This is a genomic window from Armatimonadota bacterium (genome assembly GCA_017303935.1).
Taxonomy (GTDB): Bacteria; Armatimonadota; Fimbriimonadia; order Fimbriimonadales; family Fimbriimonadaceae; genus JAFLBD01.
The window spans coordinates 230,687-461,372 of sequence record JAFLBD010000002.1; the positions used below are offsets into that span (position 1 = coordinate 230,687).

At 54.0% G+C, this 230,686-nt stretch carries 209 protein-coding genes and 1 other RNA gene (2 of these 210 cut by a window edge); 120 read left to right on the top strand and 90 right to left on the bottom strand.

All coding sequences use genetic code 11. The features are described 5' to 3' along the window. Positions 1 to 465 carry the 3' portion of a C40 family peptidase gene (locus J0L72_05725; protein MBN8690274.1) on the top strand. 270 nt of this gene lie to the left of the window's left edge, so only the last 465 of its 735 coding nucleotides appear in the window; the start codon falls outside the window, past its left edge; its stop codon occupies positions 463 to 465. On the opposite strand, the gene J0L72_05730 is transcribed toward J0L72_05725, so the two are convergent. The 12 genes from J0L72_05730 to J0L72_05785 all read right to left on the bottom strand — a co-directional run bounded on the left by J0L72_05730 (position 466) and on the right by J0L72_05785 (position 9,380). After that, entirely contained in the window at positions 466 to 828 is a 363-nt protein-coding gene (locus J0L72_05730) for a hypothetical protein (GenBank protein MBN8690275.1), read from the bottom strand. It lies immediately after the preceding gene. A gap of 109 nt (positions 829 to 937) precedes the next feature. Beyond that, complete coding sequence (csrA, locus tag J0L72_05735; GenBank protein ID MBN8690276.1) at positions 938 to 1,144, bottom strand: carbon storage regulator CsrA; 207 nt, start codon at positions 1,142 to 1,144, stop codon at positions 938 to 940. Positions 1,145 to 1,183: 39 nt separating this feature from the next. After that, positions 1,184 to 1,639, bottom strand: a complete 456-nt coding sequence (locus J0L72_05740) for a flagellar assembly protein FliW (GenBank protein MBN8690277.1) — start codon at positions 1,637 to 1,639, stop codon at positions 1,184 to 1,186. Positions 1,640 to 1,644: 5 nt separating this feature from the next. Further along, positions 1,645 to 2,526: a flagellar hook-associated protein FlgL gene (flgL, locus tag J0L72_05745; protein MBN8690278.1), complete on the bottom strand. Its 882-nt coding sequence runs from the start codon at positions 2,524 to 2,526 to the stop codon at positions 1,645 to 1,647. A 14-nt stretch (positions 2,527 to 2,540) separates the two neighbouring features. Next, a complete protein-coding gene (gene flgK / locus J0L72_05750) occupies positions 2,541 to 3,929 on the bottom strand; it encodes a flagellar hook-associated protein FlgK (GenBank protein MBN8690279.1) in 1,389 nt (462 codons plus the stop codon). A 24-nt stretch (positions 3,930 to 3,953) separates the two neighbouring features. Next, positions 3,954 to 4,424, bottom strand: a complete 471-nt coding sequence (gene flgN / locus J0L72_05755) for a flagellar export chaperone FlgN (GenBank protein ID MBN8690280.1) — start codon at positions 4,422 to 4,424, stop codon at positions 3,954 to 3,956. Further along, positions 4,421 to 4,834, bottom strand: coding sequence for a hypothetical protein (locus J0L72_05760; protein ID MBN8690281.1), 414 nt, complete (start codon positions 4,832 to 4,834; stop codon positions 4,421 to 4,423). The genes flgN and J0L72_05760 overlap by 4 nt, the downstream gene beginning before the upstream one ends. Beyond that, the gene (locus tag J0L72_05765; GenBank protein MBN8690282.1) at positions 4,834 to 6,021 is read right to left on the bottom strand and encodes a flagellar basal body P-ring protein FlgI; all 1,188 of its coding nucleotides are present in this window, start codon (positions 6,019 to 6,021) and stop codon (positions 4,834 to 4,836) included. The genes J0L72_05760 and J0L72_05765 overlap by 1 nt, the downstream gene beginning before the upstream one ends. Next, a complete protein-coding gene (locus J0L72_05770) occupies positions 6,021 to 6,629 on the bottom strand; it encodes a flagellar basal body L-ring protein FlgH (protein MBN8690283.1) in 609 nt (202 codons plus the stop codon). Before J0L72_05770 ends, J0L72_05765 begins: the two co-directional genes overlap by 1 nt. A 20-nt stretch (positions 6,630 to 6,649) precedes the next feature. Continuing rightward, positions 6,650 to 7,828, bottom strand: a complete 1,179-nt coding sequence (locus tag J0L72_05775; protein ID MBN8690284.1) for a hypothetical protein — start codon at positions 7,826 to 7,828, stop codon at positions 6,650 to 6,652. A 3-nt stretch (positions 7,829 to 7,831) separates the two neighbouring features. Then, entirely contained in the window at positions 7,832 to 8,620 is a 789-nt protein-coding gene (flgG, locus tag J0L72_05780) for a flagellar basal-body rod protein FlgG (GenBank protein MBN8690285.1), read from the bottom strand. A gap of 28 nt (positions 8,621 to 8,648) precedes the next feature. Continuing rightward, the gene (locus J0L72_05785) at positions 8,649 to 9,380 is read right to left on the bottom strand and encodes a flagellar hook-basal body protein (GenBank protein MBN8690286.1); all 732 of its coding nucleotides are present in this window, start codon (positions 9,378 to 9,380) and stop codon (positions 8,649 to 8,651) included. Positions 9,381 to 9,517: 137 nt separating this feature from the next. Here J0L72_05785 and J0L72_05790 point away from each other — a divergent pair, with 137 nt between their 5' ends. The 4 genes from J0L72_05790 to J0L72_05805 all read left to right on the top strand — a co-directional run bounded on the left by J0L72_05790 (position 9,518) and on the right by J0L72_05805 (position 12,227). Further along, complete coding sequence (locus J0L72_05790; GenBank protein ID MBN8690287.1) at positions 9,518 to 9,937, top strand: cupin domain-containing protein; 420 nt, start codon at positions 9,518 to 9,520, stop codon at positions 9,935 to 9,937. After that, positions 9,934 to 11,337, top strand: a complete 1,404-nt coding sequence (locus J0L72_05795; GenBank protein MBN8690288.1) for a hypothetical protein — start codon at positions 9,934 to 9,936, stop codon at positions 11,335 to 11,337. Before J0L72_05790 ends, J0L72_05795 begins: the two co-directional genes overlap by 4 nt. Positions 11,338 to 11,406: 69 nt before the next feature. Further along, the gene (locus J0L72_05800; GenBank protein MBN8690289.1) at positions 11,407 to 11,691 is read left to right on the top strand and encodes a hypothetical protein; all 285 of its coding nucleotides are present in this window, start codon (positions 11,407 to 11,409) and stop codon (positions 11,689 to 11,691) included. Next, entirely contained in the window at positions 11,688 to 12,227 is a 540-nt protein-coding gene (locus J0L72_05805; GenBank protein ID MBN8690290.1) for a hypothetical protein, read from the top strand. Before J0L72_05800 ends, J0L72_05805 begins: the two co-directional genes overlap by 4 nt. Here the strand turns inward: J0L72_05805 and J0L72_05810 are convergent. Both J0L72_05810 and J0L72_05815 read right to left on the bottom strand, forming a co-directional pair. Continuing rightward, a complete protein-coding gene (locus J0L72_05810; GenBank protein ID MBN8690291.1) occupies positions 12,224 to 15,364 on the bottom strand; it encodes a PDZ domain-containing protein in 3,141 nt (1,046 codons plus the stop codon). The genes J0L72_05805 and J0L72_05810 overlap by 4 nt on opposite strands. A 39-nt stretch (positions 15,365 to 15,403) precedes the next feature. Further along, the gene (locus tag J0L72_05815) at positions 15,404 to 17,428 is read right to left on the bottom strand and encodes an ATP-dependent DNA helicase (GenBank protein MBN8690292.1); all 2,025 of its coding nucleotides are present in this window, start codon (positions 17,426 to 17,428) and stop codon (positions 15,404 to 15,406) included. 72 nt (positions 17,429 to 17,500) lie between these two features. Here J0L72_05815 and J0L72_05820 point away from each other — a divergent pair, with 72 nt between their 5' ends. The 7 genes from J0L72_05820 (at position 17,501) to J0L72_05850 (ending at position 23,870) form a co-directional block, all read left to right on the top strand. Further along, positions 17,501 to 18,391, top strand: a complete 891-nt coding sequence (locus J0L72_05820) for a universal stress protein (protein MBN8690293.1) — start codon at positions 17,501 to 17,503, stop codon at positions 18,389 to 18,391. A gap of 18 nt (positions 18,392 to 18,409) precedes the next feature. Then, positions 18,410 to 19,669 (top strand): dihydrofolate reductase family protein, encoded by a 1,260-nt coding sequence (locus J0L72_05825; protein MBN8690294.1) that lies wholly within the window; start codon positions 18,410 to 18,412, stop codon positions 19,667 to 19,669. A gap of 14 nt (positions 19,670 to 19,683) precedes the next feature. Next, the gene (locus J0L72_05830) at positions 19,684 to 20,823 is read left to right on the top strand and encodes an ABC transporter permease (protein ID MBN8690295.1); all 1,140 of its coding nucleotides are present in this window, start codon (positions 19,684 to 19,686) and stop codon (positions 20,821 to 20,823) included. Then, a complete protein-coding gene (locus J0L72_05835) occupies positions 20,820 to 21,467 on the top strand; it encodes an ATP-binding cassette domain-containing protein (protein MBN8690296.1) in 648 nt (215 codons plus the stop codon). Before J0L72_05830 ends, J0L72_05835 begins: the two co-directional genes overlap by 4 nt. 672 nt (positions 21,468 to 22,139) lie before the next feature. Next, a complete protein-coding gene (gene speD, locus J0L72_05840; GenBank protein MBN8690297.1) occupies positions 22,140 to 22,499 on the top strand; it encodes an adenosylmethionine decarboxylase in 360 nt (119 codons plus the stop codon). A gap of 87 nt (positions 22,500 to 22,586) precedes the next feature. After that, positions 22,587 to 23,510 (top strand): fused MFS/spermidine synthase, encoded by a 924-nt coding sequence (locus J0L72_05845; protein ID MBN8690298.1) that lies wholly within the window; start codon positions 22,587 to 22,589, stop codon positions 23,508 to 23,510. 51 nt (positions 23,511 to 23,561) lie between these two features. Next, positions 23,562 to 23,870 carry a hypothetical protein gene (locus J0L72_05850; GenBank protein MBN8690299.1) on the top strand — a complete coding sequence of 103 codons (309 nt, stop codon included), beginning with the start codon at positions 23,562 to 23,564 and terminating at the stop codon, positions 23,868 to 23,870. A gap of 75 nt (positions 23,871 to 23,945) precedes the next feature. On the opposite strand, the gene J0L72_05855 is transcribed toward J0L72_05850, so the two are convergent. The 3 genes from J0L72_05855 to J0L72_05865 form a co-directional block, all read right to left on the bottom strand. Continuing rightward, positions 23,946 to 25,010, bottom strand: coding sequence for a SurA N-terminal domain-containing protein (locus tag J0L72_05855; GenBank protein MBN8690300.1), 1,065 nt, complete (start codon positions 25,008 to 25,010; stop codon positions 23,946 to 23,948). A gap of 136 nt (positions 25,011 to 25,146) precedes the next feature. Continuing rightward, a complete protein-coding gene (locus J0L72_05860) occupies positions 25,147 to 25,929 on the bottom strand; it encodes a FliA/WhiG family RNA polymerase sigma factor (protein ID MBN8690301.1) in 783 nt (260 codons plus the stop codon). A 17-nt stretch (positions 25,930 to 25,946) separates the two neighbouring features. Then, entirely contained in the window at positions 25,947 to 26,195 is a 249-nt protein-coding gene (locus tag J0L72_05865; GenBank protein ID MBN8690302.1) for a hypothetical protein, read from the bottom strand. 177 nt (positions 26,196 to 26,372) lie between these two features. On the opposite strand from J0L72_05865, the gene J0L72_05870 reads away from it, so the two are divergent. Genes J0L72_05870 through J0L72_05880 form a run of 3 tightly spaced genes read left to right on the top strand, consistent with a single transcriptional unit; the run spans position 26,373 to position 30,407 of the window. After that, positions 26,373 to 28,715 carry an MFS transporter gene (locus tag J0L72_05870; GenBank protein MBN8690303.1) on the top strand — a complete coding sequence of 781 codons (2,343 nt, stop codon included), beginning with the start codon at positions 26,373 to 26,375 and terminating at the stop codon, positions 28,713 to 28,715. Further along, positions 28,712 to 29,191, top strand: coding sequence for a response regulator (locus J0L72_05875; GenBank protein MBN8690304.1), 480 nt, complete (start codon positions 28,712 to 28,714; stop codon positions 29,189 to 29,191). The genes J0L72_05870 and J0L72_05875 overlap by 4 nt, the downstream gene beginning before the upstream one ends. Then, on the top strand, positions 29,184 to 30,407 hold the full coding sequence (locus J0L72_05880; GenBank protein ID MBN8690305.1) for a pyridoxal phosphate-dependent aminotransferase: 1,224 nt from the start codon (positions 29,184 to 29,186) through the stop codon (positions 30,405 to 30,407). The genes J0L72_05875 and J0L72_05880 overlap by 8 nt, the downstream gene beginning before the upstream one ends. Before the next feature lie 55 nt (positions 30,408 to 30,462). Here J0L72_05880 and J0L72_05885 read toward each other — a convergent pair whose 3' ends face one another. The 8 genes from J0L72_05885 to rfbB all read right to left on the bottom strand — a co-directional run bounded on the left by J0L72_05885 (position 30,463) and on the right by rfbB (position 39,089). Further along, complete coding sequence (locus tag J0L72_05885) at positions 30,463 to 31,317, bottom strand: hypothetical protein (GenBank protein MBN8690306.1); 855 nt, start codon at positions 31,315 to 31,317, stop codon at positions 30,463 to 30,465. Between the two features lie 63 nt (positions 31,318 to 31,380). After that, positions 31,381 to 32,796 (bottom strand): HAMP domain-containing protein, encoded by a 1,416-nt coding sequence (locus tag J0L72_05890; GenBank protein ID MBN8690307.1) that lies wholly within the window; start codon positions 32,794 to 32,796, stop codon positions 31,381 to 31,383. After that, positions 32,793 to 33,473, bottom strand: a complete 681-nt coding sequence (locus J0L72_05895) for a response regulator transcription factor (GenBank protein MBN8690308.1) — start codon at positions 33,471 to 33,473, stop codon at positions 32,793 to 32,795. The genes J0L72_05890 and J0L72_05895 overlap by 4 nt, the downstream gene beginning before the upstream one ends. A gap of 18 nt (positions 33,474 to 33,491) precedes the next feature. Continuing rightward, positions 33,492 to 34,865: a deoxyribodipyrimidine photo-lyase gene (locus J0L72_05900; protein ID MBN8690309.1), complete on the bottom strand. Its 1,374-nt coding sequence runs from the start codon at positions 34,863 to 34,865 to the stop codon at positions 33,492 to 33,494. Further along, a complete protein-coding gene (locus tag J0L72_05905) occupies positions 34,865 to 35,209 on the bottom strand; it encodes a holo-ACP synthase (protein MBN8690310.1) in 345 nt (114 codons plus the stop codon). The genes J0L72_05900 and J0L72_05905 overlap by 1 nt, the downstream gene beginning before the upstream one ends. Further along, positions 35,206 to 37,146, bottom strand: coding sequence for a (Fe-S)-binding protein (locus J0L72_05910; protein MBN8690311.1), 1,941 nt, complete (start codon positions 37,144 to 37,146; stop codon positions 35,206 to 35,208). The genes J0L72_05905 and J0L72_05910 overlap by 4 nt, the downstream gene beginning before the upstream one ends. 22 nt (positions 37,147 to 37,168) lie before the next feature. Continuing rightward, positions 37,169 to 38,053, bottom strand: coding sequence for a glucose-1-phosphate thymidylyltransferase RfbA (gene rfbA, locus J0L72_05915; protein ID MBN8690312.1), 885 nt, complete (start codon positions 38,051 to 38,053; stop codon positions 37,169 to 37,171). Next, positions 38,037 to 39,089, bottom strand: a complete 1,053-nt coding sequence (gene rfbB / locus J0L72_05920) for a dTDP-glucose 4,6-dehydratase (GenBank protein MBN8690313.1) — start codon at positions 39,087 to 39,089, stop codon at positions 38,037 to 38,039. Before rfbB ends, rfbA begins: the two co-directional genes overlap by 17 nt. A 175-nt stretch (positions 39,090 to 39,264) precedes the next feature. Here rfbB and J0L72_05925 point away from each other — a divergent pair, with 175 nt between their 5' ends. From J0L72_05925 to J0L72_05935, 3 genes are all read left to right on the top strand, one after another. Continuing rightward, entirely contained in the window at positions 39,265 to 40,773 is a 1,509-nt protein-coding gene (locus J0L72_05925) for a hypothetical protein (GenBank protein MBN8690314.1), read from the top strand. Between the two features lie 174 nt (positions 40,774 to 40,947). Next, positions 40,948 to 42,531, top strand: coding sequence for a hypothetical protein (locus tag J0L72_05930; protein MBN8690315.1), 1,584 nt, complete (start codon positions 40,948 to 40,950; stop codon positions 42,529 to 42,531). A 150-nt stretch (positions 42,532 to 42,681) separates the two neighbouring features. After that, positions 42,682 to 44,154 (top strand): hypothetical protein, encoded by a 1,473-nt coding sequence (locus J0L72_05935; protein ID MBN8690316.1) that lies wholly within the window; start codon positions 42,682 to 42,684, stop codon positions 44,152 to 44,154. 171 nt (positions 44,155 to 44,325) lie between these two features. Here J0L72_05935 and J0L72_05940 read toward each other — a convergent pair whose 3' ends face one another. Then, entirely contained in the window at positions 44,326 to 44,967 is a 642-nt protein-coding gene (locus tag J0L72_05940) for a fibronectin type III domain-containing protein (GenBank protein ID MBN8690317.1), read from the bottom strand. Positions 44,968 to 45,552: 585 nt separating this feature from the next. Here J0L72_05940 and J0L72_05945 point away from each other — a divergent pair. From J0L72_05945 to atpC, 4 genes are all read left to right on the top strand, one after another. Further along, entirely contained in the window at positions 45,553 to 47,196 is a 1,644-nt protein-coding gene (locus J0L72_05945) for a cellulase family glycosylhydrolase (protein MBN8690318.1), read from the top strand. After that, positions 47,189 to 48,289, top strand: coding sequence for a PEP-CTERM sorting domain-containing protein (locus J0L72_05950; GenBank protein MBN8690319.1), 1,101 nt, complete (start codon positions 47,189 to 47,191; stop codon positions 48,287 to 48,289). The genes J0L72_05945 and J0L72_05950 overlap by 8 nt, the downstream gene beginning before the upstream one ends. 158 nt (positions 48,290 to 48,447) lie before the next feature. Continuing rightward, positions 48,448 to 49,947 carry a F0F1 ATP synthase subunit beta gene (gene atpD / locus J0L72_05955; GenBank protein MBN8690320.1) on the top strand — a complete coding sequence of 500 codons (1,500 nt, stop codon included), beginning with the start codon at positions 48,448 to 48,450 and terminating at the stop codon, positions 49,945 to 49,947. 117 nt (positions 49,948 to 50,064) lie between these two features. Further along, positions 50,065 to 50,472, top strand: a complete 408-nt coding sequence (gene atpC, locus J0L72_05960) for an ATP synthase F1 subunit epsilon (protein MBN8690321.1) — start codon at positions 50,065 to 50,067, stop codon at positions 50,470 to 50,472. Here the strand turns inward: atpC and J0L72_05965 are convergent. Beyond that, the gene (locus J0L72_05965; protein ID MBN8690322.1) at positions 50,459 to 51,121 is read right to left on the bottom strand and encodes a PilZ domain-containing protein; all 663 of its coding nucleotides are present in this window, start codon (positions 51,119 to 51,121) and stop codon (positions 50,459 to 50,461) included. The genes atpC and J0L72_05965 overlap by 14 nt on opposite strands. A 402-nt stretch (positions 51,122 to 51,523) precedes the next feature. Here J0L72_05965 and acnA point away from each other — a divergent pair, with 402 nt between their 5' ends. Then, positions 51,524 to 54,211 (top strand): aconitate hydratase AcnA, encoded by a 2,688-nt coding sequence (gene acnA, locus J0L72_05970; protein MBN8690323.1) that lies wholly within the window; start codon positions 51,524 to 51,526, stop codon positions 54,209 to 54,211. Between the two features lie 75 nt (positions 54,212 to 54,286). Here acnA and J0L72_05975 read toward each other — a convergent pair whose 3' ends face one another. Beyond that, entirely contained in the window at positions 54,287 to 56,065 is a 1,779-nt protein-coding gene (locus J0L72_05975) for a type II/IV secretion system protein (protein ID MBN8690324.1), read from the bottom strand. Positions 56,066 to 56,332: 267 nt separating this feature from the next. On the opposite strand from J0L72_05975, the gene J0L72_05980 reads away from it, so the two are divergent. Genes J0L72_05980 through J0L72_06000 form a run of 5 tightly spaced genes read left to right on the top strand, consistent with a single transcriptional unit; the run spans position 56,333 to position 61,971 of the window. Beyond that, entirely contained in the window at positions 56,333 to 58,219 is a 1,887-nt protein-coding gene (locus J0L72_05980; protein MBN8690325.1) for an arginine--tRNA ligase, read from the top strand. 4 nt (positions 58,220 to 58,223) lie between these two features. Beyond that, the gene (locus J0L72_05985; protein MBN8690326.1) at positions 58,224 to 58,394 is read left to right on the top strand and encodes a hypothetical protein; all 171 of its coding nucleotides are present in this window, start codon (positions 58,224 to 58,226) and stop codon (positions 58,392 to 58,394) included. Next, complete coding sequence (gene hemW, locus J0L72_05990; GenBank protein ID MBN8690327.1) at positions 58,391 to 59,503, top strand: radical SAM family heme chaperone HemW; 1,113 nt, start codon at positions 58,391 to 58,393, stop codon at positions 59,501 to 59,503. The genes J0L72_05985 and hemW overlap by 4 nt, the downstream gene beginning before the upstream one ends. A 24-nt stretch (positions 59,504 to 59,527) precedes the next feature. Continuing rightward, entirely contained in the window at positions 59,528 to 60,271 is a 744-nt protein-coding gene (locus J0L72_05995; protein ID MBN8690328.1) for an ABC transporter permease, read from the top strand. Positions 60,272 to 60,309: 38 nt separating this feature from the next. Next, positions 60,310 to 61,971, top strand: coding sequence for a hypothetical protein (locus tag J0L72_06000; protein ID MBN8690329.1), 1,662 nt, complete (start codon positions 60,310 to 60,312; stop codon positions 61,969 to 61,971). Here the strand turns inward: J0L72_06000 and J0L72_06005 are convergent. Continuing rightward, positions 61,968 to 62,486, bottom strand: coding sequence for a hypothetical protein (locus J0L72_06005; GenBank protein ID MBN8690330.1), 519 nt, complete (start codon positions 62,484 to 62,486; stop codon positions 61,968 to 61,970). The genes J0L72_06000 and J0L72_06005 overlap by 4 nt on opposite strands. A gap of 126 nt (positions 62,487 to 62,612) precedes the next feature. Here J0L72_06005 and J0L72_06010 point away from each other — a divergent pair, with 126 nt between their 5' ends. The 11 genes from J0L72_06010 to J0L72_06060 all read left to right on the top strand — a co-directional run bounded on the left by J0L72_06010 (position 62,613) and on the right by J0L72_06060 (position 75,040). Next, entirely contained in the window at positions 62,613 to 63,518 is a 906-nt protein-coding gene (locus J0L72_06010; GenBank protein MBN8690331.1) for a zinc ribbon domain-containing protein, read from the top strand. Then, positions 63,515 to 64,003 carry a SprT-like domain-containing protein gene (locus J0L72_06015; GenBank protein MBN8690332.1) on the top strand — a complete coding sequence of 163 codons (489 nt, stop codon included), beginning with the start codon at positions 63,515 to 63,517 and terminating at the stop codon, positions 64,001 to 64,003. Before J0L72_06010 ends, J0L72_06015 begins: the two co-directional genes overlap by 4 nt. A gap of 41 nt (positions 64,004 to 64,044) precedes the next feature. Continuing rightward, on the top strand, positions 64,045 to 65,589 hold the full coding sequence (locus J0L72_06020) for an NAD(P)H-hydrate dehydratase (GenBank protein ID MBN8690333.1): 1,545 nt from the start codon (positions 64,045 to 64,047) through the stop codon (positions 65,587 to 65,589). Continuing rightward, a complete protein-coding gene (locus tag J0L72_06025; GenBank protein MBN8690334.1) occupies positions 65,538 to 66,785 on the top strand; it encodes an FHA domain-containing protein in 1,248 nt (415 codons plus the stop codon). The genes J0L72_06020 and J0L72_06025 overlap by 52 nt, the downstream gene beginning before the upstream one ends. Positions 66,786 to 66,814: 29 nt before the next feature. Beyond that, positions 66,815 to 68,098: an FHA domain-containing protein gene (locus J0L72_06030; GenBank protein MBN8690335.1), complete on the top strand. Its 1,284-nt coding sequence runs from the start codon at positions 66,815 to 66,817 to the stop codon at positions 68,096 to 68,098. Positions 68,099 to 68,100: 2 nt separating this feature from the next. Further along, complete coding sequence (locus J0L72_06035) at positions 68,101 to 69,522, top strand: VWA domain-containing protein (protein ID MBN8690336.1); 1,422 nt, start codon at positions 68,101 to 68,103, stop codon at positions 69,520 to 69,522. Between the two features lie 26 nt (positions 69,523 to 69,548). Then, positions 69,549 to 69,965, top strand: a complete 417-nt coding sequence (gene ndk / locus J0L72_06040; GenBank protein MBN8690337.1) for a nucleoside-diphosphate kinase — start codon at positions 69,549 to 69,551, stop codon at positions 69,963 to 69,965. Between the two features lie 111 nt (positions 69,966 to 70,076). Next, positions 70,077 to 71,678 carry a DUF1573 domain-containing protein gene (locus tag J0L72_06045; GenBank protein ID MBN8690338.1) on the top strand — a complete coding sequence of 534 codons (1,602 nt, stop codon included), beginning with the start codon at positions 70,077 to 70,079 and terminating at the stop codon, positions 71,676 to 71,678. Continuing rightward, positions 71,675 to 72,835 (top strand): cytochrome c family protein, encoded by a 1,161-nt coding sequence (locus J0L72_06050; protein MBN8690339.1) that lies wholly within the window; start codon positions 71,675 to 71,677, stop codon positions 72,833 to 72,835. The genes J0L72_06045 and J0L72_06050 overlap by 4 nt, the downstream gene beginning before the upstream one ends. Positions 72,836 to 73,248: 413 nt before the next feature. After that, a complete protein-coding gene (locus J0L72_06055; protein MBN8690340.1) occupies positions 73,249 to 74,052 on the top strand; it encodes a hypothetical protein in 804 nt (267 codons plus the stop codon). Between the two features lie 148 nt (positions 74,053 to 74,200). Then, positions 74,201 to 75,040 carry a GGDEF domain-containing protein gene (locus J0L72_06060; GenBank protein MBN8690341.1) on the top strand — a complete coding sequence of 280 codons (840 nt, stop codon included), beginning with the start codon at positions 74,201 to 74,203 and terminating at the stop codon, positions 75,038 to 75,040. A 3-nt stretch (positions 75,041 to 75,043) separates the two neighbouring features. On the opposite strand, the gene J0L72_06065 is transcribed toward J0L72_06060, so the two are convergent. Together J0L72_06065 and J0L72_06070 are read right to left on the bottom strand one after the other, a co-directional pair. Continuing rightward, on the bottom strand, positions 75,044 to 76,030 hold the full coding sequence (locus J0L72_06065; protein MBN8690342.1) for an NAD(P)/FAD-dependent oxidoreductase: 987 nt from the start codon (positions 76,028 to 76,030) through the stop codon (positions 75,044 to 75,046). Positions 76,031 to 76,108: 78 nt separating this feature from the next. Beyond that, positions 76,109 to 76,582 (bottom strand): DinB family protein, encoded by a 474-nt coding sequence (locus tag J0L72_06070; GenBank protein MBN8690343.1) that lies wholly within the window; start codon positions 76,580 to 76,582, stop codon positions 76,109 to 76,111. Between the two features lie 114 nt (positions 76,583 to 76,696). Between J0L72_06070 and mnmG the strand changes: the two genes are divergently transcribed. From mnmG to J0L72_06100, 6 genes are read left to right on the top strand one after another with little or no spacing between them, the layout of a single operon-like run. Continuing rightward, positions 76,697 to 78,598: a tRNA uridine-5-carboxymethylaminomethyl(34) synthesis enzyme MnmG gene (gene mnmG, locus J0L72_06075; GenBank protein MBN8690344.1), complete on the top strand. Its 1,902-nt coding sequence runs from the start codon at positions 76,697 to 76,699 to the stop codon at positions 78,596 to 78,598. Between the two features lie 59 nt (positions 78,599 to 78,657). Continuing rightward, on the top strand, positions 78,658 to 78,825 hold the full coding sequence (rpsU, locus tag J0L72_06080) for a 30S ribosomal protein S21 (protein ID MBN8690345.1): 168 nt from the start codon (positions 78,658 to 78,660) through the stop codon (positions 78,823 to 78,825). A 58-nt stretch (positions 78,826 to 78,883) separates the two neighbouring features. Continuing rightward, positions 78,884 to 80,392, top strand: coding sequence for an HDIG domain-containing protein (locus tag J0L72_06085; protein ID MBN8690346.1), 1,509 nt, complete (start codon positions 78,884 to 78,886; stop codon positions 80,390 to 80,392). Between the two features lie 7 nt (positions 80,393 to 80,399). Then, entirely contained in the window at positions 80,400 to 80,798 is a 399-nt protein-coding gene (ybeY, locus tag J0L72_06090) for an rRNA maturation RNase YbeY (protein ID MBN8690347.1), read from the top strand. Further along, positions 80,799 to 81,512, top strand: a complete 714-nt coding sequence (locus J0L72_06095) for a diacylglycerol kinase (GenBank protein ID MBN8690348.1) — start codon at positions 80,799 to 80,801, stop codon at positions 81,510 to 81,512. Between the two features lie 3 nt (positions 81,513 to 81,515). Beyond that, the gene (locus J0L72_06100) at positions 81,516 to 82,964 is read left to right on the top strand and encodes an HlyC/CorC family transporter (GenBank protein MBN8690349.1); all 1,449 of its coding nucleotides are present in this window, start codon (positions 81,516 to 81,518) and stop codon (positions 82,962 to 82,964) included. Here the strand turns inward: J0L72_06100 and J0L72_06105 are convergent. The 5 genes from J0L72_06105 to J0L72_06125 all read right to left on the bottom strand — a co-directional run bounded on the left by J0L72_06105 (position 82,961) and on the right by J0L72_06125 (position 88,488). Beyond that, positions 82,961 to 83,860: a protease complex subunit PrcB family protein gene (locus J0L72_06105; GenBank protein MBN8690350.1), complete on the bottom strand. Its 900-nt coding sequence runs from the start codon at positions 83,858 to 83,860 to the stop codon at positions 82,961 to 82,963. The two genes, J0L72_06100 and J0L72_06105, sit on opposite strands and share 4 nt — an antisense overlap. A gap of 70 nt (positions 83,861 to 83,930) precedes the next feature. Further along, positions 83,931 to 85,157, bottom strand: a complete 1,227-nt coding sequence (locus tag J0L72_06110; protein MBN8690351.1) for an MFS transporter — start codon at positions 85,155 to 85,157, stop codon at positions 83,931 to 83,933. A 66-nt stretch (positions 85,158 to 85,223) separates the two neighbouring features. Beyond that, complete coding sequence (locus J0L72_06115) at positions 85,224 to 85,841, bottom strand: hypothetical protein (protein MBN8690352.1); 618 nt, start codon at positions 85,839 to 85,841, stop codon at positions 85,224 to 85,226. A 29-nt stretch (positions 85,842 to 85,870) separates the two neighbouring features. Beyond that, positions 85,871 to 87,127, bottom strand: coding sequence for a sigma-70 family RNA polymerase sigma factor (locus J0L72_06120; protein ID MBN8690353.1), 1,257 nt, complete (start codon positions 87,125 to 87,127; stop codon positions 85,871 to 85,873). Positions 87,128 to 87,285: 158 nt separating this feature from the next. After that, positions 87,286 to 88,488: a type II secretion system F family protein gene (locus tag J0L72_06125; GenBank protein ID MBN8690354.1), complete on the bottom strand. Its 1,203-nt coding sequence runs from the start codon at positions 88,486 to 88,488 to the stop codon at positions 87,286 to 87,288. 160 nt (positions 88,489 to 88,648) lie between these two features. Here J0L72_06125 and J0L72_06130 point away from each other — a divergent pair, with 160 nt between their 5' ends. Beyond that, positions 88,649 to 89,890 carry a competence/damage-inducible protein A gene (locus J0L72_06130; GenBank protein ID MBN8690355.1) on the top strand — a complete coding sequence of 414 codons (1,242 nt, stop codon included), beginning with the start codon at positions 88,649 to 88,651 and terminating at the stop codon, positions 89,888 to 89,890. Here the strand turns inward: J0L72_06130 and lipB are convergent. Both lipB and J0L72_06140 read right to left on the bottom strand, forming a co-directional pair. Continuing rightward, positions 89,870 to 90,523 (bottom strand): lipoyl(octanoyl) transferase LipB, encoded by a 654-nt coding sequence (gene lipB / locus J0L72_06135; GenBank protein ID MBN8690356.1) that lies wholly within the window; start codon positions 90,521 to 90,523, stop codon positions 89,870 to 89,872. The genes J0L72_06130 and lipB overlap by 21 nt on opposite strands. After that, complete coding sequence (locus J0L72_06140) at positions 90,520 to 92,253, bottom strand: adenylate/guanylate cyclase domain-containing protein (GenBank protein MBN8690357.1); 1,734 nt, start codon at positions 92,251 to 92,253, stop codon at positions 90,520 to 90,522. The genes lipB and J0L72_06140 overlap by 4 nt, the downstream gene beginning before the upstream one ends. Before the next feature lie 95 nt (positions 92,254 to 92,348). On the opposite strand from J0L72_06140, the gene rnpB reads away from it, so the two are divergent. Next, positions 92,349 to 92,672, top strand: an RNA gene (gene rnpB / locus J0L72_06145) — RNase P RNA component class A. Position 92,673: 1 nt separating this feature from the next. Here rnpB and J0L72_06150 read toward each other — a convergent pair. From J0L72_06150 to dnaA, 9 genes are read right to left on the bottom strand one after another with little or no spacing between them, the layout of a single operon-like run. Further along, positions 92,674 to 93,846, bottom strand: coding sequence for a TIGR03790 family protein (locus J0L72_06150; protein MBN8690358.1), 1,173 nt, complete (start codon positions 93,844 to 93,846; stop codon positions 92,674 to 92,676). Further along, positions 93,839 to 94,495, bottom strand: a complete 657-nt coding sequence (locus J0L72_06155; protein ID MBN8690359.1) for a glycosyltransferase family 2 protein — start codon at positions 94,493 to 94,495, stop codon at positions 93,839 to 93,841. Before J0L72_06155 ends, J0L72_06150 begins: the two co-directional genes overlap by 8 nt. After that, the gene (locus tag J0L72_06160; protein MBN8690360.1) at positions 94,492 to 95,472 is read right to left on the bottom strand and encodes a GNAT family N-acetyltransferase; all 981 of its coding nucleotides are present in this window, start codon (positions 95,470 to 95,472) and stop codon (positions 94,492 to 94,494) included. The genes J0L72_06155 and J0L72_06160 overlap by 4 nt, the downstream gene beginning before the upstream one ends. Further along, complete coding sequence (locus J0L72_06165) at positions 95,448 to 96,608, bottom strand: primosomal protein N' (replication factor Y) - superfamily II helicase (protein ID MBN8690361.1); 1,161 nt, start codon at positions 96,606 to 96,608, stop codon at positions 95,448 to 95,450. The genes J0L72_06160 and J0L72_06165 overlap by 25 nt, the downstream gene beginning before the upstream one ends. Positions 96,609 to 96,614: 6 nt before the next feature. Beyond that, complete coding sequence (locus tag J0L72_06170) at positions 96,615 to 97,703, bottom strand: SPFH domain-containing protein (protein ID MBN8690362.1); 1,089 nt, start codon at positions 97,701 to 97,703, stop codon at positions 96,615 to 96,617. 47 nt (positions 97,704 to 97,750) lie between these two features. Continuing rightward, complete coding sequence (locus J0L72_06175) at positions 97,751 to 99,250, bottom strand: glycosyltransferase family 39 protein (GenBank protein ID MBN8690363.1); 1,500 nt, start codon at positions 99,248 to 99,250, stop codon at positions 97,751 to 97,753. Between the two features lie 21 nt (positions 99,251 to 99,271). Continuing rightward, positions 99,272 to 99,913: a hypothetical protein gene (locus J0L72_06180; GenBank protein MBN8690364.1), complete on the bottom strand. Its 642-nt coding sequence runs from the start codon at positions 99,911 to 99,913 to the stop codon at positions 99,272 to 99,274. A gap of 51 nt (positions 99,914 to 99,964) precedes the next feature. Next, positions 99,965 to 100,705, bottom strand: coding sequence for a creatininase family protein (locus J0L72_06185; GenBank protein ID MBN8690365.1), 741 nt, complete (start codon positions 100,703 to 100,705; stop codon positions 99,965 to 99,967). Beyond that, positions 100,705 to 102,096, bottom strand: a complete 1,392-nt coding sequence (gene dnaA / locus J0L72_06190) for a chromosomal replication initiator protein DnaA (protein MBN8690366.1) — start codon at positions 102,094 to 102,096, stop codon at positions 100,705 to 100,707. The genes J0L72_06185 and dnaA overlap by 1 nt, the downstream gene beginning before the upstream one ends. A 203-nt stretch (positions 102,097 to 102,299) precedes the next feature. Here dnaA and J0L72_06195 point away from each other — a divergent pair, with 203 nt between their 5' ends. From J0L72_06195 to J0L72_06220, 6 genes are all read left to right on the top strand, one after another. After that, entirely contained in the window at positions 102,300 to 102,926 is a 627-nt protein-coding gene (locus tag J0L72_06195) for a thiamine diphosphokinase (GenBank protein ID MBN8690367.1), read from the top strand. Then, positions 102,920 to 104,338, top strand: a complete 1,419-nt coding sequence (locus tag J0L72_06200; protein ID MBN8690368.1) for a hypothetical protein — start codon at positions 102,920 to 102,922, stop codon at positions 104,336 to 104,338. Before J0L72_06195 ends, J0L72_06200 begins: the two co-directional genes overlap by 7 nt. Beyond that, complete coding sequence (locus J0L72_06205) at positions 104,331 to 104,783, top strand: FHA domain-containing protein (protein ID MBN8690369.1); 453 nt, start codon at positions 104,331 to 104,333, stop codon at positions 104,781 to 104,783. Before J0L72_06200 ends, J0L72_06205 begins: the two co-directional genes overlap by 8 nt. Positions 104,784 to 104,795: 12 nt before the next feature. Next, entirely contained in the window at positions 104,796 to 105,275 is a 480-nt protein-coding gene (locus J0L72_06210) for a hypothetical protein (protein ID MBN8690370.1), read from the top strand. Positions 105,276 to 105,387: 112 nt separating this feature from the next. Next, positions 105,388 to 105,711 carry a hypothetical protein gene (locus J0L72_06215; protein MBN8690371.1) on the top strand — a complete coding sequence of 108 codons (324 nt, stop codon included), beginning with the start codon at positions 105,388 to 105,390 and terminating at the stop codon, positions 105,709 to 105,711. Positions 105,712 to 105,811: 100 nt separating this feature from the next. Further along, positions 105,812 to 106,930: an aminopeptidase gene (locus J0L72_06220; protein ID MBN8690372.1), complete on the top strand. Its 1,119-nt coding sequence runs from the start codon at positions 105,812 to 105,814 to the stop codon at positions 106,928 to 106,930. Here J0L72_06220 and J0L72_06225 read toward each other — a convergent pair. From J0L72_06225 to dut, 4 genes are all read right to left on the bottom strand, one after another. Continuing rightward, complete coding sequence (locus J0L72_06225) at positions 106,927 to 107,100, bottom strand: hypothetical protein (GenBank protein ID MBN8690373.1); 174 nt, start codon at positions 107,098 to 107,100, stop codon at positions 106,927 to 106,929. The genes J0L72_06220 and J0L72_06225 overlap by 4 nt on opposite strands. Positions 107,101 to 107,188: 88 nt before the next feature. Further along, on the bottom strand, positions 107,189 to 107,617 hold the full coding sequence (locus J0L72_06230; GenBank protein ID MBN8690374.1) for a hypothetical protein: 429 nt from the start codon (positions 107,615 to 107,617) through the stop codon (positions 107,189 to 107,191). Positions 107,618 to 107,643: 26 nt separating this feature from the next. After that, positions 107,644 to 108,570, bottom strand: coding sequence for a tetratricopeptide repeat protein (locus J0L72_06235; GenBank protein MBN8690375.1), 927 nt, complete (start codon positions 108,568 to 108,570; stop codon positions 107,644 to 107,646). Then, positions 108,567 to 109,007: a dUTP diphosphatase gene (gene dut, locus J0L72_06240; protein MBN8690376.1), complete on the bottom strand. Its 441-nt coding sequence runs from the start codon at positions 109,005 to 109,007 to the stop codon at positions 108,567 to 108,569. Before dut ends, J0L72_06235 begins: the two co-directional genes overlap by 4 nt. An 81-nt stretch (positions 109,008 to 109,088) precedes the next feature. On the opposite strand from dut, the gene J0L72_06245 reads away from it, so the two are divergent. Further along, on the top strand, positions 109,089 to 109,916 hold the full coding sequence (locus tag J0L72_06245) for a hypothetical protein (GenBank protein MBN8690377.1): 828 nt from the start codon (positions 109,089 to 109,091) through the stop codon (positions 109,914 to 109,916). Here J0L72_06245 and J0L72_06250 read toward each other — a convergent pair. From J0L72_06250 to J0L72_06280, 7 genes are all read right to left on the bottom strand, one after another. Next, the gene (locus J0L72_06250) at positions 109,904 to 110,659 is read right to left on the bottom strand and encodes an HAD-IIA family hydrolase (GenBank protein MBN8690378.1); all 756 of its coding nucleotides are present in this window, start codon (positions 110,657 to 110,659) and stop codon (positions 109,904 to 109,906) included. The genes J0L72_06245 and J0L72_06250 overlap by 13 nt on opposite strands. Beyond that, positions 110,656 to 111,660 (bottom strand): polyprenyl synthetase family protein, encoded by a 1,005-nt coding sequence (locus tag J0L72_06255; GenBank protein ID MBN8690379.1) that lies wholly within the window; start codon positions 111,658 to 111,660, stop codon positions 110,656 to 110,658. The genes J0L72_06250 and J0L72_06255 overlap by 4 nt, the downstream gene beginning before the upstream one ends. Further along, positions 111,657 to 112,391: a bifunctional demethylmenaquinone methyltransferase/2-methoxy-6-polyprenyl-1,4-benzoquinol methylase UbiE gene (gene ubiE, locus J0L72_06260; GenBank protein ID MBN8690380.1), complete on the bottom strand. Its 735-nt coding sequence runs from the start codon at positions 112,389 to 112,391 to the stop codon at positions 111,657 to 111,659. The genes J0L72_06255 and ubiE overlap by 4 nt, the downstream gene beginning before the upstream one ends. A gap of 72 nt (positions 112,392 to 112,463) precedes the next feature. Beyond that, positions 112,464 to 113,342, bottom strand: a complete 879-nt coding sequence (locus tag J0L72_06265; GenBank protein MBN8690381.1) for a metal ABC transporter permease — start codon at positions 113,340 to 113,342, stop codon at positions 112,464 to 112,466. Beyond that, on the bottom strand, positions 113,335 to 114,231 hold the full coding sequence (locus J0L72_06270; GenBank protein ID MBN8690382.1) for a metal ABC transporter permease: 897 nt from the start codon (positions 114,229 to 114,231) through the stop codon (positions 113,335 to 113,337). The genes J0L72_06265 and J0L72_06270 overlap by 8 nt, the downstream gene beginning before the upstream one ends. Next, complete coding sequence (locus tag J0L72_06275) at positions 114,228 to 114,944, bottom strand: metal ABC transporter ATP-binding protein (GenBank protein ID MBN8690383.1); 717 nt, start codon at positions 114,942 to 114,944, stop codon at positions 114,228 to 114,230. Before J0L72_06275 ends, J0L72_06270 begins: the two co-directional genes overlap by 4 nt. Then, positions 114,941 to 115,810, bottom strand: coding sequence for a zinc ABC transporter substrate-binding protein (locus J0L72_06280; GenBank protein MBN8690384.1), 870 nt, complete (start codon positions 115,808 to 115,810; stop codon positions 114,941 to 114,943). Before J0L72_06280 ends, J0L72_06275 begins: the two co-directional genes overlap by 4 nt. Before the next feature lie 258 nt (positions 115,811 to 116,068). On the opposite strand from J0L72_06280, the gene rplK reads away from it, so the two are divergent. Next, positions 116,069 to 116,494: a 50S ribosomal protein L11 gene (gene rplK, locus J0L72_06285; GenBank protein MBN8690385.1), complete on the top strand. Its 426-nt coding sequence runs from the start codon at positions 116,069 to 116,071 to the stop codon at positions 116,492 to 116,494. A gap of 148 nt (positions 116,495 to 116,642) precedes the next feature. Further along, positions 116,643 to 117,209 carry a 5'-nucleotidase C-terminal domain-containing protein gene (locus J0L72_06290; protein MBN8690386.1) on the top strand — a complete coding sequence of 189 codons (567 nt, stop codon included), beginning with the start codon at positions 116,643 to 116,645 and terminating at the stop codon, positions 117,207 to 117,209. 13 nt (positions 117,210 to 117,222) lie between these two features. On the opposite strand, the gene J0L72_06295 is transcribed toward J0L72_06290, so the two are convergent. The 3 genes from J0L72_06295 to J0L72_06305 are packed head-to-tail and all read right to left on the bottom strand — an operon-like array spanning position 117,223 to position 120,441. Beyond that, complete coding sequence (locus J0L72_06295) at positions 117,223 to 117,732, bottom strand: carboxypeptidase regulatory-like domain-containing protein (protein ID MBN8690387.1); 510 nt, start codon at positions 117,730 to 117,732, stop codon at positions 117,223 to 117,225. Continuing rightward, positions 117,729 to 118,154 (bottom strand): cytidine deaminase, encoded by a 426-nt coding sequence (cdd, locus tag J0L72_06300; GenBank protein MBN8690388.1) that lies wholly within the window; start codon positions 118,152 to 118,154, stop codon positions 117,729 to 117,731. Before cdd ends, J0L72_06295 begins: the two co-directional genes overlap by 4 nt. Next, positions 118,102 to 120,441 (bottom strand): endonuclease MutS2, encoded by a 2,340-nt coding sequence (locus J0L72_06305; protein MBN8690389.1) that lies wholly within the window; start codon positions 120,439 to 120,441, stop codon positions 118,102 to 118,104. The genes cdd and J0L72_06305 overlap by 53 nt, the downstream gene beginning before the upstream one ends. A 78-nt stretch (positions 120,442 to 120,519) precedes the next feature. Between J0L72_06305 and J0L72_06310 the strand changes: the two genes are divergently transcribed. Continuing rightward, a complete protein-coding gene (locus tag J0L72_06310; GenBank protein ID MBN8690390.1) occupies positions 120,520 to 121,812 on the top strand; it encodes an amidohydrolase family protein in 1,293 nt (430 codons plus the stop codon). Continuing rightward, positions 121,809 to 124,523, top strand: coding sequence for an amidohydrolase family protein (locus J0L72_06315; GenBank protein ID MBN8690391.1), 2,715 nt, complete (start codon positions 121,809 to 121,811; stop codon positions 124,521 to 124,523). The genes J0L72_06310 and J0L72_06315 overlap by 4 nt, the downstream gene beginning before the upstream one ends. Position 124,524: 1 nt before the next feature. Here J0L72_06315 and J0L72_06320 read toward each other — a convergent pair whose 3' ends face one another. Next, positions 124,525 to 125,556 (bottom strand): quinone-dependent dihydroorotate dehydrogenase, encoded by a 1,032-nt coding sequence (locus tag J0L72_06320; GenBank protein MBN8690392.1) that lies wholly within the window; start codon positions 125,554 to 125,556, stop codon positions 124,525 to 124,527. A gap of 3 nt (positions 125,557 to 125,559) precedes the next feature. Continuing rightward, a complete protein-coding gene (locus J0L72_06325; protein MBN8690393.1) occupies positions 125,560 to 125,925 on the bottom strand; it encodes a CrcB family protein in 366 nt (121 codons plus the stop codon). Between the two features lie 52 nt (positions 125,926 to 125,977). Between J0L72_06325 and J0L72_06330 the strand changes: the two genes are divergently transcribed. The 6 genes from J0L72_06330 to J0L72_06355 are packed head-to-tail and all read left to right on the top strand — an operon-like array spanning position 125,978 to position 130,520. After that, positions 125,978 to 126,514: a tRNA methyltransferase gene (locus tag J0L72_06330; GenBank protein ID MBN8690394.1), complete on the top strand. Its 537-nt coding sequence runs from the start codon at positions 125,978 to 125,980 to the stop codon at positions 126,512 to 126,514. Positions 126,515 to 126,567: 53 nt separating this feature from the next. After that, positions 126,568 to 128,094 (top strand): 2-oxo acid dehydrogenase subunit E2, encoded by a 1,527-nt coding sequence (locus tag J0L72_06335; GenBank protein MBN8690395.1) that lies wholly within the window; start codon positions 126,568 to 126,570, stop codon positions 128,092 to 128,094. A gap of 56 nt (positions 128,095 to 128,150) precedes the next feature. Continuing rightward, entirely contained in the window at positions 128,151 to 128,798 is a 648-nt protein-coding gene (locus tag J0L72_06340; protein ID MBN8690396.1) for a gamma-glutamyl-gamma-aminobutyrate hydrolase family protein, read from the top strand. After that, positions 128,795 to 129,235: a hypothetical protein gene (locus J0L72_06345; protein MBN8690397.1), complete on the top strand. Its 441-nt coding sequence runs from the start codon at positions 128,795 to 128,797 to the stop codon at positions 129,233 to 129,235. Before J0L72_06340 ends, J0L72_06345 begins: the two co-directional genes overlap by 4 nt. 17 nt (positions 129,236 to 129,252) lie before the next feature. Further along, positions 129,253 to 129,639, top strand: a complete 387-nt coding sequence (locus J0L72_06350) for a hypothetical protein (protein ID MBN8690398.1) — start codon at positions 129,253 to 129,255, stop codon at positions 129,637 to 129,639. Further along, entirely contained in the window at positions 129,636 to 130,520 is an 885-nt protein-coding gene (locus J0L72_06355; GenBank protein ID MBN8690399.1) for a hydroxymethylglutaryl-CoA lyase, read from the top strand. Before J0L72_06350 ends, J0L72_06355 begins: the two co-directional genes overlap by 4 nt. Here the strand turns inward: J0L72_06355 and J0L72_06360 are convergent. The 5 genes from J0L72_06360 to J0L72_06380 all read right to left on the bottom strand — a co-directional run bounded on the left by J0L72_06360 (position 130,438) and on the right by J0L72_06380 (position 134,988). Next, positions 130,438 to 131,430 (bottom strand): hypothetical protein, encoded by a 993-nt coding sequence (locus tag J0L72_06360; protein ID MBN8690400.1) that lies wholly within the window; start codon positions 131,428 to 131,430, stop codon positions 130,438 to 130,440. The genes J0L72_06355 and J0L72_06360 overlap by 83 nt on opposite strands. Then, positions 131,372 to 132,550, bottom strand: a complete 1,179-nt coding sequence (locus tag J0L72_06365; protein MBN8690401.1) for a glycosyltransferase — start codon at positions 132,548 to 132,550, stop codon at positions 131,372 to 131,374. The genes J0L72_06360 and J0L72_06365 overlap by 59 nt, the downstream gene beginning before the upstream one ends. Positions 132,551 to 132,649: 99 nt before the next feature. Then, positions 132,650 to 133,255, bottom strand: coding sequence for a helix-turn-helix domain-containing protein (locus tag J0L72_06370; protein MBN8690402.1), 606 nt, complete (start codon positions 133,253 to 133,255; stop codon positions 132,650 to 132,652). Between the two features lie 48 nt (positions 133,256 to 133,303). Next, positions 133,304 to 134,317, bottom strand: a complete 1,014-nt coding sequence (gene queA / locus J0L72_06375; protein ID MBN8690403.1) for a tRNA preQ1(34) S-adenosylmethionine ribosyltransferase-isomerase QueA — start codon at positions 134,315 to 134,317, stop codon at positions 133,304 to 133,306. Further along, on the bottom strand, positions 134,314 to 134,988 hold the full coding sequence (locus tag J0L72_06380) for an HAD-IIIA family hydrolase (GenBank protein ID MBN8690404.1): 675 nt from the start codon (positions 134,986 to 134,988) through the stop codon (positions 134,314 to 134,316). Before J0L72_06380 ends, queA begins: the two co-directional genes overlap by 4 nt. A gap of 165 nt (positions 134,989 to 135,153) precedes the next feature. Between J0L72_06380 and J0L72_06385 the strand changes: the two genes are divergently transcribed. The 3 genes from J0L72_06385 (at position 135,154) to J0L72_06395 (ending at position 137,792) form a co-directional block, all read left to right on the top strand. Next, positions 135,154 to 135,867 carry a hypothetical protein gene (locus tag J0L72_06385; protein ID MBN8690405.1) on the top strand — a complete coding sequence of 238 codons (714 nt, stop codon included), beginning with the start codon at positions 135,154 to 135,156 and terminating at the stop codon, positions 135,865 to 135,867. A 33-nt stretch (positions 135,868 to 135,900) separates the two neighbouring features. Further along, on the top strand, positions 135,901 to 136,611 hold the full coding sequence (locus J0L72_06390) for a hypothetical protein (GenBank protein MBN8690406.1): 711 nt from the start codon (positions 135,901 to 135,903) through the stop codon (positions 136,609 to 136,611). Positions 136,612 to 136,724: 113 nt separating this feature from the next. Then, on the top strand, positions 136,725 to 137,792 hold the full coding sequence (locus J0L72_06395; protein MBN8690407.1) for an NAD(P)-dependent alcohol dehydrogenase: 1,068 nt from the start codon (positions 136,725 to 136,727) through the stop codon (positions 137,790 to 137,792). Positions 137,793 to 137,795: 3 nt separating this feature from the next. Here J0L72_06395 and J0L72_06400 read toward each other — a convergent pair whose 3' ends face one another. Further along, positions 137,796 to 138,416 carry a thymidine kinase gene (locus J0L72_06400; GenBank protein MBN8690408.1) on the bottom strand — a complete coding sequence of 207 codons (621 nt, stop codon included), beginning with the start codon at positions 138,414 to 138,416 and terminating at the stop codon, positions 137,796 to 137,798. Continuing rightward, positions 138,413 to 140,188: an Rne/Rng family ribonuclease gene (locus tag J0L72_06405; GenBank protein ID MBN8690409.1), complete on the bottom strand. Its 1,776-nt coding sequence runs from the start codon at positions 140,186 to 140,188 to the stop codon at positions 138,413 to 138,415. The genes J0L72_06400 and J0L72_06405 overlap by 4 nt, the downstream gene beginning before the upstream one ends. Positions 140,189 to 140,342: 154 nt before the next feature. On the opposite strand from J0L72_06405, the gene J0L72_06410 reads away from it, so the two are divergent. Continuing rightward, positions 140,343 to 140,636 carry a hypothetical protein gene (locus J0L72_06410; GenBank protein ID MBN8690410.1) on the top strand — a complete coding sequence of 98 codons (294 nt, stop codon included), beginning with the start codon at positions 140,343 to 140,345 and terminating at the stop codon, positions 140,634 to 140,636. Here the strand turns inward: J0L72_06410 and J0L72_06415 are convergent. Further along, the gene (locus J0L72_06415; GenBank protein ID MBN8690411.1) at positions 140,633 to 142,144 is read right to left on the bottom strand and encodes a 5'-nucleotidase C-terminal domain-containing protein; all 1,512 of its coding nucleotides are present in this window, start codon (positions 142,142 to 142,144) and stop codon (positions 140,633 to 140,635) included. The two genes, J0L72_06410 and J0L72_06415, sit on opposite strands and share 4 nt — an antisense overlap. Positions 142,145 to 142,347: 203 nt before the next feature. On the opposite strand from J0L72_06415, the gene J0L72_06420 reads away from it, so the two are divergent. The 22 genes from J0L72_06420 (at position 142,348) to ribD (ending at position 178,330) form a co-directional block, all read left to right on the top strand. Next, positions 142,348 to 143,511: a type IV pilus twitching motility protein PilT gene (locus J0L72_06420; protein ID MBN8690412.1), complete on the top strand. Its 1,164-nt coding sequence runs from the start codon at positions 142,348 to 142,350 to the stop codon at positions 143,509 to 143,511. A gap of 24 nt (positions 143,512 to 143,535) precedes the next feature. After that, entirely contained in the window at positions 143,536 to 144,762 is a 1,227-nt protein-coding gene (locus J0L72_06425) for a type II secretion system F family protein (protein MBN8690413.1), read from the top strand. A gap of 125 nt (positions 144,763 to 144,887) precedes the next feature. After that, positions 144,888 to 145,919: a prepilin peptidase gene (locus J0L72_06430; GenBank protein MBN8690414.1), complete on the top strand. Its 1,032-nt coding sequence runs from the start codon at positions 144,888 to 144,890 to the stop codon at positions 145,917 to 145,919. Between the two features lie 106 nt (positions 145,920 to 146,025). Continuing rightward, positions 146,026 to 146,907 carry a prepilin-type N-terminal cleavage/methylation domain-containing protein gene (locus J0L72_06435; protein ID MBN8690415.1) on the top strand — a complete coding sequence of 294 codons (882 nt, stop codon included), beginning with the start codon at positions 146,026 to 146,028 and terminating at the stop codon, positions 146,905 to 146,907. A gap of 56 nt (positions 146,908 to 146,963) precedes the next feature. After that, a complete protein-coding gene (locus J0L72_06440; protein MBN8690416.1) occupies positions 146,964 to 148,994 on the top strand; it encodes a prepilin-type N-terminal cleavage/methylation domain-containing protein in 2,031 nt (676 codons plus the stop codon). A 2-nt stretch (positions 148,995 to 148,996) separates the two neighbouring features. Continuing rightward, positions 148,997 to 151,303: a prepilin-type N-terminal cleavage/methylation domain-containing protein gene (locus J0L72_06445; GenBank protein MBN8690417.1), complete on the top strand. Its 2,307-nt coding sequence runs from the start codon at positions 148,997 to 148,999 to the stop codon at positions 151,301 to 151,303. Positions 151,304 to 151,322: 19 nt separating this feature from the next. Beyond that, positions 151,323 to 154,517 (top strand): hypothetical protein, encoded by a 3,195-nt coding sequence (locus tag J0L72_06450; GenBank protein MBN8690418.1) that lies wholly within the window; start codon positions 151,323 to 151,325, stop codon positions 154,515 to 154,517. Continuing rightward, positions 154,514 to 159,301, top strand: a complete 4,788-nt coding sequence (locus tag J0L72_06455; protein MBN8690419.1) for a hypothetical protein — start codon at positions 154,514 to 154,516, stop codon at positions 159,299 to 159,301. The genes J0L72_06450 and J0L72_06455 overlap by 4 nt, the downstream gene beginning before the upstream one ends. Before the next feature lie 27 nt (positions 159,302 to 159,328). Then, a complete protein-coding gene (locus J0L72_06460) occupies positions 159,329 to 166,204 on the top strand; it encodes a PQQ-binding-like beta-propeller repeat protein (protein ID MBN8690420.1) in 6,876 nt (2,291 codons plus the stop codon). Positions 166,205 to 166,403: 199 nt separating this feature from the next. Continuing rightward, positions 166,404 to 167,819 carry a pilus assembly protein PilM gene (gene pilM / locus J0L72_06465; GenBank protein ID MBN8690421.1) on the top strand — a complete coding sequence of 472 codons (1,416 nt, stop codon included), beginning with the start codon at positions 166,404 to 166,406 and terminating at the stop codon, positions 167,817 to 167,819. Positions 167,820 to 167,829: 10 nt separating this feature from the next. Continuing rightward, positions 167,830 to 168,795, top strand: a complete 966-nt coding sequence (locus J0L72_06470) for a hypothetical protein (GenBank protein MBN8690422.1) — start codon at positions 167,830 to 167,832, stop codon at positions 168,793 to 168,795. 6 nt (positions 168,796 to 168,801) lie between these two features. After that, positions 168,802 to 169,620 carry a hypothetical protein gene (locus J0L72_06475; protein ID MBN8690423.1) on the top strand — a complete coding sequence of 273 codons (819 nt, stop codon included), beginning with the start codon at positions 168,802 to 168,804 and terminating at the stop codon, positions 169,618 to 169,620. A gap of 13 nt (positions 169,621 to 169,633) precedes the next feature. Further along, positions 169,634 to 170,356 carry a hypothetical protein gene (locus tag J0L72_06480; GenBank protein MBN8690424.1) on the top strand — a complete coding sequence of 241 codons (723 nt, stop codon included), beginning with the start codon at positions 169,634 to 169,636 and terminating at the stop codon, positions 170,354 to 170,356. A 78-nt stretch (positions 170,357 to 170,434) separates the two neighbouring features. Continuing rightward, a complete protein-coding gene (locus J0L72_06485) occupies positions 170,435 to 171,103 on the top strand; it encodes a hypothetical protein (protein ID MBN8690425.1) in 669 nt (222 codons plus the stop codon). A 38-nt stretch (positions 171,104 to 171,141) separates the two neighbouring features. Next, on the top strand, positions 171,142 to 172,764 hold the full coding sequence (locus J0L72_06490; protein MBN8690426.1) for a hypothetical protein: 1,623 nt from the start codon (positions 171,142 to 171,144) through the stop codon (positions 172,762 to 172,764). Between the two features lie 60 nt (positions 172,765 to 172,824). Continuing rightward, positions 172,825 to 173,337, top strand: coding sequence for a shikimate kinase (locus tag J0L72_06495; protein MBN8690427.1), 513 nt, complete (start codon positions 172,825 to 172,827; stop codon positions 173,335 to 173,337). Further along, complete coding sequence (aroB, locus tag J0L72_06500; GenBank protein ID MBN8690428.1) at positions 173,334 to 174,362, top strand: 3-dehydroquinate synthase; 1,029 nt, start codon at positions 173,334 to 173,336, stop codon at positions 174,360 to 174,362. Before J0L72_06495 ends, aroB begins: the two co-directional genes overlap by 4 nt. After that, complete coding sequence (locus J0L72_06505) at positions 174,349 to 174,564, top strand: hypothetical protein (GenBank protein ID MBN8690429.1); 216 nt, start codon at positions 174,349 to 174,351, stop codon at positions 174,562 to 174,564. Before aroB ends, J0L72_06505 begins: the two co-directional genes overlap by 14 nt. Continuing rightward, complete coding sequence (locus J0L72_06510; protein MBN8690430.1) at positions 174,561 to 176,390, top strand: PASTA domain-containing protein; 1,830 nt, start codon at positions 174,561 to 174,563, stop codon at positions 176,388 to 176,390. Before J0L72_06505 ends, J0L72_06510 begins: the two co-directional genes overlap by 4 nt. Beyond that, positions 176,387 to 177,031, top strand: a complete 645-nt coding sequence (gene rpe / locus J0L72_06515) for a ribulose-phosphate 3-epimerase (protein MBN8690431.1) — start codon at positions 176,387 to 176,389, stop codon at positions 177,029 to 177,031. Before J0L72_06510 ends, rpe begins: the two co-directional genes overlap by 4 nt. Beyond that, positions 177,022 to 177,321: a hypothetical protein gene (locus J0L72_06520; GenBank protein MBN8690432.1), complete on the top strand. Its 300-nt coding sequence runs from the start codon at positions 177,022 to 177,024 to the stop codon at positions 177,319 to 177,321. The genes rpe and J0L72_06520 overlap by 10 nt, the downstream gene beginning before the upstream one ends. After that, on the top strand, positions 177,299 to 178,330 hold the full coding sequence (gene ribD, locus J0L72_06525) for a bifunctional diaminohydroxyphosphoribosylaminopyrimidine deaminase/5-amino-6-(5-phosphoribosylamino)uracil reductase RibD (GenBank protein ID MBN8690433.1): 1,032 nt from the start codon (positions 177,299 to 177,301) through the stop codon (positions 178,328 to 178,330). Before J0L72_06520 ends, ribD begins: the two co-directional genes overlap by 23 nt. A 134-nt stretch (positions 178,331 to 178,464) precedes the next feature. Here ribD and pdxT read toward each other — a convergent pair whose 3' ends face one another. Then, a complete protein-coding gene (gene pdxT / locus J0L72_06530) occupies positions 178,465 to 179,031 on the bottom strand; it encodes a pyridoxal 5'-phosphate synthase glutaminase subunit PdxT (GenBank protein ID MBN8690434.1) in 567 nt (188 codons plus the stop codon). 37 nt (positions 179,032 to 179,068) lie between these two features. On the opposite strand from pdxT, the gene J0L72_06535 reads away from it, so the two are divergent. The 3 genes from J0L72_06535 to J0L72_06545 all read left to right on the top strand — a co-directional run bounded on the left by J0L72_06535 (position 179,069) and on the right by J0L72_06545 (position 182,286). Continuing rightward, positions 179,069 to 180,067 carry an arginase gene (locus tag J0L72_06535; protein MBN8690435.1) on the top strand — a complete coding sequence of 333 codons (999 nt, stop codon included), beginning with the start codon at positions 179,069 to 179,071 and terminating at the stop codon, positions 180,065 to 180,067. Next, positions 180,057 to 181,028: a KpsF/GutQ family sugar-phosphate isomerase gene (locus J0L72_06540; protein ID MBN8690436.1), complete on the top strand. Its 972-nt coding sequence runs from the start codon at positions 180,057 to 180,059 to the stop codon at positions 181,026 to 181,028. Before J0L72_06535 ends, J0L72_06540 begins: the two co-directional genes overlap by 11 nt. Before the next feature lie 205 nt (positions 181,029 to 181,233). Further along, the gene (locus J0L72_06545) at positions 181,234 to 182,286 is read left to right on the top strand and encodes a hypothetical protein (GenBank protein MBN8690437.1); all 1,053 of its coding nucleotides are present in this window, start codon (positions 181,234 to 181,236) and stop codon (positions 182,284 to 182,286) included. Here J0L72_06545 and J0L72_06550 read toward each other — a convergent pair. After that, the gene (locus J0L72_06550; protein MBN8690438.1) at positions 182,228 to 183,163 is read right to left on the bottom strand and encodes a Gfo/Idh/MocA family oxidoreductase; all 936 of its coding nucleotides are present in this window, start codon (positions 183,161 to 183,163) and stop codon (positions 182,228 to 182,230) included. The genes J0L72_06545 and J0L72_06550 overlap by 59 nt on opposite strands. Positions 183,164 to 183,270: 107 nt before the next feature. Here J0L72_06550 and J0L72_06555 point away from each other — a divergent pair, with 107 nt between their 5' ends. The 8 genes from J0L72_06555 to J0L72_06590 all read left to right on the top strand — a co-directional run bounded on the left by J0L72_06555 (position 183,271) and on the right by J0L72_06590 (position 192,097). Beyond that, positions 183,271 to 183,531, top strand: coding sequence for a hypothetical protein (locus J0L72_06555; protein ID MBN8690439.1), 261 nt, complete (start codon positions 183,271 to 183,273; stop codon positions 183,529 to 183,531). Between the two features lie 83 nt (positions 183,532 to 183,614). Next, positions 183,615 to 183,932, top strand: a complete 318-nt coding sequence (gene rplU, locus J0L72_06560) for a 50S ribosomal protein L21 (protein MBN8690440.1) — start codon at positions 183,615 to 183,617, stop codon at positions 183,930 to 183,932. Between the two features lie 5 nt (positions 183,933 to 183,937). Further along, positions 183,938 to 184,198 (top strand): 50S ribosomal protein L27, encoded by a 261-nt coding sequence (rpmA, locus tag J0L72_06565; protein ID MBN8690441.1) that lies wholly within the window; start codon positions 183,938 to 183,940, stop codon positions 184,196 to 184,198. Positions 184,199 to 184,302: 104 nt separating this feature from the next. Then, on the top strand, positions 184,303 to 184,548 hold the full coding sequence (locus J0L72_06570) for an AbrB/MazE/SpoVT family DNA-binding domain-containing protein (GenBank protein ID MBN8690442.1): 246 nt from the start codon (positions 184,303 to 184,305) through the stop codon (positions 184,546 to 184,548). After that, positions 184,545 to 185,852 carry a TolC family protein gene (locus J0L72_06575; GenBank protein MBN8690443.1) on the top strand — a complete coding sequence of 436 codons (1,308 nt, stop codon included), beginning with the start codon at positions 184,545 to 184,547 and terminating at the stop codon, positions 185,850 to 185,852. The genes J0L72_06570 and J0L72_06575 overlap by 4 nt, the downstream gene beginning before the upstream one ends. A 3-nt stretch (positions 185,853 to 185,855) precedes the next feature. Further along, entirely contained in the window at positions 185,856 to 187,307 is a 1,452-nt protein-coding gene (locus J0L72_06580; protein MBN8690444.1) for an efflux RND transporter periplasmic adaptor subunit, read from the top strand. A gap of 3 nt (positions 187,308 to 187,310) precedes the next feature. Further along, a complete protein-coding gene (locus J0L72_06585; protein ID MBN8690445.1) occupies positions 187,311 to 190,742 on the top strand; it encodes an efflux RND transporter permease subunit in 3,432 nt (1,143 codons plus the stop codon). Positions 190,743 to 190,807: 65 nt separating this feature from the next. Next, positions 190,808 to 192,097, top strand: a complete 1,290-nt coding sequence (locus tag J0L72_06590; GenBank protein MBN8690446.1) for an adenylosuccinate synthase — start codon at positions 190,808 to 190,810, stop codon at positions 192,095 to 192,097. Here the strand turns inward: J0L72_06590 and J0L72_06595 are convergent. Further along, positions 192,094 to 193,671 carry a globin-coupled sensor protein gene (locus tag J0L72_06595; GenBank protein MBN8690447.1) on the bottom strand — a complete coding sequence of 526 codons (1,578 nt, stop codon included), beginning with the start codon at positions 193,669 to 193,671 and terminating at the stop codon, positions 192,094 to 192,096. The genes J0L72_06590 and J0L72_06595 overlap by 4 nt on opposite strands. Positions 193,672 to 193,914: 243 nt before the next feature. On the opposite strand from J0L72_06595, the gene J0L72_06600 reads away from it, so the two are divergent. Beyond that, positions 193,915 to 194,373, top strand: coding sequence for a chemotaxis protein CheW (locus J0L72_06600; protein MBN8690448.1), 459 nt, complete (start codon positions 193,915 to 193,917; stop codon positions 194,371 to 194,373). On the opposite strand, the gene tmk is transcribed toward J0L72_06600, so the two are convergent. Then, positions 194,353 to 194,949 carry a dTMP kinase gene (gene tmk / locus J0L72_06605; GenBank protein MBN8690449.1) on the bottom strand — a complete coding sequence of 199 codons (597 nt, stop codon included), beginning with the start codon at positions 194,947 to 194,949 and terminating at the stop codon, positions 194,353 to 194,355. The genes J0L72_06600 and tmk overlap by 21 nt on opposite strands. A 41-nt stretch (positions 194,950 to 194,990) precedes the next feature. On the opposite strand from tmk, the gene J0L72_06610 reads away from it, so the two are divergent. The 4 genes from J0L72_06610 to tsaE are packed head-to-tail and all read left to right on the top strand — an operon-like array spanning position 194,991 to position 198,809. After that, complete coding sequence (locus J0L72_06610) at positions 194,991 to 196,424, top strand: FAD-binding protein (GenBank protein ID MBN8690450.1); 1,434 nt, start codon at positions 194,991 to 194,993, stop codon at positions 196,422 to 196,424. Next, complete coding sequence (locus J0L72_06615; protein MBN8690451.1) at positions 196,424 to 197,188, top strand: FAD-binding oxidoreductase; 765 nt, start codon at positions 196,424 to 196,426, stop codon at positions 197,186 to 197,188. Before J0L72_06610 ends, J0L72_06615 begins: the two co-directional genes overlap by 1 nt. A gap of 17 nt (positions 197,189 to 197,205) precedes the next feature. After that, positions 197,206 to 198,405: a (Fe-S)-binding protein gene (locus tag J0L72_06620; protein MBN8690452.1), complete on the top strand. Its 1,200-nt coding sequence runs from the start codon at positions 197,206 to 197,208 to the stop codon at positions 198,403 to 198,405. After that, positions 198,402 to 198,809 carry a tRNA (adenosine(37)-N6)-threonylcarbamoyltransferase complex ATPase subunit type 1 TsaE gene (tsaE, locus tag J0L72_06625; protein ID MBN8690453.1) on the top strand — a complete coding sequence of 136 codons (408 nt, stop codon included), beginning with the start codon at positions 198,402 to 198,404 and terminating at the stop codon, positions 198,807 to 198,809. Before J0L72_06620 ends, tsaE begins: the two co-directional genes overlap by 4 nt. On the opposite strand, the gene J0L72_06630 is transcribed toward tsaE, so the two are convergent. After that, the gene (locus J0L72_06630; protein ID MBN8690454.1) at positions 198,806 to 200,758 is read right to left on the bottom strand and encodes a GGDEF domain-containing protein; all 1,953 of its coding nucleotides are present in this window, start codon (positions 200,756 to 200,758) and stop codon (positions 198,806 to 198,808) included. The genes tsaE and J0L72_06630 overlap by 4 nt on opposite strands. Before the next feature lie 79 nt (positions 200,759 to 200,837). On the opposite strand from J0L72_06630, the gene J0L72_06635 reads away from it, so the two are divergent. Further along, a complete protein-coding gene (locus tag J0L72_06635) occupies positions 200,838 to 202,571 on the top strand; it encodes a hypothetical protein (GenBank protein ID MBN8690455.1) in 1,734 nt (577 codons plus the stop codon). Positions 202,572 to 202,861: 290 nt separating this feature from the next. Continuing rightward, positions 202,862 to 203,287 carry a 30S ribosomal protein S18 gene (locus tag J0L72_06640; GenBank protein MBN8690456.1) on the top strand — a complete coding sequence of 142 codons (426 nt, stop codon included), beginning with the start codon at positions 202,862 to 202,864 and terminating at the stop codon, positions 203,285 to 203,287. Positions 203,288 to 203,589: 302 nt separating this feature from the next. Here the strand turns inward: J0L72_06640 and J0L72_06645 are convergent, their stop codons facing one another. From J0L72_06645 to fabZ, 3 genes are read right to left on the bottom strand one after another with little or no spacing between them, the layout of a single operon-like run. Further along, entirely contained in the window at positions 203,590 to 204,696 is a 1,107-nt protein-coding gene (locus J0L72_06645; GenBank protein ID MBN8690457.1) for a hypothetical protein, read from the bottom strand. Continuing rightward, positions 204,693 to 205,478 carry an acyl-ACP--UDP-N-acetylglucosamine O-acyltransferase gene (gene lpxA, locus J0L72_06650; GenBank protein ID MBN8690458.1) on the bottom strand — a complete coding sequence of 262 codons (786 nt, stop codon included), beginning with the start codon at positions 205,476 to 205,478 and terminating at the stop codon, positions 204,693 to 204,695. Before lpxA ends, J0L72_06645 begins: the two co-directional genes overlap by 4 nt. A 3-nt stretch (positions 205,479 to 205,481) precedes the next feature. Further along, positions 205,482 to 205,922: a 3-hydroxyacyl-ACP dehydratase FabZ gene (fabZ, locus tag J0L72_06655; protein MBN8690459.1), complete on the bottom strand. Its 441-nt coding sequence runs from the start codon at positions 205,920 to 205,922 to the stop codon at positions 205,482 to 205,484. A gap of 50 nt (positions 205,923 to 205,972) precedes the next feature. On the opposite strand from fabZ, the gene J0L72_06660 reads away from it, so the two are divergent. Further along, on the top strand, positions 205,973 to 206,182 hold the full coding sequence (locus tag J0L72_06660) for a hypothetical protein (protein MBN8690460.1): 210 nt from the start codon (positions 205,973 to 205,975) through the stop codon (positions 206,180 to 206,182). Here the strand turns inward: J0L72_06660 and J0L72_06665 are convergent. Next, the gene (locus J0L72_06665) at positions 206,179 to 207,483 is read right to left on the bottom strand and encodes a dicarboxylate/amino acid:cation symporter (GenBank protein ID MBN8690461.1); all 1,305 of its coding nucleotides are present in this window, start codon (positions 207,481 to 207,483) and stop codon (positions 206,179 to 206,181) included. The genes J0L72_06660 and J0L72_06665 overlap by 4 nt on opposite strands. A 118-nt stretch (positions 207,484 to 207,601) precedes the next feature. Between J0L72_06665 and J0L72_06670 the strand changes: the two genes are divergently transcribed. From J0L72_06670 to J0L72_06680, 3 genes are read left to right on the top strand one after another with little or no spacing between them, the layout of a single operon-like run. Continuing rightward, the gene (locus J0L72_06670; GenBank protein MBN8690462.1) at positions 207,602 to 209,923 is read left to right on the top strand and encodes a hypothetical protein; all 2,322 of its coding nucleotides are present in this window, start codon (positions 207,602 to 207,604) and stop codon (positions 209,921 to 209,923) included. Positions 209,924 to 209,935: 12 nt separating this feature from the next. Next, positions 209,936 to 210,790, top strand: coding sequence for an NAD(P)-dependent oxidoreductase (locus J0L72_06675; protein ID MBN8690463.1), 855 nt, complete (start codon positions 209,936 to 209,938; stop codon positions 210,788 to 210,790). Beyond that, complete coding sequence (locus J0L72_06680; GenBank protein ID MBN8690464.1) at positions 210,787 to 211,860, top strand: glycosyltransferase family 4 protein; 1,074 nt, start codon at positions 210,787 to 210,789, stop codon at positions 211,858 to 211,860. The genes J0L72_06675 and J0L72_06680 overlap by 4 nt, the downstream gene beginning before the upstream one ends. Here J0L72_06680 and J0L72_06685 read toward each other — a convergent pair. The 10 genes from J0L72_06685 to J0L72_06730 all read right to left on the bottom strand — a co-directional run bounded on the left by J0L72_06685 (position 211,857) and on the right by J0L72_06730 (position 223,790). After that, complete coding sequence (locus J0L72_06685; GenBank protein MBN8690465.1) at positions 211,857 to 213,167, bottom strand: polysaccharide biosynthesis C-terminal domain-containing protein; 1,311 nt, start codon at positions 213,165 to 213,167, stop codon at positions 211,857 to 211,859. The genes J0L72_06680 and J0L72_06685 overlap by 4 nt on opposite strands. After that, complete coding sequence (locus J0L72_06690) at positions 213,164 to 214,645, bottom strand: O-antigen ligase family protein (protein MBN8690466.1); 1,482 nt, start codon at positions 214,643 to 214,645, stop codon at positions 213,164 to 213,166. Before J0L72_06690 ends, J0L72_06685 begins: the two co-directional genes overlap by 4 nt. Continuing rightward, complete coding sequence (locus tag J0L72_06695) at positions 214,642 to 216,033, bottom strand: hypothetical protein (protein ID MBN8690467.1); 1,392 nt, start codon at positions 216,031 to 216,033, stop codon at positions 214,642 to 214,644. The genes J0L72_06690 and J0L72_06695 overlap by 4 nt, the downstream gene beginning before the upstream one ends. Continuing rightward, positions 216,030 to 216,716 (bottom strand): acylneuraminate cytidylyltransferase family protein, encoded by a 687-nt coding sequence (locus J0L72_06700; protein MBN8690468.1) that lies wholly within the window; start codon positions 216,714 to 216,716, stop codon positions 216,030 to 216,032. The genes J0L72_06695 and J0L72_06700 overlap by 4 nt, the downstream gene beginning before the upstream one ends. Next, positions 216,713 to 217,630 (bottom strand): class I SAM-dependent methyltransferase, encoded by a 918-nt coding sequence (locus J0L72_06705; protein MBN8690469.1) that lies wholly within the window; start codon positions 217,628 to 217,630, stop codon positions 216,713 to 216,715. Before J0L72_06705 ends, J0L72_06700 begins: the two co-directional genes overlap by 4 nt. Then, the gene (neuC, locus tag J0L72_06710) at positions 217,627 to 218,805 is read right to left on the bottom strand and encodes a UDP-N-acetylglucosamine 2-epimerase (hydrolyzing) (GenBank protein MBN8690470.1); all 1,179 of its coding nucleotides are present in this window, start codon (positions 218,803 to 218,805) and stop codon (positions 217,627 to 217,629) included. The genes J0L72_06705 and neuC overlap by 4 nt, the downstream gene beginning before the upstream one ends. Further along, entirely contained in the window at positions 218,798 to 219,805 is a 1,008-nt protein-coding gene (locus J0L72_06715) for an N-acetylneuraminate synthase family protein (protein MBN8690471.1), read from the bottom strand. Before J0L72_06715 ends, neuC begins: the two co-directional genes overlap by 8 nt. Further along, complete coding sequence (locus J0L72_06720) at positions 219,787 to 221,013, bottom strand: hypothetical protein (protein ID MBN8690472.1); 1,227 nt, start codon at positions 221,011 to 221,013, stop codon at positions 219,787 to 219,789. Before J0L72_06720 ends, J0L72_06715 begins: the two co-directional genes overlap by 19 nt. Positions 221,014 to 221,092: 79 nt before the next feature. Beyond that, positions 221,093 to 222,484 carry a hypothetical protein gene (locus J0L72_06725; protein ID MBN8690473.1) on the bottom strand — a complete coding sequence of 464 codons (1,392 nt, stop codon included), beginning with the start codon at positions 222,482 to 222,484 and terminating at the stop codon, positions 221,093 to 221,095. 76 nt (positions 222,485 to 222,560) lie between these two features. After that, a complete protein-coding gene (locus J0L72_06730) occupies positions 222,561 to 223,790 on the bottom strand; it encodes a DUF1501 domain-containing protein (protein MBN8690474.1) in 1,230 nt (409 codons plus the stop codon). 98 nt (positions 223,791 to 223,888) lie between these two features. Here J0L72_06730 and J0L72_06735 point away from each other — a divergent pair, with 98 nt between their 5' ends. The 8 genes from J0L72_06735 to J0L72_06770 form a co-directional block, all read left to right on the top strand. Further along, positions 223,889 to 224,296: a hypothetical protein gene (locus J0L72_06735; protein MBN8690475.1), complete on the top strand. Its 408-nt coding sequence runs from the start codon at positions 223,889 to 223,891 to the stop codon at positions 224,294 to 224,296. Positions 224,297 to 224,323: 27 nt separating this feature from the next. Beyond that, positions 224,324 to 224,776, top strand: a complete 453-nt coding sequence (locus J0L72_06740) for a hypothetical protein (protein ID MBN8690476.1) — start codon at positions 224,324 to 224,326, stop codon at positions 224,774 to 224,776. A 12-nt stretch (positions 224,777 to 224,788) separates the two neighbouring features. Then, positions 224,789 to 225,742: a hypothetical protein gene (locus J0L72_06745; protein MBN8690477.1), complete on the top strand. Its 954-nt coding sequence runs from the start codon at positions 224,789 to 224,791 to the stop codon at positions 225,740 to 225,742. 51 nt (positions 225,743 to 225,793) lie between these two features. Then, positions 225,794 to 227,182, top strand: a complete 1,389-nt coding sequence (locus tag J0L72_06750) for a polysaccharide biosynthesis/export family protein (GenBank protein MBN8690478.1) — start codon at positions 225,794 to 225,796, stop codon at positions 227,180 to 227,182. Positions 227,183 to 227,220: 38 nt separating this feature from the next. Next, entirely contained in the window at positions 227,221 to 227,751 is a 531-nt protein-coding gene (gene pyrR, locus J0L72_06755; protein ID MBN8690479.1) for a bifunctional pyr operon transcriptional regulator/uracil phosphoribosyltransferase PyrR, read from the top strand. Next, positions 227,748 to 228,668 (top strand): aspartate carbamoyltransferase catalytic subunit, encoded by a 921-nt coding sequence (locus J0L72_06760; GenBank protein MBN8690480.1) that lies wholly within the window; start codon positions 227,748 to 227,750, stop codon positions 228,666 to 228,668. Before pyrR ends, J0L72_06760 begins: the two co-directional genes overlap by 4 nt. Next, entirely contained in the window at positions 228,665 to 229,990 is a 1,326-nt protein-coding gene (locus J0L72_06765; protein MBN8690481.1) for a dihydroorotase, read from the top strand. Before J0L72_06760 ends, J0L72_06765 begins: the two co-directional genes overlap by 4 nt. Positions 229,991 to 230,259: 269 nt before the next feature. Then, a protein-coding gene (locus J0L72_06770) for a hypothetical protein (protein ID MBN8690482.1) crosses the window boundary here: on the top strand, positions 230,260 to 230,686 show its 5' portion. Its footprint extends 116 nt past the window's final position; the window shows 427 of its 543 coding nt (coding positions 1–427); it begins with the start codon at positions 230,260 to 230,262; the stop codon falls past the right edge of the window.

A 230,686-nucleotide genomic window follows, 5' to 3' on the forward strand; every position in this document is an offset into this window, starting at 1 on the left:
TCAACTTCAAAAGTCGCGACGTTGCCCTACAACGTGATTTCGGGCAAAACCCAACCTGCGCGTGGCACCGCCACTTCAAGGTCTGCCGGATCTACGAGCCGATCTTCGGTGCTGAACTACGCGGTGGAGTACATCGGCACGCCGTACAAGTGGGGCGGAAATGACCTCGAACGCGGCATCGACTGCTCCGGATTCGTGCAACAGCTTTTTGGCAAGATCGGAGTTGATCTGCCTCGAACAGCCGCAGAGCAAGCCCTGGTCGGCAAACCGATCACTCGCCTTGAGGATCTCCAAGCCGGAGATCGACTCTACTTCTGGGACAAGAAGCGCGGCAAAATCGGCCACACCGGAATCTACATGGGGAACTATTTCTTCATTCATTCCAGCACGAACAATAAGGGCGTGGCTACGGATGATCTTCGAAATCCGCACTGGCGAGCGATGCTGGTTGCGGCGCGACGCTAATCATCGGCGATTCTCAAGGTAATCCAGCCCCGCCAAAATCGGCCAGGCGATACCGAGGAACATGAGGTTCACCCATAACATGTCGTACCTTTCTAGCAGGTAGGCAAATGGCGCAGGTCGTCCAAGCCCGTCGTTGATGATCTTTGCGCCAAATGTGATCATCAAGAATAGAAAGCTCCTCCACGCCGAACCCGCCAGTGATCGCTGAGGCATCTTAAGACCAGGCACAAAGATGTGCGCGATCACATAGAGGAGCCCGCCCGCGACCGGTGGAAGCACCACGATGACAATGTCCGGGTATTTGGACGGCACGATCAACCACGCGAAGGCGAGGCCATAAATCGTTCCCCGAACGGTGAACATGATCCCGGAATTTAGGGCCATTTTTGCCCCAATAAAATGACGCATCCCGCTCGTACGAAAGCGGGATGGATAAACCAAAAGATATAGCCAGCACAGAAGCCGGTTGATCTTAGTCAGGAACGTCTTCAGTACTGATCTCACTTGCGGCGACGTTCTCGTCTTTAATTTGTTGATAAACCTCTTGTCGGTGTACAGCCACAGACTTAGGAGCCTTGATGCCGATACGCACCTGCTCTCCTCGCACTTCCAAGACGACTACTTCGACGTCATCTCCGATGATAATGCTCTGATTGACTTTTCTTGTTAAAACAAGCATCCCAGTCCGCCCTCCTTGGCTCCAAATTCGGCAGGTCTCCTATGCGGCTATACTGTCCTGTGCTGGCGCCCGTTGCACCGCATACTTCAGTGGCCACTTCGGATCGTCCAAAACGACTTGCATTGCCTTTCGGTTCACGGCGTTAATCACCAGCGGACCGGCCAAGTTCAATGTCATATCGGATGGCTTACCCTTCGGAATGGTCACTATAGTATAGACGAGATGTGGCGTTTCCTCCAACAATTCGAGTGAGGCGACCGAAGTTGCGTTCACCTGAGGAGAATAATCCGCACAATACGTCAGCGGATCGACGATCAAAAATGCCAAATTTGGCTCTTCAACCGATTGAAGCCAACGAAACGGACTTCCTTCTTTGTGTTGGAGAATCAAGAACTTCTTGGTCTCTGGAAAACCAATCAGTCCGTCGGCAAACGTGACAAGATCGTCAGCGTTGAATTCAATAGTGCCGAATCGCGGCGTAGTTAGTTCAGTCATTATCATCATCGAAGGTAATCAAGCAGACTTAGCTGCAGTGTGCCTGCGGCAACCTGTAACGAGGCTTGATAGGCGGTTTCGGCACGTTTAAGCTCCGAAACAGCTTCAGCAAGATCCACGTCTTCGATTCCCGAGATCCCTTCCATGAGATCGTCTGACCTGCGGTCATTATCAGCTTTCTGATTGGTGACCACATAGAGTCGGTTACCCGCCTCCGAGCGGGCCTGAGTGACTTCCTGCCTCAAAGATTCGAGAGCAGGAACATCGATTCCACTAAGATTTCCAATGTGACCTCCAGTCAAGTTGGACTTTAGGGACTCAAGTTGAGCGTACAAGTTGACCACGGTTTGGCTGGCTGCAGTGTTCACCTGCAGCGTTTTGCCTGGTGCGGTCTCCACCAAAACTTTATTCGTATCGCCGTTATAGACCAGCGCGTTGCTTGCAACGGTGAATGGCTGGGTTTCCGTCTTCTGACCGGCAAAGAGAAATTGGCCGCTGTTCCCCTTTTCGTTGGCGATCGCCAGCAGCCGATCTTGCATCTGGGCAACCTGTCCAGCAATCGCTTGCCTCGAATTCTGATCCATTGTCGAGGTCGCGCCTTGAATCGCCAGTTGGTACCCCTTCTGGGCCAATTCGCTCACTTCAGTTAATACACGTTCAGAATTCTTCAGGTAGTCATTCGCCACTGTCAGGTTCTTGCTGTACTGTTCGATGTGCGATTTCAGCGAGCGCAATCGCAATAGAGTCGTTGCTTGGCCCGGTTCGTCACTGAGCTTCTCAACCTTCTTTCCAGAAGCCACGCGACTCTGCCACCGCATGTACTCGGCATAGTTGCCTTGCACTGTGCGTTGCGAGTTTTCGTAGATTTGGCTAGTCGAAATGCGCATCGATTACTCCCGAATTACCGGCGGACCATATTAATTAAATCTTCGGTTACTTGGTCCATGATCGTTAGGACCTTTGCTGCCGCTTGATAACTCCTTTGGTAGCGCAAGAGGTCTGTCATTTCATCGTCAATGTTCACGCCGCTGATCGACTCTTGCTGGGCGTCGATCTGATTGACAATCGCCGAAGCCGTGTCGAGTTGTGCACTGAAAAAGGTGATGTCCTTGCTGATGCCGCTGACGTGTGACCCATAAAATCCTTGGATGGTCTGGTTGCCCAAGGCGGCGAACTTGGTCTCCTTCATCTGCGACAGCTGCAATGCCAAAGTGCCATCACCAGCTGCTCCGCTGGTTCCTGCTGCAATCGCGCGAGGGTTTGCCAAGATGGCCGCATCGACTTCAAAGTCGATGGCGCCAGTTTGTGGCGTTGGGCTCACCGTGTCCTTGAAGAAGTTCACGCCCGTATTCCCGAGAAGGTTTGTTCCGGTGGAGTGAAGCGCATTGAATTGCGTCTTCATCGTGTTGGCCAAAGTGTCTAGTTCGCTCTTTGCCGATGCGAGTCGTTGCAAAGTGGACAGATTGCCCATGATCTCCCCACCACGAACTACAAACGACACTCCGTTCGCCGTAAAAGTTTGAGAGCCGGCATCAAAGGTGTTCGGAATATTGTTGACGTCACTTCCCAAAACGAGAGGATAGTTGCCCGCATAAACAGCCATCGTTCCATCGCTACCGATCGTTGTCGAGACTCCGATCAGCTTGCTGAGGTCTCGCACCAAGCCGTCACGCTCGTCGAGAAGACTGTTTGGCGATCCACCAGCGACCGATGCGGCGCGGATTTCGCCGTTGAGTTGCGCGAGCCGTGCACCAATGTTGTTCACCGATTCGACATTCGCGGTCACCGTCTGATGCACTTGATCTTCGAGCGTGCTCAGATTCTTGTAGGTGTCGCGGACACGAGAAGTGAGCAATGATGCGGCATTCACGAGCTGTTGCCGAGAAGCCGAATCACTCGGGTTACTCGCCACCGCAGACCAAGCGTTGAACATCTGATCCAAAGCGTTCGCGATCCCGGAATCTCCCGGCTCGTTATACACCGCTTCAACTTGCCTCAAGCCATCTGCGTAGGCACTGTACCGACCGCTGTTGCCCAGGGACGATTGCATCCTGGCCTCCAAGAACATCTCTCGAGCGCGATTGATTGACTGGACAGAGACACCAGTCCCCAGCTCAGAATATCGCGTGCTAAAGAAGTCGAGAGGAGTCGAGGATTGCAACTCGATCCGCTGACGCGAATACCCTTTGGTGTTCGCGTTCGAGATGTTGTTACCAGTGACCTCAATCGCGCGCTGAAAAGCTCGCAATGCAGAGGTTGCAATTCCTAATCCGTGAAAGGCGCCGGGCATCTTGGTGTTTCCTCAGTTTCTGGCTTAAGCGACTTGGTCCATCAGTACCGCGCCAACCTGAGCCACGGCAAACGGTGTCTGCTGCTCTTGAGCCACTTTGGCGATCAGCGCCAGAGTGCCGCCAACGTAAGTCAGTTCGCTCTCAATCAGCTTTCGATTGCGGTCCAATCGTTCCTTCAGGTTTTCACCCACGATTTCAACGCGCTTTGCCAACGATTCGACTTGACGTGCTTCGGCTGGGGACAGCGCCTCAACGATGCTTCGAAGACCAGGCATCACACCTAGTTCTCCGGCCAGCTCTTGCGTTGCGGCCACGGCTTTCTTGTCGATTTCGTTCAGCACCAGCGATTGACTTGTGATGTCTTCCTGGATGCTCTCAATTCTTCCAACTTCGCGCAGGGTGAGGGCGGCGGTCTGCTCGGCCAATGTGCGGTTGATCCGCTCTGCCGTGCTCAGCCAATCCCACCAGATGCGCTGGAGGTCTCGTGATTTCATGATTTTGTTTTTTCCTGATTGTCTTGTCGCGACAAGATCAGCCTTCCAGCCTCTTGCCGATAAATGCTCTCGCTGAGCTTGTTGCTCAACATCTTTGCGATCCCCAGCGAACCGGATTTACCGATCTGCTCAGAGATTGCGTTCATAAACTGCTCGCTCGTGAAGTCGCCCATCGGACCTTCGCCACCAAACCCCTTTGGCAACATCTCCTTCAGCAAGTCCTTTGCAAAGTACGCTTCTGTCTCGCTGGCAGCCTTTTTCAGCTTCGCGACTTCCTCCTGTGCAGCTTTGCTCAAGTCACCTTCGAACAAAGTGAAAGGGTTGCTCCCTTTGATCTCCAGGAGCTTGCGCCCTCTGTTCTCAAGCTGGTTCACTGCCGATTGGATTCGGCTTAGGTCGAGGCTACTCATCACTGCACCTTGATCCTTGCCTTGAGCGAGCCTTGCTCCTTCAGTGCTTGTAGGATTGAAATGATGTCGCGTGGCGAAACCTTGAGCGCTTGGAACACACGTGCCAGGTCAGCGATGGTCGTCACAGGGCCGATCATCCCGACTTGGGCGGTGTCTTCGGTCGCACCTACCTCGGTGTTCTTCACCGGTTGTGTAGTGCCATTGCTCAACGGATTTGGCTGACTGATATCGTTGTAGTCTTGGATCACAATCTGCAGCGAGCCTTGGCTAACAACAGCCGGGCCGAGCTTCACATTTGCACCCATTACGATCGTTCCCGTGCGCTCGTTGACAACCACAAGTGCCGGAATATCCACCTTCACGGTCATGGTCTCCACCATGCTCATGGTCTGAACAGGATCCCAACCTTGCGGGAGATTCAATTGGATCGTCCCGCCATCAATGGCAGATGGGTTCAGTTCAGGGCGCAATTCTCGAATTCGGGATGCAACACGGTTTGCAGTGGTCAAATCACCTTCGTCGAGCTCGACATACATCCTGCCTGAATAAACCAATTGGAACGGAATCGTCCGTTCGATAATCGCTCCGGAGATAACTCGACCCACGTTCACATGGTTCTTTTGGACCGAAGCACCGCCCGAACTCACGTTGAACCCACCGATGCTCACGGCTCCTTGTGCCACCGCGATCGCGTTCTCCTTATCACTGGCGCCATAGAGCGGTGCCTGCAACAAATAGCCACCTTGCAGCGACTTCGCATCACCGATGCTCTGCACAGTGACATCGAGTGCATTACCAGGGGAAGAAAACGGCGGAAGATCTGCCGTAATCGCTACTGTCGCCACGTTCTTCGCGTCCAGCTGAGTTGGATCGATCATCGTGCCAAAGTTCTTCATCGCGTTCGCCAAGAGCGTCGCGGTGAATGGCGTCTTCTTCGTATCTCCAGTGCCTTCCAATCCCACGATCAGGCCATAACCCATGATCTGGTTTCGGCGGACACCGCGGAACCGGGCGACATCTTTGATGCGAACTTCAATACCGTTTTTCTCGATCTCGAGCGCCGCATTGAGGTCAGAGGCACTTGGTCCGTCGATTGGAGTCACCGTGCCGCCGCCCGCCTGAGCGTGGACGGTTTGGTGCGTAAGCCCCAAGAAAATCGCGAAGAGAAATAGCTTGTGAAACTTCATCAGAACAACCAATCCAGCATTTGGGTCAGAATCCCGCGGCGTTGGCGATCAGCGATCTGACCTTTGCCAGCAAATCGGATTTCAGCTTGTGCAATCGACTCGCTCAGAACTGTGTTATCTGGCGAGATATCGTCCCGGCGAATAACGCCAGTCAGCTTAAAGGTCTGAGTGTCTTTGTTGACTTGAATCAACCGCCGACCTTCGATGACCAAGTTGCCGTTGGGGGAAACGGAAATCACTTCTGCGGTTAGCCGCGCACGGAGGGTGCCATTTTGCGTGGTCGTTCCGGTGCCATTCGACTTTCCGCTCGAATTCGTTGTCTTGTTCGTACCAAGATCAAGAAAACTGAACAGGCCTTTAAGCACCGACTGACCGACGCTGTTGTCGTCGGTTTTGCTCGTGCTTGTTGTTGCTGCGAAACTCGCCACGCTAGATTCACTGATCAAGATCGTGATCAGGTCGCCGACCTTTCGCGCTGTTCGATCGAGCAAAGGATTGATGACTTGGTCCGACCACGCCGAGCCAGTGGTCTCGTCGGTTGTCGCGTTCTTGTCGATAACTTGAGAAAACGCGGACGATGCGAGGGCAATGCCAACGATCGCGCTCATAGATCTGAATGGTGTGTTCTTCATAAAATAACCTCGACGAGGGCAGGACCGATCACTCGGCCAGCCAAATGAACCCCTTCGGCTGTTTGGACTTCGACTCGATTCAGCCCGCTAGTGCGAACGATCTTGCCGGACATAGAAACCTTTAAGCCTGCAGATTTGGCTTGAATTTGAACTTGGCTCCCGACTGCTGGCAGTGGTGGAAGTCCGACCACGCGCAATGAGAGGGATCGCGTGTTAAACCGCTGACCATCCAACCGAACTTCGATTGGAATCTGCACTCGGTCGCCATTTGCGCTCAGGCGAGTCGCGACCAAATCCACCTTTCCAACCCCTATTCGCAAAGGCGGTTGTGGATTCAGGTCTTCGATTTCGACCGGAACTCCAGCCTGATTCGAAAGATAAGCCCGAGCTGCCTCGAGGAACACGTCCTGCTCAATCGTTTGATCTGCGCGGCGGACGATAACGCTTGCCGGACACTCAAACTTGAATTGCTTCGGATCGACGCCGCCTACTCGGAGTCGGAGTTCGATTCTGCTGATATCGATCTTTCGGAACGACCCGATGGTTGGTGTATCGCCAATTGGAATGGTGGCGATCTTCTCCTTGAGTTCCGCCGGCACATTGAGCTCCGCGATATCAAGAAGTGAAAATGTTTCAGTGCTAACATAGCTCTCTGGCCGAACAGAAACCGTCATTGCCGCGACCTTCGTCGCGACCGCGCTATTGACCACTTTGTCGGGTGCTGGCTTTGTGTTCGAGTTAGTGTTGGTGTTCGGCGTCGTGACCGGTTTAGAGTTCGATTCAGTACGGATGACTCCCGCCAAGCCTTCGCCTGCATTGGAAAGCGTTGGTCTCAGCGCCGAAGTCAAAAACCCTTCTTTTGGTTCTAAACTCGTGCTCGCTGGGAACACCGCGATCACCAACTTTCCGACGACCGCAGATTGACCTGAAATCGTCGCAGAGACGTCTCCTTCCAAACTGATTGAAAGCGACGTTGCTGCGCTGCTCACGGTGATTCGAGGCAATACTTCGACTCCATCCGCCGCAACAAGGCGATTGTTTTCGACGGTCAAGCGCGCTTCCTTGGCATAAACCACCCGGGCGTCTCGCATAAAGCGTAAATAGCCCTCGCCATCGACTCGAACCGAGACCGAAGGTGCGGTAGCGACAGATAATGCAATCAAAAAGGCGTTCATGGTTTATCGCTTGAGCTGGTTGAGAATGCTGAGCATGTCGTCGGCGGTCTGAATAGCCTTCGAGTTGATTTCGTAGGCTCGCTGAGCGGTGATCATGCGGATCATTTCTTCGACGATCGACACGTTCGACCCCTCGACGAATCCGCCCTGGATCGAACCGGCACCGTTCTCGCCTGGATTTCCAGTTTGAGGATCGCCGCTTGCGCCGCCAGCTTGATAAATGTTCTGTCCCAATCGGGTCAATCCCGCCGGGTTAGGGAAGGTTGTCAAAGTGATCGTCCCGAGTAGTTGCGGTTGATCTTGTCCAGGTAATTGAACGGAAACGTTTCCGTTCGCGCTCACAGAGAATGAGGTCGCGTTAGCTGGAACAGACATATTCGGGATCAGCTTGTAGCCGTCGCTGGTGACCAAAGTGCCGTCAGCATCGCGCTTGAAGCTTCCATCGCGGGTGTATCCGGTCGATCCGTCAGGTAGTTCGACGGCGAAAAACCCTTCGCCGGTGATCGCGAGTTCGTAAGGATTGCCGGTCGCTTGCAATCCACCTTGGCTAAAGTTGACGCTGTTGCCAGCGTATCGCGTACCCAATCCAACTTGGATGCCTCCGGGCAAACGTACAGTGCCGCTTGTTTCCGCGCCGCTCGGCTTGAGCGACTGGTACATCAGATCCTGGAATTCGGCTCGCATCCCCTTAAACGCCACCGTATTGATGTTCGAGAGGTTGTTTGAAATCACGTCAAGGTTGGTTTGCTGTGCCACCATTCCGGTTCCAGCAGTAATCAAAGCGCGCATCATAGTCTTTCAGTTCTCCTTAAGGGTCGTGTTATTGGGTTCGAGCAGCCTCAATCAGCTTGCTGGACATTTCGTCGTGGGCCTGGACACTCTTTTGGGCCATCTCATAAATTCGTTGCACTTGGACCATTTCGATCATCGTGGAGACCACATTCACGTTGCTCGACTCGATTGATTCGGGAGTCAGAACAGCATTGGGTTCGGCGGTGACGTTGCCAATGGCGGTGAACAAGCTATCGCCTGCTTTCTTCCAATCGCCATCAAAAACGGCGACCTTACCGAGCACTTGATCTCCCACTGTCACCGATCCATCGTTGGTGATTCGAACCGGGCCGGGAGCGCTCACCGTGATCGGGTTGCCAGATGCATCAAGCACTGGAAAACCATTTGGGTTGACAATTTGGCGTTGGTCGTCGAGGCCAAAGTTGCCTGCGCGGGTGTACATCACGCCACCAGGTGTTTGAACAGCAAACATCCCCTTTTCGGTGGAAATCGAAACATCCAGCCCGTTGCCGGTGGTTTGGGTTGCGCCGCGTTCAAATACGGTTGCTGTCGCAGAAATTTCGGGGCCAGTTTGTAAAGTGCCGAGCAATCGACCTTCTCCTCCGCCATCACGCATCTCGCGCAAAAGGCTCTCCTGAAAGGCCATTTCGTCCCGTTTGTATCCGGTTGTGCTGGCGTTGGCGAGGTTGTGCGCCACGCTATCGAGCCATGCCTGACCCGCTGCCATTCCGGTTGCCGCTGTATAAAGACCGCGATTCATCCCAATTTGTCTATTGGCTAGTGTTCTTGCTAGGGTTAGGGTAAGAACTTCGCAATCTACTTTAGGTTTATGTGAATTCAGGCTGGAAATGTGGAATGCATCCACCCTTTTCGCGATCCGAACATATAATAAAAACGATGGCTCTAATTGTCACCAAGAAGTCAGAAGCTCCTTTTTCTGAATTTGATCTGCAGTGCAATCGGCTCGAAGATTCTCCGAGTGAACTAGTTTCGGAGAGTCGGCGATATTACGATGGCAAGTACTTTAAGGCGGTACATTCAAAAATAGGGCCGGGCCATATCCAGCCTTGGCATAGGCATTCTCAAACAGCTGAACTCGTCGTCGTTCTACGCGGAAAGATCCGGTTTCATGAGGGGAAGGAGTGCTATGATCTGGTCGAAGGAGACTCTGCACTTTGGCTCCCAGATGAAATCAACCTGCATACAATGGAAAATGCAACCGGTGAATGGTCTGAATATCTCACGATAAAATCGCCTTGCCATCAAACGCCGATTTCGATCATGGAGTCCGATCGAATCACTGATGGTGTGAAATGAAAGGTGAGACTGCCTGCGCGCCACCGGAACTTGTTAAAAACGCTAAGTCAATTCTGAGCGCGTTCTTAAGCGAATACTCTATCTCGGTTGGTGGCCAGAACGTTGACGTCGAAACCGGTGCTGCAGTCGAAATTCTGGCCTACTTTTTCAAATACTGGTTTGTTTGGGCAGGTAGCCCGAGCACATTCGCAAGCCGGGAAGTGTGGGTAAGAGGCGCAGCCAATGAACTTGACAAAGTTCCATGGATGAGCGCACGGTTCTCATTTGAGCAACTCTTGGCGGCAGTCAGCTTGCTTGCTGAGTTGGAACTCCTAGAACCCACTGTACGTGAAGACTTTTTCACCAATACTTCGCAAACGAATGAAAAACTAAAAGTGCCTGTGATTCAACTGAATCTTAATGCAGTTGTTCCGTTGCAGGTCCAAGCGGTTTTTGCGGAAACGATTTCAAATACGATAAATCGCTTTGAAAGACGAAGAAAGCTGATCGAAGATCGTGGCCCAGGTGCTCCTGTTGTTGGCCCCCAAAACATGTCTGAGATGCTAGAAAACATCCCAGCTGGAGGCACGATCCGAATGGCAATGTATTCTGGCCGAACAGTGTTTCACACCGAGGACCAGCAGGGAAGAGTCTCGGAGCACTCAATCAAAGAACTTTTGGAGCATCGGAACGAATACAAAATAAAGATGCTCATCTTAACCGATAAGGCGATTGCACCACTCAACGAGTCTGCGACCGAAACTTGGCTTCGAGCTAACCTTGTAGAGGGAATCGGCAAAATCAGAGAAGTTGACTTATCTGATGATCAGCTGATGCGTCTAGACGTGCGCCTATATGGTGACGAGATCAAAGACGGGTTGTTTAGAGGAACAATCGTGACGGATCATAACGATGTTCCCATTCAGACTCTATTCACAATATTCGACTTTTGGAACGAACGCGGGACCTATGGAGAAATCGGAATGTCTATCGGAGATTCCAATCTCAGTGAATTGCTCAAAATCTATTTCGATCAGGCATTTGCAAATTCGGTCCCTATTTTCAAGCGGCGGTGGCTTGGGTTTGTCCTCCAAAATGTAGGATTGGAGGTCAGGGCCGCAATTTTGACAACGCTTCTATCCTGCATAGCAATCGTGATTGCCCTCAGAAATCCCTTGCTTCAAAGCTACTCCAAAGATATTGTTACCAATACCATTGGAACCTTAGTAGCGTCATTGATCGTGCTGATTTTTGGACTTGTCCCCATCTGGGGACGAATAAAGAGAATCCGACCATTCTCCCGCCTTGACCTTGATCGATTCTCCCCTACCAAGCTCAAGCAGTACGCCATTGAGCGAGATACGAAGGAGAAAGCCAAAAGGAATACTCCAGTTCCAGACGTTGCCATTGTCAAAAATTAAGCACATCAATAATGTGGTAATATCACCACAAATATGATACTATTCGGAACCCGGAGGAGGACGCAGGTCATGCTACTTCTTGGGCTGTTGGAAGAATCGCACAACAGCGAGCTCGCCTCGTTGATGGGTTGCGGATTGATGACGGTTCAGCGCATCACCGCGTCTTTGGAAGATGAAGAAGTGCTCGTGGGCCGCCTCATAGGACGTACCCGGCGGCTAAGCTTCAATCCGCGATATCCTGCAGTTAACGAACTGAAGGCACTATTGAAGATTCTCGCTATTCGGGATCAAGAAGTGGATGATATGGCGAGCGGCCTCAGGAGACGACCTAGGAAGCGAGGAAAAGAGATTTGATCCCCACCATTACTGCACAAGACACCTTACGTGAAGTGGTTTTCAAGGTGTGTACCGCACTCCACGAAACCGGAATCAAAGCCGTGTTGACAGGCGGCGCGGCCGCCGCTTTCTATGCTCCCGAAGCTGCACAATCGCGAGACGCTGACTTTATTGCAAGTTGGTATTCGCTCCAGCGCGAGTTCGATGAGACGATGCGCTTGCTCGGTTACATCAAGTCTGGTCGTATCTATCGCCACCCGATGAGTATGTTCACCATTGATTTTCCAGACGTGGAAATTCGGATCGGGCAGTCGTTCATCCAAGAATTCGACACGATCCGCGAAGGTGAACTATTACTGCACATCCTTTCTCCGTTGCATGTGGTTTGCGATCGGCTGGCGAGTTTCTATTGGTTCGATGATCGATCCGCGCTCAAGGCGGCGGTTGCAGTGGCCAAGCTACAGCACGTTGCGCTGTGGGAAGTCGAAGAATGGAGCAAGCAACATGGCGAACTCGAGAACTATCAGGAGTTCGCCATGCGAGTCGGGCTTTAGCCCTTCTTGGGTGGGGTGAGTCGCTTCACCTTCATCACAGGTGCTTTGCGGATTTCAGCCTGAAGCACTTCGATCGCCTTGTCTAGCTGGACATCGCGGCCCTGCATAAACGAGACTGGATCGTCATCAACTTCAATATCAGGCTTGAATCCGTACCCGTCTGGCAACCATTTTCCTTTCGGGTCGAAGCTGCCTTGAAGCGGACAGGAGATATAGCCGCCGTCGATGGTGGTCATTCCGCCAACAGCAACAAATCCACCCCAGGTTCGGGCGCCGATCGACTTGCCGAGTTGCATATAGCGAAATCCGGTGCTGAAATACTCGCCGTCGCTGGCGGTCTGCTCGTTGGTAACGATCACCACTCGCGAATTGAACGCCATTCGGTGGTAAGGCACCGGTGCGCCTTGACGCGATTGGTCCCATTCGAACGCCACTCTCTTCAATCGCTCCAAGATCATCCCGCTGGTGATGCCGCCACCGTTGTAGCGAACGTCGATGATCAGGCCATCTTTATCCAAGTTTGCATAGAAGTACTTGCTGAATTCAGTCATCCCAAATTCGCCCATATCCGGAACGTGGATGTACGCGATATTGCTCCCACCTTCTTTCTGGACGTACTGCCGGTTTCGGGTCACCCAGTCGTAATAGCGCGCCGATTGTTCTGACCTCATTGTTCGGACCCAGAAACTTCGGGCTCCATCGCCGGTTGGCTTGCTGTTCACTTTTAACTTGACCAATTGGCCAGCCTTGCCCATCAAGAGTTCGTTTGGATTGCTCACTCGGGTGATCGGCACATCGTTTATCGCAAGGAGGTAGTCACCTTCTTTGACGCCGATTTCGGGATTCATCAATGGTGAGCGTGAGCTCTCTTCGAACCCATCGCCAGCGAAAATCCGCTTGAACCGGAGTCCGCCACCTTCCCACGCCATGTCGGCGCCCAGGTAACCCAGTCCGCCAGGTTGCGGCGGTGCTGTCATGCGCTCATAACCGCCGCCATTGAACATGTGCGACACATTCACTTCGGCTTGCATTTGACCGACGAGGTCGTTGAGGTCGTTTCGATCACTCACCGCAGGGAGCAGTGCACTGAGTTTTTCCCAAACCTTGGGCCAATCGGCGCCATGCAAGTTCGGATCGTAGAAGTTATCGCGAATGAAGCGCCATCCCTCACGAAGGATTTGACGCCATTCCTTCTCCGGTTCAACGCGCACTTGCCAGCTCGAAAGATTGACCGACGGCCCACCGAATCCGCCCTCAGTGCTACCGACTTTCAGGTCACCTTCGATTTGAGCGACGATCTTGTTGCCGTCAGGGGTGAGTTTGTAGCCCGCGACGCCTTCTGCGACTGTTCCCGGTCGCTTTCCTTCAAGCGTGAAGGATTTCAGCGCACCGTCTTGTTGCCAGAAAATCGTGCCACTGACCGCGCTTAAGTTGTACAAATCGCCCACGACTCCAGGGATTGAGAGAAGTCGATTGCTCGCACCTTCCAGATCATAAGTCACGGTCGGAGATGGTGTCGGATCGGATTGGCCCTCTTCATCAACGCGCTCCGCGAACGGGTTCAACGCTTCCTTTGTCAGCGGGAAGAACATGATCCTCGTCGGCCCCGTGATATTCATTTGGAAGTCAAACGAATCCCATTGCGGGCGAATCACCCGGTCGGTCAGGAAGTACAAGTACCGATTCGAGCGGTCAAATACTGGGTTGTAGTCGCGAGTCGGCGGCTCGGTCAGGCGGTGTGTTTTTCCTGTCGCTGAATCAAGCAAGAAGATGCTGGATTGATTGAACGCCTCGCTCTTGCTGTAGGCGATGAACCGTCCGTCAACGCTAACACTTCCACTGACGTCCATGCCGTATTCGTCTTCAAAAATCTTGGTGGTTTCGCCAGTTTTCGCGTCGACTTTCCATAGCGTCCTTGTCGCATCGGATACCAACAAAAATGCGCTATTAGGCGACCATTGAATCCGCTGAATGCTCTTAGATTTGAACTGAGTGAGCTGTCTAGGCTCGCCACCATCAGGGTTGACCAACCAAACATTTTCTTCATCCGATTTGTCGCTGACAAAGGCAATCGAGCTATTGCTGGGTGCCCAGGCGGCAAGCTTGTTTCGGCTACCAGGCCAAGCGGCAACCTCGCGGATATCGCCTTTATCGGCAGGGGCAGAGAAGATCTGTCCGCGACATTCCACCAAGATTCGCTTGCCGGTCGGACCAGGAGAATACGCCTCAAGGTCGCCGCCGATTCGGTGAGCGCGGGCATGAATTCGATCCGTCGACACCGATAGCTTTACCGTCTGAGTCGTTCCCTTCAAGGGGTCGAAAATCTCTAAGTTCTGGCCAAATCGATAAACAATTCTCTTTCCATCTGAGCTTGGTGACTGAACGTCGTAGTCCTTTTGGAAAGTCACCTGCTTCTCGGCGCCAGTTTCGGTATTGAGGCTGAAAAGATTGGCGGAGCCGTTCTTTTCGCTCACGAAAAATAGATTATTTCCGCAGAAAGTTGGATATTGTTCGTTGATCTCATTCTTGGTCAACCGAGAGAATGCGCCGCGCTTTGGTTCATACAGCCAGATGTCGTTTGCCATCCCGCCGCGGTATCGCTTCCACCAATGATCTTCCAGTCCAGTCTTGACATAGGCGATCTTCGACCCATCAAGATTGACCGAGAATTGAGCCGCCTTTGGCATCGGATACGGGATCGGAATTCCGCCTTCGATGGGAGCCCGCAGGAGTCGCATCTCGCCCATTGAGCTGCTGCCACGTGTGCGGTAAACCACCGACTTTCCATCGGGGAGCCAGTCCAAAATCGTTGCTCCAGTCGAGTCGTAAGTGATTCGTGTAGGAGTGCCACCCGTGGTTGGCATGACATAAACTTCTAGGCGTCCATCGTAGTTGCCAGAAAAGGCAATTTGGGAGCCGTCTGGGCTGAACTTCGGGAAGCCTTCGGTGCCCGGCCAGGAAGTCAACCGGGTGGCTTTGTTGGTCTTCAGGTCGCCGAGCCAAAGGTCGCCTTCCGCCGAATAAACCACCATGTCCCCAAGAATGTCGGGTTGTTGAGGAATCTGTGCCGGTGAAATCTGGGCGGAAACGGCCGCGGTTTGTACCGCAAAAAGACCAGCAATAAGAAGCCAACGCATACCATCGAATATACACGTCTCGGGCCCATATTCGTTACCCTATTCGAGCCCGACCGCCGCCATCGCTTCATAAATGTCCGTGAAGCGGCTCATGTCCATCGGCAGATTCATCAGAATCTCCTCGCCATACGGTTTGGACTGCACCCGCGGGTCAAGAAGAGCGATGACGCCACGATCGGTTTCGGTTCGGATCAGCCGGCCGGCTCCTTGCCGGATGAGGAGTTTGGCTTGGGCTAAGGTGTGCTCTCGGAACGGATCCTTGCCGGCTTGGACGAGGCTCGCCATCCGCACGATCACGGGAGGTTCTGTTGGGACTTCAAACGGCACCCGCACGATCACGACGCACGACAATGTGTCACCTGGCGCGTCAAATCCCGTCCAAAAACTGCGCAGTCCGAAAAGTGATGAATTCGTTCTGCGCTTAAACATATCACCTATCGGGCCAGGTGCCATCCGCGGCTGGATAGTGATCGGAAGTTCCTCGTCTCGAGGCATCAAAGCATAAACCGCTTCCATCTCCCGGCGAGAATGGAACAGTGCCAAAGTTCTCCCGCTCATCGCCTGGATAATCTCAGTGAGTTCGTCCGCGATGGCTTGGAAGTACAGATGTTCGCTCCCCTGCTTTCTCGCGACCGTCGGGTCTGGAATCTTGCCCGGCTTCGGTAGGTACAAGCTCGCTTGGGTAGTAAAGTCGAATGGCGACGGCAGAATCTCTTCGGTGCCAGGCTTGCACCCAACGAGATCGTTGTAAAAGTCGAAAGAGCTATCCAAAGCCAGTGTCGCCGAAAGACAAGCGTACGGAATTCGGTCCCATAGGAGCTCTTTGAGCGGTTCAGCCACCCCAACCGTATCTTGGCGATACCCGTTCACGGGGCCGGTCTTCGAGTAGCTGACGCTCAAACCCGCCGGAGTCATAAACAGTCGGCACCGGTCTCCATAGTCGCCAATCGCCATGCTGTACATCCGAACAAGTTCGTTTGATGCCGGCCCAGCTTGCCATCCTCGTTTGATCTCGGTGACTTGGTCTAAGAACTTGTCGCAAGCCCGAGAAACGGCGTACATGAGCGGGTCAATCCCCTCGGAATTGCCCATGTACTTGTCCATTCCGGGGTGTTTCTCAACCTCGACAGGCGAGATTGCAAAAATGCCTTGCTTCCCCTTTTCGATAGAAAGTAGGTTCAAATCTTGCTTACAAATCTCGATATCGTGCTGGAAATCTTGGAGTATCGCGTTCCAATCATCTTCCGACTGGTGAGAACGCGCTTCTGGCAAGAGCTCTCGGCCAAGCCTAGCGGCGATGCTCTGCAATCCACTCAGGCTGTTGGTGTCCACTTGAAATTCCAGCGCACCCAAAGCCGCGGAATATAGATCGTGAGCTTCATCAAAGAGGATAAAGTCCAACTTCCCCAAGAATCCAACGTCGTCCTGGCTAACCCTTGCCGCGAGTGCGTCCTGCAACAAAATGCTGTGATTGGTGAGGATCAGGTGGGCCGATTCCGCCCGCTGTCTCGCCTTAAAGTAGTAGCAATCGTTGTAGGCCGGGCAGAACTTTCCTGCACAAATCTGCGGCGCGGCGACCTTTGGCCAGATCTGTGAAATCTCGCGCATCGGCTTCTTGACGATTCGACGAAACTCATTCTCCGTCCCCATTTCGGCTTCGCGGCGAAACGCATCCGAGATATCTCTAGGAAATTCTTCAAGAGACATTTGGCATGCATATCGCTGCCGCCCCATGAGTTGCTGCGTCTTTATCGTGCCTTCCGGAAGGTCAAAAAGGGATAGGGCAAACGGAAGATCCTTGCGCCAATATTGATCTGCGAGAACGTTGGTAAATGTTCCGATCGCAATCCGTTTCTGATGGCTCACCGCGACGGCAATTGCAGGAATCAGCGAGGCCAAGCTCTTACCGAGACCGGTCGGAGCTTCGATGGCACCACTTCCGCCTCCAACCATGAGATCGCCGAGCAAAAGCGCAAGTTGATATTGGTCCGGACGGTCCACGAATCCAGGCTGCTCGCGCAACCGATCGAAAGCGGATTCGATGAGTTCGCGATAGTCTGACATTCCACACGGATAATGACACGCCGCACACCACAAGAGGGAACACGACCCTCCCCGTCGAACTTAGTAATTGGTATGAAAGCTGTTTTAGGCGTGGATTTAGCGGGGAACTACCAGTTCGCATTAGACCTCCTAAAGAGGCTTCAAATCCCTGGGTTAGAAGTCGTCGCATTCCATGCGGTGCCTTCCGTTTTGCCCGACGGCGGATTTCCAAGCGTTGGCCCCGCGCATCCGGTTGGCAACATGATCGCCGAACTTCAACAGAACGGTCAGCAGAAACTCGTTGAAGTCAAAGAAGACCTTGATTCAGCAGGAATTCCTTGTGAGGCAGTGCTCGAGTTCGGGGATGCTTGCGCCCAAATTCATGCCTATTGCGATGCACATCCAGTGGAATTAGTGGCGGTTGGAAGCGAGCGCAAATCGGCCTGGGAATCATTCCTTTTTGGAAGCGTCGCCAAGGGTCTGACGATCTCGATGGAAACCAGCCTTTTGGTAGCCGAGCAACCGAAATCCCAGCATGAAGGGCTGAGATTACTCGTTGCCACCGACCATTCTGCGTACGGGGACGAATGCCTCAAGATGATCGCTGGACTCCAGGCAAAAGGAATTGCAAAAATCGATGTCGTTCACGTGATCAATCCGCTTGAAGCTGCGGTTTCTATGGATTTCGGCGGTTATGTTCCAGAGATCGCATCGGCTGCATTGCAGATGCGTGAACGATCTGTTGCGATGAACGAGGAACTCGCGGAATCACTTTCGGCTCTCGGAGCCGAAGTTGCCACCCACATCTGGCAGGCAGAAAATGGGGTCAAAAACGCCATCGTGGAATGCGCAAAGTCTCTCGAATCCGACTTGGTGGTGGTAGGAGCCCAGGGTCACGGCTTTGTTGAGCGCAAATTGATGGGCTCAACATCGTATGACCTTGTCGTTGACACGGATCTGTCCGTGCTGATCCTCCGAAAATAGGTTCACAATGTTGACTGCATGTCAACGATGATCAAAGTGGCACACGACTTTAGCTGCGGATGGTGCTGGATTGGGATCAACCAAGTTCGAAAGCTCGAGCAAGAGTTCGACGTGGAATTCGATTTTGTGGGGTACGAGCTCTTTCCAGAATCGATGGAATGGCCCGAATCTCATCCGAAATCGGTAAATCCAAACCGCCCGGAGACACCCAGTCGCTTTGATTTGGCAATGGCTGCAGCAGAACTGCCACCGGTTGCGCCGAACCGCCCATCGCAAATGCGTACTTTCTTAACACATCAAGCCGTAGAGTTCGCGCGGCAATCCAACGGATCGCATCGCAAGCTCATTGAACGGCTCTATGACGCGACTTGGCAGCACGCTATCGACATCAATTCGGTACAAGCTCTTCGCCTATTTGCGACCGGGCTTGGGCTCGATCTTGAAGAAATGGAGCGAGCCATTGTCGAGCGCCGATATCGCGATCAAGTCATCGAATATGACGATCCTGCCTATGCGTCTGGCGTGTACAACTTGCCTACGTTCTTCATCGGTGAGGCAAAGTTTGCCGAGCAACCGATTGGCGTATTGCGTGAAGCGCTTCAGAAAGTCGCTCGAAGAAGGGAGAATTTCGAACTCGCGGAACCTCTCACATCCACCCAGCAAGACCGTCCTGCGGTCATCAATTGCATGATCTCCACCCTGGACGGCAAGATCGTTTTGGGCGAACGGACTGATCCGGTGGCAAATCTCGGAAGTGGCTTTGATCACCGGCGAATGCGGTTCCTAGAATCGAAATGTGATGCGGTGATGATCGGGGCCGGGACGCTGCGAGCTACACCAGGGGTTTGGTTTGATGCCAGCCTTTACCGCATTGTCGTCACTGAATCGGGGGACATCAACACCAGCCAAAGATTCTTTACGGACAACCTCAAGAAGGTGATTGTGATTTCGCCGCTGGTGCCCGAAGACCTACCACACGGCGCCCATCACGTCAAGTTGACATCTTGGAATGAAGCTCTCAAGGAGCTCAAGGACCGGTTTGGAATTCAACGAGTCTTGCTAGAAGGCGGGAGCAAACTCAACGCCGCGCTCTACCATGAAGACCTGGTCGATGAGCTATTTCTTACCGTAGCACCTAAGATCAAACTCGGTGAAAATGTGCCGACCATTGCTGATGGAATTCCATTTGGAATCAATGAGGTGACGCAGTGGAGACTCAAATCCACTTTGGTCCAGGAAGATGAGGTTTTCCTCAACTATATTCGCCACCGCTCGTAGAAGCTAAAGGAATCATGCGTCCACTCGGCGTAGGCACTTTTTTAAAGCGAAATTCAGGCAAGACGGTGCCACTGGTGGCGGTGATCGTGCTGGCCGTGATGCTGATCTGCGCGATTGTTTCGCTCATCAACAGCATTCCGTTTAGCGTCAAAACGATCTACAAGTATTCCAGCTACATGATGGGAGTGACGCCACGCGGGGACGCTGGCATGACTCCTCAACTCCGATCCATCTTTGCCAAAGAAGCCCCGGTACCGATTGGACGGATCGCAACCTGTCGAGCAAGCGATACCGAAGTTCGCAGTATCGTCGGCAAGTGGCAATTTGCGGTGATTGCGCTATCGAACGACGATATGAAGTTCACCCTGGACCGGATGGGTGTAACTAAGATTGAGGGTCGACTTCCCAAAGAAGGTGCCGCCGAAGCTGTCATAAGTGAACCGGTTTCTCGAAACTTGAAGCTCAAGGTCGGGGACGTGCTACTCGAGCCAGATAATCCAGATGCCTTCTCACCGCAAAAGGTCAAAGTGGTGGGGATCGCCCAAACCAAAGAGTGGGTGATGTTGGCCGATCTAGACTACTACCGAGTCAACCATTTCCCGCCGATTGATTTGCTGCTTGTCTTTGCGAAGGATCTGAAGGATCAGCCCAAGCTCGACGCGTGGGCGGTAGAGCGATTCAAAGGCGAGCGAGCCAGAGTGCTCGCATTCCAAGAGGTCGAAAAGAGCGCCAATGAAATGTTTAAGACGCTGTATCTGATTCTGGATGTGGTGATCGGGACACTTGTCGTTGTGATCACCATCATGATGGGGATGCTGATCAACATCTATCTCAGCCAGCGGACGCAAGAATTCGCTCTATTGCAGGCTCTCGGCTATTCCCGGTCGGCGCTCATCCGTCGAGTGGCAATGGAGACACTGGCGGTCGTGGTTGGAGGCTGGATGCTTGGAGTACTAGCAGCCATTGGATTGCTCAAGTTGGTGGACATCACCTTGATGTATCCGAACGCCTACGCGCTCGAATCGCTAGATCAGTCTGCGCTGAAATACACTTTCCCGGTTCCGCTAGCCATCCTCGCGGTGGCACTCGCCACGCTCTATTTCAGATTCAAGAAATTCGATCCGGTCGGAGTGGTGGAAAGGAGGCTAGTATGATCCGAATCGAAGAAGCGAGCTTGCGCTACATGGACCACGGCAAAGAACTTTTTGCCGTCCATCAACTGAGCCTTGAGCTCAAAGAAGGCGAGTTCTTAGGAATTTTGGGGCCAAGCGGGAGCGGCAAGAGTTCGCTGCTCTACCTGTTGTCCGGGCTCAAAATTCCAACATCAGGCAAGGTCCATTACGGCGGGGTCGATTTTCAAGCGCTGCCCGAAGCCGAACGTGCTCGAATCCGAATTCAGGATTTCGGGTTTGTGTTCCAATATCCATACTTGCTCGGCTATTTATCCGCGCTGGAGAACGTGGTACTGGCCCGGCCAGACCGGGATCGAACGGACGAGGCGCGCCAGTTGCTCACCGATCTTGGACTGGGCAAGAAGATGCACCGAATGCCCCACGAACTCAGCGGCGGCGAGCGACAACGGCTTTGTGTGGCTCGCGCACTTCTGGGTCAGCCCAAGGTGATCTTTGCAGACGAGCCAACCGCAAACCTCGATCATAAAAATGGCATTCAGGTTGTGCAGCTCTTGAATGATCACCGAAAATCCGGCGCGCTAGTGATGGTCACCCACGACCCCTCGATGTTGGAGTCGGCTTCGCGCATCGTCCGGCTTGAAGACGGCGAAATCCATTCGAATTAACGATAGGACTCTCAGCAGTTTGGCGCAACAATTGCGGAGTCAAAAGGGTCTATCAACTCGTCTTTGTTGGATTTACTAGGAAATTGCTTTCCAAGTTGACAATAAGACAGGTGGAAGGTACACTTCCGCTCCGCGTCTGAGGGGGGTCTTCGAACTTTTCTTGAAGAGAGTAAGCAAACCCAGGGGCGCTAATCATCGGGAGTTTATGAGCTAGCAAAGAATGACAAAACACGGACTGGTTTCTGGCGCGGGTTATGCCGCGGGGCTGGTTAATCTTACAGCGATCGCCAAGGAGATTATTTCGTGGGATGTCAAGCAACGCTCATCAACGTTCACCCGGTTTGGTCGTCAGGTCCGGTTTCTATCTTTGCTTCCAGCATCGACCCGGCACAACTTTCCTGTTTCAGGAAACCCGCCTTGGCAACTATGATCCTCCTCACACTAGCTAGCGCGTCTTTGTGCGCCGTACTCGCCCCTGCTGCCTCTTCGGCACGCATTTCGTTGTTCCAGCGACTCTTCGGTCGCCGAGCTACCCGAGAATCGGTGGCTTTTGCTCCTCCACGAATCACATCGGACGAAGGTTGGACCTTCATCCAGTGCGAGGATGCCAAGTCATTCTTGGATTGGATCGGCCGAGATCAGGAAGGGCTGCCTTTCCGAGATGGAGAGCCGATGTCACTCGGATCTCACGTTTTGATCGAAATGTATGATTGCGATCAAGACAGCCTGAAACTCGAAGACACTGTCGGTGATGCCATGCGCGACGCCGCCGTGAATTCGAAGGCAACTGTTGTCGCAGAATCGTTCCACGAGTTCAAGCCGTGGGGTGTTTCGGGTGCGGTCATCATCCAAGAATCGCACTACACGATCCACACCTGGCCCGAGCATGGGTACGCCGCTGTAGACCTGTTCTACTGTGGTGGCACCGTCCACGTGCACAACGCGGTTGACACCTTGATGGACCGGTTCAAACCAGGCCGAATCAAGTTCCTTGTCGTCCGCCGAGGACGCGAGAACGAAGTCGCCGGCTAAATCGATTCTCACCACTTTGGGCTCCAAGGACGGACTGTTCTTGGGGCTCTCTTCATGACCCCAAGACTCTAAAATCAACTTAAATCAATGCATAGCGACGCCACTGGAATGTTCATTACCGAAACACACACCGATGCTGCCATCTGGATGTTTCGAGTTAGCAAGATGCTCCTTGAAGGAAGCACCCAATTTCAAACCTACCAAATCTGCGAAGTCCCGCGGTTCGGTAAGAGCCTATTCCTGGACTACAACATCCAAACCAGCTTGATGGATGAGCATGTGTTCCACGAATGCATGACTCAACCAGCTATGACCCTGCATCCAAACCCGAAGAAGGTTGTGGTTTGCGGTGGTGGCGAAGGCGCGACGCTCCGAGAAGCCCTCAAGCACAACACTGTCGAAGAAGCGGTCATGGTCGATATCGACGAAGAGCTGGTGGATATGGTCAAGGTACACATGCCGGAATGGCACCAAGGCGCCTTTGAAGATAAGCGAACCACCTTGCTGCACACTGATGCACGAGCATGGCTCGCCGATCACAAGGGCGCAAACTACGATGTCGTCCTCAGCGACTTGCCAAACCCTCACGAAGAAGGACCTGGCCAGATGCTCTTCACCAAGGAGTATTTCCAGATCGCGGCCGATGCAATGAGCGATGACGGCGTGTTCGCGATGCAAGCAGGTACTGCAAACCAGAACTATCCAGAATGCATGCTGAGCTGCATCAAGACGCTTGAAAGCATGGATTGCTTCGAGTACGTTGCGGGATACTACGGTATCGTCACTACTTTCTTCCAGCCTTGGGGATTTGTGCTCGCCAGCAAGAAGTACGATCCAAAGGCTCTGAGCCCAGAAGAAATCGCAAAGCGGTTTGCAGCGCGAGGCGTGAAGACCCGGTATTACACACCCGACTTCCACTCTGCAGTGTTCAACCTTCCCCCGTACTTAATGGAGCAATGGGACAAGGCCAGAATTCTTACTGATGCCGACCCGTTTGTTTGGACGGCATAACGCGTCTAGGGCTGGGGTCAGAGTTAGATCCCAGCCCAGGATAAATAAACAATGGTGTTTCGCAGAATCTACTGGGTGGTCGAAGACCTCAACTCAACTAACTCCAGCGTACGTGGAGTGTTTACCAGCGTCGCAGACTTGACCGATCGCTTGATCGCCGAACTGAAGACAAGCGATCATATTCGGCTATCGCTGATGCGCCTCGACAAAGACCACGGAACGCTTGGGAGTTGGAATTCTCCTGACTTCAAGAGCTTGATTGATGACCTCAATGAGTTTATTGCGACTGGCGAATTCACCTACGACGAGTGCCACGGATTGGCGCAATCTCTCAGCGAAAAATTTATGGTGCCTGCCTAACCGGCCACGTCGAAAGCAAAAGAATAGCCAGCCTCCTTTCGAAGGCTGGCTATTTTGTTCTGGGATCAGCTGAGCTTAGTTAGAGCCGGCCGGCTTCTCTTCGTTTGTCGGGCTACCCTCGCCAGTCATTGTGCCGGTACCTTTGTTCTTGTCTTCTTCGGCAGCCTTATCCAAGGACTCCATCGCAGCCTTCCAAGGCTTTTCGAGTTCCTTTTCGTAGATGCTGATCTTGGCGTTCTTCAACTTGTCGAGCAGTCGCTTGTCCAAGTCGTTTGCCGTTAGACCCTTTTGGACAGCAAGCTGTCGCTTGATCCATTGGCGATCCACATCTCGTGGCTCTTTCTTGATTTCTTGCTGTCGATCTTCGATGAAGAATCGTGCCCAACCATCGCTGAGCTTGACCCATTCGGTGGTCTTGCCTTCTGGAGTGTTGAGAAGCAAGTCTCGAATATCGGCGGAAGGAATCATGCCTGGCACGCGTTGTGGGAATCGGCCTTGGCTTTCCTTTGCTCCCGGAGCATCGCTGTATCGCGTTGCAACGGTGGAGAACGTGGTGCCTTGGTCAAGAGCGCGGTCGACGTCTCGCTTGGTTCGCTCTTCCTTCACAAACACCCAGAGGGCATCTACCGTGGTTGGAATCGTGAACATCTGCGGGTTGTTCTTGATCTGAGCGTCGACTTCAGCATCGGTGATTGTGATGCCCTTGGTCAACAGCATTTCGCGAGCAAGGTCAACCTTCAAGCTGCTTCGAATTTGGTCCAGGGTCAGTCCCTTTTCCATCAACTGGCTGATGAAGTTCTCATCGCGCTTGCGTTGGAATTCGACTTCCTTATTGATCTGATCCTTGGTTGGCTCAACCTTCATGTCCTTGGCGAGCTGCATAATCACGCGTTGGCGGATCATGTCCTGCAAGCCTTGGAAAGCTAGGGTCTCAGCCACAGGTGCGGCAACGACAGAACCATTGTCTGCAACGATCTGAACTTCAGGTTTGACCTTCAGATAGTCGTAGAACTCCTTCATGGTGATTGCTTCACCGTTGACATCGGCAAGCTTTTCTTCTTTTTGGCAGCCAGTTGCGCCAAAGAGTGCCACCGAAACCAGGCCTAACAAGCCAAGTTGATGCAAAATCGTTTTGTTCATAGATTCAAAAATCCCAGATTGACCCGTAAGAGTACCAGGTACAAGGCGTTCCCGGGCCTCTTCTCACAACGCAAAACATGCGCCAAAAGTGCCTGATCTGAAATAAGAATCGGTGAAAACCTAGGAAAAATGAAGGTTATGCGACGTTGACGCTGCTTTGTTCCTTCATGTGGCTGCGCAATCTTCCCATGGCCTGAGTGTGCAATTGATACACTCGGGACTCGGAAACACCGAGCAATTTACCAATTTCTCTAAAGGTCAAACCTTCGAAGTAATACAGCGCGACTACCATGCGCTCGCGTTCGGGCAGTTTATCAATACCGGCAGAAAGAATTCGCCGAATCTCGCGGCCTTCGACTTCGCCACTGGTGCTTGCTGTTTCGTCCACGATCATTTCGACAAACTGAACGTGGTCGTCGTGGTCACTGCTGTGTCCAACGATATCATCCAAAGAGTAAACATTGGTGCGGCCCATTCGAACCATCAGCTCGCTGACTTCCATCTCGGAAATTCCCAGAGCTTCGGCCATTTCACGCTCGCTTGGTGGGCGTCCCAATTTGCCTTCCAAAGCGAGGTGCGCTCGGTCCATCGCGCGCAGTTTTTCGCGGATTGATCGAGGAACCCAGTCTTCATCTCGAAGCATTTCGAGGATAGCTCCACGTATCAGGGCGATTGCATAGGTTTCAAATTTTACGTCTCGGGTCGGATCGAACTGATCCACGCTCTTGATGAGGCCAATGACGCCAGCACCGATCAAATCTTCGCGATCGACTCCACCCGGCAAGCTCGTCACCAAACGGCCCGAAGTGATCTTGACCAAATAGCTGAAATGGCTGATCAAGTCAATTCTGGCTTGTGGGTCTTTGTAAACCTTATAGTCCACCCACGCACGTTGCAAATTTTCTGGTGATAACGGCATCTAGCTTAATCCTCATGCTAAGACGTTGTAGCTTCGGTTGATGATTCCGGTACAGACTCGATTTGAGTTTGGACCTTCACCGGAACCGGATCAACGCTTGACCCTGTAAAGAATACATTCCATATCGTCACCGCAACCTTGCCCACCAGCCACGCGGCACCGCCGCGCAACAAGCATTGCACAGGATCAACTCCGGCAATCAAACTTGAACCCAGCGCGGCAATAGCCATGAGACCTGCCACCACTTTGCTCAATTCATTCGACATGAATCTGTTCCCTTCTCCAACATTTCGGTTTTCGGCCAAATCGTCTCCGAGCATTAGGGCAAATGCCACAAAATTTGCGAGGTTTTTGAACGTACGGCTTTAACACTTCAATTTAGGTTCAACGTTAACACCGCAGTCCCAGTGCCGCTGTTCCCAAGGTAGCTACAATAGGGGGAAGTGGTCCAGTCCGTCAGCCGGTTAGATAATCTCAAAACCCTGCGAGTCGCCAATATCGACTCAGCGCTGGCGGCTGCATTCATGTCGCTCCTTGGTGGAGCCTATCTGGTCAAGTTTGTTCAATATCTCGGCGGAGACATGAACAAAGGGCGGCTCGATATGATGATCGCGCTGTTCACAGCAATTCCCAGCTTGGTCGGCCTTTTGCAGATACCGGGCGCGATTTGGGGAAGGCGCTACCCTTACTACAAGGGATTCATCGGTCCTGGCGGTGCGATCTGGCGATTTCTGTACATTCCCATCGCCATCTTGCCGAGTCTCCACCTTCCGAACGTCGTCGCGATTACGTTAGTGATTCTCTGCGTGGGAGTCGCGAGCGCTAGTGTTCAGATCGTCTCGCCAATCTACAACGACTGGATGGCTGAGATGGTCCCCGCCAATTCGAGGGGATGGTTTTTCAGCCGGCGGAATGCGATGCAAGCTTGGGTTGGTGCCCTGGCCGCTTTCGGCGGCGGGTTCCTTTTCGACGAGTTGGGCAAAGCCACCAGCCCGCAAGTCACGTATACGGTCATCTTCACTCTTGGCATCGTTTTCGGACTCGTCAGCTTGGTCTACTTCTATCGCATGAAGAACATCCCGCGACCGGATGTGATGCAAGTCGGGTTCGTCGAAAGTATCCGAAACATGCAAGTTCCGTTCAAAAACCGAGATTTTCGAAAGACCTTGGTTTTCTTTTCGGTGTTCTTGATCGCCTCCAGTTTCGCGGGAAATCTTTGGAGTGCCTACGCCTTCGAGACCCTCAAAATGGGAATGACCGCATTCCAAGTGAGCGCGATTTGCCACGCGGCAGGAAACATCTCAGCCATTCGAATGTGGGGATTCTTGAGCGATAAATACGGCAACAAGCCGGTCATGGTGTTGCTCATCGCGGGCATTTCCCTCACACCATTTCCATGGATGATCTGCCAGCCCAACCAGGATGTATTTAATGCCGTCGTTCTGGGGATTACACATATCATTGCGGGGATGTGTTGGGGTGGAATCAGCGTTTGCCAGTTCAACCTCCTGCTCGCCACTTCTCCTGAAGAAGGACGTGCGAATTATCTTGGGGCGGGCATGGCAATGCAGTCCTTGATGGGCGCGGTAGGACCGCTTCTCGGAGCCGAAGTGATGTCGCAACTGCGCCACCAAGTACCAGCGGCAACCGCGTTCCATGCCATTTTTGCGATTACAGCAGTGCTGCGTGTATGTTCGATTCTCGTGCTGTTGCGAGTGCATGAATCCGGTTCGGTTTCGGTCAAAGGCACGTTCACCGAACTCGCCAAAATGTCGCCGCGTGGTTACATGGCGCTCCGCCAAATGAAAGGCTCGTCCGATGCCACTGTTCGTGGCGCTGCGATCGATTCCGCCGCAGACGTCCAGTTTGATATCGCCCGGGACGAAGTGATCCGCGCCTTGCACGACCCGTCGCCGAGGTTGCGCCGAAAAGCTGCCCGCGCTCTCAGCAGCTTACGGGGAGGGGAAGCGTCTGGAGCACTGATCGAGATGCTTCGCGAGCACCCTGACCTTGCGGAAGAAGAGATGCTCGAGACGTTGGGGCAACTCGAAAATCCGGACGCGGAACCTGTGCTGATCGAGTATTTGGGTTCACCGAGGCCACTTTTGCGCCGAGCCGCAGCCAGGGCCCTCGGCAACCTCGGAGGGCCGCAAGCCGGTGAAGCCCTCAAGGGAGCAGCCCAATCGAACCTCGATCCTGACCTGCGCCGCGCGGCGCTTCAAGGGTTGCGCGAGCTGGAGTTCATGGGAGCAGAATCCGAGATCGCTGAAGCCTGCTTGGACCCGCATCCGAGTGTCAGAATCGCTGCCGCCGAAGCCATCGAAGCCCTAACGATTCGCTCTGCAACTCCGAAGCTTCGGGCATCGCTCTCGCGATTTTCGGATGAAGCGTGCAGCGAGATCGCTTATGCGCTTGGGGCAGTCGGCGACGAGACTGATCTTGTTTTGATCCTGCAAGAGGCTCGGCGTTCGACTTCGGATATCACGCGGTGGCGGTGCTTGCTCGGCGTGGCCAAGTGTCTCGGATGCGAGACTATCGCCTACCGATTGATGCTTCAAGAGGGAATGGCCAGAGATAGTCTCGCGGCTCGGCTCCTGCGCGAATCTCATGCACCAAACGAGGTCTTTCGTTCCTTTGACCTGTTCACTCGAGATGAGGAATTCCAGGCATTGCGCGCGCTGGCCAAGTTCGACGCGGGACTTGAGCCACTGGTTCAAAACCCGGTTGAGGATTTGTACCTGGTCGCACTCGCAAAAGTAATTTCGAATCTCAATACCCGAGTGTGATTCGGTATTCTTCACGTTCGATGTACCGTGTTTTGGTAATTGATGACGAGGACGACGTCAGGTCGGCCGTCAAGAGGAGGCTAGCGCGTGAAGGGTTCGATATCGACCTCGCCGACAGTTCTGAATCCGGGATTGCCAAAATCCAAAAGTCCGATCCCCCGTTCGATGTGATCATTACGGACATGAGCATGGAAGATCCTAACTCAGGAATCCGTGTACTGAGCGCTGCTTTTGCTCGTGATCTCTTTGCTGAAGTGATTGTGATGACGGCGTACGGCAATGTGGCTAATGCCGTGGAATGTATGCGCCGAGGGGCGTTCGACTACATCGAAAAGAACAGTCCGAACACCGACGTTTTTGAGCTGCTGGTACAAAAAATCGACGCAGCCATGGACCGACGCAGACAAGATGTTCGCGCGATAGAGCGGTGGGAAAGCGTTGCGCGCGCGCAGGAGAAACGAACAGACCATGCCTAAGATTTCGAATCGAGCAATCAGCACTCCCGAATCACCTATTCGAAAGCTCACCCCATTCGCCGATGCCGCTAAAGCAAGAGGAACGAAGGTTTATCACCTCAACATCGGCCAGCCAGACGTACCGGCACCAGCAGAATTTTGGCAGGCGATCAAGTCTATCTCTGACCCTATCGTCGCCTACACCCACTCAGCCGGAATCCCCACTCTCCGAAAAGCTGCCGTCGAGCACTACCGCAGCAAAGGGATCATGGTGGATGAGGACAATCTGTTCGTCACCACCGCTGGCTCGGAAGCGATTATCTTCGGATTCCTAGCCTGCCTCAACCCGGGTGATGAGGTGATCATTCCCGAGCCTCTTTATGCGAACTATATTGGCTTTGCGGCGATTGCTGGCGTGACGGTTGTGCCCATCACTACCAAGATCGAAGAGGACTTCCGACTCCCAAGCATCGAAGAGTTTGAAAAGCGAATCACCACGAAAACAAAGGCGATTCTCATCTGCAATCCAAACAATCCAACTGGAACGGTTTACGATCAATCGCAGCTTGAAGCGCTCAGGGACTTGGTTCTGGAACACGATTTGTTCCTATTCGCGGATGAGGTGTACCACGAATTCAATTACACCGGACAAAGCGTGCCATCGGTACTTAATCTGACCGGAATCGAGAACAACGCTATCGTCATCGACTCGGTTTCCAAGAAGTTCAGCCTCTGCGGCGCACGAGTTGGATTCTTCATCTGCCGAAACAAGGAAGTTTTCCATTCGGCGATCAAGTTTTCGCAAGCTAGACTCTCGCCGCCAGCCATCGAACAGATCGGTGTCGAAGCCGCGTTGCGCACCACCCCGCGATCCTATTTCGACGATATGAACGCGGAGTATCGCCACCGCCGAGACATCTTGGTCAAGAGACTCAAGAGTTTCAATGGCGTCACGGTTCCGCAAATCGAAGGAGCGTTCTACGCCATGGTCAGGTTGCCAATCGACGATTGCGACCGATTCTGCCAGTGGATGTTAGAGGAGTTTTCTCACGAGGGCAAAACCGTGATGATGGCGCCTGGCACGGGATTTTATGAAACGGATGGAGTCGGCAAGGACGAGGTTCGAATCGCCTATGTCCTAAAGGGTGAAGACTTGGAAGTCGCGCTAGATGTCCTCCAGCAAGGTCTCGCTGTATATCCTGGGCGGACTTGCGAACAGCTAACAGCAAAGGTCTAATAACACGGATGCCCCCCAAATTGGGGAGCATCCTTTTCTTTCGCAGACGAAGAAATTAGACTCCGGGTCGGCCGCCACCAGGGCCACCGCCGTTGCCACCTGGCCCTCCCTGACCAGGGCCGCCTGGGCCGCCCTGTGGAGGAGCTTCGTTCTGGAAGGTGAACGGTGCGCCGAGCATATTTCTCCATGTTTGTCGCTGATCGGCAGTGAGCATCGCCATGACGTCTGCATTGAACGCATCTTCAAGTTGCTTTGCCCGAGCTCGCATCTGATCTGGAGCCAGTCGCTGCTCCATCAGTGCTCGCATGGCTTGTTGGAGAGCCTGCATTCGCGTTCTGAAGCTGCTCTTTTGCTCATTCGTCAGGTTCAGCGCCTGTGCGACTTCTGGTCGACCAATCGCCTTTGCACCATCGAATTGAAGTGCAAGCTGGTGATATCGGTGATACTGAGCATCATTCAAGATATCTTGCAGCTCTTCTTCGATGTGCTGACCGCGAGGATCTGGTCCGTTCGGAGGTCCGCCAGGACCGCCTTGTCCAGGACCACCCTGCCCGCCAGGACCCCCAGGTCCCATGCCGCCGCCAGGTCCACCTTGTCCACCGCCTTGTCCCGGGCCACCTTGACCAGGTCCGCCCTGACCGCCTTGTGGAGGTCGGAGAAGTTCTCGAATCGCTGACTTTTGATCTGCGCTGAGGTGAAGTTCTTGACCGACATCATTTCGGAGCAAAAGCATCGGACCGCCTTGTGGGCCCATTGGACGGCCCATTCCAGGACCACCGGGTCCACCAGGGCCGTTCTGGCCTCCTTGGCCGCCTCCGCTGCCTGGGGTTGGCTGACCGTAGCTTGCCGCCCCGATCAGGGTCATCAACGCAATCGCTGTGAGGGTCATTGTCTTGTGAATGGTTTTCATTTCGTTTTCCTATCCCAGTTTCTGTCTCTGGTATTGCAATAGTAGGTTTTGGTTATTTGGAAATTATTTGGAAATTGCAAATAGTCTCGATTTAGGGAAAATTAGCTTCGCGGTCGTGCCTTTTTGCACTGCAGATGCGATTTCGAGCCTGCCTTGATAGGTGTTTGCCAGTGTTTGGGTGATCGCAATACCAAGCCCCAACGAACCCGTATCGCGGGATCTGGATTCATCTCCGCGGTAGAACCGCTCGCCAAGCCTGGCCAACTGATCCGCAGGAATGCCGCTCCCGGAATCGGCGACAACGATCGCAAATTCATCACCAACAACTTCGAGGTGGATGTTGACCGCACCGGATTCTGGCGTATGCCGCTTCGCGTTACTGATCAGATTCACCAGCATGCGATGTAGATGGTTCGGGCCTATTTCTACTTCATATCCGCCAAGTTCAGGTGAAACTTGCGGGGCCGGGCCGCTTTGGCTTTCCGCGTATTTCAAGGCGGCTTGAACCGCAGATGCGATTCCGATGCGTCCTGGTTCAGCATGGAGCTCGCCCGCGTCCGATCTCGCCAGCGTCACCAGCTCGTTGACCAGGTGGGTCATCACATTCGCGGCGTCCGATGCGACTTGCAACGATTCTTTCATCTCGGCGGGGTCATCCGATGGTTGTGAGGTTGCCAGCTTCAACCGAGTTAAAGGTGTTCGCAATTCATGGCTGGCATCAGCGACAAATCTCCGCTGTTGCTCGTTCGATCGTTTCAGCGCGCCAAATGCAGATTCCAGTCGTTCCAGCATTCCGTTAAAAGCAAACGCTAACTGACCCAGTTCGTCCTTGGACTTCACCTCCAATCGCGTGCTCAGATCATCTTCATCGAGTTCGGTCGCGGTCTGCGCGACCCGCTTGATCGGCCGAACTGCACCTTCTGCCAGAAAGTATGCGGCCAGTCCGCTCAGGATCAGCGCAATGGGAATCAATGACCAAAACACCGTGGTTTGCGCTGCTTCTAGTCTCTGCCGGTCGCTCAGTCCTCGCCCGATTTGAACGATCACCCTTCCTTCCCTGGAGGGAAAAGCCGCGGTCAGCAGAAGGTACTTCTCTTCATTGAATGTGACGGTATCGAAAATGGGTGCACCAGACTTTGCTTTCTCAAACTGAGCTGGAAACGGAGGTTTGTCGAAGCTATTCGGTCCGCCGACACGAGCCCCGGTTTCATCAAACACGCTAGGCCTCTGGATGTCGTTGAACCGCTGAGGCGGCCCACCACGTTGGTTCGGGCCTTCTTCACCGGGCGGCTGATTTGGATCGTCCAGGTTGAACCTTGGTGGAACTCGGCTGGCTTGCTGGGCAATATTCATCAGCTCCGTGCGCAGATTGCGATCTGCAACGGTCCTTGTGGTCGCCAAAAACACGTTCAATGTAATCGCCAAAACCGCAAGCATTACCAGCGAGTTGATCAGAACGAGGCGTATTTTGAAGCTCATGCGCTCTCCTCCGGAGTGACCAACCGGTAACCAAATCCGTGGACAGTTTGAATCAGGCTCTTTTCCCGCCCCTCATCAATCTTCTTCCGGAGCGCGGTGACATGAAAGTTGACCGTATTGCTCATGCTGGCGTCATCATTCCAAATTTGGTCGATGATCATTTCTCTTTCGAGCACGCGGCCCGCGTTCCGAGCGAGTGCCTCCAGCAGTGAGAATTCTCGAGGAGTCAGTCGAATTTCTTGCCCATTTCTGGTCACGGACTTGCCCTTTGGATCAATGTGTAGGTCGGCCACCACCAAGATCTCGGAGCGAGTTGATTTGTCGCGCCGAAGCAACGCGCGGATGCGGGCCAGAAGTTCGCTAAGCTCAAACGGTTTGGGCAGATAATCGTCCGCACCAGCATCGAGCCCCTGAACCTTGTCCTCGACGTCGTCTCGTGCGGTGAGCATCAATATCGGGCAATTCACTTTGCTTCGCCGCAACCGCTCGCAGACCTCAATCCCACCCATTTTGGGCAGCATCAGATCAAGCAAAATCAGATGCGGTGGGTTCAATTTGGCTTCTTCAAGCCCGGAAATACCATCGAACGCAACTTCAACTGAGTACCCCTCTTTTTCTAGGGCACGCTTCAATTGCATCGCGATCACGCGATCATCTTCGACGACGAGCAACTTCAATTCGCCTACATTCTACGCTCAATTCTTGAACAAGGCTTGAGCGAGAGCGGATTGAACTTTGTGATCGACAATCGGATCGGGATAACCATCGGGCGCACCGGGATGTGGCCAATGGATTGCTTCCGAGTCCAACTCGGATAGTTCCGGGCACCACTTCCGGATGAACTCTCCGGCCGGGTCAAACTTTTTGCTTTGCAAAATGGGGTTAAAAATTCGGAAGTACGGCTGCGCGTCGACGCCAGTACTCGCCGACCATTGCCAACCGCCATTATTCGAAGCCAAATCAAAATCCAGCAGATAACGGGAGAAGAACTCCTCCCCCTTGCGCCAATCCACCAGCAGGTCTTTCGTCAGGAACATGGCGGTGATCATGCGCAGGCGATTGTGCATCCAACCGGTTTGAACTAAGCAGCGCATCGCCGCATCCACTACTGGAAATCCCGTCTGCCCCGTGCACCAAGCCTCGAAATGCTCCTTCGAGCCGGGCCAAGTGATCGCATCACATTCTGGTTTGAAAGATCCTCCGACAACATGCGGAAACTCGCTGAGGATCATCTGATAAAACTCGCGCCAGATCAGCTCGTTCAGCCATTTCTCTTTAGGGTCCTGAGCACGAATCGCCTCTCGGACGCATTCTCGGATCGAGATCGTCCCGTGCCTGAGGTGGACGCTGAGCCCACTTGTTCCCTCAATTCCGAATAGATCACGAGTGTCGCCGTACGCCTCAATTCCTGGCGCAAACCGGGCTAACCGCTCTCTTGCCGCCGATTCACCCGCTTCAAGCCAAAGCTCGCTTCGTTCGAATCCGAGTTCCTCGATCCTCGGAAGCTGCGTGCCAGCAGGTAGCGAGTCGGCAGCCCAAAACTTACTTTGATCCACTTTGTGCTCGCGGATATCATCGTCGTTGAGTTTTGCCTTCCATGCTTTGCTGTAAGGCGTGAAAACCTTAAACGGTTCGCCAGAACCATTCAAGATTTCTCGGCGAGCGAAGACCACGTGGTCCTTGACAAACTTGGATTGAATTCCTTCTTCCCGCAGTGCCTGTCGCACCTTCGCATCCCGCTCAAGAGCATACGGCTCGACATCGCCGTTTACATATACAGATTCAACTTCCAGTTGCTCAGCAAGCCACGGAATCAGCTCGGCTGGGTTTCCGTCCAACACAATCAACCGAGAACCGAGCATTCTCAGCTTCTCGTCAACCTCTCGCAGACTGTCGTGAATGAAGGTCAGGCGTTTGTCGTCTTTGTCCTGGAGTTGATCCAAGATCAGGCGATCAAACACAAAAACGACCGCTACTTGATCAGATTCTTGAGTAGCGAGCGAAAGCGCGGCGTGATCGGTCAGCCGCAGGTCGCGGCGAATCCAGCATAGCGAGCGGCGCACGGGCATTACTGCGGTTCTACGATGATCACCGCGACCGCGACTGCAACAAACCGCTCATGGCTCAGGCTGAGGTGAATCTGAACATTCTTCATCGAATCCGGCTGATTGACCCACACCACTTCTGCCGAGTTGTTCTTTCGTCCCAAAAGACTGAGGTCCTGCCATCCAAAACCGCCTCCAGCCGCTTTGTAGAGTGCCTCTTTGCCGGCCCATCGACTGGCCACCCGCTCTGGAGTTAGCTCCATTTCTCGCTCTTGAGGGGTCAAAATCCGTTCGAGAAACTTTGGGTTAGCCATCGCTTCTCGAATGCGGTCCACATGGACGATATCGATGCCGATTCCTCGGATCACGCGTTCGCCTTTTGCAACATCTCGGCGAGGTCCACCAAATTGATTTCTTCGTCGGTCACGCTCTTGATTCCGGTGTCCAGCATGATGCGGCAGAAAGGACATCCGAGCGCGACGGTCTTTGCGCCGGTATCTAGAAGCTGCTGAGCGCGACGATTCGTGGGTCGCTCATCTGGAGCTTCTTCCATCCACATGCGACCACCGCCCGCACCACAACAAAGCGTCTTGTTCCGGTTATGGATCGGCTCCGCGAGTTGTCCCTTCCGGAAAAGGTTTCGGGGCGCATCGGATTCATCGTTCACTCGGCCCAAATAGCATGGGTCGTGGAATGCGACCTCACCGTCAGCAACTTCAATCCCTTTCAGTTTGCCTTGGTCTACAAGGTCAGCGAGGAACTGAGTGTGATGCTGAACTTCGAGTTCGGCGCCGAACTGCTGGTATTCGTTTTTGAGTGTATTGAAGCAGTGCGGGCATGGCGTGACGACCTTTTTGACCTTATACTTTTGGAACGTCGCGACATTCTTCTGAGCCATTTCTTGGAACAGGAACTCGTCGCCAACGCGCCGCGCTGAATCCCCCGTGCAAGACTCTTCTTTGCCTAGGCAGGCGTAGTTGACGCCGGCCTTGCCCATCAAATCGGCTACCGCTTTGGTGGTTTGCATGGCGCCGGGGTCGGTTGCACCAGCACAGCCCACCCAGAACAAAACGTCGAAATCTTCGGTTTCTCTGGCGACGGGGACGTTCATGCCTTCCATCCACGTTTCGCGCTCGCTCGCCGGTGCGCCCCAAGCGTTCGAGGTCGATCCGGTTTGCCGTAGCATCACCGCAGGCCCGCCGCTGAGTTGACCTTCAGCGACCAGATTCCGGCGAGAATCGACAATCAAATCAACGTGGCGGATGAGAACCGGGCAGGCTTCGACGCATGCATTACATGTCGTGCAAGCCCAAAGCGCTTCTTCCGAAACTGCTGCTGCAACGCCCTCGCCAGTCACAAGCGACCGGTGGATATCGGCGACCACCTTTTGCGGATTGAGCGGTTTACCGACGTTGTGTGCTGGACAGACTTCGGTACACCGCCCACAACCCATGCAAGCGTCCAAAGTGAGCAAGTGCCACCTCGAATATTCGGTTGCCTTTGCGACGCCAATTTGGCCGGTTTGCTCGACTTCTTCCATCGAAATCAGTTTGAGCTCACCCATCGGAATATCGGGCTTGCCCGCCGCACTCGCTACTGCGAGGACGATGTGCTTGAGCCTCATGTGTGGAAGCCCAGCCCAAAACGCAAAAAACAAGATGACGTGGCTCCACCAAATGGCGATGTAGATGCTTGGAGCAAGATTCGCTGGCATCAATTGGCTGATCGCATAGCCGATTGGAGCAGAACTGTTGTGCGGTTGTGGGTCTGCCGCCATTCGCGCCGCTTCAAGCAGGTATCCGCCGATTCCGAGCAAGAACAGCAAAACGAGTGCCCAAGAATCGCGCCATTCATGAGCCATTTGCTTGAGCCGGAATCCCCACCGGCGACCCATCGCCCAAGTCACTCCGATGACGAAAAGCAACCCGAGGATGTCAAAAATGAATTCAAAACCGAGGAAGTACGCGCCCTTATGCCAGTTCGGGAGACCAATCAGTGGAGCGTATGTTGCCAGCGCGAGAAGCGTGGTGGCGGCAAGTAGTGAGAGAAATCCGTAAAAAATGAGCAGGTGCATTGGTGCGCCAGATTTCGGGCGCGAAGACCGGACCTTCTTCTGGAGCAAAATGAACTTGACGATGTTCTGGATTGGGTTGGCCTTCCAATCCGGCTTTTTGCCCTGCATCCAATAGCGCGAGCGGCCCCAAATCCCGTAGATCAGGGCTGCGGTGGAAAGAACCGCAAGTGTGTAGAACACGGCTTTGTGCTCCCATCCCATGTAAAGGAACTCGTGTCGAGTGGCTTCCACGCCAAACACTATACCGGGTGAATTATTCTGCTTCGCTCGCCACGGTCAACAACGCTTGCCCGTAGCTTGTTTTGCTTAACAGTTGAGCCTGTTCGATCAGCGCAGATTTGGAGATCCAACCTTGCCGGAAAGCAACTTCTTCAGGAGATGCCACCAATAAACCCTGCCGATTTTCGATGGTCTCAACGAAATTGGATGCCTGGATCAGCGACGAGTGGGTTCCCGTATCCAGCCAAGTCGTGCCTCGACCCATGATCTCCACTTGCAATTGGCCGCGATCCAAATACGCTTGGTTGATGCTAGTGATCTCAAGTTCACCGCGCGCACTAGGCGTGATTCCCTTGGCGATCTCGACCACCTGCTCATCGTAAAAATACAGCCCAGTCACGGCGCAAGAGCTACGAGGCTCCTTCGGCTTCTCTTCGATATGAACCGCCTTGCCGCTCGAATCAAACTCGACAACGCCATATTCCGATGGATTGCCGACATGGTAGGCAAACACCGTCGATCCAACGACCTGGGAATTTGCGGATTGCAAACTCTCCGAAAGTCGGTTGCCATAAAAAATGTTATCGCCCAAAACTAATGCAGAGCGATCGCCGGCGATAAAGTCCTCACCGATCAAGAATGCCTGAGCGATTCCCTTAGGCTCGGGTTGTACGGCGTAAGAAATCTGAATCCCCCACTGCGTACCATCTCCGAGTAGACGAACAAATTGTTCTTGCTCGTGGGGTGTTGTGATCACCAAAATTTCGCGGATGCCAGCCAGCATCAGCGTGGTGAGCGGATGATAGATCATCGGCTTGTTGTAGATTGGGAGCAGCTGTTTGCTGACGGCAATCGTGATCGGCCAGAGCCGAGTGCCAGTGCCTCCCGCTAACAAAATCCCTTTACGCGCCATCGTAATGCTCCTTCATCCAGGTCAAGTATTCGCCGGACTGTGCCATCGAAACCCAATCCGTATTATCGGCATACCACTTGATGGTCTGGCGTAAACCTTCTTCAAAGCCAGTTTCAGGTTTCCAGCCAAGCTTGGAAGAGATTTTTGTGTTGTCAATCTCATACCGATAGTCGTGACCGGGCCGATCTGCTACGAACGTGATGAGCTCTCGCAATGATTCTGGCGATGCCGATCGGTGTTCTGCGACCAGGTCACAGATTGTCTCGACAACCTTTATGTTTGGAATCGCAGTGCCGCCGCCGATGCAATAGGTTTCTCCGACATTGCCGTGTTCAGCGACTTGCCAAAGCGCACGGCAGTGGTCCGAAACAAAGAGCCAATCGCGAACGTTCTTGCCTTCGCCATAAACGGGTAACCGCTTCCCAGACATTGCGTTCAGGATCATCAGCGGAATGAGCTTCTCTGGAAACTGCCTCGGGCCGAAATTGTTACTGCAATTCGTGAGCTTCACCGGCAGACCATAGGTGCGCGAATACGCACGGACAAAGTGGTCTGCGCTTGCCTTGCTGGCGGAATATGGGCTGCTCGGATCGTATGCAGTCGATTCATCGAAGAGTCCGTCGTCGCCTAGGCTGCCGAACACTTCGTCGGTACTCACGCTGAGAAACACCCGATCATTTGCCTCCCCCCAGTGCTGTCGGCAAGCCTCAAGCAAGTTAAATGTGCCGACTACATTGGAATTCAAAAACGATCGAGGATCCTTGATGCTTCGGTCAACGTGCGTCTCCGCAGCAAAGTGGATGACCCATTCAGGATCGAATTCTTGAATAGCACCCAGTACCGACTCGTATTCAGAAAGTTGAACCTGTTTAAACTGGTAGTTCGAGTACTTTTCAAGCGAAGTCAGGTTCAGTGGGTGAGCCGCATAGGTAAGGGCATCGAGGTTGAGAAATTGGGAATCGGGGTTTTGAGGCACAAACAATTCAAGAAAATTGGACCCAATAAATCCTGCGCCACCTGTCACCAGAATCCGCTTTGCCATCTGCGCCGAGAATACCCGTGGATCATCTCGTCCCCATGACACAAGTATTTATGCTGGCATCCCCTAATTCAAACAAATTTAATGTGGTTTTTGAGCACCTCCTTAGTTACAATAGGGATTGTATAGGGGTCGTGCGTGCAGGGCGACCACTCTAGTGATCGGAGTAACTGAATTCATGAAAAAGACAATTTTTGCATCGTTATTGGCAGTGGGAATTGGCGCCACCGCGAGTGCTGTTGCACCGCGAGTCATCTTCTCGAGCATCGTCGCACCGGCTGACCTCGGAACAAACGTGGTTCCAGGTTATCCTGGCGCGACCTGGTCCGCTCCTACTGGAACTTCAGCATCCCGAATCCTTGACGGGATTTCACCAAGCTCGGATTTCAGCCGATGGGTTGGCGTTGGAAGAATTGAAGCCGGAACGACTGACGAAGATTGTTTGACCTACGGCCAAGACATCACCACCGGTTCCTTCAATTCGGTTTTGCGCGAGAACACCGCCATGCCTGTGAACGGCTTCTTGGTAGACGATATTAAGAACGGCGCTACAGCAATCAACAATTCCGGTTTGATGTTGTTCGGACTTGACGATACAAACACGGCGTCCTCGTCGACCTTGGATGACCACTTGATGACTTTTGATGGAACGAATTACACCCTCATTCACAGCCAACTCGGTGCAGCTCCAAACTTGTCGGGGATGTTCTTCCAGGGTGCATTTGCTACTGCCGCTCTCGCCGGTAGCGATATCTGGTTCGGAAACACCGCAGGTGCTACTTCAGGTGCTGCGCGACAAACGTTCTACAAGAATAGCGATGTTCAAGTCCGAGCGACCGTGACGGTTCCAACTGGTCAAGCTGCTGCTGGCACTTCAACCCTCAGCACAATGACCGCAGGTAGCTTGAAGGTTGACGCGACGGGAACAAACACCGCCTACGTCGGAACACTGACCACTCCAGCAAGCACCACAGTTTTGGTTTACAACGGCGATGTGAAGATCCAAAGGAACCAAGTTCTTCCTGGCTCCGGATTCACCAGCTTGGTCAACACGATTGACGTCGATATCAACATGGCTCCAAACGGCAACTACATGGCCCGCGGTAGCAACGTAGATGGACAAGACTGGGTTGTCAGGAATGGCACCGTCGTCGCTCAAAAGGGTGCGCCGGTCAATCCTGGATCGACGATCAACTGGGATGACACTGCTTTCTCTGCTGGCTTCTTCATGAGCATGACCAACAACTACGGCGAGACGATCGTCGGTGGTTTGACAACCGACACCAACACGGCTGCAGATGCCTACATGGTGGCTCACGGTCGATTGGTGTTCCTGAAAGAAGGCGACGAAGTCGACTTGACCGGCGATGGAGTCGGCGATGGCGTTTTCATCTCGACTTTCAACGATGACAACGGATTCCTCACCGACAACCTTTACTGGTACTTCAGCGGCAACCTGAAGGATGGCGCAGGAAACATCGTGGGCAACGCGTTCATGCGTTACCCAGTGCCGATCCTCGGCGACGTCGATAGTGACGACGAAGTTGGAGCATCAGACTTCGATATCGTTGTTGCCAACTTTGGCAACTCGCCAGCGACCTATGCCGAAGGCGATGTCGACGGCGACGGAGAAGTTGGATCGACCGACTTCGACATCGTCGTGGCCAACTTCTCTCGCTCTCGATAAGCTCTCTAATCGAGTTCAACACAATGCCCGGCCAGTAAATGGCCGGGCTTTTTCCTGTTAACGATTCGTGATTATGAGTTCAAGCCAGCAAAAATACGGTGGCGCAACGTCGCGGATTCGGCATGACCTATTTCATAATTGAAGCTGAATCTAATGCAGGAGATTCAAATGGCCATGAACTTTAGAACGCTCTCTATCGTGTCGCTCGCTTTGATGGTTGCTTCGGCAAATGCAGTCGAAGTGAAGACTATCTTTTCATCGCTGCCTGGCAGCCTCAACTCAGTTCCAGGATATCCTAGCGATGTCTTCAACCCAGCTTACATTTCCGGAACGTCCACCAACTCTGGTGGCGCATTCCGACAGCCTTACTTGAGCCCAGACGGAACCCGATGGCTGATGCGATGTCAAATCGACACCTCTTTCAGCGCAACCACCGGCGATGACACCATCATCTACGGCCAAGGCCTAAACACTTCTTCGTTCGGTTCCGCAACTCGAACCGGCGAAATCGTGCCTTGGGATCCAGGCACCGTTTGGAACGCACTCGGCAACCAAATCGCAATCAATAACGCTGGCCTCATCGCCTTCCGTGCGACCGTTGCCGCAGGCGCCTCTGTCACCGACACCGTTTGCACCTACAACTCCGGAACCTTTACCCAGCTCCTCAAGCAAGGCGATGCCGCTCCAGGACTTGCTGGTCTCTTCTTGCGTGATGCAGACGGAATTCACTTCGGAACTGACGGAACCACCGTTCGAGCTCGATGGCGAATCCAGACTGGCGCAACAACCGAGCCAGATGTTCTCCTCAACGGCAACACGCTGCTCGCACAATCCAGCGGACTCACGCTGACCTCCCCAATGGTTCCAACCACTTTGGCAGGACAGATGGTCGCTCCTTCGCAAACGCTCAAGAACACCGGACTTCTTTCGTTCCGCACCAGTGCAGACGGTTCGGCTTCGATGTACTTTGCCAACCTCAACGGCCCAACCACCAGCGACTTCGTTCTCGTTCTCAACGGTAACGTCATCGCTCAAGAAGGCGCCGTACTTCCAGGAAGCGGCAACCCAAGCACCGTCGTGACCTTCGGTAACTCCTCCTCGCACAACGTGGCAAACGGCGGAAACTACATCTACCGCGGAACTTGGAACGACGGTCCAGCAGAAGTCACACGAACAAACTTCGTGGTCAAGAACGGTAGTGTTATCTCCAAGACCGGTAACACGCTGTCCCCATTCATGACTGAAGCCTGGGAAGACGATGCAAACGGAACTGTCGCACGCGTCACCGCAACCTACTTCACAACCTTCGTGAACAGCTACGGTGAGTTCGTGATCGGTGGAAGCACCAACAACCCCGACGTCAATGTCGACACCGTGCTCGTGGCAAACAATCGACGCATCATCCTTCGCGAAGGAGATCCAATCGACCTCAACAACAACGGTAACTTCGATGATGATTGTTTCGTGAACCTCATCAAGAGCGACGGATGCGCTTTCTCGGATAACGCCTATCTGTACCAAGTCGTCCAGACCGAAAACAGCACTGGCGCAATCACCGGCGAAGCGTTCCTCCGAATCGAAGTGCCAATCCCAGCCGACATCGATGGCGACGGCGAAGTTGGATCAACCGACTTCGATGCAGTCGTTTCCCAATTCGGTAACGGCGGCAGTGACATGCCAGAAGACGTCGACGGTGACGGAGAAGTAGGATCGACCGACTTCGACCTCGTCGTTGCTCAATTCGGCCGCTCGCGATAAGCACAATGCTCGCGTAAGCACAAACAGAATCGGCTCTCCAACAAAACTTGGAGGGCCGATTCTTGCTATCAAGTGCTTTTGCGGGCACGATTTAAGTTCAAATTCACGTACTCTCTAGCATAGATCGCTACAATTTATAGGTCCCGAATCATGAAGAAAATTGCCCTCATCTCAGCTCTCGTTACCGCCGGCGTTTCCATAGTCAGCGCGGCCAGCACCCACACCCTTTTGACCACAAAGTCTGGTCTTCTCAACGAACTCTCAAACCTCCCAGGTCGCCCGCTCGCATCTACAGGACGCATGGCAACTTCGCCAAACGGAAGCTACTACAGCTTCGTCGGTCTCGTCTCGGCAACCACCGCGCGAGTCTGGGTTGCCGGAGATACCATCGGTTACAACAACCAAAAGGTCGCATTGGCAGGAGACGCCGCGCCATTTGCTCCTGGATTCACGCTCCAATCGTTCCGATCGGGCGCGCTCGGGCTGGATGACGCTGGCAATCTCTATGTCTCGCTCGACACCAACGAAGCCACTACCGTAGACGACTACATTGTCCGCAAGGAGATGACCAACGCCAATCCTTTGACCTTCGCAGCGAAGGAAGGGGACCTGTTCTCAGGCGGAAACTACCTCGCTTCTGCATCGCCATCGCCCTATAACGGCACGGTTGCCTTCGCAAACGGCCCTGGACTCACCTCAACCAGCCAAGCGATCGTCAAGAACGGCGCTTCCACCTGGGTAAAGGGCGGCTCGTTCGCCAGCTACATCGGCCCAACCGACCCGATCACCAACCACACCGCAGATAACTACCGATTGGCGCAAGATGGCTCGGTCGAAGTTGGAACTGCCACCATCGGTGCCAACACAGCCAACGATCAGGTCGTTTTTGTCAACGGAAACGTGATGGCGCGCGAAGGTTTTAATCTCCCAGATTTCCTCCCTGCGCTCACCGTCAGCTCGCTTATCGGCGGACTTTCGCACTCGGCAGCAGCTGCCGGCGGTTGGTACTGCTATCGAGGCACCGAGGCCGTCACGAATAACGAGTTCGCCGTCATCGGCAACATCAACACCGGATTCAAGAAGCTGATCCGCCAAACGGACCCGATTGCAACCGGCGAAACCGAAACTTGGAGCGGAGCAGTCGCCAGCGGTGGACTGGCCATCAGCGGAATCGGCGTCAACAAGTGGGGCGAGGCCGTCATCACCGGCTATAGCAGCCGCGCAAACGGACTGCAAGACTTCGTCATCATCTACGACAACGGCTATTATTCGCAGGTTCTCGTGCGAGAAGGTGACCAGATCGACGCGAACAACAACAACGTGCTCGATGACGACGCCAACATCCAATCGGTTCTGAACGACAATGTCAGCATCTCGGATTCAAACGAAATCTTCGTCTCGGCCACCTGCGTAAACAGCGGCGGAACCGGCGGATTCGGCGCCGCGATCCAGATTTTCTATCCGATCATCGCGGATGTGGATGGCGATGGCGAAGTCGGCTCCACCGATTTTGACCTTGTCGTCGCCCAGTTTGGAACAGCCGGCACCGCGGACATCGATCACGACGGAGAGGTCGGCTCAACCGACTTCGATATCGTGGTTGCTCAATTCGGCCGCAGCTAAATCCAGCGCAAACCGACCAAAAAACACCGAGGGCGCACACCCGCTCTCGGTGTTTTTGCGTTTTCCAGTCGATATTCCACGCTCCTCGATTTGAGGGCCCGACCGATCGCCAAAAAAGAAAAGTGCGACCGAAAGATCGGCCGCACTGATTGGTGAACCGGAGAGGTTCTGTCAAGCTGCGATCGAAAGGAATTCGCCGCTGCCATTTGCCCAAAGAGAAAATGGCAACGAAGGCGCAGAGCTTTGACCCGCGCGTTTAGCAGTCACGCGGAGCCAGATTTCTTGCCCGATCGCAGGCGAAAATTCCGTCTTTGTTTTGGTTGTAATGTCCAAGGTAGTCCAATCTCCGGTGGCGCCGGACGCCGATTCGACGAGGAACACGGTACCGCTGACGTTGCCGCTTCGATTCCACTTAAACGTGACCACACCTTCGGTATTAATCGTCACGGTTAAGTCCTTAGGAGTCGATGGTGGGGTGGATGTTCCGCCGTAGTTGTGGTTTGGCACCAACATAGCGTCTAAGACCGAGTTTGGAATCGCATTGTTTGCGCGCCAAATCTTGGCATAGCTGTTAATTGAAGCGCGGGCCAGAGCCTTCTTTTCGTTCTTATCGGCAGTAACGTTTGCCAATTCCGCCTTTTTCGAGGCTACTGCGGTGAGTGCTCCCTGGAAGTCCTCGCAAAGCGTGCTCAACGCGGTGATTTGTGCGGTGGTAATGCCCAACACGGTCTTGTAGGTGTTTGCATTTGCCAAGAAGACGTTCATGTCTTGTGCCAATAAGGCATCTTTGGTCTCTTCGGTGATGTATGTCATCAGTTTTTTCCTATCGTCCCGGTGTTTTGCGGGGTTAGTGTTAGCTTCGGTGCTCGCCGCGATGATCTGTAGACCGTTTTGTTGATAAACTTATAAATTTGTTTGGCCAGATTTTCACATTTTGCCCAGTCGATAGGGTGGGACACCCGTTTCAGGTTCAAACACAGTGATTTTGTGTACTTTTCTTTCGTGCTTTTGATCGATAAACGTGAACAAAGTTCAAATTCATTTGAAAGAATTACCGATTTTCTCGAGCTTATCAGGATATATGCTGAGAGCATTCCAAATTTGTGTGACACTTTGATGGATTATTGAGAAATAATCCGAAAATCGCCCAAGATTTTGGTGCAGAAGTTCGAGATTCTGCGGCAGTCTCTCGTCCAAACCGGGCGTTTGTCTGAGATTTCCCGGAGTCATGAGCGACATTCTTGAATCGATTTTGGACGTGTTCGGCAAAGAATCACGGCTTTTGGGGCGTCGTCCCGCCCTATTTTCAGGCATTTTCCGATTCCTGCCGAGAATTGGCACAAATTTTGTTGTGTATTTGACAGATTCATCTTATACTGAGAGGGAGAGGTCAAATTGATGCGATCAAATTTCAAGAAAGTCTCGTTACTCGCAATTGCGATGTCGGTTCTAGCTCCTTCCGCACATGCTCAGGATGATCCGGAATGGTTAGATGGATTCACAGACCCAATTCCCAAGGCTCTGCGGACAGGCATCAACCTAGATGGCATCTACCAAGCGGATTGGCAATACATGGAGAGTCGTCCATGTTATGACGATCGACGATTGACCGTCATGTTGACAGACCATGACTTTCTAAAAATCCGCGAGGCAGGCTTTGAGCATGTTCGGATTCCTGTTTCGCCTGTCGCATTTGGCGTTCATGATCAATCAGGGGCCGTGGACCCACAGTACGTATTCAAACGGAATGCCAATGACACCGGATTCGATAGCTATTGGCCAGTTGGATATCACATCGATGCGCATGAGAATTTCGCCGCTTTGGCTGCCGACATCATGTCTGCACAGGCGCACGATCTCGAAATCATTATTGACTGTCATCCATGGTTGGTATCCCAATCTCATTACAACTCTGCCTGGACAAAGGGAATCGCGACCAAACCACCTTCCGGAACGTTCATGGAGAACTTCTGTACGGATGGTCCGTTACCGATTCCGATTACTCAGAACCATCCTTTGCCAAAGTTCTGGTCTTCGTTTTTGCATGAACTCCGCTTCCACCTCGAGGTGATGGAAAATCCTTTGAATGGAAGTAATGTCTTTAAAGGCGTCCACTTTGAAGTGCTGAACGAGCCAATGGTCAATTTCTGGGGCGGCGGTGCTCCGCGGTATTCGGAGGGAATTGGCGTTCACACACTGCCTTCACAGTTCGAGACCTGGAAATTTGACCAGTTGGAAAATTGGAAATCCATACAAGCACAGGCGATCAAAGCTATTTACAGCGAAGTTGACCCCGAAGGTAGCCGAGTCATCGTTTCGACCCTGACCAATTTGGTCGATAGCTACGGATTGCAAAAGAGAGACCTCGCGCAGTTTCCTGTAATTACTTACCAATTCACACCATACCGGATCGCAGACATGGAAGCTATGGACTGCCCCGGAGATTATGCTCGACGACTCATTTATGCATACCATCCATATCTGCCTTTCAATTACACCCACAAAGTAGAAGTGGCCCTGCGCGATACGTTCTATTATAAGAAGCGTGATTACGGTAATGATCCAGTGACCCCGTGGACGACGGCCACTCTCAATTACCGAGATAACACGTTAGAGACTGAGAATAGCAGTACCCGAACGCGAGCAATGCCGTATATGCTCCAGTGGCTTGAGGACAACAACCACCCAGCTGTGATTGCAACGGAATTTGGCGCCATTAAGAGGGAAAGCGAGCACTATGATGAACCGTTACAGCCGCCCACTGGCCCCTCATTATTGACGATTAATGACTGGCAACGACTAAAGTGGCACTATGACATGCGCACCTTGCTCGAAGCGCAAAGTTCGGGCTGGACGGTGTTCGGCTACACCAGCACTTGGGGTATGACGGGTAGGTTCGTTTATCTGCAGCGATTCTTCTTGTCCGATAACCCGATTTATCACCGAAGTGAATCTCGAGATGGAAGCGCCGTTTTCGATCCAGAGATGATGAACGCTTTATTCGGAGACTCGAGGCCGAACGGAGATGGTGTAGATGATTAAGAAGTATTCGACTTTCGTCCTATTGCTTACTTGCAGCGTATCTCACGCACTGACTTGGTCGATGCGTGAGGTCGTGCCATCAGGGGAGTTCGACGTCGTTATCTCTGGCATTAATAACGCGGGGCAAATCGCTGCAAGTTCTCAATATAACCAAAGGGCTTTGCGAATAAATCCAGATGGTTCGACGAATGTCCTGCAAGCCAGCGATACAGGATATCGGTTCACGGCGGCTGGGGGCATAAACGAGAATGGTGAAGTTGCCGTGTTCGGTGAACGGCGCACAGAAAGTCCGGGCTCAAAAGTGAGTTATTGGACGCCTGGTGTGGGACTTACGGGTTTAGTCGCTCCGGATCCTGGCGAGTATTTTTCGGTCCAGAGTTTCGCGATCAATAATTCACGTTCCGCAGTCGGTTGGGCGCAGTGGGCAGGTCCGGGCGGCAGTGTTCCTTCAGGGATTGCAACGTATTACTCGCCGGATTCGGGCGGATACCTTGTTCCTGGGAACTGGGATGGAGACAATCTCGCCAGAGACATTAACGATGCTGGGAACATCGTGGGCTGTGTGAACTTGAATCCGATTCGCTGGAACCAAGACGGAAGTTACACATCGCTGGCGCTCGCCGGGCACTACGGCGTCGCAACAAGCATCAACTCAAGCGGAATGATCAGTGGTGTATTGAACAGTTCGTCGAGAAGGTACTTAGCGATTTGGAATGCGGCCGGACAATTGGTTCAAAAAATCGACATCGGTTCAAGAATCCCCGTCCCCAGTGCTCCCACCGACTACAGCTTCATCAATGACAACGGCGATGTTGTAGTGACCGGCGTTGTCAATGGTGCTGCAAGGCAATTCTTCTGGTCTCAGTCGACCGGAATTCTTGACTTTACTGACTCAATTTCGAATCGGAATGGGTTCAACTTGACTATCAGGGGGATCAATAACCGTCGGGAAATCATCTGCAACGGATATTTGGGAACTAACTACAAGTACAACCTGCTCCTCACGCCAGTGCCGGAGCCATCTGAGCTGGTTGCTCTCGGAGTTGGGCTGGTGGGCGTCGGCCTCACCCGCCTCAAGAGAAAAGCGGCCTGAGAGGCCCGGGTTCGAGTGGTCGGCGCGAGAATGTGTGCATCGTTTTGAGCGCACGGTACGTCTCGCCGCCCTCTCACCTGGGTATAATCTGCAAAAAGCTCACTCTCGACAAAGGCGAGATTGGGCGATTTTTGCGAACGAGGACCTAAAAAAGCATCATGCCTAGCGTCGGCAAAGTTATTCAAGTTATGGGCCCCGTGGTGGACTGCCGGTTCAGCACAGACAGCCTTCCCGGAATTTATAACGCGATTTCGATCGTGGACGAAAAGCGAGGAATCAACCTCACCTGCGAAGTTGCTCAGCACCTTGGCGATGACATTGTTCGAACAGTTGCGTTGGCTTCGACCGACGGTCTTGTTCGCGGAATGGACGCCGTTGATTCGGGCAACCCGATTAAGGTTCCTGTTGGCGATGCCACTCTCGGCCGAGTTTTTAACCTCCTCGGCAACCCGATTGACATTTTAGAATCGGGCGAGCACGCTGGTACCGCCGAACAACGCCAAGCCAAGGCCGCCAAGTTGGCCGAAGCCCCACGTCTTCCAATCCACCGCCAACCGCCTACCTTTAAGGATCAGAGTGTGAAGGTGGAATTGCTCGTCACCGGTCTGAAGGTTATTGACCTTCTCGTTCCATTTAACAAGGGTGGAAAGATTGGTCTGTTTGGTGGTGCTGGTCTGGGCAAGACGGTGACCATTCAAGAGCTGATTCGAAACATCGCTGTGGAAGCTTCTGGTGTTGCTGTGTTTGCTGGCGTGGGCGAGCGAACTCGTGAAGGCAACGACCTCTGGCTTGAAATGTCTGAAGCCGAATACGCCGATCCAAACGGTCCGATCGAGCGCGATGGCAAGAAATACAGCCGCGTTATCGACAAGACTGCGATGGTGTTTGGTCAGATGAACGAGCCACCAGGAGCACGTCTCCGAGTCGCTCTGACCGCGCTCACCATGGCCGAGTATTTCCGCGATGAAATCGGCACCGACGTTCTGATCTTCGTGGACAACGTTTTCCGATTCGTGCAAGCGGGTTCGGAGGTTTCGGCGCTTCTCGGCCGAATGCCTTCCGCTGTGGGTTACCAGCCAACTCTGGCCACAGAAATGGGCTTCTTGCAAGAGCGAATTACCTCGACCAACAAAGGTTCGGTGACTTCGGTTCAAGCTGTTTACGTTCCTGCTGACGACCCTACAGACCCTGCGCCAGCAACCACTTTTAGCCACTTGGACGCTTACATTTATTTGGAACGCGCCATTGCTTCAAAGGGCTTGTTCCCTGCGGTTGACCCACTGGCTTCGACTTCCAAGAACCTCGACCCGGCGATCGTCGGTGAAGAGCACTACATGGTCGCTCGAGCTGTCCAGGTGATCTTGCAGCGCTACAAGGAACTCCAAGACATCATCGCGATTCTCGGTATCGACGAATTGTCGGACGAAGACAAGCTCCTCGTCTCCCGAGCGCGAAAGATCGAAAGGTTCATGTCGCAGCCGTTCTTCGTTGCAGAGCAGTTCACCGGTAACGCTGGAAAGTTCGTCTCGCTCGCTGATACCATCAAGAGCTTCAAAGCGCTCATCGATGGAGAACTGGACGAAGTCCCAGAGCAAGCATTCTTGTACTGCGGCGGACTCGAAGACGTTTACGCCAAGGCCGAAAAGCTCAAGGCATAATCCACCTTTTCGGTTATATCAAGACCCTGGCTTGGTTCTCCAAACCAGGGTCTTCTTATGTACAAGGGTCGGTACCGTAGATTCAAATTAGCCGAATGAAGTATCCTATGGATTCACATGGCTTCTGCTTTTCAACTTTCGATTGTTGCACCAGATCGCAAGGTGGTTGAGACTCAAGTGTCGTCGGTCACCGCTCCAGGAACCGAAGGCTATCTCGGCGTGATGGCTGGCCACATTCCAATGATCGTCTCGCTCAAGCCAGGTCTGCTGGAATATCGAGACATGAACAGCCAAGAGCACTATGTGGCGATCGATGGCGGGTTTATGGAAATCAACGCGACTTCGGTGATTGTGTTGGCAGAAGGCGCAAAACTCTCCGGCGACATCGACTTGAAAGCCGCCGAAGCTGAGCTCGAAGAAGCTCGTCGGGCATTGCGAGGCGAATCTTCCTCGATGAGTACCGAGGAAGCTACCGAGCACATGGAACGCGCACTCGCCCGAATCAAAGCCGCTAGGCTTCGGTAACGACGGTATCGTAAATGCTGGCGCGAGTCAGCTGTTGCAGCAGGCAATAGCGCACCACATCCAACCACTTGTGGCTGAGGTCGCGTTCGCTCACGGATCCCATCTCAGGCAGCAATACGCCGAGTTGTAGGTCGCGCCGCCACATCACCACGATCGGAAATTCGAGCAATTCGCCCTGGAATTCCATCTCGAAGCTCCCAGTTTGGCCGAGGTCGGTCAAGATCGATTCCAGCGGACTGAGCTCGACCTGGAAGCCAGAGTGGCTGACATCCACGATCGATCCGCGCGCGGTTTGTCCTCCAAGGTGGAGTTGAACCGGCAATGGATTGATCCGCGGCGCATCGATTCGCACATAGGCTCTGGCATCGCGCCGAATCAATTCTTGCGGCATGGAAACTCGGAACTTGATGATTCCTTCCGAGTCCGCTGCTCCGATCTCGATACAGCTCGAAGAAAACTGAATAGGATGGCCCGAGGCATAGACCCTGCAAATGAAAAACTGGCCTTTCACAAATGCAGGCGGCAATGCCGATTCGGTAGTCATGCAAATCTCATCGTCTGTAAACGATTCCACCTTTGCACGCACCGAAGGAGCACCAGGCACTTCGATGTGAATCAAGTCTTTGAGATTCTCTAATCGAGAAACCACCTGCCTGATTCCCTGCTTACATCCAACAATCATCATTCCAACTCGATCTCCTAAATATCAGTTAGGTGCCATCATTGCATATCTCTCTGAAAAAAGTCTTTACGGACCAGTTTGCAAGAACGATATCACGTATAGCTCCTAGGTCAATTCTTCCACTTAGTTGCACAATCTAGACTGAATGTAACCATCTTTGCGACAAAATCCGCAAAAGAAAGGCAGAAATGATGTCGAAATATTGTTAACTAGATTTTCAGAATTTTTACTCAAAATTTAGTATTCATTCAGTGTCCGACTATACATGCAGTAAATTACATGAAATCGTTTGCATAATATGATTTCAGGTAGAATTTTTGTAAAATTGCTCCCCTCTGACTGAAGCTAGGGAAGCAAGAGAATTGAAACATGAATAGCTTTGGCGCAAAATCGGTGCTCGAAGTAGGGCCCAACTCGTTCGATTACTACCGGCTGGGGGCATGCGCCACTGAAGCGCAACTCAACCGACTCCCATTCAGCCTTCGCGTTCTGCTCGAGAACTTATTGCGAACCGAAGATGGCGTGAACATCACCCGCGATGATGTCCAATCTGTTCTCGCCTGGGATCCCAAAGCCACTCCAGATCGCGAGATTAGCTTCACTCCTGGCCGGGTGCTCCTCCAAGACTTCACTGGTGTACCTTGCGTCGTGGACCTAGCCGCAATGCGCGACGCGATCGCCAAGTTTGGTGGCGACCCAAAGAAAATCAATCCGCTCCAGCCAGTAGAACTCGTCATCGACCACTCGGTTCAAGTCGATGCCTACGGAAGCGATGCTGCACTGCAGATCAACCGCGACTTGGAATACAGCCGAAACCAGGAGCGATACGAGTTTCTGCGTTGGGGCCAACAAGCATTCGATAATTTTAAGGTTGTTCCGCCAAACACGGGAATCGTCCACCAGGTCAATCTGGAGTACCTCGCCCGAGTTGTGATGACCAACGGCAAGCTGGCATACTTCGACACTTTGGTCGGTACCGACAGTCACACGACGATGATCAACGGCCTGGGCGTTTTGGGTTGGGGTGTTGGCGGTATTGAAGCGGAAGCCGCTATGCTGGGCCAGCCAGTCAGCATGTTGATCCCACAAGTGGTCGGATTCAAGCTCAATGGCAAATTGAGTGAGGGTGTCACCGCGACCGACCTCGTCCTTACAGTTACAGAGATGCTCCGCGCACACGGCGTGGTCGGCAAGTTTGTAGAGTTTTATGGTGCGGGCGTTTGTGCGCTACCATTGGCAGACCGCGCTACCATCGCCAACATGGCTCCGGAATATGGCGCGACGATGGGATTCTTCCCGATCGATGAAGAGACTCTTCGATACCTTCGCGTTAGCGGCAGAGAAGAAGGTCAGATTGCCCTAGTTGAGGCGTACGCTAAGGCGCAGGGGATGTTCCTCGCGCCAGACAGTCCAGAGGCGGAATACACCAGCTATTTGGAACTAGATCTGTCAACCGTCGAACCGAGTGTCGCAGGGCCGAAGCGTCCGCAAGATCGAATTCTTCTTCGATCAGCCCGGGAGAGCTACTACGCTGCGTTTCCAAACATCGCTCGCCCCGGCAGTGCAACCGCAACGGCTACTATGGTGAAGCCAGCGATTGAACGCAATTCGGAAACCGAACTCACCGATGGAGACGTGGTGATCGCAGCGATCACGAGCTGTACAAACACGAGCAATCCGAGCGTGATGGTTGCGGCTGGAATTGTGGCCCGGAAGGCCGCAGCTCTCGGGCTCAAGCCAAAGCCATGGGTCAAAACATCGCTCGCGCCAGGATCAAAGGTGGTGACGGAGTACCTGACTTCCAGCGGACTCATCGGTGACCTCGACAAGATCGGTTTCAACGTGGTGGGCTACGGATGCACCACCTGTATCGGTAACAGCGGGCCGTTGCCAGAAGAAATCAGCAAGCAAATCCAAGCTGGCGACCTGAACGTAGTCAGCGTGTTGAGTGGCAATAGAAACTTTGAAGGCCGTGTCAATGCGGAAGTGAAGGCAAACTATTTGATGTCACCTCCGCTCGTCGTGGCATACGCTTTGGCAGGCACCATTCAGATCGATCTGACCACGGAGCCGCTCGGAATTGATGATCGTGGGAACCCGGTCTTCTTGAAGGATATCTGGCCCACTCAACATGAAGTCGCTGAGATTGTTGGCACCCACATCCGGTCCGATATGTTCCGAAGGATGTACAACGGGGTCTTCGAAGGCGACGAAAAGTGGCAAGGCATCGCGGTTTCGGCCAGCGAGCAGTACGACTGGAATCCAACCAGCACCTACGTCAAGCGCGCTCCGTACTTTGACGACATGCCGTTGGAAGCTCCAAGCAAGGTCAAGGAACTGACCGCGCTGCGCTGTATTGCAGTGCTGGGAGATTCAATCACCACGGATCACATCTCGCCAGCGGGTTCGATTAAGAGTAACAGCCCTGCGGGTTCTTACCTCTCGGCGCACAATGTTTCGCTCCATCTCTTTAATAGCTACGGTAGTCGCCGCGGCAACCACGAAGTGATGGTGCGCGGAACCTTTGCCAATATCCGACTCCGAAACCAAATTGCACCCGGAACAGAAGGTGGATTTACGACATACTGGCCGACGGAAGAAGTCACAACCATCTTCGATGCGAGTGAAAAGTACGCCGCCGCCGGAATTGGCGTCTGTGTCTTGGGTGGCAAGGAATATGGTTCAGGATCAAGCCGAGACTGGGCTGCAAAGGGTCCGAATCTGCTTGGGATCAAGTTCGTCCTCGCCGAAAGCTTCGAGCGAATTCACCGTTCGAACCTCGTTGGAATGGGAATTTTGCCGCTTCAGTTCATTCAAGGTGAATCGGTGGCATCGCTCGGCCTGACCGGCAAAGAGACTTTCTCGGTTATCGGACTCGCCGACGCCGTTGCCTCCGGATTTGCGAATGGCAAGGAGATCGAAGTGCGTGTCGAGGATGAGTCTGGAAACGATCGAATCATCAAGGCGATCGTTCGAATCGATACTCCAAAGGAGATCGAATACTACCGTCACGGCGGCATCTTGCTCTACGTTTTGCGCAGCTTGCTCAAAGACTGAGCAGCGTAGTCCCAGCAAGAACAAAGCCCGCTCGAATATCGAGCGGGCTTTGTCTTTTCTTACAACCGACGGGAATTAATAACCTGCTGTAAACACAACGCGCATGACTTCGCTTGGATCGGTCACGCCGTCCAAAACCTTGAACAGTCCGTCTTCGCGGAGTTCCTTCATGCCGTTTGCCTTCGCGGCCATTTTGATGTCGCCAAGCGGTGCGCGGCGAACGACCAATTCGGCGATTTCCGCGTTCATAGTCATCAGCTCGTGGACGCCCATTCGTCCGCGATATCCGGTCATTCGGTTCTCTTCAGCCGGAATGCCTCGGTACAACGTGACTTCTTCATCCGGGTCGCTCATTTCCATTCCGAACCGGCGAAGATCAATCGCCTTCACGGTGTAAGGCTCCTTGTTGTTCGGGTCAATTCGACGAGCAAGTCGCTGGGCTAGAACGCCGATAACGGTTGCCGAAATCAGATAAGGTTCAACGCCCATGTCCACCAAACGAAGCGTCGCGGACGGAGCATCGTTGGTGTGAAGGGTAGAAAGCACAAGGTGACCGGTGAGCGACGACTCAATCGCAATTTCAGCCGTTTCAAGGTCACGCATTTCACCGACCATGATGATGTCAGGGTCTTGCCGCAAGAACGCTCGAAGCGCCGTTGCAAAGCTCAAGCCCGCCTTCTTGTTCACCTGCACCTGTGCGATGCCAGGAAGCTGGTACTCGACCGGGTCTTCGACCGTGACGATGTTCACGCCAACGGTATTGAGCTTGTTAAGCACTGAGTATTGAGTGGTGGTCTTTCCAGAACCCGTCGGACCCGTACAAAGGAACATTCCGTTGGGCTGGCTCACCAATTCTTCGATGCGCAGTAGGTTCTCGTCTGAGAACATCAACTTGTTCAAGCCCAACATAACGCTCGACTTGTCCAGAATACGCATAACGATCTTTTCGCCAAACGGCGTCGGGATCGCGTTCACACGCATGTCGTAATCCTTGTTGGCGTGTCGAACTTCGATACGGCCGTCTTGAGGAACTCGCCGTTCGGCGATGTTCATGTCCGACATAATTTTCAAACGGCTGATGAGCGGTGCCTGCAAGTTCTTTGGCACAGTCATCGCTTCCATCAAAACGCCGTCAATTCGGTAGCGGACGCGCACGGCTCGGCCTTGCGGTTCCACGTGGATGTCCGAAGCGCGGTCTGCAATCGCTTGCTGGATGACCGCGTTTGCCAATCGGATAATTGGCGCCTGTTCGGCCATCTTTTCAGCGTCGGCATCACCACCGTCAGCGCCATCATCAAAAGCGGTTCGTCCTGCGCCAGCTTCAGCAATGGCTTGGCGGGCGGCTGCGCTCATCGCAGCAGGCGAGTTCGCGGCGGAATTCGCTGGTCCAGGAGCGGCTTGTTCTGGTGCGGCTTCGGCGCCGGAATAATACTTTCGGATCGCATCTTCGATCGCGCCAGGCACGGCCATCACCGGAATGACTCGAAGGCCACCGGTAGAGATTCGAACGGCATCCAGCGCGTCAATGTTATTGACATTGGACATCGCCACATAAATGCTATTGCCGTCTTTTTTGACCGGGATAACGTTGTGTGTGCTGGCAATTCTGGCAGGAAGAACATTGATTGCCGAAGATTCGATTGGTACTCGGTCGAGGTCAACAAATCCAACCCCAGCTTCTTGAGCTTGGGCACCAATCACCTCACGCTCGCCGCAAAAACCGAGCTTAACGAGGGACTTTTCGACTTTCTGGCCCGTTTGAGAAGCCACCTTTTCGGCTTCTACCAGTTGCTCCTTGGTAACCAGGTTTTTGGAGATCAGGAACTCTTTCCAACTTAATCGAGGTTGAGCCATAAACCTAGTTCCTTCCTCCACTGACTGCTGAATTCATTTCAAGCATTACGATAAATCTTCCTGTAACGGGTGATTTTAACCCGTTTGGACCATACAATGTCGAACTTGAGGGCATGATTTTTGCAGACAAGTTCAACTACGGACTAGACGGAATCTGTATTCTGAACGTTCGGTTGATTCGAATCCAAAAATCAGTGTAGAAAATCACAGGTTTTTTGCGAGTTGATCGTTGGCAATACCCTTCAGGTTCGGGGTACATCCTTTAGTGTGATTCGGAATGTCCTCCAGCAAAAAATTCAAGTTGCACTTGCCAAGCTCCAAGATGGCGGTGTGATCTCGCGGGCGGACTACCCTGTTCCCGATATTGCTGAACCCAAACAGCCCGAACATGGCGACTACGCTTGTAACATCGCGATGACCTCGGCCAAGCTCTCTGGACAAAACCCGAGAGCATTCGGTGAAGCGCTAGCAACCGTGCTGAGCTCTGATCCAGATTTTCTTGCGGTCGAAGTCGCTGGGCCAGGATTCTTGAATTTTCGCCTGAATCCCGCGTTCGCTGCGAGCTTTTTGTCAGATGTCATCCGCGAGGGGGAGAGCTTCGGGAAGTCCAAATCCGAGAATCCACTGCGCATCAACGTCGAATTTGTCTCCGTCAATCCGAACGGACCTATCACCATCGGATCCGGGCGAGGGGCAGCCTACGGTAGCACGCTTTGCAACGTTCTGGAAGCTGCCGGAAACACAGTCCACCGCGAATACTATATCAACGATGGCGTTAACAGCGAGCAAATGCGACTGTTTGCGGTATCGGTTAAGGCACTTGCCGAGGGTCATCCCGTTCCCGAAAATGGCTACAAAGGGGACTACGTTCAAGCCGTAGCTGATCAGATCGCGGTCGATAATCCAGGCCTCGCCGCAGCAGATAAGCCGGTCGAGTGGTACCAGATCGAATCCCAGAGGTTGATGCTGAAAGCCCAAAAAGAAGCGCTGACCGCGTTCGGAGTGGAATTCGACACTTGGTTCAGCGAGCAGTCGTTGCACGACGGTGGGCAGGTCGCCAAAGAATTTGAAACCCTTCTAAAAGGCGGCGTCGCTGATGAACTTCCCATTCGAAAGGTGCTCAAGCTAGCGAAAGGCGGCAAAATCGAGGACGTTCAGGAAGAAACCCAAGCTAGCGAAGAAGGTGAAGGATCGACTTCCACCGCTTGGTTGCGCTCGACGAAGTTTGGCGACGACATGGACCGAGTGCTTCGCCGCCGCGATGGAAGGCTGACCTATATCGCGAGCGATGTCGCCTACCATTGGGACAAATTTACTCGCCCAGCCGATGCCGACAAGCTGATCACCGTTCTGGGGCCAGACCACCACGGCTACATCGGCAGGTTGCTTGCGGTTGTCGGCGCGCTACTTTTGGCAGAGGGGAAGGTGCAGGATCCAACCCCAGGAGGAGAACTTTCTGAGATCGAAGCCAAGCTGTATTTCAGCCCACAAGATCGCGATCGATCCCTAGCCGCACTCGCACTAGCACGGCAAAAGCTCGAAGTTCAGATTTTCCAGCTCGTACGCTTCATGAAAGATGGTGCGCCGGCCCCGATGCGCAAGCGTGACGGCAATATTTATGCTCTGATAGACCTCATCCGCGAGATCGGTCAGAAGCTACGACCGGACGAAGCACCGGAGATTCAGAACGAAACCGGACGGGATGTCGCACGCTTCTTTTATCTGATGCGGTCGCACGACACGACGTTCGACTTCGACCTCAACCTAGCCGAGACGAAGAGTGACGAGAACCCGGTTTTCTACGTTCAATATGCCCACGCGCGAATCTGCTCGATCCTAGAAAAGGCTGGTGATCAATCCGGCGAAGTCAAGCTAGAGTTGTTGCAGAATCCAAAGGAAGTTGCCCTCATTCGCCAAATCTGCGACTTGCCCTATCAGATTCAAAGGTGCGCCGAAGACTACGGCGTGCACCGATTGGTGAACTACGCGATCGAATTGGCGCGAAGCTTCCACCATTTCTATGGCGAGTGCCGGGTGATCCAAGAAGAGGAACCTGAGCTGACCAAAGCGCGTTTGACCTTGTGTCGAGCGGCCCAAGTCGCTCTACAGTCCGCGCTGAAGATGTTGGGCGTTTCTGCTCCAACGAAGATGTAACACGATGTGGATCAAAGGGGTGATCGGTTCGGCAGTGGGCGGCGCATTCGGCTACGGATACACCGTTCTGCAGCAACACTATGCCCAGTACTGCGTCAAGTGCGAGATCTCCGCGCTCCCGATTGTCACCGGCGCAGCGATCGGAGCCGCTGTAGCACTGTTTAGCAAAAAATGAATCCAGTCTCGGTCTACGTCCACATTCCGTTTTGTCCCTCGAAATGTGGCTATTGCGACTTTAACTCCTATGCGATGACCGGCGAAATCGTTGACCGGACGACTGCCGCGATCTTGAGCGAAATTCGAAAGTCTCCGTGGGCGGGTCGCCCAGCCAAAACGATTTTCTTTGGCGGCGGAACGCCGACATTTTTGGAAGCGCAGGACCAGATTGAAATCCTGAACGCCATCATGGAAGCCCATCCTCCGACGGCCGATTGCGAGATCACGAGCGAGGCCAATCCAGGAACCGTGGACCAATCCAAATTCGCCGCGCTCCGTCAAGCAGGCTTCAACCGAATCAGCCTGGGCGGACAGAGCTTTGCACCGGAAGAACTCAAGCAACTCGGCCGCGTCCATGGTCAAGGCGACATCCACCGCGCAGTGTATGCCGCGCATGAGGCGGGATTTGAAAACATCAATCTCGATTTGATGTTTGCCCTACCGGGGCAAACGCTCGCTCGCTGGAAATCAAACCTCGACTTCGCGCTACAGCTTCCAGTAAATCACCTGTCGTTGTATTGCCTGACCATCGAGCCGAATACACGGTTTCACAAGCTACATCAGCGCGGATTGCTGGAGGTCTTGGACGAGGATCGACAAACAGAGATGTACGACTTGGCGGCCTCTCGGTGTGCCGAAAATGGGTTTGAACATTACGAAATCAGCAACTTTTGCAAGCCCGGATTTCAGTCACGGCACAACCTCGCGTACTGGCGATGCGAAGAATATCTGGCCTATGGTCCGGGCGCAGTCGGATGCTTTGACGATGGCGAAGGGCGACACCGATACACGAACTTGAAACATCCGACTGGGTATTCCAAAGCGGTCGAGTCTGGCGCCAACTTGTGGTGCGAACACGAAATCTTGACCGATGAAAATCGAAGGTTGGAGCAACTGATGATGGGGCTCAGATTGAGTGAAGGCGTCTCGATATCCGGCCTTCCAATCGATCAAAGCGAACTCCAGAAACTGGTCCATAGAGGCTGGCTCAACGCAGAAAGTGATCGGCTCAAACTCACCGATGAAGGTCGGCATTTTTGCTCCGAAGTGGCGCTTTGCCTGGCCTAGGTAATCTATCGCTTCGGTTAGACAATGAATTGGGTTTTGGCGCCGCTCACCTTTGTCGGGGAATCTTCGATCATCTTTTGGGATGCGATTCGCCGCCTTTTTCGCCGCCCGTTCGAATTCGGTGAAGTGGCCAACCAGATCGGTTTCGTTGCGCTGAATTCGGTGCCGATCGTCGCCTTGACAACGTTCTTTTCCGGTTCGGTTTTGGCACTCTATTCAGCCGAAATCCTGGTTCGGTACGGCGCATCAACTCTGGCGGGAGCAACCGTTGGCCTCGCTGTCACGCGAGAAATCGCGCCTGTTCTCGCTGGAATCATGGTCGCTGCCCGATGTGGCTCAACCATGGCCGCGCAGATAGGATCGATGGTGGTCACCGAGCAAGTGGATGCTCTTCGTGCCCTCAATGTCCATCCAACCAACTATCTGGTGATTCCGAGGATCGTGGCGTGCGTGGTCGGCGTACCATTTCTCTGCCTGATCGGGTGCTATGCCGGAATCATAGGAGGGATGATCCTAGCTCAAACTGCGGGAGTCCCGAATCAAGCCTTTTTGAACTCTTTGCGCCAATTCGTGATGCCGTGGGACATCATCGGCGGGCTGATCAAGACTCTATTTTTTGGGCTGATTATTGCGGTCGTCGCCTGTCAACAAGGGCTTCGTAGCCGGGATGGTGCGGTGGGTGTCGGAAGGGCGACGACCAACACCGTCGTGATCTCGATGGTCCTGGTTTATGCGGCAAATTTTGTTTTGGCCGCCATCCTGTATTAACGCTGGGTATTTGCCGATAATTTGGGCTAGGCCCAACGATGTCTGGAGTTCAGCTCGCCTTGATCGGGGTGCTCTTTGCACCTGATGATCCCTATGCCGCATGGTATCGGGAGGCACTGGAACACGCGGGGCTCATATTTGAATCCCTAGAGAGCATCACACCGAAGAAGCTGAACGAGCTTGATGTGCTCATCTTGTGCGGCAACGGAGAGTTGGGCGACGACCTCCCGTTAGTGGCGCAATGGGCCCTCGCCGATCACCACGGATTGGTGGTTTCGGGTTCGACTTGGGGGTTAGAACTGACGCTTGGCGTTCAGCCAGATCCGCATCGCCCGAAGATTGCTCAAGGCTTGATGAAGTTTTCTCGCCACGCCATTTGGCCGGAATCTGCGCGCTCAATTTGGTTCATCGGCGGTACAAGAGTTTCGGCGAATCAGGCCGTCCCGTTGATCTCCGCCGAAGATGGCTCTGTCGGACTTTCGAAGCTAGGCAGCGCATTTTTCTTGGCGCCGCATGTGGGGCGATCGCTCGGTCTGACGTTGATGGGAAAATCCGTCGAGAACGACGAAATCGGCCCGGACGATCCTTCGGTGGACTGGCATTCAGGTCCGCTCAGAGCAGAAATGGGCACCCGGCTGTCATTTCACGATCGAGTCGAAAATCTGTTCATCGAACCCCACGCAGACAACCTGCGCGAGCTCTTCCTCAAAACTGTTTTCGCTGCTGTCGATGTCACCAAGAAGAGTTGCGCGATCCTCTGGCACCTGCCGAACAATGCGAGCCATGCCGCGGTCTGCACAATTCAAAGCGACACAGCAAGTAACACCGATCTTTACAATCTCAACGCATCGCTGTTGATGCAAAACACCCGATGCACGATCCTCAGCCGGCTCAACGAGCATCCACCTGAGGTTTACAACTGGATGCGGCGTGTTGGTCACGAACTCGGATTTTCGTACGACGCTGATGACCCTGCGGGCTGGCATCCTGATCGCTATCGCGTGCAGACCAGCGCGTTGTGCCGACTAGCTTCGATTCCGTCGATCGCGGTTGGCAAAACGCTCCAAGGAAGTTGGAGCGGACTCACTCGGCCATACGAGATGTTTGAAACGGGCGGGGCGAAGGTCGTTCTGAGCAAAGGTGGACATTTTGCAGGGACTTCGGGATTCCTCTTCGGAACCTGTCACCCCTTTGTCCCGAAACACCGCGGCGGTAAGCCCTTTAATCTTGTCGAAATTCCGTACCACCTCATTGACGTCCCGGAAGTGACGGGAATCCACGCCTGCGAGAACCTGCTAGCAGCTGTTTGGGCGCGGCATGGCGTGCTCCACGGCATCGCGTCGACTTCCGTGGCGCGAACCGACGCTGGACTGGCTGGACTTCGAAGATGGATCGCCTTGGCCAAACAGTCTGGCGCTGAGATGTTGACCGCCGAGCAGCTAGGGAGCTTTGAGCGCGCGCGACGGTCTGTACGATCACAAATCGAATCTGGCGCGGTGCTCTCGCTTTCGTCGGACTTGGGGCTAGACGGCCTGACAATTTTGATATCAGGTTCGGGATTCTCTGGATCGGGTCTGATCGGTCGATCCGCCCCGCAACAAGTCACACGGTACGGTCGTGACTTTATGGCATTCAACGTCAGCTTGCCAGAACGCCGGATCGGATCGATCCGATTCCTCAGTGAACAGAAGGTCGCCTAAGCGATCATCAGCCGCTCTCGCACCCGCCGCAAGGCAAGCGCATATTCGTCAAAGTTCTGGCTCAATCGACGGTAGGTCGGCGCATCATCGTGATACGGCGGATAGTCGAACGTGCTGACTAGATGATACGAAGCCTTGGCCTGGCGTGGGTAATCGCAGATCAAGTCTCCGCCGAAACTCAGCTTTAATTGCCTTAGAAACTCCGGGAAAACCCCGCTCCAGAAGAGTAGGAAATCACCGATGTGCTTGTGGACCTGGCGTTCCCGCTCAAACGAGTCAGCATTCTGGGTCACATCTCCCTCGGCGAGCATCTCTGTAATGGCGACAATCCGCCTGCCGCTTTGGTCCCGAATCGCGAAAATCGAATCTGTGTGCAGAAACTTTGTCAGCATCTCGCTGATGTACGCTTCGATGGCGACCTCTTCGGCGCGGCCCAAATCGTCAAGGAGCGCGGCGCGTAATGCCGCGCGAAAAACTGTAGAAAGGTCAGTTCCAATGAGAGGCTCTCGTTCCAATTCGAAATCTCCTTAATTGACGTATTCCTTGTTTTGTTTGATAATATCTAACATTCCAGAGTTCGGCCAAGTTTCAACCGGCACGGAAGCACTCCAATATGCGTCCAATATTCTGAGTCCAACGTGATGAAATGTCCTAGGTGTCATGCCGACAATCCCGCCGGTGCTTCGTTCTGCATGCGATGCGCCAATCCGCTCGGCGCGCCACCTGCAGTGACTTCGATGCCGGTTTTGCCAAAGTCCAATTCACCTTGGAAATGGATCACGGGACTCGCCGTCCTTGCGCTGATCTGCGCGGGACTGGGGATGAGCGGCTTGTTGCGGTTCAACGCACAGCCAGCAAACCGCGATATGCTGCGCTCAGAAGCTCGGCACAAACCGGAACTCCTTGCAGTCGAGAAGAAGCCGGACAACAATCTCACGCAGGTTCCCGTTGAGGCTCAAGCCCAAATGCCCGCCGAAATTCGGGAATGGTTGGAGCACTTGCGAAAAACCGAAGAAGCTCGGCAGCGACTCTGCATGGGTCAAATCGGCGAGTTCACGGTGACGATGACCAAGCTCCAGGTTGCCGGTGCCGCTGACATGCTCAAAGACATGATGGGGGGCGACGAAACCGCTTTGCAAGAAGAACCGCAGGAGCCCTCCTCTACAACCGAAGTGCATCAGGCATTTGAATCTGCACAGAAAGATTGGCGAGAGCTTCGGGCGCATTTTGAATCCAAAATTCCTCCTCGCGAATGTGAAGCGGCGGCGGATGCTTACAACGTGGCTCTGAGCGAAACCAGCGGGATGATGCTCGACCTAATGTCGGCACTCGATCGCGCGGTTTCTGGTACCGATGAAGACAAGCAGGCCGTCGTTGGCGAGCTGAGCAAGATGAAAGGTAGTAGCAAGGCGATCGATGAAGCAGGCGGGAAAACCGACGCTGAAGTGCAGGCGATTTGCGATCATTACAAGGTCCGCAAATGGTTTGGCATCGCGTCGGATATTGGCGGCGGCGGTCTATTCAACGGTACAGGGATAGGGTTTTGAGCGAGCTTGACCCGTTAGCGAGAGCACTTCTCTCGGAGCTCTGCCAGAAATTCCCAGTCGGCCGCGAAATTGGTCTGCACTGGAAGCGGTACCGAACTACAGCCGGGACGGCAAATTACCGCCACTTTGTTATCTCACTCAGCCCGATCGTGATCACCGACGAAGAGAAACTGCGCTCGACGCTAATCCACGAGTACGCGCACTTGCTAGCTTATGCACGTGCGGGCAGGAAGGGCGCAGGTCATGGATCAGCGTGGCAACAAGCGATGAGAGACTTGGGCGCCGAGCCGAGGGTCACACACTCCTATCCGGTCCAACGAAATCAATCGCGCCAAGTTGTTGAATATCGCTGTGTAAAGTGCGGATTCTCGTTTGAAAAGAAGCGCCGTTTCCCCAAGCGGCGAAAGTATATTCACCGGGATTGCGGCGGACTGATTCAATTTGTACAAATCCGTGCTGAAATCTCTGAGTCCGAAGTCGCGTAGAGGGCATTGTGTGGATCGCTTCCGCAGCTAGAACAAGAGAAATGGACCGTGACGCGATGCACGAGTTCGGAATCCCCGCGATGGTGCTCATGGAGCGCGCGGGTCTGGCCGTGTTTGAGGTGATCAAAGAACTTCTCCCTGATCAGGGCCGGATTGCCGTCGTCTGCGGCAAGGGCAACAACGGCGGCGATGGATTGGTCGTTGCTCGGCTCGCGCACGAAGCGGGTTTTCAAGTTGAGTGTCTGGTCGCTGCCACTGAATCTGAATTGAGCGACGATGCTCGAACCCAACTCAATGTTAGCCGCGCGCAAGGCGTCCGTCCGATCTTTTTCGACGACGAACGCTGGATGCGTAAGAGCGATTGCATGGGCATGATGGACTTGGTCGTGGATGCTCTCTTGGGCACCGGCGCCAGCGGTGAAGTTCACGGCCCGATCCTTGAAGGAATCCGCGCGATCAACCGAAGCGGCGTCCCTGTGGTGAGCGTCGATGTGCCGAGCGGAATCGACACCGATACCGGCGAGGATTTGGGCGAATCCGTTTGGGCTCTTCGAACGGTGACCTTTGGAGTCCCGAAGCCGTTCCTTTTCCAAGGTATTGGATTGGAGCACGCTGGATATTGGAGTGTCGCAGAGATCGGCTATCCAAGCACCTTGCTCGAAACTCCAACCGATGCGCGAGTCCTCACCGACCAATGGGTTTATGATGTGATTCCTGAGCGACTTCGCTCGGCGCACAAGCGAGATAACGGCCACGTCCTAGTGATCGCAGGTAGCGACACCATGACAGGAGCGGCTTTGCTCGCGGCGAAGGCGGCGCTCAGAGCAGGCGCGGGCCTTGTCACCTTGGCAAGCACTACCGCAGTGTGCAATGCTGCCGCCTCCTACCTCCCGGAGGTCATGCACATCAGGCTTCCAGATACTGATGGCGAAATCAATGAAGCCGCGATTGACGTTCTTTTAGCGGCGAATTTGATGATCGATTCCGCCGTGATCGGGCCAGGCATGGGGCACTCACCCCATGTGATCGAGTTCTTCAAGGCACTCTTTGCGGATTGGGAAGTGCCATCTGTTCTTGACGCAGACGCGCTCAACGCGGTCGCTACGGGAGTACAACTCCCCCAAGGTGAATGTGTTCTCACGCCGCATCCAGGCGAGATGGCACGGCTCCTCAGTTGTTCGACGGCCGAAGTCCAAACGGACCGCTTCACCACGATGAAAGAGGCTGCGAAGCGATTTGGTAAGACAATCGTCCTAAAGGGACCGCACACCATCGTCAGTGAGCAGCATCAGCCCTTGGGCGTCAACCAGACCGGAAACAACGGCATGGCGACCGCCGGGATGGGAGATGTCCTTTCTGGCGTGATCGGCGCGTTGCTCGCGCAGGACCTGCCGCCATACTGTGCGGCATGTGCCGGAGTCGCCTGGCATGGTGCGGCTGGAGATGTTTGTGCCGATCGAATCGGCCCTGTTGGCTACCTCGCTAGCGACGTCGTAGACAGTTTGCCGCAAGCTCGGGCTAAACTAACGGCATCGTGCGACGCCCGAATCCGCATGCGACCATTGCCTTCTTCTTGTCAGTTCTAGCAAGTAGTTGTCCGGCTCAGGTACGCCTAGTTTTTGAATCCGCTGCGCCAAGAATCGCCTGGGTAGGCGCCGCCAACAGCTTCCGCCCGCCTGCAAACGCAACCAAATCTAGCGAGAAGGAAATCGCCCTAGCGACCGGTTCAGGAGGTTCCAACACCCACGTTTTTGTCGTTGATGAATCCATCGGCAACTTGGCTACGAAATCACTCAAGGATGCTGGCCCGGTTTGCAAACTGACTCTCCTCGACTTCAATCGCATCGCGAAGCTGACCGTCAATGCAAAGAAATCGGACGCACCGCTGGCTGCGGGATTGGTGGTTGTGTCCTCGGGCAAGGAAACTTTCAAAGCGTTGCTCACACCGTCGGACCAGGGCTCAGTGGATGTTTATGGAGTGCCACCAGGTTCGATTACCATCGCCGTAGAAACGAACAAGTCTGGCGAGCCGGTCAAAATCCCGAAGCAAGTTACCGAGATCGCAATGGATCGTAGCGCGGAGGATCTATCGCCGACCATAGACTTTGCCATTTCAGCAGATGTGGACATCGTGGCACCTGCTAACGAAACCAAGGAGACCCCCAAGCCCGATTCCAGCCCTGAAACATCGCCTGGCGCCAGCACTTCCTCGGATAAGGGCGGGGTGAATCCATTGATCTACATACTCGCACTTGGAGCGATTGGCGGTGTCGCCTACGCTCTCATCAAGTACTTGCCCCAACACAAGGACAAGATCGATGCAGAATTGAAGAAGATCGGGGTTCAAATCCCAACAGATCCATCTGTTCAGCCCGATGACCAGGCACCTCCTGCACCACTGCCCGATATCCCAGTCGCGCCAGCGACCATAGATCTGGGCTCAGAAGCTTCGATTGCACCTGCGTCCCCAGTGGTTCAGCCCAGCGCAACGCCGATGGAACCCACACTGATTTGTGGCGCAAGGTCTATCGTCTTAACTCCTGGCTCTCATACAGTCACGCGCGAACCTGGCAGCCTGCTGAGCTTCGAGGGCGAATCGTCTGTTAGCCGTGCTCATGCCGTTGTCACGGTGGATGGCAATGTAGTCACGATTTCGGACTCCGGTTCGACCAACGGCACCTTTGTAAACGGTGCGAAGATTGAAACTCCGACCCAGCTCAAGAATGGAGATACCGTTCACTTCGGGGCGATCAAATGTGAATTTCGAGGTGGTGCAGCATAGGACGCGCTGTTTTATTAGCATTTGCGGGATTGGTTGGCGGCGCGATCACTTTTGCTATCCGGGAGCCGTTCAAGCCACCCTATGGCGACATGCAGCGCTGGTCGCAATGGGAGGGTGTCACGGGGCTTTGCCTCGGCTTTCTCATTGGAGCGTTGATTGGAATTGTTTCTGGCTACCTGCAAGGCTCGAAAGTCCACTCGATCCGAGGAGGCATCGTGGGAGGCTTGGTCGGCGCAATCGCGGGTTCAGTAGGCATATCCGTCGGTTCGGTTGTGTTTGCATTTGCGCAAAAGTTGCCATTGGTGGGTCTGGCCGGAGGAGTGCCAGCCAGAGCATTGGGCTGGGGAATGATGGGCGTTGTCATTGGCCTAGCTGAAGGCGGCGTCGGACTGAGCCTGAAGCGCGCTTACTATGGGCTGATCGGTGGCCTGCTGGGTGGAGTTCTCGGCGGAGCGCTCTTTGAAGTTGCTGCGATGTCCATTGGTACCGCACAAGCGACCGTCGAAGGCGGACCCGCAGAAGTCGGCACCGTCCCTCGCGCGATTGGATTTGCCGTTCTTGGCGCGGGTATCGGGCTGATGATCGGTGTCGTAGAGGCGCTTTCACGAAAGGCTTGGGTGCGCCTGATCCTAGGCCGCAACGAAGGGAAAGATTGGAGCCTCGATGCGCCCGTGACGGTGCTTGGAAGCTCTGAGAGTGCCCACATTCCATTGTTTGGTGACCCGAACGTAACCCCGCAACACGCCTGTATCCGAAATGAGCGCGGACAGTACGTGATCTACGACATGAACACGCCAATTGGGATCGCCGTTAGTGGTGTCCCGACTCGGCAGGCGATTTTGCGGCCGGGTGAATTCTTCCAAATAGGTCAACACCTATTACAATTCAACTTGCGCGGACATGCTGCCCCAGCCGCGATGCCTGCGAGCATTCCGGCACCAGCCCAAGTCCCGATGCAAACTCAGCCCCCAGCACCGATCCAGACGCCTTCAGCTCCCACGGTGGCCATGCCCGCCGCTGTTCCCGCTTCAACCCAACTCAGCATCGTTGCAGTCACCGGCCCGATGACAGGTCAGCGATTCCCTGTGACTCAAGTTGTCGAGTTGGGGAGAGAAGGCGGTTCGATTCCGTTGTCATGGGACACCCACCTCAGCCGAAAACACGCCCGTATCGAGCCAGCAGGGCAGCAATTGCGGCTTGTCGATCTCGCGAGTACAAACGGAACAATGGTGAACGGTCAGCGAATCGCTGACGTCCTTTTGAAGCCGGGTGATCGTTTTACGATTGGAGCCACAACCTTTTTGATTGAATAGCCATGTCTAATCCAGATCCAAACAAGACTGCCGCCATGCCGGCGATGCCAGGATTCGATCCGAACCGAACGATCGTCACTCCGATTGCTCCTGGGAGCTTGACAGGCACCGGCAGTACCGATCCGAACCGAACAGTCGCGATGACTGCCGCTGTGATCCCAGCAGGGATTAGCGCCGAAATTACGAGCAGTCGCGACGCGACGATGGCGAATGGCCCTGCTCGCGAGCAGTTTTTGTTGGAGATTCATGGGCATTCGGGTGATCCGGGCCTCCCAGGGATCAGCGAGAACGCGCCGCGAACTCCGCTGAACCTCTGCTTAGTGCTCGATCGGTCCGGTTCGATGGAAGGCGCACCGCTTGAATATGCCAAAGCCGCCTGCAATTATGTGATCGACTTCTTGGGACCGAACGATGTGCTCAGCATCGTCACCTTCGAAGAGTACGTTCAAGTTTTGATGCCGCCCCAACGGATGACGAATCGCGAGGCGGTCAAGGCGGGTGTCCGCGGATTGACGGTGGGCAACACCACGAACCTGTATGAAGCGATCAGCTCTGGCATATCGCAGATCATGAGCGCGGCAGACCCGACAAGAGCGACTCGAATCGTGGTGCTCAGCGACGGCGACCCAACCGCTGGGATCAAAGATTTTCATAGCCTAGTGAATCTCGCTGGGGAAGCCAAGCAAAAGGGCGTCACCATGACATTCCTTGGATTCGGGCCAGATTACAATGAGGAACTCCTGGCCGCGATGGCAAAAAAATGTGGCGGAAATTACGCCTACATTCCTCGGCCCGAGTTGATTCCAGAAGTGTTCCGGTTGGAAGTCGACAAACTCCTCGGGGTGATCGCCATGAACGTCAAACTCGACCTCAAGCTGGCACGATGGGTTCAACTCAAAGCCGCAACCGGATTGGCGCAACCTCCATCAGGCAACGAATTTCAGATTCAACTCGCTGACCTTGAACGCGGCGAACTGATCCAAACCGTTTTTGATCTTGAGTTCACGAATCACCCGCTGGGGCATTACCGCGTCATGAGTGGAAGACTCAGCTATCAAGATGTCGGCACCGGTTCGATGATCACCACCGACCTCGACTTCGTGATGGAATTCACCGCCGATGCCGCCCGTTATGGCGTCCCGCCGAACGCTAAGGTCCGCCAAGTGGCCAACGTAGCGACCGCTAGCAAGGTGATGGAAAAGACCATGATGGGTCTACGAACGGGTCAATTCTCGACGACTCAAGCCTTGGACGAACTGCAAAAAACCCAAGCTCTGTTGCTCACCGACGGACGGATTCAAGAAGCGCAGGAAGTCACCCTTGCCATGAGAGCGCTGCAAACCGGCGACTCGGGAACTGCTCAAAAGACTTTGATGGGAACGGTGGTGAACCTGGATCAAGGTAAGTCCAAGCCGAATCCGTAGAGGGGCCAAAAGGTATCCTAGGGGATATGAGTGAAAAGACTCTTGTGCTTATCAAGCCAGGCGGAGTGAGCCGTGGGCTTATTGGAGAAGTGACTCGGCGCGTCGAAGCTCGAGGACTGGTTGTTGCCGGTATGAAGTTGATCAACGCAGAGCGATCGACCGTTGAAGCGCATTACGCCGAACACAAGGAACGACCGTTTTTCAAGGATGTTTGCGACTACCTCACGAGCGGCCCAATCGTGGCGATGGCCGTCAGTGGCGACAACGCAATCAAAGCCATTCGAACCATGATGGGTGCCACCAACCCAATCGATGCCACTCCTGGCACGATCCGTGGCGACTTCGCGCTGACCATCGACGATAACTTGACCCACAGCAGCGACAGCCCAGAATCTGCGGCTCGCGAACTTGGTCTCTGGTTCCCAGAAGGCACCGCCCGCTAAATCGTCTTAGACAGTTATCTTGGGCATCGGCGATTTCCAGATTTGGAAGCTCCGGTGCCCAATTTGGTTTTAGAACACCTCACCCGTTTGATACGTCGTACAAACTGAACTATGCCGTTGCCCTCCGCGCTATCGTTGCTACTCCTCACGCTGGCACCGCCGAGCCTTCCTGAGCCGCCTCCAGGTTCGGGCGAATGGTATTTGCAAACGGTGGCAGAGGTCCGGCGCGATCTGGCAAAGGGCAGTTTTAGTTCAGCCGCACAGAAGGCCGGAAAGCTTCCAGACGCGAATCTCTCGGTGCAGTACGACGACCGCGCCGTTCCTGCCGCAAAGCGGCCCGCTTACAAAGTCGCGTTCGATCAAGCCATCGCAGACTGGAAAGGGGTCGTAAACAGCCTCAAAGTTGCGCCTGCCAAGGTTCCGGATGTTTTGATCAACTTTGCCGCGACCCTGCCCCCGAATCCAGATTCAACTGGGCCAGCCGGAGCCGTATTCTTCACTTCTACTGCGCCGAATGATCCTTCCGTTGAAGGGGTGATTGCCCTTTTTCGGGGTACCGAAAAGCGTGAAATTACGCCGGTCGATGTTTACAACGAAACGGTATTCGCGATTGGCACTCATTTTGGGTTCGCTCGGGCGCCGCGAGCAGGTTCTGCCATGTTCCGCAGCGATGTCCCAATGGCAGGGCGAATGCGACCGAACGTGCTTCAAGGTGGACTTGCCGCCAAGAATTTTGAGCTGACTCAAAAGCTCAGGGCCGCAGCCAAGGCAAAGCAGAAGGTTCCATTTGCTGTGCCGAAGCTCTTGATTCAGCCGGACAAGGTTGTCGCTAAGCCTGTCGGGCAGGGCGATGATCTTTCATTCTCGATCCAAATCACGAACCAAGGCACTGCTCCACTTCGGTATTCGATGGTGCCGGATTGCAGTTGCTTTTCCATCCGCCAATCGGCCCCAGTAGAACCAGGCTCCACCATCGCTGTTCCTGTGAAAGTGGACACGGTGAACTTCGGCGGAGTCAATGATAAATTCATTTTCTTATACACAAACGACCCCGACCATTCTCTAAAGTTGATTCCGGTTCGGTTCGAAGTCATTCCTCGATACAAGTTCCTCTGGAACGAGAAAGTGGACGTTCTTCAGGTCGATGATTCGGGAAGAGTGGTCCATCTGTATTTAGCGGTGGATCCAAACCACCCGATGAAGATCAAAGGAATCGACTTCAACGGCGTGGCCGGAGCAGGGGATTTTGAACCCTACACTGGCCCTCTTCCATGGGATTCTAAAGTGCAGATTTCAGGCTATAAACTTGAACTGTTGTTTGGTCCAAACATCGGTGAAGGGCGAAAGCCGGTGACGCTGCAGGTGTTAACAGACGACCCGGATGTGCCCGAAATTCGTTACTCGTTTTATCTCCAACGAGGGATCGCGGCCTCACCAGGATTTGTCTATTTAGGCGAAATTGGCAAAGGGAGCCTGCGAGCAACCTCCATTGTTAGCCGGCCCGGAAAACCGTTCAAAGTAACCAAAATTGAATCGGATAACGGTCTTTTCACTGCCAAGCTCGAGCCCTTGGCGAATCCATGGGAGTACAGAATCGTGATCTTGTACAAAGGTGGCGGACCGATCGGCGAGCTTGAAGCGAACATCAAGGTTCACACCGACGACCCGAAGCAACCGGTGGTCAATATCAATGTCACCGGTGTTGTCAAATGAAGTTCTTTCTGGCACTGGTTGCGGTGGTTCCCTGGCTCGCGCTCACGCAAGTGCGGCCAAGCCAGGAAACTGTCATCCTGATTTCCGGGAATCTGAACGGCTACTTATCGCCTTGCGGATGCACGACCCCAATGGAAGGCGGAATCCGGCGACTCGGCTCGGCGATCAAGGCGCACCAAATCCCTGGTCGAACTCTTTTTCTGGTGAACGGGCCTCTCACCGCCGGATTTGGCCGGCAGGATGAGTTGAAGCTAGAATCAGCCGCTGAGGCGTATGGTTCGCTCGGTATCTCAGCGATCAACTATTCGCAAATTGACGCTAAACTTGGCCCCGGTTCACTGGAAGCGCTGACACGTTTCACAAAAAATCGGGTGGTAGGGCGCGAAGTTCAACCCTTGGTCCGGCAGAATGGGTTCGCGATCTATGGCCTCCGATCCGGAGACCCCACTCCAGTCTTTGAACCTAAGTCCATCGTTCTCTTCGAAGGTCCGCGAGACTCAGCGATGAAGTTGGCAAAGGACAATCCCAAAGTCAAGCTGGTTGTTTATGTGGCGAACTCTCAATTTCCGCCATTGCCCAGCAAGGTCGGTCACTCCTGGATCGTGGCCTCGGGAGAGAAAGGCAAACGGGTCTTGAAACTCACTCTCAAAGGAGATCTTTTCACTAGTTATCAGATCATCTCACTCGGTCCAGAATGGACCGACGATGCCGCAATGGGCCGGATATTCTCCCGCTACCAAACACGCATCGATCGAGAGGGACTATTAGACCTCCTCCCTCGCCGAAACACGCCCGAATACGCTGGTTCGCTTGCTTGTCGGTCCTGCCATGAAGAAACGTACAAGATTTGGTCCAAAACTCAGCACAGTACGGCGCTGAGCACTTTGGAAAAGGTCGGACAGGCTCGCGATCCGGATTGTGTGAGCTGCCACGTGGTCGGGCTCGAAAGTCATTCAGGTTTCGTGAATAGAAGCTATACAAATGACCTTGCAAATGTGGGGTGTGAGTCGTGCCATGGTCCGGCCAAAGCGCACTCGATGGCTCCCAGTGAGAACCCAATGCAGAAAGTTGGAGCCAAATCATGCGCTCCTTGCCACAATCCCGCCCATAGCCCGAAATTTGATTACAACTCCTACTGGGAGAAAGTTAGACACTAATCCACTTGATGTGGAAAACGGGTGCAAAACAGCGAAAAATGGTGAAATCCGTCGAAAAGCGGGCGATTTCGGGCGATTTGTGGCTTGCAATATCGAAATCATTCGAAATTGAGACCTTGCGCTATGGTGCCCACTCCGATAACAATGTTCTCTATGGAAGGTCAACCACTGGTTGAGTTTCCCCTCGTAATTCGAAGACCATGTCCTCAACTTTGCCCCAAAAGGGGTCAACGAAAATAACTGATCAGAGCGCGAATCGCGTTCAATTTTCGGCAAATTCGTCCAGACCTCTGCAAAAGTTCGCCGTGGTCGGATCGAACTGCGAAGCGATTCAGGGGGCATTGCTATTCTCTAAATATCAAACTCCTTTTGTCGCACTGGTGGGCCCAACGGGGTGGGGAAAAACCCATCTCTTGGAAGCGGTCGCAGAGGAGTTCAGGCCTCTGCACCGCAAGCCCATCCAAGTCCAATCCGCAACGACTTGGGTCGAGCAATCTAGCTCGCGTGAAAACTGTCTGCCGGTCATTCTCGACGACGTTCAAACCTGCCTTCAGAGCCAGCGACACCGGCAACAACTCCGGTCCCGCCTAGAGCGCCGAGTTCGGCTTGGAAGGCCAACTTTGCTCAGCATCACCACCGATCGCCGACAATCGCGGTTCGAGCACATGCTCCCAATCGAGAAGGCGTGGAACGTGTACACACTGCCAGAGCCGCGCTCAGACGAGTGGGTCACAATCCTGAACCGCCTGCTCGAAAATGAGGGATTGGAATTTTCAGAGCGCCTGAAGTCGGTAATGGCTCGGAGGCTCGGTGGCAACGGTAGAACGATGCACGGCGCTTTACAGCGCTTAAAGCTCGTGGGCGAGCATTGGTTGTCCGAGGAGGACGAATTGCGCGCGCTTGGTTACCTTCGGCCATTTTTGAAACGCTATCCAAATTCTGGGATGCGCGAACGGATCGACCGGGTTATCAGGGAGGTTCTGAACGCTGATCAAGATCCGTCCATGACGGAATTCAGCCGGTGCGTAGCGATTTATGCGATGCGCCGCTTCTTTGAGCTGGACGAGTCCAGCATTGCCGAATTCTATGGAATTTCTCCCGGCGATGTCTACACGTCCTATTCGACGATCTGTAAGGCGATTCAGGTGGATGATTCGATGCGGCGGCTGCGAGATCTCAGTTTTGCGGCGTTGTCCGAGTCGCTCGATTCTCTTTGAAGATCGACACAATTGAACCGCCAGCTTTGCCCTTTGCCCGGGGCCGCTAAGGCAGGTATTTGTGAGTGTTTTTGGGCTCGAAAGGGCCTTTGGCGCAGATTGCGCATACCAATATTCTGATCTTTACGTCAGAGAGTTGGATACGAAATTGAAGAACCTTGAAGATATGAATTTGGCAGCGGTGTGGGTGAACCCGAATCACACGGTGCAGGCAGCAAAGGTTCTGATGCGGGGATTTGGGATCAAGGCGCTTGCCATCCTCGAAGCCTCAAAAATCCTGGGAATCGTATCCCTCGATAGCCTTCAGGATGCGGATGAGCAAAGCGAAGTTCGGGGCTACCTTCGCCCTCTTCCGACGACTCTTGGGCCGAAGATTGGCGTGGTTCAAGCGGCACAAAAATTCGTTGACGAGGACCTCGAAGTGGCGGTCGTCGTTGATGAAGATCGATTTGTCGGGCTGGTGACCTCAAACATGCTCCTCAAAGAGCTTCGGCGCTCGTGGGATCCGCTCACCGGATTGGGTTGGAGCGACCGACTGCGCGAGTGGGGCGCAAATCAGCTTTCGCAGGGTCAAGAAATCACGGTCTTGTTCATCGACCTCGACGATTTTGGGAAGTACAACAAGCAATACGGCCATGTGGTCGGTGACCGCGTACTCAAAAAGGTAGCGAATCTGCTCAAGGACACCATCGATCCTAAGCGGGATGTGCTCGTGCGGTTCGGCGGTGATGAGTTCGCGATTGCGACATTGCGTCCACGCCAGCAGGCCGAAGATCTTGGCGCGCTGATCAAAGACCGTTCTGGATCGATGTTCCTGGAAGAAGCTTATCGCCCGATCACATTCTCGGTGGGAGTTGCTGGTGGCCGCCGGTCGGTCATCCGCCCGGATATCCATGCCGCGGCAACATTCGACGAGTTGGTCAACGCGGCCAGCCGCGATGCCCAGGCACAAAAGGTTCTACGCAAAGCCCGCCAGGCTGCAGAATAGCCGTTAGAGCGAAAGGTCCGAGCTGTGCCCAGGGAACAGTTTGGCAGTCGGGTCCAACATCGTTTTCGCCACGCAGACGGCTGAAGCTGCTTCGCCGACTCCAGTCGCGATCAATTTGAGCTTGCCCTCAAAGTTGCACACGTCTCCAACCGCAAAGATACGATCAAGATTGGTGCGGTAGAGATGATCCACCAAAATCTGGTTCTTCTCGATGTTCAGGCCCCAATCTTTGATCGGGCCGAGCGACGATTTGAACCCAATGTTGACAATGACCTTGTCGCAGTCCAGCTCGGAGCGCTCCTTTGTTTGAGTATTTTCGAGCGTGATTGATTGGAGCGTTTCATTGCCGTTCAGTTCCGCAACCGTGCTCCAGAGGTGGAACGGCACGCCAAGATTTTGAACTTGCTGGATTGTCTCTTCGTGCGCGCGGAAGACGTCTCGCCGATGAATGATGCAAATCTGTTTTGCGATGCCATGGAGATTCAGAGCCCAATCAAAAGCGCTATCTCCACCCCCAACGATGGCCACCCTTTTGCCTTCAAATTCAGACTTGTTCCGGACCCCGTAGTGCAGCCCTCGCCCGACCCAAGAGTCCTCGTCTTCAAGCCCAATTTTCGTGGGTGAGAATGCACCTGCGCCAGCGGCGATGATGATGGTGCGGGTTGGATATCGCTCTCCCGTGCGGGATTCGATGATGTACCCCTCTTCGCCATCGGAAATCAGAGTCTCGGCGGTCTGCTCCAGAACGACGTCTGGCCCAAATTGGAGCCCTTGGTCGATCATTCCCTGTGCGAGATCTTTGGCCAGTACTTTCGGAAAGCCAGGCATGTCGTAAACGAACTTCTCGGGATAGAGCGCGGTGAGTTGTCCACCGAGCTCGGGCAGGGAGTCGATGATCCTCACCGAAAGGTGCCTGATTCCGGCGTAAAACGCGGCGAAGAGCCCAACTGGCCCACCGCCCAAGATCGTCACATCAACTCGTTCGTGCATAGGTGCATTCAGGAAGGTACCGCAAAAAACAAACCTCTCCTGGCGATCCAAGAGAGGTTTGTGCTGCGAACAACGTGCTCAGACGATGGTAGCGACTTCGGTGGCAAGGTAAAGGCTCAGCTGGTCGATATGTTCCATATCATGAGCGAGCGCAAAACCGATGTATTCGCGAATCGAGATCGCGGTGCCATCTGGCTTGACAAATGTCTTGTCCCAGCATTCTGGGCTGAGCGTCGAAAGGTATTCGAGCGTCATTCCACGGCGGGTTTCAAAAACTTCAGCTTCGTGGAAAACATCCTTCGTCGCAAACTTGTGTTCGGCATTTCGAGCATCGGCGTCATACGCCTCAACGCTAGTACCTGGCTTCATGTTGGCAACGCGGATTCTCTCGAGGACGGTTTGTTCGTAATCGGATAGGTGCCCAATGACTTCTCTGGCGGTAAAGCGATCTCGTTCGATGCGATCGTCGAGCCTGTCATGTGGGAAAACGCGGAGGATTCTTTCTACAATGTGAGGGCCTTTTGAAAAGGCGTTTAGCATCCATTCCTGCATATGTATAGCTTACTGGAGTTTTGAAATTTCTGCATGCAAAAACCCCCGAATTTTTGCGGAGGTAAGTTCAAAAACAGCTCTGATTTCGGATTATTTCTGGTAGCTTAATGCGTTGTGATCGAACCCAAGGTGATCGTGGTCGGAGCGGGGCAAGCAGGCATTGAGGCTGCTTTGGCTTCCGCGCGGCTCGGAATCCCCACACTTTGTATCACTCTTCGCCTAGATCGGATTGGTCATTTGCCGTGTAATTGCAGCATCGGCGGCCCGGCCAAGGGCCATATCGCTCGTGAAGTCGATGCGCTGGGTGGGCAGATGGCAGTCACAACAGATCACACACTGACCCACATCCGAAGAGTTGGAACAGGCAAAGGCCCGGCAGTCCAAACTTTGCGCGCCCAAGTCTGTAAAACACGCTATCCCGCTTTTATGCGTAACGTGCTGGAGCTGTGCCCGAATCTTTCACTGCTCGAGGGAACGGTGGAGTGGATCGAGACCTCGGGCGGCAGGGTCACAGGCGTTCGCGCACGAATCGGATCGTCTTCCGAAGAAACTCGGATCGCGTGCCAGTCCGTCGTGCTCACGACTGGAACGTTTTTGAACGGGCTCTGCCACGAAGGAAGCAACAAAACGGTTGCTGGACGCGAAGGCGACGCCGCCGTGCATGGAATCAGTCCTTTCTTGGAGTCGGTCGGAATTCGAGTCCGACGATTCAAAACCGGCACCACGCCTAGAATCAAATTCTCGTCGATCAACCAAGAGTTGACGAGTTTGCTGGAGAGCGAGCCAGACGCTGGGGCGCTCAGCTTCATGTACGACCAGCCGATGCCAGAGCGAGAGTTGTTGCCATGTTGGCAGACTTCAACGAACGCCCAAACCCACGCGATTCTCAAGGCGAATCTGGGCAAATCGGCGATGTTCAGTGGCCAGATACAGGGCGTCGGTCCTCGCTATTGCCCGAGCGTCGAAGACAAAGTCGTTCGGTTTGAAGACAAAGACAGCCATCCAATTTTTCTCGAGAAAGAGGAGTGGGATTCTGAGTCGATCTACGTTCAGGGTTTTTCCACTTCAATGCCCGCCGAAGTTCAACTAGAGGCTTTAAGATCGATTAGAGGGCTCGAAAGCGTGGAGATGATGCGCCCGGGTTACGCGGTGGAATACGACATGGCCGATCCGCTCCAGCTCCGCGACACCCTCGAAAGCAAGCAAGTGGAGGGACTCTATCTTGCGGGGCAATTGAACGGCACCAGCGGATACGAGGAAGCCGCTGGACAAGGCATCATAGCCGGAATCAACGCCGCATTGAGCGCTAAGGGCGAGCCGCCATTCAAAGTTGATCGAAGCACAAGTTTCATCGGTGTGATGATCGATGATTTGATCACGAAGGGGGTGGAAGATCCTTACCGCATGCTCACCGCGCGCGCGGAGTACCGGTTGGTGCTTCGCCACGACAACGCAGATCAGCGCCTCACGCCGGCTTCCAGGGATATCGGATTGTGCAGCGATGAGCGTTGGGAACGGTTCAGCCGGAAGATGGAGGCGATAGATCGCGGCCGTGAGTGGCTGGATTCCGGAACGCTTTCTGGCGCGCATTCAGAGCTGATTGATCAAATGCCGACCTCGCCCGTGCTCAATAAGATGAGCTTCTTTGACTTTTTGCGCCGGCCAGAAATTCGGCTGGAGCAGGTGGAATGGCTTGGCGATCGGCTGAATCATCTCTCGCCGAAGCTAGAAAGCAAAGAAGTTCGAGATCAATTGGAACTTGCAGCCAAATATCACGGCTATATCGAAGTTCAAACACGCCAGATTGAGCAAAGCAAGAAGCTGGAATCGATGCCAATTCCAGATGGATTTGATTGGAAGATCGTAAAGGGCATCAGCTACGAGAGCCTAGAAAAGTTGAGCCGAATAAAGCCTCAAACATTAGGGCAAGCGAGCCGAATTCCTGGAGTACGCCCGAGCGATATTGCGCTGATCATCGGGCACCTAAGAACACCAGTTTCCCCAGCAAAATCATGAGGATTCCACTTTGGCTTCCCGATCATGTATAATAAGCGCTCTAGAAGGAGTCTATTTCTTTGATTCACGTTGTTGTACAAAATGGTGAGAGTATTGACAGTGCGCTCAAGCGCTTCAATTTGAAGGTCCAGCAGAGCGGTGTTCTTCGCGACTTGAAAGAGCACGCACACTACGAAAAGCCGTCCGAGCGACGCCGAAAGGCCGGTCGCCGACGCCGCATTCAATAAAGCGCTTCTGTAGTACTGGAGGGGCGCGCAGGATTCACTTGCGCGCTTCTTTATGTAAATGAACGACATTCCTTTACGTAGTTTTTTAAAACAAGACCTCTGGGTCGGCAAGTGGCTCGGTCACCTTCGCGAACTCTTCTGGGTCTTGCTCTGTACCCTCGCACTGACCACATTGCTGTTGGTGCACCGCGCGAATCCTCTTGATTGGCGCAACGCTGGTGGTCTCGCCATCATCACGATCTCTGTGATCGTGCTCACAAGGTTTCACGTACGGCACACGCCGCTGGGTGGCGTTGTCGCTCGTACCGCGGAGCGAATCCTCTGGATCGGCAGTCTGGCCGCAGTCGCGGGTGTACAGATTCTCACTGAATCCTTGGGGCGTCGTAGCCTGGAAGGCGTCGGCTATTTGATGTGCGCGCCGATTCTGGCCACGGCGATGCTGTTGTCGGCTTTGCTTGGCCCGGCGATCTCGCTCTTTTGCCTCACCACCATCTGCTTCTTGCTCGGTATCAGCGGCGCACTCAGCATCGACTTCTTGGTAGTGAGTTGGCTGGCTGCAGCCGTGGGCGCGCACGCGGTGAACCCGTTGAAGCAACGCTCAGACCTACTTCGGGCAATGTCGATCGTCGCCGTGGCGCAAGGCACCATTGCCGCTGGAACCACCGCCATGCAAGTCGCTACCGTTCGACCGGTGATCGAGTCGATGGGATGGGCCGTGCTGAGCGCGGTGATCGCGACCAGCATTTTTTGGCTGGGCGTGATCGTGGTCGAAAAGATCTTTGGCTTGGTGAGCGACTGGTCGTTGCTGGAACTCTGTTCGCCGGAGCACCCAGTTCTGAAGGAGCTCACGCTCCGCGCTCCAGGAACCTACGCACACTCTGTGATGGTGGGGAACTTGGCCGAAAATGCCGCGCGGGCTATTGGCGCAAACCCGGTCCTGGTTCGAGCGCTGGCGTATTTCCACGACATCGGCAAGCTGGAACGCCCGAGCTATTTTATTGAAAACCAGGTCGGCGAAAACCCTCACGACACCTTGCCGCCGCATGTCAGTGCGCGAATTTTGGCAGCACATGTGAGCGATGGAATTGAGCTGGCCAAAAAGCATCGATTGCCAAAGCAAATCTGGGATGGAATTCACCAGCACCACGGCACGAGCTTGATGACTTACTTTTATGGCCGGGCGATCGAAGATCACGAGCCAACCCCCGAACTTGAATCGTCTTTCCGATATTCAGGACCAAGGCCACAAACACGCGAACTCGCCGTGCTGCACCTCGCAGATAGCGTCGAGGCGGTGAGCCGGTCCATTCCGCGAGGAAGCACTGAAGAACTGGAAATTGCGATCAAGAGAATTATTGAGGAACGACGTGCCGACGGTCAATTGGACGAGTGCGACCTCACTTTTCGCGATCTCCGCACGATCGAAACCTCTTTCCTGCGATCTCTGGGTGCACTTCGACACGAGCGCATTGCCTATCCTGAGGATGTCTTAACCCATGCGCCCGAAGCACCATCGCATCTTGATCTCGAACAACTCCGGTCGTCGTATCCCAACCAAGAGGATTGAACTCGCATTGAAGACTTTACTGGCGCATGAAAACGCGCGATTCGGGGATGTTTCGGTGTTGGTGACAACAGACGAAGAGATTCGCGGGCTCAACCACAACTGGCGACAACTCGATGAGACCACCGACGTGCTCAGCTGGCCTGCACCAGACCTTCCCGGCATGGGGATCGGGGACATCGCGATCTCTTTTCCAATGGCGGAAAAGCAAGCCAAAGCGAGAGGAGCCGCGGTCGCCGACGAAATCTGCCTGCTAGCGATCCACGGAGGATTACACTTGTTAGGCTACGACGATCTCACCGAGCCTGACCACGCGGAAATGATGCGCAAGATGGGCACGATTGCGAGATTGGCAGAAATTCCCATGGACCAGGAGTGGGCGAGTCTCCCGCACGGAGGGGATGCCTAAATGCCGTCGGTAAGTGACGTTCTCAATCCGTTTCGCGTCGCGATCAGCGGCCTGGTGTACACCTTCAAAACCCAGCGCCACATGCGCGTTCACATGTATGTGACGATCTTTGTGGTGGTAGGTGCAATGCTGCTTCGCCTTCGAACACGCGAAGTGCTCGTCCTGCTGTTCATGATCAACTTCGTGTTGGTGGCCGAAATGTTCAACAGCGCCATCGAAGCGACGGTTGACCTAGCGTCGCCGAATTACCATCCGCTGGCAAAGTTCGCCAAGGATATTTCTGCCGGTGCGGTGCTGATCACGACGATCATGGCGGTGCTGGTTGGAGTTCTGATCGCGGTCGGTGACGATGCCTGGGAGAGAATCCGGGTCGCCTTGACCAGCGAGCAGCCTGGCACTCCTTTGACCTGGAGAATTTTCCTCGGAAGTCTTGTTTTGTTTACCATTGTCGTCATCGGGAAGGGTCTCGGAAAGCGAGGCACCGTTCTTCGTGGCGGAATGGTGAGTGGACACGCGGCGTTTGGTTTCTTTTTTGCCGGCGCAGTGATGTTTATGTCGGATTCGCCAATGATTACAGTTTTGGCGATGGCTCTGGCTGTGATTGTGGCGCAGAGTCGATGGGAAGCCAAAATCCACTCTTTTGGCGAACTCGTATTGGGTGCGACGGTCGGATTGGTGCTCTCTGTAGTCACCTTCGGTCTGATGCCCAAATAGATTATGAAAACGGAACCTGATCGTAGTTACTCGACCCGAACCTGGCGCACAGCGTTGTGTGCTGGGGTGATGCTGGTGTTACCAGGAATTGCCTTGGCGGCCGAAACGCAGGAGATGTTGCCGACCACAATCCCCTCCTATGCAGGGATGATTGTCGCGATCGTTTTGGTGGTGACGTTCCTCAATGGACTCTTTGTCGCTGCCGACACCGCCATCGAACTTCTGCGGAGCTCGCACGTCAAGATCGTCCAGAATGGCCAATCCGAACGTCTTCAGGCGCTGATCGATGGCAAGCCGCAATACGTCGCTGCGTGCACATTGGGCTCTCAGACGATGCGAGCTTGGATGATGATTCTCTCCTTTGTGCCGGCTCCATCGCTCGCGCATTGGTACGAGGCGCAGAACGGTATCACCGCCGAATGGTGGCACGTGCTGGTCGCTGGGATCGTGATCACCCTTCCTGTCGCGGCGGTCAACGTGATTTTCGGAGAATTGGTGCCCAAGAGCTATGCCGCGCAATACCCTCACCGGGTCGCGCTTCGACTGTACCGAATGGTGCGTACCACTGCGCTGGTATTCGCGGTTCCGGGCCGAGTGTTGACGGGCATCGCCAATCTGGTGACGAAACGGTTTGGAGCATCCGCAAGTTTTAGCATCCCGAATCTCGCCGAGGAAGAAATTAAGAGCATGGTCGAAAGCGCCCAAGAGATGGGTGAGATCGAAGAGCAAGAAAAAGAACTCGTCCACGCCGTTTTTGAATTTGGGGACACGATTGCCCGCGAAGTGATGACTCCTCGCGTCGATCTAGACAGCGCGCCCATTACTGCCAGCATTCAAGAGATCATGAAGATCATCGTCGAATCTGGACATTCGCGCATTCCGCTGTACGAGGAAACTGACGACGAAATTTTGGGACTAGTCCACGCCAAAGACCTCATGATTGCGGAAATGAAACAGGCCGATCAAGCGCAGGATTTGCGCACCTTCTTGCGTCCTGTGATTTTCGTTCCTGAGAACAAACCGCTTCACGATCTTCTAAGGGAAATGCAGACCGAGCGCGTTCAGATGGCGATCGTTCAAGACGAGTTTGGCGGCACTGCAGGCGTAGTGACGATCGAAGACATCGTCGAAGAACTTCTCGGCGATATCGTCGACGAGTACGATACCGACGAAAAGCCGATCAAACCGGCCGGAAATGCCTGGGATGTTGAGGGCAAGGTAAACCTTTACGACCTCAACAATGAGATAGGGACCCACTTTGAAAGCGAGGAATTCGATACGTTAGGGGGATATGTTTTTGGGCTATTTGGCCGCCAGCCAAAGCCAGAAGAATCCTACTTCCACGAAGGATACAAATTCACCGTGACTGCAACGGATGCGCGGCGGATCGTCCGTGTTCGTGTAGAAAAAACGGACGATCTCGCGACTCAGGTTGAAGAGTTGATCAGTTAGTTCCAGGGTCGGCCTGGCAACTTTCTGATCTGCGGGTTGGTGGTGTAGCGAGGTAGCCGCAACAGCAAGTAAGGCGAGGTGTATCGGCTATTACCGATGCCCTGATCGTAGTCCACGTACCAGCTGATTGAAAGCTTGCCGGAACTATCGAGTAGAACTCGGTCGATCTCAACTCGCGCGCCGGGCTGATTGGTTTGGCCCGCGTGAAGCGCAATCACAATCTCATCACTCCAACTAATGGATCTCAGGAGGTTATTGGTGAGTTCTCGGTTAGGTTGAACAGCCTTCCAATATTCAACAAACTCGCTCTCAGTCGTAAGCACGAAACTTCGGCAATCGCGGTAGTTGCTGTACGATCCCTTGTCAACTTGATTCCATCGGATCGGCTTGGTGTCTGGACCATAGGTATAGCCAGGGCCGATGATCACTGTTCCGCCATCGTAGCCCTCGCCGACGTTGCATCGAGTGAATTTTGGATTTCCGGCGGTTTTGTTAACGCGCACGACGATGTACGGGCTCGTGATCGCTTGAGTCACAAACTCGCCTCGCAATGGAGCGACTTCGCCATATCGCGCTTCAATCACATTGGTGTCGAGGTACTCAGCGCCCAGAAACCGCAGAGAATAGCCTCCAGTTGGTCGTTCGCCAAGGCAGATCACCCAGAGCTCATCTTTCATCCAGTCGACACCCCGAGGAGCGAGGTTGGCCGGCTCACCGGTAACTTCGGTCCAAGTTCGTTGCCAGTCTGCGTTTGTCTTGATGCGATAGGTGCGGAACGACTTCAGTTTGCCGTTCGTGCCTTCGCGAAAGACCGAATACTGAATCGGCGGTTTGGTCGGATCGTTGAAATGTTGAGCCGATGCCCACATGGCCAACATGGATATCAAAAATAACATAATCACGCGCATCGTATTCTGTTAGACGCCAACCGGCGATCTAGGTTACGATTTCCGTGACGCTGCGCCCCTACTCTTCCACAAAATTCATGTCGTGATGGAAGGTTTCTGGCATGATGCTCACCGCCCAGATCGCCGCGGCAAACACAATCGCACCAATGAAACTGAGCGTAGCGATATATCCAATTTTGGGTTCGAAAAAGTGGACACAAATCGAAATGGGGATGACGATGCCGCGGACGAAACTCGGTGCGGTGGTCGCCACCGTACCGCGCAAGTTCGTGCCGAAAATCTCTCCACTGGTGGTCACAAACACTGCCCAATAGCCGGCTCCCAGCCCACCGATGAACATCGTCCAGTAGAACGCATCACCTGTTTTGCAAAGCGTAAACAAGGCCGCGATCGCCAAGATCATCCATCCGTAAGCAGCGAAGAAAGCCTTGCGACGGCTCTTGATTTGCTGGCTCAGCGCGCCGAATAGGATGTCGCCAAAGCACAGCCCAAGTGCTCCGATAGCGATGACATCCGGGAGCTTGGCGGGATTCGCGATGCCAAGAGCTTGCTGCACTTCTGCATTGAAGGTCATCAATGCGCCGGCAAAATACCACACCGGGACTCCGGCCAAGATAATCGCGAGATATCGCCTTCGCCGGTCTTTGGTTTCGAACAGATGCCTGAAGTCGCCGCGCTTAACATCATCGCGGTCTTTGACGTTCTCGAACATCCCGGACTCCAAAACGCCAACGCGCATCAGAAGCAGCAAGAGCCCCATGCCACCGCCGATAAAGTAGGCCGTGCGCCAATCAAAAGACTTTGCGACCAACGGTGCAGCCACGGAACCGAATACGCCTACTGTGGCGACGAAGGTCGTTGCCCATCCGCGTTTTTCTTTGGAAACGAGTTCGCTGACTAGCGCGATGCCTGCACCGAGTTCACCCGCCAATCCGACCCCTGCCACGAATCGGCACGCGGCGTAAAGGTTCACGTCATGAACAAATCCGTTTGCGATATTCGCCAATGAGTAGGTGAGAATGCTGCTGAACAGCACCGTAAGTCGGCCCTTGCGGTCGGCCACGATCCCGAATAGAATCGCTCCCACCATAAAGCCTGCCATCTGGAAATTGAGCAGCATTTCGCCAATCGACTTGACTTGGGTGCCGGTGTACCCCAAGCCTTCGAGGCTACTCTTCCGAAGGGAGCTATACAACCAAATATCGAAGACGTCGACAAAGTAGCCGAGGCTGGCGACGATAATCGCGAGGGTGTTGGAGGCCGCACTGCCGCCGATCTTACGCATAACGCTCAGACGTCACAGCCCCCGAATTGGACGCGATTCGTCGGCAGAGTGCGCGTTATCCCGAGACTAGAATTTCCCGGTGACGACCAAAAACGCGATATATCCCACCAAGGCGAGGTTGTGGACGCTGTGATAGTACGAAGATTCTCGTATCCGGCCGACCTTGTATCGCCAGGTGAAGAATAAGCCCGAAAAGCAGAGAGCGACTGCGGCGGCGATTGGTACGCCAACGATCATGTGCATAAAACCGAACTTTGTGGAGCGAATCAGAGCGTCCGAAAAGTCCGTGGTGCCGCGGCGAAAAATCTCTTCTTCCCGGCGGGCAAGCCTCGGGATATTGAGCGCAAGCAAAATGATAAACGCAGGCCCAAACCACTTGTTTTGAGTGGAGGACACGATCAGATTGGTCCCCGGATTTTCACCATCGGCTGGGGTCGCAACAAGGTTCAGCCAGCTCCAAGAGAAGATCTTCTCGTTTGCAGCCCAAAGCGCGTAGATGATGCCAAAGACAACAGCCACTTCGGCGGTGACCAGCAAAAACGCCTTGGCCCACTCCAGAGGTGTCCGCTTGGCAAAAACGGTCAGATGACGCTTGAGCTGCCCCGAACGAAGGTATTGCACAAAGTCGTATGCCAAGTAAGCAGCGAATGCGAACTTGATCAGCTCAAGAGGAGTGAAATTCATGCCGAGTTGTGCCTACGATACCTATTTCTTTAGGCGGCCTGACTGTCCTCGTTCGATGGATCGGCCCATTCACAAGCTTCGTTGAGCAGGTCTTCCATCGTGCGATTTTCGCCGTCCATGTAACTGTAGCCGCAGGTTGCACGGATCACGCCATGTGGTCCTCGCCGAGTTGCTGTCCAAGGGTTCAATCGGTTCTCAAGTCGAGCTTTGACCACGCTAGCGGTGCCACCCGTCATTGGGAGAATGATCCCGAATCCGTCCTTGCCATAGCAGCACAGAACGTCGAGTCTGCGGACCAGATCCTTGATGTAGTCGGCAGCATCGCTCAGGAAGTCGCGGACACTTTCGGCGCCGTAATAGTTTTGGAGTCCGTTCAGGCCTTCAAACTTGATTACGACCACAGCAACGGGAACGTCGTCGGCCGCCGCGCGGTGAATTTCTTCTTCGAGTCGGCCCTTAAAGTACGCCTCGTTATACAGGCCGGTGTTCAGGTCCACCACGGCTTCGTCCACATTTTGGCGCTGCTTCTTCAGCATTCGATCGCGTTCTTCTTCATTCGAGAGGATGCGTCGGAGCTTCGAGAGCGATTGTCGCAAGATGTGGCTGACGTAGTTGCAAGAAATGCCGAGTCGATTTGCGATTTCAGTTTGGCTGAGCGATTCAAAGTGAAACGCCGTCAAAACTTCTCGCTCTAGATCGCGAAGTTGACCCATCGCGCTCGTCAAGACGAGCCGATCTTCCACGCCCATCGATTCATTGGTGCAAGCGGGCATGTTGTCAATTTCGTTTCCGTCTTCTTCGCCTGGGAGCATGGCGTCGAAAGACCCGACCTTTAAAAGGTCTGCAGTGGAATGAACTTCAGCAATGGCAGATTCACTGACTCCGAGCTCTTCGGCGATTTCCGTCGGAGTTGGAACTCGTCCGAATTCAGCTTGAAGTTTCAATGTTGCTCGGTTCACTTTGTGCCTCAATTCCTGCAGCCAGGCAGGATGCCGGATGACCTGCGATTTGTCTCGCAGATAGTGCTTAATTTCTCCCGCAATGAGGTGGGTGGCATAGGTGTTAAACCGCACCCCCGCTTCCGGGTCAAACTTTTTCAGTGCGTTCAGAAGGCCGATATAGCCCACTTGAACGAGGTCTTCGAACATCTCAATCCCTGAGAATCTTCGAGCAATCCGCTCCACGGTTGGCGCGAATTGAACCAGAATCATGTCCTTTAGGTCCGGTCTTGGGTTCGCGAAGTATCGCTGAACCAGCATTTCCGGGTCCTGGAGGACCTTTTGCATTTCTCCCATTTTTATCACTCCCTGATGTTTTTGGTTAAGCCCAGAATCCTTTCTGGACTGTTGCCATCCGGTCACATCCTTGCTCCCGTCCGGCGATTATTAAGTTGTAGCCAAAGCGCTTTCCGGGCGGATTTCAAGTCCGCCCAGAGCGCGAATTCTTATTTCACTTCGTTGACGATCGAGAAGATTGGGCTCATCACCGAGATCGCGATGAATCCCACCACGACGCCCATAAAGATGATCAGCGCAGGTTCGATCATCGAGGTCAAACCTTTCACGGTTTGTTCCACTTCTTGATCATAGAAATCGCCAATTTTGACCATCATTTCGCTGAGTCGGCCCGACTCTTCGCCGATGTCGATCATCTGAGTCACCATGGTCGGGAAAAGCCCGCTGGCGATCAATGGCGCGGAAAGTCGATTACCTTCTCGAATGCTCAATCGGGTCTGTTCGATTGCAGAATTGAGAACTTGGTTGCCCAGGGTTTCTCCGACGATCTCGAGACTTCGCATCATCGGCACACCAGAGTTGATCAACGTGCCGAACGTACGGGTAAACCGGGCAACGCTCATCTTGAGCACCAGTTCCCCGATGACCGGAGTCTTCAGTTTCAAATAGTCGAGCTTGTAGCGGCCCTGATCGGTCTTGCCCCACATCTTGATACCGATCCAAATTCCGGCGACGACGATCAAAATCATCCACCAGCTGGCCTGCATAAAGTCACCAAAGGCGAACAGCTTTGCCGTGATCGGAGGGAGCTTAGAGCCCATGTCCGCAAAAATTTCTTTAAACTTTGGAAGCACAAAGCTGAACAAAACGAACAGCATGAGGATCGAGAAGCCAAAGACGAGCACTGGGTACATCATCGCGCTCTTGATCTTCGCCTTGACCTCCGCTTCATATTCCAAGAAGCCTGAAAGCCGTTCGAGAATGGTGTCCAAAATACCGCCGAGCTCTGCCGCGCGGACCATGTTAATGTAGAGCTTGCTAAAACAGTGCGGGTGTTTGACCAGAGCTTCGTTCAGCGCCGCGCCGGATTTGACGTCTGCGAGCACCATTTCCAAGGCCTTCTTGAGCACAGGATCTTTTTGCTGCGCCACCAAAATTTCCAAACAGCGCAGAATTGGAATACCGGCGTCAATCATCGTCGCGAACTGCCGCGAGAAAATCACCAGCGATTTTGGCTTCATTTTCCCGGCAGTGATGGCGCCGCCTTTGGCAGCCTTGCCTGGCGCGATGTCCAGAACGTGCATGCCTTGATCGCGCAATCGGGCAAGTACGCCCGTTTCGCTTTCGGCGTCCATCGTGGACTTAATGGTGCGACCACTCGAGTCCATGGCGGTGTATTCAAACAATGGCATTGATTAGAAACCCCTAATGTTTTCAGGCGCAAATCGCCCCAACACAATAAGAAATAGGTTCTTTGGGGTGAATTCTTAGGTTCAAAATTCGCTTGCTTTAACGCTTTGAACTCATAGGGTTGAAGTCGATTGTTAAGTTTCGTTACACAATCTAGTAATCATGCGAGCAGAAGTGGTTTCCGTGGGCACCGAACTCTTGTTAGGATCGACGATCGATACGAACGCCGCGACCTTGGGCCAGTTGCTCGCCGAGTGCGGAATCGATTGCTCGTTTCGCCAAACGGTCGGCGATAACCTTGAACGCGCGACCCAAGCGATTCGGCAGGCACTCGATCGGTCCGATTGCGTGATTACCATCGGCGGGCTCGGACCAACAGAAGACGACCTCACCAGAAACGCAATCGCTGCGAGTTGCGACGTCGAACTAGTGCTTCAGCCAGAGATGCTCGCCACCTTAAAGCAGATTTTTGATCGCCGAAACCTGAAGTGGGTGGATTCAAACCAACGACAAGCAATGCTTCCGGTCGGAGGGCAATTCATCGACAATCCGTTCGGAACCGCCGCCGGAATACGAATGGACGTCGACGGCAAGATCATTCTGGCGTTGCCTGGGCCGCCACGCGAGTTCAAGCCGATGCTCGCCAACTATGTCAAGCCATTGCTTGCCAAACTTTCTGGAGGAAGCATCATCCATTCGAAAGTCCTGCGCGTATGCGGGATGGGTGAAAGTAGGGTCGAAGATGCCATCAAAGATCTGCTCCACACTTCCAACCCGAGCATCGCGCCGTACGCCAAAACGTGGGAAGTCCACCTTCGGCTCACCGCCCGCGCAAAGAATGTCGCAGAAGCCGAGGAGCTGATCCGTCCACTAGAATCAGGCGTCCGTCAGATTCTGGGCGCGCATGTCTACGGTACGGATGAAACGACCCTCGAAATGGCAGTCGGTGAGCGGTTGGCAGCCCTCAATCTGACGGTGTCGGCCGCAGAAAGTTGTACCGCTGGACTCCTTATGAGTCGTCTCGCCGCAGTGCCCGGCGCGAGCCGATATTTGGTCGGCGGAGTGGTGACCTACACCGAGCAAATGAAAATCCAAGAACTCGGGGTACCAGAGCAGTTGATCGAAGCCCATTCTCCAGTTAGTGAGCAAGTCGCCGAGCAAATGGCAATTGGCGCGCGCAAGAGATACGGTACGTATTACGCCCTTGCGATCACCGGTGTGGCCGGTCCCGGGCCAGACGACCGCGAGAATCCGGAAGGGTTGGTCTATGTGGCTCTTGCTGGTCCGCACCAAGTCGAAGTGGAGCAGCACCACCTTGGAAAGGGCAGGGATTCGATTCGAATGCGAGCGTCGCAAGCCGCGCTGACGCTGCTTTGGCGGCGATTAAACCACACCGAACTGTAAGTCAAATACTTGCTCGAATGCTTGAATCGTCACAGCTTTGACCTCGTCTACGGTCACATCGCGGCCGAGGATCATGCTCAACGAAGTGACCCCGTACCCCACGATCCCACACGGAATGATGAGCTGAAATCCGTCCATCGCGTTGTTGCAATTCATCGCGATTCCGTGCACGCTCACCCACTTTTTGATCTTGACTCCAATCGCGCTAACCTTCTTGTCCCCGATCCATGCGCCCGTATGAGGTGGAAATCTGCGTCCCTCGATTCCGTAGTGAGCGAGAACCGCGAGTTGGGTCTCTTCAAGATCGCGAAGCCATTTGTGGAGGTCCTTTCCGTGTCGGGTCAAATCGAATATCGGATAAATGACGAGTTGCCCGGGGCAGTGGTAGGTGACGTCTCCCCCTCGGTCGGTCCGAACAACGTCAACTCCCTTTTGCTTCAGTTGTTCAGGAGTGAAGAGAAGGTTCTGTTCGTGGAATCCCGCCCCGAGAGTCAGCACGGGCGGATGCTCGACGAAGATCAAGGTGTCTGGCGCGCCCGCCATCACCATTTCGGCGACCTCAAGCTGTTTGTCCCAAGCCTCGTTGTAGGGTAATCGGCCAAGATCGAGCAGCAACGCTGAGGACTGGCTCAAACCGTTCGCATCTCCAACTTATAGACCACTTGATTGTCCACCAGTAGATTGAGAGCTTCTCCGCGAAGTCCGGGCATCGTCTCCCAGACTCGCTCGGTTAAGGCAATTCCGCCGACCTCACTTGCAGCTTCGACGTGTGCGGCGATGTCAATCACTTCGGTGAATTGGACCTTCTCGATGTGACCGACGATGGTGCCTCGGTGAATCCCGATTCTCAGCTTGAACGGCATGCTGAGCTTGTTGACGGTGTTGTTGAATTCGCGGATTTTCTCCTGAATATCTTCCGAGGCGGCGAGAGCATCGATCGGGTTGTTGAACACCATGATCGCCCCGTCGCCAGCCGTCGAAAGCACTTCGCCGTTATGCTCTTGAGTAACACGCTCAAGCATTTGCTGGTACGCGCGGAACGACCACTCGGCGACATAGGGGTCCGCCATCATCTTCATCACCGACGACTTTTCTGCATCAACAACCACAACGGTGATGTCTCGTGGACCGGGGTTCAATCGCCTTTGGATGTCCAGATACTCGTAAAGCAACGTTTCGGGGTCGTTCAGCTGCATCATTCGATCTCGCAATCCACGTCTTTCGATGGCACCTGCGATACCTGCAATGACTCCAATAACTATGGCGAAAATAAGTCCAGCCACGTGGCTCGCAATGTCACCAGTCCCTGGAACCGGGACATTCAAGAGATACAGCCCGATCAACATCGGTATATTGCCGCACACCGTGTAGAGCATCGAAATGAGTACGGACCGCCAAACTTTGCCGCCCAAGAAGGCGAGTCCCGTCTGGATTGTAATGGAAAGCAATCCAATTAGCCCTGCTGAAATTGCAGATTGGAACGAGGCATGATCAATACCGAATCTCTGTTCCAGGATCCCCACAAGCAGCACGACGATCGTGCTCATGCAGAACGAAACCACACCGGCCCAACTCCAGGGGTTGCTTTCGATCTGCTTAAACAGCGGCAATGAGTGCCAGCCGTGGAGATCGACTTTGTTCTCTGATGCTGCATTGAGCCGCTCTTCGAGTTCAAACAGTCGCTCGAGCAGATCTTGCCGAGAAAGGTAATCCTTGCTGAGCTCGATGCGCCGCATCCGAATGCCCGCTCCAACAAAGGAGAAAATCGCGCCGAAAAACCCGTAGACGATCGCCAGTACAAAGAACGCGAGACCGGCTATCGCGAACTTTTCAATAGGGGTTTGTCCTCTGTCCGATCCGTTTCGGAGGATCATGATTCCCGCTCCGATCAACATTGAGGCATAGGAGATGGCAGTCCCGAGGAAAACAGTGCGGAATTTGCCATGTCGCATCATGCATAAGTAATGGAGGAGCGTGGTGCCAAGGATCGCGATAGCCTGCACGATGTCGTCACTTTGGATCGAAATGCCACCGCCACTCGAAGCGACCGTTTTGCCACCAGAGGTCTCGCCGATGAGGAATAAAACGATGCTCAGCAGGATCGTGACCAAGAAGAAAGCGCCGGCGTTTTCGGTGATGCTCATCCAAAGATCGCCGCACCATCTCATCCATGCTGGGACCTTGAAGCGCTTAGCTTCTCGTTGACGATTGCCTTGGCTCGCACGCAGATCAACTTGAGTCATCGCGCGCTCGATCAACGACGGACTCACCCCTGCAAGTTGTGCAAGGTCCGATGGGCTCTCATCGATAGCGGAAGGGTTTTGGCGCAGATAACTGGCCAGCTTCACCGCCTCGGATGCCAAAAAGGGAGTTTCAGGTGTGGTCTGCAATCGTTTCGACCCTGAATGTGATACTAAATTGTAGGCGATTCTGGTTGCATAAGTGTATCCTTAGTCCCGGAGCAGATCGGGTAGCGGCCTCAAGGCAACTTGGGGAGGAAAGTCCGGACTTCAAAGGGCATGGTGCCCTCGGCAACGGGGGACGGGGCGACCCGATGGAAAGTGCAACAGAAAGTAGACCACCGATGGGTAACCCTCGGAACGGGTGAAACGGTGAGGTAAAAGCTCACCAGAGGCAGGGGTAACTCTGCTTGCTAGGCAAACCCCACCAGAAGCAAGGCCAAATAGAGAGACATTGACGTTGCCCGCAGAGTCTCTGGGTTGGCCGCATTAGAGAAATCGCTACACAAAGACAGAATCCGGCTTACAGATCTGCTCTCAAACTCACTTTTTCGCGTATGGTCGACAAAGTGGGTCGCCAATCACGACGTCCTTCCAGAGCACCAGTGGGGAACTCGCGTAAAACGATTCCGCGAGATTGTAGCCGTCGGTGTATCGGTCCATCAGAATGTCTACACGGCAAAGCGCAGAGGTCCATGGCTCGCTGACATAGCCTTTGACCCCGGTGACTCCATTCGCAATCAAATCACCAATCAGGCTCTGGCCTTCTTCGCTCGGAATGAAGGTTCGAGCACTGGTGGAAACGTACGTTTCGCAGATCGAGCCCGATAGGAATTTGAGCCCGCGGTAAGTTTTCAGGTCAAACTTTCCGTCGTTAGAACCCCAGCTGACATAGCCCATCATTGGCTTGCCTGGATTTAAAAATGGCGCGGTCTTATCGATCCGGACTTCTTTGTTCTTCTGCAACAACTTCGCGACTGCCGCTTCCATTCGGACTTGGTGCCAACCCGCACTTTCCGGCATTTCAGGATTGTTGGTGCGGTTCTCCGCTTGATCGAAGAAGAATAGCCCTTTTTCGGGCTGAGCCTTGACCGATCGCTCGACCAGCCGCTTGGCATCGGTCAGCGAAAAAGCATCAAGTCGTGTGACCAGATAGATGCCGTAATCTTTGCTATTGAACGGCTTTTTGGCATCGTAGTAGGGGTTTTTGCAACGGATCATCCCGTCTTCGGTCGGTGCCTTATCGTTTGGCATCGGTTCGACGCGAAGGTTCATCCCGGCGATCTGACCGTCCACTGAATATCCCCACCAACTATCGATACGAAACGGAATTCCCTTGGTCAGAACAATGTAGTCAATCCGCTCTTTGCTGGCTTCGATCGCGGTTTTGATCGGCTCCAAAATGTCCTCTTTGAACCGAGCCATACTGGTCTCTTCGAGAGGGGGGCACTTGATCTGGACAATGTTTGAAGGTGGCACCTTTCGCTTGCGAGCGTAATATTCGGCGAGCTCGATCCCTTCTTCGGAATCGATGTTGCAAACGAGGAGCAAGTGCTTGGATTCTTCGGTGCCAGCAGTTTCGGCGACATTCATTCGGATGGATTCAATGTCGTCCTTGAGAACAACTGGTGGTTCATCATGGGGCTTGTCGCAACCGACCAGCGCGACACCTAACATCGCGAACAAAACTCCCCATTTCCCCAAAATCCTATTCATCCCGTTCATTCTCTCGCTTCACGATAAAGTATGTTCGTCCAATCTCAGCGTACATCTTTGCTCGGGCCTGCGCACCACGTACCAGTCCGAGCTTCTGCTCTTTGTGTCGGTGGCTGACACCTTGCAGCACACACCGATTCACCCGATCTCCGCGCTTTTTTGCAGCGAGATTGATCGCAACCTCGATTCCCAACCGGCAACTTCGAGGGTCGTTTATTGAATTCCATATTTCGCGGACTAAGGCACGCTGTCCGCTCAATTCCGGAGAAACGCGCTGAGCGGTATCGCTCCAAAATCGCCCGTCACCGAACACTCCGACGTTCATCTCACAACTTCCGCTGGCGACCGGCTCAATCAGGTCCTTGATGTGTTCCGCTCGCAATCCGATGAGATCGCCGTCCAAAAATAGAATGACTTCTGGATCGAGGATTTCAACGCCTGAGGCCATTGCGGCGCCTTTGCCAAAGTTCTCATCGTGCTGAAGCACTTGGACGCCTTGAAATTCTCGCGCAATATCAGCGGTTTTGTCGGTGCTGCCGTCCGCCACGACCACCGACTGGAATTCATATCCGGCCTCGCACACCGCCTCCAGAACTTGTCGTATTGTTGGCTCTTCGTTGAGCGCCGGAATGACCACGCCGATCTTCACTTTGCGTGTCCCTCCAACCAGGCGCGCAATCGCTGCTCACTCATGTGTTTTGCGACTTCAATCCGTAATTGAGTGGCCGACCTCGCCGAAGGAATTCGAACATATTTCTCGGTGCACGTTGGATTCCAGCGCTTTTTGTACGGTTCCGTGCCGCGCAGAAAATCGAAGCGCTTCAACCCGAGTTGAATCGCACGATTGATTGCCTCGGCGATCATCATCGAGCCGGGACAAAGCTTGGCGCATTCCGGGTCGAATCCACACTGATAGAAGAAAAATCGATCGCCAGCTTTCATCCCATACAAGCAACCAATCGCGCGCCCTTGGTGTTCCAATTGTAGCGTCTGTGCCACCTCATTGGCCCCAAATTGCCGGTGGAATTGACGCACTTGTCTTGAGAAGAAGGAACCTGGCATCAGCCGTTTGTGCCAGCGCTTGGCATGGAGTGCGAACAGATTATCGAAGAAGTTGTCGCCAATATTCCAGCGGAAGCAGAGATCCGAGTTGCGAAATCCTCTGCGGACATCCGCCCTCAAACTTTTGCTCAGAGTATTGAGATGGGAGTCAAGCGATTCGGGAAGATCGAGGACATAATGCTCTCCCGCGGCCAATGGCATCCTTCCCGAAAAGTCTATAAGACCGTCCGGGACAGAGGACACTTCCAGATTTGGGAAACGAGCGATCGCTTTAGAAACTGCGCCTTGAACATCGCCCGAGGTCAATGGGGTGGTTTCGTCACTACGTCTTGCGGCTGCTGGAATGAGCTTGTTCCCAACCTTGCACACAGGCCACAGGAAGTCCTCATCAACCAAAAACTGCAATCGACCTGAGTTGCGACTGGTTTCGCACCACGCGTTCACCCAATCGGGTGAATGGAATGGGTTTGAAGATGGTGATGCCTCAAAGAGCCTATGCCAGCGTTCCGGGATTTCCGCGCTGGGCGGCTGCAACTGCATCAGTAGCTCCTTTCGATTTGCCACGAGGAGCCCGACGACTCCGAATTCTTGTTCTTGTCGGCGAAATAGGCAATGATGCCGATGATGATCAAACCAAGCAGCACCGCGAGAGCAACTTTCCACGCACTGATCGGTGCTTCGCCCTGAATCTCACCGGTCTGGCCGTTGACCAAAAACCGAAACGACTTGCCGCGATATCGGTATCCACCGACCCAGACGGGGAGCAAAACATGCTTGAACGTCACTTCGGAATACGCGGTTGTTTTGGAGTTGATCACTTGCTCATCTCCGCCGATATCGTGGCGGATGGCCATGTTGATTTCAGGCTCCATCATGTCTTGTGCTACCGCCCATCCGTTCGCCAAATCGCGGTCGTAGCGAAGGGTGCGAAAACCGACCAGATATTTTGGGTCGTAAGGCACGATGGCGGGTAGATCCCAAGTCTGCAGCCTTCGCGAATATTGCTCTGGAATCACCGAAGATCCGAGCACCAGAAGATCATCGAATTGCACAAACACGGTTCCTGAGGCTGGATACCATCGCGTATGGCGAACTTGCCGCGTCCGGGTCACCGGGCGACCGTTTTCATAGTCGGTATACGTCTCGGTCACGTAGTAGTATTCGCCGCGCTGACCCGTGTAATCGGTCGTGGTGTCGGAATCGTAAGTCCAAAACGGTACGTACATCCCAGCCAGCTGACCTTCCTTAAGCGCGAGCTTTTTGAGGTCATTTGGTGCCCAGAATCGGCTCCCGAGCCAGTCGCCGACCTTGGCGCGGGCCTCTTTGCTAGGGATTCGAAAGGCCATCACGCCGTTCGGCATGATCCGGTTTTGCGGCGGTGTCTCAACGACGACATTCGAGCCGCAAAACGGACAGCTCTGGGTGACTTCGGTGGGCAGGATCGAAAACTCCGCCGCACACTGGTTGCAATGAACGATCTTGGAGTGCTCTTCTTCGAGGTTTAGGTTCGCCTGATCAAAGTAAGCGTGGATATCGAGTTCTTCGACAACCGTTGTGGGAGGAGCGATCGGAGTGATGTGGCCACAGTAAGGGCAACGCAGAGCCGTGGTGCCTGGCTCGAAGTTAAGCTGGGCACCACATTTTTCGCACGGATACCGCGAGATATCTTGCGAATTCGACTCTACAGGAGGCGTGTCCAATGGTGATTATTGAGGCGGAAGTGGTGGAGGAACAGCTCCAAGTAATCCGGCGAAGTCTGCGACTTCTTGCGCCTTCGTCCAGGCAGCCATGCCGTTGGTCCAAACCAAAGTCTCGCCGTTGATCTCGCCGGCCTTGATCATCTCGCCAAGCTTAGCGAGGTCAAACGGGCCCTGCTGCGCGCCGTTAATCGCGACGTGGAAGGTCTTGACTTGAGGAACTGGAGGAGGCGTTGCAGCCTGTTGCTGTTGCATCCCAGTCATCATTTGGCCCATCGCTGCGCCCATTCCCATTCCGATCCCAGCTGCGCCGAGTCCGCCCGGATTTTCGGCGGCTTTTTCCATCGAGTTCGCCGCTTGGAATTGGGTGTAAGCGTTCAAATCACCAACGACGCCCATGCTCGATCGCTTGTCGATCGCTGCCTCAACTTCTGGCGGAACACTGACATTTTCGATGTTGAAATTGACTAGCTCGATTCCGATTTCGCTGATGCCCGGCTGGATCGCAGAACGGATTCTCTCGCCAAGTTCGGTGTACCGAGCAGCGAGGTCGATGATCGGAATCTGCGCGGCAGCGGTTGCCTCGCTAAACTTGGTGACGATTTGGTTTCGCAGGTGCTCGCTGACTTCGTCTGTCGTGAATTGCCAATCGGTGCCGGCGATCTCCTTCAAGAACTTGCCCGCATCGGTGACCCGGAAACCGTACGTTCCGAATGCCCGGACTCGGACCACACCAAAGTCCTTATCGCGCATCATCACCGGGTTCATCGTGCCCCACTTCAGGTCGGTAAACCGCTTGGTATTGACGAAATAGACCTCGGCCTTGAACGGGCTATTGAACCCAAACTTCCAACCCTGCAATGTCGATAGGATCGGCAAGTTCTGGGTGATGAGCGTGTGCATCCCAGGCTCGAAGATGTCGGCGATTTGACCTTCGTTGACAAAAACCGCGACTTGCGATTCGCGAACGGTCAACTGCGCGCCGTGCTTGATCTCATTGTTGTGCCGCTCAAAGCGGTAAACGATAGTGTCTTGAGTGTCATCCAGCCACTCAATAATGTCGATAAATTCGCCTTTCAGCTTGTCCCAAATGCCCATGATAAATAAACCTGGTTCCTACCCTCACAGTATACGGCGCAACGGGCTCAGCGTTGCACGATTTGGGTGATAATCCACGCTTGATAGAACTCAGATTTAGGTGCGTTTTTGACTTGGCGAAGATCGAGATTGGCGGACTCCAAATTGGTGACGTCTGATTCTGTGATGCGTCCCTTTCGCGTGAGTACCACGACATCCGGGCCCAGCTTGGAAGCCTCAAGTAGTGATTCAGTCATCAGCACTGGCTTTTGGGCGTAAAAGGCAATCGAAGGGTGGCTCGTTTCCTGCAGCTTGAGCTGTCCTGTGCCTAGTGCCTTCGACCGCCTGGGCATTTGATAGACCGCGATCGGCAACTGCTGGATTTTCGCCCAGCGCGCTAGATCGTGAATCTCTTTGTGGGGAGGAGCGACCTGCTTTCCGAAAAGATTTCCCGTGGAGTAGTACTGATAAATTCCAAAATTCAGAATGGCGGAGGTGGCGAGGCAAGGCAGCGCATATCGCCAGAAAACTGTGAAATCCAGAACCGGATGACCCTTGGATTCCCACTGCTTGCTCATCCAAAAGCCGACGATGATGGCGAGGGTTGGGAACGCCGGCAAGACGTAGTGGGGGAGCTTCGCGGCGCTGATCATGAAGAACGCGATCACTACAATCGACCACCGAGCGCAAAGCCTAAGGAACGGGTGCTCGGACCGGATTTTCCAAGATTGAGGCAGGCACAATATCCAAGGAAATGCTCCCACCAGGATTACACCAACGTAAAGCAAAATCCCATTGAGCCCGGTGACGGTGTGCGCCGCATCCCCGCCGGTGAAACGCTTGAGGTTCTGTTCGATGAGGAATTTGTCGATAAAGACCTGGCGGTTAACGAGATACGCGGGTACATACCAGCTGGCCACAACAGCCGCAAAGATCACTGTGCCAAGAAGCCAATATCCCTTGAACTTTGGTCTTAGCTCAGGTTCTTGCCAATAGGTCAGAGCTGCGGCCAAAACGAACAAGATACAGCCGACCGGACCCTTTGCAAGAGTCGATAAGCCGAGCGCCGCGGCGGTAGCCAATCGCCACTTTGGGTGCTCGGTCAAAGATCGGTAGAAGGTGAAAAGGGCGATGATCTCGCAGGTGACCAGTGGAACGTCGGTCATGATGGATCGCCCCACCAATCCGACGAGCAACGATCCCGAATAAAGCAACAAGGCGATCTGTGCGGCGAGCTCGCTCAAGGCGCGGCGGGTGTAGCTGAAAACGACATATCCCACCAGCAGAGTACAAAGCGCGGAAGGCAACCTCGGGCCCACCATCTCGCCGAACATGTTGATCGAAGGTATCGCCAGCCAATAAACCAAGATCGGCTTTTCGAACCAAGGTGAGCCGTTATAGAACGGCGTGATCCACTCACCGCGCCGCGCCATTTCACCCGCTGCGGCGGAATAAAAACCTTCGTCGAGATCAAGAACTCCGGTCAGCCAGAACCCAAGCAACGGCAAAGCTGAGGTCAACCACAGCAGCCAATTCGGTATCGCTCGCCCCGCCTTGGAGTCAATCATTCCTGATAATGGTGGCACGAATTACGACAGGCTGCGCTTGGCACAATAGTCATCGACTAGGCCTTTAGCGATCCGAAGCGGCAAACCTGTCTTTGCGCGCAGTTCGCGAATGGCGCCGATGTGATCAGCTGCCGAATGCATGCTGAAATACTGGTCGAGCACCGACTTAATGTGAGAGTTATCGAGCTGTTTGTCGTCGTAACTCTCTACGGTGAAGCGCTTCTTCTTGAATTTCTCGAATTCTTCTTCTAAAGAAACTTCGCCTCGAATCTTCGATTGGATCCACTCAATCATCGTGTATCCGCCCCAGATTCCCACGATCCATATGGACCACATTTCACCGGGCCTGAAATGGAATCCATTGGCAATGAGATTGATGCCGATGAGCGTGAAAGCGCTCCCAACAAAATGCGCCAAGGCATCCTTGGAGGCTCGCCTTCGATGCTCCAGGAACTCGCCCCACAGTTGATTGCGGTCATTTTCCTTCTTGACGATCTGATGTGCTTCGTCAATTTGTTCCGGAGTGATTCCGAGTTCGGCGGCAATCGCATTTAGCCGTTCACGGTCGATCAGAGAATCTTCTTTGGGCGATAACCGGACCGCCTGACGCAAGATCGCGTCAGCTTCTTCTTCAGTGTATAACTCCTGATTCTCTGAGCTCATTGCAGGTTCAACAGGAATTACTTGAATTCCAATCCCAGGGTTTCAATATGTTCACTGGATCCCGTTAAGTTGATAGCCGGTGTGAACGTTGCTGATTGCAGTTGCAACACCTTCGACGGCTGCCTCGAAGATGATCTTTCCTTTCTCGGCAGTGGCAAGGGTTGCGTATCCAAGCGAACCGTTGGAAGTCAGTTCATCAAACGGATGGATCATTCCTTTGACAGGTGGCAGAAAACCGTCGTCGATGATCGCCGACGTGCGAACAAGGCTCGGGTGCAAGTGCATCATCAGCGAAGTCTCGGACTCGCAGGCGTGCTTCATGTCCTTGAACGGACCTTCCATCGTAGCCGAAACGGCCTCTTCGCAGTGGTCGAAGTATCCAAAATGACCGATCAGCAGGTTCGGATTGGATTCCTTGAGCTCGCGGCAAATCACGTCGTTTGGCGAGCTGTTGCCACCGTGACCATTGATCACCAAAAACTTCCAGAACCCGTGCTTTGCGAGTGACATCACGACTTGACGGATTGAATCACGATAGCCGTCCATGCTGGCCGAAAGCGAACCCGCAAAGGCCAAATGGTGCGCACTTGCGCCCAGCCACAAGGTCGGGCAAAGCAAAATCTGATCCTTCAACCGTTGATCAACCGCCTCGCAAACAGCAGTGACGATCATCGAATCGGTGAAAAGGGGCAGGTGCGCGCCATGTTGTTCGAGCGATCCGGTCGGGATCACTACCACCGTTTCACGCGAAAGGGCACCTACTTCGGGAGAGGTCAGTTCAGCAAGCTTCATTAACTATCCGGGTCCAAGTTTCGCATGAGGCTTCGAACCACATTTGCAAAATCAAGGTCTGCTTCCGTTAGTTTATTCACCTTTTCGTAGGCGTGCATCATGCTCGTGTGGTCTCGGTCGCCAAATTGATGACCGATATGCTTCCAACTACCATGCGTGACTTCTCGGGTCAGATACACGGCAACGTGACGCGCTAGGGCGATCGGAGCCTTTCTGCTTGTCCCGCGAATCTCTTCGACGGGAATCTTGTAGAACTTGCTGACGACTTCAAGAATGTTGTTGAGGCTAGGTTTTGCTTGGGCTCGGTTGCTGCTACAGAGCTTTTCGACCATCGCTCTGGCCAAATCGATGTTCAAATCGTAGCCTAGGAAGCTGGCTTCTGCGGACAAATTGACCATCGCGCCCTCGAGTTGGCGGATGTTTCCGGGCACGTGCTCCGCCAAATACATGGCCACCTCGTGCGAAAGTTCGATCCCTTCAGCGGCTGCCTTGCTTAGCAGGATTGCGCTTCGAGTTTCGGTGTCTGGCCAGTGGATATCGGCCACCAGTCCGGACTCAAATCGAGACCGTAGTCGCTCGTCCATCAAATACAAATCGCGTGGCGGTCGGTCAGAGCAAAGCACGATCTGCCGGCCCATTTGATGCAAGTGGTTGAAGGTGTAGAAAATCTCTTCTTGGGTTCGATCTTTGCCGGCGACGAACTGGATATCGTCGACGAGCCAAAGCCCCACGTTGCGTTGGGCGCGGCGGAAATGGTCGATCCGGCCTTGTTGCAACGCGGAGATGAACTCTTCTGCGAACTGCTGTGCCGAGACATAAACCATCGGGAAGTTGGGATCCCGCTTTTGGACCTCGTGCGCAATCGCATGGAGCAAGTGGGTTTTACCCAAACCGCTCGGGGAGTAAATGAACAGTGGATTGTATTTTCGGCCTGGATTTGCAGCGACGGCCTTTGCACCGGCAACAGCAAGTCGGTTCGATTGCCCGGTGACGAAATTCTCAAACGTGAAGGACTCTTTGGGTTGGAATGTCGTATTTCGCCGTTCAACAATCGGGGGCTGGATCAGAGCAACCGAATTGTTGATTACCTGACTCGGCTTGCGCTCCTTGACGTTGATGCGCAATTCGACGAGGACACGCTCGCCCAATTCTGCCGATAGCGCATCGGCGATTTCTGCCTGGGCTCGTGACCCTAGCCAGTCAAAATTGAATTTGCTTGGTACTTCCAAAATCGCTCGACCGTCTTTCAGGTCGACAGGAGTGATCGGCACCAAAAAGCGCTTGACCATCTTCTCTGGATAGTTCTTCGATACGGTCTGGAGTGCTCTTTTCCAGCATCCAAACAAGCGCGCGGGTTCTTCACGGTCCTCAAAACTTAACTGATCATTCATTGCAAAGGAAAATCCAATCCGGTCCCCAGTGGGCCTCGGACCTAGAATTATAACCAGGACTAGTGGCACCCCATGGGTGTAACCGCATCCCCTAGGCAAATTGCCGGGTAAATTTCCACCGAGAAGGTCTTTGGCTGTCGGTAGACAGCTACGATTTTCACGATTTTTCGACGTTTTCCACAAGTTATTCAAGGGCGCAATTGATGAAGATATTTGGGGTATTGGGGGGTGAAGCACTCAGCGACGAGATCCTTCGCGCGTGGGTGGATTGGGCAGACTTTGTGATCGCCGCGGACGCCGGATTTTGCAACCTCTCCAGCGCCGGATTACGCCCAAATCTGGTCGTCGGAGATATGGATTCGGTAGTGCACTGCGAGGTGCCGGAATCGCAAAAGATGATTCGCATTTCAGCCCAAGATTCTAGCGATTGCGACAAGCTGTTAAGCGTCGCGGTCGAGTTGGGCGCACGTCAACTTTCCATCGGATGCATGCATGGCGGTCGACACGATCATCTGCTAGCCAACTTCGCGAGTATTTCGAAGATAAACCTAGCCGTGAAGGTCGTCCTGCCTCTCGAAATTGGAGTTCAGGTTTTACCGAATAATCCTATAACTTTTGAACATTTTGGACGCATTTCACTGCTACCGGTCGTTCCTTGCACTGGCGTAAATCTTTCGGGAGTTCGTTGGCCCCTGGTGGATCAATCGCTCGCGATGGACGGGCTGGTCAGTTTGTCAAACGAGGGTACTGGCGAGGTCACCGTCAGCATAGAATCCGGCAAAGCGATGCTCTTTGTTCATACAGACCCAAGTCAGATTCCAACATGGTGACTTTCACACTGATAGACACCGTAGTGCTGAGTCTCTTTGTGGGGCTCATTCTGGCGCTGGGATTCAGTGCAAGACTCCGCGATAACACGTTTTTTCAGTACTTTGCCGCGGGCAGAAATTTGTCCCTGGTGCCATTTGTATCGACGCTGGTCTGCACTTGGTACGGCGGAATCTTAGGGCTCGCAGAATCAGTCAGCTATTTCGGGCTCGGCACTTGGCTTTTGTTTGGAGTCCCGTATTACGTATTCGCGGCAATTTACGCGCAGAAAGTTGCAAGAAAAGTGCGTGAAATTGACGATATCTCCATCCCGGAGCGCATAGCTCGTCAATTCGGCAAGGGATCAGGAGTGTTTTCGGCGGTGCTCATTTTCTTGCTTGCCGTTCCCAGCGCGCATGTGTTGATGTTAGCGGTGTTGTTGCAAACCGTCGTCCCGTTGCAACTCCTACCAGCGCTCCTGATTGTGGGAGGGGCCGGTACCTTGTTCTTGTACCGAGGCGGACTGCTCGCCGATGTTAGGATGAGCCTCGCCGCTTTTGTGATGATGTACCTGGGGTTTGGTGTGATCGTAGCTTCCCACGTCGTCCAATTCCCGCCGGTGCAGGCATTCGAAAGCCTGCGTGGTACTCCCATGCTGACGCTGACCGGCGGTCAAGGCTGGCTAGCGATTATCAGCTACTTCATTCTCGGCGCCTGGACCCTGGTAGACCCCGGATTCCATCAGCGCGTTGCTTGCGCCAAAGACCCTGAGACTAGCCAGAAGGGCGTATGGGTTTCGATTCTATGCTGGATGACCTTTGACCTTCTCAGCATCTCTGCGGGGATGTACGCGCTTCAAACGCTGAAATCATCGCCATCAAATCCGCTCATGATTTTTCCGGCTCTGGCGCAGCAAAACTTGCCACCCGGACTCAAATCGATCTTCTTTTGCGGCATGCTGGGCACAATCCTTAGCGCGATGGTGGGCTATACCTTGGTCGCGGGTGGCACATTTGGGCGTGAAATCATGGGCAGGATCATGCCCGTCGCAGATGACCGGCTGAAGTTTTGGACGCGGATCGGACTGACGCTTGCGATCTTGATAGCGATTGTCGTCGCACTGTTTGTTGACAGCGTGGTTGCGATTTGGTATTCGTGGAGCGGCGTGGTTGTCGGGGCCGTCCTCCTCCCATTTTTGATTTCGATGGGTTCAAAGGCAAACCATCTAAGGAGAGAATCCGTCCTTTGGTCGATGGTGCTTTCGTTCATCACCTCTCTGAGTTGGTGGATTATCGGCACCGCAAATGGCAACAAGTTTTTGACGGTCAATCAGGGTGGCCAAGATATTCCAGTCGGGACTTTGTTGCCAGGACTATTCGTTTCGGGTTTGGTAATCTTGATTTGGCCAAAGCTGAGTGGAACTGAAAATGAGTGAAAACGAACCAAACATGAGCAATCGAGCGAGTCTGACCATCAAGCGTGGAGGCGAGGAAACCGCAGAAGTGTTCGAGTTTCTGAGCCCTTGTATCGTCGGTCGATTCGATCCTTCGGTTGGGCCAATCGACCTTGATCTGGGCAGCCTGCCGGAAGGAGCTTATGTCTCCCGCAAGCATGCAAAAGTGTATCTGGACGGCGAAACTTGGAAGATTCAGGACCTCGGGAGTTCGAACGGAACGTACCTACTGCGCGACGATTTTGAGAAAGTGACCGACGCAGATTTGACCGATGGTCAAGAGATCGCTTTGGGGAACGCTAGATTCATCTTTAGAGTATTGAGCGCTGCCCCAGAGTCTGCTGAATCTAGCGAATCGGGCGGAACATCTGAAGAAACGCCTGTCGAAGAGCAATCTTCTGAACCGGCGGCAATTGAACCTGAATAAGGAGGGTTTCCTTTGAAAAAAGTAGTCGTTTTGGGCATTGCTGCCTTGCTGATTTTTGGCGGTTTATTCCTTAAGGTTTTCGCCTCAACACCTTCAGATGAAGCGATGATTCAGGAGGCACTGACCACCGCAGCGCAAGCTTCAGGCGAAGGGAAAGAAGGGAGCGTTCTTGAATATCTAAGCGGCAATTTGCAGGTGATGGGTTTCACACCCAGCAAGAACGATATTCGAAACTACATCCAAAAGAATAAGCCTAAGGTGAAGTTAGGTGCAATTCGGCCGATAATTAACGGTGATGAAGCGGTGGTGAACACTTCCGCTGAAGTCCGCATGGGCGTGGGGAACTTGAGTGCAACGCAAAAGTTGGATCGAGTGACGATAACCATGCGCAAAGAAACTAAGCTGAAAATGCTCGTTTTCCCGGTCCCAACCTGGAGAATTGTAAAAGTTTCTGCAGAAAGTGCGGACCTAGGGAATCCTTTTGACCCCTAAGTCGTTCAGGTAATATGTCGGGGCATTTCTCTGCAAAGGGAGGAGCAAGGCGGCTTGCGTGACCGTCTTTAAAAAACCTGACAAGAGGTAACTACACAAAATGAAAAAGTTCATGTCTCTTTTCCTCGTTGCTGCTATTGCTGGCATCTTTGTTGTCGGCTGCAGCCAAGCCGCTGATTCGGGCGCTGCTGCTGGCGGCGAAACCGCAGCAACTGCAGGCGATGCTAAGCCAGAAGGCGATGCAAAGCCAATGACCGAAGATGGTGCTGCTGCTACCGGAACCGAAGCTACTCCTGCTGCTGAAGGCGATGCTGCTGCAAAGCCAGCTGAAGGTGAAGCTGCTCACACTGAAGGTGATGCCGCTGCTAAGCCAGCCGAAGGCGATGCTGCTGCAAAGCCAGCTGAAGGCGAAGCTGCTCACACCGAAGGTCACTAAGCCTTAACGCGGCAATAGCCGCACTGATCAAGCCCGCACCATGCACTACGCCTGGTGCGGGTTTATTTTTTGCTAATCACCGGTTCGGTAGACTCTAGAGATGCTTGACCCAAGAGTCACTCGGTTGGCCGAATTGATGTCCAACCATAGCACTGGCCTAACCAAAGGCGACAAGGTGCTCATCCATGCGTTTGATATCCCAAACGAGGCGGTCGCCGAGTTCGTTAGGGTTTGCCAAGAAACCGGAGCCGAAGTCGCAGTGCGGCTCGAAAGTTCGCTCGTGCGACGCCAGCTGCTGCAGAAAATTAGCGATTCAAACATCGAGACCATCGCTGCCAATGAACTCAAAGAGATGGAATCGATGACCGCCTATATTGCATTGCGCGGGGGCGAAAACTATGCTGAGCTTGGTGATGTTTCCGCTCAAGCAATGCAGCAATGGCAAAAGCTCTACGGCAAAACCGTCGTCGAGCACCGGGTTCGAAAGACTCGATGGGTCGTCACTCGCTGGCCTTCGCCCAGCATGGCCCAACAAGCGAGCATGAGCACTCCCGCTTTCGAAGATTTCTTCTTTAGGGTCACCACTGTGGACTATTCGAAGATGGCGAAAGCTTGCGAGCCACTCAAAGAGCTGATGAACAATACCGACGAAGTCCATATCGTTGGACCGGGAACGGACCTCCGATTTAGCATCAAAGACATTGGCGCAGTGCCTTGTGCCGGCGAAGCAAATATCCCAGACGGCGAGTGCTTTACGGCACCAGTTAAGACTAGCATGAATGGCGAAATCACCTACAACACGGTGTCTCTCTACCAAGGTACCGAGTTCAAAGATATCCACTTCAAGGTCAAAGATGGCCGAATTTACGAAGCCACCGCCGGCGATCAAACCAAAAAGCTGAACGACATTTTGGATACCGACGAAGGTGCGCGCTACTTTGGTGAATGGGCTCTTGGATTCAATCCACACGTGCTCCATCCGATGAAGGACACTTTGTTCGATGAAAAAATTGGCGGAAGCTTCCACCTCACACCGGGCAATGCCTACGAACCGCCAGGAGGAAACGGCAACGTTTCAGCGATTCACTGGGACATCGTGTGCATCCAGCGGCCGGAGTATGGCGGCGGAGAAATCTGGTTCGATGGCAAGCTTGTGCGCAAAGACGGAATTTTTGTCTTGCCAGAGCTAGCTGGATTGAACCCAGACGCCCTGAGTTAATCAGAGTCCTTCGAAGGCGTTGAACCTTCGAACTGGAACTGGATCGGTCTTGCTGGACCTTGGTTTGGCAAGACCCAGAACACCAAAATCCCGATCACCAAGAGCACAAGCGGAAGCACCCAACTGGGCACTTTTTTCCGTGGGACCTTAACTTGCGGCTCTTCGACCATTGCGCGCAATTATACCGGTGCCACCGATCGGGCGAAGCAAAACGTGGTTCGGGGGCGAACCCCGAACCACGTTGCAGTAGTTGACAGCTTAGAGCTTCAAGTCGACGATGCCGCTGACGCCAACACCGTGAACCGCTTTGATTTCCTTCGAGACATTCTTGTCCGATACCGGAATCATCGCGCGGATGCGGATTTCCTTCCCAAACAATTCTGTTTCTGGCGCGGCAACGGCTTGCACGAGTTCAACCGATGCCTTATCGCCCATCACTTGAGCCGCTCCGATTGCGTTGCTCTTACCGATTCCCACTGTCAAAATCGGGACCACCTTGGTCCAAGCATCCTCCGTGTCTTTGTGTTTGGAGATTTTATTGATCGCCTTGTTGATGTCTGGGCCAAACTTTTGGACCGCGGCACCGACGCCGATGATCTTGATGGCTTGCTTGATTTGGGGCATGCCCACGGCGGTTAGGGCCACCATGCCTGCAACGACGAGCGCGAGTTTCTTGTTAATTTTCATGCTAGATTTGAGTCTCCTAATTGCTATTACGTTTGAGAAGGAACTTCGTCTTGTTTACCCTCAGAACCTGAGCCAGGATTGGGATCTGTGCTTTGTTCCGTTGGCTTTGGGGCAGGTTCGGAAGTGGGTGATGGCGGCCACGGTGAATCAAGCGCGGATGTCAGCGGATCGTTTGAAGTCCGTACCCGGTCAAGGTTCTTTCGGCTCAGTTCAGCGACTCCAATCGTCTTAGTGCCGTCAACGAGTCGCACAAACACCTTTTCGACTGTCGGGCGAGAATCCAGAATCCGAGCGGCAGAATCCGCTACGGTCTCCAAGGGACGATCGTTGACGCCCAGCAAGGTGACGACTAACCCGCCGCCACGTGGATCGGTCCATGCTGCGAGCACATTTTCGCCGAGCGCTTCGATCTTTCGAAGGTCGTCCAGAAGCGCTTTGTCATCCGCGATTCCGGAGGGCTCATTGGTTTGAACTGACGGATTCGTGGCCTGTTGCTCTACCGGATTGCCAGCGATTTCTCTTGTAATAACTTTGCCTGGCATCTCGCCATCTTTTAGCTTGCGTCCCAGAAAGAATGAGATTCCCGCGATTGCGGCGACCATCGCGAGCATGACAGCGGTGAATCCCAAAATCTTGTTCTTGGTGGTCGGGATGCCCAACTTTTGAGCGGTCTCAAAAGCTTCCGCTTCCTTTTGATGCTGATGCGCGGCGTTCAGTCGTTGCCGGATCAGCTCCGATTCGGGGTGGTACGATGCGGCGAGCTCGTACCATTTGATCGCTTCATCTAGCCTTCCCTCATCGGCCCAAATATCTCCCATCAGGGCGTGGGTGTATTCGCTCTCCGGGACATGAGTGAGGATCTCGCGGCACAGCTCCTTCGCCAGTCCAACCTCCCCCCGCATCCGCAAAACGTTCGCTTTAGCGAGCGCATTTTCAACCTCAGCGTGGGTCATTGCTTGCCGGTGCTCCCAAATCCACCGCTTCCGCGGGCCGTGTCGTCCAAGTTTTCCGTGACAACAAAATTCGCTCGGACCACGGGACAGATCACCATTTGCGCCACTCGGTCTCCGGGCTGGATCTCGAACGGTTCGGTGCCCAGATTGATCATCAGAATTTTGATCTCGCCGCGATAGTCGGAATCGATGGTGCCGGGCGAATTGATCATCGTGATTCCGTGGTTGATTGCTAATCCACTGCGGGGCCGAATCTGCGCTTCGAAACCTGGAGGCACAGCGATACGTATTCCAGTGGGGATCGCTGTGCGCGCCATGGGTTGGAGCGTGTGGCGAGCCGTACTGCGCAAATCGACGCCAGCTGCCCCAGACGTTGCATAATCTGGAACAGAAAGTCCTTCTTCCAAGCTAATGGGGATACAAATTTCGTCGGACATGCGCTTTCAAAAAGTTAGACTGTAAGAAACCAGACTATGGACGTTCAACCCTCCAAAAAACTGCCTCATTTTAGTGAGTATATGATTGCTGAAGCAGCGAAGATGAAGGCGCGCAAGCGGACGTTTCTGACGACGCCGGTGCTTGCCTTGTCTATTGTCGCAGCATTGGGCGTTACGGTAGGTTTGGCGTTCGCGATGCCTGTTCTTGCACCGGTTTCATGGGTGCCAGCAGGCGTCATTCTAGGCGGTTGGCTCACGTATGCCGAGCGAAAGGTGCGCGAGCCGAAAACGGCAGAAGATCGATATAACGATGAGATCAATGCCGTCGTGGAGCGGTATTTGGAATCCATGGAGTACCGGAGATTGCATCGTGACCTGGACTATACGGCGGCGCAACTTCTCGAGGCCACAGCCTATTACTGGAACAAGATTCGGCTTCAGCTCAACACTCCGAGTTGGGCGGGCGACGCGGCGCCTTTGCACTTGCGCGCAGCAAGAAATCAAACGCTTGAAGCGATTGACCAAGCTATGCACGAGCAAATCACACTTTGCGTTCGTTGCTTAGCCTTGCCTGGTCAAAAGAAAACGGATTTCCGGGACATGATCGAGGACGTCATCGGGCTCGATGTCGACCGGATGCTCGATGGATTGCGCGGCGGTGCAACAGTAAAAAAGGGGTATCACAGCGACCACCTTCCGGAGATCTTTGAACCCGCGCGTGCCATCGCAGAAAGGCTCCGCGACCTCAGTACAGAAATTGAACAGATGAGCTTGGAAAACATGCGCGAACTGCAGCAAACTGGCGCACGGGGATCGATCGATTCGGTGATCAAGAATCTACGCGATATTCAGATCGCCGAGGCAGAACTCTCTGCAGAGACGAATCCTCAGCAAGATCAGCGGCTCTGAAGCCAGTCCGGTAGGTCTGCGACGGAATCGAGTGTTTCCACTTTGCCCTCCGGTTGCAGGACTCCCGTTCGCACGAGTACGGATGGGCAACCGGCAGCATCTGCGGCAGCAATGTCCGAGTCCAATCGGTCGCCCACCACCAACATTTCACTTGCCTCCCAACCTGACGCACCGAGAATCTTCTCGATTGCCCAGGAGTTTGGCTTGCCGAGCACAGTTGGAACCTGTCCGCTAGCCGTCTCAATCGCGGTAATGATCGCTCCAGCACCAGGTTGCAACCTGCCATTCTCTAGCGGGTAAGTGGCATCTCGGTTTGTCGCGATGAACCGTGCGCCGTTCAAAATTGCTTGCATCGCTTGGTTGCATTGGTCGTAGCAAAAGCTGCGGCAGATTCCAGCGACGACAGCATCCGCCCTTTCAGGATCTTGGCAGAGAATTCCTGCCTCGTGGAAACCCTGAACGAGGTCTGGTTCTCCCACCACAAACACACTCCGGCACCCGAGAGAAACACAGAAGTCGATCGACATCGGGCCGATAGCAAACAACTCGCCGGGTGCCGGCGCGAAGCCCAATCGGGTCAACTTTTGGACGAGATTGTCTTCCGAGATCCCAGAGTTATTGGTGAAAAATCGGACTTGGAATCCCAGTTTTCGGCAGGCAGAAATAGCTTCGGCGGCGCCTACAATCGACTCTGAACCTCGGTAGAGCGTGCCGTCGAGGTCAAACAGTATCCCGCGGATCATGTCTTTCGCTGAATCACGAATCGACCAGCAGCCTCAAGGAGGTCGCGATGAGAATTCTGTGGGAGCACTCGCAGTGCTTCGAGCGCTTTCGCCAAATGCTCCTCAGCTAGTTGGTCCGCTTCGGCATAACCACCGTAGCTTTCGAGCAATGCACAAACTTTTGCAATCGCCTCATCGCCGCAATTGGTACCGAAGTTTTCTCGTACAAATTGGTGCTCGGCCTGGTTCAGTTTGGGCAAGACCTGGAGCAGGGGCATCGTCGCGCACCCTTCGCGGAAGTCCGTGGCCTTCGGTTTTCCGGTCGCTTCGACCAATCCGCGATAATCCAGAAGATCATCGACGAGTTGAAACGCAATGCCGAGGTGGTGACCATATCGGCCCAGCGCATCCACCGTCGATCGGTCGGCTCCCGCCACCATGCCACCGATTTGGCAGCAGCACTCGACGAACGCGGCGGTTTTCATCCGCAAGACGTGAAGATGATCTTCTAGGCTGAGCTCGAGATTGCCGCGAATTTCGACCTCCCTTGCTTCGCCTTCGGCCATTTCGACCACCATTTTGCTGCTGAGGCGAATGATCTCAATATCGCCATCTTCTGCAAGAAGTTGCATCGCCCGAGCAAGTAGAACATCTCCTGAAAGAATGCTCGCGGTGTTTCCGAAAAGGTGACTTGCCGTAGGACGCCCGCGCCGAGTGGCTGCCTCGTCGATGACGTCATCGTGAATGAGAGTGGCCATGTGGACCATCTCCATACAAGCACCTAGCGTAAGTGCCCGCCGCCGCTCGAACTGTAGCCCTGTGGCCCTCGCGCTGAGTACCAGGAACGCTGGGCGTAGCCGCTTGCCGCCTGCGTCGAGTGTATGCCGAAGCGATTTCTGGACGACCTCGATCGGAGACCCTACAAAGTCCTTGAGCAATGTTTCGACATCTTGGACATCTGCGGCGATTTGGACCAGATTTTCGCCCGTGACTCCGGCTTGGGCAAACATTCCAGACTTCAAGGCTTTGTCCCCCAATGAATACAAATGTTGCCCATTCGAAGATTTTGATACCGAATATCTTTGAATCCCGCAGATTCCATTGATGACTTGAGTTGTTCTCGGGTCATAAAAAGTTGAGTGCTCTCCGGCAGGTAGGTGTAGGCCTCTCGACTCTTGAAGAGTTGGCCGAGGATCGGGACCAGACGCCGAAAACTCCAGTTTGAAATCGCGGCTATGATCGGATTGCTTGGGATGGCCATGTCGACGGAGGCGAACCTTCCGCCGGGCTTGAGCACCCGGAAAATCTCTCGGTGTGCCAGGTCAATATCGGGCACATTCCGGATTCCCCAACCAACGGTGACGACGTCAAACTGACCGGATTGCAGGGGGATTTGGCAGGCATCGCCCACCGCGAGTTGGTTCTTGCCATCGATCTTTGGACGTGCGAGTTCGATCATCGGACGGCAGAAATCGACTCCGACAACACTGGCTCCTCGAGCGCGGAGTTCGGTCAAGAAATCGCCCGTCCCGCAGCAAAGATCCAGTGCAAAATCGCCCGACTTGACTTGGATCAGATCAAGCGCTTTTCGCCGCCAACCTCGATCTGAATTGAACGAGAGGATTCGGTTCACACGGTCATAAGTCGGGGCGATTTGGCCGAACATCCCTTGCACAAACACGCGCTTCTCCCCGCCCTTGGCTTGCCAAGGCTCGGTGGAATTTGTATTCGGTTGGGTCGCGGGTCCTGCCATCGAATTCTAACTTTCAACAAAAGTTGAAAGTTAGCCACAGTTTACGTGATTCGCGCTCAAAATTGCTTCGATTCAAACGGCTGCAGACTGGGAATTGGAATCTGGAATGCTGTTTCGCGATTGGAAACGGACAAAAACCGCGACCACAAGGAACAACGCTCCAGATAGAGTTGCGATCATCCCAGCGACGTTGGTGTTGGTGGCGAGGGCCATGAGGTATCCGGCAGAAGGAAGCACCGCGCTGATCCAAAATCCACGGGACTTCACCTTTCGAAACTCGGTCGTCGTGAGGTTCGCGACCAAAGTTGGTACCACGAGCATGGCGATGACCAGGATGCTCCCCACGAGTTCAAAAGCAGTGACGACTGCGATGGAGATTAACGAGAGCAGACCTGCGGTGACCCACTCCGGCTTGAACCCTTCGGTCTTGGCATATCCAGGATCGAATGCGGTCAACAGGAGCTCCTTGTCGAAGATCTTCGCCACGATCACCGAGAACAAACAAAGTGGTCCGATCACCATTAAGGCTCTCGGTACTTCAAATCCAGCGATGCGCGTTGAATCCAGTGGGATGAACTCGGCGAGACCATACAAAACGCAACCTGGGTCGAGATCAACTTGGCTTGCGAATCGGGTGAGGAGCACGACTCCTATTGCGAAGAAGAATGTGAATACGGCTCCGAGACTGGCGTCTTCTTGGACTCCGGCCTTCGCGATGAACTTGGTGAGCCAGACCGTGACTAACGCCGCCGCGATCGCGCCAAACAGCATCGGCAGAGGAGCGCGCGTTCCCGCGAGCAAATACACCAACACCAATCCCGGAAGCACGCTGTGACTCATCGCATCACCAGTCATGCTCTGCCGCGTCAGCACGAGCCATCGCCCAAGTATTGTGCAAGTTATGCTGCACAAAGTTAGAGGAATAATGGTCCAGAATGCGAGTTCAAACACGTGCCCGCTCCTCGATTCTTTGAACGACTTGTTGAATCTGTAACCTGCGAGTACGTGCCGCGGCAACCACGCCGCGTATCGGCGAAAATACTAGTGAAATAGTAAAGAAAACGCCACTAACTATAATAATTATCGGGCCAGAGGGCATCCCTTCTGCTGACGAACTCAGCAAGACTCCTGACGCTCCGCCGACCGCGCCGAGCACGGATGCCAGAATCACCATAACACCGCATCGGTGGGTCCAGAACCGCGCCGTGATCGCCGGAAGAATCGTGAGCGCGGCGACCAAAACCACCCCCGCCATTGGTATCGCTGCAACAACTGCGGTGGTCAACAGGACCTGCGCTAAGAAGTCGAACGCTCGAGGATTTCCACCCATTGCGCCAAAAAACTCAGGGTCAAAAGTAGAAACTTTGAGTTCCTTGTAGTTCAGCGCAATGGTCACTAGCGCAAGGACGGCTACGACCAAAATGCTCAAAACATCTTGGAGGACAATGCCTGCCAACTTGCCGAGCAAGAAGCTATCCAGCCCCGCTTGTGACGCGCTGTGCGGACTGTTTTGGGCGAGGCGACTCAGCACAATTCCGAATCCAAAGAGCGTCGCGAGCACGATCACCAATGCCCCGTCAGGCTTGGTTTTGGTGTTGTTTTGAATCCAGACGAGGAGTGTCGAACCCAGAATGCCGCTGATCAACGCGCCAATCAGTAGTACTGGCAACGCCTTTGAACCGGTGATCAAGAAGGCCAATACGATCCCCATCAGGGCGGAGTGGGCGATCACGTCGCCCACCAACGATCGGCGTCGGAGCACGGTGAAACTGCCCACAGAGCCACAGAGCGCACCCAGTAATATTGCGCCCACGAGCGCAAGAATGGTGTTGTAACTCAAGCCGTCCTCCGGTGCCCATAGGTCTGCGCAAGATTCTCTGGAGTCAGAGTCGTTTCCACAGGTCCGTAATGAAGCACCGTCCGATTGAGCAGGAGAACATTGTCAAACCGTTCGCGAACGGTTTCGAGATCGTGGTGTACCGCGATCACGGTTTTGCCGTTAGCCTGAAGTTCTCGGAGAACTTCGTAGATCGCTTCCTCCGTTGCCGCATCCACGCCCGCGAAAGGTTCATCCATCAGATACAGATCGCTTTGCTGAGCCAGAGCCCGAGCGAGGAAGACCCGCTGTTGTTGACCGCCGGATAGCTCGCCGATCTGCCTGCTTTCGAGCCCCGTAAGTCCCACATGGTTGATGGCTTCGGCTGCGATCATACGCTCGGCCTTGCCCGGTCGTTTGAGCCATCCCACGCGTCGATAGGTTCCCATCAGGACAAGGTCAAGCACTGTGACTGGGAAATCCCAATCAACGCTCTCGCGCTGCGGGAGGTAACCAAGAGCATGCTTGCCTGCCGCGTAGGGTTGTCCGTCGAGCAAGAACTCGCCGGTCAGCTTCGGAATGATGCCAATCGCCGATTTGAGCAACGTCGATTTCCCGGCACCGTTAGGCCCGACGATGGCGTTTAACGTGCCCGGCTGGATATCGCAGCATGCGTCTTCAAGGACGATGCGCTTGCCGTATGCCGCGCTCAGGTGATCAAATCGGATTTGTTTCATCGTAATGCCTCGACAATTGAGTTCACATTGGCGCGAACCATGCCTTCATAGGTTCCGGCATCAGTTCCTGGATCGCCCATGGCGTCGCTGTAAAGTGGTTTGCCGAATTTCACTCGGTGACCTGCGGCCGCCGCTCCTTCGACCAGCGACGAAATATTCTTGTTGGAAACGCTGGTTTCGGCAAATACGGCCGAAATTCGGTTGTTGACGACCAGTTCCACTAACTTGTTGACTTCTTTGAGCCCAGCCTCGCTCTCGGTGCTGAGCCCTTGAACGCCGCGTACCTCGATGTCATAAGCCCGGCCGAAATAGCGAAATGCATCGTGTGAGGTGATCAAAACGCGTCGCGATTTTGGGATGGAGCCAATCTCCGTACGTGCCCAATCGTCTAGATCCGAAAGAGATTTCTCTTTTTGAAGCCGATTGGCTTTGAATTCGGTGGCATATTCGGGGAGCAACTTCGACAATTGCGCCTCAATCGAAGGCAGGGTTTTGGCAAATAGAGCGACATCGAACCAAATGTGAGGATCGTGCGCTCCGTCCGTACTGAGGAGCCGTTCTTCGGGAAGATGATCGCCAATGAACAGAACAGGATCTGTTCGCTGGAGTGATTCCAGAGCGCTGAGCAGCTTTCCTTCCAAATGCAGGCCGGATGCGATGACGACGTCGGCGGATTTCAACGCCATGACATCGCGGGGCGATGCTTTGAAAAGGTGCGGATCAATTCCAGGTCCCATCAAGGTCGTGACTTCAACGTGGTCACCGCCTACCGCCTTCACCAAATCGGCCACCATCGCGGTAGTCGCCAGGACCCGGATCGTGCCGGGCTTGGCGCGATCTTGGGCGCAACCCGAAAGGCTGAGCATCAACAAGAGTCCTAGTAAAAACTTCACAATGGTAAGAATCTGTAGTATAACTAAAAAAGTTACCCTATGCTATCTTTAGGTACGAATTGGTGATAAATTTAGTTGCCTTGAACTTATCCACAGCCTTTGGGTAAAATTCCTCTTTGCGCCGAGGAGTGCGTCAAGCTTCCTTCAGACGATCCTCATTAAGGCGCGTGGCAGAATGGCCGCTGGTACCGGCTGCTTTTGTTGGACAAAGAAAACTACAGGATTTGAATCATGGCAAAGAAAATTCAGGGCGTCATCAAGCTCAATATTCCAGCAGGTAAGGGCAACCCAGCTCCTCCAGTCGGTCCGGCACTCGGTCAGGCTGGTATCAACATGATGGAGTTCTTGAAGAAATTCAACGAACAAACCGCTCCACAAATGGGATTCACCCTGCCGGTCGAAATCACCGTTTTTGAAGATAAGTCGTACAATTTTGTGGTCAAGCAACCACTCAGCAGCGACTTGATCAAGCGCGAAATTGGCATCGAAAAGGGCGGAAGCAACCAGTTGAAGGACAAGGTTGGCACCATCACCCAAGCCCAACTCGAAGCAGTTGCCGCAAAGAAGATTGCTGACCTCAATACCGATGACATCAAGCAAGCCGCGAAGATTATCGCTGGTACCGCTCGAAACATGGGTATCAAGGTCGTCGACTGATCACCCAATAATTTAACACGAGTAGAGGATCGCCTCGACGGAGCGGCGAACTGAGCCTTTAGCCCCAAGGTTAACGAACTCAGTTCGCCGCTCGTACGTCAGATACTCGATTCCCACGGGAAACATTGCAATGAAAGTTCAAAATTTGATGTCCATAACTCTTCTCGCTGCGCTCGCAATTGGGCCAGTGATGGCTTGGGCGTCAAATCCCGAACTGGAATCGCACAAGCCGTCACAAGCGGCCGCGGATGTTTTCCGACAGCTCACGGGCGCAGACATGGCGTTTCTCCCGGCTGGACTCGTCAAATCCGTCGATGCCGTCACCGACCTGAGCCAACTCATGGTTTATCCAACCGATACGCTTTCGGTGGTCAAGTTGACGGGTGCGCAGGTTCGCCTCGCACTGGAGCGCTCGGTGAGTCTCGCGCCGTTGCCGTCGAGTGCATTCCTGCAGCTCAGCGGTTTGACGGTGACCTATTCAAAGTCGGCTGCCCCCGATAAGCGAATCATCAGCGTTCAAGTTGGAGATTCCAAGTTGAGCGATTCGGCTACCTATCAGGTCGCCATGCCGACCACACTCGCGAGAGGTGGCCTGGGCTACTTCAAGGTTTGGGACAAGTCCAAGATCGACCGGACCCTTGAAGGCCAGAGTTTGGAGTCCATCCTAACAGGAAAGCGGCCAACCGAATCGGCTGACCGCTGGATCGCGAACTAAATCCTCGAACGGATTAAGGACATCCGGTTGGCGGTGGCGGCGGAGGACTGATCGTCCTATCCATGTAGATCGTTGGAAGAGTGTTCAGATTCCCCGCAGATAAAGCCGTGTAAGAAGCTCGGCATCCCGCGACGACGGATGAATACCACGATCCATTGAACCTGTACTCTTTGTATAACGTGGAAACAATTGTCGAACTGTCCAGCTGAAAACTCGCAGGAGTAGATCCAGGCGCAAAGTAGTACGCACCGCACGAGTTCGTCACGACGTTGCCGAGTTCGGTACCGCCGCTGTTATAGATTCTCACCCTGACGTTGGGCACAACATTTCCGCCGAGCGTCAGCACGCGCCCACGGACTCGGGTTCCTGATCCTGTATCAGGCAGATCAGCATACGGATCGGAGCAAACGCCCGGTACGACACCGCCACCACCACCGCCTCCGCAGCCGATGACAACGAGCACCAATGCGGTGCTGAGCGCGCTGGCCAATAGTCCAGCTTTAAGATTTCGATGGAGTTTCATTTCAATTTGAATGCGTAGGGAAGGAGTTCTTGAATCGAATGCGAGAGCTTGTTGCCGTTCTCGTCGAAGCAATGGACAAACGCGGGTGCATCATCTGGTGCGAATTCAGAAAGGGTCTGGCGGCACATTCCGCAAGGCGAACCTGAATCTTTGGTCACAACAACGGCTTCGAGCCAGCGTTGGCATCCGTTTGCCACCATTGTCGAGATTGCGTTTCTCTCAGCACAAATCGCGAGGCCGTAACTGGCATTTTCGACGTTGCATCCGCTGTAAATCACGCCATCTTCACCCAAGATTGCGCATCCGACTCGGTACTGGCTGTACGGAGCATAGGCGCGATTTCTTGACGTTTCAGCTGCTGCTAGCAGTTCATTTAAACGTGACGATGGTAACACCGTGTCCTCCTTCGTTGGAATCTCCATCCCGGTAGTTTTGCACGCCTTTATGTCGCCGAACACAATTGCGGGTCATTTCCCGAAGAATTCCTTCGCCCTTGCCGTGGACGATTCTCACGTTTTCGAGCCCAGCCAACAGACTTTCATCCAGGAAATTCTCGAGTAAGTGCTCCGCTTCTTCTGCGCGGACGCCTCGCATATCTAGTTCTGTATGCGCGGTCTGGGCCTTTTGCAAGATCACCCCTTTGCTCGCCTTCTGAATGACCTTTGTCGGCACAGGGACTTCGACCGAGATCAGGTCCTCAAGGGCGATCTTCATTTTGGCGGGGCCAACTTGTACCGTAGCGCGACCGTCCTTTGGGTCGTCTAGGATCAACCCCTTTTGGTTGAGATTTCGAACCATCACGGTTTGTCCCTTGGCAATTCTTGCGGTTCCAGCTGCAGCTTGACTCTCTTCAGGTCGAACACGGTCCGCGACTTCGGCCCCTCGGCGCTGGAGTGTCTTGAGCTTCTCGCGAATATCATTTGTTGACGTAGCTCCTGCCTTTTTGATTTGCTCGAAAAGCTCCGCCGACTCCACCCGAATCCGCCGCATTTCTTCTTCAACTTCCGCCACGATCGCCTGCTTCGTTGTCTTTCGAATTCGCTCGGCTTCTTCCAGCGCTTTGGCGGCTCGCTTTTCCTCTTCGCGCAATTTGTGCGCGAGTCGATCAGCTTCGCTCTGAGCTTTTTGAGCTCGCTTCTGCGCGAGTTCCAACTGCTCCAGCATAGCGGCGATGTCTTTCTCTTCGACGCCTTGATCCGCTTGGGCAAGCTCGATCACGCGCTTCGGAAGGCCATTGCGCTCCGCGATTTTGAGCGCGTGGCTGCTCCCAGGAGTACCTTCGAGAAAGACGTATGTTGGCTTGAGCGACTTTTGGTCAAACTCCATCGAACAGTTCAGGAATCCTTCGGTATTCGCCGCGAACAGCTTCAACTCCCCATAGTGCGTGCTCGCGACGGTGATGGCTTTGCCGCGCTGAAGTTCGATCAACACCGCCCTTGCAAGGGCTGCGCCTTCCTGAGGGTCGGTTCCTGCGCCGACTTCGTCAAGCAAAACCAGCGCGTTGGGAGTTAAGGATCGTATCGCTTCCGCGATGTTTCGAATGTGCCCGCTGAAGGTCGACAGGGACTGTTGAAGGCTTTGTTCGTCGCCGATGTCTGCCCAAATTTGGCTGAACATCCCGATTTTTGTCCGGCTTGCGGGCACTGGAATTCCGCATTGGTTCATCGTCACAAACAGGCCAACGGTCTTGAGGGTGACCGTCTTGCCGCCGGTATTAGGTCCCGTAATCAGTAGCGTAGTCACGTCGCCGCCAATCTGTAGCGAAAGCGGTACCGCTACCTGTTCATCGAGCAGCGGGTGTCGACCACGCTCGATTTTGATAAATCCAGGCGGTGCGCTTGCGGCAAGGTCTCCATTAAAACTGAATCCATATCGAGCCTTGGCCAGAATAAGGTCGAGCTTTCCCGCCGATTCAATGCCGACCGCAATTTGACCGCCGTTTGCGCCGATTCTCTCGCTCAAATTTCGGAGAATCCTGGCGACTTCGGCAGCTTCCTGGGCTTCGGCCTGCCGAAGAGCGTTGCCGATCTCGTGGACGTCCATCGGCTCGATGTAGACCGTCTGCCCCGAGCTGCTGGAATCGTGCACGATCCCTTTGACTTTGGCGCGATGCTCCGACTTCACGGGCACCACATATCTGCCGTTGCGCTGAGTCACGATCGGGTCGCTCAGATAATCTCGCGCCGCGCCGGTGGTGTACTTATTGATTTTCTCAGTTAGGCGGTGAGTTGAATTTCGAATGTTCTTCCGAAGTCTGCCCAATTCTGGGGATGCCGAGTCGAGAACTTCTCCTCCAGAATCTAAGCTGTCGAAGATCGCGGTTACGGTTTTTGGGTCATCGAAAAACGTGGTGGAGAGCTCGTGTAGGTGTGGATGTTGGAACGACTTTGACCTAAGGAGCTGTACCCATTGCCGCATGACGCTCATCGCAAAACCGATTTGGTAGAGCGTCAGGCCGTCTAAAGTGCCGCCTTTGCTCGCCTTGATGCAGGCCTGGCGAACGTCGTGGATACCCCCAAGGGGCGGCAACAGATCACCATTTGCCAGTTCGATTGCCTCGGACGTTTCGGCTTTTCTCGTTTCGACGACTTTGGGATCGAAGCTCGGCAAGAGTTCTGAGGCGAACGCGCGACCAAGCATCGATTCGCAATGATCTGCTAATCGAGCCTGAATATTTTCAAATTCCAGAACCTTTAGAGCGTGTTCCACCAGTACTGCAATTGTATCGCGTGTTCGCCCACAGTGACTTTTCTTGGGCTATGATCATGCAATCAAGAGGGGAACAATTTGATTACCAGAAAGCAAATTCTGCTGTTCTGCGGCATGGCATTGGCTTCTTCGTCTCTGGCGCAAACCGAGGGGGTTGCGCTAGTAGGTGCTCGGATCGAAACCGGCACTGGTCAGACGATTGAGTCCGGAACTGTCGCGTTTAAAGACAACAAAATCGTTTATGTCGGCACGGGCAATGCGCCTGCCGGGTTCAAAAAAGTCGACGCGAAAGGGATGACTGTTTATCCCGGATTCATCGACGGGTGCATGACACGGGGCTATAAACTGCCCGAAGTTCCGCAAAATCCGCCGCTAGACGTGGTCACTACCGCACCACCCACCATGCGCGAACTGAATCGCAAGGGCGTGTGGCCTGATCTCGATCTTTCGAAAAATCTGGACCTTAAATCGGCGGTTGGAGCGGCAAATGAGGCAGGTTTCACCTGCGCAGTCATCGCCAATGCTGCCGGTACCTTCCGAGGACAGTCTTGCCTTGTCAACCTTTCGGGCAGCAAGGATGTTCCAGTCCTTCTTCAGCCCAAAGTCGCCCAAGTTACCGGACTGGGGACTGGGCCACAATCTGGGTATCCGACCACCCCATTCGCGATCATGGCAACCTACCGTCAGACGATGCTGGACGCGCAGCGAATGCTGCAGACGCCTTCTGCAGACAGGCCGAAGAATCTAGAACCGCTAGAATCGCTGTTCCCCGTCCTTCGCGGCGAGCAACCGCTGATGTTCTTCGCGGACGGTGAGCGAGATATTTCTCGCGCGCTCGGCTTGGTCGATGAGTTCGGCTCAAAGGCCATGCTAGTAGGTGCCAAGAACGGATTTATGCGGCTGGATGAGATCAAAAGATCCGGACTTCCGGTCCTCGCGAACATCGCCATCGGGATCGCGCCAACCAAGTCAAATGACCCCGATTTGATCCTTCCAAAGGACGTTTTCAACGAACGCGCCGAGGACTGGAAGAAGCGATCAGAGAATCTTCTCAGGTTCAAGGAAGCAGGGATTCCGTTTGCAATCACGAGTATGGGGGATGGGAGTTCGAACTTCTTGACCAATATCCGCCGAATTCTCAAAACAGGGCTGGATTGGAAGACGGTTTTGCAAGCAGTCACGTTGATGCCCGCAAAACTATTTGGAGTCGACAAGCAGATGGGTTCAATTGAAGTCGGAAAGCAAGCGTATTTCACGATCGCAAACGGTGATCTGAGCAAGGACAAAGTCACCATCAAGTACGTGGTCGTCGCGGGACAATTGCGCGATATTGATGCACCGATGGATGAAGAAGAGGAGGCAAAGCCATGAAGAGCGGATTAGTGTTGATGGCGCTCGTCGTTGCCGGAATCGCCGGTGCGCAAGAGTACCGATTCCCCTATGAATCGGAAGCGGATCGCGCCCCGAAGATCAAAACAACCGGCAACTGTTTGATCCATGCTGGGCGTGTGATTACGGTGTCGGGAGAAACTCTCAAGGACGCCGAGATTCAGGTCGCCGATGGCAAGATCGTGTACCTGGGCGCCCCACGACCATTCATCAAATACGCGGGGCCGGTCATTGATGCGTCGGACCAAGTGGTCATGCCTGGAATCGTGGACGCCCACATTCACCGAGGTATTGATGCTACCAACGAAGGCGCGGATGCGATCACGATCGAAGTTCGGATCGCAGACATGCTCGATCCGGACGATGTCACATGGTGGCAAGCCCTCGCCAGCGGCGAAACATCGGGAATGGCATTGCACGGCAGTGCGAATCCAATTGGTGGGCAGAGCCAAGTCATCAAGTTCAAATACAAGCACTCAGTCAAGGAGTCCATGGTTGCCGATGCGCCGCGCATGGTGAAGTTCGCACTGGGTGAAAACGTGACCCGTGCCAGCAGTTCTCAGCCCTCGACCCGTTTCCCGGCCACTCGCATGGGACAAGAAGCGGTCTACCGGAGAGCATTTGAATCGGCAAAAACCTACATGGCAGGTTGGGATCGATGGAATCGTAGCGATCGAAAGACCCCTCCGCCAAGAAAGGACTTACGACTCGAAGCGCTCAGCGATGTCCTGCGCCGCAAGATCTGGGTGATGTGCCACAGCTACCGCGCGGACGAGATTCTGATGATGGCCCGGCTGAGCAAGGAATATGGGTTCAAAATCGGCGCGATGCAGCACGCTTTGGAGGCTTACAAAGTCGCACCAGAGCTGGCCGAAATGGGAGTCCCAGTTTCCATGTTCCAGGACAATTGGTCGTTCAAATTGGAAGGCTATGATGCGATTCCGGCGGGACCAGCGATCTGCTACAAAGCGGGAGTGCTGACTTCAATCAACACCGACGGTACATCAGGCACCACCGCGCTGATCTACGACGCGGCGCGGCTGGTTCGTGAAGGGTTGACCGAGAACGAAGCACTTCGCACGGTAACTCTCAATCCAGCCAAACAAATGGGTATCGGTCACCGAGTGGGTTCGATCGAAGTCGGCAAAGACGCGGATTTGGTGTTCTATTCGGGGCATCCGTTCAACGCCAACAGCAAAGTGAACTTGACGATGATTGAAGGTGAAGTTCTGTTCACTCGTCGTGATAAGTTCAATATCGACGGTGTGGTCAAGCCAAAGCTCGATTACGAAGCACCGGACCAAGCTCCATTTGAACCTAAAGCCGAGGGTTCAAAGATCGCGTTAGTCGGAGGAATGATCTTCCCCGTGGATCGCCCGATGATCGAAAGCGGAACGGTCCTGATCTCGGAAGGCAAGATCGAGTCTGTCATGCCCGGATCGACGGTCCCACGAGGTTATGAGCGGGTCAACATCAAGGGCAAGCGGGTCTACCCTGGGTTCTTCGACTGCAGTTCGCTGCTCGGACTGAGCGAAATTTCTCCTGTCAGCGTGAGCTTGGATGTCACCGACAACGGTGATTTCCAACCAGATCTGAAGGCAGCGACCGCAGTCCAAAGCGAGAGTGCTCACTTCGGACCGGCGATGTGCAACGGAATCTTGACTGCAGTGGTCCGGCCTGCCGGTGGTCTGGTGCCAGGTCGAGCTGGAATTGTGAATACCTGGGGTTGGAATACCCAGCTCCGCACCATCAGCTCGGACTTCGCGATGGTTGTGAACGTGCCTAGCGTGGGTGGATTCAGAGGCGGCCCTAGAAAGCAAGCCTGCGCATGCATGGGACTTTCGATCGAAGACATCTTGGACGGAGTGACAGAGCACGATCACGAAGCTGAAGAAGCCGAATTCCAGAAGGCTTTGCAAGGCCCGATGGCGGCACCGCAAAATCAAGAGACGCCGAATCGGCGACAGCAAGGGGAGGCTCCGCCGAACATCACGGGACGGATGAAGCAATTGGAAGACTATTTCCAGTCCGTACGTGATTACATCGAGAACCGCAAGAAGGATCCGATCAAGACTCCGCTCAGTCTCCAGATGGAGGCGATGATTCCGGTCGTGGAAGGCAAGACGCCAATCCTGATGCGGGTCCGCACGTCGAAGTCCATCCTGACTGCGATTGATTTCTGCAAGCGAAACAAGCTGAAGGGGATTCTTTCGGGCGCGGCAGAAGGTTGGAAGGTGCTCCCAGAAATCAAGAAATCTGGGATGCCAGTGCTGATCACTCCTGCGGGAGAATCGCCGCTGGACGCCAACTCGCCAGTGAATAGCTACGATCCGTATGACTCGCCGTACATCATGCCGACGATGCTCGGACGCGCGGGGATCAAGTTTGCGTTCCAAAGCGAGGACAACGCAATGACGATGGATATGGTCGTTCGAGCCGGAATGGCCCAAGGTTACGGACTATCCAACGAAACTGCGATTCGCGCCCTGACCTTGAATGCCGCCGAGATTCTCGGGTTACAAGATCACCTGGGGTCTCTGACCGAAGGCAAAGACGCTACCTTGATCGTCACCAACGGTGACCCATTGGAGTGCAAAACTTCAGTTCAGATGGTGATGCTGAAGGGCAAGCAGGTCGAGATGGTGAGCAAGCACACGATGCTTCGCGATAAGTACGCCGCCCGACTGAAATAGCTCACCGCTTGGGTTGAAGCTCCTTGATGGACTTCAACCCAAGCTTGTCACACTCAGAAAGAAGCTCAAGAAGCATCTTGGGCACAGTGCTCGGCCCACCATAAACCCAGCCGGTGTAGATTTGCACCAAGTCCGCCCCGAGCCGCAGCTTCTCGATCACATCCGATCCATTAAACACGCCGCCAACGCCGATGAGGACTTTGCCGGCCGGCAGTTCTGCGCGAAGTAGCCGAATCACATCGTTGGCCCTCGTTTTCAATGGCGCACCGCTGATACCTCCAGCTTCATTCCAATCGCGTTTCAGGACCGCCCTGTCGATAGTGGTATTCGTCGCGATCAGGCCAGCTACGGGCAACTCGGCGGTCATGTGAGCGATTTCAATTAGATCGGCGTCGTCAAGATCTGGCGCAATCTTGATTAGGATCGGAGGATCGGACTCGGCGGGTGCCATCGCGTCCAAGATTGTTCGGAGTGATTCGAGTTGTTGAAGCTCTCGCAATCCCGGGGTATTCGGCGAACTCACGTTGATGACCACGTAACTCGCAAACTGCTTAAGCGCGGCAAAGCTGGCGGCGTAGTCTGCCCCGGCTTCATCGAGCGGGGTGATTTTAGATTTGCCGAGATTGATTCCCAACGGGATTTTTGGTGAAGAATGCGCAAGGCGTGCCGCCACGGCCGCAGCACCTTGATTGTTGAAGCCCATTCTGTTGACCACCGCCCTTTCTTCGGGGATGCGGAACAGCCGTGGCTTCGGATTACCAGGCTGACCGTGCCGTGTGATGGTGCCGATTTCTGCGAATCCAAACCCGAGTTGGTGCCAGTGGTTCACCACCACCGCGTTCTTGTCCATCCCCGCCGCAAGCCCAATGGGATTTGCAAAGTTGATGCCCATCGCTTCAGTCCGCAACCGTGGATCGTTGACAAGTTTTGTCCGAACCAATCCTCCCGCAACTGTTGCAAGTCCTAAGTTATGGGCGGATTCTGCATCCATCCGAAACAGAATTTTGCGAAGAAGCGATTCGTATGCGCTCAAGGGTCAGGCGACTCCTTTGGGAACGAGCGTGGTTCCAAGCGCGCAGAGAAGCAAGCACGATACGTTGGTCAATGCGGCGTACCCAAGCGCAGCGGCGACCCCACGATCGGTCACCAGCCGCTGAAATTCCAGCGAGAACGATGAAAATGTCGTGAAGCCGCCCAAAAGGCCGATGACCCAGAACGAATAGCTTCCTGTATTGCGAGCAATGACCGAAGCCATCACTCCAATCGCAAACGATCCTACGGAGTTCACGATGAAGGTGTTCACTGGCCAATTGCCATGAATGTAAAGCCCGATGAACCAGCGCAAAACTGCACCGATTCCTGCGCCGATGAATACAAGAGCGGCATCTTGGGCTAGTTTCATCTTTGTCGGTTTACCCAATTCGGGTGAATCACGGTTCAGAATATCGGAGTTGATGGCACACGAAACGGGGCAAAAAACGATTCGAAGCAAGACTGGGGTCCGAAAGCTGCACAAGGAGTTTAAGGCGGATAGACCGCCCGTCGAAATTGTGTTCTTGTTGCAAGACCTCGACGATCCGTACAACGTGGGCAGCATGTACCGCGTGGCCGATTCGGTAGGGGCAAAGGAGCTGATCCTGACGGGTAAGACTCCACAAAGCCCGCATCCTCAGATTCACGTGACTTCGATGGGGCACCATCGCCGGATTCCGAGCCGATATTTCAAGCACCACGAAGACGCTGCACTCGCCATAAAGGCTGAAGGGTACTCACTGGTGGCGATCGAAATCGCCGAGGGGGCCGTGCCTTACAACGAGTATGAATGGCCCGACAAGGTCTGTCTGGTGCTTGGAAACGAGGTGAACGGCGTTTACGGAAGCGTGATGAAGCACCGGGATGGCGCAGTCATCATCCCGATGTTTGGTAAAGGGCGAAGCATGAATGTCCATGTTTCTGCCGCAATCGTCGCATTTCGGATTCTCGTTCCCTGATGTAGCCCTTCTGGCTGTGTCAAAATTAGCGAAGTTCACGCCAAAGGTGTCGTATGCCACGAGTTCCCGTTCGAATTCCACAAATTGGAGAGGGGTTGCAAGAAGCCCGTCTCGTCGCCGTGTTAAAGCAACCCGGTGACACTGTCCGTCGCGATGAAGCGATTTATCAGATGGAAACCGATAAAGCGGTGATGGACGTGGAGTCGCCCTACGCTGGAACGATTGTTCGGTGGCTCGCCGATGTCGATACCGTACTTCCTATTGGCGCCGAGATTTTGGAGATGGATGTGGCCGATGGCGTTTCGGCAGAAGCTCCTGCAGCGCATGGCACCCCGGCGCCTCCAGCCGCGGCTCCTAGCGCCCCTGCATCGGACGCGATTCCATTGCTGATCCCGATGATCGGAGAAGGGCTGCAAGAAGCCCGCCTCGTTGCGGTTCTCAAGCAACCTGGGGACTTTATCAAGCGAGACGAAGCGATCTATCAGATGGAAACCGACAAGGCGGTGATGGACGTGGAATCGCCATACGAAGGCACTCTGGTGGAATGGACCGCTGCAGTGGATACGGTTTTGCCGATTGGTGCGCAGGTAGCTCTCATGAAGGTGAGCGGTGCGGTCAATGTCTCTGCCCCGGCACATCACGGTCCTGCTCCAACCGTCGCGGCAACACCATCGGCGGCAGCTCCTGCAGCGACATCCGGTGGTGCTCGACGAACCGATATCCCACCTCGAACGAGAGCCTACGCCAAAGAAAAGGGGCTCACGGAAGCACAACTGCAATCGATCCCAGCCAGCGGATCGAAGTTGATGCCTGCCGATGTAGACGCGTTTTTGAGTGGAGGCACTGCTCCGGCTCCTGCCGCGGCTGCAAAATCGGCCCCGAGTTCAGCGTTTGCCTGCTCCGAAAAGGCGATGCCACAAAAGCAACGGCTCCTCAGCTCGCGGTTGGTGCGCGGGAATCAGCTAGTCGTTCCGGGCACGATCACTGTCGCAACACTTTGGGAAGGCATCGAGCGAGTTTCTGCCGCATACAAAGCGAAGGGTGGTGATTTCCAACCAAGCCGATTCACGATGTTTGCCTATGCGGTGAGCGAAGCGCTCCGCCAGTTCCCGGCCTTCAGAACGACTTTGGTCGGCGATAGCGTCCTGCGAACCTTTGACCACGCCCATCTAGGCATTGCGGTAGCATTGCCTGGTGACGAACTCGTGCTTGCGGTTGTGGACGATTCGGACAAACTTTCTTGGCCAGAATTTGCGGCTCAAGTCCGAGCGAAAGTGGATTTGGCGCGCAACGGGCAAGATCAAGCTCACGAGGCAGTCACTCTGAGTCTGACCAACATGCAAGCGTTTGGATTGCGCGATGCGGTGCCTGTTGTGGTCCCGCCATCCGTCGCAACCTTGTTCCTTGGTGAAGCTTACAACGGCCTCGACCAAACGACTTCGGAACTCAAGGTTCGCCGATACGTCAACTTGGCGATGACGTTCGATCATCGTCTGATCAACGGAGTCGGCGCAAGCGAGTTTATCAACGCGATCAAATCGAACGTGGAGGGAATAGAGCAATTAATTCCTCTGGATTAACCAAGCCGCTGATCGGAATCACTGTCGATATCTATCGCGATCCGTCGGACGGTGTGATGGGACCGCAATACAAGCTGCGTACGAACTATTGCGAAATGGTGGTCGAAGCAGGCGGAATTCCTGTGATCGTTCCAACCGTCGCCGATCTCAAGGAACTCGGCAAGGTGCTGCACGGACTACTCATCCCGGGTGGGCGCGACATCGATTCCAAACATTTCGGACAGCCTTTGCATCCCAAAGCGGAACTACAAGACCCCGAACGGTTTCGCGCGGAAAAGGTGCTCTACGAATCGATCGATGCCGATACTCCGGTCTTTGGAATCTGCTACGGTTCGCAATTCATGAACGTGATGCACGGCGGGACATTGCACCAGCACCTGCCTGATATCGTGGTGGAAGATTATCACTCGGGCGGTACCGAGCAGAAGTACGAAGTCTCTGCAGATTCTAAGTTCGGCGCGATTGTGGCCGAGGGTCAAGTGGGTGGCAAGAGCTATCATCACCAAGCTGTCGACCAAGTCGGTGATGGTTTGAGGGTGGTTGCTCGGCACGAAGATGGAACGGTTGAAGCGATCGAGGGCACTGGCACTCGCTGGATGATCGGCGTCCAATGGCATCCGGAACGCAGCCCAGAAGCGGCTGAATCCAAGCGGTTGTTCAAAGCGTTCGTCGATGCTGCCCGGGTCAAGATGGAAAGCCAATGAAATTCCTGGTGAATGGAGTCGAAACAGAGATTGCGCCCGGCTCGGAGCTGGATGTCATTTTCATGAGTGACCGGCTTTCGTTTCGCACCAAAGACGGCGCGAAAACGGCGCTTGTGGCAAGGCACGGCGACAAGACCTGGGTGAGTTTCGACGGCGATGTCTTCGAGATTGAACCGATGAAAGCGGCAAAGGGCACCGCTGGCGGAGCAGATTCGGGCCAGTTCTTTGCACCTATGCCCGGAATGATCATTGATTTGATGGTTTCCCCTGGGGAATCGGTGACAAAAGGCCAAAAATTATTGGTACTCGAAGCGATGAAAACGCAGCAGCCAGTCATTGCGCCGTTTGATGGCGTGGTGGTTTCGGTGCCAGTACAAAAATCGCAGCAGGTCACCGATGGGATGTTGCTCATTTCGCTCGAGAAAAAGGCTGATTAGCTTTAGTCCGGGCAAATATGAACGAAACAGCATCAAAGTTTGAGTGGGATGGCCAAATTCGGTCTTGGCGAAACTATTACAACCCGATCGCAATGCGCGATATTTCAGTTTGGGAATACCGCCTACAGCAGGGACTCAACAGGTTGCCCTACCTTAGCAAGTTGTCCAAAATCAAATCTGACGACAACGAATACGATCTGCAACTTCATGTCCAGCTAAAGGATGTCGGCAGCAACCAAGATCTGGTTCAAAAGGACTTCCGGACCATCTTCAAGGCGATCTTGGGTGAACGAAAGTGCTTGTACACCATCCAAGAAACTTCCGAAGGTTTCGATTTTGTTTTCGGCACGCTCGACAATGACGAGTGCGTTTTCATTGGAAAACTCCGTACAATCATTCCATGATTCGTATCATCGAAGTTGGGCCAAGAGACGGACTACAAAACGAGAAAATCCCAGTCCCTCTTGAAGTCAAACTTCGATTCATAGCCGCTTTATTTGAAGCTGGTCTGCCTGAGATTGAGGCGACCAGCTTTGTTTCTCCTAAGTGGGTGCCGCAACTGGGCGATAGTCTGGAATTGGTGCCACTGCTTCCCGCCGGCCCAATGTACTCTGCACTTGTACCGAACGTACGTGGCCTGGAGTCTGCGCTCACCGTGGGCATGGACCGCATTGCTGTTTTCACCGCCGCGAGCTCGGCATTCACCGAAAAAAACATCAACATGACCGTCGAGCAGTCTTTAGAAGCGTTTGCCGACGTTCTCACGAAGTTTCGGGACCAAAAGCCAACAGGATTCGTTCGTGGTTACGTTTCCACCGCGTTCGATTGCCCATTTGCAGGCAGAGTCCCAACTAGCGACGTGGTAGATGTGGTGGAGAAACTTCTCGCTCTCGGAGTGGATGAGATCAGCATCGGCGATACGATCGGTACGGCTGTTCCTGCAGATGTGAAGCAACTCTCCCAAGCCCTCGGTGGGATCGAAAAATCCAAGCTCGTTTGGCATTTTCACGATACGCGCGGCGCAGCAATCTCTTGCGTTGCCCAGGCACTCGATCTCGGATTCAATGCGTTTGACAGTTCTGCAGCGGGACTCGGTGGATGCCCCTACGCACCCGGCGCGGGAGGCAATTTGGCCACCGATGATCTGGTCTATTTTTGCGAGAGAAGCGGTCTCAGCACCGGCGTGAACCCAGAGAAGCTGGCTAAGGCGTCGCTTGAGGTGCTTGAGGTTTTGCAGAAGCGGCCTTTTGCGAAGGCTCAACAGGCTTTGCTTTCGTCGCTGTGACCCCGCTGTAAAGCCCGTAACTCGCCAGGCACAGACCAATGATCCCAACGGCAATCGTGCTCTGTAGTTCATCGCGACTCAAGGTGAATTCCTTTCGATTCACCAGCAGGATCACGGCTCCTATCGGCACCAGCGCAGGCAGTGCCGCGAGGCTCACTTCTCCAAAGCGGACATCGCCAAAGAACAGAACGATCAGCAAATAGCCGACGAGTGCCACGCTCATCCATCGCAGAGTTTCTTTGGCTCGCAACCCAAACTTCCAAATCGCGACGAAGAACATCATCAGGAAGAACAGATCGGCGGGGCCAACGTATGCGCCGATGTTAACCTGGACGCCTTGCTGCTGCCCTTCGATCGCGGCCTTTGGCACGCTGTACGCCACCTTTTCGAGAATCTCGGGCTGCTTCTGGAGCACCTGTTTCACCGTGCCGATGGGGCTAGTCACCACGAAGATATCGATCGCCGCCAGCACGAGCGCGATCGGTAGAAGGATATTCTTGTCTTTCAGAAGAGAAGAAACAAGCGCGCCAAGCCCCGCGCACCACAGCAGCAATCCAGTCTGTGCGAGGGCTGTGAGCACAACAGCTGCCACTCCTTCAAGCTTTAGTTGCCTGATCAACACAGTCAACCCTAGGTGAAAAAGCACTCCGATAACGACCAGGGAAGTCGCGCGAATTGGACTCCATTTTTCGTTTGCGGCGAAGAACAATCCGACGATCGGGGCGATGATAAAAAGGACGGTGAGGAACAAGCTCGCCCATGGCGCGACAGCCTCGGGAACCATGATGAACGCCACAGCCAACCGAAGCACGAACAGCGAGCCAGCCACAGCGGCTAGCGCTTGAATCCCCCTAAACCGGGGCGATGAGGGGTTTTGATCGGTTTCCATCGAGAACTGATTGATAAACATTCAGGACGGATTCCGCCATGTCCCGGATGCCGAATTCGCCACTGGCCCTGAGCGCCGCATTCGAAATTCGGGAATAGAGCGCATCGTCTCTTAAGAGATCTAGGGCGCAATCGGCGAGTTCGCAAGGATCGTTCTTAACGACAAACCCATTTTCTCCGGTTGTAATCGGGCTGCTCGCACCGCCACCTTGGACGACCACCACGGGAAGACCGTAGCTCATCGCCTCTTGAATCACCAGGCCCTGAGTTTCAGTGATGCTAGCAAACAGGAACAGATCGGCTGCAGCGTAGTAATTATCGACCTCGGTTCTCGCTACGAAGCCAACGAACCGAGTGCGGTCGCCGATCCCCAGATTTCGGGCCATTTCCAAGCAATTCTCCCGGTAGGGTCCATCCCCAACCAGCCAGAAGACAGTCGAGGGGTCTTGCGCCATCACTTGCGCGGCGGCTTCGAGCAACACCTCCATGTTCTTTTCTTCTGCAATGCGACCGACATACAGCAGCAGCCGCTGATTCGGCGCCAGTCCAAGTTTCAGCCGCATGTCGGCGCGGTCGAGCATCTGGCGCGGCAACGCTCCGGTCGGGATGACGGTGATCGGGCGTCCAACACTGTGCCGCATCAGCCACTTTTTGCTCGCATCGCTAGGGGTGATGATGTGGTCGACTTCGTTGTAATAAAAATTGGTGTGTTTGGCGATCTTGTACCGGACATATCGCTTCGGCACAAACGGGATGTAGTGCGAATACTTGTCGTAATGCGTGTGATAAGTGCTCACCACTGGGATGCCGTGGGATTGAGCCCACCGTAGGCCAACGAATCCGATGGTCCACGGGGTGTGGGTGTGAACAACGTCAAATCGGCTCTTGCGGAAGAAGTACAGCAAGGGATAGAAAGGCGGAAAGGCCAGTGGATATCCTTTGGTCCAAGGCGTTTGAGCGCTGGGGAATCGATAGGTGTTCGGGTCGGGGTCCTTGTAGCCAAAGTGGGCCGCTGTAAAAATGTGAACCGAATGCCCCATCGAGCGCAGCTCTCTTACTTGCGCATCGATGCTCACGCTCACTCCGTTCAAGACAGGAAGTGCAGAGTCAGAAAAGATGGCGATGCGCAGGGGTTTGTTCACTCGAGGTTGATCCTATTTTGACTACTTGTTGCCCTGAAAAAGCAGAACACACGGATAAGAACCTTCATCCGTGTGCCAAAAGTTTGCGAGTATGGGACTTTAGTCGGTAACTCGGCCGTGAGATTCAACGAACTTGACTACGCCGCTCAGTCGGAATCGTCGTTGTCCGCCTTGTGTTCGGTGATGCTCCAGCCAATTTCGATTAGTGTAGCGTCGAACAGTTGCAGGGCAAACGCCGAGCAAGCGGCTGACCTCTTCAAGAGTCAATTCTGGGTCCAGAAGTCGTTGGATGAGCTCTTGCCGAGACTCCTTGAATTCGCCCGTGTAGTAGTTTGCAGTGACCTTGTCGTCAAAAAATGTTGAAAGAAACTCGATGTTTCGTGGGAGCCGAGACCAAATCGCCTGAAGTTCTGGATCGATCGTTGGTTCGGATGTCTCAGCCTTGCGAACACGGCGAGGGCGTGGGGAAGAAAGGTTCTCGCCAGAAGCATCTTGCTTGCGTGCAACTCGCGGTGCTTTTGTCGCCGCAGGCTTAGCTGATTTTTTTCCTAAAAATTCGCCAATAGAAGGAAGCTTAAAATCTTCGTCGCTGTCGATTTCTGCAGCGAGGGGCTCTTTCTTATCTTCCCTAAATGCACTCTCAATATAAGCTAATGGATCAAACTCTTCCTGAGTAGTCAAAACGGACTCCTGTCGGGGGCTCATCAGGTTCTATGATACTCAATTCATGCGGTCCAATGCACAACATTTCCCTCAAGAAATATACATTGAGTCGCCGAAACTAAGAAACCTGTAGCCGTTCCGAACTGCATCATTGTACGCTGAAATCACAGCCTCGCGCGAGGCCATCGCCGAGATCATCATCAACATGGTCGTCTTGGGCAAGTGGAAGTTTGTGAACATCGCCTCAACGACTTGAAACTTGTATCCCGGTTTGATGAAAATCTGGGTGTTTTTTTCTCCGGATGCTACCCGGCGAGTTCCAATCGCAAACGACTCTAAGGTCCGCACCGACGTCGTGCCAACCGCGATGATTCGGCCCATTGAGGAATTGATCGTCTCGGCGGCTTCGTCAGAAATGCGGCACGTTTCACCATGCATAACGTGTTCATCCAGATTTTCGACCGCGACAGGGCGAAAGGTGTCGATCCCAACATCAAGCGTGACTTCGGCGAATTTGACGCCGTTCGACTTGAGTTTCGCGATCAGTTCCTCGGAGAAATGTAGCGCGGCGGTCGGCGCAGCACTGCTCCCGCCGACTTTGTTGAACACCGTCTGATACCGCTCTGGGGAATCCAAACGGTGGTGGATGTATGGCGGCAAAGGCACTTCGCCGAACTGCTCCATCGCTTCCCCGAAGTTGCTGAGTTCGTCGAACCGGATGATCTTCTGTCCTTCGCCAGCATCCTTGAGGATCGTTGCCCTTAGTCCGTGTCCAAATTCAACGATCGCGCCAGGACGAAGTCGTTTGCCAGGGCGCATCAAGGCTCGAAAAGTGAACGGCTCTGGTTCGTTGCTGAGCACCAAAGCTTCAACTTTCCCGCCGGTAGTTTTCTCGCCGAACAACCGCTTTGCGGTCACCCGAGTGTTGTTGACCACGAGCAGATCTCCGGGATGGAGAAACTCCAAAATGTCTTTGAATTGACGATGTTCCACCGCCCCGGATTCTTTGTTGAGGCACAAAAGTCTGCTGGCAGATCGATCTTCAAGCGGTTCCTGCGCGATCAGCTCTTCTGGGAGCTCAAAGTCAAAATCAGACAGATTCAACCGAGCATCTCCGCAAGTTCTGGCAATGATCGAATAACGAAGCGATCGAATTCGTCTTCGACACGATGAGACTTCTCGGACGCTGACGGGCAAAGCCAGGCCGAATGCATTCCGAAGGTCTTCGCTCCCTGGAGATCGTCGATCGGATCATCCCCAACGTGCAACACATCGATGGGGTCGCAGTTCATCCGCTCGCAGAATGCCTGAAAGATTCCGGGTTCAGGCTTCTCGACCCCTTCTTCCAACGATGCGATCACGACTTCGAAATATTGGGACAAATTCTTTGCGTCTATCAAGCGGTGGAGCGACCGATCCCAGTTGCTGCAGACGGCTAGGCGGTGACCCTTCGATTTGAGCATTTCAAGGCCTTCAACCGTGCCTTGGATAAGTGAAAACCACCGATCCGTATGGTAGAGCTGGTGTTCGGCTTCGGTGCGGACCGGTTCAACCCAATGTTGTGGCGCACCGACAGCGTCCAGCCACAAGCGCGTTTGCTCTCTCCAAAACTCATCGAGGACTTCAGTTGATCGCTCGGTGTTGAGTTGCTGGAAGAGCGGCCAACGTGGCGCAAGGATCGCATCGTACTGATTCGCAGCGGAATCCGGCAGTTCTAGCCCAGCATCTGCGGCGCATGCGACAGCAAACCGTCCGGGATTCCATCGAACTTCCATCAGGGTGTTCGCGCAGTCTAGAGAGATGATTCTGGGCTTCAATTGCCACAAAAGGTACCCTTTATCGCCGAAATAGCCTAGTTAAGGAAACTAGAGTAACCGAGAACCGGTAGTAGGCGTCATGATGCTAGCGTTGATGCATCATTGACCTACAAGAGTATTTTTATGAAATCCCGATTTATCCTTGCGACCTTGCTTGGTGCCATTGTTGTTGGTGCCAATGCCGCTGCCGATTCTGCGAATCTTCACCTTCGAGCCAAAGCCGGAGACACTTACAAGTACAAAATGGGCGTTTCGATTGACATCGAAGGCGTCACCATCGAAATCTCTGGAAAGGTGACCGACAAGGTGACCAAGGTCGATGAGAAGGCGACCAAGCTCGATTCCGAATTCTCAGACTTCGAACTCAGTGTTATGGGCGAGAAGATGAAGCAGGATGACGGCGTTGCCACCTACGAAATTTTGCCAAACGGCCAAATCGCGACCCTGAAGTACGACGCAAAGAACGAGGGTATGACCGGGACTCTTGCTCCGCTGAAGGCTTATATCAACCTGCTGTCTTCCAAGAAGGAAGTCGCAGTCGGCACAAAGTGGACCGAGACCATGAAAACCATCGTCATCAACGACGAGGGCGACAAGAACGAAGATGCTTCGACCTGCGAGTATGAACTGCTGGCGCTTGAAGATGTCGAAAAGACTAAGTGCGCGAAGGTTTCGATCAAGCTCACCGCTCTTAGCGAGAAGGATCGAGTCCTCACCGGTAACATCTGGGTTGACCTTTCGAACGGCGTGCTTGTCAAATTTGATGGGCAGACCACGATGAAGAACGAAGAAATGGGCGAAATGGTCATGAAGTTCAACATCACCAAGACTGAGTAGTCAAAACCGATTGCTTTCAGCTACGATATCGCTATGAAATCTAGATTCCGAAATTCAGCAGTATTGGTGCTCCTTTCGCTTGCCGCGCTTGCGGTAGCGGCGATGGACGGCACCTACAGCCTCGCCCGAATTGCAAAAGTCGGTGACGAAGCCAAGTACGAATTTGAAGCGGAACTCGACTTCAACGGCGAGAAGATCAGCATCAGTGGCAAAAACACCGACAAGGTGACCAAGGTCGATGAAGATGGATCCATCTCTTACGAGAGTTCGCAGAAGGATGTTGTCGTCAAGGCCGGTGACCAAACCATCCCAATGGATGACGAGGCCACCGTCAAGATCGTCACTGGTCCAAATCGCGCCGTGAAGTCGTACGATGACATGGGTGACGAGGATGCTTCTAGCTTGCGACTCGCGATGTTGGGCACAGTGCTCAAGCCGCCGATGGACGTCAAAGTTGGAGACAAGTGGAACGGCGCAATGAAGTCCTCATTGGCCGACACCTATCCGATCGAATCAAACTTTGAAGCCGTTGCTGTTGAGACAATTGGCAAGTGGGAAACCGTAAAGGTCAAAGTGACCTCGAAGGAAACCGCTGGCGAAACTCCTGCAACCTGCGAAGGATTCGTCTGGGTGATCACTGCCGACGGTACCAGTGCGAAGGAAGAACTGCACATCAAAAATGCGCCGCTCGCCCTCTCGCCAGTGCCGATCGATATGAAGATCAAAATCAAGCGGACTGAGTAGTCTTTGCTGCCAATTCGTTTCCAGAGTGCCAGAAGCATTTGCTTCTGGCACTCTTTCTTTAAGATTGACCTCAAGGGCAAATTGGACCAGCTTCAAAGACGTACACTACTGGTATGAGCAGCTTCAATACGAAAGCCTACGCCGCGCAATCCCCTACTAGCACTCTCGAAGAGGCAACGATTGCCCGACGATCCACGCACGAATTCGACGTTAAAATCGAGATTCTGTTTTGTGGAATCTGCCACTCGGATTTGCACACAGCGCGGGACGAATGGAATGCCATTATGCCCACCGTTTACCCTTGCGTTCCTGGCCACGAGATCGTTGGAAAGGTGCTGGAAGTTGGGCCTTCGGTCACTAAGCATAAAGTGGGCGACATCGTTGGAGTTGGCTGCTTAGTTGGCTCGGACATGACCTGCCCGAATTGCGCCGATGGGTTCGAACAGTTCTGCCCAAATTCGGTTTTCACCTACAACGCTCCCGATAAGTTTGGGACCGCTCCGGTCACTTACGGCGGATATTCCGAGACGATTGTCGTCGAAGAGCATTTCGTATTGAAAATACCAAGCAACCTCGATCTTGCTGGAGCAGCCCCATTACTTTGTGCTGGAATCACGACCTACTACCCTCTCAAGACGGCGGGAGTTGGCCCTGGAATGAAGGTTGGAATCGTTGGACTAGGTGGCCTTGGACACATGGGAGTCAAGCTCGCGAAGGCTATGGGCGCACATGTCGTAGTATTCACGACGTCGCCAAGCAAAGCCGAAGATGCTAAACGGTTGGGAGCCGACGAAGTAGTGATATCGACCAATCCTGAAGAGATGGGCCAACACGCGTGGTCGTTTGACTTCATCCTAGATTGCGTTTCTGCCCAGCACGATCTAAACGCATACCTTCAATTGCTCAAGCGTGAAGGGAAGCTGTCGCTCGTCGGAGCGCCGCCAGAACCCACCCCGGTCTCCGCATTTGCATTGCTTTTCGGCAACAAGACGATTTCAGCGACTTTGATCGGCGGAATACAAGTTACGCAGGAAATGTTGGACTTCTGCGGTGAACACAATATCACTGCGGACGTCGAAATGATTGCGATTCAGGATATTAACAAGGCGTACGAGCGTATGCTGAAGTCGGACGTGAAGTACCGATTCTGCATCGATATGCAGTCGCTGAAGAACAGTTAAGTTCTAACTGCGGCGTGGTGCCGCGGACTTCTTTTTCTTGGGTTTGGACTTGCGTTCGCCACCCAATTCAAAGCAGTTCCGGCATCGCGCTTCATAGCTTTCGGTGGCCCCGATCAAGATGATTGGATCGTTCTTGTGGGCGGGCTTGCCGTTGATGATTCGAAACGTGTGGCTGGCGATATTGCCGCAATTCAGGCAGATTGCGCGAAGCTTCACGACCTCATCGGCGACAGCTAGAAGCTGGGGCATCGGGCCGAACGGCTTCCGGCGAAAGTCTTGGTCCAGCCCAGCGCAGATGACCTCCACGCCTTGATCAGCTAAACGCACTACCAAATCTACAATTTTCTCGTCGAAAAATTGTACTTCTTCAATTAGCAAAACATCGAGGTCATCGCAAAGCTCCTTTTCGAGCTCGGCGGTATCAAGCACTGGCTTGGCCTCGTGTTTGACCCCCATATGAGACACCACACTGTGTTCGTCGTATCTGCGGTCGATGCAGGGCTTGAACACCTGCACCTTCTTTTTGGCATAAAGCGCGCGCCTAGCTCGCCGGATTAGTTCTTCACTTTTCCCGGCGAACATGCTGCCGCAAACAACTGTGATCGAACCCAGTGAAGACTTCATCTCGATTCCCGAGTGACCACTTGGCCCGCAATGATGACGTCTGCCACCGCGAACGATCGGCGAATATCAATCAAGCAGATTTTTACTCGCTGACCCGTAAACTCGGCGCCATTGATCAGCTCGACGTAGTACCCCGAGTCGGTCCAACCGACGGCCTTGTTTTGACCCTCGATTTCGCTTCGGCGGACGTTGCACTCCAATACTTGCGTTCGCTTGTAGCCCATGAGCTTCTTGTCGAGATCTTCAAGGGTCCCGGGTTCGATGCTGTATTCGTCAAACGAGCAGTCAAAATCGGCTCGCAAGAAAATAGCTCGCTCAAGCTCGTGCTCAAGGTCTTCAATCCCTTCTCCATCGCCACCGATAAATGCTTCGACCGCAGATGGGTGGCATCGTACAAGATAGGCGTTTCCTGGCTCGCCAAGCATTCGGCGCATGTCACGCTCGATCCAAAGGCTGACCGTATCCCGCGATGGAACGCGTCCGCGCCCTTCGCACATTGGGCAGATGTCGGTGATAGACTCGGTGACCGATTCGCCCGTGCGCTTACGGGTGATCTCGACGAGACCCAAACTTGAAACCTTTCCAACCCGGGTGCGAGCGGTGTCTTTACCGAGTTTCTTGGTGAAATGGTCGAGGACCTTCTTTCGATCTTCGGCCGACTCCATGTCGATAAAGTCGATGACGATGATCCCGCCCATATCTCGCAGGCGCAGTTGGCGACAGACCTCATCCGCGGCCTCCAAATTTGTTTTTAGAATGGTGTCGGAGAGCGTTGTGGAACCCACCATCTTGCCGGTGTTCACGTCCACAGCAGTGAGCGCTTCCATCTCGTCCATCACCAAATAGGCGCCAGACTTGAGCCACACCTTGTGCTGGAGCAATCGGTCGAGGTCCTTTTCGACGCCATAGCTATCAAAGATTGGCTCATCACGATCGTACAAGAAGATCTTGCTAGCCAGGTTTGGAGCGACCATTCTGGCGACCATATGCGCCTTTTCGTACTCTTCCGGATCGTCGATCACCATCTTCTCGATTTCTTCGGAGAACATGTCTCGGATCGTTCGGTAGAGCAGGGTTTGGTCTCGGTGAACGCAAGCCGGAGCGCGCATCTTCTTTGCGCCTTCCATAACTTGGCTCCACAACTGCACGAGGAAAGCGACGTCTTGGCGAAGTTCTTGCTCAGTTCGGCCCTCGCATTCGGTCCTCATGATCACGCCAAAGCCTTTAGGTGCGATCGTATCTCCGATCTGGCGCAATCGTTCGCGCTCGCGCCGATCATCAATCTTGCGGCTGACGCCGACGTGGTTGTGTTCCGGCATCAAAACGAGGTAGCGACCCGGCAAAGCGATGCGTGTGGTGACACGCGCACCTTTGGTGCCGCGTGGACCTTTGGTGACCTGCACCATGATTTCTTGGCCCGGCCGAATCAGTTCTTTGATCTTTCGGCGACGAAGTTCAGCGCGCTTGAGCCCGCTGGGGCTGTTATCAACTTGAGGATCGTCGGGCAGAATATCGCCGACGTAAAGAAACGCGTTGCGCTCTAGGCCGATGTCGACAAACGCCGCATCCATGCCTTGTAGCACGTTTTGAACAATGCCTTTGAAAATCGAACCGACGACGCGCTCTTCTCGCTCGACTCGGTACTCCATAAGAGTCTGGTCTTCGAGGACAGCGATGCGTGTTTCGCGGAGGGTGCAGTTAACTACAATTTCGACTTTTCCGCTAGGAGCTGGAGCAGCCGATTTTCGGGAATATACTTTTTTTCTTGCCAAGGGAATAGCCTCGGTTTTGGGATACAAAACTTGTGGGGCAGACCGTTGCCGCGCTCAATCTAACGCCAAAACTTGACGTACACTGAATTTGGCGACTGTCGCCGCGTCCAGACAGTGTACCGCCTTGCCTATGCCGATTTACGAATTCCATTGCATGGACTGTAATCACCGCTTTCAGGATCTGATCCCTATTGGTTCGCAGGAAGTGCCGGCATGTGCAAAATGCGGTTCGGTCAAGGTGAGCCGGTTGATCAGCCGATTTCGATTGGGAAGAGGTGAGGATGCTCGGCTGGACCAAGTAGCAGATACTCTATCGAGTCACGATTTCTCGGAAACCCCAGATGATTTTCGAGAGCAAATGAAAGAAATGGGTAAGGCGCTAGACGAGGACCTCAGCGGGGAAATGGAGGCGATTTTTGAACAAGAAATCGCCCCCGAAATCACCTAGTTGCTGGCTTTGATTCGCGATCCTATCTTGATATCGGTCGGGTTATTCGCCTTCAAATAATCGATCAGCACGTCCAGGTCAAGAACGCCGGTGTCCAGTCGATATCCCTTTGCATTCTGTAGCGAAACAAATCCGTCGCCACCACGCGCCATGAAGTTGTTCACGACAACGCGGTAAGTCTTGTCTAGCTGCACAGGCGCACCGTTCAGGGTCATGCTGGTGACTTTTTGCCCCGCAACTGAGTAAAAGAATCCTGCCGAAACTTGAACTAAACCTTTGCTGGTTCCGACTTCGAGCATGTCTTGAATTTCCTTGCCGGTCAGATCGATCACTACCAAAGTGTTTCCAAAAGGCTGAACGGAGATCACCTCGCCGTAGGTGATTTCTCCCGGCTCGATTGGGGCGCGCACTCCGCCCCGATTCATGAATGCCGCCACAGCACCGGCTTTCTTCATTGCCGCGAGCTGGGCGTCCGCAATCACGCTGCCAATAGGAAGTTCTGGAGTCGAGCCTCGGTCGAGCCCGTTCTGGGTGAACCCAACAGGCTGGCTCTGAAGCGCTTCGATAGGCTTGCGCAGAGCAACAATCGCCGACTTGACCATTTGGTCTTCTGGAACGGTGCTGTCAACAACAATCGGAGCTCCATCGCGCGTGCCGACAACTTTGCCGCTCGCATCAAAATCGACCTTGATTCGGCCGAGGAGCTTTGCCCACTCCCAGGCTTGGACGATCACGGTATTGCCAACAAGCGTTGGGTACGGGCCGATCGGTGCCGGCAGGCCAGGAATCTGTGCATTACCAAGGTAAGAGTGCGAATGTCCGCCAACGATCATGTCGAGATCGGGGATTCGGGCGGCGATTGCTTTGTCCTCGTCATAGCCCATGTGGCTGAGCAAAATGAACTTGTTTATGCCTTGAATCTTGTACTTATTGATCTCGGTTTGAATGCTGGAATCCAGCGGCTTCATCTTGATTTGATCGCCCGGTGAGCTGATTGAAAGCAAGTCGGGAGTCATCACCCCGATGAGAGCGATACGCTCGCCACTGACATTCAGAATCGTCGATGGGCGGACGAAATTTCGCACATTGGGTTCGTTCGTGAAATCAAGATTGCAGCAAACCACGGGGAACTGGACCGTTCGGAGGAAAGGCGCAAGGCCAACAGGACCATCGTCAAATTCATGGTTGCCCAATGTCATTGCATCGTAGCCGCAGATATTCATGAGTAAGGCATCTGCTGCCCCTCGGTAGACGTTGTAGTAAAGCGTGCCTTGGAAGGAATCGCCAGCGTTCAGGACAACAACGTTCTTGTCCAGCGTTCGGTATCGCTTGAGGAGCGTCGCGACCCGCGCATAGCCTCCGTACGGCTTCTTCGAGATCATCGCCGGTTCAACTCGGCTATGGATATCGTTCGTGTGCAGCACCGTCAGCGAAAATGCGGGCTCGGCGGCCTGCGAAATCGGTGCCAACAGCACCATGCCAAATGCTAGAAAACTTGCTAGCTTCATGGCCCAAGTATAGCCTTGCGTCACAGGGGTTGATGTTAAAAGTAATTCCCGTTGAACATTCGCGCTCGCAATCTGCGTCGTACAATTGCTATCATTAAAGTTTCCAACGAGTAGCCGATCAAATGCAGAATCAGAACACTCCTCCGCCACAAGCGCCGCCTGGAATGGTGCCGCCACCGCCGGGTCAAGTCCCCCAGCCACCGATGCAGCAACAAGCCGCTGCTCCTCCACTTGAGGGTGCCGGCAAGCCGCGTCCGATCGACGATCTCCACATTGATGCACTGCTTGAGATCGTGGTAGATCGCAACTGCTCCGACCTTCACATTTGCACCGCCAGCGAGCCTGTGATCCGTGAAGATGGTGCTTTGAAGCGACTGAACTTCGAAAAGTTTGATGCCGCGCAAACCCAGCGGATGATGTACGAAATCATCTCGGATGATCAGATTCAGCGATTCGAATCGACATTGGAGCTCGACTTCTCGTACGCACTTCCTCGAGGACGAGCACGATTCCGTGTGAACCTTTACCGAGACAAGGGCGCGGTTGCTGCTGCGTTCCGTTTGATTTCGAGCCGAATTCCAACAGTTCGCGAATTGAACCTCCCGCCGCTGCTTGATCAGCTCACCGAGCGACCTCGTGGCTTGATTCTGGTTACAGGTCCGACCGGTTCCGGTAAGTCGACTTCGCTCGCTGCGATGATCAACCACATCAACGCGAACTCGGCCGTTCACATCATCACGATTGAAGACCCGATCGAATACCTCCACTCGCACAAGCAGTCGCTGATCAACCAGCGTGAAGTTGGGCAAGATACCAAGAGCTTCAACAACGCTCTGCGTGCAGCGCTACGTGAAGACCCAGACGTCTTGCTCGTCGGTGAAATGCGTGACGTGGAAACGATCAGCTTGGCGATCACCGCAGCTGAAACGGGCCACTTGGTTTTCGCAACTCTCCACACCAACAACGCTGCGGAATCGATTGACCGTATCGTTGACGTTTTCCCTCCAGGACAGCAGGAACAAATCCGAGTTCAGCTTGCCAACAACTTGGTTGCGATTGTTTCGCAGCAGCTGTTGCCGCGAGCCAGTGGGCCGGGCCGTGTGCCAGTCAACGAAATCATGTTGGCCACCCCTGCGATCCGAAACCTTATCCGTGAAGGTAAAACTCACCAAATTCCTTCGACGATTCAGACCAGCGGAAACTTGGGCATGTTCACCATGGACCAATGCTTGCGCGATCTGTACATGAAGGGTGTCATCACTCTGGACGAAGCGATGAGCCGATGCCAGAACCAAGACGAACTGAAGAAGATGATTTCCACCACTGGGGCTGGTGTCCCTGGCGGAACACCTCCTCCACGACGCTAATATTGCCGACAAGAATATAAAGCCATGCCCATTTACAGCTACGCGTTCAAAGATGGTTCTGGAGGAATCCAGAAAGGCACCATGGAAGCCGAGAGCGAGGAAGTCCTACGTCGCCGTTTTGGCGAACAAGGTTTCGAAGTAATCGAAGTCCAGGTCATCAAGGCCAAGGCGCCCAAGCAGAAGAACCTCGGAAAGGTCAAGCGCGCTGATCTCGCGATTTTCTGTCGACAGTTCAGTACGATGGTTGACGCCGGTGTTTCGCTGGTGCGCTGCCTTGACGTTTTGGCTCGCCAAACTCAAAACCCCAAGCTGAAGAAAATGCTGGCGGATATCGGCGACCGAATCGAATCGGGCGAATCGCTCAGCCGGGCGATGCAACGCCACCCGCGGACCTTTGATAGTCTGTTTATCGGTCTTGTCAAAGCCGGTGAAGTCGGTGGTGTGCTTGAAGAAGCTCTGCAACGACTCTCTCACTTCTTGGAGAAAGACGTCGAACTTCGCCGAAAGATCAAATCGGCGATGACCTATCCGATCTTGGTTTTGACCGCTGCAATCGGTATCGTGGGCTTCTTGGTCAGCTGGGTCGTCCCTCAGTTTGCTCAGCTGTTTAAAGACATCGGCCTCAAGGACGATGAATTCCCAGCAATGACCAAATTCCTCATTGACCTTTCGGCGACGTTTGTTCAACGATGGTGGATGTATCTGGGCGGCGTAATTCTCATCTTGATCACCTACAAACTGGTGGCGTCCACTCGATTTGGGCGGCGATTGATTGACCGTGTGAAGCTTAAAGTGCCGGTGTTTGGCAAGCTGCACCACATGATTTGTATGGCTCGGTTTAGCCGAACGATGGGCACGTTGCTCACTTCGGGCGTTCCGATTCTGCAAGCGATGGAAACGGTTGCGGGAACGGTGGGTAACACCATCATGTCCGACGCCGTTTTAGAAGCACGAGCTCGAATTCGAGAAGGTGACCGAATCGGCGACCCGCTCGAAGAGTCCCGATTGTTCCCACCGATGGTCATTCACATGATCGGCGTTGGTGAAGAATCCGGTTCGCTCGACTTCATGCTGCAAAAGATCGCAGACTTCTACGAAGATGAAGTTGAAGCGCGTGTGGCTTCGCTCACAGCGGCGCTGGAGCCGATCATGATTCTCATCCTTGGTTTCATCGTCGGATTCATCGTTATTGCGATGTTCCTTCCTCTGATTAAGGTGATTGAAGGTCTGTCCAGCGGCAACAACGAATAATCGCGGTTACCATCGCCAAGCAACTTGCCCCGATTTTTGCGTCGGGGCAAGTTCATTTTTGACACAAGGAACCCGATAATTTTAGGGGGAGCCACAACCGGTATTCTCTCTCGCAACACGTCACCATGCAAGGACTTTTTCCGATTTGGACCGTCGCCTTTGCGCTCATGATGGGAGCGTCCATCGGGAGCTTTCTCAATGTGGTGATTTACCGGATGCCATTAGGGCTAAAGCTTGGCGAGCCCAAACACAGTTTCTGCCCGAATTGTAATCACCAATTGCACGTGCCCGATTTGGTGCCTTTGTTCAGCTGGCTATTCTTAGGCGGGAAGTGTCGTCACTGCCGAGTACCGATCCCGCCACGATACTTTATCGTTGAGCTTATCACCGGTTCACTTTGGGCCATTATTTGGTATCAAAACTTGATCGTCGGTTGGAATCTCCTTCAGGCGGTTGCCCTGTTCCTGATGGTGAGCACCCTCGTTGCGGCGACCTTCATCGACCTTCGCTGGTTCATCATTCCTGACCAGCTCAACGCGTTCTTGTTGGCGGTTGGGCTCGTTGTAAACGGAATTCAAATTGGGATGGGATTGCCGGGAGCCTGGTTGTGGGGCATGCCCGCATCTATCGCCGGCGCGCTGGTCGGAACGTTCTCGATTTGGTTTGTGACTCTTGTGGGGCGACTCTTGTTCGGCAAAGACGCGATGGGGCACGGGGATATCAAGCTCATGCGTGGGATTGGGGCAATTCTGCTTCCGGTTGGAGTCGGACTAACTTTTGCCATCGCCGTCGTCCTCGGTGCGGTGCTCGGAATCGTGCAAGTTTTGATCTCTCGCAAGCTCAAGAGTGGGCAAGAAGAAGCGGAAACCGAAGACAACGAGCCGTATATTCCAGAGTCGATCGCATCAATTTTCAAATGCGGACTCGGTTACTTTTTGGCGTTTGATTGCATCGGCCTTGCGATTCCAAAGTTCTATGAATCCTGGTTTGGCGAAAACCCGTACAGCAATGAAGATTTTGATCCTAGCTGGACTCCCGAACCCACAGCGATTCCCTTTGGGCCATACCTGGCTGTCGGAGCGATCCTTGCCGCACTCGCCAACGCGCCCCTAATGCAGATTGTTAATCGGTATTGGGCATATCTGAACGGTTCGTGAATTGCGAAGTTACGGCGAACTTGAAAAATTGGTTCCAAGATTCAAGAACATTTGGAACAGCATCAAGGTCCATATAGTCTAGAATTACCAGACGGCAGAGAAAATCATGCATCGAAGGCACGGCTTTACCCTTATTGAGTTGCTCGCAGTGATCGCAATCATTGCGTTGCTCTCCGCGATTATCTTCCCAGTGTTTGCTCGTGCCCGAGACAACGCTAACCGGAGCAGTGATTTGTCGAGCCTAAACTCGATCCGATCCGCATTGCAACTTTACAAAGTGGACAATGGCGGATATCCACCTGCACTGTTGGGTTATGTGAACCCTTACGAAGCAGGTGCTGTTGGCGCCGGCGTAGTGCCTGCCGACCGAATCACCGGATTCTTGTATCCCAAGCGAGTCGGCGGAATCAACAGCTTCAAGTCCGTCGTGAGCCGCTACGCATTGGATGCCACAACTAAGGCCGTTTGGCCACAGCAAGATGCAAGAGCCGTCGGTTCTGCGCCACAAGTTGACCTCAATGGAGACGGTGCAGTGAATGGTGCCGATGACATCGCAGGTGCACGACAAGCTTACGGTCCAACGACTCAAGTGCTGCAGGATCCTTCGCAGGCTGCCAGCGCGACCAACCAAGCTCTGAATTTCTATCAACTCAGCGGCTACGATGTGGCGCAATTGCCAAAGGGCATCGGCGCGGCGAGTGAGCGATGGGAAGTTCGCTACCGGCTATTCTGGTCAAATTATTCGATCGGCCAAGGTGCAGGATATGGGCAAGGAAATGCTCTGGATGATCCAAGGCAACTGGGTTACTCTGATCCAGACGACAAGTCCGTTATCACCTGGAACAGCTATTACCGAGATTGGGAGCCACAAGGTGTGAACAAGGTGCCACAGCGCAGCAAGCGCGATATGGTGCTGTTCCTTGGCGGTGCTGCTCGAATGTTTGATTCAAGGCAAGTGTACGACCAAGGCTGGCGCGTACTTCCTTAACCTGGAGCAGGTTTCAATCCTTTTCGCTTGCAATGAATTTATTATTGGGAAATTGTATGACCCGGACCGCGCATCGTAAAACTCAAAGAGGATCTTCGCTTTTAGAAATCCTCGTGGTGATCGTGATTTTCACAGTGGGCATTTTGGCCGCTGTGCAGGTCTATCCTGGGGGGCTCAATGTTCTGCGCGCGAACCGAAGTAATTCGGTCGCCAACGCGCTCAATCGCGCCGAAATGGAGCGATTGAAGAACGAAGTCGAGCAGATGCCGGTCGCTGTGTTGCCGCTGACCTATGCTTTCCGTGGCACTTACCGCGAACTTGAACTTGATCTCCAAAAACGGCCGACCGATTTGATGCCGACTGGCGCCACTGGACTTTCGACCAACGGAATCATTACCGACGCTGACGGAGGAATCGGCAAATGGCAGCTTTTTTCAGGTGCGAATGTCGCCCGGTACGTGGTCGGCGAGGGGCGCAGAATCCCTGGCCCGCGATTTGTTCAAACCGCAACCGGTACCGAATTTGGTGGCGTGATGAACCTGCAGTTCGCTCCGGTGTTCATCGAAACAGGCTTTGAGTATTCCGATCCGTCCTCTGCAGACGCGGTGTTCTTTAACAAACCTCACGTCGTGTACGGCAACGATCTGATTCGGCGAATCGTGGACACCGCTCCAGTCGGATCGCGGATGCGACAAGACTACACGGTCTTTGTTGACGACGAGGGGCTAGAAATGACTGTGCCACAGGGTCCATATCGTTCCGATTTGGCCGTTGGCAGCGCCTCCCGTTTCTACCGAGTTTCGGCGCGAGTGCAGTACACGACTCCGGCTGGTACCGCGACGCAAGACCTTGTTCGCGTGCTGGGCGTTACGATGGCCGCGAATGGCGTGCCGCGAATCAACTATCCAGTAGGACTCGCTGCGCTGTTTGCTGTGGCAACTCCTGGATACACCTTCGAGCGCGTCGAGCCAGACACTCTCCAAGTAGCAAGAATTTTTGAAGATGTGTCGACCGGTAATTTCTTGACTGAAGCACAAATTTCGGCTCGTCCAGAAATTCTGGATGACGCTGTGTATCAGTACAAGCGGCTCAATGACCGACTCGGCGTATTGCTGTTCCACCCGAAGGGTGCGAGCTATACAGAACGCCGAAATCGAGGTCGATTCCCGCTCGTTGCGAAGGTGGACTACAACGTTCATGACTGGAGAAATCTCCGCGAAGATTTCCGAATTCCGCGACCTGTGCCTTATCAACACAAGCTGCTGATGGAATCGCTGAAGGTACTCGGCAACCTCGACAACGACGGTACGCCGAACACCACTGGCATTGGCTTCCAGGTTAGGGTGAATGGTGGCGGACCACTCGAATACGTTGACTTCTTGCTGCTCGACCGGGAGACCGGCGCGGTGTACACGAAGTCGTCCTACCGAGTCGACAAATCCCGTGGCATCGTTTACTTCAATGACCTCGACAACAACCCAGCGAACGGTTTGACATGCGACGTGATTTACTCGGGAATGACGACCGCAACACGGATTCCTGATGTCTCGGGTCGATCGGTGCGTGCAATCTTCCAAGCAAATGGCGATTTCGCTGTTCAACTGGTCAAGGCGACCACGGATTACCGACCTACTTTCTCGCAGACACTTGGCTTTGGTCAGTGCTATGTTGGCGGGACGGATGTCTCTGCGCCAAGTTCGTTGCCGACCCGTCTCTACTTCCCGCTGTCTGATGCTGGAAAGAAGGTCATTGTCGGCGAAGCTTGGTACACCGATGCTGGTGGAAATCGTAAATCTCTGACCGAACAGGAGTTCATTATTCGGGCTCCATCGGGCGTAGATTGGGGCGCACTTGCCTATGTGGACTTGCAGGAAAAGGATGCGAGCGCGGCCGGTTTCGACTTTAGCTTTGGTTACGCTCTGCGATCAGTACGAGGTGCAAGCGTTACGATTAGGACCACTTGGAACCCTTCTACATTTGCGCTGTCTAACGATCCAGTAGCGAATTTGTCGAAGCTAAACGCCTTCTACACTCAAACTCGCCGAACGAGCACCGAGACGTTCCTGATGAAGGGAGCTCAAGAATAACAATGAAGCGACGCGCTTTTACTCTGTTAGAACTGTTGACAGTGATTGCCATCACGGCGGTGCTGCTGACGATTATCACGATTCCGCTCATACAGAGCTTCAATATCGTGCGCGCCGCTCAAGGCTTTGCTGATGCGCAAGATCGTGGTCGAACATTGATCGACCGAATCGTCGCAGAAGTCAGCAATGCAGCCTACGTTCGCGACAACTCTGGCATCAAGGGGAACGTTCGAATCGAAGTTCCAACGATCGTGACTGCAGACGCGGCAAATAACACCTACGTCCGGGTTTATCTGGAAAATGCCAAGCTCGATATCGTTTATCCGGCTCAAGGCGACCCAACTCCGGCACCTGGTGGTGGCCTTATTGACCCTGACACAGGCAAGGTGGACCCAACTCTTCGCGCTCCGAAGGGTGATATCAACCTTCCAACCGCAACTGGCTTCAAGCTGGTTCGGTACTTCATTGGGCTGAAGAATCCGCTAGGTGGTACCGCGGCAAATCCTGTCGCTGGCCGATATGTCAATCCTTACGAAGGGGTTCTGATGTCCCGTGCGGCTCAGCCTGACAACCTGTTTTTGCTCTACCGGGCAGAAGTGAACCTTCGCGAATACGACAACGCTCAATCGGCATGGGTCATCAACCGCGAACTTTTTGACCTGGACAATGACGGTACGGCGACTCCAGCCGAGCTCAACACCGCTCTGGATGATCCTGAGTTCTTCATGCTGCGCAACGAAGATCCTCTCGCTGCCCGAGTCGCGAAGGCTAGAAGAATCAATGCCTGGCTCCGCCGCTCACGAGTTCTCACTGAATTCAGCCGCTACGACATGATCATGGCGCCTTACGATCCCCGCACTCGCCAGGTCGAGCGCTATACCGATCCTCTAGACGGAATCCTGAAGCCGCGAATCATCTCCTTGGTTCAGTTCACGCCGAACCGGGTGGATAACGAGCCGATGTCCGGCGCAACTGCCGTTCGCAGTGGAGAAGAAACCGAGAATGCCGGCAAAGTTGGACCAGATTCCTATGCCACAGATTTTGGTAACTGGGGCTCCTCATTCGTGCGGCTTCGGCCAAGCGGTTACCGCGATGTCAACGGCATTTTGGTTTCGCCATGGGTGGTTCACGAGCCTTGGATTTCGACCAATCCTTACCTGATCGGTCGCGAACGCGTCGTCGGTGGAATAGTGCAAGGGACGAGCATCTACAACTACACGGCAGGCAACGAGCTGACTGCTGGAACGGAATTGTTTGATATCACCGAGTATCTGAACTCGAGAGACTTTGACCGCGTTCAACCGCTCCCAAGTGGTGCTGGCAATCTCTACTACTATCCGTTCTCTTGGGCAATTCGTCAAGCAGGCAACCGAACCGGAAATGCGCTTGTCAATACGCCAAACTTGCGAAACGACTTCATTCCTTTCGTGCCGGATCCAAAGCAAGGCAAAATCGTGGCTAGCTTCAATATCACTGAAGTTGGAAATGGCTCCGTGTTGCCTCCGGCAGGGTCGGACAATCGGCCTCAGCAAGCATGCGGCGATCCGCTTGAGCCGGGCCGAGATACCACGCTTCCTGCGACCGCGCCAACAACTCGCTACACCGATCCGATGAGCGATCCCGCCAACACGGCTTCGCAGATCAACCAGCGATTCAACATTCTTTGGAACGACTGGGCAAGCCTCGCTCCAACGCTTGAAAAGAGCCTGTACTGCAAGCGATTCGTTGACTTGCGAGTGGTGCCAAATCTGGACGGCGAGCCAAGCCCGCTCGACCCTCGAACCGGTTACCTGCGCGCTTGCATCGTGCCAGGAAGTGAAGTAGTTATTGGCCCCGATCAAGTTGATGGCCCGAACTACGGCCAGCCGATTCGGTACACACGCGTTTCGACCTCGGATAACGTTGGCCCGAACCAGTACTTCATCAACTACGTGAATCAGCCTGAACCAAACTGGGGCGCGCTGGGATTCACAGTTCCTGGCAACATCTTCGATCCGACGTTCTACCAAGATTCAGGTGCAACTCAAGCTAGATTCGTTTCGCAGGTTTTGCAGCCGCGATACCGAGCTGGATACCTCGAGCTTAATTCTAGGCCGGGAGAACCGTTGCCAGTTGGAAACATTTCGGTGACTTATCGCTTCCAATTTACAGAGCCTAATGATGTGATTGAAGTGGACTACGATAGCCGGCAATTGATGAATGTGTTGCTGACCATCCGAAACTTCCCACAATCGAGTCCAACCATGGCCCCAACTCAGCAAAACATCACGCTGAAGGGACAGGCCAACGTACGAAACATGCTGCGATAAAGAGATGCAGGACAATTTGATGAGACGACGTAATCGAAGCGAACAGGGTCAAACCCTGATCATTGCCCTGCTAATTCTCGGCATCCTATTGGTGCTCGGAGTTGTGTTTGCGGGCATTATCAACCGAAGCATTGTCCAAACTGGAAACGCATTCCGGCGTTCGCAGGCAACTGACTTGGCAGACGCTGGTGTGCGTCTTGCACATTATCAATTGCAGTATTCGACCCTGGGAGCAGACTGGAGACCCGAAGTTTCGCCGCTGACAATTGACGCGCTCGGCTTCACTCGCGATCCTGATGCCTATTGGTTGAGGCCCGCTCCGACCGGCGCAAGTTTTCTGACTGACGTCAATGGTGTCACGGTTGCAGACCGAGGTGGACCCGATGGCCTTGGTCCTTATTCGAGGGTCAGCTTCGATAAAGGTCGAGCGTTGATTCGCGTTCGCTATGTCGCCGGGCAACTCAACGGATATTCGCGACTTACAGATTTGCGCCAACCTGGCCGAGCACGAAACTATATCGTGATCGAGTCCATCGGCCGTCCTGGCAAATTGGTGCCTAACGACCCAACGGTGCTGACTCGAAACGCAGTCAAGGTCGATCTATTCGCCAACCTCCAAGATTTCAATCAGTCGATCGCCAACCAAAAGCGGCAGAGCACTGTAGGTGCAGATACCCGCCGATTGGTCGCCTACGCGAGCATTGGCATCATCGAGCACGGCTGGTACATCACCGACAAGTTCAAGGGCACCCGTCCCGCCGAAATCGGTGCGTTGACGAATGTTGATCCCACAAACCCGGCAAATCCGGTCACTGGTTCTGATACTAGCAATTTTGGTGTGACCTATGAAGGTCAAACTGTTCGTGTTCCTTCGATCTTTGGTGGGCAGCTGGTGAACTCTGCCGGCGCCAATATCGGAAATGGAACCGGATCGATTTTTTCAAACGCTAGCCTGGTGATTCATGGCGACGTGCGCACGACGCTCGACCCTTCGATCGGTGATGTTTTCGCGACCGCCGGGACGATCAGTGTGGCGAACTCGGCTGCGCGATTGCAGATCACGAGGATCGACGGCACGGGCCCAACGGTGATCAACCTCGCTGGTCAAGGACTCACGAGTACTTCGACATTGTTTGGAACTCAGCGCGGCGTTCTTCGCGATGGAGTCCAAAATGTGGACGGTGCAGGCTATGCGCGCTCGGTCAGCCGCAAAGAAGCTCCTTCATTCCTCGTGAATGATCCAGCGACCGGTCAAAACCGATACGCGACCCTCACTCGGTTGAGTGGGCGGCAGATCGTTGGTGGACCTCTCGCGGGCCGCAACACCGGACAATGGGGCCATGGCCGCGGAATCTACGTCGACAGCCGAGAGCGCGCGAACTTCGCAACCGAAAGCGATCGTGAAGCAGGCGATGCTGCCAAGTCTTTGGTCAACGACTGGTTGACCCCTAACAATCCGAATTCTGTGGCATGGAAGGGGCCGTTCTACATTCCTGTAGCGACTTACTTGGCCCTTACTCCAGACGGATTTACGATTACTCGGGACACCCGAAGCAGTAGCCGATTCTGGAGAAGAGCGGACGGTACCCCAACCGGAGACCTGAGCTGCCGATACCGAATTCTGTATCCGCCAAGATTTCCTGCGAAGTACATCGTCAATAGCATCGAGCACCCAGATTTGATCGATCAGCCCTACAACTCGATCCCTGTTGTCGACGTTGTCAACCGCGGTTGGGAATTCAATGGAATGCTCGAGTTTGAAGGCGATGTGCGCGTTCGTGGCGTGATTCCAACCTTGGATCAGCTCACGGTTCACTCCCAGGGATCGATTTACATCGAAGGAAGTATCACCAAAGGGATTATCGACCCGACTACTGGGACTAAGCTGAATCGCCCAAGTCCGGCAACCCTGATGCTTGCTGCGAAGGATTTTGTCGCGGTCAACACCACGATGTTCTTCGGTCCATCGCCAGGTCAAACGGTCAATGCAAAGCGCATCACCGACCCGTTGCCAACGGCATCGAATCCAGTCGAACTCGGGATCACCGGTTCATCAAGCCTCGCTTTCCGCGCGCAGTTCCTCCGGAATCCTGTGAACGCTGCAACCGGCTTGGCTGATCCAAACCCGCTCAACTGGGCACCATACGCCAGCAGCTATCAGAACCTGCGAAACAATCAGCCGATCACCACTTCGCTCTTGCTTTCACAAGGTGCCGATAACACCGGGCCGAGCTTTATCGGACTCGCGACGACACCATTGCCGTTCTCGCCGGTCGCTTCTGATCCGTACAAACAGCGCTACTTGTTTGATCGTAATGTTGCGACAGACTTCAACGTTGGTGTGGGATCGTTGTTTACGACTACAGTGGGCCGAGTGCCAATCTATGGTCTGACCAACACGGCGCAAACTGCATTCCCTCGCCAGGAGACGGTGAGCTTGCCGCTCGTCGATGGCTCATGGACCGAGACGGGAAGCCGGTTGACCGGTGCTAGCGCCTGGGGAACTTCGATGCTGGCGCTCAACGATGAGTCCGAATTCGAGATTCAATACGAGAACATTGCGGCTTACTCCCCGCAAAACTACGTTCTTTCGCGCATCGGAATGCAACCGTTTGACGTGCGCATTGAAGCTGCAGTGTTTGCTGAAGAAGGATCCTTCTTTGTGATCCCTGGCCCTGCGTTTAACGTGAATGTTGACGATACTCGGTCAGCTTTCGAAGCAGACTTGACTCGGCTTGGAACACTCGGCGCCGCTCAACAAGAGCGATACCGACGAACCGGATCTCGCCCAGAGACACCGTTCTTTGGCGAGCCGCTCAACGTCCGCGTGACTCTGGTGGGTGCCATTAGCGAGAACATGCCTGTGCCAATCGCACAGCGCGCCGCTTGGCAGCGAAATTGGGGCTGGATGCCGCGAAACATTGGTTGCGCCGGTGATCCAACTGGCACCGGTTTGGCAAGCTTGGTCATGCTTCCGCGCCAGCACGTTCCGAATGGCTGGACCGTGGATACTTCGAATGCCGTCCCGAACGCGACGACTGATCCGCGGTACGTTCCAAACCTTATCACGATTTATGACCCAGTGCTTGCGCTCGGCTCCGCCGACGGCAACAATCCTGTCCGAACGACCCCTGACGGAAGGTGGGCGTTGCCGCCGATGCCGAGGTTGCCGGTCAGCCCAACATTAGCCTACTTTGGTGAGGTTAACCCATGAAACTGAGTTCTGTTCTTTCATCAATGTTAGTGTTCGGCCTGTCAGCGAGTGCGCTGGCAGGACCGGTCACGTATGCGGGTAGGCGCCAATCGATCAACGCCGCTGTGTTGCTGGTGGGGAGCCAGACCTTCGGGGGCGAGCCGATCAATATCGCTCCGCACGTATGGGGGCAGCTCGAAAAGGATCGAGGTATCAAGCCGCCATCCTGGACATTCGTGAATCCTCGGGCTCTCACGACACTCACGGCAGATGCTCAAACCCGGTGGAACACGTTCGGCGTCACCGACTTGCCCAACCTTGGCGGACGATTGACCAAGGACGATTCCGCATATTGGGAGCTGAATCTGGCCAGCACCAGCGATTTCCAGATCGGAACCTACGACATTCTGCTCTTGCCGGTCGCCGGCAACATCTCGCTCAATCCAGCCGAACGCGAAAAGCTTCGAAAGTTTGTTGATAAGGGTGGAATTCTGTGGGTGGACGTCAACGAAACGATTGGCACAAACATCTTCTCGGTGCTCAATCCGTTGCCGATTCCGCTTCGTTGGACAGCAGGTGGTGGAACACTTTTGGTCAACCCATCGCATCCATTGATGAGCTCGCCAAATACGGTGGGCTACGATGAAGTCGCAGCACTCCAACGCGGTTTTTCAGGTTCATTTTCTGCGCTTGGTGCAGTCGCGAATCCGCTCATCCAATCCTGGATGGAGAATGATTCGTATAAGATCGACCCGGTTGTAGGCGAAAACTCGGATTCGATCACGGTTGGACTCGGAAAGATCGGTGACGGCTACATGCTCGTGACCACGCGAGGCGTTTCTACCGTTCTTAACCAAGGCAAATTGCCAAACGGAACCATCGATCCGGCAGGTAACCGCACATTCAAGTCTTTGCCGCCGATCCAGACCACTGCATACCGCGGCGCGGCGAAGATCCTGGTCAATGCGATTTCGCTGAGATCGGAATACACCACCGAATCCAGCGGCGGACGACGCACCAGCGCTATAGGTAGCGACCTGTCGGCACCGCTTTTGCGAAGGTTCCAGGTCAACACCACGCCGAATACTGGCACGACTCCAGCGATTTCTGATGGCGTGATCTACGTTTCTTCCGGTTCGCGATTGATCGCTATGGAAACCGATCCGAATCTCGACCGAGATGGTGACGGAAATCCTGACGATGGAATCGTCGATCCTGATGGCGCACAGTACGACATCATCTGGAGCCAAGATCTTGGCACCACCGTCGCTTCTAGCCCGACGATTGCAACTTTGCCACGAACCTCTGGCGATGCTACGCCGGTTGTCATGGTGCAAACCAATCCAGGCGGAAACGGATTACTACGGATTTACCGAACTGCCGACGGTGTCAACGTCGCGGATATTCAAGCCCCGTCCGGTACCAATGCTCCTTCGGCTTCTTTGCCAGGCGGCGCAAAGCCACCGGCCTCTCCAACCGTTCACGAAGGGCTCGTCTATGTGGCCGATATCCCGACGATCAATGCAAGCTTGGGCCGAGTTTGGGTTGCCGATCTAGCAACATTGGCGCCGGTGACTGGACCCACAGGTCTACGGTGGCGGATTGAAGCTGCTCCACGTATGGGCGCTGTTGACGGTAGCCCGACCGTGGGTTACATTCCGATCCAAGATAACTCGGGCGGAACGGACCGTGTGCTCTATGTGCCAACGGCACCGGATGCAAACCGATCCGCAGGATTTGTGAGCCTTTGGCTAGGCGCACGTGGCGAAGCACCGACCGCAATCAGTATTTCTGGCGCAGACATGACGGTGACTACGCGTGCTGCACTGCAGAATCTGCCGGTCTATGTCCCAGGCCCAACCGGAAATCCGAGCCAAGGCGTAAAGATTTCTGTCGTCGACCCAACCACGGGGCAGCCGTATTCTGATGTTCAAACGGACAACATTTTCACCGGTTCGCTCATTGCAAATGTGGTGGGTCAAAACGGCGTGCTCCGGTTGACATTGACCGGATTTGGACAGTCGCTGATCTGGACTGGTCCGAATCAGAATGCAGCTTTGCGAATTGACTACTCGGTGGACTGGGGAACCGGTGCCGGTGGCGGCGCGCCCGATAACTTTGTTCGCGGCGATATCCAGTTCCCAGACGAACTCGGGAATCCGAAGCGAATCCTAGGCGGATTGGCTCTCGCTCCAAACGGCAACCTTTTTGCGGTCGTCGCCCCAATGGATCCTGCGGCAAATGGCGGCAGCCTGTTCTGCTTGCGTGAAGAAGGCCGTGGCGATTTCAAAGTGCTGTACCGCTGGGAGGCATTCGATCAAATTCAGCTGACATCGAGCGGCGCAGGTGGTGTAACAACCTACTCGTACGACGCAGCAGTGATCGACTACGACGGCTTGCTGGATTTGATTCCGTTCCTCCGCGCACGGATGACCAACCTCAAATTTATTACTGGTCCTGTGCTGAGTGGGAACCGCGTTTATGCAGCGCTCAACTCAACCAAGGCCATTGGGTTCATTCCGGTCGGCAACCCACCAGATCGGTACACCGCGACGGTAATGGCGTTCGAAGCGAACCCTCAGCCAGCAGAAATTTTGGTCGAGAACTTGCTCGGTCAACCCATCTTCTTGCAGGCAGATCCAGGCCGTTCGACGAACAAGGTCCAACCGAACGTGACTGGCTACATGCAACCCCAGCAGTATCAATATGAGCAAGTTGGGAGCTTTGGTAAGTACACCTTTAACACTCTTTCGGGTGTGACCCGAGGCCGCATTCGCGACTGCCTGATCTCCAACATGCCAATCGCCGCACGGCGAGGTGGCTCTGGCGACATCACCATCATGCCGGACTCCGGAATCATTGACGGTGCATTTACGCCGGGTAACGCCGATGGTCGATGGAATCCTCATCGGTACCAAATCGTGATCAATGGTATGGAAGCTCGCGGGCAGTTGTTCGCCTCGGGCGATACGCTCTATGTGGGCGGCGGCAGCTACCTTCCTGGAATCTTGAACAGCCCGGCCTTCCCGGTTTTCGTGAAGCAATCGTTCATGTATGCGATCGATACCAAGATTGCGCCGAACGATCTGAAGTCACCTGCCGCGAAGCAGCCGTTCCAACTCGGTCCACTTCGCCCATGGGAAAAGTACCACTCCATTCTTGAGCGCGGAACTGGCGGACCGATGGACGTTGAGCCAAGCAAGTATGTGCTCTGGCCAAGCGCTTTCGGAATTCGAACCTTCAACGACCTTCAAGTACGCGTGAATCAAGCTGCCCTCTCTGGCAACTATGTCGAAGGCATGGCGGGCGGAAATGGCATCTTCACCGTTTGGGAAGCCGGTCAAATGACCGCTTATTCTCGCTCGGACTTGCTGGTGGCAGACGAAGGTCGAATCATTCGAGTTGACCCTAGCGGCTTCCCATATTGGATGACCGACAGCACCTACCAAGCAGGCGAAGAAGGCAGTATCAGTGCCGTCAGCGATACCGTTTTGCTCTCCAAGCCAAGCCGGGCATACACCGTGGGTGGAAACGCCTATCTGGTTGCCGATCCGGGCAACAGCCGAATCGTGCGGATCGACAACACCGGTCGCGAACTGAGGACGATTACTGGATTCAGGATCGATCCGATCTTCCGCCCGCAAGGCGTGTTGCCAAACGTGACGACCAAGCTGAGTTCGCCACGAGACGTGAAGACTTTCACCACGTTCCAACCGAACTCGGGCGTGTTTAGCCCTGCTTTGCAGCGCCAGATGGCTGGCACTGCGGAGTATTGGGTGCACTACATCGTCGCCGATACAGGCAATCAACGCGTTGTTGAACTGATCGACCGATACGAATACGACTCTGCGCGAGGCGTGATTGGTCGACTGGTCCGCTATGACGACCCGATGGCGGATGCCGATCCAGTGATCATTAGCGGCATTCCTCGGCGACTGGTGCCAGCGATTGGAATTCTGAAGTGGCAAATCCGCTCAGAGCTGACGAAGAAGAACTACTCGTACAACAGCATCGACAGCGTGTACTTGACGCCAACCGGCGGTGGTGCTAAGTCTGCCGTGTACGCGTTTGGTTTTGGAAACGTGACTCCGAGCCCAACGAGTTTTGCGCTCAATCCAGTTGGGCAGAACCGATTCGACAACCCAGTTGGCGCCGGCGGAATCGTGGTCTACGATGAATTCTCTGGCCGAACTGACCTGATCACGGATTTCTACATTCCGGCGATCGGACCAAACGTTTTCTGGAATGACACCGCAATCGATTTCAACTCGGCACCAGTGCCAGCAGATACGGTCGGTCGAAAGATCAGTGGGCTTCGGTCTGCCAGCATCAGCTTCACGGCTGGTCAATTGGCAGTGATGTTCACCGACAATACCGGCGTGTATGAAGTCGTCAAAGTGGGTAACCAGTGGGTCGTCCGGTGGATGATGTTGAAGGACAACTTCATTGTCATGCGCCGTTCTATGGACCCAGGCGATGGCCTTGTTAAGCCTACAACGAAGAACCCAATGGGATTCTTGCCGACGTACGCACGAAGGCTGAATTCGGGTCAAGTGATCATCACGAACGGCTACATCGGTTCCCACCGAATTGCAACGCTGCCTTACGTCGGCGGATTCGGGATCAGTCCCAACGATCCATACAACGGTGAAGTGGTGGTTTTGGAAGGCGATTTGACCGGAACGCGCGCGTTCGATTGGAACAAGCCGAACTTTGGGTTCGACTCATATACAGTGGACTATGAATTGCCGCCTGTGGCTGGAACCCGAGGAATAGTGGGTCCCGCCTTTGCGGAGAAGAAGTAAGAGATTAACCATTTGGTTGGATTACGCATGAATCAATGGCGAAAGCTAGCAGTTGGCCTACTTGTTGGGGCCTCGATCGGCAGCAGTACTCTGCCCGCATCGGCGCAACGGTATCCGTTCTTCCAAGGAGGAGCGGAGCACTGGGGTTCGCACGATTCGGATAAGCGTGTGTACTCGCCCGGGAGGGCTGCGCTCCGCTGGTGGGATCCTCTCTTCAGCCTCAGCACAACGATCGACAACTGGGAAACGACGGGTGTCACTGCGCTTCCTGGTGCATCGTGGACCGCCCCTGGACTGGTCAAGGCGTTCAACTTTTTTGATTCCAGCCCAGTTGCGACTCCAGGAGATGCCTACGTAATCGCGACTCCAGTTCCGTCACTCAGCTTCGCGCAACCTTGGTTGCCAGCATCCGGCACTGCGCCAACTTTCTCGTGGACATTCACCGGGCTCACCGCGGGTGAGGACTACGCGGTCTCGGTCAACATTCCTGTCGGGCCCTCGGGCAATGACATCAATGACCCCGCCGCGCAAGTATTCCAGTGCGAGCAGTCGGTGTATCGGATCGAAGGTGTTGTAAACACCGACAATCCTGGTCAACCGATCTATGAGATCGTTAGCCCGCTGTTGAACAATGGCTGGGTTCAATTGGGCGCAAACCTCACAGATCCTAACCGACTCTTCAAGGTTGCTCCGGCTTCGACCCAGATTCGAGTCACTTTGATCGCCACGATTCCGCGCTCTTCGGACGGTCAGCTCGTGGATACGAGAACCAACATCGCCGTCTATGCGGACGCTGCTCGAATCAGTCGACCGACCGGTCAACAGGGCCAAACGGTCGCTCAGCCGGTTGTGAGTCAGAACGCTGCTGGACCTTTCCCTTGGAGAACGATCGGAACTCGAAACGAGCCGATCGCCGCACAGGATGGCTCGGTCATCAAGAGCTATGCGCAAGGGATCGTTACGAGCTTCGCTTTTGACGGTGCAACCGTTGATGCAGCGAATCCAGACGGCCGCCGAAACATGGTTTGGAGCTGGCCCGTTCAGCGACAGTTCGACTTTAGCGACACTGAAACCACTCGATACACTACCGATCGACTCGATTGGATTTTTGGAACGGGTTCTTTCGCCGCCGATCCAAAGCGGACCGATCAATTCATCTACGTCGATAACCTCAATGCGAGCGTTGGAATCGGCGCGGGTTGGGTGGCGCAAAACACTCCTGCCGGGTTCAAAGGATACGACTATCTCCAGAAAGTCGGACTATTCCCATCGGGCGCGGTTTATGCCCCGTATCTGCCCGAAGGCGACTATTTCATCGAAGTTTGGGTGCCAAGCGTTGGAGGGCTTTCTAGCGGAGTTCAAATTGAAATCCGACAGAACGGAGTCCCTGTTTCCACAGTTTCGGCAAACATGCGAGACAATGGCGGCCGATGGGTTCGCCTGAGCAACAGCTTCACCAACAAGTGGACTTCGACGGCATTAGCGCCACTCTCGATTTCGTTTACTGGCGCTGCGTCTCCAGCAGATGGTGCTGTGGTCGCCGACCAAGTGCGCTTTATCCGAACTGCTGATCTCTCGATCCGATCGACTCCGGTTTATACGCGAGCGATGGTGGACGATGGTTCTGGGCCGGCGATGCGAGATGTCGTGATCGTCGCGCTGGAGAACGGCAAGATCTACTGCCTCGACGCGATGGGAACTCTAGATGGCGGCGGAAATCCGACCGGAACAACCCGAGTTTATTGGACCTATCCGAGCGACAATGCTGCAGACCCGAATCAAGCCGATGGTCTTGACGGCGTCGATGGCGTTGCCGAAATGCCTGTTGGATTCAACACCAGCAGCGCGGTTTTTGCAAACGTTCCAATTCCGTCTTCGCCAGGAAACACCAAGCCAATGCTGTTCATTGGCTCCCAAAACGGCCGAGTCTATGCGATCGACGTCACCGGTCGAGGCGATGGAACAACCACCCGGCTTTGGACCTATCCGAACGACTATCCGTCACCTTCGGTGCAAACTGCACTTGGGCCGATTGAAGGTTCGCTCGCGTACACCGAAACCGCTGCCGGTAACTACGTCTTGGTACCGACTTCGCAAGGGCGACTGTATTGTCTCGATGCTTACGGCGATCAAGTTCAGCGCATCACAACCGTGCCGATGGCCTATCCGTCACTCACCAACGTCGAAGTTGGCTCGATGACGATGGCTCCGGTGATCGGATACTCGGGCGCGACCACAGACAAGGTGGCCTACATCGGAACGAATCAGAACGGATTCGCGGCTCAGCCGACGCTATACGCACTCCGCGTTTTGGACGGAAATGCTGACGGCGAAATGGATGTGCTTTGGTCACGAACCAACGGCAACACAGGGGTTTTTGGTAACTTCCGAAACGCTAGCCCGGTCTTTATCGAATCCGCAGATTTGAATCCAAATGCGAGCGGACCAGCGATGCCAAACACGTTGGTTGCGGGAAGCGATAGCTTCGAAATCGCCGCGTTTGATGCTGACAATGGCAACGTGCTCTGGTCGACATCAGAATTTGGCGGCTCTCTCGCCGGCAGTCTTGGATTCACATATCAATCTGGATTCACCAACGGCGGTGCGTTGCTCGCGCCTCCTGGTGAGCCGATGATTTCCGTGCCGCTTTTGGACGGACGCTACACTTTGATCTACGCCAACAGTGGTCGCGTCAACGTGAATGGTGATCGTCTAGCTTGGGAAGCCCAAACGGCAGGCGGTTCGCCGACGCCGATGTCTTTCGGAGGCGATAACGCGCCATCGTTCAACTATGCCTACGGCGCAGATGCTGCGGGGTACCTGTACGCGTTCAGCTACGATCCTTCGTTGCCAACTAACGGACAGGCAATCACGCCAGGACAGGCTCCAATTCCTAATCCTAGCGAGCCGAACAACCCTCGGAATCAGATCATCCGCGATATCGCTCGAAACGGTTTGGCCAGTTTGGTGCTGCCGGCGGACTTCCTCGATCTGCAGCAGAAAATCGCGGCTGGCACGATCACCTACGCCGATGTCACTGCAGCGGCCAACAAGGTTACGCGAAACACGTTTGAATACGGCGAAGCGCTGTACTGGGTGGTCTATGACATTCCTTACTTCGACGAGTTCGCGCCACCGTTCCAGTACAACGTGTCTCACACGTTCGATACTCCTGGTGCATCTTCAAGTCTTCAATCGTTCTCGGTGAACCGATTGACCGGCGCACCTGCTGGCAAAGGCGGTGTCGCCCTCATCCGGTATGCCTTGTTGCCAGTCGGTCAAAGCGCGCTCACTCCTGGAGCGGGAACCGTCACAATCGCGATTCGGCCGTTTGACACTCCGTCAGCAAACGCTACGTTGCCAAACGCCAACATGACTCCAGGCCGGGGTATTCGCATCGCGAACCCACTTGCAGTCTCGTTGGTGGACTTGTTGAATCCTCCTGCTGCTCAGCATGTGGGTAAGACACTGGTCCCAAGCGATAGCGATAACTTGGTCAACGGCACACCTGCGACAAAGAACATTGTCCAGCCATTCCGACCTGACCTAAACTCCGCAGCAGACTTCGTGGCGCACGGTCAGACGGCAAATGCTCGAATGTTCGTGTACGACCGATCGCTGATGACTCTTTTGTTTGGTCAGCAACGCGGTATCAGCAGCATCCGAATGCAGCTCAGCAACATGAGCTTCCGCGGAAGCAAGCTGTATGCACTGGATCCGGCCATCTACCCAGGATTGGAAGATGACCCCGGAACTCCTGGCAACAACGTCAGCCTCGACTATCCAGACATCCGGCGAGACCGAATGTCGGTGGTCAAGAGCGAGTTTGGCGCGGTTGAAAATCCGTTGTTCCAACCGGTCACGCTGACCGCGCCGGACATCACGTCGCCGAACCTCACCACTTACAATTCGGACCCCGTGCAGTACAACCAATTCCTGAATAGAGAATTGGTCGCCACGACGTTTGATTTCGAATGCAATGTCCCGCGCTTCCAGCCGCCAGCCACCAATGGCTATCTCGGCAAGCAGTTCGTCTACATTGATAGTGGGGCAGTGGGTAGGCAGATCAGCCAAGGCACACCGATCGAAGCGTTCCGCTCGTTCGACCTGTCAACGGCGATCGCGGTGGATCAGCGACCTCTGGTTTCGACAACGACGGTTGATCTTGGATCGGTCCCAGGTGGCACAGGCTTCTTGCCAGACGCTCCGTGGAACGCACCGTTCCTGGACTTCAAGGATGCACGAATTCACAACGCGACGCGATATCCGTTCTTCCAACGGTTCTCGGTGCAGAATTCGGGCAACGTGAACTTGCTGAACATGCGAATCGCAAAGAGCGTGTTCAACACCGACACGAATTCGAACCAGCCAGTGACGTTGTTCACAAATGATCAACACCCATTGGCCTACCTCGATGGTCGATTGCATGTCCACACGGACATCGATCCTGGTCAGGCTGCGTTCATCTACGCGGGCCGGCCGATCATGGGCTCGAATGTGATCATTCAAAAGCCTCGTCCAGACGACGGTGAACCGACACGATTGCGCATGAATCCTCGCGTGAGGACAAACGCCAACCTCGGTGTTACTGACGGCAACATGATGGCTCCGGGTGACTTCGCTTCATCCGACCTGTACGACGAATCGCTGCTCGATCCAAAGATTGCGGTCAGCGCCCCAATCGGTACACCAGTCGGCAACTATCTGCGAAAGCTGTATGCGTTCGAAGACGAAGTGAATACAGCAACGGCTTATCCTGTCTTGGAACGGCTGGCAACGCTTGCCTACGAACCGTATTCTGAGGCAAGCCTCGAACTTCGATTCCGTGTGCGAGAAACTCGTCTCACTACGGGCCGAACGATCAAGACTTCGCCGATGGTGGATACCATGCCGGTTGATCCTGCAGGACGATTCACCTGGTCGAACCAGCAACCCGCTGGAGCACGATTGAGCGATGGCACCTTGGTGGTGGCGTTCAGCTCCGATCGATTGTTGGCTGGAAATCCGGACATCAACGCCGGAGTCAAGACCGAAGCAGACAACTTCCGCACACCGCAGTTCCGAATTTACTTCGCGACCTTGCGGGGTGGTTCCGCGTTGCCTGTTTCGAGTGTCTCGCCGATTGCAGACCTTGACCAGTTCAATCCGGCAGTGAACGCCGGTAATGCCGCAACGGACCGCTGGTTCGCGTGGCCAGCCGGGGCATTCCCGACAACAGCGACGACCATTCCAACCTTGTTTGGTATTCCTGCAGGTGAAGTGGTCGCGAATTCGGCACAGTTTGGCAATCCGGTATTCCCAGCAAGCGGATACTTCAATCCGTTGAGCGCGTTCACGAACAATGGCAAAACTGCCAATCCGTTCATGTACATGGCGTTTACGGGAGAAGTCGGACGCCTCATCGATGGTCAGCGACGGTCGGTCGAGTCTCGGCTCTTCTTGACTCAGTTGACTTCTTCGAATGGTGGCGGATTGTCCTCCACGACTCCAGTGCCATTGCAGATCGGAACAGACCTCATCGGCAGCAGCGCGAAGATTGGTAAGCCAACGGTGGTGCAGGTCGGCGACTCAGCAGCCGTTTACTTCCCGATGACGACCGGTGGCACAAGCCAAATCTTCTACGGTTACTTCGACAACGGTGCATGGCAGAACCTCTCGTTCGGCAGGCAGCAAGGCCAAGGTCTTGTAGGCCGGCTCAACACAGGTGACGCATTCGAAAGCGTCAGCTCGCCATCGGCACTGCTGCGAAACAACTATGGGCCAAACGTCGTCGGTCAAGGCGGTCAAGCACGATTCGTGATCGATCTCGTGTTCACTGGGCGACTGCGCGGACGAAATCAAGCCGAGGTTTACATGGCTCGAATTCCAGCCAATGCAGCCGGGCGTCCGCAAGGCTCAGATGGCTCGCTGTGGACAACTGGCCCAACCGGTGCTCCTCGATTCGAAAGGCTGACGTACGAACCGTCCAGCGGCCTCTACTGGGCGAATGGCGCGGTCTGGTCGCAGTCGTTCGATCAAACGAATGGCATCGACATTCAACGAGCTGTTGTTGTCGCAGGAAACGTGACTTACGAGTCGATTCTTGTACCTGGCACTCTGAAGCAAGCCGAAGGCTCCTCGATTGGTTCGTACCAAACGACCCTAGGTGGCCGAGTGTACATCGACACGGCTTCGGGCAACGTACGGTTCTCGGGCGCAGTCATTCCGAGCAGTACAGTTTTGTACGTTCGCTATGCACCGCGGTTCCTCCGTGTAAGCCAAGCCACCGACATGAATCATCGCGACGCCACGATCCTGTTTGATGACCGTGCTACCGGTGACAACACCTACTGGTTCGATCAGAACGGTGCGCCGATCACGTCGGGCTATGAACTCAGCAACCGAATCCTCGTGTCTTATGCCAAGACCGCGTCGAAGGACTCTCAAGTCACTCGGCCATTCTTGAAGACCTACCGATTCGGAGTTCAATTGCCTTATTCGATCGCAACAACGCCGGACGGTGACCTCACTGGGCCGATCACAATCACGTTCGCTGACGGATCGCGAGTGGCCTATCAACTTGACCCTGCCAACGGACGGATTTACTTCGGTCCAACGCAGGAAGGCAAGCAAGTCACGATCACATACCGTGCACTGGACAAGGATGGCAACCCGCTCGGAGTCATTTCGCGAACAGTGACTGTGCAGATGGTCGTTGAAACGAGCGAGCGCACGATTCCGATCGAGCAGGTCGCGAATGAGTCCTCAGTGGTGTTCGCGCTGGACATGCTCGGATCGAATTCGATCAACGTCCTCGACCGGCCAGGAATGCTCTGGACCTTCTGGACCAGCACGCGCGATGGAGGAACCGATGTGTTCTTCGAAACCATCGCTCCGCGGTTCACACCGGTTCTTCTGCAGTAACTGTTAACGATCGTCAAAAAAACCAGGACAATTTTGTCCTGGTTTTTTTGCTTAGGAACCACTTTCTGGTGAACTCTCGAACCTAACAAGACCGTCCTGTATTTCGATCCTTGCAAAAAGGGAGTGCAGGGTCGTTGACGAGAGTATTCTGGCGGTGCTAAGATAGGCCCGCTGGGTCGCGCCAGCGCGGATCGCAGGAATGGCGAAAAAGAAACTAAGTAGTGTTGTCGGAATCGATATCGGAAGCCAGTTCATCAAGGTTGCCGAAATTCGAAGCACGGGCCGAGATGTGTCCGTGACCGCACTGGGTATGGCCCCCACTCCGGAAGGAATGGTGGACCACAACGGCGTCTATGACACCGAAGCAATTGGCGCGGTGATCAAAGAGCTTTGTGCGAGTAGCGGCGTGAGTCAGGGCTTTGGCGTTTTTTCGCTGGCCGGGCAAGCTGCCATCCTCGTTCGAACGCTTGAGGTTCCGAGAATGAACCCAGCCGAGCTCAAGCAGCACATGGAGTGGGAAATCAGCCGAAACCAACCGTTTGCTGAATTGACCGTTCAAAGCGATTACAAAGAATTTCCTGTCGAAGATCAGGCCGCCCAGAACATGGACGTCGTGATGGCGATTGGCGCCCAGTCTGCGGTCGAGACCCTGATGGGAATCGCCAAGAAGTGCGGCAAGGTTGCACACGCCCTCGATGTTGAGCCTCTCGCTATTGCCCGCGTGCTCTCCACATGCTATGGAGTAGACCTCGCGAACAACACGGTTTGCGTGGTTGAGGTTGGCGCGAAATCGACGAGCATCAACATGTACCGCGACGGCAAATTGCTGTTGCCTCGGCAAGTTCCAGTTGGTGGCGATGCCCTTACCCAAGCAATTGCTGGTGCAAAGGGGATTTCCAACGAAGATGCTGAAGCGCTAAAGGTTTCTAAGGGAGAAATCCCGTCCACTGCCGGTGCAGCGAGTTTTGGTGGTGCAATGGATCCGTTCGCCGGAGACAACACCCAAGCCTTTGCCCAATTTAATCCTTTCGCAGACGAATTTGCGGCTCCAATGCCAACTGCAGAGCCTTCGGATGCTCCTGGTGGATCAGCCTATGGTTACAATCCTTTTGGAGAGCCCGGTGCAGACGCTCCTGCTCCTGCCGATCCTTATGCGATGCCAGCTGATCAAGCAGCCCCTGCTGATCCGTACGCTATGCCGACGGAATATGCTCCGTTTGATGCAGAACCACCTGCAGCGGCGGCAGCTGATGCTCCGCCCGCTCCTCCAGCGGATCCTGTATCCTCTGCGCCTGCGCTTTCGGATGATTCGATGGAGTTGTACAACGCCATGGCTCGGGAAGTAGATGAATTTTTGGCCGAAGTTCGCCGATCCATTGATTACTACCGAAGCAAAGGTGGTGACGTTAACCGAATACTTTTGGGTGGCGGTGGTGCCAAACTAAAAGGGCTAGGTCCATTCATTGAGCGAGTTCTCGGAATTCCGGTCGAAATGATCGATCCGCTTCGAGGCCTGCCGCTGAATGGTAAGCGACTCGACATGGGCATGATCGATGCGCATCGTCCTGACTTTTTGATTGCGGTAGGAAACGCAATGCACGTAATTTTTGACTAAGGCTGGTTGAATGAAGCTAAATCTCGTACCCGCAACAGTAAGAAAGGGCGCAGCAATGCGCACGATGATGTTCATCTCGGCGCTCATTGTGCTGCTGAGTGGACTCGCAACCGCCTTTCTGATCGTCACGTCTACCACGCGGCGACAACAAGCCTTTGAGGCTGCAGAAGCCGCAAGGCCGCAAGCTAACCAGGCTGTCGCGACCGCAAAGCAAACTGCCGCTGTTTTGGCAAGCTCGCAAGGGGTTGCCACGAACTTGGACCTGTACTCCGCCGCCGTGGAGCACAACACCAAGTACACGCGGTTCTACAAAAAGTTTTTGCCTTACATCCCAGCTTTCATGCGAGTGACTTCGATGTCGCTGGATCCGATCGCCGAGAATTCTTGCCGGCTGAATGTGACTGGTGTCATTCGATCTGCTCAGCAATATGCTGACTTGTCGCTTGCAATGCTTCGGATTCCGGGCGCGAAGGCGATCAGTCGATCAGGTTTTGTTTATCAGTGGGATAACGTTCCAGCCATCACTGCTGAAGATCAGAAGGCTCTAAGAGTTCGCGCAGGCGAGCCGGTGCTTCCTGAAGATCCAGTGGAGCGATTGAATGCTCTGGTTTCGAATGCAGCCGCTGAAACCACAGGCTTCCAAGATATTTCTAACTTCGGTTCTGCGACTGAATTTCAACGCGGCGCAATGACCGACTGGTCGTTGATCAACATTGGCGTGGTGCTGAGCCAAGAAGCAGGCGAAGTCCTTCCTCCAGGTTGGTCATTCGACTTCTTGACGCCAAATCCATCGGATACCCTGGCTCAAGCTTCGCAGTTTAATTCGGCTGGCATCAATGCTGGCGGAGCCGCTCAAGGCACTGCTCCAGGGGCCACGCCTGGTATCACTCCTCCTGCTGGTGCAGGAGCGAAAGGTGCCGGCGGAGCGCTGAACCCTGGCAATCGACCTGGCGCAGCAGCAGCGGAGGATCTCTAAGAGACCATGAAAGACCTTAAATTGACTCCTTGGACAGTCCTTTCGATTGCGCTCTCGATTAGTGCAGTGATGCTCTGCGTTGGATACTTCCAATACTGGGCGCCAAGAACCGAAACGGCAGCAAACTTTGATCGGTTACGCGAAGAGCTTGAGGCGGAAGGCCAAAAGCTGCCTCGCGAGAAGAAAAAGCTCGAAGAAGCAAAGACAATGGTCCAAGATGCAGCCGGCGAATGGAACGACATTGTTCAACGAAAGACGCCTCCAGCATCTCTCGCAGAGGGCGGCATCAATTTGACTCGAAATCGCTGGCAGCTGGTAGTTGACGCTCCTGAATTCCGAAATCGAATCCAGGCTGACCTCAACCGACAACTTCGCTACGGTGGCGTTCAGGTGATGAGCGGTGTGACGGTTCCAGTATTCCCAGACAATCCGCTGACAATCGTCGAAGAAGGCTTTGGCTACCCGCGGTACGGTTTCCCTGTTCGCATTTTTGACTTTGGTACTGTCGTCGTCGAAGGCACGATGGACCAAATCACTCGGAATGTGGAAGGATGGAATCAACTTCCGAAGTACATCGCTGTTGTCGATGGATTGAGGCTGGAAGGTACTGCTCCGAAGTACCGAGCATCGTATAGTCTGTCGATCGCCATGTATCTTCGAGCGGAGAAGGTTTCGCCACCAGTACCAGAGGTTCCTAGCGATGGAAACAACCAAGGTGCGCCAGGCGGTCTCGGAACACCAGGTGGTGCCGGCGGTGCCCTAAACCCAGGCGGTGCGGCTGGTGGAGCAAGACAGCGACCCGGAGTGAGCTCGCGAGGCGTCTAATTTGATGGTCAAGATGAAAAGTTTCAAATTGATTCCGTATATGGCACTGGCAGCCGCCGCATTGATGGTGGTTGGGTGCGCTGGCGATGATTCTGCCCAGTTCGCGTCAACGGCGCCGGCTGCGGCTGCAGGTCCAACCCCTGATCGGCTGAATGCGGATGCAGGCGTTCCTGTGGTCACGACCCTGGACCCGACTTTCGAGCAAGCCAAGGCAGAAGCTAAAGCCAAGTTCGTTGGTCGACGATCCAATCCTTGGGCATTGCTCGGCGCAGAAGCGATTTTTGACCGAGAGCAAACTCGAGAGCGAATCGTGGCTGACACCGGAGGATCGTTCGGGGCAGTCTACGAATTGCCTGATGATACGCCGGTGGAAGAGACGATCGTCATTGAGCCGCAGCCCTATCGACGCCTTAGCGGCATTATGCTGGGCAACGGCGTGGCAGCTTTGATCGAAATGGAAGATGGTCGGGTCTACGAAATCTGGCCAGGCGTGCAAATTCCAGGAACGGAATGGGTCGTTATTTCCATCGATGCCGAGCGTGCTGTGTTGCGGCGCGCCGGAAGCCGGTTGCCAAAAGAAGTCATTGTTCCACTCGGTCCACGACTTAGCACTGGATTTGGCGTCGGCGGTGGCAATAATAATGGTGGGGGCGCACGAGGCGGCGACTCTGCTGGACGTGAAGGCGAAGGTGGAGCTAGGTCGGAAGACGGTAGCTCGGGCACGATGGGCCTATAACTTTCTAGACAAAATTTAGAAATCGAGAGAACCAGGATGGTAAGGTAAACCTTCTATCCATTAAGAGGAGATACAAACGTGAAAACACGACAAGCATGGATTATGTTGGCGGCAATTGGCGCAGTGATGTTTACAGCACTGCCGACGATTAGCTTGGCCCAGAACGACCCGCGAAATACAGTCATTTCGAGCTATCAGGTTGATGAAGCCGATATCCGAGATGCACTCAAGCTTTTGTTCCGACAGGTCGGCGGCAACTATTCGGTGGCCAACGATGTGCAAGGACAGGTGACGATCAGCGTCCAGAACCAACCATTTGAGACCGTTCTGCGCGCAGTGCTGAACCAAGTCGATGCAACGTTCCGGTACGAAGGCGGCATCTACCAAATCATCAAGAAGGTAGAAGTTCCACCGATCACCACTCCAAACATCGACAATGGCAACGTGGGTGGCCCTCGAGTTGCACCTCGTCCAACAAAGATTTATTTGAAGCACGCAGATCCATATTTGATTATGCTTCTGCTGGCTCAAAACGAAACCACTGCAGACACCAGCCTTCGACCAGAATACAGCTCGAGCTTCGGCGTGGGCGGATTCGGTAACGGATTCGGTGGCGGCAACAACAACAGCGGAGGCGGCAATAGCGGCTTCGGCGGTGGTAGCGGATTCGGTGGCGGCGGCTTCGGCGGCGGCGGCGGTGGAAGCCGTGGCGGCGGTCCAGGCGCAGGCTCCGGTGGACTTCGCTAAGATTTAGGTAATTTTGGGAGAGAGGAATCAAGAGAGATATGACTAGTTGGATTCGACGTTCTGTGCGCCTAAGCGCGTTTACAGCGGTGGTTGGACTTTCGCTTCTGGCAACAGGTGCGAGCGCTCAAGCCACTTTGGACCTGGATCTTAAAGACGCTCAACTCGTGAGCGCCATTCAGGTTCTTGCAAATCGTAGCGGCGTGGAGTTTGTCGTCGTGGACAATCCTGCCAATTTCGCTCCGGTCACTTTGACCTTGCGCGGAAAATCGGCGGATGAAGCACTGCGATTGATCGTGCAATCAGCTGGCGGCTATGTCGAAAAGAACGAAGGTGGCGTGTACATCATTCGTTTCGGTAAGCCTGAAGCTACCCCTGCACCTCAAAACAATCGCCCGAAGGAGCCGCTTGAAAAGCGAGTCATTCGGTTGCGACACGCAGATCCTAGCTACGTTTACTCTCGACTCACCGGAACGTGGGTAGAAGATCCTCAACAAGGCTTCCGTCAACTCCAAACGTTCATCAATTCGAACACCAACCAACGGCCTGCATACGACAGCACTCGAACTGTTGCAGTCGGTCAAAACGTTCAGGTTTTCGATAACCAAGGTCTTGCCGAGCGCGCTGGCCGAGAATCCATGCCAATTGACTCCTCTAACGGCATCATGATTCCTGGCGAATCAGCCAACCAGCTTGGTGCACCAGGCGGCGGTAACAACGGTGGTTTTGGCAACGGTGGTGGTCAACCTGGCGGCGGAAACGGCTTTGGTGGCGGTAACGGCCAACAAGGCGGCGGTGTTGCACTCAACCCAGGCGAAGGCTTGGTTCCAGATGGCATCACCTACCTTTCCTACGATCCAACCGATAACTCGATTGTTGTCGTTGGAACCGACAGCGCGATTGCTGACTTGCGACGTGCGATTGACCTCTTCGACAAGGCTCCAAAGCAAGTCGAAGTGAAGGTGGAGTTCATCACGACTTCCCAATCGGTTGATAAGTCGTTCGGTATCGACTGGACTTTCTCGCGAGGTTCCGTTTTTGCAGGTAACGCTCCTGGCGCATTTGCACAAACCGGCGACCCAATCTTCGTGAACTACTCGACTGGAAACCTGGTCACCCGACTTCGAACTCGATTGCTCGATGGCGAAGGCAAGGTGGTGAACGCTCCGCTCATCCGAACGTTCAACAACCAACCAGCCGTTATCCAATCGCAGCAAACAACCCGAATCTTCTTGCCGCAACGAACAGTGACTCAGGGCGTGGTCGTCACCGACTACACCCCACAAGATCTGAACATTACGAGCAACCTGGCAGTGCGACCTCGAATCAGCGAGGATGGATACATCACGATGACTCTCTCGCCAACCATCAGCGACTTCGGCCAGCTCCGAACCAGCCCAGATGGACGACAGGTGATTCCAGACACTCTTTCGCAGTCGATCTTTGTTTCGACTCGCGTTAAGAGCGGCGAAACCATCCTGCTGGGTGGATTCAACCGAAAGTCGAATCAGGTTCAAAACAACCGATTCCCGGTTCTTAGCGACCTGCCGATCATCGGACAGTTCTTCCGATCTTCGAGCACTGTGCGCGGCGACAGCGAACTGCTGATCTTCGTCACCGCTCGAATCATCGAAGATCCAGATGATTCCGCAACAGGACCGTAAACAAGTCCTCGCTGAAACCAGCCAAAATGTGACCGAGCTTAATACTCGGTCACATTTTTTATGAACGGCTATTGGATCCTGTTGGGCATGATGGGAGCGGGCAAATCCACCGTGGGGAGGAAGCTGGCCGATCTCGCACAGGTACCGTTCGAAGATGCCGATGCCCTGCTGGAGCGGCGATTCGGTCGCCCCATTCATCAGGTGTTCTCGATTTATGGTGAAGAAACTTTTCGAGGCCACGAAACCAGCATTCTCAAAAGCCTCGATCCAAAGCCAGGCGTCCTAGCCACCGGAGGCGGGATCGTCACTCGGCCAGAAAACTGGGATGAACTCCATCGTCTTGGCAAAACTATCTATCTCAACGTACCTGCGGAGGCGCTGATGATGCGCCTGGAAAAGAGCAAGCGCCGCCGGCCATTGCTGGAAACCGAGAACTGGCAAGGGCGGTTCACCGAGCTTTTCGATGCGAGGCTGCCGCTATACATGAAGGCCGATATCGTTTTTGACGTGCAGATCGAAGACCTCGAAGCCTGCGCAGCGCGACTTTACGAACAATTGAAGGTGGCCCAATGATCATCAAGCATAGCACAGGCACCTACCCAATCGAGTTCGCGACTATCGACAAAATGCTCGAGTCATTATCGCTGGACGACCGAGTAGTGATCGACGAAAACGTCGCACGCTTGTATCCCGATGTCGCTTCACAGTTTGAGCATGCGTTTATTTTTCCATCTGGCGAAACCCACAAAACACTTGAGCAAGTCCAGCAAATCATCACGTGGCTAGCCAGTAAGGGAACTCGTCGGGGGCATCGATTGATCGCCCTTGGAGGTGGTGTGGTCGGTGACGCTGCTGGATTCGCCGCCGCGATCTACATGCGCGGAATTCCGTTCGTTCAGATTCCCACGACGCTGTTGGCAATGGTGGATAGCAGTGTCGGTGGAAAAGTTGGGGTTGATCTTCCTGAAGGCAAAAACTTGGTGGGAGCCTTCAAGCCTCCGACGAGAGTCGTTGTGTGTACGGAGTTTACGCAAACCCTACCAGCACCCGATTTCGCGAGCGGCACGGCGGAAATCATCAAGATGGGATTTATCGCTGCGCCGGATTTGTTGAGAAGACTAGAAGAAAAGCCGCTCACGCCGACCTGCGATGAACTTGGCGATGTGATCGAAACCAGCATCGCGCAGAAGGCAATCATCGTCGAGGAAGATGAGTTTGAGCTCACTGGTCAACGGGCAACTTTGAACTTTGGGCATACGGTTGGGCATGCGATCGAAAGCGCAATGGATTACATCGACATTCGCCACGGCGAAGCAATTTCGATCGGGATGGTCATCGAAACTCGGATTTCAGAAAGGCTCAACCTTGTTCCTGAAGGATACGCAAGCACGGTGGCGAAACTATTGCAACAACATGCCCTACCAACGGCAATTCCACCCAAAATTGACCCCGATGCTTTGGTCGATTTGATGAGAATCGACAAAAAGGCCGTGTCCGATGGAATTTCGATGAGTCTATTAACAGGTGTGGGAACGTGTAAACTCATGCATGATTTGCCGATTGGGGTGATTCGTGAAGTGCTGAATGAAGGTCACTGAACTCAAACTGCTGGTTTTTTGGGTACTCACGGCGTTGCTAACGGCGGGATTTTTGGGCAGCCAATGGGCCGCATTCACTGGATCGGCCGCAGATTGGGCGGTGAAGTTAGATCAGCCACAGATCAAGTTGCTTGCTTTGGCGATGCTTTTGGTCGTCATTGTGCTGGCAGCGGTTCCAGAGAACAAGGCGGTTGAAGAATGACGGGCGAACTTTTGAGACTGCGCTACGAAGTTCTCGATCTAATCGACGAAGGGCCGATTTTCCAACTTTACAAGGGTCGCGACCGGGTGATGGCGTCCGAAATCAACGTACGGATCCTCAAGCCACCTTTTGCATCTGAAGTGGAATTTGTCAAAACTCTCACCGAGGTCGTGCACCAAAATTCTGGGTTGAAATCCATCGGGGTTGAGCGCGTGCTTGACGTCCTCGAAGAAGAGGGAACGACCTTCTTGGTGAGCGAAACCCACGGCGGGCAGCTACTGGCGGAGAGAATTTATCGGTTGGCGCCCTACTCCGTGCCGATCTCCCTGGCATTCGCAATCCAGTTTTGCGAGGCTCTCGTCGGTATCCACAACGCCGGAATGACCCACGGTGAGGTCTGCGCGCACAACATACAAGTTGGCCCGGATGGAAAGGCGACGCTGCTACTTCCCGCGCTGTGGACGGCGTATGGCTCCAGCCCGGACGCCGGTATCGCCGCGTTGCCACGATTAGCCCCGTATCTTGCGCCAGAAGTCTCGCAGGGCAAAATGCCGACGCCAGCATCGGATGTTTATGCTGTCGGAGCGCTGTTGTATGAGTTGCTCGCCAAAAAGACGCCATTCTCAGCCGAGAACACGTCTGAAATGGCCCAGAAGCATGCCACACACCCTGTCCCTGGGGTTCGGTCGCTATCGCCAGGCGTTCCGGTCGCTGTAGAAGAGCTCATCAAGAAAGCACTGTCCAAAGAACCCGGATTTCGATATTCGAACGCCAAACAGATGCTCACGGACTTGCGGTTTATCCGAGATGCACTTCGATTTGGCAAGCCGCTCAGCTGGCCTTTGCAGGCACAAGACTCTCCGAGCGCAGCCGTCGCAGCTGTTGGTGGAACCGCGGCTGCAGTCGCGGCGGCAGGAGCCACTGTTTCTGGAGCAGCAGCTGCTCCTATGCCTAGCTCGGCGATGCCAGCGGCGGATAAGAAGGAGCCTGCCCCAGAAAAGCCCAAGAAGAAGGAGCTCAAAGAACAAACAGGCTATACCAACGATGTGCCTTGGTGGATCGCTTGGCCGGCATATGTGCTGTTCTTGGGCGTGATGATCACTTTAGGTGCTTGGCGAAGCTATCTGGTTTCGAAGCCTCAACTTCTACAGGTGCCGGACGTCATCGAGATGCCCGCTGAGGAAGCGCGCGCGATTTTTGAAAAGAAAGGAATCGTGTTTCGTGAAAGCCGCCGCGAGCCGAGCGAGAAGATCGTCGCGGGAAAAGTCCTCAAGCTTTCACCGCCTGTTGGAGACCAAGTTCGGCTTCATGGGGTGGTCAATGCGGTGATTAGCGAGGGCAGCCGCTACGTCAAATTGCCGAATCTGGAGGGACTGACACTGAGCGATGCGCGGGACAAGTTGGATGCCTTGGGGCTCGATCTACAGGAACCACCAGACGAGCGACGGAGTCGCCGAATCGAACCTGGACATATCCTCGATTCCCGACCTGGAAAGGGGGAGAAGGTCGAGCGCGGGACCAAAATCCGGGTGACGGTGAGTTCGAAAACCGACCGGAGGTCCGGCGATGCGGTACGTACTCGTGCAACTTACAAGATTGCCATGGTGATTCCTAAGGGAACGCCTAAGGTGATGGTTCGAATTGAACTGTCGGACGCTCGAAACCAGCGGGATATCCACGAAGAAATGCACAAGGGCGGGGACAAAATCGAAATCATCACTGATGGATTCGGTGACCCGGTTTACTTCCGGGTGTATTACAACAACGAGTTGGTCGATCAATTTAAGAAGTCTGTGAGCGAGTCGCTCGGGAAAAATGAAGAGTGAAAGTACAACTTGCACCATCAATACTTAGCTTTTCGCCGGATGATTTCAGGTCGCCGATCAGTCAGCTGATGGCGGCAGGAGTCGACTGGATCCACCTCGATGTCATGGATGGGCAGTTTGTGCCACCGATCACCTTTGGCGCAGATCTCGCCAATGCCATCACCAAAATCGGTCCTGTTCCTGTGGAAGCGCACTTGATGACTGAAACTCCAGAAGCGCACTTTGAGGCGTTCGCAAATGCGGGCTGCAAGCGGATCATCTTTCATGCTGAAGCGACCCATCATGCCCACCGGTTAGCGGGATCTCTGAGGAAAATGGGAATCCAGTCCGGAATCGCGATCAATCCTGGCACACCAGTACAGGCGGTCGAACCGGTTCTCGCTGAAGTCGATTTGGTGCTGATCATGACCGTCAATCCGGGCTGGGGCGGTCAGCCGTTTGTTCACGAGTGCCTTGACAAGGTCCGCTGGGTGAGGGAAGCCGCGCCGGAGGTTGAAATTCAAGTGGATGGCGGCATCGATCCAACCACTCTGCCGCTCGCTCTGGAGGCCGGTGCGAACGTTTTTGTTGCGGGAAGCTATTTGCTCAAAACTCCGACCATCGCAGAAGCCGTCCAGAACTTACGGACTTCATGCGGCTAAAGTTTTTCACAACTGCATGTCTCATCGCGGGAGTGGCGATGTTGATTTGTTGGCCTTTCGTCATCGGCGCGAGGCCCGAAGTCGGTGCTGAGCGGGAAGTCATCGCTCGGTATGGCATCCGTGCTTTGGCCTACATCGGATTGATGTGTATGACTTTTCTGTCTGCGGCATTTTGCGCGACTCTCATCATCCGGCGCAACCGAGCGCAGTATGCCGAGGAGCTGACCCAGAACTTGCGTGAGTTGGTGGAAGGCTCGCTGAGCGATCATGGCAAAACCAAGCCCGACTGATTGGATGCTTCGCTCTTGCGAGGTTTCGAGGCGCGGTGTACCAGCCCCTAATCCGCATGTTGGGTGCGTTATCGTCCGGGAAGGGAATCTGGTCGGAGAGGGTTTTCACGCGTTTGCAGGCGGCGACCATGCCGAAGTCATGGCTCTCAAGGAAGCGGGAGAGTCGGCGCAAGGCGCAACGGCGTACGTGACTCTGGAACCGTGCAACCACTTCGGCAGCACGCCTCCTTGCAGTCATGCGCTAGTCAACGCCGGAGTTTCTAAGGTTGTCTACGCATGTGCTGATCCGAATCCTAAGGCTGCGGGTGGGGCCGAGTTTTTGCGGCAAGCAGGGGTGGAAGTTGAATCCGGCTTGTGCGAGCAAGAAGCCCAGCACGCGAACGAAGTCTGGTGGCGGAGTTTTGAACTCGGACGACCATTTGTCACGTTGCACATCGCGGTGTCGGCGGATGGATTCGTAGACGATGCATCCGGCCGTGGAGCAAGGATCACCGGTCAAGAGGCAATCCGCGATGTTCAGCAAAGTCGCGGGACACATGGCTGCGTTCTTATCGGGCGCAACACGGCTGCTGGCGACAATCCGCGACTCACCGTCCGCGAATTCGAGATTCTTCGACAGCCGCTGAGGGTGATCTTGGATTCTAGAGCGCAGCTGCAGAGGAATCTGAATGTGTTTTCGGACGGGCTCGCACCGACACTCAGGATTGTCGAACGTGGAATGGCTTCGACAGAATTTGATTTGGAATGCGACTCTCTCGCAAACCTGCTACAAGAGCTACGCCATCGGGATGTTAAGGGTGTTTACGTTGAAGGCGGTCCAGAAACATTGCGGCGGTTTGCACGGGCTGGATTCGTGGACCGATTCGACGTTTACCAATCTCCAAAACCGCTCGGGACCGGGAAGTCGTTTGATCCAAACGAAGTGATCGAACTTGCTAATCTCGTCGAATCCGAGAGGCGCGCACTCGGTGAGGATGTCCTGATTCGGTACCGACCAGGTTCGAAATAGGTCTAGTCCTAGTGCCGGGAACACCCGACTGCGATAGGCGTCTATAGGAATGTAGGAAAAATTTGTAAGACTTTCTTCTCTCCCACAACCAAACAGGGCCTTGTTTCGACCCCTCCGAGACGGGCCCAATTTTTTTACTTCAGGCTCAAATACCAGTCGAGAAACGCCGTTCCCTGGGCGAGCTCGGGATGGAAAGAAGTGCCGACCCGATTGCCTTGTCGAACCGCGACGGTTTGGCCATCAAACGTTGCGAGCACTTCAACCGAATCGGAATGCTCAGTGACGATTGGGGCGCGAATGAAAACTCCCATCACGGGCTCTTGCATCCCAACCATCGCGATTGGAGTTTCAAACGAGTGAACTTGCGCTCCAAACGCGTTGCGGCGGACGGTGATGTCCAGCAAACCCAACGAGTACTGATCGTACTTTTCGATCTTCGCAGCCATGAGGATCATGCCCATACAGGTGCCCCAAATCGGCTTCCCGGCATTGGCGAAATCGATCAACGCACTTCCTAATCCATACCGTCGGAGCAGGAGCCCCACCGTAGTGCTTTCTCCTCCCGGAAGGATCACGTGGGTCACTCCGCTAAGGTCCTCGGGGCTCCGAATCTCGCAACCTTCATGGCCGCTTTCGGCGACTTTCTGGAGGTGCTTCTCAAAATCTCCTTGAACGCTCACCACCCCGACTTTGATTGCCATATCGAGAAATGATACTTGTCCCGGTATCATCGTGGTGATGAAGGTCGAATTGATCGGCGCGCCATTTGATCGGTGCGGTAGGCATCCAGGAAGCGCGTTGGGGCCGGACGCCATTCGGTTTGTGCTGGAGCGTGAAGTTCGCAGCGAGCAATCCGCTTGGATCAAGCAGTGGATCGGCGAAAGCCTGGTTGATCTCGGAAATGTGGAGTGGCGCACAGAGCCGGAAGTGGGTGGACTCAAAGGATTTCCTGAAGCGATGAGCTTCTATGAGGCACTCCAGAAAATGACCTACGAGTCAATTTCTAAGGGAAATGTGCCGCTCGTTATCGGTGGCGATCATTCGCTCTCCATCGGCACTGTTTCCGGCGCGGCCAAGGCGATCTCACAAAGAGGCGGCAAATTCGGCTTACTCTGGATCGACGCTCATGCCGACTTAAACACTCCGGTCGGGTCTCCGAGCGGCAATGTCCACGGCATGCCAATCGCTGCGCTGTTAGGGACAAAAGATACGGTTTCGGCTTCACCGATTTCGGAGCAATGGCGGGATCTGATTCAGCAATTTGCTGCTCCGACTCTTTCCGAATCGCAAGTGGCATGGATTGGGCTGCGCGATGTTGACGCGAGCGAATCAGACCGGATCGCCAGCTATTCAGGGTGTTTTGCTTCGACAATGCAAGATATCGATCGGCACGGCATCGGCCCGGTAATGGAGGCGTTTTGGACTTGGGCCGAACGCCAGGGAATCACCGATCTCTATATCAGTTTTGACGTGGACTCACTCGATCCGGTGCTTGCGCCGGGAACTGGCACCGCCGTCCGTGGTGGACTGAGCTATCGTGAAGGTCACATGCTCGCCGAGTTTTTAGCGGATCGACTTCGCGATGACGGCGTCAACCTGAGGCTCGCAGGGCTGGATGTTGTCGAAGTGAACCCGATGATGGACAGCGCCAACGCCACAGCAAAGGTTGCGATTGAGTGGGTGGCGTCATTGTTTGGCAAGAGAATTTTGAGCAAGAGGCCCGAGATTGGCTTCTGAACTCAGCACCTTCAAGCGCGTCCTTCGGGAAGAAGCCGATGCCATTCTGGCGCTCATCGAGGCTCCAACGACTGAGTTTGAAAAAGCCGTCGAATGGATTTTTGCGAGCAGTGGCCGAGTAATCACTTGCGGCGTCGGGAAGTCGGGGCATATCGCTCGCAAAGTTGCCGGAACGCTGGCGAGCACTGGCACCCCGAGCCACTTTTTGCACGCCGCTGAAGCTGTGCACGGTGACCTGGGCATGATTACTGATCAGGACATCGTGCTGGCGTATAGCCACAGTGGCGAGACCGACGAAATCGTGAAGCTCTTCCCGAGTTTTCAAGCGATCGGAGCGCGCACGATTCTGATCACGGGTCGCCCAAATAGCAGTGCTGGACGGTTAGCCGCGTTGGTATTGGACACGGGCGTCACACGAGAAGCATGTTCCATCAACCTCGCACCGACGACGAGTACCACAGCAATGCTCGCACTCAGCGACGCTTTGGCTATCGAAGTGATGGACCGGCGAGGATTCAAGCAAGAAGATTTTGCAAAATTCCATCCGGCCGGCGCGCTCGGAAAGAGACTGTTGCTCGCTGTCTCGGACGTGATGCGGACGGGCGATGAAAACGCGGTTGTCATTGAGAGCGCACCGATTCTCGAAGTGCTGAAGGCAATTACGAATGCTCGCGCTGGAGCAGCGTGTGTGGTTGATGGTGATGGCAAGATGGTCGGGTTCTTGAGTGATGGCGATATACGGCGTCACTTCTTGGGTTCCTCCGATCCGTTTGGGGCTGCCGCGAACCAGATTATGTCGACCAAGTTCAGCACGATCAGCAGCGACCTGCTCGCGATCGAAGCGCTGGAAATGTTCGAGAATCTACAGAACAAGATTGGCGAGATTCCAGTCTTGGATTCAGAGGGCAAACCGATTGGAATGCTGGTGCTCAAAGACCTGCTTCGAAGCGGAATTGTCTAAGACTTCCGGCGAGATTGCGGCACATTGATGCGCGTATCGACCAACTTTTGTCTAAAATCGTTGAACGTACAGATGGACCTGATACCAAACTGGTTGGCGACTTCCACAGCGCTACCCCAGCTTTGTGGATTCAGTTTGCCGTCTTTGCAACGTCTATCTTCATATCGAGGGCAATCTTTGCAGTCCATCGGTTGATCGGTTCCTTATGCTACCCGCACTACTTTTGACGCTTTCGACTCAGACACCGGTTCAAACGCCGGCGGTTGCGATGGATTTTCGAGATGGATTCTTCATCTTGACGGAACCGGGCGGCGAGGTCACAAAGGTCAATTCGCGAATCTGGCCCAAGGCGCACCCCACCGCATTTGAACTGAAACATCCAAACGCGACGCTCGCTTGGAGCGGCCGTGGACTGTCTGTTACGGTCGGCCCCAGCGTTCGAACCGCGCGGTTTGCAGAAATGACTGCCTCGCCGAAATTCTTGAGCCGAACGGAAATTGACGAGATCGCCAGAAAAGTCACTGCAGGAAGCGTCGTTCGGGAAGTCTCTTCGCTCGCGGGTTGGGAGCAAGTAGGCGACATGCTCTACATGTTGGTTCGCTGGGAAGACAAAGCAAAAAAGCCGTGGCTAGAAGGATTGATTCGGGTTGATCTGAGCAAGAAATCGCCTTGGTACGAGGCTCTGGCGGTGACACGAACAATCTCGGACGCCACAGGTCCAGTTGACGACCAGCTCTATCCGACCGCGAACGGCTTGTATTCGCTAGCGACCACCAGCGACTCTTGGGGAATCAACAATTTTTCGGCTGGGGCATTTAAGTTCACACCAGTCGGCCGATTTCCAAAGAGAGCTGAAATCAGCGCAGATAGCAAATTGATCCGAGTCGTCGAAAAAACCAACTACGGGATGAATCTGGTGGCCTCGGTCACAGCTCCGGCTGGAGTTCGAACGAACCTTTTCGAGACTCGTGGAGAAGTGAGCTTCCCAGGCGATGACATCACTTTGGTGGCAGTCGTGTCATCAAGTTCGACCGTGGTGCGAAACACGACTTCGGGGCTGGAACTCGAATTGCCCAAAGATGTCGGGTTGCGATCAGTGCGTGCTGGACTGCTGGTTTGGGTGCCAGCAAAGGACCCACGACAAGCCGTTTTGTACAATCGCGATTCGCTTCGGTCGATCTCTAGGTGGACGGCGCAGACTAAGCCGACGCAGGGCTCAGGGACTGGTAAGCCGACCAAACCACCTGCGAAGCCATAAGGCCATCTTCGAGCGTTACGCTTGGTGCGCGTTTTTCTTGGATCGCGCTGACGAACTCGTTCACCATAAATTGGTCGAGATCAGGCCCGTATCCTGATAGGCTCAGCGAGCTTCCATAAACGTCCATCGTCTGACCAAAAAGATCGAGTTCGATAACTCCGAGTTCACCGACGATGTTCAAAGTGACGTCACCCCAAGTCTTGTAACTCTTGGGTCTTGACCAGCTAGAATCCAAGGTCGCGAACGTCCCATCCGCATAATCGAGCGTAAGCATCGCCACTTTTTCGTTGCCCGCAGGATGCGCATTGGCGTGAACCCGATTCGGTGACTGGCCCGTAATTCTGCGCAACAGATCGGCAACGTGAACCACGTGATCCATCATGGCGCCGCCGCCGCTCAGCTTAGCGTCGTCGTACCAGAGTCCTGGAAATCGCGCCCGGTTTGTCGCGGCAATCGCAACCAATTTGCCTATTTCGCCATTCTGAATGCGCTTCAATGCCGACTGGAATGCAGGAGAAAATGGGCACGGAAACGCCGTCATGAAAAGCACTTGGTTGGATTCGACAATCTGGCGAATTCGGTTCGATTCCTGCTCAGAAAATGGAACCGGCTTTTCGCACAAGATCGGCTTTTGCGCTTGGGCTGCCAATTCGATCATCGCGAGGTGCTCCACGGTCTTGCCGCAGATGATCACGGCATCGCTGGCAGCCACGCATTCAGAAGCGCTCGCGAATGGTGTGGAATCGAATTTTGGCGCGTAGTTCGGATCGGATTCGAAATGTCCCGACAGTTCTGCGGAAGGGTGGTTTGAAAGCGCTCTGGCGTACGAACCGGCATGAACGTGGCTGGTGCCTAACAATCCGATCTTGATGGACATGATTTCATTTTGTCGCGAATGCCCGAACGGATTCTTGAGTCTCGGGAACAATTTGGGCGAAATTTGCGCTATCTGTTTTTATGACCGGCTACTTATGGACTAAGTTATTGGCGCTTCTTGCAGCAACTGGGGCGATCTTGTTCCCTCAAGTGAGAGACAATCGCACGCCCCTTGCGGAGCGACCTGTGGAACCCAGAGTTGAGCTTGCAAGTGTACAAGAGCCGAATCGGGTGCAACGCGTGACCCGGATGGTCAAGATTGTCGTCACTGATGAGAGCGTCTGCGAAGTAACGATTTTCCGAACGAGCGATGAGCTAGACAAAAACCAAGAATCGTTTTTGGTAGATGTTCCGTCACCTCGCGCTTGACGCGGGCGACCAGTTGGTGCCATACTCTCGGATTGCCGCTCCATGCATGACGCGTGAAAACCAAAGCGGCGAGGATAGATTTCATGTTTGCAATTGTCAAGACCGGTGGAAAACAGCTTAAGGCGGCCAAAGACGAGATTCTCGTAATCGAGAAGATTGACGGCGAAGCCGGCACCAAGATTGATCTGGACGAGGTCGTAATGGTCGTTGATGGTACTTCGGTCAAGGTCGGATCTCCGTTTGTGAAGGGTGCCAAAGTCAAGGCGGAGATTGTTCGCCAAGGCAAAGCTCCTAAGATCAGCGCTTTCAACTATAAGGCGAAGAAGAACGTCCGCAAGCGATGGGGACACCGACAGCCGCAAACATTCGTCAAGGTTCTTGACGTTATCGGAGGCAAGTAAGCTCAATGGCACATAAGAAAGGTCAAGGTTCATCTAAGAACGGTCGAGATTCGAATTCCCAGCGACTTGGCGTCAAGCGCTACGCTGGTGAAGTCGTCAAGGCTGGCACGATTTTGATTCGACAACGCGGTACCGAATTCCACCCAGGTGAGAATGTCGGCAAGGGCAAGGATTTCACACTGTTCGCTCTCGTCGACGGACAAATCAAGGTTGAAGGTCCAAAAGATAAGCGACGAATGAGCGTTTATCCGTACCAAGCAAACTAACTCTAGAAATTAAATTTTGGTAAAGGAAGCAGGTCTTTTGACCTGCTTCCTTTTTGTCTCGGTAGGGCTAGTATGAAAAGTATGAGATAATACACATTTGAGGTATGGATATCTCTACACTTTTCTATGGTTCAGTGACGGTTGGTGAGCGCGGACAGATCGTCATTCCAGCCGAAGCGCGTGCTGAACTTCAAATCAAACCGGGCGACAAATTGATCGTGATGCGTGATCCTACCCACGGTTGCCTGTCCATCGGGACTCTCTCACGCATGCGGCAAGTCATCGATCAATACGAAGCTGCCTACGAGAACCTGATCAACGCCGAACCAGTCAAGGAGGAGCTGAGTTGAAGCGTTCGCTCATCGCTTTTTTTGTGCTGGCTGCATCAGCAATCCAGGCGCAAGAAACCCTTAACATCGACCAAGCCGTCGAGATCGCCATCCAAAACTCTAGCCAAGTCAAGATCGCTCAATCGCAATACAAGCAAGCGGTGGAGCTTTCGAACCAAGCGCGAGGATTCCTAGGAATTCGGGTGGACGGCTCGGCATCATACGAGCGATACCTCGATCGAACGATCTCGTTCGGCGGTGGGCAGGGGCAAATTGATGCCAAGCGCGCTACCCTGAATTTGAGCTATCCGATCGACCTCGTCGGAGTGAGCAGAAAGGCATGGCAAGGCGCAAATGCGAACGAGCGCGCTGCTCTGGAAGCCGTGAATGTCGAAAAGAACAAGGTCCGGCTTTCTGTGCGAGAAGCGTTTTACGGCGTTCTCCGCGCCGAGTGGAACCAGGAGGTCCTGAAGGAAGCCTACGATGCTGCGACAGCACGCCTTGAAGTTGCTCGAAAGAGATTCAACGCTGGCGACATTCCGAAATTTGATGTCTTGAGGCTGGAAACCGAGGTCACCCGAGCCGAATCCAACAAGCTTTCGGCAACGACTGCGGTCACTTTGTCGAAGCAAGTGCTGAACAATGCGATGGATCGGCCCATCGACACAGAATTTGAGATTGACACGCCGTTCCGAGAGGTTCGCTCCGATTCTCTGCCAGAAGTGTTGCTGGACGAAAAGACTCTGGCAGAACTCGCGCAACAATTCCGGCCAGAACTGAAACAGCTCGTACTCCTGAAGAAGGCGCGCGAGTTCTACACCTATGCCGAGCGGAGCGGAAACTCGCCCTCCTTGAGCTTTGGCACCCGGTACACCCACACGATTGATCCGGCGTTTGGCGTGCGTGCGAACAACGTTGTTTTCTCCGCGACTTTGAGCTATCCGCTGTGGGACAGTGGAATCACGCGGGCAAAGATTCGTTCCGCCAAAGAGGCAGAAAACCAAGTTCAACTGAGCCTCGACAAGACGAAACTCGGCATTGACTTAGAGATTCGGAGCGCAGTTGTCCGGTTGACCAACGCGACAAACCAACTGCGATTTGCGCGAAAAACGGTAGAGCTACAAGCCGAAGCGCTCCGTCTTGCTGAGCTGCGGTTTTCCGCTGGCGAAGGAATTTTGCTCGACGTCACGCTGGCGGATGCTGACCTCCGGTCGGCACTTGGAGCACTGATCGCAGCGCGGTCTGAGTACCTGATTGCCGTCGCCGCACTCCAAAAAGCAGTAGGAATTGATGAGCTTCCGACGACCAAGACCACAACCAACTAACCCATGAATCGATCTATTACCATTGCGTTTATCCTTGTTGCTTCCCTCGGTCTTTCGGGGTGCGTCAACCGAGCGGCTCAAGCCGAATCTAAAGAAACTCAGGCGATTTTGAGCGACTCAAAAATCGCTGTGCAAGTCACCAAAGTGGTCACCGGAGAGTGGTCGGACAATCTGGAAGTCACCGGTAGCTTGGTGAGCTCAGAAGACGCCACCGTCACTGCTTCGGTCGGCGGAAAGCTCACTGCAGTGTATGTGAAGGACGGCGACAGCGTTTCCGCGGGTCAAATCATCGCCATTCAAGAATCTGCCGACTATCGCTCACGGCGCGCTCAGGCTCAGGCGCAGTACGATGCCGCGCAGAGTCAGCTGCAGCAAGCCATGAACGACGCTCGAGTGGGGCCAGAGCGTTCCCTCGCCGCTGTCCGTGCCGCAAGAGCACAGCTCCAATCTGCAGAATCACAATTGCTAAAAGCTAGAAACGGCGCACGAAACGAGGAACGACGCCAGGCGGAAGCCCAGCTCAATGCCGCAAAGACAGCCCTGAATATCGCCAAGAAGGATCTCGACCGCGGTCAAACGCTTCTAGACGAAGGCGCGATCAGTGAGCGAGAGATGGATCGATATCGACTGGCATATGCCAACGCGCAGGCTCAGTACGAGTCTGCGGTCGAGTCGTATCGAATTGCAATCAACGCTACACGCCAAGAAGACATCAAGGTCCTTGAAAACCAAGTTGAGTCCGCAAGGCAAAACTTGCAGTCAGCATTAGCGAATCAACGGCTCGATAGTCAATACAGCGAGCGGGTGAACGGTGCGCGGGCGCAACTGAGAAGTGCGCAAGAGCAGATTAACCTGGCTGATCAAGCATTGGAAGATTCGAAAGTTCGAGCACCATTCTCGGGCAAAGTATCGGGCAAGCCGCTTCAACCGGGCACCTACGCGGGACCTGGAACGCCGATTTGCCGGCTGATTGGTGGCGATGGAATGTACTTCGAAGGCGATGTCCCCGAAGTCTCTGTTTCTCAAATTCAGCAAGGGCAGCGAGTCAACATTCAGGTAGACGCGCTGAAGGGCTCGTACTTCAATGGAACCGTCTTGGCGATCAACCCAGCAGCTCAGACTTTGGGGCGACTGTACAAGGTCCGAATTCAGATTGACGGCGTACCGCCTTCGTTGAAGGCTGGAATGTTCGCTCGGGGATCAGTACAGCTGAGCGAGAGGAACGGTGTAGTTGCCATCCCGAAATTGGCCGTCGTCAAGCGCGAAGACAAAAACGTCGTGTTTGTTGCCGAAGGCTCTAAGGCGGTGATGAAGATTGTCGATCTTGGATTGACAAAGGGCGAACGAGTTGAAGTCAAATCCGGGCTGAATGGCGGCGAAAACCTCATCATCAGCGGACAGAATTTGCTGGTTGATGGCAACCCGATCGCGTTGCCAACCGGCGGAGAAAAGTAACCCATGGGTCTTACAAAAGTTGCGATTACCCGCCCGATCTTCATCTTGATGATGATGTGTCTGGCGGTTTTTGGAGGCATCTTTGCTATCTCCAAGATGCGTCAGGAAGAAAATCCTGAAGTGCAATTTGGTGTGGTGACGGTCTCGACCGTTTACCCAGGTGCGGGTCCAGACGAGGTCAGCACACTCGTGAGTCGTCGAATCGAAGACTCGATTTCGGGTGTCAATGGCCTTTTGGAGATCACCTCGACTTCGCAAGAAGCGGTGTCGGTGGTTGTGGCGAACTTTGAAGTCGGCACAAACATGGACGTTGCCCTCAACGACGTTCGGGCTCGCGTCGACCAGATCATCGGCAACCTGCCAAAAGACGCCCTGCGTCCTTCGATTTCGAAGATCGACGGCGCGAGTGATCCGGTCATGGTCATGGCGGTGAGTTCATCTAGCCTGAATCCAGAACGGCTGCGCGACCTGACCGATGACAAGATCAAAGATCAATTTGCCCGGCTCAAAGGCGTGGGACAAGTTTCGATCTCCGGTGGTGAAGAGCGCGAGATTCAAGTTCGGATCAAGAAGGACCGATTGCTCAGCTATGGCATCGGCATCATGGATGTGCAGCGGGCGATTTCTGCCGCTACTTTGAACCTCCCGAGCGGCCGAATCAACTCTGGCGATGAAGAAGTCTCTGTTCGAGTTTTGGGTGAATTCAAGACTCTGGATGACATCCGCAACACGGTGATCCGTGTGAACGATGGCCGTGACCCTGACGCCGGCGCTACCTTTAGGCTTGGTGATGTGGCCGAAGTGACGGACTCGGTCAAAGAACTCCGCGAGTACAGCCGCGTCGGTGGAAACCCATCCATCGTGATGACCGTTCAAAAGGCCAAGGAAGGAAACGCGGTGGAAGTGGCGGACGGTATCAAAGCCACGATTCCAAAGGTAGAAAAGGAATTTGGAGTCAAGTTCACCGTAACCGAAGACAAGTCGATCCGCGTCAAGGAATCCGTTTTTGACTTGCTGTTGACGCTCTTTATCGGCGTTTTCTTGGTCACCGCGATCGTTTACATCTTCTTGCACAACTTCCGCGGGACGATGATCGTGGGGATTGCGATTCCGGTCTGTCTTCTTGCCGCGTTCATGGTGCTGGCCATCCTCGGCTTCACGATGAACAACATGTCGCTCCTCGCGATGTCGTTGGCAATCGGCGTTCTGGTGGACGACTCGATCGTGGTTCTCGAGAACATCTATCGACACTTGCAGATGGGTGAATCACCCGTAGAAGCTGCGATCAACGGTCGTGGCGAAATCGGTCTGGCCGCGATTGCGATCACCCTCGCAGACGTCGTTGTGTTCTTGCCGATGGGCTTCATGGGCGGCGTTGTGGGCCAGTTCTTCAAGCCACTCGGAATCGGCTTCGCCGTCGCTGTGATGCTCTCGCTCTTTGTGAGTTTCACCGTGACGCCGATGTTGGCGAGCCGATGGTACAAGGAAGGCGAAGATGCCGAAGGCCATGAAAGCCGTTTTGCAAACTGGTTCAATGGTCGATTCCGCAAGCTCGAAAACGGCTACGCCTCGGTCTTGGAGCGTGCACTCCGAAATCGCTGGTTCGTGTTTATTTCGGGCTTTGTTTCGCTGATCGCGGTGTTCATGTTCATTGGTGGCGGCTCGGCGTCGAATATTGGTGATGCCATAAAGAACACTTTGCCAATGATGCAGAACACCGTCACTATAGGACTCATTGCTTTTGTCGTGACCTTGCTTTTTACTAAGCATGTTCGATGGAGAATCTTGTGGGGTGCAGCCCTGTTCGCCTTGGTGTTCCCACTCGCCTCTGGTCTTGGGCACCTCTATGGTAGTTGGAAGCAGGAAGCGATGTTCAAGTTTGAATTCGCCCCGAGTACCGACCAAGGCCTTGTGACGATTACGGCAGAGATGTCCCCAAGCGCTACATTGGCTCAAACGTTGGATGTGACCAAACGCCTTGAACAAATTGCGATGAAGCATCCAGATGTCGAAACGATCACTTCACGTGTTGGTGTTTGGACTGGGCAGTTCGGCGGTGGCGGAGGGTCAAGGGGTACCAACCTGGCCGAAATCCGCGTGAAGCTGCATGAAAAGAAAGCCATTTTGGACAGCTTTATGTTCTGGGTGCATCACGAAAAGCCCCTGCGAACGCGCACAGATAGGTCCATCGTGGCCGACTTTATCAAGTCCATCGGCAAGGTGCCAGGTGCGAAAGTTAGAGTCTCGGCAATCAGCGGTTTTGGATTTGGTGCGCCGATTCAAATGTCGTTTGCCAGCGATGATCGCGTGCTTCTTGCGAAGACGGTCAATACGATCGTGGATCGCCTCAAGGCAGGAGAAATCAAAGGTGTGATTTCACCGGAGAGCAGCTCGAAGCCGGGTAAGCCAGAACTCCGCGCGATTCCGATCCGCGACCGAATGGCTGAATCCGGTATGACGACTGCCGACATCGCCGCTTCGATGCGAATGCTGTACGAAGGTAACGACGATGTCAAATTCCGAGAGTTGGGGCGTGAGTATCCGATCCGTGTGATGATGGACCTCGCCGACCGAAACAACCCGGATTTGGTGGAATCAGTGCCAGTCACCTTCTCGCGAGGAAATCCGGTGTTCTTGCCGCAAGTGGCGAATCTAGACTCCGGAACAACCGTGGACAAGGTTGAACGTCGAAACCGTCAAGAAGAAATTCGGATCACGACGGACCTGCTCACGGGATATGCCCCAGGAACAGTTCAAGCGGAAATCGACCAATGGCTCAAGAAAGAAGCCCTGGTTCCAGCAGGCGTCAAGATCAAGCCGCTCGGCCAGGCCGACGTTCAAGCCCGCGAGATGGGATACATGATGACCACCTTCATGATCGGATTCGTCTTGGTCTACATGGTGTTGGCGTCGTTGTACGACAACTTGATCTACCCGTTCATTATCCAGCTCGCACAGCCACAGGCATTCGTCGGTGCCTTGCTGGCGTTGGTGCTCACAGATAAAGCGCTGAACATCGTGTCGATGATCGGTTTGATCGCTCTCGTGGGATTGGTCGGCAAGAACGCCATCTTGCTAGTGGACTACACCAACACTCTTAGGGCAAGAGGCGAGGATCGTCACACCGCGCTGGTGGAAGCGGGCCGAACCCGGTTGCGGCCAATCATGATGACGACGCTGGCGGTGATTCTGGGCATGTTGCCAGTCGCACTTGCTGTCGGTCGCGGATCAGAATTCCGCGAAACATTGGGCATCGTGATTATCGGTGGCATTACCCTTTCGACCCTGTTGACGCTGTTGGTCATTCCGGCGGCTTACACAGTGTTCGATGACCTGAGCCAGCGGTTTGCGGGTCCGGACGGAAAGGGAGCATCACCCCGGCGTCTACTCCGCAAAAAGAAGAAGGTCGTCGAAGAGCAAGAATACGTGGGCTGAGATTCCTGGGTATGTCATAATGAAAGGGTTGGGACCGAGAGATTGGTCCCAACCCTTTTGTTGCCATGCCAAGTCTTGTGATTGTCGGTGCCCAATGGGGCGATGAGGCCAAAGGAAAAATCATTGATGTCCTTGGTTCCCGGGCAGACGTCGTTGTGCGATACAGCGGCGGAAACAACGCCGGACACACGGTTATCGTCGGCAAGGATGTTTTTAAGTTCCACCTGATCCCGAGCGGAATCCTGCACGAGAACACGACTTCCATTTTGGGCAACGGGATGGTCATCTGTCCGGTCGGATTCTTAACTGAGCTTGACCGCACCATCGAGATGCGCCCGAACATTGGCAAGTTGATGATCTCGGCAGCGGCGCACGTTGTGTTCCCATTCCACCGCTTATTGGATCAGCTCGAAGAAGAAGCTCGTGGCCACAACAAAATCGGCACAACGAGCCGGGGAATTGGCCCCGCCTACCAAGATAAGGTCGCTCGAATCGGGATTCGCATGGGTGAATTCGTTCGGCCAGATCGTTTCGCGGTGCGGCTCAAAGAAGTTCTAACGGTCAAGAATCGGATGTTGGCAATGTTTGGCCAATCCGAAATCAATTACGACGAGCTCTACACCGAATACAGCCAGTACGCCGACCGAATTCGCCCACTAGTTTGCGACACTGATGTCGTCGCACAAGATGCGATTGAGCGTGGCGAGCGCGTGCTGTTCGAAGGAGCGCAAGGCACTTTCCTTGACCTGGATCAAGGCACCTACCCCTACGTCACGAGTAGCTATCCAACCGCTGGAGGAGCGTGCATCGGTTCGGGTGTCGGTCCGAGAGATATCGATTCGGTTCTGGGAGTTTGCAAGGCGTACACCACCCGGGTTGGAAGCGGACCGTTTCCAACTGAACTCGACAACGAAATCGGAGCTCGAATCCGAGAACAAGGGAATGAGTACGGGACAACAACAGGGCGTGGTCGCCGGTGTGGATGGCTCGATTTGGTGGCTTTGCGGCAGTCTTGCCGTATCAATTCGCTCAGCGGACTAGTGCTGACGCGGCTAGATGTTTTAGCGGGGATTGAGGAGTTGAACGTCTGTACCGGCTACCGACTGAACGGCAATTTGATCCACCACATCCCTTCAGATATCGATGACTTGGCGGCAGTTGAGCCTGTCTACGAGACTCTCAAAGGCTGGGACGGAGATCTTTCCGTTTGCCGAATGGTGGATGATTTGCCACGTTCCGCCCGGGTGTATTTGGAGTTCATCGAGAACTTCACAAAGACACCCGTAGCGGTGGTGAGCATCGGTCCAGAACGCGAGGAGACTATCGTCGTTCGGCGCGAACTGTTCTGGCACTAAGCTGCAAGTCGCAGATTGGTGCTGTCCGTATTGTTCTTGTTGATCGCTGCGCTTGCTCGCTCCATGACGTTATTGAGCGTGACCATTTCTTGCTCGATTTCATGAACGCTGCTGAGCAATAGCTCGATCTGTGCAGCCATCTCTTGGGTCGAAGCGCTGACTTCTTCGCTCGCCGCTGAGTTCTGCTCAGTCAGCTGTGCGATGTTATCAATGGCGGAATTGGATTCGGTTACCTGACCGAAGATTGATTCGAGATTCTCGGCATTTTCTTCCTTGATCTTGTTGACCTGTGTCATTGCCGTTGTCAGTTGATCATTGAGCTTGGTGGATTCGCTCGCGATCGTCGCGATCTCTTCTAGAACCTTGACGGCTTGGTTGGTGACTTCGGCGGCGTTTTCGACGTCCACAAGAGTGCCTTCCATCGAGCTGCTAGCTTCTTGACTACCGGATTGGACTGCAAGAATCAAGCTCGTAATCTCCTTTGTTGCGCTCGAGCTGTTCTCTGCAAGCTTACGCACTTCTTCGGCGACAACCGCAAATCCTCGGCCATGTTCGCCGGCGCGGGCCGCTTCGATGGCGGCATTGAGGGCCAGCAAATTGGTCTGCGATGCGATATCGTCGATGGTCTGGACAATTCGACCAATCTCTTCGCTGCGCACGTTCATCTGTTGGACGTGGCCAGCAGTTTCTGTGACGGTGTGTCGAACCCGCTCCATAGCGGCGACCTTTTCGCGAATCTCTTCCCAAACTGCAGCCTGGCGATCGATCTCAGCGATTTTGGCTTGTACTGCTCGAACGGATTCAGTAGCCGATTTCATGGCAGCTTCCTCCACGGTCATCGAAGACTTCATCTGGTTACCATTGTTGGCCAGCGCTGTGATTGAGGACGCGGCAGATTGCGTTTCCATGCTTTGGTTCGTGGATGCAATGGCGAGTTGCTCGCAAACGCTCGCTAGTTCTTGAACGGCATGACCGGATTCTTCGCTACCTTGTCGTAGTGCAGAGATCGACGCTTGTAGGTTTTGAGCGATTCGCTGAGATTCCTCGACTGTCCGGCGGATTTCGGCGATGAAACCGAATTCAATATAGGCTTCAATGATCAGCTCTTGGTCCAAGTTGAGAGCCTTCTGGAAGGCGGTCATAACGTCGACCAGTCCGGCAGGGCTAAATTTCTTGGACGCCACGATCATCGGCGTGATGACATCGTAATACGTGCTCATAGCAGCGTAGAACCACTTCGGCTCCAAACCGATTCGTGCGTGGATTTGACCGATCAGCAATCGCCCTTCGAAATAGGCTTCATCAAACTTGCCTTCGAACATGGCTTCAAAGAAGCTCGGATTGGTCTTCTTTAGCGCGGAAATGTTGCTGCCGGCGTTCGTAACGATCTGCAGCGCTTCTGGATATTGTCCAAGATGATCGTAAAACGCATCGACGATGGTTCCCATTTTTGGTCGCAGAATTTTGCCGAGATCGTTTAGTGCCTTTCGATCTTTATCGGTGATTCGGTTAATCTTGATTCGCTTTGCGCGCTCGGATTCGTTGATGCCAAATTGTTGGACTAGCTTTGCCATGGTGAATTTTCAGAACGAAAAGCTGAGATTCGCTTTTCGCATCTCCTGAGGTAATTGTCGGGGGATTTGACTCGCAGATGTACTGAAATAGTGCGAAATTTCGAACAATTCTTGCGATTTTTTGAATACAAAATCGTGTGGATTTCATTTGCAAAGACAATTGCTAGGATTGTGATTTGCCACGTATTCTTTACGTGCTGTTAGCCGACGACCAAGTGGAATCTCCCATACGGTGTAGAGACCATGGGAGAAACAAAGATTGTCATTTTTAGTGTCGGGCCAGAAAGCTATGGCCTGCCGATTGAGTCCGTAGAGCGCATCATGAATGAGGTGCCTGTCACTCGGATTCCACGCACTCCAGCAATGCTCCGAGGCGTATTTGATCTTCGAGGCACGACGTTGCCTGTGCTTGATCTCAGGCTTCGATTCGACATGGAGAGTACGAAGGATGAAAAGACCTTTGTGATTGTCCAGTCGGGCGAGCTTCGGGTTGCCCTCGTAGTGGATTCCGTGCAGGGTATCGAAGCGATCGAGTCCTCGGAAATTGAGCCCGCGCCAGAAGGCTGGGCACTGAAAGACGATCCGTTCCTCTCTGGAATTGCCAAAACAAACCACGGGCTTGTCGCCTTGTTGGATTCGAACTTCGTCGTGCCAAAAGCGATTCGAGATCGAACCAAGAAGCTAGACAAGTCTGCTGCGTAACAGCTTTAGCGCCTGCTCTTGTAGCGACTCCGGCGATAGCGATGCATCGAGCGTGAACCATCTTTTTGGTTCGCGCTCGGCCTCATTTAAGAACCCATGCCGAACGCGCTGGCGGAATTCGAAAGACTCAAGATCGAGGCGATCCCCCTTTTGGGCTCTCGCGGCAGAGATTTCTAGGCTGAGATCCAGCAAAAAAGTGACGTCTGGCACCAAACCATCGGTCGCAAATGAATTCCACTCGCGTAACTGCTCGATGTCGAAGCCTCGGCCATAGCCCTGGTACACCACGGTCGAATCTGCAAATCGGTCACACAAAACGATCTTGCCGGCTTGAAGCGCAGGCCGGATCAAAGTGGAAACATGCTCTGATCGGTCAGCCAGGAACAGGAAGAGCTCCGCACGTGCGCTGATATGTCCGCCATTAAGGATGAGATTTCGGATCGATCCACCAAGCGCGCCTGCGCCCGGTTCTCGGGTGACGACCACCGAGAATCCTTCTCGCTCCAGCTGGGATTTCAGCGCCGCGATCAGGGTTGATTTTCCCGCCCCATCAATCCCCTCAAAAGTGACAAACACGCCTTAGGTTACCTTGGGGGTTCCTACGCTAAAATGTTGAGGTGAGGCTCCCAGAAGACCAATGGCAGAGCTCAATGCAGCGCGTACTGCGTCCCGACCAAATTCTGGGCGGAGCGGCGGTTTTGCGCGCCTACGATTGCGACGCTTACACCGTTGATCGTAACAAGCCTGCCTTTGTCGTCCTTCCCGAATCCACCGAAGAGGTTCTCAATATCGTGCGGTGGTGCTTGGAGCATGAGGTTCCTTTCACCGCGCGAGGGGCAGGCACCGGGCTAAGCGGTGGCGCAATGCCCGCTCTAGGCGGAGTCGTTGTGTCGACCAAACGGATGAACCGGATTCTCAGCATTGATCTTCCAAACCGGAGATTGCGCGCGGAAACTGGCACGGTGAATGTCGCGATCACTGCTGCGGTTGCCAAACACGGCCTCCATTTCGCGCCCGATCCGTCTTCGCAATCGGTTTCAACTCTTGGCGGGAACATCGCCGAGAACAGCGGCGGTCCACATACGCTGAAATACGGAGTGACTGCGCCGCACATTCTGGGATTGACGGTCGTAACCGGTGACGGTGAATTGCTCGAACTCGGGGGTGGCGCCCGCGGCTCCGCGGGACCTGACCTTATCGCGTTGATGATCGGGGCGGAAGGGTTGATGGGGATCATCACCGAGGCTTGGGTGAAGCTGACACCGCTGCCGGAGCATGTCGAAACCGCGCTGGTGAGCTTCGGGTCTACGCGTGATGCGACCACCTCCGTGAGCCAGATCATCGCTGGCGGAGCGGTCCCGGCGGCTCTCGAAATCATGGATCGCAACATTCTGAAGGCACTCAATGCCGCCTTCGGATTGGAGTATCCGGCCGGGACAGAAGCACTCTTGCTGGTGGAATGCGACGGGTCAAAATCGAGTGCGACCAAGGAAATCGGAATAGTTGAGTCGGTTTGCCGGAGCAATAACTGCCTTCAATTCGAAGTCGCCAAGGATGAGTCCGAGCGCAAGAAGATGTGGCTCGCTCGCAAGAAGGGCATCGGCGCGATGGGCCGACTGGCCCCGTCGATCGTCACCCACGACGGCGTGATCCCGCCCAGCAAGCTTCCCGAAATGCTGGACTTTGTGTACGAAGTCGCAGGGGAATCTGGGGTCGGGGTGGCTAACCTATTTCACGCCGGTGATGGAAATTTGCACCCTTGCTTTTACTTCGATGATCGCGACCCGAGTCAGGTTCAAGCCGTCGTTGATGCTGGAACTAAGATCATCGCGCGATGCATCGAACTCGGCGGGTCAGTCACCGGCGAACACGGCATCGGCGTTGAGAAACTCGATTTGATGAAACTGATGTTTTCGCAGAGCGATCTCGCCGCGCAAACTCTTTGCCGAAATCTCACCAATACTGCTGGCTTGTGCAATCCCTGTAAGGTGATCCCCGATCAAAAAGGGTGTGTCGAGCATATGCGCCGGTGGCGAGGAGTGGCGACCTAATGTTTCGTCCGCAAACCGTCGAAGATTTATCGAATTGGGTGAAAGAGCAGTCTGCTGTGCACTTTGTGCCGACACGCGAGCAACCGTGCAATTTGGATTTAGCCGGTTTGACCAGTCCAATGAGGATCGAGAAGTCGGACTTTTTCGGCTGTTTTTCGGCGGGAATCCCGTTCGAAGTGGCCGCAAAGGAACTTGAAAAACTCGGGCTAGGATTTCCGTTCTTGCCGGTCGATCGCTCACTAACTTTGGGCGATCTGGTCAATTCGGGCATGCCCAACATCTGGTCGACCCCGCTGGGCGAATGGCCGTATTCGGTGATGGCGATCCAGTTCATGCTCGCGGACGGCAGTGTCGCAAAGTCGGGTGCAAACGTCGCGAAGAGCGTCGCCGGCTTTGACCTCCACAAATTCATCGTAGGCGCGATGGGAACAGTCGCAATTCCACTCGAGATTACGTTCCAATTGGTTCCACTGCAGGTCGTGCCCGACCGAAACGTCGCCCAGGTTCCAAATTCAACCTGGGTGCAAAGAGTGTTGCCAGCGGACTATGAATTGGCGAGCCAAAATTCACCACTTTTCACGAATCCAGAATTTCAAACGATTTGGTTTGCAAATCGTCCTTCCCGTCGCTTCGACGGAGACTGGATTCGGCGGCTGGACGGCCGAGCGGGCGATCCATTATCAAACCCGAAGATCTTTGATCGGATCAAGCAGGTTTTTGACCCAAGCCACAAGTTAAGTCCTGGCATTTTGGAGGCGGTTTGAGCGACGCGCCTAAATCCTTGAGCGAGCTGACGAGTCATTGCATCCGATGCGGATTCTGCCTCGAAAGCTGCCCAACGTTCAAAATCTCCGGCGAGGAATCGGAGAGCCCGAGGGGCCGAATCTATCTGATTCGTAGTGCTGAAGAGCAACTTCTGGACTGGAAAGCGGATGTCCGCCCGCATATGGATAAATGCCTGGGCTGCCGTGCGTGCGAAACGGCCTGCCCAAGTGGAGTGGAATATGGCGCGATCTTCGAAATCGCCAAATCGAAGCTGGTTGCCGAGGATCCGAGTTTCATTCGCAAGTTGCTCCTCAAGGTGCTCACGAATCGAAAACTTGCGGATTTTCAGTTCCGTGCTGCGGGGTTGTTGCCAGGCAGGAAACTCCCTTCATTCATGCAGCGATTTGTGAGTCATCAGCCTGCTGAAGCACGGATTCCTTCGCCACAGAAACTACCCGACTGGCCCGCACTTGATGAGTCCGCGCTACCGCCAATCCGGGGAGAAGTTGCCCTGCTGAGCGGCTGCGTGATGTCTGTGTTGTTTGATCCGGTCCACGAGGCGACGGAACGACTGCTGCGCCGGGTTGGGTTCAAAGCAGTGCGAGTAGAGAATGGGTGTTGCGGCGCGCTTTGGTCGCACTCTGGCTACCCTGAAGAAGCGCGCAAGAGTGCGTTGGAACTTGCCAAAAAGTTGCCTGAACGGACGCCAATCATCGTGAACTCGGCGGGATGCGGAAGCACGATGAAGGAATACGTCCACCTCGATCAGTCTCTGGCTGAAGTAGGGAGTAGGGTGATGGATATCAGCGAGTTTCTGGAGCAAAATGGTCTCCTCGAATCGCTTCAGACCGCGAAAGGAATGGAGTCAAAGATCACTTACCACGACGCGTGCCATCTGGTGAATGGCCAACGAGTATCGACCCCGCCCAGAAGGCTCTTGGAAGCAATTCCAGGCATCGAATTGGTGGAATTGCCGGAAGCCGATCTTTGTTGTGGAAGTGCTGGAACATACAACGTGACTCAGCCCAAAATGGCCCGCGAACTACTCGATCGGAAGTGGTCCAATATCGAACAAACAGATTGCAAAATTGTGGTCATGGGCAATCCTGGGTGCCAAGCCTGGATTCAGCAAGCGAGCGAGGAGCATGGCTCTGTCATCAAGGTGATGCACCTTGCCGAGGTCCTAGAATCCGCGTTTTCGGGAATGAGGCAATGAGCGAGCGCGTTTTCGATGTCGCGAGCGAATCCGACATGTTGCAACTTGGAGCGGCGCTCGCCAAAGAGTGGCAGACGGGTGATTGCGTGCTCCTCATTGGAGACTTGGGCGCGGGAAAGACGACGCTCGTTCGAGGAGTGTTGCAGTCTTTGGGAGTTGTCGAAGGAGTCCGATCTCCGACTTTCAACTTGATGCAGATTTTTGACACTCAGCCACCGGTAATGCACGCTGATTTGTACCGACTGGATACCGCCATGGGAATCGGCATGGAAGAGTTCTTTGCAGATCACTTGTGCCTGATCGAATGGCCCGACCGCGCGGAAGGTTTGGTCGATTCAGAACAGTGCTTCGTGGTCAGAATCGACTTCGCCGGTAGTGGGCGACGAGTAACCGTCAGCCGCTAAGCCGCTTCACTCACTTCGGTAATCATCGTCACGATTTCGGGATCAAACCGGGCAGGATCGCGCACGAGTGGTTCGCCTTGATCTTCTGCAAGCGTGATCAGGGCGGAAAGAACGCGGGCAAGTAACGGGATCTTTTGCGCCTTCATCTGCATTGGTCCGGTGCCGTCGAAGCGCTCGTTCATCGTCATGAGGCTTGGGAGCAACGGCCGGAATTCAGCGGCCAGTTCCAATGAGCGCATCAACTCGGGATCGTTCTCGGCCATCATGCGGCGATAACCAGGATAGACCTTGATGAGGTTCTCCAATATCTGCTGTTGGTTCTTGCTGAGGGCAAGTTGCTCGCTCACATGCTTAGCATACGGCCGCAGATATTCCCACAGCGCATCGCTAATTTTGCGTTCATCTTCACGCAGCCAATCTTCGAGCCACGAGGTGTCTTCGAGGTCCGTGACCTTCGGCTCTTCCTTAAATTGACCCTCGTAATACACTACGCGATTTCGTCCAGCCCTCTTGGCCTTGAACAGCGCGACATCCGCAGCCTTCAGCAGAGATTGGCAATCTCTTGCCGTCTCCGGATAGCTTGCGACACCGATTGAGGCGGTCACGTGTCTGGAGCGACCATTCGGACTCAAGTATTCGATGGACTCGATGGCACGGCGGAGGCGTTCAGCAACTTCGGTGCTGTAGTGCAGATCTAGACCTGGTAGCACCGCGCTAAATTCCTCGCCGCCATAGCGCGCGGGAAGGTCATAAGGCCGCAATGTGTCTTTGATCTTCTTGGCTACTTCCTTAAGCACGAAGTCTCCGGCATCATGGCCTTCTTCTTCGTTGAACGCACGGAAGTGGTCCACGTCGATCATCAAGACGCCGAGCTGGGTGCCCGTTCGCTCTGATTCGCTCACACGCGAGGTCATGAACTCTTGGAGCGCACGGTGATTTGCAATTCCCGTCATCGGGTCAAAGCTCGCCATACGCTCGACACTCTCGAACATCAACGCGGTGTTCAAGGCAAGCGCTAGGTGCTCGGCGAGGGTCTCGAACAGCTCCTTCGCTTCCAGGAATCCCGTGTCTTCCTCGCGGCCCACAACCTCCAAAATTCCAATCACCTTATCGCCAATGGTGAGTGGCAAGCAACCCATCCCTTTCGGCTTGAGGTAGCAGAATTTTGCTTCCAGCTGGTTTGTGAGCAACCCTTCGCTGACGTTCGACGTCCAGAACGGTTGCCGCTTCATGGCGACAAGTTCTGCCGTGCATGAAACCTTCGATTCAGGTTCAAGCGTTTCGAGCAATCGGGCGCCTTGCCGGTTGACGCCGACGTGAGCTTTTAGGTTGAGCTTGTCTTCGTCGGTGCCTTTGCCCCAGAGCAGAACGGCGGCCAGTCCGCAAGCGCTGGCGATTTCGTGGACCGCCAGAACGGACAACTCGTCGAGCGTCTGGTGCATGGCGAGGGCTTTGCCGATCCTTCGGAAGAGCTCTGCCGAGCGTGCATTTTGGGTTGAGCTTGCTCGGATTTTGAGTTCTTCCTGGGCATCGGTCACCAACAGGAGCACATCGCGTGTACGTCCCGCGCGCGAAGAAGCGCTGTAGAACCGATAGCCGTCAAGGAACAGGCAACCGCCTTCGCCACGTTGCGCAGCAGCTTCAACGAGGTTGGCTAAAGGAGTTTCGAGGAGGGTGGAGCCGGCAGAAAGGAGCTCAAGACGGGACGCAAGGCCCCAAGTCCTCTTTATTCTGCCGTAACCGTCGGTCACAGCAACCCCGATCAAGTTCGGATCTAGATTGCTGAGAAGACCTGGTTCCGGAAGATCCAATATCAGCTGCTCGCCTTCTGGAAGTGGAACCAATACTGGATATCCTTCCGCCGTCCAAGGCGAAATGCCATCCGTTGTCCTGATTCCTAATTCCGCAAAGACGGCGTGCAACCACGCGATCTTCGGATTTTCGCTCAACCCAAGGTAAATGTCGGCTCAGTTCAGTACTTTCTGCAGGCAACTCTATCAATTCTTGCGGCAGGTATCTTTAGCTCAAATGAAGTCACAGATTTTTGCTGGGATTTTTTCGATAGTCCTCCTCCTTTTAGTGGGATGTGGTGGATCGGGAAACGGCGGCGGGAGTAACACGATTTCTTACCGCACGAACTGGAACAGCACGAGTGGCAGCCAGATTGTCCAGATCACAAATCTCTCGACTTCTGCGATGAGTACCCGGCTCATCAAGTCGACGGATGTTGACGAGATCGGCGACTTTGGTGGACTTGAAAACGGACGCTATCTGGTCAAGGTCACACTTCACTCGGACATGACCGGATCGAGCCCATCCTTAGGCGAAATCACTGCAATCATTCAGCCCACTGGCACGGAAACGTTCGTTTCTGAAGTTGGTGGGGTGAACACCGATATCGTCATCACGCCTGGTGTGAGCATCATTCCTCAGGGTACGACCCAGCAATATGCCGCTCATCTCGTTGGTGCATCTGGCAAGGCCCACTTTGCCTCACCGAGCCAATTGACTTTCTCGGCGAATGGAAACGTGACTGTTGATGCGAGCACGAAAATCGCGCTTGCAGGTTCACCCGGCAGTGGCAACTTGGTGGTCAACTACGGCCCAGATTCGCTAACAAAAACCTTGCCGATCACCGTCACGGCGACTGGTACTACGACTAGCGAATGGACGATCTTGGTGTACATGAATGCGGCCAATGATCTCTATCCTTATTCGACCCTAAACATGAACCAGATCGAAGAGGTCGCAGGGAATCCAAATGTTCGATTCGTGGTTCAGTGGAAGCAGTCGCAGTCGAATTTCCCATCCAGCACTTTCAACGGAACTCGGCGGTATCTGGCGAAGCCTGATGTCACCAACAACATCGCCAGCCAGCTTGTCCAAAACATGGGCACTTCAGTCGATATGGGTTTGCCCTCGACACTTGCCGACTTCATCTCCTGGGGTAAGGCCAATTACCCGGCAAATCGGTACGGATTGATCGTCTGGAATCACGGGAACGGCTGGCAACGAAGTGCGAATTCAACTCGGGCCGTCAGCTACGACGATCAGACTGGGAACGCAATTCAGATTTATCAGCTCGACAGTGCGCTCGGATCGAACCACTTCGACTTTTTGGCGTGGGATTCTAGCTTGATGCAAATGCTCGAAGTAGCCTACGAAGTTCGATCAAATGCGGACTACGTGATCGGTAGCGAAGAGAGTCCTCCGGGCGAAGGGTATCCGTACGACGACGTCTTTAGACCGTTTAGGGACAATGCGACGGCCAGCACTCGAAACCTTTCAAAGTCGTTTGTCGATGGAATGGTTAACGATCCTCGGTACACCAGCCGAAAGATCACTCAAAGCGTGATTGAATCATCCAAATTGCCAGCACTGGCGAATTCTGTAAGTGAACTCGCCGTTACTTTGATCAACCGCCGAAACCTGATTCTTTCGACGCTGGCAGACATCCGCGCGAATGCTAAGAGCTTCAGCCAAACCGGAGTGCGAAAGTACTACGATCTTGGCGACATTTGTACTCGGCTAAAGAATGCGCCTGGGATGCAAAGCGATGTCGCCGGTGCTGCGACTCAGGTGCTCGCCGATTTGGACGATGCGGTGGTTTGGGAAGGGCACAACGCTCAATCCCTTGGCAGCACTGGGATTGCGATTGACTACTCTACCGGCGGGCTATTTACCTCGTTGCAAACCGATTACAATCCACTGAAGCTCGCGATCGATACATATTGGGACGAATGGCTCCGAGTTAGCCCATAAGTAAAAAAGATTTGGGCCAGCGCGGGGAGAAGGGAATGCTGCTGGCCCTATTTTTGGGATTGGGATGCTATTTGGTTTTTGTCGTTTAGAGTGCGACACTAACACCATTCCGCGAATTTTTCGCCTAGGATTCGGTTGAACTACGGGGAAACATCGCCGTGTTGAAGTTTCTGGCAACTTTCGTAGCGGTAGATTCTCTTGGAATACGCAGATTTGAATTCAATGTGCTATAATCTCGCTTCGCGCTGAACTATCGGCGCAACTCTATTTGGAGAATTTAAAGACCAGACATGAGCAATGAAACCACTCCGACGCCGACTAAAGAGAGTCCAGACGTTGCGTCGATCTCCGGTGGCGAAGACAAGGACTCACAGTTTTCAGCAGCTTCAGCTGCTTCGCAGATTTTGCGCGACAAGGAAGGAGACGTTCGACCAAAGGGCCGACGCCGCCGAAAAGTCAGCTATCTCACCCTTCAAAAGATTGATCACGTGGACTACAAGGACGTGGCAATTCTCAAGCGATTCCTGAACGAGCGCGGCAAGATGTTGCCAACACGCCAGACCGGAAACACCGCAAAGCAACAACGAATGGTTTCTATCGCCATCCGACGTGCGCGAGAAATGGCTCTGCTTCCGTTTGTTGTGATCGATCCACCAGCCGATCGGCCATTCAAGCCACGTACTCCACGCGGCGACCGACATTCCGACAGCAACTAATCGGTTCATCAAATTGAAATGCAGAAGGTGCTAGTTTCAAATGGAACTAGCACCTTTTTGTTGATCCAGACATAAAAAATCCCGAGCGGGAAGGAGAGGACAAACCCCGCTCGGGCAATTGCGTTGCTTCGTGTCGCGTTGTTTAGGTTTCTGGCGAGAAACCTGTTTATGTTGGGTCATTTCGCCCAACCTACTTTTCTTGTTGGATGTTCTGACTCGATTCTTTAGGAACGTGGTTCAAATGGCATCCAGGTTATGCAACACCGGAAACGTCCTTCACGTTCCCATGGGCCCATGAGGTCCTATTGATTGGCGAATTCTGCGATAAAGTTTGCACTGGAAGTGAGCGCCGCATCGGGCTTGACCAACTCTCTCAATTCGGCCATTTTTTGGGTTTGAGCCTGCCGCTCTTCGCTTCCGGGGTCCAAAAGCAGGGTCAGCCAGTTTGCCATTGCTTCTGAGCTGGCTTCATGCTGAATGAGCTCAGGGAAAGCGCGTTCTTGCAGGATCAAGTTCGGCATGCCGATGTGGTCAAACTTCGGCCGGACGATTTTGGCCTCAAATTCCATCATTTTTGAACCCTTGTAGACGATCGCGAACGGGCAGCCACAGAGCGCGGCCTCGAGCGTGGCAGTGCCCGAGCATACAATCGCCGCCGCCGCTGTCCGCAGCACCCAATAGCGATCGCGGCTGAGAACGAGTTCCGCCGTACCGTGGTAGTGACGCTGCCACAATTTTCGGATCTCTTCGTCAGAGACTGTGGATGCAACCGGAATCAGAATTCTGTCGATCTGCGAGAGCTTCTCGCAGGCCGCGGCCATCGCGGGCAATGTGTAGTTGATCTCATGGAGTCGGCTGCCAGGCAAAAGCGCAACCGTGGACTCAGACCGAATGACTTCTTGATGCGACTGATCAACAAGCTCTAAGATTGGGTGTCCGAAGTAATGCACTTTTGCGCCCATTTCGGCGAGGATGTCTCTCGACCACGAAAACGGCGTGATGATCGCATCTGTGATGGTGGGCAAATCCCGGCCCTGTTTATGCCTATTCCAACTCCCAGGAGGGATGAAGTACACCACTTTCCAGCCGTATTGCTTCGCCAGCCTGCAGAGCCGGACATTGAGATATCCGAAGTCGATCGGAACGAAGATTCCAGGGGAGCCAAACCGGAGGGCGTGTTTCGCGGCCAGCATTCCAGAGTAGATCGTCGGGACTCGCTTGAGGGACTCGATGATGCCGATTGCGCCCCACCGGCTAGAATTCGCGACCAGCTTGATGCCGCTTTCATCCGAAAATTTGCCGCCGATTCCTTCGAAAAGTGCTGTTGGGAACTCGGAACTGAGTCGTCGAACGAGTTCGGAGGCGTACACGTCTCCGCTGGATTCACCCGCCGAAAAAAAGAATCTCAAGGTTGATCGCCGCGACCGTTCTTTCCAGAAAATCTTCGTTGCTCAAACTGCAACATGTACTCAACTTCGGGAGTCAATTCGACGTCTCGCCGGACAATTTCCATCGCGTGAGTGAGCCCGAGTTGACTCTTAAAAAGAAGCTTGACTGCCTTGTGCAAAGACCGGCGGGCATCCTGAGAGACCCCGATTCGGCGCAGGCCCACAGCGTTGATATCGGCGACGTGATTGTCGCCTTCCACGATACAAAATGGCGGGACATCGCGTGTGATTCTAGCCATGCCGGCAACCATGGAAGATCGCCCGACGCGGGTCCATTGGTGAATCCCCGCCATGCCACCGATGTTCGCCATCGGCTCGATGGTCACGTGTCCTGCGCACCCAACATTATTGGTGATCGTCACGTCGTCGGTGATATTGCAGTCATGCCCAAGATGGACAAAAGCCATCAAATAATTTCGATCTCCGACGGTAGTCTGCTTGCCAGGATATTTGGACCGATGGATCGTGACGTATTCGCGGATTACATTATCGTCGCCAATGATCACATAGCTCGGTTCTCCTTCAAATCGGCGGTCTTGCGGATCACCACCGAGAATCGCACCTTGCAGGACGCGATTATTCTTGCCGAGCGTCGTGCCCGATTTGACCGTTACGTGCGAATCAAGAACGGTTCCAGGCCCAAGCACAACGTCTGCCTCGACGTAGCAAAAAGGTCCAATGATGACATCGTCGGCGAGCTGCGCCGAGGAGTGGACTACCGCAGAAGAATGAATGTTTGCCACGTTCTATTCGGAGGCCTTCTCTCCCTTCTTGATCAATTTGAACGTCATTTCCATGCTGGCAGCTTGCTCGTCTTCAACCTTCGCGACGCATCGGATTTTGCCAATTCCGCGCTTGATCCAAAGTAGTTCGACGGTCGTTCGAAGCTGATCGCCTGGGACGACCGGTCGCCGGAACTTGACGTCATCGATGGCACCAATCACCGGAGTGCAACCTTTGTACTCTTCGTTGCTGAGCAAGATCACGGCTCCAGCCTGCGCCATGGCCTCAATGATCAACACTCCCGGCATGATCGGGTTTCCGGGGTAGTGGCCTTGGAAGAAAGACTCGTTCATAGTGACGTTCTTGATTCCCACGCAGCTTTCGGCTTGCATGTCTTCAATCCTGTCCACGAGCAGCATCGGATAGCGATGCGGCAGGCTCTCCATGATTTCGGTAATGTTCATGTACGATTTCATTAGTCGTGGCTTCCACAGCCGCCTCCAATTTACCCGTTATGTCTAAATTTGGCCCATTCTTTGAAAAGTGGCGATTGCTGTCAGATTGGCTTGCAAACGTGCTGGTCGTCGCTTGTGGGTTGATGTGCTTCATTGGTGCGCTGCAAGCGCATCAAGCTGGCGGGCCGGTATGGATTGTGGGATTGATGGTGGTCGCCGGACTTGTATTGATCTCGGCGATCACCCTTCGTAAGTTTCGCCGGGGCTAGCTGGCAGCCTCGGCAGCGGTCGATTCCATCGGCTCCATTGCTGAGACACAGGTTGCGATGGTCAAATCTCCTACAACATTGACCACGGTTCGGCTCATGTCGAGCACCCGGTCCACACCCATGCAGATTGCAATCGCTCCAGGAGGAATCCCGACCGTCGCACAAATGGCCGCGATCATCGGCCACGATCCACCGGGAACACCAGCGGTGCCTACACCGGCCAAAATCGCCAGCCCAACAACGGTGAGCTGCTGAGGAATTCCAAGCGGAATCCCAAAGAGTTGGGCCAAGAAGAGCACGGTCACACCTTCAAAGAGTGCGGTTCCATTCTGGTTCGCGGTGGCGCCGAGAGTCAGCACAAAGGAATTCACAGGTCGTGGAATTCCAAGATTTTCTTCGCCGGCTTTCAATGCGGTTGGGAGCGTCGCATTGCTACTGCTCGTCGCAAATGCCGTGAGCATGACGCCGCGCACGTTTGAAAAGAACCAGGCGGGCAAGCGCTTCGCAATCGCTGCAATAGCCAGTGAGTAAGTACCAAAAAGGTGAAGCGCGAGGACCACCAATACAAGAGCAGCATATTTGCCCAGAGCCATCAACGCGTCTACTCCAAGTGTTGCCGTAGTGGCAAAGATCAACGCAAAAACGCCAATTGGGGCGAACTTCATCGCCATATCGATGAGGTTGAGCGAGACCCCTAAAATTCCTTCAAAGAACTGCTTGACTGGAAGCGCTTTCTCGGGTTCGAGTTTGAGCAACCCGACTCCGAAGAAAACCGCAAACACCATGAATGGCAGCATTCCGCCGAGCTTGGGCTGTGATGCAGATTCCAGCGGGTTTTCAGGAACGAATTCAACGATGGTCTGGAGCACACCTTTGGCTTCCTTTGATTTCTCAACGCTAGCAGCAGCATCGTCAGGTTTGCCGAAAGTAGCTGCGATCTTCGCTGATTGTTCGGGCGAAATGCCCGATCCCGGCTGGACGAGGTTGACCGCTGCAATCGCCAATATCACCGCGACAGAGCTTAGAACCACCGTCATCAGCAGGGACTTGATTCCCAACCGGCCGAGAACGCGAACTTCGCCAAGATCTGCGATCCCAAGGATGAGCGAGCTGAACAAGAGCGGCACAACGACCATAAAGATCAGCCGAAGAAAGAGCTGCCCAAGTGGCTTGAAGATCTCGGAAACAGCCCATCCCAAAGTTGCGTTTTCGCTACCTAAGGTTGCGCGGGCGATCATGCCGAATGCGATGCCAGCGACAAGGCCCCAACCGATCAAGTGAAACCGGGAATTGGATTTCATTGCCCATTTTGACCCGATAATTGCGTGGTTCATCAATCCTGGCATCAAACACGCTCCGTACCCAAGCTAATAGAACATGAACTTTGCCAAAATAAGGGGTTCAAAGAGTCTTGTCGCCATGCTTTTTCACAAGGTCCCATACGCCGCTAACTTTGTCTATCCAACATCCTTCGATTCTAAGTCAGGAAAGTTGAGCATCGGCAAACATCATATGTCTGCAAAAATCAATTCGTTTGCAAGCGATGTTTTCCATATCTCTGTGTCGGGAGAGAACATTGGAACCGAAGACAGAAACCTGGTCGCGATGAATGCGCCTGAAGGTCAGAATTCGAATTCGTGCAAGCTTGAAATCGACGCTGATTTTTCGATCCAATTGAAGGATGCTGCCGGTGAAGTTTTGCTCTCAACGCCAGCTGGATTCGGGTTTGGCGTTAGCGGATCCAATAGCGTTTTCACTTTCACTTACAGCAAGTCGATGAAGTTCTACGGCTTGGGCGAAAAGACATACGGCCGCATGGAACTGGGTCAAACCCGAAGTCGATTCTGGAATACCGACGCGCTTGGCGATTTTCATTACACGCAATGGGTAGAGCATCCGACCGATCCTTACTACGCTAGCGTGCCCTATGTGATCGTGCGGCAGGGCGAGACCTACGTGGGATTACTGCTTCACAACCCATACGAGACTTGGATCGACACCGGGACAGACCCTTCGTTCTTTGGTACTGAAGACCAGAACCGCAAAATCGTCCTAGGAGCCGAGGACGGACTCGCTTCGCTTTGGATCATTGTGGGCCCGAGCTTGCAAGAACTAACTCGCAAGCTCCAGAAACTCGTCGGTGTGACGCCCCGCCCGCCACTGTGGGCTCTCGGATATCACCAATGCCGATGGGAATACAAAGGCGAAGAGCATCTCAATTGGTTGAACAAGGAGATGAAAAAGCACAAGATTCCAAATGACGGACTCTGGCTGGACATCGACTATATGGAGGGATACCGGGTGTTCACTTATTCGGCAAGCGCGTTTCCAAATGGTGTGCGGCCGTGCCTTGCAAAGCTCAAGGAGGAAGGCCGTAAGGTTGTGCCAATCATCGATCCTGGCGTGAAGCTGGATTCGGCATTCCCGATGTACCAAGAAGGGCTCAAGGCAGGACATTTCTGTCTGAACAAGGAAGGCCAACCGTTCGTCGGATTTGTTTGGCCGGGCGAGACTGTCTTCCCCGACTTCTCTCTCAAAGCGGCGCGTGATTGGTGGGCCGGATATGCCAAGTCGTTCAAGGAGCTTGGATTCGCAGGTGCATGGGTGGACATGAACGATCCGAGCACCGGAGTTGTGGACCCATACAGCATGCTGTTCCACAACGGCAAATGGCCGCACGGTGCTTTCCGAAATCAGTACGCGCTCGGCATGCAGATGGCTACTCGGGACGGTTTCCAGCAAGCGTCGCCAAACGAGCGAATCTTCTTGCTTAGCCGAAGCGGTTACACAGGAACGTCTCGGTTTAGCGCGATTTGGACGGGCGACAACGTTTCCAATCGGTTCTATCTGAAGGGTTCGATCCCGACGACTTTGAATCTGTCCTTGAGCGGAATTCCGTTCAACGGCCCAGATGTTGGTGGGTTCATGAACGACACCAACGAACCATTGATGATCGATTGGATGAAAGCAGGGTTCCTGTTCCCATTCTTCCGCAACCATAGCGGAGGTAGCCATCGACGCCAAGAACCTTGGACTTTCTCAGCGGAAGGCCTCAAGATCATCACGCATTACACGTCGCTTAGATACAAGTTTTTGCCGTATCTCTATAATTTGTTTGTGCAGCAAAACGAGGAAGGCGATCCGATTTTGCGCCCTGTTCAGTACCACTACCCTGGTGGAGATATCCCGGACGACGTGTTCTTGGTGGGTGATTCGATTCTTCAAGCGCCGTGCTTGGAAGAGGGCAAGGGCCGCACTGCAGAACTACCTGGTGACGAGCCATGGTTCGACGCAAGGTGGGGCAAATGGGTTTCCGGGACCGTCGAGGCGATCTGCTCACCTGAAGAAACCCCACTATTCTTCAAGAATGGTGCGATCATTCCGACGCTTCCTGGAGTTCGAAGGTCAAACGAAAAGGACCTTCGAGATATTGAACTGCATGTGTTCTTGCACTCTGGAAGCGGGTCAACAACTTACGTGTTCGACGATGGCGAGAGTCTCGACTTTGAAAAGGGCAAGGAGAGCCGGTTGAAAATCAACGCAACTTCCACCAAGTCTGGAATCGAAATCAAGACCGAACTGGTGAAGAGCGGTTATGGCGATTTAACCGGACTTAAGGTGTTCGTTTACGGTGCGACCGGATCGGCAATCAAGTTCAATGGTCAGACGGTCAAACCGAAGAAGGAATCGATTGTCTGGACCGGCAAACCGATCAGCGCATTAGCATTCGTCGTTTCGTAATTCGAGGATGCCATGGGGAGTGCGGGCCAAGAATTTGAGCAGACCAGAATCTTAGTTCTTGGCCACTCTGGGCTGATTGGTAGCCACTTGGTGGAATTATGCCCAACTGCGGTGAAAATGCCGGCAGGATGGAGGATCAGTGATCAAAAAACGCTGATTTCGGTGCTTGAAAAAGCGAATCCCAGCGTTATTGTGAATGCGGTTGGCGTTTTTCGTGGCAGTGATGCCGAAATTCAGGCGATCAATGGCACTTTATCGCTGTTGGCCTGGATGAATGCCGCAGAAATCTGCCCAAATGCAAAGAAAATCTGGCTAGGTTCTGCGGCAGAGTACGGTCAAGTGCAATTTTCGCCGGTTACAGAAGATCATCCTTGCGAGCCTTTTTCTGCTTACGGGCAGGCGAAATGGATGGTGTCTAGCGCGATTTTGGAGGTCGAAGATCCAAACACGACCATCGTGCGGCCTTCAAACGTGGTCGGTCCGGGGATGAGCTCTGACCTATTGATCGGAGGATTGGTAAATTCACTTCGCTCAGGCAACACCGCAGTTACCATTAGAAATCCACACGCCAAGCGCGATTATGTCGATGCAAAAGATGTCGCTCGCGCGATCCTTGAGCTCGCAAAAATACCTGCGCCAGGAATAGTGAACGTCTGCACCCAAACCGAAGTCTCTAACCTTGAGGTGGTCGATATCTTGAGAGAGGTCACGCAGATTCCGTTCGAGGTTGAAATTGAGCAATCTGAATCTGGGAAAGTAGAAGTCAGCAGTTTTGTAGCGTCATGCGACAAATTGGCAGGGCTCACAGGATTCCGGCCAAGCATCTCTCTCCGCGAGAGCATCCAGAGGATTTGGTCGGGGGGATGAGGCTCGCGCTCCTTTCTAGCCTGGGTTCGCCTTGGTCATATGAGCTAATCGAGAACATCGCTGCGGCGGGCGCCGAAGTCCATTTGTTTCAACTCGCGCCAGAACCGGGCCAGGCCTATATCGATCCGAAATCGCCGGAGTGGCAAGCGCGGTTGGAGCGGATCGACAAAGTCGTTTCGAGGCGAGAAGTTCTGGAGCCAGGCACAGGGATCTTACGATATCCAAAGTTGGGCTGGATGCTCAGGTCGCGATTGAAGGAGTGCGATCATCTCCTCACGTTGTACGGTGGCGGACTGGCGCTGGCGGCAAAGTGCTCGGGGATCAAAAAGTACAGCGTGTTCGCTGTCGGCTCGGACATCTTACAGCAAGAAGGTACCGCGTTGAAGGTTTCTAGAGCGTGCCTCGAATCCGCCACGGCGGTGATCTGCAACGGCGACCAGCTGATGAAGTCCACGCAGGAGCTTGCGCCGCGTGCGAAGCTCTTTCAGCTTCTCATCGGCGTTAATATTGAACGATTTGCTCCCGCAGAAATCCCCAGTCAGCACCGCTTGATTTGCACCCGAGGTTTTTTGCCGATTTACAACAACCTCGATATTCTTCGAGCGCTTCCACTTTTGCCGAACGATCTGCCGAATTGGGAGATCGTGTTTGCTGCGGGAGGCGACCTGTTGCCTCAAGCTGAGTCGATCGTGGGTGGGCTTCCTGCGGAGCTCGCCTCAAAGGTGAAGTTTCTGCGTGGGATCAGCGGAGATAGCGTGGTCAAAGAACTGCAGCAGTCGACGATTTTCGTTTCAATGTCTCGAAGCGACGGAACCGCAACCTCGCTCCTTGAGGCATTGGCCTGCGGCTTGGTTCCGGTGCTCAGCGACATCCCAGCGAATCGCAATTGGGCCAACCCCGGAGCATTGGTGCCGCTGGACGACGTGGGACAGCTCGCGAAGGCGTTGGAAATGGCAATTCGGCGTCCGATCTCTGAGGACTTGCGAGTGCAAGCACGGCACCAAGTGACCTCACGCGCGAACGCAAAGGCAAACGCCAAAGAGCTTGTCAATTTGATTTCGAGCCTTTAGGCTACGCTTTGCTTGTCTTGCCGCGCCGAGGATAAGAGAGAGCGCATCCAGATATAGTCGCCCTTTTTCGGCCAAAGCTGATCACGGATAGGTGCGCGGATGAGTCTGCGCAGGAACCAACCGGCAGCTGCCCAACTTCCAACCGCCGAAAGGGCACTGGCAACCGCAACCCCGTAAAGCCCGAATTGTGAGCCGAGCGTTGGCAGGAGCCCAAGCATGAGCACCATCTCGATCGCGAGGGCACGAGTGGTCAACTGCGGTCTCTCGAGTCCGGCGAAGTAGCTGGACATGGTTCGGAGTTGGATGTGTGCAATCGCGGTCAGCACCACGATCAACGTCACATAATAGGACTCCTTGAATCCGTGACCAAAAAGAATTGGAATGAGGAAGTAGCCTCCGAGCACCAATGCGGCGGTCAACCCGGCGAGCATCAAACAGCTGAGCCTAAGCGCCTTGAGGAGGTTGCGGCCAAACTGTTCTGGATCGCTGGCGGATTTGGTCATGACCAACTGGCCCAGCGATGAATGTGGCGCGGTCAACCCTTCCACGATATTCACCGCGAGAACAAAAATCGACAAATCTCGAGGGCTGAGGTACAACGCGCCGAGTAGCGTCGCGACACGTGCGAGCCCGATATTGAGAATCACGTTTGGCCAGGATTTCCAGCCATAAACTAGCATCTCTTTTGCTAGCGATTTGTCCCATTTCAACCCGCTGAGAAATGGCGATAACTTCCAGACGAGATAGCTTAGGGAGAACACCCAAACCGAGCACTGCGCCCAGACCGCGGCGTCTGCGCCTGGCATAAATGCACGGAAAATGAAAAACGGCAAGATGAACGCGCTGCCAGTCAAAACCTGCAATATTCCAAAGGCTTTGACTTCGCCCAGAGGAATGAGCATCACGCCAAGGTTCATCGCGAGGATCACGACAGGCAAACAGGGCAAAAAGGAGTTCAGCATCGCTTGGCTGTTCGGGTGGTTGCCAAGTAATGTGGAATTGACAACTGGAACCAGAGCGTAGGCGATCCCGGTGGCAATGATTGAAGATGCCAATGCAAGGATCGCTCCAGTTGCGATCACCGTGCCACGGTCGAATTGCTTTTTGCTGGCATAAAACTGGTTCGCCGGAGCCAATCCAAAACTGAGGATTCGGCTGAGCACCACGGTGGCGTTCAACGCCGCGCCGAACGCACCGAATGCGGCCTCTACGAGCACGCGCGCCAAAACGATGCGGCTGAGTAAGGTCAGCCCCAAGTTAACGATTTGAAACGTGCTGAGTGTGAGCAGTTGCCGCAGGAACTTCATGGCGCGAATGTGCTCCTGCGAAGGACTGGCCCTGCCCATAGGTAAACCATCAAGAGAATTCCGTTGATCGCGCCGATGGTGAAACTTCCGGCTTGGATCGCGGTAAGGTTTCCGCCGACGGAGTGGACTGCAAAAAGCCACATCAAGAAACAGATGAAGAATAGTCCGCCGTCCTGGACGGATTTTGCGGTCGCTAGCCGGAACAGCCTCAAACCGACCACAGCAAGAACAAAGTACAGTGCGACGAGTCCCAAGATTCCGGTTTCAGCGAGGGCGGTAAAAGTCATCGAGTGGGCGTCGCGAAAACCGCGCCGACTGGATTCGCCGAACCCGCCATAACCCTGTCCCATCACTGGGCTTTGAGTAAACAACCGGAAGCCTTCCATGCGAAGTTGATCTCGCGCGAAGCTATCTTCGCCACCAGGTTTGAGCTTTGATACGATGCTGCTAGAGCGCGAATTTTCAGTGAGATTAAGACGCTGGAGCCAGACGGTCCCGAGTTGGTCCTTCTGTGGAAAGGCTAGAAACGCGCAAGTGCCCAGCAACACAATCCAGATCGTGGTCCGAAATCCTTTGGATATCGAATCCTTAAACACGCTGTAGATTCCGCTGACCGCGAGGATCGGCACAAACATCAATCCGGTTCGGCTGAGTCCCATGATTGCGGAGGCGAGAAGCAAGATTAGCGCGAAGGCGACCATGAGTGGGCTGATTGCTCGCGCAGCTCGCAAGGCGAATGGCCAAAGCAGGATGAGATAGGCCAAAACGAGGTTATAGTCCGAAACATTGCGGGTACCGAGAAGGCCGGTCACTCCTCCTAGTGTCATTTCTGATCCCATTCGAATGATAGCCAGCGTTCCAACTGTTAGAGTGAGGAATCCGATCAACGCAGAGGCTTCTAACTGGGCAGCAGAGAACTGGCTCGCAGCGAGTTCGCGCTTGATGAAGAAGTAGTACAGCGGCAACAATATTCCGACCGCGAGGTAGGTCACCAGCGATACAAACTGGTCAGTGGAACCCAAGATCGCTCCCGTAATTCCTATCGCATTCACCGCGATGACGAACCCCCATTCGGCGGCAGAAACCTTGACACGTTCGGCTACGTGAGTGCTGACCAAGAAGATCATGACTCCAAGATAGGGTGCGATTCGGGAGATCGAACTGGGCCCACCAGGAAGATCCCAACCGAGTCCGACTTGATACAGCTGAGTGAAAATCGGAATCAGCAGGACCAGAGGAAGTCGCAAGTGCTTTTGGCCCGGAACGAAAAGCATCGTGATCTGAAAATAGACCCAGAAAGCGATTGTATTTCGGGCTACATCTAAGGTTCCAAAGTTCAGAAGATTGATTCCAAATGCGTCCAAACACACCGCAAGAATGCCAGCCAAGCCCAGGCAAATTGCAGAGGCTTTAACGAGCTGCTTGACTGCCAATCGGCAGTCATTAGCGGAGGATTGGAGCAGTTGGAGTGGGATCATGCCGCTTTGTCGAGTCGTACATTTAGCTCCTTCAAGAGCTCTTCCTTGAGTGCTAAAACTGGATCGGGGTGCAAGCACTTTTCGACAAGTTCTTTGCGCCCTTGTGATCGAATCGAGCGATCATCAAGTGCCTTCTCGATTTCTCGAACCAGTTCTTGACGAGTTTCACAAAACACCCCGGCGTTGCTTGCCAAATAGGTTCGCTGGTGGGTGTAGTTGTAGAAACTCTTACAACTGTCGGTGTAAGGCAAGGTTCGCTCACCGTCATAAGCCACGCTGACGATTGGCAAGTCCATCGCGGCCGCGTCCAGAACGATCGTACTGGCCGTGTTGACGCACACATCGCAAGCATTGAGAACAGCGTGAAGCTGCAGCAAATCGTCTGCTGGAGGGACGGTTTGGACGCCGAAGGCTGGCTCGCCGATAGACGGCCAGACCCGGACATTGGGTAGCCGCCGCAAATCGTCGTAGTCTTCAATCTGGTCGTGCGGATGGCACCGGACAATCATTTGGACATTACAGATTTCGCCGTATTGAATTGCCGAAGCGATTTGTCGCGCAACCACTGGCTGATCAGGGAACGAAGACGTAGCCGTATTCGCAAAGAGGATCGTCTTCTTACTCGGATCAAGCCCAAGCCGAATGAGATACGAATCTCGCTCCCACTCGGATGGCAATGGGTTGCTGAAAGCCTGCAACCGTGGTATGCCGACAATCGGGATTTCCCAGTGAGGATATTCGGGATAAAGCTTGAGCATTTCGCTCTGCATTGCCTTGTTCCACACGTACACCGCATCAAATTTCGTGAACAAAACACCCTTGCTGGAAAGATTATCCCAGCTCGGAATCATGGTCACGACGCGAATTCCGAGTGTCTTTGCCCATTTGACCAAAGCGTCTTCGCGGTAATCCACAGGGTTTGTGCAAAACAGAACGTCCGGAAGGTGATCGAGGATCAAAGACGCAGGCTCTGTCTCGGAATATCGAAGCCGTGAGAACTTCTCGAACAGGGATTTCCCAAAGCCGGTCCCCGCAATCAGCGAAAAGAGAGTGCTTCCGATTTTTTGCACCAAGGTTCGTCGACCCCGCTTGCTTGATTTCAGAATCTTCTCGGTGGCTAGTCCGTGCTTTTCGAAAAGCAGCGACTTTTGCGATTGGCGGACCATTCGGAGGAGCCAACCTTCCTTATACATCGGAATCGGTTGCCAGTCCACTTCGGACAATCCCAATTCTGTGCACAGTTTCTTCAGGTGCACGATTCGATGCTGGGCGGTCAGTCCGATTACATGGACGTGCGGCGTGATCTCGGCCAGCAAACCGCTATGAATCAGGTTCTTGATGCTCCAATGATTCGGAAAAGTGATGGCGATGGTCGGTTTATCGCTCATGCAGCCACCTTGAGCGATTGTGCCGCTCGCTTCCAATCTTCTGGAGTATCGATGCTGAGAGACTCGCTCTCCGGAATCTCCATCGCAAAGCACTTCTTGCCATAAAAGCTGCGTTGTTCGGTGAGCACCGATCTCCGCGTGAGATATACCGTTCCCTCGCGAACATAGGCTTGAGGTGCATCTTGTCGCCGGGTGATCTTCTCACCGGACTCCATGAATGGCGTCAAATATCCGTCTTCAATCTTCATGACGTAATGAGGGCAGTGGGTCTTGGGCAATGCCACAACTGAAACCACGCTGTCGTTGTTCCCAAGCAGAGCGGTGGCTAGTTGTAGGTGGTTCACAGTTCGCAGTGGGCTGGTCGGCTGGAGAAGCATCACTGCCTGCGGGGAATATCCTTCGCTGTCCAGGTGGGCCAGCGCATGATTGACAACTTCGATCATCGGTGCCTCATCCGTGCACAAATGTGGTGGACGGACAAACGGCACTTCGAGCCCGATTTTTTGGGCAGTGGCCATCACTTCAAAATCATCGGTAGAAACGATGATTCGATCCAAAACTCCAGATTCCTGAGCGATCTTGAATGTTCTCTCAACGAGGCTCATATTGCCGAGCATCCGAGAGTTCTTCTTAGGAACTCCCTTGCTGCCTGATCGCGCAGGAATGATGCCCAGAATCTTCATCGAGAGTTTTGCACCTTCCGAATCTCATTCAAATGGCTTTCAACCCAATCCTGGCGAGGAAGCGAAAACGGTCTTGGATCCACTGGTCGGCAGACATAGGCGACGTGGAGGTGGTCCGCGCTGTAGCTCTTTCGAATCCACTCGAATCCGTGCGATAAGAACAGAGCCTCTGCGGTTTGCTCGGTCAATGAGAAAACGTGGTCGATCTTGACGGCTTCTTCCACCGAGTTGTTGCGCAAGTATGCGGCGCGGAAATCGACAATGTCGACGAGGAACAGCCCGTTTGGCGAGATCACTTCGCGCAGTTTGCTGAGGGTCTTTTGAACGTCCAGAAGATGATCGATGGTCTGGAAGAGTCCGATGACATCGTAGGTTTGACCCAGGTGATCCCACTCTTCGACGAACCCCGTGATCGTCTCCAGGTTATAGCGATCTGCTTCAGCAATCTCTGCTGGCGCGGGATCAATAATCGTCGGTTTCAGGCCAAACGCCTTCTGGAATTCGATGGCCACAATCCCCGTCGATCCGCCGACATCGAGCAGAGTCTGATGCCCGGGCGTGATAAACGGTCTCGCGAATTCGATATAGCTTTCCGCGTAAGAAACTTGCTCGCCTTGGATCGACTTAGCGTCGATCAATCGGCCGTGATAGGCGCTGACCAACGGACGATAGGTGTTGATGTAAAAATCGGTGTATGCCTCGCTCGTCATTGGCGGATTGAGGCGGGTCAACCCACAATTTGCGCACGTGGTTGCCTTTGCAGGGAACCCGTATCTGTCGCGCTGGGTGATTACGACCCACCGGTCCGATCCGCAGAGGTTGCAGTTCTGCATCGGCTGCTTGGGTTGGGCCGAGTAGTCGAATTGGAGCGATTCAATTCGCTCAAACTTTGTTGAAGGGTGTAGGGTGCTCATGCTGCGAGGGGTTCCTTTTCTGTCACGTACGAAAGTTGCTTTTGAGAGTAGAGGGGCGCCTTGAGAAGCGCTTCGACGAATGGCGCCGACACGTTGCCATCGCCGTAGAGATCAGAGGCCGAATATCGACCATGTTGAAGTTGTTGCTGGATTGCCGAGCAGACTGCGTCGGTTGTCGGTGGCACATGGGCGACGTGCTCACTGCGCTCACGACCGGCCTGACGGTTACCGACGAGCACGACGGGGGTACCAAAGTAGCTGGCATCCCGTACGAAGCTGCTGGAATTCCCGACTGCGAGACTTGCTCCGGCAAGGACCTTTAAGTAGGTTTCAGGTTCAAAATTGGTAACGATTCGAAGCCAGTTCTCCGTGTTATGTTGCTCGCGGAACCGCCGAATCGCTTTGCTAATGTGGTCGCTGCCAGCATCAATATTTGGCCAGAGCAAGACCGTAGGAAGGCCGGAAGATTGAAGTCCTACCATCACGGCTTGCATTTGCGCGGCTTCGCCACCGAACTCCGTCGTGGTCGGGTGAAACACGCTCAAAGCATAAGGCTGTGTGGTGTCTATCGATGCGCCACTTCCGAATCGGTTGATTTCATCATCATTTAGCGCGAATTCAAACTGCTTGGCGAGATCGCTTGAGGGGCATCCGATTCCGAGGATCGATTCCGGTTTTTCACCCATTTGCACGAGATAATCCGCGGCCCTGCGCGTACTTGGCAGGTGATAGTGGGCAAATTTGGTGATCGCGTGGCGGGCGGATTCGTCGATTGAACCGCTCACCTCACCTCCTTGAACGTGAACCAATGTCAGATTCATGTAGGCGGCAGAGATTGCCACCGCGAGCGCTTCATATCGGTCGCCGATCATCAGCACCATTTCGGGTTGAATTCTGGCGAGCTCGTTGCTAAACTCGATGATGCCCATTCCAACCGACTTCGCCATCGTGGCAGGTGTGGAACCTTCGAGCTCCATGTAAACACGGCCGTCGATCGTAAACCCGTCTTCTTGCAAGACTTTGGTGGCATTGCCGAATCTCTCGAGCACCATGGTGCCGCCGCAGATCAAGCTGAACTCAACATCCGGGTGATCGCGAAGGACTTCGAGCACTGGCTTGAGCCGGCCGTAGTTCGCGCGGTCTACTAGTACGGCACAAATGCGTCGTTTAAGCAACGTGCTTTTCCTCCAAAAAGGTGTCTGCTCGTAGGGCCAGCTTGAGCTTTTTCCCGACGAATTCGGGAAGGCGGTGAGCAGGAATCCCGGTTCCAGGCTTCTTTTCGATCAAATCTTCGAGGGTGAGGACATCGCCCTTCTTTAGATTCCGGCGCACCACAACCGACTTGGTAAAGAGTCCGCGCATCGCCGAAAATTCCTCGGCTAGCTCATCCTTTTCAACTGGATTCGCGTTCATTGCTTCGATCTCGCGCACACCTTCGATCATCAGCTTGAGTTCGTCTGGAGTGAGCGATGCGACGGTGTCCGGGCCGAACGCCTGCTTGTGCATCGCCAGATGAACTTCAATCACTGAAACCCCTAACGTGGCAGCGGCGAGAGACGAGAAGATCTTTCCCGTGTGGTCACTCAGCCCGACTTTGCAACCGAACCTTTGGCGCATCTCTTTGATGACATTGAGCCCAACTTTCTCGGGTGGTGTCGGATACGCGCTGGTGCATTGGAACAGGGTCAAATCTGCACCTGTTGCGCTAATTCTTTGGACTACGTTCTGGATATCGGTCCACCCGATCATGCCGGTGCTCACCCAGAATGGGAGATCGACCTGGGACATGGCATCGAGCATCGCGTTCGAAAACACTTCGCCGCTTGCCACCTTCCAAGCTGGCATTTCAAAATCCTTGAGAATTTCGACAGCCTTGACGCTAAATGGGCTGCAAAGGAACTGAATTCCAACCTTTTGGCAATGCTCGTAAAGGCCTTCCCATTGGTCAGGAGTGAATTCCATTCGCTTCCAATAGTCGTATCGGCATTCATCTTGGAGCGAGAATTTGATGCGCCAAGGTTCTTGCGGCGTGCTTTCTTCTGCCGCAAAGTGCATTTGAAACTTGACTACGTCCGCGCCACTTTCTGCGGCGAGATCGATGAAAGCGTGGGCCGTTCCCAGGGAGCCATCGTGCGCCTGGGCTACTTCTGCGACAATTAAGCTGCGTTCTGCCATGAGTCTTCCTTGAGTTCTGGGTTTGATTTGCGTCGGTTGCGCTTCGGACCGGAGAGTGAGATCAGGCTCGCGAGAGCAATTCCGAGAACTGCACCGGCGGCGGGTGTGCGGACGAGGCGCTTGTTAACCGGTTTGTCTTCGACAAAAGCAGGAGACAAAACGCTCCATTGAATCTTCTCGACGTCAGCGGCGAGCTTGGCCTCTTCAAACATCATTCGGGTGCGAAGCAGGTTCTTTTGCGCGGCCTTGAGCTGGCGGAATTCATCCGTAAATTGAGTGCTGTTCGCAGGAGCGTTAGAGGTTATTGCTCGCTGATTGCCCAGCTTGACAGTCAGCTGATTGATCTCTGAATCCAGGTTTGCGATCTGTCGTTGCAGACCTTCGTTAACCGATTGTTTGGCGCGACTGAGTTCGCGGCTGTACAGTCGATTGATAGAATTCAAATCTTCTTGCAGTTGGACCAGCTCTGGCGCCTCAGGACCCAATACTGCCTTGGCTTGTTGGAGCTTTGACTCGAGTTCTGCGCGCTGCGAGCGGAGCTTTTCGAGCTCGCCCGATTTTGGTAGCTCGGCATCGCTGAGAGAGCTGTTCAACCGCTTGGCAAGACCGGAGCGCTGAATCCGCTTTGCACTGAGTTCCGATTCTAGCCGTGTCACTTCTGCGAGTTCGCTGGAGTACTGGCCAGCAGAAGTGATAGTGACTTTCGAGTTTGCAAGAAACTTTGAGTATCGAATCGCAGCCAATTCAGCTTCGGATTGCTTCGATTCAAGCGCTTCGCCAATCTGTTTGGCACGGGTTGAGGCAACGGTGACGCTGGCTTCGCGTTCGTAGATTTTCGCTAGTTCGACCGCGCGCCGAGACATCTTCGTCGCTAGTTCGGGATTGGTGGAGTCAACCGTGACCACGATCTGATTTGAGATCGGGTCTTGTCGAGCGAAGTACATCTTCTCGATGGTTTTGGAATCTAAATTGAATTCTTTGCCCAGTTGTTGCCGAACCGCTTGGCTATCGAACACGCCATGGAGCAAGCTCAAGGGCGTAGCGATGTTTCCGGACATCAAGATTGCAGCAGCGCTGGATTGATCTGGCGAAGCGGCGAGCAGCACTTCGGTGCGGGCTCTCCAAAGTGGAGCTGAAGTCCAAGTGATCGCAAACGCAATCGCGCCGCCGATCAGTCCCCCTGCTAACACCACAGGCCATCGACGCATGAGTCGATGACCTGTAGTTTCTGCTTGTTCTCCCGAGTGCATTCCCTAAATAAATCCGTAGGCAGGTTGCCTAGTAGATTTATCGGGAAGATCGATCGCGAAATGGAGGGCGAACTTCAGAAGAATTGTTAGGTTTTTCAGTTGGCTGACTTAATGTGGTGTCTGAAAGATAGTCTTTTCGCCACTTCACGCCCCGAACGACTTCGGCTTCATAAGCACTAGCTTCTGCCAAAGTATTCAGCTTGTACTTTCGAATCACGTTTGTGAGCACCGTCGTCAAGTTGCCAAAGGTGCCAGTGTTGACCTTCCGGTCCATCAAGGTTGCCATTCCAGCTTCTGACTTGATGAACTCCTTGACCTTAGCCGTGTAAAGCTTGCCGTCCACAGTGACCAAGACTTGGTCGTCTGCCGGATAGTACAGCGCCTTTGCGACCCGAAGCTGGGCCAGCCGGTTCGGAACGCTGACTCTGCCCGCTCGCTGGAACACGGCGATCAGTCGCTTGTCCTGAATAATCTGTGCTGCGGCGTTCGAACCAAACGTGGATTCTCCCGTATCGAGGTTCAAAGCGATCAATTCGCCCTTTGGAGTCACGTCGATTCCGCGACTCTTGAAATCGTTGTCGTAGGCAGCGGGATCGTTTTGCTTTTGCGACAGGAGCACTTGACCGAGGCTCCCTGCGCCTCCGGAGAGGCATGCAAACTGGATGAATCCAACGCTGACAAATCCGGTGTCGTAAGTGTTCACGCTATCAAATCCACCTTCTAGGATCGAGACAGCAGTGAAGACTTTGCGTTCACTTTCACTAATCCCTGCGGAGACCAGCAGCTTCTGGATTTCGTTGGACGGCATGTTGCGCATGGCCTGGCCGCCATCCATCACGCCTTCCCTAAATCGGTAGTAGGCGAACTTTGCACGCATGTTCGGGTTGTCTTCAAACTCGTGCTTGCAATCCGGGAAGATGATCAAGTGTCGCTGAGGGGTGACGACTTCTGCAAATTCGGGCGGATTTGGCATGATTTGGACCAAGTCAGCCGGAATCGGTCCTGGATCCTGTGCGAATTCGGGCACGGGTTGGGCAAGACCTTGAATCTCTTGGTTGCGGGATTGGGCTACTTGAGCGCAATTCGCCCGGTCAAACTTGATCTTTCCTTCGACCCAAGCGTCCCACCGAGTCTTCATTTCGGCAGTGACGGTGATGTTCGTGGCTGGGGCGACCTTGCCTCTTCCCACGTTTCGTTCGTAGTTCCAAATCCATTTTGAGGCTTCCGGGTTCAATCGGACTTGCCAGTAACCGACTTTCGAGGCGTTCGCTGGTGCGCCAACAACGTACGTAACCGTGTCTGCCCAGTAGCGCCGAATGCCCAGAGCGGCGGATTCAGAGAATCCTTTCCGCGCTTTAGCTTCGCTGATACTTGGGATACCAGACAACAGCGCAAGGGCAAGAGTCGAGATCCCGAATGTGAACTTCAATTGAGCCAACCTCATAGTAAGAGCATTGGCTCAATATTAGCGGAAATTCATCCAAGAGTGCTAATTTTGCTGGGATTTAGGCTCGAATCAATGGAAGATGCTCGAACTTTCCAGCCAGCACTTTCTGGCTATCGCCGCCCATCCAGCTATCGAGCGCCGTAGCGTAAACCTGCCTAAAGTCAACCGCAAACTGGACGTCGCCATCATTTAGATTCTGCAAGTCTGGGATCGGGCCATAGAATCCGCCCTTGACCGGCTTGCCCACCACGAACATCGGAGCCGCGGCACCATGGTCGGTTCCCATGCTGGCATTTTCGTAACTTCGTCGGCCAAATTCGGAGAAGACGAGCACGACAACTTTGTCCGCTTTGCCGATCGCTTCCATTTCTCGCATGAATGCGAGCAAGGAGTCGCCAAATCCTTTCATCAGATTCTGGTGAGACTCTGCTTGTTTGGCGTGGGTGTCGAATCCGCCTGCGCTAAAGTACAGCACTCTCGTCGCTGGGGAAGTCGCGATAAGCTGCGATATCTGCTTGAATCCTGCGCCAAAGGCACCATCAGGATAAATCTGCTTTGGTGAGAAGGTTTTGAGCTTATCGCGCAATGTGGCCATCGCGTCCAGTGCGGATTTGTTGGCCGCTTGGACCACGCCCTCACCGCCAGAAGCAGCAGAGCCTTGAATCTCCCGAAGCATTTTCTCGACATCTGGATCACCGACCATCGACTGGATATCGGCGAGAGACGCAAAGCATGGGATCGAAACATCATCTGCTTGAAGTGCTCGCGGCTTGTCGGTCGAAAGCCCCAATGCGTAAACCGGGTTGAGCGCGCCCTTTTCGCTCATGAGGTCGAGGTGGCGACCAATCCAGCCGTAAGGAAGCGCGGTCTCTGGCGATGCCGATTGCCAGATTTCCATGCTCTTGAAATGGCTTCGATTCGGGCGGGGATAACCACAACCGTTCACAACGGCGACTTTGCCTTCTTTATAGAGGGTCTCAAGGCCAGTCAGCGCTGGGTGAAGTCCCATCTTGTCCGAGATTCGAAGGACCTTGTCAGCAGGAATTCCGAGCGTCGGTCGAAGCGTGTAGTAGCGCGGATCGGTGTAGGGAATGACGGTGTTCAGACCATCGTTTCCGCCCGAAAGTTGGCACACCACGAGGATGCCATCCGGGTCGATATTCTTGCCTTGTGCGGTTCGAATAACATCGGACTTTGCAATCGCGCTCAACCACGCGGGCGCGGCCAGTCCTACCGCAATCATCGTGCCCTTTTTCAGCACATCTCGTCTTGACATCGAGTCGCTCATAATTTGATCCTCGCTAGAACTTATCTTATATCGAAACTGTTGTGAATAGTGACGGATGCCTAGGACCGAAGTTCACTGGTATAACCCAAGAAACAATTTTGAACCGCCTCACCCAGTCTATTTTTGCTTCGTTGGTGCTGACCGCACTCACGATGGGAGTCTTTTCAGCCGCACAGTCTGTTGGCCCGGAGAGTGTTGTGCGCCGCTGGATTCGCGCCGTTCAATCAGGTGATGCTTCGTCGGCGTCGGTGCTGATCAACCAACCGCTTCAATCGCAATATTCCGGTTGGCTGATCGACGCTGCCGCTACGTTGCCAGCGGGATCATCTACACGTTTGGTGAGTAAGCAACGAAGCGGATCGCTGGTGATCTTGACCACCGAGCACCGAGTGAATCCGACCATGGCGGCGGCACGGTATTGGGTGCTCCAGCGAGAAGGCGGAAAATGGCGGATTGACCCCCAACGCACTTACCAATTTGTCGACCAAGCCGTACGTATGCCTTGATAGGTCACAATAGAAGCGCTCGAAGTTATGCAAAATCGCTCGCGAATTCGAAATGGAAGAGCTAATCCCATCGTGGTGTTGGGTTTGGCTGGTCTTTTGGTCATCGGCGGATTCCTGCTATTCAATCAAGAATCGCCGGATTCGGCGGGTGCGAAGTTCATGTTTGCTCTTGCCAAAGGTGACTCGGCCAAGCTGACTGATCTCAGTTACATCAGCGGTGCATCGAAAGAGGATATCAAGAAGCAATGGGATTACGCTACGAAGGTGGCGGCGCCTCATTATCTGTTCGCGTTTCGCCTGAATGGGTCCAGCCAGTCGAGCCCGGATGAAGCTTCGGTTAAGGTGATGATGTTCCGCAACGTCGGCGATCCCGGTTCATACGAAGAGAAGTTTGAACTTCCGATGGTGCGAAAAGAAGGTCGTTGGCTGGTCGACGTCGCAGGCATCAATCGTGGGCTTTATCCGGCGCTGCCCAGATAACCGCGCCTGACTATGATTTTTCGCATTGAATCTCCAGGGGCGCACTCGGTTTCGTTTGCCAGCGACCTTTTTGGATGGGATCGACCCAGGCCGATGAAGCGTGCCGGGGATCACTGGGAGCTCTCGGTGGATCTCCCAGACGATTCCCGCGTTGAATATCAATTCGTGGTGGATGGACATTGGACGCTTGATCCGACGCATGACACCCACGTCAGTAACGGCATCGGGGGATTCAATAGCGTTTTTGAAGGCAAGGCATACCGATACGATTGCCCCAACGACACTCCAAAGCAAACCATCCTTCGTTATGCGCGGCAAGTCGCTGGGCACGCGGATGCGCGAACCATCACGGTTTTTGCCCCGGAATCCGCCAAACAGGACCTGCCGATTTTCATTTATGCCGATGGCGGCGATTACGAGACTTTCTGCAAACCGCAGAACATCTTTGCAAATCTCGGACTAGAAGTGGCCACGGTTCTTGTGCCGCCTTGCAACCGAATGTCGGAGTATTGGAAGTCGAGCGCTCCATACGAGGAGTACATCGTTCACGACGTCCTTCCTGCGGTCAGAAACCTCGTTCGGAAGGCGTCCAAGGCGCCACAAGACGTCTATGTTGGCGGCGCGAGCCTCGGAGGATTGATTAGCATGCGAATCGCCCAGCGCTATCCGGACATTGTTCAAGGTGGAGTACACAGTCAGTCCGGAGCTTTTTGGGCTTCGCCAGGGGTCTTGGCGATTTCTGCGCTCAAACGGCTGCATCCAGACCTTAAGCTCTTTTTTGATTGGGGACGATTTGAGGGTGTTTTGACCGTCTCGAACGACCGAATGACGGATGCGCTCCGACGGTTGGAGAAGCCTCACGGAGTGGCGATTTCGAACGAGGGCCACAACTGGACGGCTTGGCGAGCGAGATTTGCGGCCGGCGCAAACTATTTGTGCTCGGATAACTCTAAGAAATCGCTTTAGGTTTGCCAATCATTTCAATAACCCACGATTTTTGCGGGGTTGGCAAACGATATGAAACGATCTCTCATCGCCCTTTCAATGGTGTCGGCACTCGCGTGCGCTCAAACTCTGGGCCAGGCCAATGTGTTTCGATTTAAGCCCGGCGATGGATTGAAGGTCGTTGTTCTCGGATTCTCCGAGTATCAGGGCGACTATGTGGTTCTCAGCGACGGAACTGTGAGCGGAATCGGATTTGGCAACCTCAAGCTCGAAGGATTGACGATTTCTCAAGCTCAGGACCAGATCACAACGCGGATGAAGCGCTATGTCCGAGATCCCAAAGTCTCCATTGTCATCACCCAAGAACGTCAACAGGCGGTCTTTGTGGTCCGAGGTGACGGTGATGCTTCCGCTTCAACATCTGGTGGCGGTGGATACCCGTTCCAGCCTAACCTCGAACTTCGACAAGTCATCGCGATGAGCAAAATGCCATCGCCGCTCGACATGTTTGAAACTCGAATCTATCGGCAAGGCAAACAGGTTGCCACAGTTGATTTGGCAAAACTCATGAAGGGCGACGGTGCCCAATGGAATGGCCCAATGCAACCCGGCGATTTGGTGACGATTATGCCTGTCCCACTTGTGCGCGTTTGGGTGCTCGGACTGGTTCGATCACCGGGCGAAAAGCGCATCCGTTCGGGCGCAGATATTTTCCAAGCGATCGCTAGCGCGGGAGAAATCACCGCTGAGCCTTCAGTTTTTGATGAAATCGAAATCACCGTTCGACGCGGTCCAGAGAACTACACCTTTGCGCCGAGAAGAGATTTTGGCAACAACGAGTTCATGCTCCAAGACGGCGATACGGTCGTCGTTCAGCCTCCACAGCGCCTGAAAGTTTCGGTGAGCGGTTATGTGGCGAAGCCCGGAGATTTTGGCGTTCGCGAAGGAACGACCCTTCCCCAACTTGTTGGCGCAACCGCTGGTGGCGTCACTCAAGATGGAACGGGGGAAGGCGTGCTGATTTTCAGAAATGGTGAAGTGTTGGTAGGCAACGCAAACCCAAGCCCAACTGAACCGGGCATGCCGATTTTGAACGGCGATTCGGTTTATGTTTTGCGCAATGAGCGCGGATTTTATGTGATGGGCAAAGTCATAAAGCCAGGGCTTGTGCCGATGATTGACGGCAGAAATTACCGATTGATCGACGCGATTGGCGCCTCTGGAGGGCTCGATCCATCCGGCTCGTTGCACCGAGTCACCTTGATGACTAACGAAGGCGGCAAACTGGTGGCCAAGGAATACCATTTGGACAAATTTGTCAAAGATGGTGACTTGAGCCAAAACCCAGCCCTCAAAGATGACGACGTTGTTTTTGTCGGCACACCTAAGGGAATCACGTTGCAAGGTGTCAGCCAAGCACTCAGCGGCGCGCTAGTCGTCGAATCTTTACTAAGGCGATAACAACGCCGCATTTGCTTCGCGGGCCATAATCACCATATATGAGCGTGGTGGTTCTGGATGCGCAGGCGATGAAACGGACTTTGGGCCGTTTGGCGCACGAGATTTTGGAGGCCAATGGAGGCGGCCAGAACTTGGTAGTGCTCGGAATCCTGAAAAAAGGTTGGCCGGTCGCCAAGCGTCTCGCCTTTCTGATGGCGCAGATCGAAGACAGCCCGATATCTCACGGGAAACTCGATATTTCGGGCGCGCGCGACGACCGCGAATCCTCCGATCAAAACCAAAGCGAAGTCCCGTTTTCGATCACTGGAAAGAACGTCGTCTTGGTGGACGAAGTGATTTACACCGGTCGCACGATCCGGGCGGCGCTCAACGAAATGCTCAAATATGGTCGTCCGGCCAGCGTCAAATTGGCAGTATTGATCGATCGTGGCCATCGCGAACTGCCGATCCAGCCTGATTACTGCGGCAAGTCGATCGTCACTGCGCCAAACGACTTTATCGAGATGAAACTTGCAGAATTTGACGGCGAAGACGCCGTGATTCATTATTCGGAAGGAGAGAGAGCATGAGTCGAAATCTAACCAGCATTCGAAACCTCAAGCAAAGCGAGATTCAAGACTTGCTGAAGCTTGCGGCAGAGTTCAAAAAGGGCATCAATCACGACACGCCGATGAAGTCACACGGCAACAAGGTGATCGGCCTTCTGTTCTTTGAAAACAGCACGCGAACACGGGTTAGCTTCGAGCAAGCGGCAAACTACCTTGGCTACCGCGTGAGCAGTTTTGCCGCGCAAAGCTCATCGCTTTCGAAAGGGGAAACGCTGAAAGATACGCTGCTGACACTCAAAGGCGAGCGATTGGATGCCTTGGTGATGCGTCATCGTTCCAGCGGCTCGGCGAATCTTGCGGCTCGATTCTTTGGAGGCCCGATCGTCAACGCAGGTGATGGCGAGCACGAGCACCCCACGCAAGCTCTCGGCGATGCATTGACCATCCTGGAAAAGAAACGACATTTTCAGGGTCTCAAAGTCGCCATCGTGGGTGATATCTTGCACTCGCGGGTCGCTCGTTCGAACGCTTGGCTCCTCAGCAAAATGGGTGCTGAATTGCACTTTGTTGGCCCCAAGATGCTGATGCCAACCGATGGTGGAAGGCTTCCAGGTGCGATCCACCACGATCTTCTCGCTGGAATCGAAGGCGCCGACGTGATCATGTGCTTACGCCTACAAAAGGAACGGATGTCAGACGGACTGCTGAGCTCTGTCGGTGAATTCCGCCGGATGTACCAAGTCAATCGAGAAACTCTAAAGGTGGCCAAAGATGATTGTCTGGTAATGCACCCAGGCCCGCTTAATCGTGGAATTGAGCTGGATGACTTTGCCGCAGACGGACCGAATTCGGTCATCCACCGGCAAGTCGAAAATGGAATTTTTGTTCGCATGGCGGCCTTGCACTGGGTGTTTGAAGGCAACGGAGAATCGAAATGAAAATCATTCTGAAAAACGGTCGAATCCTTGACCCTTCGCAAGAACTCGACGTGATCGGCAACGTGATCATCGAGGACGAGGTCGTTGTCGAAGTTGGTTCAGACGTCGAGGTTGAAGAAGACGCTGACGAAATCATCGACTGCACGGGCCTTTGGATCACGCCAGGTTTGGTGGACATGCACGTCCACCTCCGAGAGCCGGGCGAAGAGCAAAAAGAGACGATCGCAACCGCGACTCAGGCAGCTGCCGCAGGGGGATTTACCACCGTTTGTTGCATGCCAAACACCAATCCGCCGCTCGATAACGCGGCGCTGATTGACTTCATCCTAGATCGCGCTGCGAGTCCATTGGCTGGAGGCGTCTTTGTGGCTCCAGTCGGATCGCTCACCGAAGGCAATCGTGGGGACCGCATTTCGAATCTTGAAGCGATGCGAAAGGCCGGAATTGTCGCCGCTAGCGATGAAGGGTGTGCGACACAGAACTCCAAGGTGATGAACCGGGCGATGGAGTACTGCAACCAGCTCGATCTTCCGATCTTGGCCCACTGCGAAGACTACACGCTCAGCGATGGCGGAGTGATGAATGAAGGCGCAGTGAGTGCCATGCTCGGACTCAAGGGGATGCCGCGCAGCGCCGAAGAAGTCATGGTGATGCGAAATTGCCTCCTCTCGCTCCACACTGGGTGCCAGGTTCACATCATGCGGGTTTCGACCTGGGGCGCCGTCGAGATGATTCGCCAAGCCAAATATCTGGGCGCGCGCGTGACGTGTGAAACTTGTCCGCAGTACCTTTGCCTCACCGAAGAGATGATGGCGGACTTCGCACCTGAATTCAAAACGACTCCGCCGCTTCGAACTCAAGTCGATATTGATCTTCTGATGCAAGCCTTGGCCGATGGGACAATCGATGTAATCGCAAGCGACCACTCGCCACACGCGGACTATGAGGTTCAGGTTCCGTTTGATGAAGCACCGTTTGGGATGGCCGGGTTGGAATCTTGCTTGAGCGTGACGCTGACCCATGTGACCCATTCGGGAGTGCTTTCGCCGCTAGAAACCATTCGCAAGCTTTCTACGGCACCTGCGAAGATTTTGCGGTTGGATGCCGGCACCCTTCGCCCTGGGGACAGCCCTGTAGCGCAGGTGACATTGATTGATCCCGAGCTGAAGTGGAAGTTTGACGTTCAAAAGACCTTTAGCAAAGGGAAGAACACCCCATTCAACGGCATGGAATTGAAGGGCAAAGCCGTACTAACCATTTCGGGAAGCGAAATCTACCGCGATGCGTCCTTTGACAATGCTCGAGTAACCTCCATCAATTGACCACAAATAATAACGAAAAAATAGTCGAAAAAGCGAATCGCTCCACTCCGGGGTTTGCGCTTTTTTCGACTATTTTTATTGTTATTTTGCTATTTTTCGCGAGTTTTTTGGTGATGTCGGACGATGTCCCGCCGGACCCAAACAATCCGTCTCTCAATGAAAATAATTCGCTGGAAATTGTTGAGAAAAATATCAAGCGAGGTTATTTTCAACTTTACACGCGGCAATTGGCCCATGAAATATCCGTCGAAAATCGCGACAAAATGTTCGTGAAATTCGCGCGCGAACAAGCTACGTATCTACGACCAGTGGCAGGAACAGAGGTCGCCTACCGAGTTGGTGAAGTGTTCCGCACGGCGCAGTTGTGGCGAGAAGCGGAGATTGCTTTTCGGCGAAGCCTGAAGGAATATGGCACCGATCCGGATCGGCGCGTGAACGATAGCCTGCGGCTTGCACTCTGTCTTGCAAAGCAGGGAAACCCAACCGATGCGATTACCTTGACTAAGGGTACTTTTTCGGCACCCCCAGGAAACAAGCCTCCGATTTTGCTTGCCGTGTATTTGGAAATTGCGCCGGCATTAGAAGGCCAAGTTCCAAATAGGGAAATTGCAACGCTCATTCGAGAAGCGGTTCAACAACATCGATTGGCAGTGGTGGTGCGAGAATCTGAGGCCGGACAACAGTTCGAAATGGTGC

What these genes read in the sequence shown, in the direction of transcription:
- J0L72_05730 (MBN8690275.1), bottom strand. Translation starts at nt 828, where the DNA reads ATGTTCACCGTTCGGGGAACGATTTATGGCCTCGCCTTCGCGTGGTTG.
- csrA (MBN8690276.1), bottom strand. Translation starts at nt 1,144, where the DNA reads ATGCTTGTTTTAACAAGAAAAGTCAATCAGAGCATTATCATCGGAGAT.
- J0L72_05740 (MBN8690277.1), bottom strand. Translation starts at nt 1,639, where the DNA reads ATGACTGAACTAACTACGCCGCGATTCGGCACTATTGAATTCAACGCT.
- flgL (MBN8690278.1), bottom strand. Translation starts at nt 2,526, where the DNA reads ATGCGCATTTCGACTAGCCAAATCTACGAAAACTCGCAACGCACAGTG.
- flgK (MBN8690279.1), bottom strand. Translation starts at nt 3,929, where the DNA reads ATGCCCGGCGCCTTTCACGGATTAGGAATTGCAACCTCTGCATTGCGA.
- flgN (MBN8690280.1), bottom strand. Translation starts at nt 4,424, where the DNA reads ATGAAATCACGAGACCTCCAGCGCATCTGGTGGGATTGGCTGAGCACG.
- J0L72_05760 (MBN8690281.1), bottom strand. Translation starts at nt 4,834, where the DNA reads ATGAGTAGCCTCGACCTAAGCCGAATCCAATCGGCAGTGAACCAGCTT.
- J0L72_05765 (MBN8690282.1), bottom strand. Translation starts at nt 6,021, where the DNA reads ATGAAGTTTCACAAGCTATTTCTCTTCGCGATTTTCTTGGGGCTTACG.
- J0L72_05770 (MBN8690283.1), bottom strand. Translation starts at nt 6,629, where the DNA reads ATGAGCGCGATCGTTGGCATTGCCCTCGCATCGTCCGCGTTTTCTCAA.
- J0L72_05775 (MBN8690284.1), bottom strand. Translation starts at nt 7,828, where the DNA reads ATGAACGCCTTTTTGATTGCATTATCTGTCGCTACCGCACCTTCGGTC.
- flgG (MBN8690285.1), bottom strand. Translation starts at nt 8,620, where the DNA reads ATGATGCGCGCTTTGATTACTGCTGGAACCGGAATGGTGGCACAGCAA.
- J0L72_05785 (MBN8690286.1), bottom strand. Translation starts at nt 9,380, where the DNA reads ATGAATCGCGGTCTTTATACAGCGGCAACCGGAATGGCAGCGGGTCAG.
- J0L72_05790 (MBN8690287.1), top strand. Translation starts at nt 9,518, where the DNA reads ATGGCTCTAATTGTCACCAAGAAGTCAGAAGCTCCTTTTTCTGAATTT.
- J0L72_05795 (MBN8690288.1), top strand. Translation starts at nt 9,934, where the DNA reads ATGAAAGGTGAGACTGCCTGCGCGCCACCGGAACTTGTTAAAAACGCT.
- J0L72_05800 (MBN8690289.1), top strand. Translation starts at nt 11,407, where the DNA reads ATGCTACTTCTTGGGCTGTTGGAAGAATCGCACAACAGCGAGCTCGCC.
- J0L72_05810 (MBN8690291.1), bottom strand. Translation starts at nt 15,364, where the DNA reads ATGCGTTGGCTTCTTATTGCTGGTCTTTTTGCGGTACAAACCGCGGCC.
- J0L72_05815 (MBN8690292.1), bottom strand. Translation starts at nt 17,428, where the DNA reads ATGTCAGACTATCGCGAACTCATCGAATCCGCTTTCGATCGGTTGCGC.
- J0L72_05820 (MBN8690293.1), top strand. Translation starts at nt 17,501, where the DNA reads ATGAAAGCTGTTTTAGGCGTGGATTTAGCGGGGAACTACCAGTTCGCA.
- J0L72_05825 (MBN8690294.1), top strand. Translation starts at nt 18,410, where the DNA reads ATGTCAACGATGATCAAAGTGGCACACGACTTTAGCTGCGGATGGTGC.
- J0L72_05830 (MBN8690295.1), top strand. Translation starts at nt 19,684, where the DNA reads ATGCGTCCACTCGGCGTAGGCACTTTTTTAAAGCGAAATTCAGGCAAG.
- J0L72_05835 (MBN8690296.1), top strand. Translation starts at nt 20,820, where the DNA reads ATGATCCGAATCGAAGAAGCGAGCTTGCGCTACATGGACCACGGCAAA.
- speD (MBN8690297.1), top strand. Translation starts at nt 22,140, where the DNA reads ATGTCACTCGGATCTCACGTTTTGATCGAAATGTATGATTGCGATCAA.
- J0L72_05845 (MBN8690298.1), top strand. Translation starts at nt 22,587, where the DNA reads ATGCATAGCGACGCCACTGGAATGTTCATTACCGAAACACACACCGAT.
- J0L72_05850 (MBN8690299.1), top strand. Translation starts at nt 23,562, where the DNA reads ATGGTGTTTCGCAGAATCTACTGGGTGGTCGAAGACCTCAACTCAACT.
- J0L72_05855 (MBN8690300.1), bottom strand. Translation starts at nt 25,010, where the DNA reads ATGAACAAAACGATTTTGCATCAACTTGGCTTGTTAGGCCTGGTTTCG.
- J0L72_05860 (MBN8690301.1), bottom strand. Translation starts at nt 25,929, where the DNA reads ATGCCGTTATCACCAGAAAATTTGCAACGTGCGTGGGTGGACTATAAG.
- J0L72_05865 (MBN8690302.1), bottom strand. Translation starts at nt 26,195, where the DNA reads ATGTCGAATGAATTGAGCAAAGTGGTGGCAGGTCTCATGGCTATTGCC.
- J0L72_05880 (MBN8690305.1), top strand. Translation starts at nt 29,184, where the DNA reads ATGCCTAAGATTTCGAATCGAGCAATCAGCACTCCCGAATCACCTATT.
- J0L72_05885 (MBN8690306.1), bottom strand. Translation starts at nt 31,317, where the DNA reads ATGAAAACCATTCACAAGACAATGACCCTCACAGCGATTGCGTTGATG.
- J0L72_05890 (MBN8690307.1), bottom strand. Translation starts at nt 32,796, where the DNA reads ATGAGCTTCAAAATACGCCTCGTTCTGATCAACTCGCTGGTAATGCTT.
- J0L72_05900 (MBN8690309.1), bottom strand. Translation starts at nt 34,865, where the DNA reads ATGCCCGTGCGCCGCTCGCTATGCTGGATTCGCCGCGACCTGCGGCTG.
- rfbB (MBN8690313.1), bottom strand. Translation starts at nt 39,089, where the DNA reads ATGGCAAAGCGGATTCTGGTGACAGGTGGCGCAGGATTTATTGGGTCC.
- J0L72_05925 (MBN8690314.1), top strand. Translation starts at nt 39,265, where the DNA reads ATGAAAAAGACAATTTTTGCATCGTTATTGGCAGTGGGAATTGGCGCC.
- J0L72_05930 (MBN8690315.1), top strand. Translation starts at nt 40,948, where the DNA reads ATGAACTTTAGAACGCTCTCTATCGTGTCGCTCGCTTTGATGGTTGCT.
- J0L72_05935 (MBN8690316.1), top strand. Translation starts at nt 42,682, where the DNA reads ATGAAGAAAATTGCCCTCATCTCAGCTCTCGTTACCGCCGGCGTTTCC.
- J0L72_05940 (MBN8690317.1), bottom strand. Translation starts at nt 44,967, where the DNA reads ATGACATACATCACCGAAGAGACCAAAGATGCCTTATTGGCACAAGAC.
- J0L72_05945 (MBN8690318.1), top strand. Translation starts at nt 45,553, where the DNA reads ATGCGATCAAATTTCAAGAAAGTCTCGTTACTCGCAATTGCGATGTCG.
- J0L72_05950 (MBN8690319.1), top strand. Translation starts at nt 47,189, where the DNA reads ATGATTAAGAAGTATTCGACTTTCGTCCTATTGCTTACTTGCAGCGTA.
- atpD (MBN8690320.1), top strand. Translation starts at nt 48,448, where the DNA reads ATGCCTAGCGTCGGCAAAGTTATTCAAGTTATGGGCCCCGTGGTGGAC.
- atpC (MBN8690321.1), top strand. Translation starts at nt 50,065, where the DNA reads ATGGCTTCTGCTTTTCAACTTTCGATTGTTGCACCAGATCGCAAGGTG.
- acnA (MBN8690323.1), top strand. Translation starts at nt 51,524, where the DNA reads ATGAATAGCTTTGGCGCAAAATCGGTGCTCGAAGTAGGGCCCAACTCG.
- J0L72_05975 (MBN8690324.1), bottom strand. Translation starts at nt 56,065, where the DNA reads ATGGCTCAACCTCGATTAAGTTGGAAAGAGTTCCTGATCTCCAAAAAC.
- J0L72_05985 (MBN8690326.1), top strand. Translation starts at nt 58,224, where the DNA reads ATGTGGATCAAAGGGGTGATCGGTTCGGCAGTGGGCGGCGCATTCGGC.
- hemW (MBN8690327.1), top strand. Translation starts at nt 58,391, where the DNA reads ATGAATCCAGTCTCGGTCTACGTCCACATTCCGTTTTGTCCCTCGAAA.
- J0L72_05995 (MBN8690328.1), top strand. Translation starts at nt 59,528, where the DNA reads ATGAATTGGGTTTTGGCGCCGCTCACCTTTGTCGGGGAATCTTCGATC.
- J0L72_06000 (MBN8690329.1), top strand. Translation starts at nt 60,310, where the DNA reads ATGTCTGGAGTTCAGCTCGCCTTGATCGGGGTGCTCTTTGCACCTGAT.
- J0L72_06010 (MBN8690331.1), top strand. Translation starts at nt 62,613, where the DNA reads ATGAAATGTCCTAGGTGTCATGCCGACAATCCCGCCGGTGCTTCGTTC.
- J0L72_06020 (MBN8690333.1), top strand. Translation starts at nt 64,045, where the DNA reads ATGGACCGTGACGCGATGCACGAGTTCGGAATCCCCGCGATGGTGCTC.
- J0L72_06035 (MBN8690336.1), top strand. Translation starts at nt 68,101, where the DNA reads ATGTCTAATCCAGATCCAAACAAGACTGCCGCCATGCCGGCGATGCCA.
- ndk (MBN8690337.1), top strand. Translation starts at nt 69,549, where the DNA reads ATGAGTGAAAAGACTCTTGTGCTTATCAAGCCAGGCGGAGTGAGCCGT.
- J0L72_06045 (MBN8690338.1), top strand. Translation starts at nt 70,077, where the DNA reads ATGCCGTTGCCCTCCGCGCTATCGTTGCTACTCCTCACGCTGGCACCG.
- J0L72_06050 (MBN8690339.1), top strand. Translation starts at nt 71,675, where the DNA reads ATGAAGTTCTTTCTGGCACTGGTTGCGGTGGTTCCCTGGCTCGCGCTC.
- J0L72_06065 (MBN8690342.1), bottom strand. Translation starts at nt 76,030, where the DNA reads ATGCACGAACGAGTTGATGTGACGATCTTGGGCGGTGGGCCAGTTGGG.
- J0L72_06070 (MBN8690343.1), bottom strand. Translation starts at nt 76,582, where the DNA reads ATGCAGGAATGGATGCTAAACGCCTTTTCAAAAGGCCCTCACATTGTA.
- J0L72_06085 (MBN8690346.1), top strand. Translation starts at nt 78,884, where the DNA reads ATGAACGACATTCCTTTACGTAGTTTTTTAAAACAAGACCTCTGGGTC.
- J0L72_06095 (MBN8690348.1), top strand. Translation starts at nt 80,799, where the DNA reads ATGCCGTCGGTAAGTGACGTTCTCAATCCGTTTCGCGTCGCGATCAGC.
- J0L72_06100 (MBN8690349.1), top strand. Translation starts at nt 81,516, where the DNA reads ATGAAAACGGAACCTGATCGTAGTTACTCGACCCGAACCTGGCGCACA.
- J0L72_06105 (MBN8690350.1), bottom strand. Translation starts at nt 83,860, where the DNA reads ATGTTATTTTTGATATCCATGTTGGCCATGTGGGCATCGGCTCAACAT.
- J0L72_06110 (MBN8690351.1), bottom strand. Translation starts at nt 85,157, where the DNA reads ATGCGTAAGATCGGCGGCAGTGCGGCCTCCAACACCCTCGCGATTATC.
- J0L72_06115 (MBN8690352.1), bottom strand. Translation starts at nt 85,841, where the DNA reads ATGAATTTCACTCCTCTTGAGCTGATCAAGTTCGCATTCGCTGCTTAC.
- J0L72_06120 (MBN8690353.1), bottom strand. Translation starts at nt 87,127, where the DNA reads ATGCAAAAGGTCCTCCAGGACCCGGAAATGCTGGTTCAGCGATACTTC.
- J0L72_06125 (MBN8690354.1), bottom strand. Translation starts at nt 88,488, where the DNA reads ATGCCATTGTTTGAATACACCGCCATGGACTCGAGTGGTCGCACCATT.
- J0L72_06130 (MBN8690355.1), top strand. Translation starts at nt 88,649, where the DNA reads ATGCGAGCAGAAGTGGTTTCCGTGGGCACCGAACTCTTGTTAGGATCG.
- J0L72_06150 (MBN8690358.1), bottom strand. Translation starts at nt 93,846, where the DNA reads ATGAATAGGATTTTGGGGAAATGGGGAGTTTTGTTCGCGATGTTAGGT.
- J0L72_06170 (MBN8690362.1), bottom strand. Translation starts at nt 97,703, where the DNA reads ATGGGCATTTGGGACAAGCTGAAAGGCGAATTTATCGACATTATTGAG.
- J0L72_06175 (MBN8690363.1), bottom strand. Translation starts at nt 99,250, where the DNA reads ATGATTGACTCCAAGGCGGGGCGAGCGATACCGAATTGGCTGCTGTGG.
- J0L72_06180 (MBN8690364.1), bottom strand. Translation starts at nt 99,913, where the DNA reads ATGAGCTCAGAGAATCAGGAGTTATACACTGAAGAAGAAGCTGACGCG.
- J0L72_06185 (MBN8690365.1), bottom strand. Translation starts at nt 100,705, where the DNA reads ATGAAGCTTGCTGAACTGACCTCTCCCGAAGTAGGTGCCCTTTCGCGT.
- dnaA (MBN8690366.1), bottom strand. Translation starts at nt 102,096, where the DNA reads ATGAATGATCAGTTAAGTTTTGAGGACCGTGAAGAACCCGCGCGCTTG.
- J0L72_06195 (MBN8690367.1), top strand. Translation starts at nt 102,300, where the DNA reads ATGAAGATATTTGGGGTATTGGGGGGTGAAGCACTCAGCGACGAGATC.
- J0L72_06200 (MBN8690368.1), top strand. Translation starts at nt 102,920, where the DNA reads ATGGTGACTTTCACACTGATAGACACCGTAGTGCTGAGTCTCTTTGTG.
- J0L72_06205 (MBN8690369.1), top strand. Translation starts at nt 104,331, where the DNA reads ATGAGTGAAAACGAACCAAACATGAGCAATCGAGCGAGTCTGACCATC.
- J0L72_06215 (MBN8690371.1), top strand. Translation starts at nt 105,388, where the DNA reads ATGTCTCTTTTCCTCGTTGCTGCTATTGCTGGCATCTTTGTTGTCGGC.
- J0L72_06220 (MBN8690372.1), top strand. Translation starts at nt 105,812, where the DNA reads ATGCTTGACCCAAGAGTCACTCGGTTGGCCGAATTGATGTCCAACCAT.
- J0L72_06225 (MBN8690373.1), bottom strand. Translation starts at nt 107,100, where the DNA reads ATGGTCGAAGAGCCGCAAGTTAAGGTCCCACGGAAAAAAGTGCCCAGT.
- J0L72_06230 (MBN8690374.1), bottom strand. Translation starts at nt 107,617, where the DNA reads ATGAAAATTAACAAGAAACTCGCGCTCGTCGTTGCAGGCATGGTGGCC.
- J0L72_06235 (MBN8690375.1), bottom strand. Translation starts at nt 108,570, where the DNA reads ATGACCCACGCTGAGGTTGAAAATGCGCTCGCTAAAGCGAACGTTTTG.
- dut (MBN8690376.1), bottom strand. Translation starts at nt 109,007, where the DNA reads ATGTCCGACGAAATTTGTATCCCCATTAGCTTGGAAGAAGGACTTTCT.
- J0L72_06245 (MBN8690377.1), top strand. Translation starts at nt 109,089, where the DNA reads ATGATTGCTGAAGCAGCGAAGATGAAGGCGCGCAAGCGGACGTTTCTG.
- J0L72_06250 (MBN8690378.1), bottom strand. Translation starts at nt 110,659, where the DNA reads ATGATCCGCGGGATACTGTTTGACCTCGACGGCACGCTCTACCGAGGT.
- ubiE (MBN8690380.1), bottom strand. Translation starts at nt 112,391, where the DNA reads ATGGCAGGACCCGCGACCCAACCGAATACAAATTCCACCGAGCCTTGG.
- J0L72_06275 (MBN8690383.1), bottom strand. Translation starts at nt 114,944, where the DNA reads ATGAAACAAATCCGATTTGATCACCTGAGCGCGGCATACGGCAAGCGC.
- J0L72_06280 (MBN8690384.1), bottom strand. Translation starts at nt 115,810, where the DNA reads ATGCTCAGCCTTTCGGGTTGCGCCCAAGATCGCGCCAAGCCCGGCACG.
- rplK (MBN8690385.1), top strand. Translation starts at nt 116,069, where the DNA reads ATGGCAAAGAAAATTCAGGGCGTCATCAAGCTCAATATTCCAGCAGGT.
- J0L72_06290 (MBN8690386.1), top strand. Translation starts at nt 116,643, where the DNA reads ATGTCCATAACTCTTCTCGCTGCGCTCGCAATTGGGCCAGTGATGGCT.
- J0L72_06295 (MBN8690387.1), bottom strand. Translation starts at nt 117,732, where the DNA reads ATGAAACTCCATCGAAATCTTAAAGCTGGACTATTGGCCAGCGCGCTC.
- cdd (MBN8690388.1), bottom strand. Translation starts at nt 118,154, where the DNA reads ATGGAGATTCCAACGAAGGAGGACACGGTGTTACCATCGTCACGTTTA.
- J0L72_06315 (MBN8690391.1), top strand. Translation starts at nt 121,809, where the DNA reads ATGAAGAGCGGATTAGTGTTGATGGCGCTCGTCGTTGCCGGAATCGCC.
- J0L72_06325 (MBN8690393.1), bottom strand. Translation starts at nt 125,925, where the DNA reads ATGAAACTAGCCCAAGATGCCGCTCTTGTATTCATCGGCGCAGGAATC.
- J0L72_06330 (MBN8690394.1), top strand. Translation starts at nt 125,978, where the DNA reads ATGGCACACGAAACGGGGCAAAAAACGATTCGAAGCAAGACTGGGGTC.
- J0L72_06335 (MBN8690395.1), top strand. Translation starts at nt 126,568, where the DNA reads ATGCCACGAGTTCCCGTTCGAATTCCACAAATTGGAGAGGGGTTGCAA.
- J0L72_06340 (MBN8690396.1), top strand. Translation starts at nt 128,151, where the DNA reads ATGGGACCGCAATACAAGCTGCGTACGAACTATTGCGAAATGGTGGTC.
- J0L72_06345 (MBN8690397.1), top strand. Translation starts at nt 128,795, where the DNA reads ATGAAATTCCTGGTGAATGGAGTCGAAACAGAGATTGCGCCCGGCTCG.
- J0L72_06350 (MBN8690398.1), top strand. Translation starts at nt 129,253, where the DNA reads ATGAACGAAACAGCATCAAAGTTTGAGTGGGATGGCCAAATTCGGTCT.
- J0L72_06355 (MBN8690399.1), top strand. Translation starts at nt 129,636, where the DNA reads ATGATTCGTATCATCGAAGTTGGGCCAAGAGACGGACTACAAAACGAG.
- J0L72_06360 (MBN8690400.1), bottom strand. Translation starts at nt 131,430, where the DNA reads ATGTTTATCAATCAGTTCTCGATGGAAACCGATCAAAACCCCTCATCG.
- J0L72_06370 (MBN8690402.1), bottom strand. Translation starts at nt 133,255, where the DNA reads ATGAGCCCCCGACAGGAGTCCGTTTTGACTACTCAGGAAGAGTTTGAT.
- J0L72_06380 (MBN8690404.1), bottom strand. Translation starts at nt 134,988, where the DNA reads ATGGAAGTTCGATGGAATCCCGGACGGTTTGCTGTCGCATGCGCCGCA.
- J0L72_06385 (MBN8690405.1), top strand. Translation starts at nt 135,154, where the DNA reads ATGAAATCCCGATTTATCCTTGCGACCTTGCTTGGTGCCATTGTTGTT.
- J0L72_06390 (MBN8690406.1), top strand. Translation starts at nt 135,901, where the DNA reads ATGAAATCTAGATTCCGAAATTCAGCAGTATTGGTGCTCCTTTCGCTT.
- J0L72_06395 (MBN8690407.1), top strand. Translation starts at nt 136,725, where the DNA reads ATGAGCAGCTTCAATACGAAAGCCTACGCCGCGCAATCCCCTACTAGC.
- J0L72_06400 (MBN8690408.1), bottom strand. Translation starts at nt 138,416, where the DNA reads ATGAAGTCTTCACTGGGTTCGATCACAGTTGTTTGCGGCAGCATGTTC.
- J0L72_06410 (MBN8690410.1), top strand. Translation starts at nt 140,343, where the DNA reads ATGGACTGTAATCACCGCTTTCAGGATCTGATCCCTATTGGTTCGCAG.
- J0L72_06415 (MBN8690411.1), bottom strand. Translation starts at nt 142,144, where the DNA reads ATGAAGCTAGCAAGTTTTCTAGCATTTGGCATGGTGCTGTTGGCACCG.
- J0L72_06420 (MBN8690412.1), top strand. Translation starts at nt 142,348, where the DNA reads ATGCAGCAACAAGCCGCTGCTCCTCCACTTGAGGGTGCCGGCAAGCCG.
- J0L72_06425 (MBN8690413.1), top strand. Translation starts at nt 143,536, where the DNA reads ATGCCCATTTACAGCTACGCGTTCAAAGATGGTTCTGGAGGAATCCAG.
- J0L72_06430 (MBN8690414.1), top strand. Translation starts at nt 144,888, where the DNA reads ATGCAAGGACTTTTTCCGATTTGGACCGTCGCCTTTGCGCTCATGATG.
- J0L72_06435 (MBN8690415.1), top strand. Translation starts at nt 146,026, where the DNA reads ATGCATCGAAGGCACGGCTTTACCCTTATTGAGTTGCTCGCAGTGATC.
- J0L72_06440 (MBN8690416.1), top strand. Translation starts at nt 146,964, where the DNA reads ATGACCCGGACCGCGCATCGTAAAACTCAAAGAGGATCTTCGCTTTTA.
- J0L72_06445 (MBN8690417.1), top strand. Translation starts at nt 148,997, where the DNA reads ATGAAGCGACGCGCTTTTACTCTGTTAGAACTGTTGACAGTGATTGCC.
- J0L72_06450 (MBN8690418.1), top strand. Translation starts at nt 151,323, where the DNA reads ATGAGACGACGTAATCGAAGCGAACAGGGTCAAACCCTGATCATTGCC.
- J0L72_06455 (MBN8690419.1), top strand. Translation starts at nt 154,514, where the DNA reads ATGAAACTGAGTTCTGTTCTTTCATCAATGTTAGTGTTCGGCCTGTCA.
- J0L72_06460 (MBN8690420.1), top strand. Translation starts at nt 159,329, where the DNA reads ATGAATCAATGGCGAAAGCTAGCAGTTGGCCTACTTGTTGGGGCCTCG.
- pilM (MBN8690421.1), top strand. Translation starts at nt 166,404, where the DNA reads ATGGCGAAAAAGAAACTAAGTAGTGTTGTCGGAATCGATATCGGAAGC.
- J0L72_06470 (MBN8690422.1), top strand. Translation starts at nt 167,830, where the DNA reads ATGAAGCTAAATCTCGTACCCGCAACAGTAAGAAAGGGCGCAGCAATG.
- J0L72_06475 (MBN8690423.1), top strand. Translation starts at nt 168,802, where the DNA reads ATGAAAGACCTTAAATTGACTCCTTGGACAGTCCTTTCGATTGCGCTC.
- J0L72_06480 (MBN8690424.1), top strand. Translation starts at nt 169,634, where the DNA reads ATGAAAAGTTTCAAATTGATTCCGTATATGGCACTGGCAGCCGCCGCA.
- J0L72_06490 (MBN8690426.1), top strand. Translation starts at nt 171,142, where the DNA reads ATGACTAGTTGGATTCGACGTTCTGTGCGCCTAAGCGCGTTTACAGCG.
- J0L72_06495 (MBN8690427.1), top strand. Translation starts at nt 172,825, where the DNA reads ATGAACGGCTATTGGATCCTGTTGGGCATGATGGGAGCGGGCAAATCC.
- aroB (MBN8690428.1), top strand. Translation starts at nt 173,334, where the DNA reads ATGATCATCAAGCATAGCACAGGCACCTACCCAATCGAGTTCGCGACT.
- J0L72_06505 (MBN8690429.1), top strand. Translation starts at nt 174,349, where the DNA reads ATGAAGGTCACTGAACTCAAACTGCTGGTTTTTTGGGTACTCACGGCG.
- J0L72_06510 (MBN8690430.1), top strand. Translation starts at nt 174,561, where the DNA reads ATGACGGGCGAACTTTTGAGACTGCGCTACGAAGTTCTCGATCTAATC.
- J0L72_06520 (MBN8690432.1), top strand. Translation starts at nt 177,022, where the DNA reads ATGCGGCTAAAGTTTTTCACAACTGCATGTCTCATCGCGGGAGTGGCG.
- ribD (MBN8690433.1), top strand. Translation starts at nt 177,299, where the DNA reads ATGGCAAAACCAAGCCCGACTGATTGGATGCTTCGCTCTTGCGAGGTT.
- pdxT (MBN8690434.1), bottom strand. Translation starts at nt 179,031, where the DNA reads ATGGCAATCAAAGTCGGGGTGGTGAGCGTTCAAGGAGATTTTGAGAAG.
- J0L72_06535 (MBN8690435.1), top strand. Translation starts at nt 179,069, where the DNA reads ATGAAGGTCGAATTGATCGGCGCGCCATTTGATCGGTGCGGTAGGCAT.
- J0L72_06545 (MBN8690437.1), top strand. Translation starts at nt 181,234, where the DNA reads ATGCTACCCGCACTACTTTTGACGCTTTCGACTCAGACACCGGTTCAA.
- J0L72_06550 (MBN8690438.1), bottom strand. Translation starts at nt 183,163, where the DNA reads ATGTCCATCAAGATCGGATTGTTAGGCACCAGCCACGTTCATGCCGGT.
- rplU (MBN8690440.1), top strand. Translation starts at nt 183,615, where the DNA reads ATGTTTGCAATTGTCAAGACCGGTGGAAAACAGCTTAAGGCGGCCAAA.
- rpmA (MBN8690441.1), top strand. Translation starts at nt 183,938, where the DNA reads ATGGCACATAAGAAAGGTCAAGGTTCATCTAAGAACGGTCGAGATTCG.
- J0L72_06570 (MBN8690442.1), top strand. Translation starts at nt 184,303, where the DNA reads ATGGATATCTCTACACTTTTCTATGGTTCAGTGACGGTTGGTGAGCGC.
- J0L72_06580 (MBN8690444.1), top strand. Translation starts at nt 185,856, where the DNA reads ATGAATCGATCTATTACCATTGCGTTTATCCTTGTTGCTTCCCTCGGT.
- J0L72_06585 (MBN8690445.1), top strand. Translation starts at nt 187,311, where the DNA reads ATGGGTCTTACAAAAGTTGCGATTACCCGCCCGATCTTCATCTTGATG.
- J0L72_06590 (MBN8690446.1), top strand. Translation starts at nt 190,808, where the DNA reads ATGCCAAGTCTTGTGATTGTCGGTGCCCAATGGGGCGATGAGGCCAAA.
- J0L72_06595 (MBN8690447.1), bottom strand. Translation starts at nt 193,671, where the DNA reads ATGGCAAAGCTAGTCCAACAATTTGGCATCAACGAATCCGAGCGCGCA.
- J0L72_06600 (MBN8690448.1), top strand. Translation starts at nt 193,915, where the DNA reads ATGGGAGAAACAAAGATTGTCATTTTTAGTGTCGGGCCAGAAAGCTAT.
- J0L72_06615 (MBN8690451.1), top strand. Translation starts at nt 196,424, where the DNA reads ATGTTTCGTCCGCAAACCGTCGAAGATTTATCGAATTGGGTGAAAGAG.
- tsaE (MBN8690453.1), top strand. Translation starts at nt 198,402, where the DNA reads ATGAGCGAGCGCGTTTTCGATGTCGCGAGCGAATCCGACATGTTGCAA.
- J0L72_06635 (MBN8690455.1), top strand. Translation starts at nt 200,838, where the DNA reads ATGAAGTCACAGATTTTTGCTGGGATTTTTTCGATAGTCCTCCTCCTT.
- J0L72_06640 (MBN8690456.1), top strand. Translation starts at nt 202,862, where the DNA reads ATGAGCAATGAAACCACTCCGACGCCGACTAAAGAGAGTCCAGACGTT.
- fabZ (MBN8690459.1), bottom strand. Translation starts at nt 205,922, where the DNA reads ATGAACATTACCGAAATCATGGAGAGCCTGCCGCATCGCTATCCGATG.
- J0L72_06660 (MBN8690460.1), top strand. Translation starts at nt 205,973, where the DNA reads ATGTCTAAATTTGGCCCATTCTTTGAAAAGTGGCGATTGCTGTCAGAT.
- J0L72_06665 (MBN8690461.1), bottom strand. Translation starts at nt 207,483, where the DNA reads ATGAAATCCAATTCCCGGTTTCACTTGATCGGTTGGGGCCTTGTCGCT.
- J0L72_06670 (MBN8690462.1), top strand. Translation starts at nt 207,602, where the DNA reads ATGCTTTTTCACAAGGTCCCATACGCCGCTAACTTTGTCTATCCAACA.
- J0L72_06675 (MBN8690463.1), top strand. Translation starts at nt 209,936, where the DNA reads ATGGGGAGTGCGGGCCAAGAATTTGAGCAGACCAGAATCTTAGTTCTT.
- J0L72_06680 (MBN8690464.1), top strand. Translation starts at nt 210,787, where the DNA reads ATGAGGCTCGCGCTCCTTTCTAGCCTGGGTTCGCCTTGGTCATATGAG.
- J0L72_06685 (MBN8690465.1), bottom strand. Translation starts at nt 213,167, where the DNA reads ATGAAGTTCCTGCGGCAACTGCTCACACTCAGCACGTTTCAAATCGTT.
- J0L72_06690 (MBN8690466.1), bottom strand. Translation starts at nt 214,645, where the DNA reads ATGATCCCACTCCAACTGCTCCAATCCTCCGCTAATGACTGCCGATTG.
- J0L72_06695 (MBN8690467.1), bottom strand. Translation starts at nt 216,033, where the DNA reads ATGAGCGATAAACCGACCATCGCCATCACTTTTCCGAATCATTGGAGC.
- J0L72_06700 (MBN8690468.1), bottom strand. Translation starts at nt 216,716, where the DNA reads ATGAAGATTCTGGGCATCATTCCTGCGCGATCAGGCAGCAAGGGAGTT.
- J0L72_06705 (MBN8690469.1), bottom strand. Translation starts at nt 217,630, where the DNA reads ATGAGCACCCTACACCCTTCAACAAAGTTTGAGCGAATTGAATCGCTC.
- J0L72_06715 (MBN8690471.1), bottom strand. Translation starts at nt 219,805, where the DNA reads ATGGCAGAACGCAGCTTAATTGTCGCAGAAGTAGCCCAGGCGCACGAT.
- J0L72_06720 (MBN8690472.1), bottom strand. Translation starts at nt 221,013, where the DNA reads ATGCGTCGATGGCCTGTGGTGTTAGCAGGGGGACTGATCGGCGGCGCG.
- J0L72_06730 (MBN8690474.1), bottom strand. Translation starts at nt 223,790, where the DNA reads ATGAGCGACTCGATGTCAAGACGAGATGTGCTGAAAAAGGGCACGATG.
- J0L72_06740 (MBN8690476.1), top strand. Translation starts at nt 224,324, where the DNA reads ATGCAAAATCGCTCGCGAATTCGAAATGGAAGAGCTAATCCCATCGTG.
- J0L72_06745 (MBN8690477.1), top strand. Translation starts at nt 224,789, where the DNA reads ATGATTTTTCGCATTGAATCTCCAGGGGCGCACTCGGTTTCGTTTGCC.
- J0L72_06750 (MBN8690478.1), top strand. Translation starts at nt 225,794, where the DNA reads ATGAAACGATCTCTCATCGCCCTTTCAATGGTGTCGGCACTCGCGTGC.
- pyrR (MBN8690479.1), top strand. Translation starts at nt 227,221, where the DNA reads ATGAGCGTGGTGGTTCTGGATGCGCAGGCGATGAAACGGACTTTGGGC.
- J0L72_06760 (MBN8690480.1), top strand. Translation starts at nt 227,748, where the DNA reads ATGAGTCGAAATCTAACCAGCATTCGAAACCTCAAGCAAAGCGAGATT.
- J0L72_06765 (MBN8690481.1), top strand. Translation starts at nt 228,665, where the DNA reads ATGAAAATCATTCTGAAAAACGGTCGAATCCTTGACCCTTCGCAAGAA.